Source organism: Methylocystis sp. IM3, from assembly GCF_038070105.1.
Lineage (GTDB): Bacteria > Pseudomonadota > Alphaproteobacteria > Rhizobiales > Beijerinckiaceae > Methylocystis.
This window is the reverse complement of sequence record NZ_JBBPBZ010000004.1, coordinates 115,344-344,938: the sequence shown is the minus strand read 5'-3', so window position 1 is coordinate 344,938 and position 229,595 is coordinate 115,344. Positions and strand designations below refer to the sequence as shown.

The window sequence follows — 229,595 nt, the reverse complement described above, 5'->3', positions numbered from 1 at the left end:
TATTCAGCAGGTAGAGCGCAAGCCACGAAGGGCTAGCGACTGTCTATGCCGTAGCACACCGACCGGTTGCGTCCCCGATGCGATGCACGTGGGGCTGGCGCTTCCGTCCCTGGGGGGCGCGGCTGGGGCGGCCCGTCGACCCCCTATTCGGCGGGCTGCCTCCCGGTCACCGCGCCGTCGTGCGGGGCCAATAGGGTCATCGCGTTTCAGCACGAAATTGTTGCGGCGGCTCGTCACCCCAGCCCGAAGGCGAGCCGCCTTCCGCTTGCCCCTTTCTCCGCCTTGTCTCGCCATCAGCGCCGTGCGGCCTATTTGGAAACCTGGCGCGTCGCCATGCGCGCTCGCGACGGCCGCCTGGCCTACATCCATCCCCCTCAGGCCAGGCGGCTTGCGGGGCATCGAACCATCTCTTTTGGCTCCAACCCGCCGCCTTCTTTTGATTTCTTCTCGATTGCCGCTTCCGAATTTCGGGATCGAGTGTCTTGCCGGCCCAGCGGTCGGTCGTGAGGTACGATAAGGGAGACGAGGCTGGAGGTTCGGCAGAGAAGGAACGAACCGCCAGTCAGATCAATTCCCACACACAAAATCTTGGCGCAGGCAGCGCTAAAGGCCGCTGCGCATGCAGACCGTATGGTCTGGGATGCCCGGAAGTTTTGGATTCGAGGTGTGTGGATTCTACTGATAAAATCCTAGAAACATGCGGCGTTCTAAATCGTTTGGTGTCTTGCAGCGCGTGGCGCAGGTTCGAGGTGAGGCTAAAAGGGAATCTCTGGCATGTCCCAGCCGAGCCCCCCTGCGCCCGCGCTGCACCATTTGCCGCCCTCGCCTGAGACCGCGGGTCTCGTCTCTGGCTATTCTGTAGCTCCGCACCAGTATTCGCGTGAGGCAATCATGCTGACCGTTGTAACATTCATCACGCTCATCTTGATCCTGAGCGTTTTATTTATGCACGTGAGTTTAATAACGAAATTGGTCGTCGACCTTTTGCTTTTTGCTGGTTGGGCGTTCTTCGCGATTATCAGAACGGCGAGCCAAAGGCGCAGAGCGCGCCAAGCTCGAAACAGCACTTAATTCTTAGACATTCAAAGCATGGCGCTAATCTCACGCCCAATGGCTGCATCCAGTTCCGGCGGCAGTTCCACCGCCGGTATGACACGCCCACGTGCGTGGAGACGCCCGGCGCGTCGATCTGGAGCTTTCCGTCCGGGCCCCGGCTGGCGGCTCCGGCCGGGGCTCTTCCAGCATTTTTTCACGCGCGGGCCCGCATCGCTTCGTATTTCGCTCGCTCAACGGCGTTGCGGCGCACCTTCTCAGCCCCGATTGCGGCCCGGCTCTCAGGCGAGCGCTCAACCAGGCTACGCTCGCCAGGTGCCGCTTCGAGCTTCTTCCCCCATCGTTCATTCCGTCGCTTCAACGGGAGCCAAAGCCTCAATGGTGAGGGTAGCGAGCCTGGTCGGATCGGCTTTGCGCCGCGCCGCCAAGCCCATGAGCTCGTTGTCGATCGCTTTCCCGTTGGGGCGTAGGACGATCAGGTCGTTCTCCTTGGCTCGACCAGATTTGATGAATAGTCGCGCAATGTCTCGGCCCGGATCGCGGCGGATAAGGAGCGGTACACCGCCTCAGCTGGCGGACCACCATGTTCCAGGCAATGTCACGGCGGCGGGCGCGATACCGATTCCAAGTTTCGCCATGTAGCCTCCGTTACGCGCGCACACACATGACGCGAGAGCGGAACGACTCATATCTACAATGCCTTGGCGTCCTGGCAGCGAACCGGCCGCCTGATCTAACAAGCTCCTCGACCCTGGCCATGTCTGTTCTTTTTTCCCGTAAACACCGCCGACCGTCGCCTCTGCCTACGCACGGATAAGAACCTCGCGCGCCGCGCTAACCCTCGGGCCATCCTGCGGCGAGTGCTGCATGATGTGCCGGAGTATCGCCAAGGCGAGATCCTTTAGCTCGGAGGCGGAAGTCCGTGGGTTCTCCGCCCAGTCGCGATCGGTGTCGGCGCCCGGCATGGAGAGCGCACCTGGCTTACGCTTGCGTCCGGCTCCAGGACGAGCGCCGCCGCTTCCGTATCCTCGCCCGACCCCTTTTGATTTTGTCGCCATTTTCACGAACCCGAGTTGAATTTTTTGCCCGTGTTCGAAGCTCTTATCTGAGTTGAAGGTTTTCGGCTGAGGATTTGCCTCTGCGTGTATCTACAACGACGTCGTAGGTCACTTTCTGCCCCTCGGGCAGGTCCCTCAAACCGGCGCGCTCAACGGCGCTAATATGCACGAAAACGTCAGGCCCGCCGTCATCTGGCTGAATGAAGCCGAAGCCCTTTGTGGCATTAAACCATTTAACCGTCCCGGTAGCCATATCGTATCCTTTTTGTAAGTCCAGGCCCTTTTCCCCAGCGCAGATAAGCCTTTGCACGAATCACATGGATTGATAAATATAGTTTTTATTGGCGTTCCGCGTCCGGGACGCCAGATTATCCCATAATTCACAAGGTTGAAAGTGAATGGCTAGAGGTAAAGTCGCCGCCCGCAAGGCTGCTCCGGTGAAAAAAGCGGCTCCGGCAAAGAAAGCTGCCCCCAAGAAAGCCGCTCGCGGCGCCGCAGAGCCGGGCGCCATTCGCCCATTCAAAGAGACGCTGACCAAGTCCGCGTTGATCAATCTGATTGCCGAACAGAACGAACTGCCCCGTAAGACTGCGGTTGCAGTCTATGCGACGCTCGAAGGCCTGATCCTTGGCTCTCTGCATCCGCGCGGCGTCGGTGAATTTACGATGCCGGGGATGTTCAAGGTCACGTTGAGAAAGGTGCCGGCCCGTCGAGCGGGCACGCTCGTGCGTAATCCGGCGACTGGCGAAATGGTCCCCGGAGCCGCCAAGCCTGCGAGCGTCCGTGTAAAGGTTCGTCCGCTGTCGAAGTTGAAAAACGCGGCGACCGGTTAATTACGGCGGACGAACTGAGGCCCAAGAACAAACGGCGGCCTGACAAAGGGCCGCCGCTTTTGTTTTGTCGGCTTCAGTTGCTGGTTCCGGACTGATCGCGCCCCCATGAGCCGATGGCGGCGGCGCCTGTTGGCTGGAAATTATGTCTCGCCTCTCAATATCTTGGTCCAGCGGAGCTCGACTGTTTGCCGCGCGGCTATACGCCCATCTCGTCACCTCGTTAGCGGGATATCGCAGCGACTGCGCGGCGGTCTGCGTCATGGGGGCTGCGGGTTCTGATGGGTTGGGCGCGCCCCCCCCCCGGCGGCCTCTGTCAGAGTGGAGGTGTTTGAGCACCACTTGAGGGGGCGGCTCGCGCGAGAGAGGTCGGTACCGTCGAAGCCAAGCTCGGCGGCCCGCTGGGACTCGAGGCTGAAGGGGCGGAGGTGGAGAGGGTAGTTCGGTTCGACGAAATCGAGGTCGAGGCGTGACAGCTAGCGCGCCCAGGGCTGCGGCCCGACAATGGAAATCAGGCGTTGGTCCGTCGAGAACGCGGGGAGGCGCCGTCAGATCATTAGGTCGCCCTCATTCCCAAAGACCGGCTATGCAAGCAGCTGCGAAGCCCTCGAGCGGGCCAAGGCGTCGCCTCCTGGCGGCTGTTGGGTAAATGCGCGCCCCGGGCCCCTGAGTTCAAGGCTCCGCCGTTATCCAAGGGCTGCATGCCGGGCCCTTCTCCGAAGCCAAATCGAGCTCGCGCGTCGTTCCAGCTTTTCTGAAATGAAAAGATCAGAGGGCGGCCCGGTCCCCAATCGACACGAACGTGATACATGAGGACGCTATGTGTCTCATCGGCGCCCCACACGGCCTAGATACGCCCGCCGTGTTGCGAGGCTGGTGAAACACAAATCCGAATGAGGAGGAGGGTCGAGGGATGACCAATCTCGAACGCGCCCCCATCGTAAGCGATGTCAGTCCCGCGCGGCGACGCAACCGCCTGCTGGCGAGCTACTTGCTCAACCGGAAGCGCGGAACGGCAATGGTTCGGAAAATGATCCGCGATGATATCAGCCGCTTCGACGACCTCGGCGCCGACGCCTACGCCTGGGAATTGAGACAAGTTTTGAAACGCTTCGAATCCGCGGTGGATGCTAGCCGATGATCACAGAGGTATGCGTCGCGACATACGAGCTGAACCCAGCTTTCGCAGAGGCTTACGCTCTGGAGCAGGAGGATAGGGTTGTCGGGATCGTCCTGAACCCCGTGACCTCCGCCGAGCAGATCGCGAGTTGGCAAGCGCGCGTCGCGGACGCGATCGACGAAGACGTCGAGTGGGGAGAGGCAGCCGGGGGCGTGTTCGAAGGGATCGTCGACGGTATGCTCGCGGTTACGCTGCGCATCGACACCATCAGGGTGGAATCCTGATAGGGGGCCTGGCCTTATAGGAAAGGTTTCGTTTTGGCGCGACGCTATAGGGTTTGCGACGACAGGCCACAATGGTCAAATTTGCCGGACGACGCTTGAAGCGAAGTCAGCGCTCCCGCTCGTTGAGGCCGAACCAGGCGCCGTAGCGTGGTTCGCAGTCCGTATGTCGCCCACGACTTTTGGGATTTTCGACGCCTTCCTAGATGAGGCTTCCAGAGAACGCTCATCTCGCCGGGGGGGTCACAAAAGCCGTTAGGGCAAGGGCTCCGGATCTATTCTCTTTACCCACGAAAATCGACAAGCTTGACGTTTTGGCGTCAAAGCTAAGTTAGGTTCTGATCCGCCCGGTTGTCCAAAACGGCCGGACAGCGCCTTCAGCCGCGCCCGCTCGTCTTCGCCTGGCCTTGGGAAATTGGCGCCAAGAAGGAATACGAGTGGGTCAGGTTGAATGGGTCAGGTGGGCGAAGGTAAGCCGCGCGCGCACCAACCCGCGAGACCATCTTTTGGCTGACGCGCGTCGTTTTGCCCATCGCTGTTCAGCTTGCTCACCGCCTGACGGAGAGCGACGATAGCTATAGTTGACAAGGTCGCCTCTTGTGAACCCCAACGGCCCGAGAGCACTGGCCCGCGCTCGGGCCGAATCTTTTCAGGCCTCACGGTGGCTGTGCGACGCATGCCCGCCCTTGCGGCCGGCTTCCGACGCGAGCGTATGGTTGATCGAGAAGCTACGCTTGCTAGGGTCCACGCTACGCCCACCCTTTTGCCCCGCGCGGGCGGCAAGCTCAGGATTCTGGGAAAAGCTGCGCTTCTCATTTGGAACGCTTTGTCCGCCCTTGCGAGCGATTTCCCGCTGTTTTTCCGGGTCCATTGAGGCGAAGCCTCGTTTCGAGTCACCCATGTTGGCCTCCTGCTTGTGAATTAGGCAGGTTACTTAGGTCAGGCTCAGGCAGGGGCAAGTCGCCTCGACGGCGCACAACGGCGGAGCGTGTTCTTGTCTACTTCGGTAATCCGTTTGTTGAGAGTTCCGCAACACGCGCAACACTCCAAAGATAGGAGTTCGTTTTATGCGAAAAACGCTCCTCGGATAAGTCATTAGCCTCTAAACAAGCTGTTCCTTCAATTCCAGCGTGCCCCTGACGCCTATCGATTCGAAGTTTTCCTCGAGGAAATTCCTTCCCGCCTTATGGCCGATGTCGAATAGTTCGAGAAAAAAGTCGAAATCGGCTTCCATCTTGGTGTCCGGGCCGTATCGATCGAGCGCAGGGCCGCCCGCGACGAGGTGAAGCAAAACCTTCTTATAGTGCGTGCCTCGCAACCGTCCCGAATCTATTAGGCGCGCGACGAAGTCGATTGCGCGGAACTCCTGCAGGAGCGGCGCATTAAAAGTGATCTCGTTCAGACGGGCCATAATCGCGGACGATGTGCGCGGAACATCGTCACGCCGGATCGGATTGATTTGCACGAGGATCACATCGCGACACTCCGTCTCTGTATACAACGGATAGAGCGCGGGATTGCCCATATAGCCGCCGTCCCAATAGGCTTCGCCGTCGATCTCGACTGCTTTGAAAATCGTTGGTAGGCAGGCCGAGGCCATCAGCATGTCGATGGTTAGTTCAGGGCGCCGAAAAATACGTCCCTTCCCGGTGCGCACGTTCGTAGCCGCGATAAAGAGCTTCAGATCATCGGTGGCGCGAAGTCCTTCAAAATCGATGAGCCTGGCTAAGACATCGCGTAGCGGATTAATATCGAGCGGGTTAAAATCATAAGGGGACAAATATCCACCAACGGTTTGCGTCAGGGTGTCACGAAGCTTGAGCGGATCCCAAAATCCCAGGAAGGCGTCGAAGAGTTGCCGCTGCTGATCGGACATATCGCCATCGAGACTCACCGCCCTCCAAAACTCCGCAAGCTGCATGCGGGCGCGATCTGGTCCGCCTTCGCGGAGGCCGTCCGCGTAAACTGCGGCGTTCATCGCGCCTGCGCTTGTGCCGCTGATGCCGGTCACGTCCAGCCGGCCATCGGCGAGAAAAGCATCGAGCACGCCCCAGGTGAAGGCGCCATGCGTACCACCGCCCTGCAGCGCCAGGGTGACCTTCTTGCGCATCAGCCAGCCGTCCAGCCACCGTCCATTGAAATATTGGCGCCGGTGATCTGCGACGCGGCGTCCGAGCAAAGGAATACGGCCAGCGCCGCGATCTGTTCGACGGTAACGAATTCTTTCGTCGGTTGGGCTTCCAGCAGGACGTCGTGAATAACCTGCTCGCGGGTGAGATTACGGGCCTTCATCGTGTCCGGTATTTGCTTCTCGACAAGCGGCGTCCAGACGTAGCCGGGCGATATGCAGTTCGACGTAACGCCATGGGCGGCAAGTTCGAGCGCGACGACTTTGTTCAGGCCAACGACGCCGTGCTTGGCCGCGACATAGGCGGTCTTGAACGGCGAGGCGACGCGAGAATGGGCGGACGCCGTATTAATGATGCGGCCCCATTTGCGCGCTTTCATGCCCGGCGTCGCTGCGCGGATCGTATGGAAGGCGGAGGATAGGTCGATCCCGATGATCTGGTCCCATTTCTCGACGGGAAAATCTTCGATGGGCGATACGTATTGAATGCCGGCGTTATTGATCAGAATGTCGACAGATCCTAGCTTTGCCTCGGCATTCGCGATCATCGCGGAGATTTCCACCGGCTTCAGCATATCGGCGGCCTCATAGAGGCAAGTCACGCCGAATTCCGTCTCGATCGCGACCCGTTCCTTTTCAATGTCGGACGCCGCGCCGAAGCCGTTGATCACGACATTTGCGCCCTCTTTCGCGAGAGCGCGGGCGTAGCCAAGACCAATGCCGCTGGTGGAGCCTGTCACGACCGCATTGCGTTTCGATAGGGACATGTCTGCTCCCATAAATGATCAACTGCGTATAAGCTGGGCAGTTGTTAACCAGCAAAGATGAACAAGGCAGAGGCGGGTAAGGCGCCCCTCGCCAGCTTCGCCGCCGAGAAGCGCGTCTATTTGGCCAAATAGTCAAAAACGACCTCGCCAAGCGCGAGCGTAAGATCGGCCTTGAAGTGCGCAGCCGACACAATTTCCCGAACGGGGAGGCGCGCGACGTCACAGGCGACATGCGTTCGTAATTCGAGCGCCGCCGGAGAGGTCCAGGCGCCTTTCATTACGACGTCCGTCATCTTGTAGCGCACGAGTTCACAAATGCGCGCTGAACCATCGACATGCGGAATGATCTTCAGGAGAAAGTTCGGCGCGACGAGCGATTTGGCAATCAAGGTCTCGTCCGCGATGCGGTGCTTGTAGCCGACCGTCGCGTTGACGCAGAGAGCGGAGCCGTAATGCAGTGTGCAGACCACGATGTCTCCGTCATGTGAAATGCGCGGCGACGCCAGCTTTTTTGGAAAGCCCCACAACTCGCGGCCGCCAAGAATCGGGGCGGCGTCATCGAGATACATGGTGTGTACATAGGAGCCTCTCTCGCCTTTGAAACGGACCGGGATCACCTGTCCGCTTTCCGTGTAATCGCCAAAGCCAGTAGAGTCAGGCATTCGGATAAATTCATATTTGACGATTGGCTCGTCGACCTCAAGGGGCTCAGGCACTACCGCGGCCAGCGCCTCGGGATCGGTGCGATAAGTGATGACGATAAATTCTCGATCATAGAAGCGATAAGGACCGCGTGGATAGGCGGGGTTCGTCAGCGGCATGGCAAAAGCGGTCTCGCGCGCAGCGTCTATCTTCATTCCGTTCCGCTCCTATTGATGGCTCAGCGTATCGCTTGCTAACCGCGAGGGATGGTTAATTCCGGGAGATTTCTGAAAAAGTCGAGAGACTCGGGATTAGCGAGGGCACCCCTATTCTTGACCGGACGGCCATGAACGACCTCGCGAACGGCGAGTTCGACCAGTTTCCCTGATCTCGTGCGTGGTAGATCGGGCGCTTCCAGTATGACCGCTGGAACATGTCGCGGCGAAGCCTTTTCGAAAAGCGCCCGCTTGATCTGGGCAACAAGCACGTCGTCGAGAGGATAGTCCGGATGTGTTTTCACAAATAAGACAATCCGCGTCCCGCCGTCCCACTCCTGGTCGATCGCCAGCGCTTCCTGGATTGACGGCAGACTCTCGACAACATTGTATATGTCCGCCGTCCCGATCCGCACGCCTTGGGGATTGAGGGTTGCGTCGGAGCGGCCGTGGATCAGGAAGCCGCCATGCTCCGTCTCGGTCGCGAAATCCCCGTGCAGCCAGACGTTGGGATATCGCGCGAAATAGGCGTTGAAATACTTGCTTCCATCCGGGTCGTTCCAGAAACATATGGGCATTGAAGGGAAGCTTTTCGTGCAGACCAGTTCGCCGCCCTCGCCGATGACCCGCTGACCGTTGTCGTTCCAGATTTCTACCGCCATGCCGAGGCCGGCGCATTGTATCTCGCCTCGATAGACAGGGCTCCAGGGATTACCGCCAACAAAGCAGGAAATGATGTCGGTGCCGCCGCTGACCGACGCGAGTTGCACGTCGGGCTTGAAATCGCGGTAGACGTAATCGAAGCTGTCAGGCAGCAGGGGCGATCCTGTCGAGGCGATCAGTCGCACCGCGCTCAAATCGTGGCTCTCGCGCGGCTTAAGCCCTGCCTTTTCGATCGCCTTTAGATAGCCTGCCGACGTGCCAAACAGGGTCGCGCATTGTTCTTGCGCAAAATCCAACAGGATCGCGCCGCTCACGCCGGCGGTGAAAAACCCGTCATATAGCAGGATCGTTGCGTGGCTGGTGAGCGCGCTCGCCAGCCAATTCCACATCATCCATCCCGTCGACGTCGCGTAAAAAACACGGTCGCCGGGTTTGATGTCGCATTGCAATTGATGCTCTTTGAGATGCTGCAGCAGGGTGCCGCCGGCGCCATGCACAATACATTTCGGCGCGCCAGTCGTGCCCGACGAGAACATGATATACAGGGGATGATTGAATGGCAGACGTTCGAATGACAGAACGGCGTCGTTGTGCTCCTTGAGCGCGGACGGCCACAACTGGGCGCTGGTAAGGTCGTCCAATGGCGGATCCTCGTGAATATAAGGAACGATCAGCGTCCTCTTGACGCGGGGCAATCTTGCCTGCACCTCGCGGATGGAGGCGATGCGATCAAGCTTCTTACCCTTATACAAATAGCCGTCGGAAGCGATGAGGAGGCTCGGGTCGATCTGGCCGAAGCGATCGACGACGCTTTGCACGCCAAACTCTGGCGCGCAGGACGACCAGATGGCGCCAATGCTGGAAGCCGCAAGCATGCCGATGATTGCTTCCGGCCCATTATGGATGTAGGCGGCAATACGATCGCCCTTTGCGACGCCCTGTGCGCGAAAATAAACAGCGAGTGCTGCGACGGACTGTTTCAGTTGGCCGAAACTGAGCGACGTTTGGACCTGGCCTTCGCCGGAAAAAACAATGGAGATTTCGTCGTCTGGTCTCGAACGCAACAGGTTCTCTGCAAAATTTAGTCTGGCGTCCAAAAACCATTGCGCCCCCGACATTTTGTCGCCATCGACCAGGATGCGTGCGCCCTTCTCCCCGATAACCTTGCAGAAGTCCCAAACGTTCGACCAAAACTCCTCCTTATGATCGACGCTCCAGCGGTGAAAGCCGCCATAATCGAATGTCGCTGCGAACGGAGTCGTGTCGGCGCGTTGCAGGGAAAATTTCGAGAGATTCGACGCTTGTTGCCGTTCAAGGTCAGGCTGCCAAATTCGCATCAGAGAGCCTCTCGATTCCGCAAGCGATCCAATTCTACTAGAATCCCTAAAATTAAGAAGTGGATCCGGCAGCGCAAAATCGCCCAATGAGCACCTTCTGCTCAACAATTCGGCATCGCGCGATCGAAACCAGAGCGGGGCAGTGACAGAATGGATTGCTCGAGACCGGCGACTCCTCGCAGCGTGTATTGCCAGGCGCCCATTCATAGTTGGACCTTTTCACGCATGTGATGATCGTGTCCTGCATAACGAGACTATCTTTATGTCGTTTCTCAAGCAACACCCTCTCCACATCAAACCGACACTCAAGAATATCGCTTCGCTGCTAATGGAGAAAGCGCAGCCTTATATGGCTGCAAGCGAAAATAAATTCGGCCCCCAAAACGATGAGCGATAGACCTCCGGCAAGGGTCACTCTCTCGGGCGATGTGGTCTTGAAGAAATAAATATCCAGGAATGACAGTATTCCTGAAGCAACCAGCCAAGCGCCAAGCACCAAAATCACCGCCACAACGAATGCAACCATGTCCAGGACGACGAGTTCCTCTTTATCTTCGAACGTTTGCGTTACGTTCAGGTAGCGGGCGCAAGTGAGACTGTCTTTCTTTAAAAGCGTCGCGCCACGCGCATAGGGCGCAATCCGGGTACTCGGACGTCAGCAAAAAGTCCTCGCCGTTGAGGAACTCGTTGTGGGGGATCCGACGCTGACGTTCATCGACGAGGCGTTGCTTGCGACGCATGCGTTCTTGCTACGCGAGTTCGACATGTTCGAGAAGGCGCGTGCGATGACGCGAACAGACAGGCGCGCTAGGTTGATCATGTTGGCTAACGGCGTGCGCGCGATTGTGGCGCTGACATATGTTTCGGCGATCGACGATCCGTTACGGTCTTCGTCGTCGAAGTAAGTCGGCCCACATTTTTGTCTTACACCAAAAAAATATCACTTGAGCGAAAGAGACGTGACCGGACGGAGCACTAAAATCGGCGACGCCGGCGTGTGCACGGCGCTTTATGAAGCCGTCAATCATACTGAAGCGGCCCGTGAAGGGCGGCGGCCTCAAAAGTTGGGCGATGAAGCTAGACGTTTCTAAGAATCTCGCCAAATCGCCGGCTCTCTGATTCTCTGGTTGAGATAGGATCAGTGGATCGATGCGCGGGTAGCCGGGCTTTTTCGACGTAGATGAGCTACTGAAGCGGTTGAGCGGGCTCGGCGATCATCTGGAGGTGTTCGCGGCGGCGGTCGATTTCGAGTTTTTCACGCCGAGCTCGTCGCGCCGTTCGGCTATTCCGACGGCGCGCAGGGCGGAAGGCTGCCCTTCGATCCGGTGACGACGCTCAAGATCCTCGTGATCCAGGCGATGGACAACCTCTCCGCCGAACACGCCGAGTTTCTCATCACCAAGGAAGCGTTCATGGCGAAGAACGGTTTCGTCAGCCGCATCCATCGCAAGAAGCCCAAGGATCGACCGATGCTCAACACCGTCCGTCGCGCCAACGCTCTCAAATCGATCGTTCACTCGCTCGTGGAGCAGGTCTTCGCCAAGCAAAAGGACAGAATGGACCTCTTCATCCCAACGATCGGCATCGCCCGCGCCAGGATAAAAATCAGGATGACAGACTCCCGTCTAGAACTTCAAACGGCTGGTTTTCTGGCGAAGGATCGCTGTCCCCTGACGCTCCGCAGGGACGGAGCGGCGATACGGGGGCCGGCGCGATTCAGCATCGCATGTGGATCGATCGGTCGCCGTTCGACCTCGGCAAGTCGGTTTGCGCGATTCAAGTGGCGACGTAACGAGCAGAACCGTAAGAGTTTCGAGGCAAGGCGACCACCAGGTTTCCCGGAGCGCTCGTCCCTCGCGGGGACGATGGACGACGCCGACCCCGAATAGAAGAGTGAACCGACGAAGGAAGTGCGTGAGCGGTTGATAACCAAGGGTCCGTCACAGAAGAGGGGGCGGTAGGGATTGACTGGCGAAGCCTGGGTCCGGATCGTCAAGGGCTCGGCACGTGGCGTATCCTGCACCGCACGCCGGTGTCACCGCTGGCGCTCGAAAATCCGGCGGCTGGACTTGCTCCTTTTCTTCCTCGACCTTACCATATCCAACCGTTTGACGGCCTAAGTATTCCCTCCCGAGGAACGATCCTGATGTCGGACTCGGGTCGTATTGTAAATAGTGTGCAGGTGATGCTCAATGAACGCAACGCTAAATGATGCGCCCACGCCTTGTCGTATCTCCAATTGACCACCAAGTTGGTTTGCAAAAGCCTCCATTATGCCGATGCCAAGTGAGCTGGTTCTCGTATCGCTCGCCTGAGCGTCTATGCCTGGTCCATCGTCGATGATGGATAAAATAAGACGACCTCTCATGTCTCTTGTTAATGAGACATCGAACCGGTTTCCTAATCCCTTAGAGTATGCGTGTTTGGCTGCGTTCAGTGCAGCCTCGTTTACCAAAAAGACGATTGCGGTCATCTGGTCAATCGAGAGGCCGGGAACGTCCTCAACACAAGTGTGGATAGCCACGGGAAAGTCATGCAAAACCATTGAAAGAACTTCCCTCAACAGCGGTTCAAGCCCGTTGACGAAAGCGGGCTCACCGTAGAGACGTCGATGCAGCTGAGACATCGAGAGGAGTCGTTCCTCAGCGTGATTGAGGTTTTCAGCTGCCGTTACAGGGTCTTGCAGATTTCGCTGAGCGACCCGTATTAAGCTTACGGCCAACTGCAAATTGTTTGCGACTCGGTGTTGTAATTCGCTGAACAGCGTATCCTTCGCAGCCATTGCTGTGGTTGCGCGCTTCAGAGCCTCACGCGAGACGGCCAAGACAAAAACGCTGAAGCAGCCAGTAATTACGAAGGCGCCAATGGTTCGGACACCCTTTAGGACAAAAGTGTTGCGAGGCTCTAAGATGAACTACCAACTCGCAAACGTAGATAGTACAAGGACGAGAGTTCCGTCAAGCCATCCACAGATCAGGGTGGCTGTTAGGATAGCTGGGTAAAAGATGATGAAAGCCAACCCATCGAGTGGTGGGTCCAGCAGAAATCCAACGATGAGGCTTGTGGTGAAGAAGAGCAACGCAAAGGCATGAGGCACAATTCCATGGCGCCTACTCGAAAACTCGCTGACCCTGCGCACCCAAGGCATTGACAAGCTCCATAAGTGGCATCAAACTCTTGTACGCATAGAGATTAGTTCTTTGCACACCCACTTCTTGAGCGGGTACGCGCCGCAGCCGGTCGTAGGCGTCGAGATAAGCCGCGAGGCAAGGACGCGCGAGCCAATTTTTCCGGTCTAGCGCTACTTTTTCATCCTCGTAGCGGCCTCCTTAGATTCTACGACGTTTCGACTTGAGATCTCCGGCGCATCTCGACCCGAACCGACTCATTGTTGCTCCAACCGAGCTTAATCCATATTACGAATGGGGAATGCGGAAACGTCGAAGTCGATTCCCAAGACAACTTAGTGGTCAACGAAGCGCCGTTTGCCGGTGGAACCGGGGCCAGGCATCAGGCGACGTCCTTTAACCGTGACTCATTGAGAGCGCGAGTCTGCTTTAAAATCTTGCTGAGTTCTTCCAGTTGTTTCTCCCGGTTCGGAGCGTCTTCGCTTTCTGACCCACTCGGATACTGGTCCATGACAGCCCGTGACCTAGCTATCTCTCGTTCATTCCAGAGCCATAGACCAAAGCATACCAGCCCGATTACGATGAGAACGGCAACGGGCTCGCGGGGATAGATCAAGGAGAGATCTGGGGAACACTCATTGGCATACTCGCAAGCCTCACGCCAATCCTGCAGCCATTGTCCGAAAACCGTCATTACTGTCTTCCTTCCTTACCAGAACTGTTATCGGCTTCATTGTGCGTTCATATTTCAGAGAAATCTACCCGTCTCGCGCCCTCGGTTACAGCGACAGCTCAATCACAATTACAGGCCTGGTGATAAATCCCGTGGTTGTTTTAGTTCTTACTCACAGTCGATAATATAGCCGACACTTGGGGGTTCCTATAGATGAAAGAGCGAGAATTGCGTGGATGCCTTTGCGAGTGTCTTGAGTAATGCATTGTTAATGAATGTTTGGGCGAACCTCCCCGGAACACTGACTGCATCGACAAGTTGCTCTACGCTTGGGTTCTTATCGATGAATTCAGCGACGTACACGCCAGCAGCTTTGCTACGCATGGAAAAAATGGGCCCTACGAAAGCTTTCGCGATGGATGGATTTAGTCGGCGTGGAGTTGGTTGTGCGTCTTGCCAGCCGTTCCATCTGGTGATGGTTCCTATAGGTTTTGAGCCGATAACCAGGGCCTCAAGCATACGTACGAATCGCGAATGAAAAGCGACGGAGGCGATGGGGGGGACTGCGACACTAGAGCGTCGTCTAATTAGAATTATCATCATGATTTTTGCTACCCAATTAGGTTGACAACTTTATCTTACCAAGCCCTATGTATCGTGCCACGACATACAACGTCGATGCGGTTTTTCGTCGCACGAAATGTGTTTCAGTATTTTTATAAAGTCATCGTTCGATCTCGTGAAATTATGCGAAACGGGGCTGTGCTCTGAAGAATGAAGGGATAAACGCTGGCGATTTCTTGATCTCGGCCATTTGCGCCTTGATCTGGTCGAGCAATCGCTCGCCCTTGCGGTGATTGCAGTCTCCTCAGACAAGGGGGCGCACGGAACGCGGGATAAGGACGAGCGGTGTGGGGCGCTGTTCAGCCATGTGGACCTCGAGGTGCGCGCTCCGCGGTAGCATCCCTTGCGGGTCATCCGCGTGCTGACAAACGAGGCGCTCGCCGCTCTGGCCCGGGAGTTCTCGGCGCTCTACCTCTCAACCGGACGGCCATCTATCGCGCCGGAGAAGTTGCTGCGCGCAATGCTGCTGTAAGCCTTCTATTCGATCCGTTCTGAGCGACAGCTCATTGAGCGGCTGGATTTCGACCTGCGGTTTCGCTGGTTCGTCGGCTCGGGATCGACGATCCTCGTCTGGGATCATTCGATTTTTTCCAAGAACCGCGACCCGCTGCTCGACTGCGACGTGGCGGCGAAGTTTCTTTGCGCCTTGCTGGCTAAGCCGCCCGCGAAACGGCTTCTGAGCAATGACCATCTTTCGGTCGGCGACACGCTGATCGAAGCCTGGGCGTCGTTGATGAGCTTCACGGCGAGAGGGAGAGGCGAAGCGAAGGGGACGGACGACCCGACTTCAGGCCACGGCTCGCGCATCCGCGAAGCGGATTTACATGGCGTTAAGCGTTCGAATGACACACACGTCTCGACCGGCGATCCGGACGCGGAGCTTTATCGCAAGGGCGCCGGCAAGGAGGCGAAGCTATGATTCATCGGCCAGGCGTTGATGGAGAACCGCAACGCGGTTTTCGTCGACGCCCGCCTTACGCCTGCGGACGAGCATGCCGAACGCGTTGCCGCGCTGCATATGATCGAACCGCGCGCCAACCGGCCCAAGCGGATCACGCTCGCGGCCGACAAGGGCTATGAATCGGAAGAGTTGGTAAACGCGTTGCGGTCGATGCGGGTGACGCCGCATGTGGCGCAGAACGTGAGTGATCGATCGTCGGCCATCGATAGACGCACGACGTGGTATAAAGGCTACGGGAACAAAGCATCAGACCCTCAAGTGCTCAGAGGTTGAACGTCGGCCATGGAAGTCAGACTCTGGTGCATTCCGGGTTTCGGAATTGTAGAGCACTAATCTACCTCGTCGCACGATATACGACAAGAGGAAAGACCGTTCATAGCGTAGCTTTAAGACATGACGATAAGAGGCCTGGACTGTGGGCAGCGATCGATGAAGGGCTAAAACACCGGGACCCTGACAATGAAGAGTTCGGCCTCGCCCCCATGAACATTGAAAAGCCGTAGCGACGCCATCATTGCACCACGATTAGTTTCCTGTCGTGCTAGGAAACGGATGACTTACTCTGAAGCTTTTGGGGTTAGATTGGGAACAATCCGTGTCCTGCCGAGATGTGATGGAAATTGGTCGGCGTCTCGGGGTTGCTCAACCCGAGCGATTCCGCATTCCCTCGCTGGAAAGGAGACCGCCGAGAGTTCACTGGGCGACTTCGCGGGATACGTTTTGAGTTTGGAGAAGGCTCCTTTTCGATTGGGTTCGTGTGCGCGACCCCCTTGCTCCCAATCATCTAACGAGTTATCTTAGCTCGTAATACGATACTAAAAGCTGACCCATATGAAATCTGGGAAAAGACTTCAATTAGCAGGAGGAATCGGCGTTGGACCAACTCGAAAGCCGCGATTGGAGGCTCATCTCAAGACTTCGTCGTTTCGGTGCAAGGTTCGTCGAATATTTCAATGTGTTTTCTTCAAGACAACAACGTCTAACGCAGCTCGGTCAGGCTGGTTTCGCGGCATGCATGATTATCATAGTCATCGAGCGCACGCCACCAATAGCTCTTGCGCAAGATTTTATGATTGGTCACCTTAAAGTTGAAAATCCACACCTGAGAATGCCCAACAGAGGCGAGAATAGCGCATTCCTTTCAATGATCGTTCATAATAATGGGGATACCCCCGACACGCTGGTCAACGTGACGTCCAGACGATTGGGGAGAGCGGTGTTACACAACACTTCGAAACACATTGTCGTCTCAAAGGGCATTATCATCCCTCCGCATGCCGCGGTGTTGCTGGAACCCGGACGTCCTTTCGTTTCGTTCCAAGATATAACCGACGCGTTCTCGGTCGGCAAAGACGATGAGATCATGCTTGTGTTTGAAAAATCAGGCGAACTAATGATAGAGGCGGAAGTCGAAGCAACCGACTCCTATCGCCTGCATGATAGATAAGCTACTAATTCTAACGCGTCAGGAGTTTTGTAGATTCGCGGTTTGCTGAAGTTGCTAGATGCAAGAAATATCGTTCAGTTGCTGCGAATTGGATAGTATCGACGGTCCATGTGAAATCGTACACGTTCACATTAGGCGACACCTACGCGAATCGGTCGCCGTGGGGCATGAGAAGCTAGCCTGCGTCCATGTAGACAGGCCGTAGATCGCATGCCATCGCGACTGGGACTACCGCAAGGACGACTGCTCACGTCCGAGCGTCGTCCGGCGACGAGGTTGGAACGCGGGAATAACCGGGCGACCACGAACGCCGTGAAGGCGAAGGCCACGATCTGTGTGAAATTCTGGCCTTGGAGACGGTGATGCCCAAGGCGAACTCGCAAATGCGAATCAGCTCTCGGTTGGGCGGTTACCATCGTCTGGCGCACCCGAGCGGAAAGGTCGCTCACTGCTGCCCGTCGCCCAGTGTTGGAACCAAGGTAGGCGCGAGACGATCGCCGCTACGCTGAAGTCGCCTCGCCCGTCGCCGACGCACTCCTCGAGTGCGACGCTCTTGCCATTGAAGCGGGATTTCGAGGCAAGGATCCGTTGATGGCAGGCAGTGTGAAACAAGTGATCTTGACCTCCCATTGAAACTTGGATTATTTCCGCGCTGCGATGCCACGCGCCTGTCTCTTTTTGACGTTTAGAGTTCAACGCGCACTTTTTGAAGTTTCGCTGCAAAAGCAGTCGTAGTCAGCGATTGCTGCCTCACAATTCCGACGGCGACTAAAATTCTATATATTGAGACGCAATCATCGTTATCTCCGCGTCGTCTGCTCAGCGCGCGAGCCCGAGAATGTGGCCCTCCGAACGCTCGCTAACATGATCACAAAAAGATTTCGCGCCATGCGACAAAAAACCGCATCGATTGTATATCGGACAACGATGCAGTATCGATCGTGAGACGACATAGGGATCTCGCTGCTGTCCATGGGAAAGAGGGACTCAGATATGACAATTATTCGCAAGCTCGCGCTTCGTTTGCGGTATCGGCTCTTGCTTTAGGGTTTCCAATCGCCGAGCAGAAGCTTCCGCTCTTGGTCGGAAACGTTCATTCGGCGTAAGACGAACGTTCTGGTCACGGTTAGCGGAAGCGACACGAAAAACCCGGCATCCGGCGACTTGGCGCATTGGCGCGCGCGTGGTGGAAAGAAAGCTCCGACGGGAGATGGAGTGGAAAATGTTCGATGTCTACCAGAATAAAGCAAATCCGACGGAACGAGTTGTAGTCATTCATAGCTCTCCGCTGCCTGCTATTTTCCCGATGGAAAAATGGGCCTTTTTAGGAAGTGTGAGTTCTGTCAGTGCAAATATAGGCAGCTATGTTTCCGACAACGGATTTTATATTTATAGAACGAGTATTGAGTTTAAAAAAGGAGAGGCTATTCGACACGTGTAATGAGCACGAAAGCTCTAGCGAATCTATAAGAACGGCTAAGGGTCTGGGTCAAGAAGGAGCCGGAGGCGTCAAATGGACAGGTTATCGAAAGTCGAACCTTTATACTGCGCGTTTGCAGCAACATACGACGCATCTGTGCTATCAGGAGTTTTTGACCTTTCTTGTCAAATCGGCGACATGTCCCTGGTGGTTGATCGTCCTGGAGATTCAATATTAGGGAAAGAAAAGGTGTATCTGCGTTTAGCTGTCTCTCGATAGCCACGGCGCGCCCGAATTGCCTTTTCGAAGCCAGCCTTCTGACCATTGGACGGCATCAATGAACCGACGCCAAATTCAAGCTACTCAATTAGCAGAGGTGGAATGGTATGTGGAGGTATCCGAGCGGGTCATTGACCGGAGTCGCCGCGAGAGATGCAAGACTCCACAAACACGTCAGCATCTTGCTCTATTCAAAGAGATGAGGAGATGGCATATCGCTCACCGCGACTGGCTTCGAAAACAACTGGGAGAAGTAGCTTTGGTGGAGTCGTTCGCTATTTCGAATGGCATCGACCTATGTCCTAAATCCTCCCCTAATTCATGCGCCCGAAATGACAAATGATTCTCGTGCAATTTGCACAAATAGTAATACCAACGGTTTTGCCGGCGGACTCGTGGAGGATTGAACGAAGCCGCTGATCGCGGCGGGAGGGGCGAGGTCGCGTGATTGGCCTCCTGTCTGAGAGGATTTGGGCGTTGCAACCCACCCTCAGACAGGAGGTTTCCAGATGGCCGAGATCAGCCCTCTGCGTCGTCGCATGATCGAGGACATGACGGTCCGCAATCTTTCTCCGGCGACCCAGCAATCCTACATTCACGCCGTCGCGAAGTTCAGCCGGTATTTCGGGCGTTCGCCTGACCGCCTGGGCCTGGAGGACGTCCGCGCCTACCAAGTGCATTTGATCTCGAAGGGCATATCCTGGGCGTCGCTCAATCAGATCGTCTGTGCGCTGCGTTTTTTCTACGGAGTGACGCTTGGTTGCGAGACGATCCCGGAGCGGATCGCCTACGCCCGCGAGCCGCGCAAGCTCCCGTCCGTGCTGAGCGCGGACGAAGTGGTCCGCTTTCTCGAAGCCGTCTCGAGCCTCAAAGCCCGCGTCGCGCTCACCACGGCCTATGCCGCGGGACTGCGCGTGTCGGAGGTGATCGGCCTGAAGGCGGCCGACATCGACAGCGACCGCATGGTCATTCGGATCGAGCGCGGCAAGGGCGGCAAGGAGCGCTACGTCATGTTGTCCGAGCAATTGCTCGGCATCCTGCGCAGCTATTGGCGTCTGGCTCGGCCGGAGAGCTTTTTGTTTCCCGGTCGCGACAAGGATAAGCCGATCGATCAGACCGTCCTGCACGCCGCCTGCCGTTCGGCGCGTGCGGCGGCTGGTATCGACAAGAGGGTGAGCGTCCACGTCCTGCGGCACAGCTTCGCGACGCATCTCCTGGAGAGCGGCGTCGACATTCGCATCATCCAGGTGCTGCTCGGCCACGAGCATCTGTCGACGACGGCGCGCTACACGCAGGTCTCGACGCATCTGATCAGCGGGACGAAGAGCCCCTTGGACTGCCTTTCCTTGGAGGTGACGCCGCCCGAGTAACCGGGCGTGGAGAGGCCGGCGATCGAGCTCGCCGACATCCTCCGGCGCCATGGCGGCGCCTATCTTCACGATCACGCCGGCCATCTCGGCCGCTGCGAGCGCCGCGTCATGAGCGCGATCGCGACGTGCCGGACGGCGGCGCTCGGCGGCCATATGGAGCAATGCGATGATTGCGGCGCGAGACGCATCGCCTACAACTCCTGCCGCAACCGGCATTGCCCAAAATGCCAAGGCGCGGCGCGGGCCGCCTGGCTCGACGCGCGCAAGGCCGAGTTGCTGCCGGCGCCTTATTTCCACCTCGTCTTCACCCTGCCGCCGGCGGCGGCTGAGGTCGCCTTCCAGAACAAGAGGCTTCTCTACGCCACGCTGATGCGCGCCGCGGCCGAGGCGACCATGACGCTCGCCGCAAATCCGAAGCGCCTCGGCGCCAGGATTGGGCTGCTCGCGGTTCTCCACACCTGGGGCCAGACGCTCACCCATCATCCCATGTCCATTGCGTCGTCCCGGCGGCGGCGTCTCGCTCGACGGCGAGCGCTGGATCGTTTGCAAGCCGGGCTTCTTTCTGCCGGTGAAGGCGCTGGCGCGCTTGTTCCGCCGATTGTTCCTCGCCGCCTTGGAGGCGGCGTTCGACAAAGGCGAGCTGTGCTTTTTCGGCGAGCTGGCGCCGCTCTGCGAACCACACGCTTTCGCCGAGCGCATCGTCGCGCTGCGCAAGACAGATTGGATCGTCTACGCCAAGCCGCCTTTCGGCGGTCCCGAGCAGGTGCTCGCCTATCTCGCGCGCTATACCCACCGCGCAGCGATCGCCAATTCGAGGCTGGTCGCAGTCGGCGACGATGGCGTCGCTTTCTCTTACAAGGACTACCGCCGCCAGGGGCGCCGTCGGATCATGCGCCTCTCGCCCGACGAGTTCATTCGCCGCTTTCTGCTGCATGTGCTCCCCGACGGCTTTCACCGCATCCGCCATTATGGCCTTCTGGCCAGGGGCGACCGCGAGGAACGGCTCGCGCTCTGTCGTCGGCTCGCCGCCGCCGCCGAGGATCCGGCCGAGCCGAAGGTCCGCGCCTGCGAGCATTCATCGACCGCCGCAATTGGCGCCGCCTTCCCATGTCCTGACTGCGGCGGACGCATGCGCCGCATCGGCATCGTTCCACCCGCGAGGCCTCGCCCGTTCCGATGCGACACGTCATGAGCCCGGCCATCATCTCCGCTTGGAACCCTGCGCAACTCCCAGTTTCGCTCGTCGTACGACACGCCGACGGGACGCCGCCTCGCGCCGCGAGCGCGAAAATCTTCATCCACATGACGCCAATACCGCGACAGACGGCCACGAACTCCGGCCTGCTCGATCGCTTCCCGCCCACTCGCCGAGTTCTCGTCCCCCGCCACAAGCGCCGGCGCCCGCCGCGGCCCTGTGCCAAACGACGACGAGACGCGCTTTCCCCATAGTGACTAACGACCCGCGCCTTCGTTCAATCCGGCTTATGTGAGGTCCGCTCCGGGACAAGCCAAACATCGTGCCGCGGACCTCACATAACCCTCCAGATTCCCGGATCGGCGGCAGTCTGATTCAAACGGCCTCCTGGCGAAGGAGGCCGGAAGTGGCTTATCCCGTTGTCCCAAGTCCGTCCATATTTAGTGGCTTCCCGATCTCGGTGGCATGCTTTTGGTCCTCAGTTTGCGCGCGGCCTGAGCCGTCGCGTCGCATTCCCGTCGCCGTCTTTCTGTGGCGCGGCGCTCGCCTAACGGTCTTTTCGCCTTTTCGAGGATTGGCGTGTCCCGCGATGTCCCAATAGCTCACGGGTTCATGATGCGAGGCGATGCCGAGAATGGTTTCGAACGATACGTGTCGATAGAAGCGCCGATTATAGCGAAAGACGAATTCTTCGAGATAAGTGTCGACGTGCTTTCGGCGCAGGCCGTGATACGTCCCCAGGCTCCAGCGCTTCAACAGCGCGAAGACTCTATGAATCCACGGCAACACGACATGGCCCGCTTTTTGCGTGTTTGCGTCGCGGGTTGGCCTGGTTCGTGTCGCGATCAATCACTTCGACCGCGCCTGCGATGAGAATTTTGCCGGACGCGCCAGGGTCGAAGAATGCATCGTCCGCACGAAAGGGGATTTGTGTCTGATCGACTTCGACAACCCCTTCGAGAGGTTCGCGGTTTGGATCGACCATGGATCGCCGCAGCTTGAACATGTCCCCGCAGGTGCTGTCTGAGGTGAGGTCGCCGCCGCCGCCCGCAAGTGCGCTCTCCATAGCGCGGTAGCGAAGCGGGTGGCGCAGCGGCGGCCATTGCCGGTCTTCAGCTAAGGTTCGGTTTGCGAATCGAAAATCCTTAGCAGGAGACGACAATGACCGACGAGAGAATGGCCCTCATCGAACTCATCGAAAAGGGGGCCGGGGCGGATTTGATCCGAGAGATGCTGGCTTTCGCCGCCGAGCGGCTGATGGAGCTGGAGGTCGAAGAGAGGACCGGCGCCCCTTGCGGCGTGCGCTCGCCCGATCGGCAGAACAAGCGCAATGGCTATCGCGAGCGCCCCTGGGAGACGCGCGCCGGCCGGATCGATCTTTCAATCCCCAAGCTGCGTAAGGGCAGCTATTTCCCATCCTTCCTGGAGCCGCGCCGCACGGCGGAGAAGGGAACGATGCGCCAAAAGCTGTTGCGATTTCGCAACAACGTCATTTATCATAGATTGTTTCTTTTACCACCGTCGTTGACCGAGGCGCTTATCAATGCCACAGAGTCCGCAACAACCGAGAGAGCGATGTTTGGCGTGAGAGTATTAATCTTGTAAACTTCTGCTCTCAGCCGACCACGAACAGATACGATGTTGCCAATATTCATGCTTACGAAATCGTTTTGAACCGACTCAGTAAAGACGACTACTCTCCACCAAGTTATTGAAGCGCCTTCCTTCAGGCGTAGAGTAGCTGTTACGAAGCGTTCGCCTTTTCTATTCGCGCACATCAAAGGCGCACTAAAAAGCACGCCTGTGACGTTAACCGTTGCTTCCAGCCGAGGAACGTGAGCGCCTTTTTGTATCGCTTTAATCATTCAATCGACTTCGATTTTTCACTTGACCATTAGCTTCATGGGAAACTTGTCCTTGATTACAATGGCCCCGCGCAAGAGACTCGGTTTCAACATACATTCGTTACCGGTTTGGCGCATCTCGGTTCGAATACTTTAGGAAGGACGCTCAGAGATCGACAATGCAAGGGGCTATTTAGACAACAGTTACTCATCTCCTGGCGAACCCTTGCAATAATACGACACACCTTCAGCCATATAGCGATTGTATTCCTGAAGGGAGACGAGAACATCTATCTTGTGCTCAAGTCCCGCGTTGACAGCCTCGTCTTTTTAACGATCAGCCAAACATGACTTCCGTATCCACTAACCTGCCGGGATTTATCTTGAAAGCGTGAAGACACAGAACGCGTGGGCAATATCACTGCTGATCTCGCAACACCCAGCCGTACTAACTCTGTCCGAATGGTCCGTTCCCGCTGCGCAGAAATCCTCGTTTTTAATGCCTTGGTCCTTCCCTCCTCGCTGGAAACGCCCACGACGACGTACGCGTTAGGAAACGTGCGTAGGATTTGTGCGATCTGTTTCAACTCTTCGTGCGCCTGTGTCGTGAGCGTTGCTTTGGTCGGAATGAACGAAATCCTAGTCAGATTGAAAACGGCCTCCTTGGCATGATCTTGCTCTAAGAAGGATCTCAACTGCTTTCCAACGTGTGATACGTGAATTGTCTCGCCCATTTTAGGGCGATTTGCCTCCATCAAAATCGCGGGTCTCTGCGAAGAGAGTGCGGGCAGGCTTGAAGGAGGAGCGAGCTTAAAAACGTCTGCTGCGGCGCTGACGTGACGGTCGTTGCCGACTGAGCCCTCTGGGAGCTCTACGGTTGGGCCGTCCCCTCTGTTTCGAGTTGAGCGCAATGTTGGGTCGTGTGAAATAAGGGTGGTTGACGTACCTGCTAAACGGGTCCCCGTGAAAAGCCAGGTCAAGCCCACTACAGAAAGTAGCATGACAACGACACCCATTACCGAAAAAATGGGACGCCACGTAACGTCAAGAGAGGCGCGACTAATGTCGACTGTCGGTGAACCCTTCCCCTCTAGCGGCATTACTCCGAAGTAGCAACACCACACCCAAGCCTTCTTGACAGGCATCTGGGAATCGTCTTGCGCGTCTTCACCTCTCCCGGCTGGACTGCCGTCGTCTAGACTATGACGCACATGCGTCCATTCGCTCTCAAGGGATGGCAAAACGGACCTCCCATTCCGAGAAGCCACGCAGGTATTTCGCCGAGGTAAGCATCTGAATCATCATCCTGGAACTCAAGAGGTCCTTTTGCAGAGTGGAATTCGACGATCTTTTCGCCTTTGCCGCGCGTCGGGGTCCAGGCAGAGCCGTTATCGCCGACACAGTTTTGTCCGAGAAGGACGCAGGCTTTTCGAAGGAAGGGAACGATAACCGATTGTCATTCCTAGCTTCATGAACGACCCGCGGATCCTGCCACAAGCAGAGTATATCGTCAAGCGATATACATCGCAAGAAACGGGAACTGGGCGCTTGCCGCAAAACGAGACACGTGGGCTGGAGGAGGGTAGACTGGCTTTCCAGTGCGTTGGGCTCCGTAATTCGTCGATTTATCAACACTGCGAGGTCAAGGACAGGCTCGTGTCCATTGCTGAGCTTTCAGGCGCTTGAGCGGCGCAATAATTGCTCGCACTTCAACTTGACTAGGTCCCTTGCTATGTCGTATCACGATCCAAACATACCATTGGCAGCGCTCACGGTCGAAGCGCACGACGGAGATCCCACGTGAACAGTGTCGTAGTACTCGCCCTGAAGCGCCCCTACACCTTCGTGGTCCTCTCAATATGTATCCTGATTTTTGGGGTTATGGCGATTTTCAAAACGCCTACAGACGTCTTCCCAAACATCAAGATCCCTGTCGTTGCTGTCGTGTGGTCTTACGCCGGCCTGCTTCCAAAGGAAGTATCGGGTCGTATTACGTATTACTACGAACGCGCGCTGACCACGAACGTTGAGGGCATTGAGCATATTGAGAGTCAATCCTATTACGGCAGCAGCATCACCAAAATATTCCTTCAGCCAGGGATCGATCTCGCGGCGGCTGAGGCGGACATAGACTCGATCTCCCAGACAGTTACGAAGGCGCTCCCGCCTGATATCTCGCCGCCGATGGTCATGAGGCTAGAAGCCTCGTCGGTCCCAGTTGCGATGCTAAAGGTTACCGCGGAGAACTTAACCCCCGCGGATCTGTACAATTTGGCCAAGAATAAAATCCGACCGTTTCTCGTGATGATTCCTGGAGCGATCCTGCCGCACCCTTACGGCGGTCAGGACAAGCAACTTCTGGTTTCACTTGATCAGCAAAAGCTACTTGCGCGTCATCTTACGGCTACGGATGTGCACAATGCGCTTGGACGTCAAAGCATCGTCCTTCCTGCGGGCGACGTAAAGCTTCACGCGACGGATTTTTTTGTGCAAACCAACGCCACGCCCATGCAGGTTGAAGACTTCAACAACATTCCAATTAAGCGCGTTGGGAACGCCACCGTCTACATGCGTGACGTCGCTGACGTTCGTTTAGGCGGGCCCCCGCAAATTAACGCCGTTCTTGTCGATGGCAAACAATCGGTGTTGATTGTCGTCATGAAGAGCGGCGAGGCCTCAACCCTCGATGTCGTTGATGGGATCCGGAAGGCGATCCCGCGCATCGAAGAAATCGCTCCACCAGGGGTGAAAGTCGAGCTTCTCAATGACGCTTCGGTCTTCGTCAAAGACTCGATCACGGATGTTCTACGAGAAATGGCTCTTGCTTCCGCCCTGACCGGGCTGGTGGTTTTGCTATTTCTTGGCTCCTGGCGCGCAACCGTCATCATCGCCACATCAATCCCACTCTCGATTTTAAGTGCGATCATCGGCCTGCATTGGGTTGGCCAGACGATCAACGTAATGACACTCGGCGGTCTGGCCTTAGCTGTCGGCATTCTGGTGGACGACGCCACCGTGATGATCGAAAACATCGACACTCATATGGAAATGGGGAAGCCGCTTGAAACGGCGATCATCGACGCCGCCAACCAAATCGTTATCCCAACATTCGTTTCGACCGTTTGCATCATCATTGTCTGGTTCCCGCTGTTTGAATTAACAGGCGTCTCTGGTTGGCTATTTACGCCGATGGCCGAAGCCGTGATGTTCGCAATGATTGCGTCATTTATCTTGTCGCGCACTTTGGTACCGACCATGGCGAAGTATCTTCTGGTCGATCATAACGCTCCGCCACTGCACGGCGATGGCCATGGCGAAGCTAAAAAGGATGCGCAGAAAGGCCTTCGGGGCCGAAAATACCCGACGCCGGAAGAGATCTATGAGCTCGCGAATAAGTCTGCCGAGCACGATGCTTTGGCGGGAGAAGGAGGAATTTCTCATTTTGCGGTTCCCGTGCTCGAAACTCATGGGCATTCACATGGGCGAAAAGGGATCTTTGCTCGCATCCAACGAGGATTCGAGCAGGGTTTCCAAACGCTGCGTAATCGGTATAACGAACTCCTCGCCAACGTGCTTCAGCGACGCGGACGCTTCGTCGCTATATTTCTTGTTTTTGCGGTCTTATCCATTGGCTTGTTCTTCACAAATGGTCAGGAATTCTTTCCGGAAATAAAATCCGGAACTCTGCAGATGCATGTGAGGCTTCCTCTTGGCACTCGAATCGAAGTGACCGGGCGCATCGCCTCTTTAATATCAAACGACATTGAGCGACTATTGCCGGGGCAAGTAGAGGACATCGTGAGTAATTGTGGTCTTCCGGTCGGACCCCACAATTTGGCGTTCATTCCAACGCCGACGATCGGTCCTCAGGACTGCGATATGACGATAGCTCTTAAAGACGAGGTCTCGCCCGTTTGGGACTTTCGGCGCATTCTCAGGAAAGGGCTGACAGATCGCTACCCGGGGACAGAATTCACATTCCAACCCGCGGACCTAACCGCGAAGATTCTGAATTTCGGCTCGCCGTCGCCGATAGACGTTCAGATTAACGGCGGCGACCCAAACGAAAGCTACGAGTTCGCCCGTAAACTGGCGAGCAAGATCAGGAAGATCAACGGTTCAGTCGACGTAGTGATTCAGCAAACCATGCGCACCCCGACGTTGCTGGTCGAGGGAAACAGAAGCCTCGGTCTAGGTGTTCATCTTACGGAGAAAGATATCGCCGACAATCTGTTGATGACGCTTTCGGGCAGCCAGCAGGTCGACCAGGTGTTCTGGCTGGACCAAAAGAGCGGCAATTCCTATCAAATCAACGTGTACACGCCGCAATATCAGCTCACCAAGGTCCAGAATCTCTTGACAATTCCGGTCGACAAGGGAGATCTCGATCCGTCGGGCAATGAGATGCAGCTGCTCGGTAGCGCCGCGACTCTATCGCTCAAAGGGACCCCTGGCGTCGTCTCGCACGCAAACATCATGCCGCTATTCAATGTTTACGTGTCAGCCGAAACGCGCGACCTTGGCGGCGTCTTATCTGATGTGAAAAAGGTGGTGGAGGAGTCGGAGAAGGAGGCGCCTCGCGGCGCGGCGGTCGAGGTTCGCGGCCAGGCAGAGACCATGCACAGCGCCTACATCGAACTCATAGGTGGTCTCGTCGCGTCGATTTTGCTGATCTATCTACTCATCGTGGTCAATTTCCAGTCGTGGCTCGACCCCTTCATCATCATTACGGCGTTGCCAGGCGCTTTGGCGGGGATCGCCTGGTCGCTGTTCCTGACGCATACGAATATCTCAGTGCCGGCGCTAACTGGAGCCATCATGTGCATGGGAACGGCCACGGCAAATTCGATTCTTGTCGTGGCCTACGCACGCGAACGGCTGGAATTACACGGCGACGCGATGGTGGCGGCGCTCGAAGCTGGCTACGCTCGTATCCGTCCGGTCATCATGACCGCTTCAGCCATGGTCATCGGCATGCTGCCAATGTCGATGGCCAACTCGCAAAACGCGCCACTCGGGCGGGCTGTTATTGGCGGGCTCATCGTCGCGACCTTTGCGACCTTATTCTTCGTCCCCTGCGTTTACGCAATCCTCTATAAGCGAAACCCTCGCAAGTCTGAGAGCCTTCGATGAACACGGACCTGCTGCGAATATCTAATGTCAAGACGAAGCTCCGCGCCAGGCCAGCGCTTTCAGCCGCGCTACTGCTTTTCGCGCTTTTTATCGCCTATGAATTTTACGCGCGAAAGCGTGCGGCGGATTTGCTCTTTAAAGAGACGCTCGAAAACGCGGTCCCGACAGTGTCGGTAACGTATGCAAGGTCTGGGCCGCCAAGAGAGACGATTACCCTGCCTGGCAACATCGAAGCCTGGTTTCAGGCGCCGATCTATGCGCAGGTCTCAGGATACGTAAAGATGTGGTATAAGGATTACGGCGCTCACGTAAAAAAGGGCGACGTTCTCGCTGAAATTAATACCCCCACATTGGACGCGCAATATTCGCAGGCAAAAGCGGCCTTCGAAGCCCAACGCGCCAAATATAATCTTGCCGTCGTCACCGCTCAGCGTTGGGTGGCGCTGCGTAAGTCCCACGCGGTTTCGGAGCAATCGATTAGCGTTCAGGAGGCAAACGAAAAAAAGGAGAAGGCCGACTTGGAAGCGGCAGAACACAATGTGCACAACTTCGACGCGCAGCTGCAATTTAAAACGATTGTGGCGCCCTACGACGGCGTGGTGACGGCCCGCAACATAAACGTGGGCGATTATATTAATAAAGAGGGCAATATCAGCGACCGGAGTTCGGTCACAAACTTGTTCTCCGTGGCCGACATTCGCAAGTTACGACTTTTTATTTCGGTTCCGGAAGCCTTTGGGCATATCCTGAAGCCAGGCCTCACTGCGGACGTCATGGTGCCTCAGTTCCCAAATCGTCACTTTAAAGCCGAGTTTTTAACCGTCTCAGGAGGGTTTGATCCCAATACTCGCACAGCTGTCACGGAATTCATAATTAACAACGAACACAAAGCGCTGTGGCCAGGTTCCTATGCGACAGTAAAGCTAACACTTCCGACCGATGCGAACACTTTGACAATTCCATCCAGCTCACTCGTGTTTCAAGAGCATGGCGCGCAGGTCGCCGTAGTCACGAAAGATAATCGGGTTCATTTCAAACCCATAAAGATCGTTAGAATAATAGAAGGGAGGATCGAGATTTCTGGGGGTGTGACGAAAGAAGACCACATCGTCAGCAATCCGAGCGCCGCCTTGCTCGAGGGGGATAAAGTGCGCGTCGTGCAGCCTGCAAATGGCTATGAGATCAACCCTGAAGATTTGAACTGACTCGTCCGAAATTCTTGCGCCATCCGGCGAGCCTTCTCGCACGGATAGCCATGCTAACGCGCGTAGCCGGGTTGTTAGGATCAAAACATCTTATGGCCGTCAACAACGCCCCTGAGAGAGGTCGGATGCCTTCTGATTTGTCTAAAAACATCTGGCGCCAGGGCTCGCCCTTGCTAGCCCTGGCCTTGGCAAGCTGCAATGCGTTGCCCGGGGTTGATCTCGCGCCGAATTATACACCTCCTGAGTTTATCGTCCCCGCGTCCTGGCATGGCGCGAGTCCCTTTGTCGAGGCGAGGCCATCCGACGCCGAAATACGCTCTGATTGGTGGAAACTTTTCCGCGACCCGGTCCTGGACAGGCTCGAACAGCAGGCCATGGTCTCTAATCCCGACTTGCAGGCGACCGCAGAGCGATTTGTGCAGGCGCGCGACATAATGATGGGGATTCAGTCAAGGCTTTATCCGCGCCTCGGGCTCGGCTTTGGAGCCTCCGACAACAAGCAATCACAGGCCGCGTTGTTTCGCGCGCCGGATAGTCCAATTCATGATCCGTCTGTTTACGACACGGGAATTGCGTCCTGGGAGCCGGATTTCTGGTATGCGATTCGAAATGAGACCCGCGCGCAGATTTATCGTGCAGAACAACGCGCCGCTGAATATGCGCTGGCGCGCTTGAGCGTCCAAGCCGAGATTGCCTCGGATTATTTCACGCTGCGCGGTCTCGACGCCCAACAGGGAATATACAAGCAATCTATTGATTACTATAAGAAATCTCTGGCGATTGTTAATGAGCAATACATGGGAAAGATCGCTTCTGAGCTCGACGTTGCCCGCGCCAAAGCGTTGCTTTCTAATACGGAAGCCAAGCAACTGGAGGTTCAAGGCGAGCGAGAGGTCGTGGAGCACGCACTTGCTGTTTTAGTCAATATGGCGCCGGCGAGCTTCAAGATCGAGGCTGCTCCGGGTCTGAGGGTTATTCCCTTGAGAATTCCGAGGAAGCTTCCGTCGACCTTACTTGAACGTCGACCGGACATTTCTGCGATGGAGCGCGAAATGGCGCGCGCGAACCGGGAAATAGGTGTCGCTAAAGCGGCGTTTTTCCCGAGGGTGGAATTTAGGCTCGACGGGGGGTTCGAGGATCACGGGATTAATCTGATAAAGCTCGCGAATAGTTTTTGGTCTTACGGATCCACGATTTCTCTGCCTATTTTCGAGGGTGGCCTTCGCCGTGCTCAGTTACAGCAATCATGGTCGATTTATCGAGAAACTGAAGATAAGTATCGTTCGATAGTGCTCAACGCTTTTCGAGAGGTCGAGAACGGCTTGAGTCTGACGAATCGGCTAAACGCCGCTGCAAAAAAGCTGGACGAAACAGTCGCGGCTACCCAGAAAACCCAAGAGCTGACGATGGACTTGTTTCGCGGCGGATTGGGCTCCAGTCTGGATCTCATTTACGCCCAGGTCGCTACCCTAACGGCAAGAATAGACTCAGTGCAGGTCAAGACAAGGGTGCTAAAGGCATGTGTCGACCTCATCCGAGCCCTTGGCGGCGGCTGGGATCGCGGAAAGCTTCCCACAGATGATGAAATTCAGCCGTTCGGTCCGCTTCAGTATGATTTTGCAGAAAAGCCTGCTCCTGCTGGAGGAATCGACGTGTCGCTAGACAACCCTAATAACGATTTGACCCAGCCCGCGCGATGACATGCAATCGAGCCCGGCGGACTTCGGACCCCTTGAGCTTGCTGCTCGTGTTTGCTTTTAACCAAGCGTGGTCGTAGATCCGGAGATGCATGAATTCCTGTTGAATGACTCAAGGCTAACGCGAGCCGATCAAATATTGGCTTCAAGGTCACTCCCCGCCCACGTTCCATCTCGGCGCTCGCTCGAGCATGCCTAATCCCGCTGACGGAACGACATCGACAAGAACTGGAGCTCAATATTCGGCGGGAGGTTTCAGCCACCGCTTGCAAAACGGATCCCTCATGTCCCAGTGTAACCGCTGTTTTCAGGCCACGTCTTTGATTTCGACGGGTGGCGCGTAGGCCCACGGCATGAGTTCGTCGAGCTTGCTCGCGAGATGAGCGTCGACAATCTTGGTGAGCACGTCGGTCATGAAGGCGAGCGGATCAACGCCATTGAGCTTGCACGTTTCCATGTGCGAGGCGACGATCGCCCAGTTCTCGGCCCCGCCATCAGAACCGGGATCATAGTGCCGGGTTTGGGACATGTCAGTGGCGGATTAATTCTCCCCACTTATGGCATTTGAAAATTCCCCAGTTTTCGTGACGCCCGGGCGGCGCGCCGACTCACCGATGCTTCTCCCCTCGGCGGGAGGGAGGGGCTGGTGATTAAACTCGGGGAACTCGTGATGGTCCGTAGCCATCCGGCATAGGCCGCAGGTGTCGGCGTCGGGGCGTTTTAACGCTTGAGGAGTGTCGGATCGGCCTTATACATTTTGATCAGCTCGATCAGGTTATCGATTCCGAAGTCGGTGAACGCCATCACGCCGTCGTACGTGATCCCGTGGACCCATATGAGACCATCTTCGGGCTCCATCTCGGCAGCGACGTCGAACAGCCAATCCTCGTTCTCACCAAGTTCTTTGGCGACCTGGCTGATCGTCGTGATGTGAGAGACCTTGTTGACGTGCATTATCAGGCGACACGAGCGAAGGCTGCCGGACCTTTTGCCACCCAATTCCAGGGCAGCAGTTCATCGAGGCGGTGTGCGGGATGGAGGGCGATGCGCGAGAGGACGTCGGCGAGCCAAGCCTGCGGATCGACGCCATTCATCCGTGCGGTGACAACGAGACTATACATGGCCGCGGCCCGCTGCCCTCCGCGGTCCGACCCGCAGAACAGCCATGATTTTCTTCCGAGCGCGATGCCCCTTAGCCCTCGTTCCGCGGCATTGTTGGACATGCACACGCGTCCATCTTCAAGGAACAGCGTGAACGCCGCCCAACGTTTGAGCATGTAATTGATCGCCTTGACCAGATCATGCCCGCGCGAGAGCCTCGCTGCCTGCGTGCGCAAATAGTCCTGCAGATCATCGACCAGCGGTCGGCTCAGCGTGTGGCGAACCGCCAGGCGTTCTTCGGCGCTCTTACCGTTAATGGACCGCTCGATCTCGAAAAGGACGTCGATGCGGCGCACCACCTCGATCGCGATCGGCGACAAAGGGATTTCCTTTTTACCCGCCGCTTTGCGGCGCGCGTTCTCATCCAGATCCGCCATGGCGAAGAACGGGCGCCGTGCGTGAACCCAGCACGCCGCCTCCTTGACCGGACCCGGCTTGCGATCCGCCAGATAGAGCCTGTTGTAGCCGTCATAGGCGTCGGCTTGCAGGATGCCGGAATATCCCGCCAGATGCGCCTGTGGATGTTCGCCCCGGCGATCGCGCGAATAGTAGAACATCGCCGCCGGCGGCCCGGCGCCGCCGAACGGTTTGTCGTCTCGAGCATAAATCCAGCACCGCCCGGTATCAGTCTTGCCTTTGGCCAAAACCGGCACGGTCGTGTCGTCGCCATGCAGGCGTTCGGCCGCCATGACATGAGCTTCCACACGGCGGAGCAGAGGATCGAGGGCCGTGCAGACCGAGCCCACCGCGTCGGCCATCGTCGACAGCGCGATCGGCACGCCTTCCAGGGCATAGCGCTCGGCCTGGCGGTTCAAAGGCTGGTGTTGGCCAAACTTCTCGAACACGATCATCGCCAGCAGGCTCGCCCCCGCCCATCCTCGCGCAATCACGTGGAATGGGGCCGGCGCCTGACTGATCTTCTCGCAATCCCGGCAGGTGAACTTCTCCCGCACCGTCTCGATCACCTTCCACTGACGGGGCGTCGTTTCCAATGTGCGCGTCACATCCTCGCCGAGCTTGCGCAGACGCGCGCTCCCGCAGCATTCGCATGCCGTCGGCGCCTCAATCACGACGCGCTCGCGAGGAAGGTGGTCGGGGAATGTAGTGCGCTCCGGACGCTTGCGCGTAAATCCTGCGACAGTCGTCCTGACGACAGCCTTTTCGGCCGCAAGCTCGTCTTCCGTCGCCGCAGCTTCCAACTCCTCGAAGGTGAGCGCCAGTTGATCGATCAATCTCACGGACCGCTCAGACCGCTGCCCGAAGATCTGGCGCTCCAGTTTCGCGATCCTAAGCTTCTGTTGCGCGATCAGCGCCATGTCTTCCGACGCTTTCGCGCGGGCGACCGCCAATTCCGCCGCAACTTCCAGGGCCTTTGTCTGAGCGACGGCCAGCGCCGCTTTCAGGGCGGCGTTCTCGCGGGCAAGCTCGGCGTCAGCGGCATCCATGAGAGGGAGTGAATCATAAATCGCGTGATTTGAAGCGCCCTAAAATGCACGCGACCACGCTTTTTTTACTCGGTCGGGAGCGCTCTATCCGGCGCGTTCCGGCCGCCAGGTCAGTTGCGGGTTTCTCCAATCGATCCCTTCCAGCATATAGGCCATCTGCCCCGCCGAGATCGAAACCGCCCCTGCCGTCGCCGACGGCCAGATGAACTTCCCGCGATCCAGACGCTTGGCGTAAAGCGACAGGCCGACGCCGTCATGCCAGAGAATTTTGGCGAGATCGCCACGGCGGCCACGGAAGATGTAGAGATCGCCCGCGTGCGGGTCGCGCTTCAATTGCTCCTGCACCTGCAGCGCCAGCCCCTGCATGCCGCGGCGCATGTCGGTATGGCCGGTCGCAATCCAGACCCTCACGCCGCTCGGAACCGGAATCATCGCCGCGACAATGCCTCCAGCACCCGTGACAGCGCCGCCGGCTCCACGTCCGCCCACACGAGGATCCGATCGCCCCCGGCGAGAACAATCTCCATCTGGCCGTTCGACCCTCGATCGGAATAGTCCGCCGTCGCATCCCGCGAGATTGTTACGGGCAGGATCGGCGCGAGCTCCTTCGGCGCCGCCGCCTCAACGCCAAACTGCCGACGCCAAGAGAAGAGCTGGTTGGCGTTGAGGTCGTGGCGTCGCGCGACCTCGGCGATCGAGGCGCCGCCCTCGAGGCATTCGCCGACAATGCCGCGCTTCTCCTCCAGGGTCCAAGATCGGCGGCGGCGGCGCTCTGGTGATACGGAATCCTCGTCATGATGGTCTGTCGACATCGCTGATAGTGTCCGCTTGTATTTGAAATGGACACGATCACCGCGCCATCGTCAGACAGCTATCCAGGAACCGGCATTCAACGCCAGGCGGCCCTCGCCGGAGCGATACGATGGTCCTGGATTTGCACAAACAAGGCCTTTCGGTGTCGGCCATCGCTCGGCAACTCGGCATCGACCGCAAGACCGTTCGCACTCACATCGCCAAAGGGCTGGAGCCTCCGGCCTACAAGAAGCGGGCGCCCTCGCCAGGGATTGTCGGCCCCTTCGAACCTTATCTGCGGGAGCGCCTCGCCGCTTATCCCGGCCTCACCGCCGTCCGCCTGTGGCGGGAGGTCAAGGAGCGCGGCTACGCCGGTTGCTACAGCGTCGTCAGGGACCGCGTCCGCGAGATGCGGCCGCCGCGCGCCGCAGGATTCGAAGTCCGCTTCGAAACGCCGCCCGGTGAGCAAGCGCAGGTCGACTTCGCCCACTTCGAGGTCGGGTTTTTGGACGAGCCCGGCGTCAAGCGGATTGTCTGGCTGTTCTCGATGGTGCTGGGCTTTTCACGATCTGGGCGCGCTTCGTCGTCCATCAGGACCTCCAAAGCGTCCTGCGCTGCCATATCGCGGCGTTCGACGCGATCGGCGGCGTGCCGCGGGACATCCTCTATGATCGCATGAAGACCGCGGTGATCGGCGAGGATGCCGGGGGGCTCGTCGTTTACAATCGCGCGCTTGTCGATCTCGCCCGCCACTACAGCTTTCAACCCCGCGCCTGCCGGCCTTACCGGGCCAAGACGAAGGGAAAAGTCGAGCGGCCGTTCCGTTATGTCCGCGAAGACTTTTTTCTTGGCGGTTCATTCCGCAACCTCGACGATCTCAACGAGCAATTGCGACGCTCGCGCCATCAACGTCGAGTTCGACCACATGCGCCCCCACCGTTACCGCCTTGCGCTCCGACCGTAGCGCCGCCGGCGCTGTCCCTCTCGGCTCAACAACGACCCGCGCAAAGGCAACCCCATCGGAAGCCGCCGCCTTTCGCCGTGCTTCGCGCCGCCAGGTGAACAATTGCTGCGGGCTCAAACCCCGCCGCCGAGCAACCTGCGAGACTACCACGCCAGGCTGCAACGATTCCTCTACGGCTTCCGCCTTCTCGTCATCCGACCATCGGCGTCGGCGTTCCCCGCCGCCGGTGATCACTTCAATGCGCTGGACAGTCTCGCCTTTAGGGTCAAGCCGATGATCAAGTCTGGACACAAGCCTTACCTCCTGCAGGAGATCAGACTCGCAGCTGTCGCTCCAGTTTTGAAGGTGCGGTCAGAACAGCGCTAACCTCCAGGCGGGTCGGGAGGCTTTTTTAAAATCCTCTATCGTCCCCTCGCGTTGTGCATGGTGGCGTGGACGCGCCGAGAGCTTGCGATAACCCATCTTGCGCAGTTCCCTGCTGACGGTCGTCTCAGAGACGGATAAGCTCACGTCTCGAACAGCCATTGGCAGAGGTCGACGATGCGCCAGCGCACAACGCCGTGGATCGCGGGCGTTGGACCCTCTTCGACGATGCCCGCCAGCGCGGCGCGCTGATCGGCGTTGAGGCGCGACGGCTCTGCCCCGGCGCCTTGCGGTCCACAAGACCGTCCGGGCCAAACGCGTTGAAGCGCAGAACCCAGTCGCGAATGATCTGGAGCGTCACCCCGCCGATCTTGGCAGCCTCGCTGCGCGTTGCGCCGTCGTAAATCGCCGCCAGAGCCAAGAGCCGGCGCGCCTGTGGCCCGTCTTTCGTGCGCTTGGCCAGAGCCCGAAGAACCTTGGCATCAAAGTCTTCCCGCAATCCGATCGCAGCCGCCATGGTGAACTTCCTCCCGTTCGCCAGTTCGAATCAGAAGCCGCTCGATTCGGGAATCTGGAGGGTTATGTGAGGTCCGCGGCACGATGTTTGGCTTGTCCCGGAGCGGACCTCACATAAGCCGGATTGAACGAAGGCGCGGGTCGTTAGTCACTATGGGGAAAGCGCGTCTCGTCGTCGTTTGGCACAGGGCCGCGGCGGGCGCCGGCGCTTGTGGCGGGGGACGAGAACTCGGCGAGTGGGCGGGAAGCGATCGAGCAGGCCGGAGTTCGTGGCCGTCTGTCGCGGTATTGGCGTCATGTGGATGAAGATTTTCGCGCTCGCGGCGCGAGGCGGCGTCCCGTCGGCGTGTCGTACGACGAGCGAAACTGGGAGTTGCGCAGGGTTCCAAGCGGAGATGATGGCCGGGCTCATGACGTGTCGCATCGGAACGGGCGAGGCCTCGCGGGTGGAACGATGCCGATGCGGCGCATGCGTCCGCCGCAGTCAGGACATGGGAAGGCGGCGCCAATTGCGGCGGTCGATGAATGCTCGCAGGCGCGGACCTTCGGCTCGGCCGGATCCTCGGCGGCGGCGGCGAGCCGACGACAGAGCGCGAGCCGTTCCTCGCGGTCGCCCCTGGCCAGAAGGCCATAATGGCGGATGCGGTGAAAGCCGTCGGGGAGCACATGCAGCAGAAAGCGGCGAATGAACTCGTCGGGCGAGAGGCGCATGATCCGACGGCGCCCCTGGCGGCGGTAGTCCTTGTAAGAGAAAGCGACGCCATCGTCGCCGACTGCGACCAGCCTCGAATTGGCGATCGCTGCGCGGTGGGTATAGCGCGCGAGATAGGCGAGCACCTGCTCGGGACCGCCGAAAGGCGGCTTGGCGTAGACGATCCAATCTGTCTTGCGCAGCGCGACGATGCGCTCGGCGAAAGCGTGTGGTTCGCAGAGCGGCGCCAGCTCGCCGAAAAAGCACAGCTCGCCTTTGTCGAACGCCGCCTCCAAGGCGGCGAGGAACAATCGGCGGAACAAGCGCGCCAGCGCCTTCACCGGCAGAAAGAAGCCCGGCTTGCAAACGATCCAGCGCTCGCCGTCGAGCGAGACGCCGCCGCCGGGGACGACGCAATGGACATGGGGATGATGGGTGAGCGTCTGGCCCCAGGTGTGGAGAACCGCGAGCAGCCCAATCCTGGCGCCGAGGCGCTTCGGATTTGCGGCGAGCGTCATGGTCGCCTCGGCCGCGGCGCGCATCAGCGTGGCGTAGAGAAGCCTCTTGTTCTGGAAGGCGACCTCAGCCGCCGCCGGCGGCAGGGTGAAGACGAGGTGGAAATAAGGCGCCGGCAGCAACTCGGCCTTGCGCGCGTCGAGCCAGGCGGCCCGCGCCGCGCCTTGGCATTTTGGGCAATGCCGGTTGCGGCAGGAGTTGTAGGCGATGCGTCTCGCGCCGCAATCATCGCATTGCTCCATATGGCCGCCGAGCGCCGCCGTCCGGCACGTCGCGATCGCGCTCATGACGCGGCGCTCGCAGCGGCCGAGATGGCCGGCGTGATCGTGAAGATAGGCGCCGCCATGGCGCCGGAGGATGTCGGCGAGCTCGATCGCCGGCCTCTCCACGCCCGGTTACTCGGGCGGCGTCACCTCCAAGGAAAGGCAGTCCAAGGGGCTCTTCGTCCCGCTGATCAGATGCGTCGAGACCTGCGTGTAGCGCGCCGTCGTCGACAGATGCTCGTGGCCGAGCAGCACCTGGATGATGCGAATGTCGACGCCGCTCTCCAGGAGATGCGTCGCGAAGCTGTGCCGCAGGACGTGGACGCTCACCCTCTTGTCGATACCAGCCGCCGCACGCGCCGAACGGCAGGCGGCGTGCAGGACGGTCTGATCGATCGGCTTATCCTTGTCGCGACCGGGAAACAAAAAGCTCTCCGGCCGAGCCAGACGCCAATAGCTGCGCAGGATGCCGAGCAATTGCTCGGACAACATGACGTAGCGCTCCTTGCCGCCCTTGCCGCGCTCGATCCGAATGACCATGCGGTCGCTGTCGATGTCGGCCGCCTTCAGGCCGATCACCTCCGACACGCGCAGTCCCGCGGCATAGGCCGTGGTGAGCGCGACGCGGGCTTTGAGGCTCGAGACGGCTTCGAGAAAGCGGACCACTTCGTCCGCGCTCAGCACGGACGGGAGCTTGCGCGGCTCGCGGGCGTAGGCGATCCGCTCCGGGATCGTCTCGCAACCAAGCGTCACTCCGTAGAAAAAACGCAGCGCACAGACGATCTGATTGAGCGACGCCCAGGATATGCCCTTCGAGATCAAATGCACTTGGTAGGCGCGGACGTCCTCCAGGCCCAGGCGGTCAGGCGAACGCCCGAAATACCGGCTGAACTTCGCGACGGCGTGAATGTAGGATTGCTGGGTCGCCGGAGAAAGATTGCGGACCGTCATGTCCTCGATCATGCGACGACGCAGAGGGCTGATCTCGGCCATCTGGAAACCTCCTGTCTGAGGGTGGGTTGCAACGCCCAAATCCTCTCAGACAGGAGGCCAATCACGCGACCTCGCCCCTCCCGCCGCGATCAGCGGCTTCGTTCAATCCCCTGCGTGAGTCTGCCTCAGCGCCGATTGGTATAAACAGGCCCGCAACGTTGGAGGCCTTGGTTAATCCGGGCCAGAATCACCAGGGTTCTCGAATAGTTCTAAGAAGACGCGTCGATGTTCTTGAAGCCGCTCAAGGTGTACGATGGCGAGTTCGACCAAGCATTCATCTCCGTAAGGAGTGATGACAAGCAAAGACCGGCGACGATCCGATGGATCGGTTTTTCGCTTTACAAGTTTCGCTGCAACCAGGCGCGAAACGAGTTCCGCCGCGCTATGGTCACGAATCATAAGCTCTTGGGCCAGATCGCCTACGCTGACATGGCCTTCTGGGTTGAGCGTCTTTATCACCAACAGCGCTTGGTACCACTGCATTGTAAGCCCGAGTTCGGCAGATGCCTGCTCGCTAAAGGCAAGAAACCTTCTTAGGGCATAGCGGAAGGCGGCAAGAGCCGCAAGCTGCGCATCCGTCGGCCTCTGCCCAGGAGCGGGGAGGGTTCCTTTTCTTTTTCTTTCGCGCTTCACCAAGCTCACCTGGCCACCAGCCTTCGACATTGGGACAGTTTTCCACAAAGGGCCTGGGCTTGCAATCGGCTGCGGATGGGGACCCATGCGACATATAACGCTCGCAGCACGACGACGTCTCAGCAGAGTGCCCGGTTTCGAGGAAAAATGGGCACCTTCGCCAAAACCATCGGAATCCTCCGCCGAGGCCAAGTGGATCTGAGTCCTATGATATCGACAGTGGTTCCAACGTATCCTTCCGGCGAGGGCCGTCTGGCGGGTGGGTGCAAGATTCAGGGATAGTGACGCGCGTGGCGCGTAGATCGTGCCCATTATCGATGATGGACACTATCGCTATGACGGGTCGGGATGAGAGCGACGCTTCGACGAACGGTTCGGGCCGACGGCGCTATTGGAAGAAGGATGAGAAGCGGCGCATCGTTGCGGAGAGCTTTTCTGAGGGTGGGTCTGTGGCGGAGGTTGCGCGGCGTTATGGGCTCAACGCCAATCTGCTCTTCACCTGGCGGCGACAGCTCGCCGCGACAAAGACAGAAGCACGCGAACCGCCGGCGATTTTACCGGTGACGATTTCGCCGTCGCCGCCGTTGGCGCTCGGCGCGTCGCCAAACGCGCCCGGGCGCATGGAGATCGCGTTGCCCGGCGGCGAGAAGATCACCGTTGGCGCTGATGTCGAGATCGCGGCGCTAGCGCGAGTGATCAAGGCGCTGCGGCGATGATCCCGGTAGCGCCTGACGCGCGGGTCTGGATCGTCACCGGCCATACGGACATGCGCAAGGGTTATGCGAGCCTGTCGCTGATCGTGCGGGAGACTTTGCGCCGCAATCCGAGCGGCGGACATCTGTTCGTGTTCCGGGGCCGGCGTGGCGACCTGATCAAGATTCTCTGGCATGACGGCCAGGGTCAGTGTCTATTTGAAAAGCGCCTGGAGCGCGGTCGCTTTCTTTGGCCTCAGGCGTCGACGGGGGCCGTGACGATCAGCGCGGCGCAGCTTGGCTATCTGCTGTCGGGCATCGATTGGCGCGCGCCGCAATACACATGGCGTCCCGAGGTGGCGGGCTGAATAATTTCTGAGGAATGTGGGTGGATCGGCCTTGCGGCTATGCGCGCTTGTGATTCGATCATCAATGATGAGCGCCGCTGATTCTTTCCCTGACGATGTCGAGAGCCTGAAGGCGCTCCTGCGCGTGAGAGACGCGGAATTGGCGCAGGCACGAGCAAGCGCGTCGAATTCGGCGGCGCTGATCGCGCATTTGCAGCTCTCGATCGAGAAGCTACGTCGCGAACTCTATGGTGCGCGCAGTGAGCGCAAGGCGCGGCTTTTCGAGCAAATGGAGCTTGAACTCGAGGAGCTCGAGGCCGTCGCCGCCGACGACGAACTCGCCGCCGACGGAACCGTCGCCGCGGCGCAGGCGGCGGAGGTTCGCGCTTTCTCCAGAAGGAAGCCGTCGCGCCAGCCGTTTCCAGCGCATCTGCCGCGTGAGCGCGTCGTGCTGCCGGGGCCGACCTCGTGCGCCTGCTGCGGCGGAACGCGCCTGTCCAAACTGGGCGAGGATGTCACCGAGACGCTGGAGGTCATTCCGCGTCAGTGGAAAGTGATCCAGCATGTGCGCGAGAAATTCTCCTGCCGAGACTGCGAGACCATCGCCCAGGCGCCGGCGCCGTTCCATGTGCTGCCGCGCGGCTTCGCTGGCCCGAGCCTTCTGGCGATGATCCTGTTCGAGAAGTATGGGCAGCATCAGCCGCTCAACCGGCAATCGGTGCGCTATGCGCATGAGGGCGTGGAGCTGAGCCTGTCGACGCTTGCCGATCAGGTCGGCGGCTGCGCCTTGCTGCTGCGCCCGATTCACGACCTCATTCGCGATCACGTCTTTGCCGGCGCCCGCACACATGGCGATGATACGACCGTGCCTGTTCTGGCGAGGGGCAAGACGCGCACCGGGCGGCTGTGGACCTATGTGCGCGACGATGCGCCCTTCGGCGGCGCCGATCCGCCGGCGGCGGTCTTTTTCTACTCCCGCGATCGAACCGCCGAACATCCCGAGCGTCATCTTTCAAAATTTGCCGGCTTTCTTCAGGCCGACGCCTATGCGGGGTTCAATCGGCTTTACGCGGCAGGCCGGTCGCCAGGCGATATCATCGAGGCTGCGTGCTGGAGCCATGCGCGGCGCAAGTTCTTCGTACTCGCCGACCTCGTCAGCCACGCGCGTAACAAGGCTCTTGGCAAGCAAAGCGGGATCGCGCCGCTTGCACTGGAGGCGATCAAGCGCATCGATGCGATCTTCGACATTGAGCGCGAGGTAAACGGACTTTCCGCAGAAAGGCGTCTGGCCGTGCGCAAGGCGCACGTGGCGCCGCTCGTCGCGGCGCTTAAAGACTGGATGCGAAGCGAGCGGGCGCGTCTGTCGCGCCATGCCGAAGTCGCCAAAGCGATGGACTATATGCTCAAGCGCTGGAGCGCCTTCGCGCGCTTCCTCGACGATGGGCGCATTTGCCTCACCAACAATGCCGCCGAACGGGCGCTGCGCACCGTCGCCCTCGGGCGGCGATCATGGCTCTTTGCGGGCTCGGACCGCGGCGGGTAGCGGGCGGCGACGATCTACACGCTGATTGCGACAGCAAAGCTCAATGGCGTCGATCCGCAGGCCTGGCTCGCCGACGTGCTGGCCCGCATCAACGATCACAAAATTACAGACCTTGCCGCCCTTCTGCCATGGCGCTGGGCGGCGGCGCGGGAAGACCGTAAACTCGCGGCATGACCGCAAACGCTATCGTTCGCCTCAAAGTCACCCTCGACGACGTGGAGCCAAAAGTTCTGCGCCGCATCGAGGTCCCGCTCTCAATAAAACTCGACCGCCTCCATCTGACCTTGCAGGCGGCGCTCGGATGGACCAACAGCCATCTTTACGAGAGATCCGCGCCGGCGATACGGGATGGGGCCTGCCCGATCCCGACTGGCCCGGCGGACCCCTCGACGCTCGCAAGGCGAAGCTCATCGACATTCTGGAAGACGCGGGCATCAAGACGCTGCATTACCTTTATGACTTCGGCGACGGCTGGGAGTACACCATCAAAATCGAGCGCCTCCACGACTCCGAGCCCGGCGTTCGCTATCCGCGCCTCATCGAAGCAAGCGGGCGCTGTCCGCCGGAAGACGTCGGCGTCCCTTGGGGCTACGCCGAAATGCTGGAAGCGATTAGCGACAAGTCGCACGAGCGCCACGATGAAATCCGCGAATGGCTCGGAGAGGACTTCAATCCAAAAGCCATCGACCCCGAGTCACTTAAAGCCGACGTCGCCGCTCTCGTCAAACGCTGGTCCCGTAAGACAACCGCCAAAAAACCGCCACCCGACTGACCCGCGCATCTCACCGGAGGCTTCGTGTGCGCCGTGGTGGCGCTCACCTTCCGAACTGGCGTCGATGTCCCCGCGGACCTCGATGCAGATGATAGGAAGCCCGAGTTCAGCGACCCCGCCGAAAAGCCAAGGCGCCAGCGGGCCAGCCCCAAGACCGACACGAACAATCTCGCCGCCGATCCCAGCGACGCATCGCGCGATGTCTTCAAGATCGCTGGCGACCTAAAGGTATCCTCTTGCATTACCGATTTGATGGAAAACCCATAACTTCCAGTACGTCCAGCAGCTCAGGTCGCCTACGTTCAACGGCCCTCTCGCCTTCCTTAATCGCCTCCTCTGCCCGATCGAATTCAAACAGCCCGATGTGACCTACACGTGGTGTGATATGAACATCTGGTGGATCGCCGGCGAGTCGCGAACGCGTCAGGCGGTCCTGCATGATGCTCAACGAAGTCGTTATAACACCCACAAGATTTGGAACGCGCCCTTCTTTGCCGAAGAAGTTTGCGGCTAAGCTTGCGGGTAAGGCACCCGCTGAAAGATCAGCCTGCGCCTGAATCAAACCAGCAGGATCAAACCCCAGAGCAACCGGCGCCGGCGTAGCTGCTCTCCTCGATTTCCCAAGAATGTCAGTATTTAGATTGATCGCAATCACCAGATCGGCCCCTAGCGAACGACAGGCGGCGACCGGCAGAGGATCAAGCAGCGCTCCGTCCGCCAGCCAACGATTCTCGATTTCAATCGGTGGAAAAATCCCGGGCATCGAAAAGGAGGCGCGGATCGCTTCTGCGAGATCGCCCTTTTGCAACCAAACTTCATGTCCAGTTACGAGATCCGTTGCAACCGCAACAAACGGCGCGTGAAGATCCTCAATGCGGAGGGAGCCGATCAATTGTCGTAGATCTCCAGCTATCTTAGCGCCCTTAATCAAGCCGCCCCAACCAAGATTGAGATCAAGATAGCGGATTACTCTGCGTCTATTGAGCTCAAGCGCCCACTTCTCTAACGAATCGAGCTGTCGTGCGAGATAGCATCCGCCGACGAGAGCGCCGGCGGAACAGCCGGCAACGACATCGAAAGGGACACCGAGCCGCGCAAGGGCGCGAATTGCTCCGATATGCGCCCACCCTCGCGCGACGCCGCTACTCAGCGCAAGCCCCACTTTGCGTCGTCTGCGTAGTTTAAGCATCGTTTTTCCGGCCATGCATTCACCCCAGAGAAATGGACCGTTCCAGAGCCTTCATGATGACTATCGCGACATCGTCGGCCAAGGGATAATCCGCGCAAAAAGCTTGCACCTCTGCAAGGATCCGCGATACCTGTTCATCGGGAGGCAGATCGCGGTGCCTTAGCAGCGCCGCCCGCAATCGTTCAATCCCAAAAAATTCCCCCTGCGGGTTTCTGGCCTCGTTAACTCCGTCTGTATAAAGCGTAAGTAAGTCACCGGCGAAAAGCTGGATGCTTTTCTCTTCGAATTCCACATTCTGCAACGCCCCCAAGATTAACCCTTCTGAATCCAATGATAGGCATTCGTTGGTGGAGGCCCGTAACACTAGCGCTTGATTATGACCTGCATTGGCATAATGCAGCAAACCTGTGTGGGGTTCATACTTCGTGAAGAACATAGTAATAAACGATTCTGTCTTGTTTAGATCGTCATAAAGCACTTCATTCAACTCTCTCAGGATTGTTGCCGGGCTGGCCCCATTTGCCCCGCGGATACGCGTCTCAAGGCGTAATGCGCTCCGTAGCCCAGTCATCAGAAGCGCGGCGCCGACACTGTGCCCGGAGACATCCGCGATCGTGATAACTATTGTAGTGGAATTTTCGAAGAAATCGAAGTAATCACCGCCGATGTGCGTCGCAGGTACGCAAACTCCCGCGATCTGGGCAGCGGACAGGCGCAGTGGCGCATCGGGTAGAAGCGAGAGTTGAATACGCTTTGCAAGCTCCAATTGCTGTTGATTCTCCTCAGCCTTTCGTCGTTCGGTTACATCTGTGTGAATCTCCACATAATGCGTGATATTCCCGTTTTCGTCTGCTACAGGCGAGATGAAAAGCTCGTTCCAAAACGCGACGCCTCCCTTACGGTAACTTCTGACTGTTGCCTCGTAGTCGCGACCAAGTTCAAGCGCTCGGTTTATCCGATCTATGGTTTCGGGATCGGTTTCGGGGCCGCGCAACAGACGAGTATTTTGGCCGATCAATTCTTCTGACGCATAGCCTGTAATTTGACACAGCGCGGGATTGACGTAGATGTTAGGGAAGCCTGGTACTCGCGCGTCGCATATCGCGACGCCGACACGCAAAGACTCCATTGCGCGATTGCGTAAGCGCAAGGCATCCTCGAATGCCTTACGTTCAGTTATGTCATGATCTACGCCGCGCCATCGTAAAATCTCACCAGGGTCACCTAGGATTGGCGCTCCGCTCGACTCCGTGAAGACGATGCGTCCACTTTTGTGACGATATTGGTTGACTAGCCGAAAGTACGGTAGCGTGGGGTTCGATGGGACCAAAGCTGGATCGCTTGGGCATTGCAGCTCGAGGTAGCTCTTCCCGATAATTTCCTCAGGAGTGTAGCCAAGAATACCAATAACCGCTGCACTGCTGTACGTATAGCGTCCCTCCTGATCTTGCTCCCACAACCACTCCCCCGTCATGTCCGCCACATTGCGGAAACGTTCCTCACTCTCAGCAAGTGCCTCTTGTTGGCGCTTCAGCGCCGTGATGTCTTCTTGAATCGCAAGATAATGCGTGATCTGGCCGAGCGCGTCGCGCAACGGCGTTATCGTCTGCTTGGCCCAATAAAGTGCGCCGCCCTTTCTACGGTCCTCAATCTCGCCATGCCATTCGCGACCGTTAAGAATTGCGTGCCATAAATGACGATATTGGTCGCGATCAGTATGACCCGATCGAAGTAGCCTCGGATTTTGTCCTACGAGTTCATTGGCGTCGTAACCCGTCAGTCTCACAAAGCTTTCATTCACGTATTCAATCACACCATCCTTATTCGATATAAGCACAGCATTTGGGCTTTGGTCTATGGCGGAGGAGAGCGTCAGCAATTTTTGTTCCACTTGTCTGCGGCTTGTTAGGTCCTGCGCGATTCCCACGAACATCCGCCTTTCCCCGAATCTCATCTCTCCGATAGACAAAAAGATCGGGAATGCGCTGCTGTCCTTACGTTGAGCTGTAACTTCGCGTCCGAGTCCAATAATTTTTCTGATTCCAGTTCGCAAATAGCTTGAAAGGTATTGATCGTGAGCCTCCCGGTCTAACGGCGGCATTAGAATCTTAATGTTTCTCCCGATGACCTCGGCGCGTGGATACCCAAACAATCTTTCGGCACCAGAGTTGAAATATTGAATGGTCCCCGTGTCGTCGATCAAGATGACGCCCTCCGGTATGGCGTCCAAAATATCATGAAGCGTATTATTAAGTTTCGCAAATATCCGCGGATGCAGCCTTGGTCCGTATCTTCGCCATTTTATCATTTCGCCTACCTCCGATTAAGAGGAATCGCTGTCCCGAGTAGCCTATTTCGACTCACGCAAGGGAGACCCTTCTCTATGGCGACACACTTAGAAGCAAAAGTTCTTCCCGATACTTTAGCTCGTGGACGTGGTGATAATCCCGCGCACCTACCTTCTTTTTATAACGCAAAGTTATTGCGTTGCGTTAGTTTCGTCCAAGCACAATATTGCATCCTGATGCCCTGTGACTTTTACGGAGCGGGCGTGGCTTCAGCTCCGATCGCCCGCGGTGGCGCAGGCGTCAACGAATGCGTCTAATTGAGACGCTAACGCAGCAAATGGCGTGAGCGTCGCTGGAGATGCCTCATCAAGTTCTTGTCGCAGTCGCTGAAATTTGACGTGATGGCTGACGAGACCGAATGTTTCAAAGAAGGTCGATGCGTCTTGAGACCCGGATTTCAACTGCGCCTCCACGAATCGAGCAGCGGCGGAGCGAAGCTGATCGTCCAGCCCGCTCTGCAGACGCCTCTCCCATTTGTCCCGAGGTCTTACTTCTTCGATAAGGCCGGCAATTTCCCTTAATCCAATTATCTTGGTGAAATTGTCGAACGCTCTCACGACCTCCAGGAAGTTTCTGCCCGAACATTTCGTCAGGTGGACCAGTACGGGAAAGTCGCGGAGACGATTGAGGAACAACACTCGGGAGACATCCGGGGCTCCGGACGCCAGAAGACCGAACTCCCGACTTTGGTCGAGGTAATTCAGATATTGTCGCAGATCGGCGTCCCATTCGTTGAGGACGTCGCGGTCTGGCGTCAGCCGTAGCCCATGCTCCCAGGTCCAGCGACAGAGAAAGGCCAAAGCGTCTTCGAGCTGCAAGAGCAGTTCATACTGGCGCTCGGTGGTCAGATTGCCGTCTAGTGAGTGTAGGGCGTGGCGCCACCGGTCACCCTGCAGAATTTTGTCGAAGGCTATATAAATCCCAACGGCCTCGCTTACCGAACTCGCATCCAATTGGCTAGGTCCGATCAGGAAACCGACGCCTGCCTGATCGATTATCTTATTGCTGATAACCGTGGCCGCAATCTCGTGAGCGAGTGGGTGGTCATGCAGGCGCTCAGAAAAATCCCTGCGTAGGCGCTCGGGAAAATATCCCGCAAGAAACTCACGCGCCCAATCCTCGTCGAGAACACTTGACGTTTCGATTAACATTCGTTTCACTGCTAGCTTCGCGTTAGCTATTAATATTGCGAGCTCCGGCCGCATAAGCCCCGCCTCGCGGCTTGCTGCCTCCTTCCGCAGCGGGAAGGGTGCAGCTGAGCGATTTAGAAAGCCGGCGTTCTCGAGTAAGTCCGCAACGTCTAAGAAAGAGGCGATGTTATCCAGACAACGGGCCCTCTCCAGAGATAAGCACAAACATTGAGTGTAATTATTATGGACCACTAACTGACCGACTTCGTCTGCCACTTCGCGCAAAATGCGATATCGTTCATCCCGATTAGCTCCTAATGGAGCGTTGTCAGGCCTGGACAACATCAGGATCTTGATGTTGACTTCATGGTCTGAAAGATCAACGCTTCCGGAATGGTCAATGGCGTCCGTGTTGATTCGCCCGCCTTTGCGCGCATATTCAACTCTAGCTCGCTGGGTGAAACCAAGGCTCGCAGCCTCGCCGACCACTTTAGCTTTGATCTCTGGGGCGCTCACTCGGGCGGTGTCATTGGCGCGATCGGCCACGGTTTCATTCACCTCAAAACTTGCCTTCACATAAGTGCCAATTCCGCCCATCCACAACAGATCGACGGGCAGCTTTAACAACAGCCGAATTAGCTCGTCGCCTTCCAGTGAAGTATTGCGAGTGCCCAGCAATTCCTGTGCTTCAAGACTCAACATAATATTCTTGGACGAGCGCGAAAATACACCGCCGCCGGCTGAGATGAGAAACGGGTTGTAGTCGCGCCAGGTTGAACCTGGAGTGTCGAAAAGGCGTTTCCGTTCCCCAAAAGCGGCTATCCGATCAGGAGTTGGGTCAACGAAAATGTAGTCAGCATTGAACGCGCCGATTAATCTAATGTTGCTGGACTGCAACATAGCGCCGCCGAAGGCTTCGCTCCCGATTTCCCCGACGCCGACGACTGTTAGGATCTGTTCATCGATATCGCGGCCCAATTCGTAAAAATGCCTCTTCACACACGTCCACGCCCCTTTCGCCACGATGCCAAGTAATTTGTGATCGAAGCCGAATGCCCCCCCAGTGACGAAGGCATCATCGAGCCAAAAGTCGTATTTCGCTGCAATCTCATTCGCACGATCAGACAGTCTTCCCACGTCACTATCAGAGGCAGCATCTATGACGAAATAAGCGTCGAGGCCATCATAACAGACTAGACCCTTCGAAGGGCCGACCTCCTCGCCCGTATTGTCAATCAAATCAAGCAATCCTCGCAGAAAAAGCTCATACGCCTCGCCGGCTTTCTCCTTGGCGTCTGTCTTATCCTCGCTGTGAATTTTGATGACGAAGCCTCCCTGCGCGCCCTGCGGGACAACCACCGCGTTCTTAACCATTTGAGCCCGCAGCAGGTTGAGTATTTCGTCTCTGAAGTTATCGCGAAGTCTAGACCAGCGTACGCCGCCTCGCGCGATTCTGGCGCTGCGCAAGTAAACGCCTTCCATTGAAGGTGAGTGAATATATATCTCGTTCCAAGGTTTTGGCGCTGGCATGTTTATCACGCCCAGGCCGCTAATTTTTAGGGCGATGCATCGAGTCTCGTCGCTGTTAGCCGGGAGAAAGAAGTTGGTCCGCAAAGTGGAGTCAATAATATTGAACAGATCGCGCAAAATCCTGTCGTCACTAGGCTCGGCGACCTTTTCGAGCGAATCTATTAGATCAATCCGCAGCTGCGCCAGCTTCTCAGCCCGGCGCTCTTGGGCGTCGCTAGAAGACCGGTCTACTGCGAAGCGGGCGTTGAAGTATTTGTACAGCAACAAGGCTGCGTCGTAATTTGTGAGTAATGCCCGGTGGACGCGACGACGTCCATAGCCTTTGGATATCTGCAGGTAGTAATTGCAATAGGCGCGAAGGAGGTCGACTTGTCGCCAGTCGAGACCACATCGGAGAATCAATCCATTCAAGGGGTCGTCGTCGGTTTGACCCGAAAGGAGTGCATCAAGGGCCTCCAATAGGCTAAATCTGAAAGGCGTCAGGCGCTGTGCGGCGTCAAAGCTAGACGTGACAGAAAATTTTCGTATGAGGTATCGTGTGTCAACGTCGGGGGCGATTTCGAACTGCGTCTGATCGACTACCCGCAATCCCAAATTCCGCAATAGGGGCAGAACCTCGTCTAGATTGCGTCGGTGAGAGCCGTAGAAGACGATGTAATGACAGGCGAGCTGGTCGCCAGCCGTTGGAGGTCGCAAATCAAACGCATCGTCGTTGCCTCGTACGACCCGATCCATATAAAGAACGTCTCTGATCGCGCGGCGTGGCGAGAAAAGTGTTTTGTATTCCAGAGGAAAGCCCCGGTCGTAGCGGAATGAAGGGTCCGGTAGGCCTAAACGCACCGTCACCCGCTTGATTAGTTGGTGAAGGTTAAGCTCCCAATCCATGTTGCGGCTTCTTGGATGCGTCGAATTTGCGTATAGCGCAGCTCCCCGAGTTCGAGGCGCGACGAAATTACTCCACCCGTTTCTTCATTTCGAGAATATTACCAGACTTTGTCTTGTAATACTCGATGCTATCCATCGGCCATCGAATGAGGAAAAGCCCGCGCCCACGTTCGCTCAACAAATCGTCGGGCGGGCCTGCGGAGTCGAGATCAAAACCAGTCCCGTGATCGTAGACGCGAACGCAGAGGTCCTTGTTGGTATATAAGAGCAATATTCTGACCTTTGCCTTCGCGGCGCTCTTACGACCGTATTGAATAGCGTTTGTCACTGCTTCGGTCACGACCAAGTTGAGGTGATAGGCTAGAGCGTCACGTTTGCTAGCCGCGATGTCGATTTCGCTAGCAACAAGCTCAGCGATATTGCCAACGAGCTTCAGATATTTAGTTCGATTGGGCACTCGGATATCCAAGTGCAATTCGGATCCTTGGGAATTACGCATGCCTAGGCCCTCTCACTCGAGAGTCGGCTAGGATCAGGATTGATGTCTAAAGCCCGGTCAAGCCAGGTCAACTCGAGCACGGACTTCACTCCAGCCTCTAAATCTTTGAGAACGAAGTCGAAAAAGGGCCGGATAACGTTTTTGTGCCCAGCGAGCGGGTTGCCGAACCTAGGGCTATCTGTGAAGTCGAGCTGATGCAGGTCGATGATGATGTCACGTGGTCTCGTCTCTAACAGCGCCGAAATATGCTCGGTCGGTTCTCCCGAGTTATGAACATGGACCCGGTCTTTTTTTGAGCTCAGGACTACCTCATTCTCATTTTCTTTGGCGAATATACTCATTGTCACGCCCACGCCCCGAGCCTCCCACGGTGTACCTCAAAATAGCTGCCGGGCACACATTGGCAATGCTCTTTCCTTCATGAAACGCTAAAGGCGCAAGTCGGTACGGCGCTCCGATGAGTTCAACGCGTTCTCCGCCTCAAGCGGTGGTATTACGCGTCAAATAATTCCATCAACGGCGGGACCCTCGTGGTAGAACGTCGTTCGAGGACACCCACGAGGTCGTTTAAATTGTGAAGCCGCGCCAAGAGAAATGCGAAACGTGGTAATCTCGGGGTGTAACTCCATTGCTGCTGAGGTATGGCTGAAGAGCTTCCTGTCGGGCGCCTTCGGCCTAACGTCGCGATGACCAAGTCCAATTTGATTAATTGGTCTTCGGGGAGCGTCTCGGCACGACCACCGAAGCGATGGCGCTGCATTTCCTTGATGATCTGAACGAGGCGCTCGTTGCGTGCCCGCTCGGCGAGGAGCATCGCCTTCAGTTCGTTGGGATCGTCGGGGAGCGCTTCAATCGCCTGCGGCATAAGCCAAGCAGAGCACATTTTCCGGCGCGTCGCGACGGACTTTGGGGGCATGATTCACTATGCAGAGAGCAGCCGGGCGGCATTGGCGCCGGCGTTTCTTTCACATGCACACGCTTCCAATCGAGCCCTTCGAGCAGCGCCGAAAATTGCGCCGCCGACAGGCGCATCACTCCGAGACGCCCGTGCCGTTCCAAAAGACCAGTTTGACGCGGTCCGTCCTTTTCGCGCGGAAAACATAGATGGAGCCGTCGAAGGGATCACAATGCATCGTCTCACGCACCAACGCTGCGAGACCCTCCGCGCCCTTGCGGAAGTCTACGGGCTTCGTCGCGACCATAACGCGCACTGCGCCCGTCGGGCCGATCACTTGGCGCCCGGGACAGTTCGGAGCGCGCGCAGGATCGCCGTCGCCATGCCGATATCTGCGTCGCGCCAGATCCACAAATGCGTCTCGCCCATCTCGATTTCCACGACGGGAGCCGCGGGCGCCGACTTCGGCGCAGGCGCCAGTCTGCGCACAGCGGCGCCGTTCTCCGAAATTGCCGGAACAAATGGCGGAGCGCCCTCCACCTCCGCCCTCCGACGCGCCTCCCTTCGCCAGGTGAAGAGTTGCTGCGGCGTCGCGCCATGTCGACGCGCGACCTGCGAGACGACCGCGTCGGGAGCCAGCGACTCTTCGACCTCCAGCGCCTTCTCCGCCTCAGACCACCGGCGACGACCGCCAGCTCTTGTGTTTACCTCGATGCGCCGCAACCCGGTGCCGTTCGGCTCAATCGAAGGATCAAGTCTAGACACGAGCCTTATCTCCAAATCAGGAAATCAGACTCGCCGCTTTCATCTCCCGTTTGAAGGTGGGGCCGTCACAGCGCTTACCATGTTGACGACGGTGGCGGCGTAAAGTCTGACGCCAAAAAGATCCGTCATCAGACTGACCAGACGTTCTTTGGACAACAGCTGGTAATTCGACAGATAGACGACGAAGACCGTTGACACCTTCGGGAAAAGTCGCCCACCTCCTCACGCTGCAACAGACGCAGCGACATTCATGCGCGCGATGCGCGATGACACGAGCGGTTGTGGTTCGAGAAGGTCGAACACCTGGCAGGGATCTGTCCCTTTATCATGTCCAGCTTCACCGCGACGCCGCATTCCGCGCAGGCCGCTGGATGATCATCGACAAACTCGTCGAGCGCGGCGCTCTACCGAAGCGTTTCGCCCTTGTGGCCTTTTTTTGACCGCCCGGCTTTTTGCACCGTGCGTTCGGCCAGACTCTTCACTAGTACCGAATTTTTCGGCCCGTCACTCGACGGTGGTCTGTTGCCGCTGCTCCCACTGGACGACCGTCCAACCCAGGCAGTTACATAACTACAACAACGAGACCTTTCCCCGGTGCGACAAAAAACCGCATCTCGTTTATGTCGGGTGGCGATATCCTGTCGGTCGTGAGACGACATAGCTGCCAGCCTATTGACCTAGGAAACGGAGGGAGGGGTATGACTCTAATTCGCGCATCTACTCTAGGTTCGCGGCGCGATCAGTTTTTGTTATGGAGCCTTGGTCGGCGAACCAAAGGCTCTCCCGTCCTTCGAATGAAGTATACTGCGGAGATATCTCACCTCTGAAATGCGCCAAGATAAACGGATGAGCGCAACTACATTCGTCGGTTGCCTCATGGCCAAGTCTTCGAAGGGAACTCTGGCCGATCTCGACTATATGGAGACGGATCGCGCGTAATCAGCTCACCAAGAGACAACCGTCTGCCAATAAAAGGCAGAATGAACCGACGCTAATTCAACTTCAATTTGCGGAGCTTGATCTGGTATGTGGAAGTGTCCCAACACATTAGTCGAGACGATCGGTAAAATGCAATCCCGCACAAGCAACAGTATTCCTGGTGTGTTCAAAGGAGACGAAAATATGGCATATTACGCACCACGGCTGACCTCGAAAACCGCTGCAAGAACTAGACGCGACTGAGGCGTCCGCTCGAACATAAGGGAAGGCACACATTTGCAAAGTCCTCTAAGACTCCGACGGTTAGAACGGCATAGATAAACGTAAAGCCTAACAGGCTCAACCCGAAGGAGCAGTAGTGTAAACATGCAAATAATGAGTCATAACAATCTTCGAAACCCTCCCACGTCTGGAGTCGAAGCCGTCGAAAAATGAAATAAATGCGCGAGTAGGATAGCTAAGAGAATGACCGAAGTTGCACCCGCAGATCGCCTTAACTTTCAACTACGATTTTCTAAGGAGTTTATTCCTCAGCTCTACAAAAGGCTGAGACGAGGCTACGCCTTCGAAGATCTAAAAGCTGATACGATCGCGAGCGCAACCGTCGCTGTTGTTGGCCTTCCACTATCAATGGCCCTTGCCGTGGCGTCTGGAGCTCCTCCTATAGCGGGACTATTATGTGCAGTAATAGGAGGTGGGGTGGTTTCGGTACTCGGAGGAAGCAGCTTCCAGATAGGAGGACCCGCCGCGGCCTTCGTTTCCCTTATCAGCGCGACGATAGAGCGTCATGGCTTACAGGGACTTTTTGCGGCGACGATACTCTCCGGATTAATGTTGCTTTTGCTGGGCTATATGAGGGTAGGGTCTTACGTTAAATACATACCACATGCCGTTCCGATTGGGTTTAGCGCGGGAGTCGCCGTTAACCTTCTCGCAAGCCAGCTGAAGGGATTGCTAGGCGTAGACCTGCCTCACGAGCCCGCTAGTTTGGTTCCCAAACTGGCGGCCATCTGGAGTTCGCTTGGGGCAATGCGTAATTGGACCGCACTGCTTTCGGCGGGCTCACTGGCCTATCTCATTTACCAGCGTCAACGTCGACCTCGTTTTCCGAGTATGTTGGCAACAATCGTGTTTGGGACCTTTGCGTCGGCGGCGTTTGACCTGCCAGTGGACACAGTCGGCTCCAAATTCGGTAGCTTCCCGGGTCTCGCTCCTGATGCGTTTCTTCCCCATCTAGCGTTTGCTGATGCCTTCGATGTTGTGCCGACGGCAATTGTCATTGCAATTCTTTGCGCAATCGAGTCATTGCTCTCAGCAGTGATTGCAGATGGAATGACGGGGTCTCGCCACAACTCCAATTGTGAGTTGGTCGCGCAGGGCTATGCTAATATCCTTACTGGCATGTTCGGTGGTATTTGCTGCGCCGGCGCGCTGACTCGAACGGCGACAAATATCCGTGCTGGCGCGCGCAGCCCAATCGCGGGCGTTCTTTCGGCTTTACTTTTGGGAGGGGTTGTGCTTCTGGCCGCGCCAATAGCATTTCACATTCCGCTCGCGACTTTGTCCGCGGTCCTTGTTCTGGTCGGCTGGGACATGATTGACCGCGCCGCGATTTTGATGATTCTGAGAAGCGATCGGTACGAAGCGATCGTCTTGGTGACTACATTTCTGATTACAGCCCTTCGTGACGCTACCGAGGGAATCGCGGTCGGTGTCTCTTTTGGATCCTTGATCTTTATGCATCGGATGGCGAAATTCGTGGAAGAACAAGTCAACGAAAACCTGAGTGGCGCGCATGACGAAGTCGATGAGGATGGAAATCATCATATTAATGGGCTTTGTGACCATGATGGCGCTCTGGTTTATCGGATTCGTGGACCACTTTTTTTTGGGGTTAGTTCCACAATTCTTAACGTTCTGGAAGCGATAGACCCGGAGCCAAGCGTTTTCATCTTGGACTTTAGCAGAGTTCCACTAGTGGATGGATCTGCGGCCGAAGCGTTTATTTCGTTTTCGCGTAGCGCCAGCGCTGCTGGAAAGCAAATATTAATTGCAGGCGCAAACGCTCACGTACAACAGACACTTTTAGCCAATGGTTTACGGGGCACAATTGCAACGTTCGTCCCCAACGAAATAACTGCGCGAGCTCTTATCAATGAAACTACATTCTCGTCTCCGTATTCTCAAGAAAACGCAAGATAGTTGCGGTGCGTTATTGTGAATCACCAGGCACGACCCGACAGGCTGCAATCCGGCAGCTGCCGGCCGACAAACGCCGATTTCAGCAAGGTGCTGGCGAAAGAGCCTGAGCCGAAAATGGTGTTGTGGTTGTGACGCCCTCCCATGCGCGCGAACATCGACATGTGCGCAAGTGTTCGCTGAACGCCGCAGATCAATGTGCTCGGCATGATCCCTTGCCGGGTCACGATTTGGCCGAGCTGCGCTGCGATCCCCCAGTATCGCACGGCTGCTTGGCTGCGAAACCGCCAGGATATTTCCCGCTCCGCAGATACCGCGAATCTTCGATGCCGAGAAGTAGGTCTCCAATATGATCCTCGCCGTTTGTGACCGGCCATCGATAGTCGAGGGAAACGGCGCGAGCGCGCTGTTATGGAGACTGTTGATTTCCGCTGAGAGTTGATCCGGGTTTTTCACCGAGAAGTGACCGAGGTTGATTTACGTTTTCCCTGGGCAAATCAGGGCTGATCGGATTTATTTTGTCATGTCAAGTGGATGGCGGACATGACGAGAGAGGCCTCGGGGTTCTTTGACGTTGACGTAGACGAGCGGCTGGCGGAACTCTCAGCCAAGGACGATGATCTGGAATGGCTAACCGTGCTCGTCGATTTCGAGCTGTTCCGGTCATGGGGAAGGCAATTTCCGGCGACGACCGTTCGAGGGGCAGCCGGTCGCCTTTCGATCACGTGCTCATGTTCAAGGTTCTAATACCAACCCGCGTTGGTTCGAACCTATAGGCCCATTCACGCAGCCCGATGGACATGATGCGCCAGGGTTGTTCGACGAGGCTGTTCCACGCATCACAGCAGTGATCGAGGATCGCGGCGGGCAGCGGGGCGGCGACGATCTACACGCTGATTGCGACCTGTTTATGCCGAGCGCGGCATAAGCACGTTTATGCCGCCCGCCGAGCTATGCCGAACGGGTTGGCCTTTTCGTAGCCATCCGGCATAGGCCGCAGGTGTCGGCGTCGGGGCGTTTTAACGCTTGAGGAGTGTCGGATCGGCCTTATACATTTTGATCAGCTCGATCAGGTTATCGATTCCGAAGTCGGTGAACGCCATCACGCCGTCGTACGTGATCCCGTGGACCCATATGAGACCATCTTCGGGCTCCATCTCGGCAGCGACGTCGAACAGCCAATCCTCGTTCTCACCAAGTTCTTTGGCGACCTGGCTGATCGTCGTGATGTGAGAGACCTTGTTGACGTGCATTATCAGGCGACACGAGCGAAGGCTGCCGGACCTTTTGCCACCCAATTCCAGGGCAGCAGTTCATCGAGGCGGTGTGCGGGATGGAGGGCGATGCGCGAGAGGACGTCGGCGAGCCAAGCCTGCGGATCGACGCCATTCATCCGTGCGGTGACAACGAGACTATACATGGCCGCGGCCCGCTGCCCTCCGCGGTCCGACCCGCAGAACAGCCATGATTTTCTTCCGAGCGCGATGCCCCTTAGCCCTCGTTCCGCGGCATTGTTGGACATGCACACGCGTCCATCTTCAAGGAACAGCGTGAACGCCGCCCAACGTTTGAGCATGTAATTGATCGCCTTGACCAGATCATGCCCGCGCGAGAGCCTCGCTGCCTGCGTGCGCAAATAGTCCTGCAGATCATCGACCAGCGGTCGGCTCAGCGTGTGGCGAACCGCCAGGCGTTCTTCGGCGCTCTTACCGTTAATGGACCGCTCGATCTCGAAAAGGACGTCGATGCGGCGCACCACCTCGATCGCGATCGGCGACAAAGGGATTTCCTTTTTACCCGCCGCTTTGCGGCGCGCGTTCTCATCCAGATCCGCCATGGCGAAGAACGGGCGCCGTGCGTGAACCCAGCACGCCGCCTCCTTGACCGGACCCGGCTTGCGATCCGCCAGATAGAGCCTGTTGTAGCCGTCATAGGCGTCGGCTTGCAGGATGCCGGAATATCCCGCCAGATGCGCCTGTGGATGTTCGCCCCGGCGATCGCGCGAATAGTAGAACATCGCCGCCGGCGGCCCGGCGCCGCCGAACGGTTTGTCGTCTCGAGCATAAATCCAGCACCGCCCGGTATCAGTCTTGCCTTTGGCCAAAACCGGCACGGTCGTGTCGTCGCCATGCAGGCGTTCGGCCGCCATGACATGAGCTTCCACACGGCGGAGCAGAGGATCGAGGGCCGTGCAGACCGAGCCCACCGCGTCGGCCATCGTCGACAGCGCGATCGGCACGCCTTCCAGGGCATAGCGCTCGGCCTGGCGGTTCAAAGGCTGGTGTTGGCCAAACTTCTCGAACACGATCATCGCCAGCAGGCTCGCCCCCGCCCATCCTCGCGCAATCACGTGGAATGGGGCCGGCGCCTGACTGATCTTCTCGCAATCCCGGCAGGTGAACTTCTCCCGCACCGTCTCGATCACCTTCCACTGACGGGGCGTCGTTTCCAATGTGCGCGTCACATCCTCGCCGAGCTTGCGCAGACGCGCGCTCCCGCAGCATTCGCATGCCGTCGGCGCCTCAATCACGACGCGCTCGCGAGGAAGGTGGTCGGGGAATGTAGTGCGCTCCGGACGCTTGCGCGTAAATCCTGCGACAGTCGTCCTGACGACAGCCTTTTCGGCCGCAAGCTCGTCTTCCGTCGCCGCAGCTTCCAACTCCTCGAAGGTGAGCGCCAGTTGATCGATCAATCTCACGGACCGCTCAGACCGCTGCCCGAAGATCTGGCGCTCCAGTTTCGCGATCCTAAGCTTCTGTTGCGCGATCAGCGCCATGTCTTCCGACGCTTTCGCGCGGGCGACCGCCAATTCCGCCGCAACTTCCAGGGCCTTTGTCTGAGCGACGGCCAGCGCCGCTTTCAGGGCGGCGTTCTCGCGGGCAAGCTCGGCGTCAGCGGCATCCATGAGAGGGAGTGAATCATAAATCGCGTGATTTGAAGCGCCCTAAAATGCACGCGACCACGCTTTTTTTACTCGGTCGGGAGCGCTCTATCCGGCGCGTTCCGGCCGCCAGGTCAGTTGCGGGTTTCTCCAATCGATCCCTTCCAGCATATAGGCCATCTGCCCCGCCGAGATCGAAACCGCCCCTGCCGTCGCCGACGGCCAGATGAACTTCCCGCGATCCAGACGCTTGGCGTAAAGCGACAGGCCGACGCCGTCATGCCAGAGAATTTTGGCGAGATCGCCACGGCGGCCACGGAAGATGTAGAGATCGCCCGCGTGCGGGTCGCGCTTCAATTGCTCCTGCACCTGCAGCGCCAGCCCCTGCATGCCGCGGCGCATGTCGGTATGGCCGGTCGCAATCCAGACCCTCACGCCGCTCGGAACCGGAATCATCGCCGCGACAATGCCTCCAGCACCCGTGACAGCGCCGCCGGCTCCACGTCCGCCCACACGAGGATCCGATCGCCCCCGGCGAGAACAATCTCCATCTGGCCGTTCGACCCTCGATCGGAATAGTCCGCCGTCGCATCCCGCGAGATTGTTACGGGCAGGATCGGCGCGAGCTCCTTCGGCGCCGCCGCCTCAACGCCAAACTGCCGACGCCAAGAGAAGAGCTGGTTGGCGTTGAGGTCGTGGCGTCGCGCGACCTCGGCGATCGAGGCGCCGCCCTCGAGGCATTCGCCGACAATGCCGCGCTTCTCCTCCAGGGTCCAAGATCGGCGGCGGCGGCGCTCTGGTGATACGGAATCCTCGTCATGATGGTCTGTCGACATCGCTGATAGTGTCCGCTTGTATTTGAAATGGACACGATCACCGCGCCATCGTCAGACAGCTATCCAGGAACCGGCATTCAACGCCAGGCGGCCCTCGCCGGAGCGATACGCCTTTTCCCCTGATTTTTCTCTGATCGGTGTATGATCAGCTCGGCATAGTTCGTTCTGTCCCTCCGCTTCAAACAGCGGAGAACAGGAAGATGGAAGTTGAAGACTACCTGGGTAGAAGCCAGCTGTACCGGCGTCTCAAAAGCGGACCGCACGGGCATCTCGTTTCTATCCAACCCGGCGACCGAGCCGCGCTCAGGCGATGGCTGTCGGTCCTGCGCGAGGAAGGCGCGATCGCGCCGATGGTTCCGCCGCCTCTCACCCCGCACGATCGGATCTTCAGGGAGTTCGATGCCTACTTGCTGTCAGAACGCGGCTTGGCTCCGAAATCCATCATTCGGCATCTCCCGGTCAATCGCAGGTTCCTGCATGAGGTGTGCCCCGGCGGCGCCGACGACCTGTGCAAAATCAGCCAGGGAGACGTGACCGGCTATATTGAGCGCCACGCCCGGGATTGGAGCCCGAAGACGGGCAAGGCGATGTGCTCCTCGCTGCGCGCCTTTCTACGTTACCTCCACCATCAGAAGCTGAACCCGTGTGCATTGGCGGATTGCGTGCCATCGATACGAGGTTGGAAGCTCGCGACCCTGCCGACCTATCTGTCTGCCGCTCAGGTGCGGAAGGCGCTCGACGGTTGCGACCGGGCGACGGTAATGGGGCGGCGCGACCACGCCATTCTCTTGTTGCTGGCCAGGCTCGGCCTGCGCGCCGGCGAGGTCTCGACGCTCACGCTCGATGATATTGATTGGCGCGCCAGCGAGATGCTCGTTCACGCCAAGGGCCGACAGCGAGCACGGATGCCGATACCGCCAGACGTCGGCGCAGCCATCGTTGCATATCTGCGGAATGGCCGCCCAAAGTCGTCGTGTCGACGGTTGTTTGTCCGCACACTCGCGCCACATGTCGGCTTTGCTTCCGGATGTGCGATCACCCAGATCGCCAAGACCGCTCTCGATCGCGCCGGTATCAAAGATCTTGAGGCGAAGCGCGGCGCCAGCGCGAAGACGCGTAATTTGCGCCTGACCGCCATCCGCTCCTTCTTCAGGTTTGTATCCTTTGAGGAACCTGAACACAGTTCGCTGATCCAGCGTGTGCTCGCCATACCGAGCAAGCGCCACGATAAGCGACAGGTGCACTTCCTGACGCGCCCCGAGATCGAGGCGATTCTCGCCGCGCCGGATCGAACGACCTGGCTTGGCCGCCGCGATCACACCTTGCTGCTGCTCGCGGTCCAGACGGGCTTGCGCCTCTCCGAGCTGACTGGACTTGATCGGGATGCCGTCCACATCGGGTTTGGCGCGCACGTGCGCTGCGTCGGCAAAGGACGGAAGGAGAGGACCACTCCGCTGACCACACTCGCTCGGCGCGCGCTTCAGGCATGGCTCAAGGAACCGGTACGGAAAGGAGCAACATCATTGTTCCCCAACATGCACGGGGGCCGGCTCAGTGCCGACAGCGTCCAATCGCTGCTTCGAAAGCATGTTCTTGTCGCCCACCAGAGTTGCCCGTCTTTGAAGGCCAAGAGGGTATCGCCGCACGTGTTGAGGCACAGCGCTGCGATGGAACTGCTGCAAGCCGGCGTCGACTGCTCCGTGATCGCGCTGTGGCTCGGGCATGAATCGGTCGAGACGACGCAGACCTACCTGCACGCCCACCTCGCCCTCAAGGAAGCAGCTCTGGCGAAGCTCACACCGTATGAGCGCGACAAGCTAACCGCTTCCAGCCAAACGACCGCCTGCTCGCCTTCCTAGAGGCGCTCTGAGCTGTCAGACTATGCCGAATGGAGCCGAGGCGGCCGTATATGCGATGGCCGATGCCAGCGTCACAACGGCGCGCCATACCGGACCCGTTCGGCATAGTTCGGCGGGCGGCATAAATAGCAAAGCTCAATGGCGTCGATCCGCAGGCCCGGCTCGCCGACGTGCCGGCCCGCATCAACGATCACAAAATTACAGACCTTGCTGCCATTCTGCCATGGCGGCGGGCGGCGGCGCGGTAAGACCGTAAACTCGCGGCATGACCGCAAACGCCATCGTTTGCCTCAAAGTCACCCTCGACGACGTGGAGTCAAAAGTTCTGCGCCGCATCGAAGTGACCTTGCCCGCTTTCGGCGTCTCCCATAGCCGAGCAATTATGCGACGAGCCTTTCTCTTTCAACAAGCCGCATTTTCTCGAATTCCATCGGACTGAGATATCCGAGCGTCGAATGAAGCCGCCGGCAGTTGTAGAACCGTAGCCAATCGATCACTTCGTCTTTTGCCTGACGGCGGGTCTCGAAGCGCATGCCGTGCAACCGCTCGACCTTCAACGAACCGAAGAGCGTTTCGGTCACGGCGTTATCCCAGCAATCGTCTCTTCGTCTCATCGAACCGCGCATGCCGAAGGCCGAGAGCTGCTTCTGGAAGTCACCGCTGGCGTATTGGCTGCCGCGATCCGAATGAAAGATGAGCCCCGCTGCGGGCCGTCTCCGGACCTGGCCATGCGTAGTGCATCGATGACCAACGCCCGCGTCATGCGTGGGCTCATCGAAAAGCCGACGACTTGCCGACTGAACAGATCGATGACGACAGCGAGATAGAGCCAGCCTTCCTCCGTCCACAGATAGGTGATGTCACCCCTCCAGACACGGTTCGGCGAAAAAGTCGTGCTCCAGCAGATTCGACGAGACTGGAAGCCGATGAGAACTGTTCGTCGTCGCCTTGAACTTGCGCTTGCCACGCGCCTGAAGGCCATGGGCCTTCATCAGCTTGCGCACGCGCTCCTTACCCGCCCGAACGCCGCGTGCCAGAAGCTCCCGCCAGACACGTGGCCAGCCATAGGCGCCCGTCATCTCGCGCGCGATATTAATGAAAGCCGCTGGCGTTGACGTTCAGCGCACGACATTGCGCCGCCACCGGCCAGACTTTGCGATGTCGCTCGATAAAGGCGTATCTCACCGCGACTCCCTCGCAAAATACGCCGCCGCCTTTTTTTAGGATGTCGCGCTCTGTCCGCGTTCTGGCCAGTTCCGCTTTCACACGGGCGATCTCCATCTGATCGGCGCTGATTGTCTTGCCGGCGACGTCGCACAACCGCCCCGCCGCATCGGCCTTCACCCAATTGTGCAGCGTCTGACTGGAAATCCCCAGGCTCTTCGCCACTGAAGAGACCCCTTCGCCTCCTCGAACCAGCCGAACTGCCTCTTGCTTGAACTCAAGCGTGTATTGCCCCCGAAATGAGGTCTTTCATGCCAACCTTCAAAGCCAGATCTTATCCGATCAGCGTTGGGAGACGTTCTTCGAGGGCAAGGTCATGTTAAATATTGTTGTTAAACGAATTCATGTTTGGAACCTTGAACGTGTCTTGCAGAGAGAGCAATTCGGCGCGATGGAGATAAGCCAACTGCGCAAGGAGTACTTCTCCTTTTTTCAGAAGCCTCACCTCCACCTGGCGTCTGTCACGCGAGCTTATATCGCGCCGCACGAGGCCCAACTTTTCGCATCTCGTGATGAGCGCTACAACACCATGCTGCTGAGCCTGCAGTCGTTCGGCCAATTCGCCGGGTGTGGCCCATTCCCGACCAGGGAATCCCTTAATATTGAGCAGTAAGAGATATTGTAGTGGAGTAACCCCATGCCGACGCACGATTTCTTCACTGATGCGTAAGAATCGACGCAGCTGGTATCGGAAATCAGCCAGCGCTTCGAATTCCGATTTTGACATGGTCGGCTTAGCTTTTTTTTCAGGCGGACGACGTGACATATCATCACACTGTGATATATTGGGGATAATTTCCAATTAAGAGATTGTCTTGGTTTTTGTGGCCCGTCCCATTGCTCGCGTGAAAACAGAGCAGACGGGCATCAGTCCTCGTAAAAGAACCTAGGGGAGCGAGCGGTGGCCGAGGGTTATCCTCTTGGTTTGTTGGCTGGAGTCGCATAGGGTTCTTGATGAAACACCAGTCGTTAAATCAATCGCCCATGACTGCCTCTCTCGCTATCGATAAGACGACGATCGAGGCATTGGAGCTGATTTGGGTGACCTTCGTTTCTTGATTCGTCTCAATTTCGTACGCCTCAGGGGGATCTTACCCTCAATGGGTCAGTATGACAATCCTGATGATTTCGATAAGGTTTTTTGACCGATTGTGTCTCGGCTTTTTTCTCGGGGGGCATCTTCCGGCGAAAACGAAGAGAAAGTTCCTCCAACATCGCCGCATAGGAGGAAAAATAACGACTGATCGATAGGGATCCACCATTGGTATTGCTAAAATGCTGTATCCGTCGCCCCAGGTCATTACGGTGGAAGTTTTTCGACTCGGCGCGTGAGCGTTCCAAGCCCTCGATCACCGGGACATCGAGGTTCGAGGCGTCCGGAAGGATGATGCAACTGCGCACTGGATCGGCGATAGTCGACATCGCCCGGAAATTCGAGAACCAGCGGGAGGTGAAAACCAGTGCGACCTCCATTTCATGCACATCGGCAGTTCGGGCTCGAGCTCGACGATAGAGCGCCTCGTGTCAAAAAAAATTGCGCGTGTTGCCCGACCTCCACCGACCCACACGGTTTCGATCACTGAGATCACCTCCGGGCGCTGGCCCATCCCGGAATGGGCGTTCGAGCACCAGATCGCCAGCTCCTCGACCCAACCTCCATCGGCCCCCAACGGGTGGGTAGAAAGATCTAAAAGTCGCGCTCCAGATGCACGAAGATGCGATAATCGCGGGAGATCGCGTGTTCGAAACTCAGCAGGTACATCGCTCGTACCCCTCCTTTACGGGGGCGATACACCGGCCGTGTTCGCGAACGGTTTTTTATTCTACTACCCAAATTCGAAACGCGGTTTGAGGTGTTTTTTGGTGGAGTTAGCTTTTTATTGCGCGACGATCTGAGTGAGGGACTCTCATCATCATGTTTGTCGCGCGGTACTTTTAGTCCGACGAACAGCCTTGGTTTCATTGTAGTTTGCGGTGAACCGCTCGATATCGTTGATGAGCCTGGGGACACTATGGAACTTCGGCGATTTGCTTGAGAGGATCGAGAACCAGATTTCGACTTGGTTTAACCAAGAGGCGTGGGTCGGTGTGAATTGTGCGGAAATTGTAACGCTTATGCCACATGTCGCGTCCGTGCTTGTGGTGGACAAATTATCGAGAAACGATATGGATTTCCTTGTCACGATAGGCGGCGATGACGTTGTTCATGAAGTCAAGGGACTCTACGACGGAGGCGCTTGTAATGTTTGCCGACGACGTTGATCACTCTCGAGATCGAGCACCACGAAAAGTGTCGTAGTCGCATAGCTTTTTGTAATCGTGCGATTGACGCGCGCCTCCGTTCGGCAGCTTCAAATAACCTCGCGAGCGTTGTGCTTGGATCGATGAGTATTCGCCCACTGCGAGAGCGATGGCCATCTCGGGCGGCGCGATAAAGAGCCCGAGGATCTCAGCGACCTCACAGTGAACGTAGGATCCTTGCTCACACATCGCAGTGCGCTATGGCGGCGAGCGGTCAAGCCCACGATCCGAGTCTTGAAGGCTTAACGATAACCCCTTGTCATTCGATACTATCGATCGCAGGACCGATCGGGAACATCGTGACAAATTCTACGATTTTCGACGTAAGGTTTTTCCTTCTCTGCGCATCTAAGGGTTGGCTGCACAAAAAGTCTTGCCAGACCAATCTGAAGGTCCGGCTAGGCATTTCAATTCTTCTGCCGCGCGCCTGTAGCAGGAGTGTCGATGCAATGGCATCGGGTGAAGCTGGGACTGAAGAAGGTTCGGAGGGGAGACGAATTTACTTTAATTGTCGGCCTCCGCTCTGACGACAACAAATGAGGACCATCAAATGAAATATCTCCTTGTAATTCTGTTCATTTTCAGTGCGACACCTAACGCCGTCGCTTTCCCAGCGCACCACTCCGCCGGGCGACCACATTTTCATGCACAACCTGTATCGCCTCAGTCCACAAATGCGCAAACAACGAGCAGTTATGAGGAATATTTGCAAGATCGACGGGAAGGACAGGGTCTGATTCCTATTGCGAACCAGCATTTAAGAGGATTACTTTTTGTACTTGGTGGATTGGCCGGCCCGATCGCATTCCTGTTTGCCGCGCCTTAACGCATAATGTGCATTCGTCGGTGAAACAGTGATTTAGAGCCAACACGCGCTAGTCCTCATGCTCCGCGAGAGCATTCACCGAAATTGAACTCCCCTTAACGTCTCGGCCGTCCAATCATCCCACCATGAACATCAAAGCAACTCGCGATGGTGTGATGACGGGGGGCGCATAAACTGATCGTGCCCCCCACTTCTATCTTAACGAGAGAGTGAAACAAGTGGCGCTTTTCGATTTCAAGGTCGCTGGTTTTCGTAAACGACGAATATCGCCAGAAACGTCGGCAACCTGCCTCCCGACTATCAGTAAATCATGATCCAAGTTTCGCATTACAGGCCAACTGGAACCGACGTCGATGAAATTGACAAATGAGGAGCGGACCAAGCTCCAAGCTTTGACGCACTCGCCCAGATCGAAACGTTCACACGCGTTTGAGGGCGCAAATTATGCCCACGGCGGCTGAGGACGCCGTTACCCGAGCGATTAGTCGGCCGCTCGGGCGCACGACCAGCAGGGCGTTGAAATGGCGCCTGCGCTATGCCCACGATCACCTGGCCGGTTTTTGCGGAAGTGCAGGGTCCACTGCGTTCATCGAGGTTCTTCTATTTTTGTGATCAAGTGGGCTTTGTTAGGCCGTGTGGACGGATTTGACCCAGACGAATGCGCAAGCGAGTTGGCTGCAATTTTGTTGTCTTGCGATAGGGAATAGCAGGCGCAATTCCCCGTGCTCTCGCAACTTCGCGGTTCGCCTTGGCGTCATAACCCTTATCTGCGACAACTGCTCACGGTTTGATATCTGGGCCTATATCGAGCAGGGTTTGAAAATGGCGGCTGTCACTGGTTTCGCCGCCGGTCAGATCGAAAGCGACGGGAGACCGTCCAGGTGCGTCTTGATATGAATTTTGGTCGAGAAGCGTCCGCTTGAACGTCCAAGCGCTTGGGTTTCTTGCCCCCTTTTGCCCCAGCCGCCGAGACGTGGGCGCGGACGACGGTCGAGTCGAAGATAACGACGAGATGCGCTGTTGCGCTGTTGTCTGCCAGAGCCTCGAAAAACCCGGCACCTACGATATGTAATAGCCATCTTGACGTGGCATTGTAAATGCTTTTTCCGCGAGTCGGAAGCTCTCAATTCGGTCAGAGTGAGCATGAGACGTTTCGATGCTCACTTATGCGGGGTGACGCGACGAGAGACCACACAAAGCGGGAACTTGCTCACTTCCTAGAAGCGGCGCCAGACTCTCGTTGAGATTGCTTTCGCGTCTACCAACAGGGATCAACATTGACTCCTCGTCGTTGTCTCAAGCCCCATCTTGCGGCGAAAGCCGATGGGATAAGCCGGTAATGGCAAACGCGTATATTCCAGACTGAAAATGCCTGGTGAGGACGTCCTCGATCAGACGAGCTGCCGTTTTTCCAAAATGAGGTTGGAAAGGGTCAACATGCAAGCGTTCATGTATCCCTCCTCTCGGCTTCCCGTCCGGCGGTCACCCTGACTCGCGATCAAGGCGACGCGAGGACAATTGTCTAAAATTGCACGTTTTCTCAAATTTGCGAGACGCTCGCTATTTACATGCATATCATACCATGATACATCGCTGCGATTGCTAGGGGCGCGCTATCGTGCGCGATATGGGGACACAGGCTCGGAGCGGCGTATGAGTGATTTCCTTACGAAGTCGGCGGCGAGAAATATTTTTTTCGGTGGGTCGGCATTCTTTTTTGTCGTCTTCGCGGCGTTGGTCGCCCAAACGCACCTTTATGCAAAGTCCACGTCGACCGACGCGCCATCCCTGACGTCCGCTGTCGAACGCGGCAAGCGGATCTGGGAAAAACACGCCTGCATCAACTGTCATACGATTCTTGGCGAGGGCGCCTATTTCGCGCCCGAAGTCGGCAATGTCTTCATACGGTACGGCGGCGATAAGGACCCTCAGGGCGCGCGCGACGCCATAAAAGGCTGGATGCAAGGCCAGCCAAGTGGCGTGGCGGGCCGCCGACAGATGCCGCAATTCCACCTCGACGATCAGGAACTCGACGACCTAGTTTCGTTCCTTGAGTGGGTCAGCCGCATCAAGACTAACAACTGGCCCCCGAACAAAGCCGGTTGATCCTTCCGCTCTACCACGCTAATCGGGAAAATCCGATGAAATACGAAACTCAAGCGATCGCAAAATGGTATTGGCTGGCGGCCATCGCGCTGTTCGTCGTGCAGGTTGTCGCCGGCCTTTGGGCGGGATTGATCTATATCCAGCCGAATTTTCTTTCCGAGATGATGCCTTTCAACATCGTTCGCATGGTACATTCCAATGCGTTGATCGTGTGGCTCCTCCTCGGCTTCTTCGGCGCAGCCTATTATCTCATTCCCGAAGAATCCGAGCATGAAATTCATTCGCCAATCCTCGCCTATGTCCAACTCACTATCTTGCTCATCGGCGCGCTTGGCGCCGTGATCGGCTATGTCTTTCGCATTCACGAGGGGCGCGAATTTCTCGAGCAGCCGCTGTGGGTGAAGCTCGGCATAATCGTCGCCGCGCTCATTTTTCTCTACAATGTTACGTTCACCGTGCTCGCGGGCCGCAAGACGGCGATTACCAACGTGCTGCTGCTCGGTCTGTGGGGCGTCGCGGTCTTCTTCCTGTTCGCGCTCTACAACCCCGCCAATCTCGTGCTTGACAAAGTCTATTGGTGGTGGGTCGTCCATCTCTGGGTGGAGGGCGTTTGGGAGCTGGTGATGGCCTCTGTTCTCGCCTTCATCATGCTGAAACTCACGGGCGTCGACCGCGAGGTGATCGAGAAGTGGCTTTACGTCATCGTTGCTACCTCGCTGTTCACCGGTATCATGGGCACCGGGCACCACTATTTCTGGATTGGCACGCCGGGATACTGGCAGTGGGTCGGCTCGATCTTCGGGTCGCTTGAGGTGGTTCCCTTCTTCGCTATGGTCGTCTTCACGTTCATGATGGTGTGGAAAGGTAGCCGCAACCATCCCAATAAGGCGGCGTTGCTGTGGGCGCTCGGTTGTTCCGTGCTCGCCTTCTTCGGTGCGGGCGTATGGGGGCTGATGCATACGCTGCATCCGATCAACTACTACACGCATGGAACGCAGATCACGGCAGCGCATGGGCATCTCGCCTTCTACGGCGCCTATGTAGCTCTCAACCTGGCGATCATGACCTATGCCTTCCCGCATCTCTTCCGCGTCGCCCCCTACAATCAGGTGCTAAACATGGCGGCCTTCTGGATCATCTCCAGCGGGATGGCCTTCATGACCTTCACACTAACCTTCGCCGGCGTCGTGCAGACACATCTCCAACGCGTTATGGGCATGAGCTACATGGAAGTTCAGGATCAGTTGAGCGTCTTCTATTGGATGCGTTTCGCGGCGGGCATCGTCGTAGTCATAGGCGTGCTTCTCTGGGTCTATGCGATCCTGGGTCCCAGAAAGGAAACGAGCGTCGCGCATGGCGTTCTCGCCCCGGCCGAATGAGGTGGAGCTCATGAAGGCGACGACGTCAAACCAGTCGATCCACCACAGCATCCCCTACTACCGTCCAGTTGGCGATGAATGCGAATTGTTCGAACGGGCCTGGCGTCATCGCTTGCCGCTTCTGATCAAGGGGCCGACAGGATGCGGCAAGACGCGTTTTGTCGCCCATATGGCGGCGCGCATGAGAAGCGAACTGACCACCGTCTCCTGCCATGACGATCTGGCGGCGGCGGACCTTACTGGCCGCTGGCTGATCCGCGGCGGCGAGACGGTATGGCAGGACGGGCCATTGACTCGGGCCGTGCGCAACGGCGGGGTCTGTTATCTCGACGAGCTCGTAGAGGCGCGCAAGGACGTCACTGTGGTCCTGCATCCGTTGACGGACGATCGCCGCATCCTGCCGCTGGAGCGCACGGGCGAGACATTGGTCGCGTCCGATGGCTTCATGCTCGTCGTCTCCTACAATCCGGGCTATCAGAATATTCTCAAAAGCCTGAAACCCTCGACACGACAGCGTTTCGTCGCGATTGAATTCGGTTTTCCGCCGCCGAAGATCGAGGCGGAAGTCGTCGCGATGGAGAGCGGCCTGGATCTCGCTCGCGCCGAACGACTCATCGCGCTCGCAGGTCACACCCGCAATCTGAAGGGACGAGATCTGGAAGAAGGCGCCTCGACGCGGCTCCTCATCTATTGCGCGACGCTCATCGCCGCCGGCACGCGCATCGACGACGCCATCCGCGTTGCGATCATCGAGCCGCTGACAGACGATCGTGAGGTCAAGCGTGGACTCACTGATCTCGTTGTCGCAGTTTTCGGCTGAGGAAACTGAGCATGCCTTTCCCGCGCTTCTGGGAGCCGGAGGAAAGGGTCGGCGAGATCTGGAATGATCTCGTGCGCGAGATCGGCTCCGAGGCGTGCTTCGCCGACTCGGAAGTTTCCTTTGATGAGATGCGCGGACCGGCCAACATCATCTTCCGCGCGCTTGGCGGCCCCGAGGGCGTCGATCTGCTTCCGGTCGCGACCGACATTTCAGCAAATCGCCTCACTCGACGGGCCCGCCTATCGCATGACGTCGATCGTGTGACGCACGCCCAATATGACGGCCAGCGGCTCGCGTTACCTCCCACGGTCTCGCTATTCGAGGATGCGGCGCTCTCCCGGGGCCTTTACCGCTGGCTCGCCGCCCTCGCGGCCTTTATGCGAGCGCCCGCGCAACCGCCAGCCGACCCGCTGCAACGGGATATAGAAATGTTGCGGGAGTCGCTGCGCGCCGAAAGCGCGGTGCTCGCCTGCTGCCCGGGTCTGCTGCAGCTGCGCGCTGATCTCGGCTCGGCGCTTCTTGAGGTTCGTCCCGCGCCGTTGCTGCCCTCGCCGGAAGCCGAACTCGAGCAGGCGATACGCGCTTTGCTCGCGCAGGAAGATGGAGGCGGGGCGCCGATTGCGGCGGCGATCCGCGATCCCGCCGCGGCGATCGACGCGTATCACGCCGACGCAGGTTACCGGCCGTTCCGACCCGTGGCGCTCTGGCCCCTGCTTTCGGCTCCTCGTCCGGCAGACACGTCGAGCCCCGGGGAGGATAGCGCGGCGCAGAACGCGGCGTCGGCGCAGGACGGCGAGAAGATGCTGAAAGCGATCCGCCGCAAGGCCGAGCAGGCGGATCGCAAGGATAGTTTCATCCTCCACCGTTTCGAATCGATCTTGTCCATGATCGATTTCCTCGACATCAACCGGACCGTGGACGACGATGAAGAGGACAATGCGCGCAAGGCGACCGAGGATCTCGACGAAGCATCCCTCGCCAGGAATTCGAAATCCGCGAAGACGAAACTGAAATTTCACCTCGATCTCGCGCCGCGCGACGTGGAGAGATCGTCACTTCTAGGCGAATGGGTTTATCCCGAGTGGGACTGGAAATCCGGTTGCTATCTTCCAAATCACGCGCGTGTGGAAGAAAGGCTTGCCGCGGAAGCGCCGACCGAGCCGCTCGAGAAGCCCGCGACCCGGCGTCGCATCGCGGCTGTTCAACGGCAGTTCGAAGCGCTGCGCCCGCGTCGGCGCATCCTGCGGCGGCAGCCTGACGGATTAGATCTTGATATAGACGAGGTAGTGCGCGCGCATTGCGACTTCCTTGCCTCCGGAGAAACCGAAGAGCGCATTTATTGCGCCATCAGGAATGACGAGCGTGATCTCGCGGTGGCTGTTCTGTTCGATTCGTCGCGCTCAACCGAAAGCATCGCTTCAGGCCGGCCGGTGATCGACGTCGCGCGAGAGGCGGTCGTCGCGCTGGTCGGCGGCGTCGAAGCCTGCGGCGACCAAATTTCCGTCCACGCTTTTTCCTCGCTCAAACGCGAACGCGTGCTCGTCGAACGGGTCAAGGACTTCGACGAGAGATGTGACGAGACGGTGCGTCGCCGCATCATGGGTCTAACGCCAAAATTCTATACGCGGCTCGGCGCCGGCGTCCGCCATATCTCGGCGCAGCTCGCGAAACGCGCAGCGACGCGTCGGCTGCTTCTCGTCATCACTGATGGTAAGCCCAACGATCTCGATCATTACGAAGGGCGTCACGGGGTCGAGGACACGCGCCGCGCCGTGATGGAAGCTCGGCGGCTGGGCCAGGCAGTCTTCGCCATTACAGTCGACGCGAAAGCGCAGGACTACGTGCCTTATCTCTTCGACCAGAACGGCTTCGCCATCGTGCCTGACATCTCACGGCTCGTGGAGGCGCTTCCAATGATGTATCGCCATGTCGTCGCCTGACGCGCGCGCGCCCGACGAAGACGGTCTGTTTGACGGGCTTCCCGGCCATCCGATGATGTTGCCGCTCACCGTATCGGAACCCCCTCGTCTTCGGTGGCACGCTCGACCGGGCGCATCGCCGCCGGCGGAGGTTTGCGACTGCGCAGGACCGACTCGAACGGCTTACCGGCGCGCCAACGTCTTCGTGCTGGTCTCAAGCGGCCTTTTCGCGGCTGGTGGAGGCGGCCCGTGACCCTGACGCTCGCCTCGTGCGCTGGAAACTTGCGGTCGCGGTAGCGTTGGACGTCGTCTTCCTCGTCTTCAAGATTTCCGAATATACGTCCGTGGTCGAGGCCGGGATCGGCATGGACAGAGGAGCGTTCTACATCCGGAACATAGACGTCGCGGTTATCCTCGCCGTCTCGGGGACGAGTCCTATTGATCCCGTCAATGAAATTCTGTGGAAGGCAGAGCATTTCTCTTCATGGGACAAAAAAGGGCTTCGAAGGTGGATCACAGTATGATATACGTCCCACTGTGAGATCATGTATCAAGCGTGACCGACAACAACGATTGGGAAGGAGATATGAAAGCGATTCCCGACGCGTATCAACTCTGAGGTGTTGCGTAACGCCGCAGTAGGTTTCGCCTGATTTTTTGTTGAGGGCATTCTCGGTAACTCCGCGATCAATATATGTTCGTAATTCTTCGAATGAGGATGGGTCGTGAGATCGTTGGCGTATGTCTTCTCGCCCCTGAAGCGCGCCGACGTAAAAGTAGGCGGATGCATTCGGTGCATCCGCCTACCGTTTTTCGGGCGAGCTCAGGTTCGGCGGAAGAGTGTCGCTATTATTCGAAAAATATGTGGTTGTACGATCAGACGCCGTCAGCTGATCAAAAGGTCGACGCCTGTCGTAAACAGAGGAGATGAATGATGGAACCATGCGAATATCTTCTGATGTCGGAACGCTTAGCCCGGATTTCTCGCGTATGAGAAGTCCGGGCTAGCAGGGCCCACTCGCGCTCGTTTTGCGGAGTTCTTGCTAAATCGGAACCCGCGACTGAAGGCAAGCTCCGACAGAAGAGTTTAATTACCAATATTGGCAGGTATATTCAAAAGTTGGGTTTGGCTTATGTATTTTTCTAGCATTTGATCTTTGTAGTCTCGGAAGAAACCTTATCGAAAGGATAAGCCGAGCCGTTCAAGCCAGGATTGCGCAGCGTTGGAGATTCCAAATGCGCAAGATGCAGAGAATCGAACTTATCTATTACAGGTTACACCTTAGCGGCGAAGTCTTTCGTAAATGGACGAACCAGCGCACGCTTCAAGCTCAACTAGTTACGGTTAATGGTATGTGGAAGTCTCCAATCGCGTCCTTGGCAGAGTGCCTATAAAAAGATGCCATGTCGCTCACCGCTACTGCTGCGGGGAGAACTAAAGGAAATGGTCGGGGCGGAGCCGCTTGTTGCAGGTGGAAAGGAGCCATTGGCTTATTGCCTAAGATGTGTTGATGTCAAACTGATCCAGGCCAATGACGCGACGCCACGGCAGGCTTTGGAGTTGTTGCCTTTCATATTTTTTGAATATGGAGCAAGAACCATGCGCCTAATTCTAATGGACAATAATTCGGGCTACATCTGTGGCGACACGGCGGTCTATCTCGCCGGCTCACCGGAATGGCGCGACAATGCCGAAAGTAGACGGGAAGCAGAAACATTGTCGCTTCTCGCGTCCCGTCTACTCGACGAAGGCAACGGCGTTCACGGACGCAGTTATGAGTTTATGGGCGCAAACCCCCACGTTACTTCGAGCGGTTACCACATCTATCGCGCTGATGTTAGCGGGGTTGACGTTATCCCCATCGTGCGGAACGGACGGGACGGAGCGATTATCAATGCCGTTGCGGCAAACTGTCATTACATCGGCTTTGTTCGGTACGCTTAAGAGAGGGTATCCAACGGCGTTCGCGGATCAAGAAGCCTTGGAGCCTCAGGGCTGTTCAGGTCTCTGATCTATGAGAGCGGGTTTAAGATTCCCGGCGAGCCAGATGTGTGAATTTATAGGCGACAACCCGAATCGGAGGTTGTCGCATGCAGGTGACGCTGCTGGAGATTTTGCGCGAGATACCTGACTATCGTCGCCGGGAAGGCAAGCGTTTCGATTTGTCGACGGTGCTGCTCTACGCCATCCTCGCGATGGTCGCCGGCACCAACTCCTATCGGCAGATGCACGAGTTCATTCGCATTCACCGCCTACGGCTGAACGACGCCTTTGATCTGGAGCTGCCTTGTACGTCGTCCTACACCGGCTTGCGGCTAATCCTGCGAGGCGTCGATCCGAACGCGCTGGAGGCGGCTTTTCGGTGCCATGCCGCAGACGTGCTGACGCCGCCCGTTGAGTCAGGGCTGACCGCGATCGCCGTCGATGGCAAGACGCTACGCGGTAGCTTCGACGCCTTTGCCGACTGCAAGGCCGCGCATATGATGTCGGCGCTGCGCCATGCCGACAGGATCGTGCTCGCGCATGTGATGGTCGCCGAAAAGAGCAACGAAATTCCCGCTGCGCCGGAGTTGATCGAGGCGCTGGGATTGACCGACTGCCTGTTCACCCTCGACGCCGAGCACTGTCAAAAAAATTGTTCCAACGCGTGATTGCCTCGGGCAATGATCTGCTGACGCAGGTGAAGGGCAATTAGCCCCGTCGTTAGCGCTGTTCTGACCGCACCTTCAAAACTGGAGCGACAGCTGCGAGTCTGATCTCCTGCAGGAGGTAAGGCTTGTGTCCAGACTTGATCATCGGCTTGACCCTAAAGGCGAGACTGTCCAGCGCATTGAAGTGATCACCGGCGGCGGGGAACGCCGGCGCCGATGGTCGGATGACGAGAAGGCGGAAGCCGTAGAGGAATCGTTGCAGCCTGGCGTGGTTGTCTCGCAGGTTGCCCGGCGGCGGGGTTTGAGCCCGCAGCAATTGTTCACCTGGCGGCGCGAAGCACGGCAAAAGGCGGCGGCTTCCGATGGGGTTGCCTTTGCGCGGGTCGTTGTTGAGCCGAGAGGGACAGCGCCGGCGGCGCTACGGTCGGAGCGCAAGGCGGTAACGGTGGGGGCGCATGTGGTCGAACTCGACGTTGATGGCGCGAGCGTTTGGATCTGGCGCGATGCCGATCTCGGCATGGTCACGGCCATTATCGACGCATTGAAAGCCCGGTCATGATCGGCCCGACTGGCGCGATGCGCGTGATGGTGGCGACGAAGCCGGTGGACTTTCGCAAGGGCGCCGAAGGTCTCGCCGCCCTGGTGCGTGAAACGATAAGAGGGGACCCTTTCGACGGGGCCATCTACGTTTTCCGAGCCAAGCGCGCGGATCGGATCAAGTTGATCTACTGGGACGGCACGGGCGTCTGCCTCTTCGCCAAGCGGCTTGAGGATGGCGAGTTTCGCTGGCCGAAGATCGAAGACGGAACGATACGACTCTCCGCGACGCAGTTTTCGGCTCTGCTCGAGGGGCTCGATTGGAAGCGCGTGCATACAAAAGAGACGCCGGCGCCGGCATTGCCCGGATGAGCCGCGACACAGTGAATCAGGGCGTCGAAGATCGTCGAAAGGCAGCGCGAAATATGGTCTTCTGCCCCCATGGCGCAGGCGATCGAGAAACTTCCCGACGACCCGAACGAGCTGAAGGCGATGCTTCTCGCCGAGCGGGCGCGCAACGAGCGCCTCGTTCAGATCATCAAGGAGATGCAGCGCCATCGCTTTGGGCGTCGCGCCGAGACGCTCCCCGAAGACCAAATGCTGCTCGCGCTCGAAGAGGTCGAGCAGACGGAGGCCGCCGCGGCCGCGGAAGTAGAAGCCGGCTCTGCGCCTGAACGTGAGAAGGCGGCCAGAAAGCGTCGTACGAACCGGGGCGCGTTGCCCGCACATCTCCCGCGCGTCGAGAGCGTCGTCGATATCGAGGACAAGGCCTGCCCCTGCTGCAAGGGCCTGTCGCACCAGATCGGCGAAGATGTTTCCGAGCGGGTCGATGTCGTTCCGGCGCAGTTCCGGGTGCTCGTGACGCGCCGGCCCAAATACGCCTGCCGGGCCTGTGAGGGTGCGGTGGTGCAGGCGCCGGCCCCGGCGCGACTGATTGAAGGCGGCCTGCCGACCGAGGCGACAGTCGCCCACGTGCTCGTTTCCAAATACGCCGACCATCTTCCTCTTTATCGCCAGGCCCAGATCTACGCCCGGCAGGGGATCGCGCTCGACCGTTCGACGCTCGCCGACTGGGTTGGCCGCGCCGCTTGGCATTTGCGGCCCCTGCACGAGCGCCTCCTGGAACACATCAGGTCTTCCACGAAAATCTTCGCCGACGAGACGAGGGCGCCGGTGCTCGACCCTGGACGCGGGCGCACCAAGACCGGCCAGCTCTGGGCTTACGCGAGAGACAATCGGCCATGGGGTGGCGCCGATCCGCCACTCGCCGTCTATGTCTATGCGCAAAACCGTAAATCCGAGCAGCCGCTCGCCCATCTCGCCGGCTTCGCAGGCGTCGTCCAGGTGGACGGCTACGCCGGCTATCGCGCGCTGGCGCAGAAGAACAGCGTGTCGCTCGCCTTCTGCTGGGCGCACGTCCGGCGCCGCTTTTACGAACTCGCGGCAGCGGGTCCTGCGCCGACCGCCAGCGAGGCGCTCGAGCGCATCGGCGCGCTCTATTCCATTGAAAGCCAAATCCGCGGTCGGGCTCCCGACGAGCGTCGTGATGCGCGACAGGAAAAATCTCGCCCGGTCCTCGCCGAGCTTGAACCCTGGCTGCGCGAGAGACTCGCGCTCATCAGCCAAAAGACGAAACTTGCCGACGCGATCCGCTATGCGCTGTCGCGCTGGGACGGGCTGACGCGCTTCCTCGACGACGGGCGCATCGAAATCGACTCCAACATCGTCGAGCGCACGATCCGTCCCATTGCGATGCGTGAGTCATTGTGCGCCCTTTCTTTAAGTATCTGGAAACATTGGAAGCGTGCCCGCGTCAACAGCGCGACACGGGCGACCTTTACGGGCCACCGCCATTTTCACCGGGTCCGACGCCAAGTCCTCGGCCCGTATTTGATGCGGGGCTCCGGCGACAACCTGCACCGCAGGAAGGACACCCGTTTTGATCAGGCGCCGAATCGTATGGTGTGTGACGCCTAACAGCTTTGCCGCCTCCCTCATGGTGAGCCATTCGCCGTCCTTTTCCGCCGATCGATAGGCATGGATTCCACGCACGCGTCGAACGGAAGCAACGCGATGCGCTGTCCAGGTTTTGCCTTGGCCTGTGGGCATGCCCATTCGATTGAGCGACGCGGCGATATGCTCGTCCGACCAGCGACCGGCCATGCTTCGCATGACCGCCAAAGCGTCCTCTGTCGTCGCGCAACCATGCTCGCCAGCCCGTGGTTTACGGACGCGCAGTTCGGAATGCTGACCGCCACGCCAATGAATCGTCAGCACGACCTCGCGCGCGTCGTCGTCGACGTCGACGATGATGTCGGCGATCAATGTCCGCAGCAGTTGTTGTCGGGCACGCATCGTTACGTTCGGCGCATGCCATGCTGCCGACAGATTATCCGCCAGGTTCGTGAAGGCGCTCGGGTCGACCTCGAGGACTGATGGCCGTTCCGCGGGCTGGCGCATCTCCAGTTCGCGGACACGCCGCAGCGCCGTCTCCCAGTTTTTTTCTAGTTGCGCGGCAATGAGACGATTGTCGGGATCGCAGGCCGCATAACGACGCTCGGCCAGACTTGCCTCATAGCGAGCCTGCTGCATTTCCATGTCCAAGATGCGTTGCTGGTCTTCCTGTTGTTCCCGGTGCATCCGCTCCGCCTCGAAAGCCGCCGCAATCGCCATTGGCTCCACCGCCAGCAACAACTCCCGGGAGACAGCCGCATCGACCCGCGGGCCGCCGAAGGTCATGCACCGTGGCAGCCCCATCATAAGGTTTGGTTTGTCGCAGCGATATACCGGCCGACTCTGAGGATTGCCCGTATATGCGACGCTCAGTCGCCGTCCGCATCGACGGCAAGTCATGATGCCTGACAAAAGCGCCTTGCCGCCCCGGCCAGACTTCGCGCCTCCGGCATGGCCGTAATTGTTGAGGGCGAGCTGCTTCTGGTTGCGCTCATATTCCGCCCACTGGATATAGCCTTCGTGATGATCCTTGATCATCACCTCCCATGTCCCGATCGGCTTGCCATGCCCGTAGCTCCGTCGCGCCCTTCCGTCGACAATGGAGGTGCGTTTCTCACTTTTCCCGTAAACGTAGACCCCGGCGTAGAAGGGATTCTTGAGAACGGCGATCACATTGCGGTAGCGGATAGGCGTCCAGTCGAAGCTCGTCATGCGGCGCTCATCTGAGGGACGTGGGAAGTGGATATGATCGGCTTTCATCGAGAGCAGAACTTGGCGCGCGCTGCCGAGTTCACGAAAGCGGACGAAGATGAGGCGAATGACCTCCTGGAGACGTCGATCGGGATCAAGGCCAAGCCCTGCTTCCCGGTGCCAGATGTAGCCGAACGGAACCGACAAGCGAAGCTCGCCCCTGCTGGCCTTGGACCGGGCGGCGTCCAACATCCTGGTGCGTAGCACGCCGAGTTCGAACTCGCTGATGCTGCCTTTCATGCCAAGGAGTAAGCGATCATTGGGGCGACACGGGTTATAGACCCCCTCGCCATCAATGACGCGGGCTTCGACAAGCCCACACAATTCAAGCAGATGATGCCAATCGCGACCGTTTCGCGCGAGCCTGGAAGCATCGAAGCACAAGACAGCGCCGACCTTCCCGGCGCACAGCCATGCCACCAAGCGGTCAAAGCCGGGGCGCGCCACCGTTCCGCTCGCCGACCGGCCGAGATCGTCATCGATGATTTCAACATCCACGAAACCGTGTTGGCGGGCGACATCGACCAGATCATATTGGCGGCGCTTGCCCTCCAGGTTGGTCATCACCTGGGATTGCGTCGACTGACGAACATAGACGACAGCTTTCTTCTTGAGGATGACCGCCGGAATCATTTCAGCACTTGTCATCGTCAAGCTCCTCTACGCTGAGGCCAGCCGCCTGCATGAGGATCTGAGCCAACGCCGAAATGATCTTGTCCCGCTCCGCGGAGCCCAGCCTTTCCAGCTTGTTGTTGTCGAATATCAGGGTCAGCTGCCGAGCCGGCTCCACCGCCGACGCTTTGGGAGATTGCATTGCCTTCCTCCGGAACGATCGCAACATCGCTCCGGCACCGTGCGGGATTGATCGCACCAATCAACAGTCGTTCCAGCTCGACGAGTGCGGCGAGATCGACGCGCGGGCCGCCAAAAGTCATTCCGGCGCAGATGACGGGATCAAGCATCCACCCCGCCATCGAGACCACAACGCCGGCTGGCCCCAGCACCTGAAGAAATTGCCCAGTTGCTCGCTGCTCGACACGACGGACGGCAACCTTGCTGCCAAAATACGGGTGCCACCGGTAATGGACTTCCAACTGCTGCCCGACATGGGCAGAATGAACGGGTAATGGCGCTCAATCGCAAGAACGCGCTCTTCGCCGGCTCGGACGAAGGCGCTTCATACTGCTCATCTGGCGATATCCTTATAAATCAAGAAGTTTTTGGAGCTGATTTTGAGATCTCGGACGCCGTCGGCGCCTCGCTTCGGCTTCACGACGGACACCGTCCTGCTGCACGTCGTCGTGCCGGATTATCAACGGCGCCCCGGGGCATAGTTGCTGAGCTGGGAGCACGCCGCTGGTGATCAACCGATAGACCGTCGCGCGACTAACTTGCAGAACGTCGGCTGCTTCGTCGAGCGTTATCTCGCCGCGCTCGACTCGTTCGCCTTCGCGATAGACGGGGATGTCGTTGGTGTTCCGGAGACCGCAGACATGGGCACGCGTCCACGCCGCGCCGCGCCCCGTCAATTTGCCGGAGCGATTTAATATGGCGGCGATCGCGTAGTCCGGCAGTTGCCGCGCCAGCACGCGAACGAGATCAACGACATCAGCGGCGACTGTCCAGCGGGTTTGCCCGACCTTGTTCTTCTTGACGGTCATCTCGGTATGATCGCCGCCCTGCCAGTGGATGACGAGAGCCAGAGTGTCACCGACGACGTCGACAACAATCTCTTCGATAAGCAGCCTGATTATCTTCTTGCGCGTCTCGATCGAAGCGCCTTGACTGTTCCACGCCTTGACCAAGTCCTTGCCAAGGGTCATCAGTTTTGCATGATCTTCGGCAGAGAGCGCAGGGGTCTCCTTCGCCCGATTGAATTGCTGGAGTTGCATCTCCAGATCGCGCAACTGCAGCAGCTTCTCGTTCCAGCGCCGCTCCAACTCGCCGGCGACCATGCGATTGTCGGGGTCGACGGCGTCGTATTGGCGACGCGCCCGGGCTGCCTCGTATTGGGCCTGTTGAATGGCGTTCTCGATCTGCTGGCGTTTGTCGCCTTGGCGCTCGGTCTGGGCCTCCATCGCAGCTAGCGCCGCCTCTATCCCCAGGGGTTGCAACCGGTCGAGCACTTCCTGGGCGACGTGACGATCAACGCGCATTCCGCCAAAGCCTATGCAGTTGTCGGCGGCTTTCGCGCTAAAGGCTCCGCGGCAGATATAGCGTTGCGTGTTGCCACCCTTGCCGGTGTATTGGATGTGCAGGCGTCGGCCGCAGCGGGCGCAGCGGAATAGTCCCGGTAACAAAGCTTCGCCGCGCCTTACGGAGCCACGGCCCATATAGCTCTTTCCATTGGCGTTGTCGGCAATCAGGTGCTGGTTCCTCTCGAACTCCGCCCAAGAAATATAGCCCTCATGGTGATCATGGATCAAAACCTGCCAGTCCTTCCAGTTGCGCCGGAGATTGTCGCGCATGATCCGCTTCCGGCCGCCTTCGATCGTCACACGGGTTCCTCGTCGGCCATAGGCGTAGGAACCGGCATACACCGGGTTGGTCAGGACGTGGTACAACGTGTGATATACAGGAGTTTTCCATTCGATCGGGCGGTTGCCGCGCCCTTGCATGATCGCGGGAACGAGCACGTTCTCCTGTCTGAACCAAAGCAGGACTTGGCGGACCGACTGGAGTTCGGCGAACTTGCGGAAGACGAGCAAGATACCGTCTTGAACACGCCGATCAGGATCTTTTTCGATTCGGTCGTCATCGGTCTTCAAGTAGCCGACGGCGACGGTCAGGTGGAGTTCGCCGCGGCGCGCCTTCTGGCGCATAGCCTCGATGGACCGCTGACGGAAGACCGATAGCTCCATCTCGCTCATGGTGCCCTTCATACCGAGCAATAGCCGGTCATTGGGCGAACGCGGATCATAGGCAGCATCTTCGTCGACGATTAGCGTGCCGACCAAGCCACAGAACTCAAGTAACGTGTGCCAATCACGGCCGTTCCGCGCCAGGCGTGAAGCTTCCAGTGACACGACAGCGCCAACGCGGCCTTCGCAGATCGCGGCCAACAGCTTCTGAAATCCCGGCCGGACCGTGCCGCCGCCTGATTTGCCGAGATCATCGTCGATGAGCTGGACGTCGTTCCAGCCCAGCTGCCGTGCTCGCTCGACCAAAGCGTACTGGCGCCGTTGGCTCTCGAGATTGTTAGCCACTTGGTAGGCGGTCGACTGCCGCACGTAAACGAAGGCGGCTCGTGCGAGGTGGTCGGGCGCGATTTTACTCATCGCTTGCCTCCTGCTTGGTCGTGACCGCTAAATTGCTCGTCGCTGTCGCCATCGCCTCGGTCAGCAATGCCTGGAGAAGCGCCACGGCCTTCTGCCGCTCGAACCCGGTCAACTCCACGGCCGGTGCGGCAGGTGTGGCGAACAAGTCCATTTGCGTGCGCGACGACTTCTTCATGGCCGATGCCTCCGGCGTCTCTGGTCCCGGGAGAATAGGCCATGAGGTGATCGACCAGCCCGCGTAGGAGGATGAGTTGGCCAATGGGAAGTCGCGGAACGGCTACAATCGCAGAGCCGCCGGCCGCCTGATCAAACATCCATTCAGGAACTTGGTAGGAACCGCCGTGCGACTGACGAATCAGGAAATAGCGAACACCGTCATGCACCTGGTCTCCCACGACCAGGACCGTCTGACCGACAAGCGGGTGGAAAGGATACCTGACCTCCGCTTCGAATGTCAGAAACCCGGCACTATGATCCCGGTTCTGATGGCGGGGCCGAGAACTGGGCGATCGTCGCCTCGCTCATGGAAACGTCCAAGCTCAATGGCGTTGATCCGCTCGCCTACATGACCGACGTGCTCACCAAGATTGTCAACGGTCATCTCGCGAGCAAGCTCGACGAACTCATGCCGTGGGCCTACGCGCCACCCGTCGAAATCAAAGACGTGGCCTGAAAACAGCGATTACGCCCCGTCTGCGCCGCAGGCTGGAACTCGGCGCCGTCGGCCGCAAGCCGAGCGGCTTTGCGAGAAGCGAAACCAAGGGTCGCAATCGTTGGGAAACACGCGAGTTGACCGTCTTTCCCGCCAAAGCGTGGTTCCGCCATACGCCGTGGGAGCCGTTCATCAAAACCGTGATTCGGCTACAGCGCACGGTCTGCCGGCGCGACCCTTCGACCGGCCTTTGCAGGCAAACCAGCGAGGTCGTCTTTTGGGTTTCTTCCGCTCATAGTCCAACACCAGAGCAATGGAACGAATGGATCAGAGGCCACTGGCGCATCGAAAACGGCAGTCATTACGTGCGTGACACGGCGTTTGCGGAGGACGCCTTGCGCATCCGCAAGAACCCCTACATTGTCGCGCGCCTGCGTTCCTTCGCTTATAATCTCCTACGTGCCGACGGCTGCGACAACATCAAAAACGCCAGGTGGCGCGCCGCCATCGACATCGACACCCTCTTCAAAACCGCTGGATTCTAAAAGAACTGAACAGCCCTGCTTGGAGCCTGTCTACGTTTCCGCATATGAAAGCGGCAGCGTTACGCTCCCGTGCTTGAACTGCCGGCCGCCTTGGAGCGAGCGATCGACCGAGACTACAGGGATATAAACGTTTTGCGTGCTTCGTCTTTTGCAACAAGAAGGCGACCTTCGCGAGCTGCGCGAATAAAAGTATCCCGACTTTGAGGCCAAGTATTTTCCTCTCTCTTTGAATAGTGGAACATAGGCGACTGGTCAGCAGTTTCCGACGCGCTCTGGCCCGCTTCAAAAGGGTCCCGCGGCGGGCGGCCAGCCGGGGCCCTATCGCAGGCATGGAGTGGTACGGACACGCCAACACCATTCTATTTTAGCGGCAACCACGGCGGGCTTGCCTGCCAGACCCACGGCGATAGCTTTCAATGAGCGAGCCATAGCAACTCCCGCCGCACCGCCTATTGGATGGACCTCCGGCAGGCTGGCGGCCGGGGGTCACATCGCCACGAAGCCCCGGAAAGCTTGGGCAGAGTCCTGTGCGCTCCGGAAAGACCCCGCTGAAGATGCGGCAAAGGTGTTTGAGCGCCTTCGCAGGGAGGGAGGCGACAATGGAGGGCGGCCCTCATCGCCATCGCCGACGAATTGTCTGGCGACCCTGACCTCGAGCCCGAGCCCGATTCGGTCGGACAGCGTGCTATTGTCTGGGCGTAACAGCCACCCGCCGTAGCGTTTCTCCGCCTGGCAGGCATGGGATCGCCAATTGTCCGACGACAGGGGAGAAAATCGCCACAGAGCGTAAGGGGCGGATGGTGGTTCCCCTTTGAGGGCACCGTCGTGATTGCCGGACGCGCTCGAATAAATTTTCGGGGTGTTCATCATCTGAGTTGACGACTTGGCTGGCGGACGACGCCTTTGGAAATACCACCCTTCAGTGTGTCAGTGCGAGTGCAGGTTGATCTCGACGATCGGCTCCTGCGCCATCATCGCCGCCTGGGCGGCGAACTGGGCGACGCTGCCGTCATCCTCGCCGAACTGCTTGAACCGCGCACGTACATAGCCCGATCGGTCGATCAGGAAATGAGCCTGCCCGATCTCGCTCGTGTAGGGCACGTTCGGATAGCGGTTTATGATTGAATAGGCTTTCTCGACCGCGGCCGGATGCAGCGCCTCTCGCCCCTTGGCCGCCTGGGGGCAATCGCCTGTATAAACGGTAACATGATTTACCCCCACGGCTTTGACAGCCTCGGCCGCCTTCAGAAGGCTCGCATCTAGTTGCTTCTTCTCTTCGCCGGTCGACGTGCAGCGAGCGAAGGAAAGAAGCGTCGGTTTGCCGCGCAGCTTGAAGAAGGTGGTGACCTCCTCCGTCGGATCCACCAAGGCGAAGTCCGGCGCGATGAGCCATTGAATCATCGCCTGTGGTGCGATGAAGCGCGACCGGTTCGTGCTCGACAGCATCAGCAGGTAGTTGATCATGTCCCAGCGATCATCGACGTCGAGAACGTTGCTGAAGCTTGGCATGGCTCCGCTCTGGCCGCCGAAGGTCAGCCAATGGAAAATATCCCCGATCGTATGGGTGCCAACATGCGGCGCCGTGAGGTCGGCAGGCTCTACCTTCAGGCCCTGCGCGTTCTTGAGGTCCTTGGACATGGGGCCGTTGCCCTCGCCCATGGGGCCATGGCAACCGACGCAGTTTTCCTGAAACGCCGTCATGCCGCGCGCCACCGACTCGGCCGTAAAATCCTGAGTCGGATCGTTATAGGTCTCCTCGTAAGCTTCGGTTGAAAAGGACACGGCCAGACAGAAGAGCGCCGCGATGGTCGCCACCGGGGTAGCGTAGAGGCGCTTCTCTCGCGTCGCCGGCGTCCACCAGACCAAAGCCGCCACGATCGCCAGCGCTCCCGCCGCGATCGCCCACCACCAGATCGGCGACGGGAAGGCGGGCTTCTGCCCCCAGGTCGCAATATAGGAGAGACGGAACGGCAGCGGCCAGTAGATATTCGTTTCATGCGAGGCCGGCGTGATCACGGCGATATAGCCGGCGATCGCCAGCAGCCCCAGGCCGAAGATCGCCTCAAGGCTGCCGACCTTCCCCACCCAGTCGACATTGAATCCGTCCCCGGCCGAGCGCCTGTGCATGTATCGCACAATGGCGAGGGCGCAGAGCAGGACCGTGCAGAGCAGAACAAGCTTCAGCGTGAGCAGCCGCCCGTAGGGCGTGGCAAGCATGTTCGGCACGCTGCCGACATTCTCGTACGCCATCGCGACGCCGGTCACGGCGACGAGGCCCACGGCGATCTTCGCCACCATCGACCAGCGTTCCGCGAGCTGTGCGGCGACTTCCGGCGGCTCCTTATGCGCGGTGAACATCCACCAGACGAGGCCGAGAAGACCCCCGAGCCATGTCAGTCCCGCCGCCGTGTGCAAGAGGAAGCTCGCCTGCGTCCATATCGGCAGGCCGTCGTCGATCGCATGGCCAGTGACCGAGACGACCGCAAGGATGCCGACGCCCGTCCAGAGCGTCGCGCGGTCGAGAAGGTCGGAGCTCATGAAAAGTCGGGCGATCGCCAGCGCCGCAAAGGCGAAGGCGACAATCTGTGTGAAAACCCAAGCCTTGCCGACGCTCGTGCCGAAGGTGAACTCCCAAAGCAAATTCGAGTCGACGGGACGGTCCGCGGGAACGATCGCTCGGGCGATCAAATAGAGAAGCGCGAATCCGAGCAGCGCGCGGAAGGCCGCCGCCGCCGCCACCGGGATTTTGAACCGTCCGCCATCTTCGCCGATGAGACGCGGGATGAGCAGCAGCCCAACCGCCAGCGCCGACGGAAGGCTTTCGAGGAAGCGTATGAATGCGAGAGAAAGATACATCGTCCGGTTTCTCGCTCGTGACCCGTTCCGCTTTTGAGTTAGGAGGACGCCTGTTCGGATCCCGTGTTTGGCAAGGCGCAGACAAGGGGCATCGAGCGCTCCCCTCACAAGGGAAGCCATCGCTGTTCGCCGCCGTCGAGGCTTCGCCATTTACTTGGGATCGACGGTAAACTCGTAATTCCCTTCGACCACATGTCTGTCGAGAGCACACGGATGACATCTCCCCGCAGGCGCGAAGCCTCTTTTCTTCCATCTGGATGCGCTCGCAATCCCAAAACCGACCAGAGTTGTGCAGACCTGTATATCGCCATACGATACACACGACAACAAGGTTCTATGGTTTGATCGCTTGCGGTTAACGCGCGAAGGCCGTCGGATTTTCCTTAAAGGGGCGTTCGTGCTTTCTTGGAAGTGGCAGTTTGGGTCCGCTGAGGCAATTTCCAGAAACCTCTGTCGTCCAGCGGCAATTACTGCGATGTTCAAGGACAATCGCGTTCATGGGCGGGTGTGTCCGTTCGTTGAGGCGAACGCCTTTTGAACGATGGCGGCGCGGCCGCTCTCTCTGTGATAACTCGTCGTGGGAAGGCGAGAAGGCTCAAGCACGCAACGGGTCCATCGGCATAGGGCAAGCTGCAGCATCGGAAGAAATTCCCTCCGCACGACGCCCCGGTTGAATCCTTCTTCCCCGGACAGGCTTGCCTCTGCGCTCGCCGTCCAACGCAACTGGTTTTAGCCAAGTAGCGCGCGATGTGCATGCCTGCGGCCCCCAGCGCCTGTTTATCGGCTTGCCGCGCGGGCGGTCATCCCGTAGGCGTTTAACCTCGATTCTGCGTTACCTGGAGGCAGCCAAGTCCGACTGACGCTTCCTTTGCTTCGGCGCTCCTTAACCGTATCGCGCCGATAACGAAGTTCATATTGCCACTGATCGACCCCTAAAAAGCAACGCTTGTATTTCGAGGGAGCGGCAATTATTTCGCACTCTGGAATTTCGGCGACAGAGTCGAAATGAGCTGGAAGGGCTAGGCAACGCGTCAAGCGCATCGCTTGCCTTCAACCCTCCAAAACGTGAAAAGGGAAACCCTATGGGCGCTATTCTTGAGTTGACCACCTATGCAGCTACGCCAGTCGGAATGGTGGCGATCGTCGCTATCGGCGCGGCGGCCTATTTCGCCGCGCGCTGGGTACTGGTTGATTGAAGTCGGATCACGGTCGACGACGCTCGTAACAAGCATCGGTCGCGAGATATTGTATTGATCGCGACCGACATTGGTTCCGGAGACGAGGGCGGCGCAGCATAACACGGGACGAAGAGTGCGTAAATCAATCGGATTACGTCACAACTGCACGACCTATTGCAAAACGCGACTGGCGTGATCTTTTGACCGATAGTCCCGTGATCTTACGAAAGCTCTCCTGCCGTCGCCCTGGAGTGAGGGTATAGGTCCTCGAACAATAAACTGGACTGATTTTGGTCGATTTTTGACGGGGAGGCATGAAGCAGTGGGGTCGCGCGCGCCGATGTGCGGGTCGCCCGCCGGCGACAGGGCAGGCGGCGGCAGTTCTTCGCCAGAAGACTAGCCGTTTGAAGTTATAGACGAGGCTCGCCATGCCGATTTTCACTCTGGCCCTGGCAATCCCGATGGTCCGGACGAACAGTCGGTCCTTCTGCTCGGCGAAGATATGCTCGTCGCGCGAGCGAACTTTCGACTTTTCCGCGTTGACGCGGGGCATGGCGTGGGGCATCGGCTTGCCCCTGGGCTTTTTGCGGTGGACGCGGCTGACAAAGCCGTTCTTCTCCATGAACTCTTCGTTCGCCGCCAACCGATAGGCCGTGTCCGCCCAGACGGACGGCGCCGTATTGGCCTAGTCGAGCAACCCTTCTAGCAGACGCGCGCCTTCATCGGCGGCAGCATCTGTCTCCGACCATTTTCGGTGAAGTCAAAACCCCGGACGATTGCGATAAAGGTTCGGGTAACCGAAGGTCGGAACGGCGATGTCGACAGGAGGCTTGGTTCCGTCCGGACGCTCCTTCGCCTTGCTGAACTTGACGGTCCTGCGCGCATCTCGATCCTTTTGCCGTAGCTTGGCGGGTCTTTTCCGCCCAAGTCTCGGGAATGCGCTCCTCCTTAATCGTCTTCTTCTCCTCCTCCGTGTGGAGCTGCTTCGTCGAGGGGACGAGCGTGGCGTCGACGATCTGTCTCGACATTGCGATATAGCCAGAGGCCAGCAGCGCCGCATCGAAACGCGCGAAAAGCGGCTCGATGTTTCCCGTCGACAAACCAACGCCAAGCCCGTGGGGCTTGGTCGTCGTGAACGGTTCAAAAGCCTCGCTTTGACGGCTTCTGGCAGGCCGGGACCCGTGTCTGCGACATCAACACGGATCTTGCCCTCTTCGACGAACTGGGTCGAAGCTACCAGCTCGCGCTTCTGACTCCCTTGTTTCGATTCAATTGTGTTGCGCTTCTGGTTGACCGTATCCTGCTGAATTTGGATCGATAAGATCCTCACGAGTATTGTGGTGCGTCGCCGTTTGCACTCCACCCTCTTTGGCTAGGACGTTGAACCGCCCCGGGTTTGCCGGAGGCCATTTCGTTTGAGTCACGCCGCCATGCCGGGCTCGTCGATTTGCGCATAATAGCGCGCTTCTGCCTCGGCCGGAGGAATGTTCCCGATCGGCTCTAGCAATCTCTTTTTGTGAACCAGTCCACCCATTCGAGCGTGGCGAATTCGACCTGCTCGAGGCTGCGCCACGGTCCGCCCCTCCAGATCACCTCGGCTTTGTAGAGACCGTTGATCGTCTCGGCGAGCGCGTTGTCGTAAGAGTCGCCGACGCTGCGAACCGAGGGCTCGACGCCGGCGTCCGCGTGACGTTCGGTGTATTTTAAAGAGACGTATTGCACGCCGCGGTCCGAGTGATGCACGAGCCCGCCGCGAACGGGACGCCGATCGAACAGCGCCTGCTCCAGCGCATCGAGCACAAAGGGCGTCTGCGCCGAGCGCGAGACGCGCCAGCCGACGATTCGGCGGGCGAAAGCGTCGATGACGAATGCGACATAGACGAAACCCTGCCAGGTCGCGACATAGGTGAAGTCCGCCACCCACAGCCTGTTCGGCCGATCGGCCGCAAACTGGCGGTTCACCTTGTCCTGCGGGCGAGGAGCCTTGCTGTCGCTCACGGTGCACGACCCCCTGCAAGCCCATGCGTCGCATGAGCCGCTCGACCGTGCAGCGTGCGACATCTTCGCCCTCACGCCGCAATTGCCGCCAGACTTTCCGGGTGCCATAGACCGAAAAATTCTCCTCGAACACATGGCGGATATTCTCGCTGAGCGCCCCGTCGCGTCGGGCGCGCGCCGACAGCCTTGTCGCATCGCGCCGCTGCGCCGCGTGCGATCGATACGTCGACTGCCCGATCGGCAAAACCTTGCAGATCGGCTCGACCCCCGTGCGCTTCCTTGTTCTCGTCGATGAAGGCGATCATGATTTCGACCGGCGGTCGAGCTCCGCCTGAGCAAAATACGCCGAGGCCTTCCTCAGAATTTCATTAGCCTGCCGGAGTTCGCGGTTCTCCCGCTCCAGCGCCTTCAGCCGCGTCCGTTCGTCCGTCGTCAGACCAGCGCGCGAGCCGGCGTCACGCTCCGCCTGCCGAACCCACCCCCGCAGCGTCTCGCCGGTGCAGCCGATCTTCCCGGCAATCGAGGCGATCGCCGCCCATTGCGAGGCGTGGTCCCCCTGATGCTCCAGCACCATCCGAACCGCCCGCTTCCGAACTTCAGGTGAAAACCTATTGGATGTCTTCTTCTTCGCTTCCATAGCCCCACTCTCTCAAGAGTTGGGGCCTCCGGCAAACCCCGGGCGGTTCACGTCAATGAATTTGCACTCAGTGCGCAGCTGCTTGAGTTCGTGGGCCAAGGAGACGGACATGTGTTTGATCAAATTAAAGCGGTCTGCGCGGAGTTCTTGCACGCGAGCGTCAAATCGGCGGTGTTCACTCAAATCTTGGATCAAGCCAACAAAGAAGCGACCTCTGTAGATTTCGGCCCCGGTCACGCCGAGCTCCTGAGGAATCGCCCTCGACCTGCCGCCCGATTCCGATAGTCTTCGCCTGCTCAGTTTCCAAATACGTCTCGTGCTGACGGCTGTGTGGGTCTGGTATGAAGGCGCACATCCCGTCCTATTACCTCTTTGGAGGAATAGCCAAAAAGCTTAGCCGCTGCTGGGTTAAACGACAACAATGCGGCCGCTTTCATTGATAGAGACGATGCCGCCCACAGCGCCGTTGAACACGGCGGTTAAAAAGGTAACGTCCCGAGTCATCACAGTCACGACTCGGATTCTTCTGGCCACACGCCTCCTGGGCGCTTCTCTAAGGCGAGGGTAAAGGTCTTTCAGAACACATCCTTCATTAAATTTGGGTTGAACAGGCACGGTATTTGCGCCGTCAGCTCTTCTGCTAATTCCATCATTTTCCACATCACGTGGCCGGTGGCGTAACCAACAGGAAAAGCGAGTAGATTTATTAGATCACGCCTACATTCAATAGCGTCCTCACGCCTTCTTCGCCTAGCAGCCTCCGCAGTCCATCAAGGATTTGGAGGATAACCCCGAAAACTCCGAGCGCCATCCAACCAAAGAATACGAAGCCCCAGTGCAAGGGCGCGACGAAGAGCTCTTCCATAAACCAGAACGTATGACCCCATTCATTGAGGCCGACGTTCGGAATGATCATGAAAGGGCCGATCGTCAGGATGAGGAACGGCAAAGAAAAGCCCTTCGCGAAATAGGGAAGACGGGTTTTCGCATAGAAGAAGGCACCGATCACGACAATCGAAAAGATTGGATAACTGCCATAAAATTCGAGAATGTGGCTTGGCGTGAAATCCGTGTCTCGGATCACGGTCATGTGCCAGGTAGCGTCCTGCTCAGTAAAAAAGCTGGCGCCGAAAAAGAAGGTGATGCCGAATAGCGTAAGCCATTGGAGCACGACTATGTGTCGATAAAGCTCTTCCCTGGGCGTAAGAGTCGAAAAATCGCGCGTGCGAGTCTTCCAGAGATACCCGACAAGGGAGAGCCCCACCACGAGTTCTAACGGGATTTCCGTCCATAATATGCTGAGCCAGTAAGTTTGGAACTCAGGCGCGAAGGAGTCAAGGCCCGCGCGCCAACCGTAAACCTGCTCGTACGCGCGAGCGGCGGCGTACAGTGTCAGAAGAGCCGTCAGGCTGGCCCACATCGGTTTTAGGTTAACGATAGCTCTCGGCTCTTCGCGGGCAACGGTCTCGATTTTCAGGGTCATGATTTGCCCTTCTTTTTAGCAAGGTCACGGTCTTCTTGTCGCCGTAAATGAAGCGCCTTCTCAATGTTGGGAGGGCTACCGACAAATATTTTTTCAAAGCGGGGTCAGGTTCAAGCCGCTTAGCGCGCAGCCAAGAGGTTGCTAGCCTGATCTATTCAGGACGACGGACATCTGCGCGCCTTTTTGGGAGATGCCGACTCCAGGTGTGCGGCGCCGTTCGTCATTTTCACCGCCTGAGGATGATCGGTACTGTTTATTACGCGCTGGAGGGGGACGGACGGGCAAAGGAGCGGATGCCCCGTCGCCTACGGACCGAGGGGGGTGAGCGCTCCGGGCAACCCCCGGAACAGATCGGCCTCTGGGCAACAGCCGGCGAAGGCGAGGCGCACACGGCTGGCCGTCTCGACGACTCTGGCCGCCATCTTGATCAGCGGAGCCGCAGGGTCGCGAACTCCGCCTTCGCCAGATCGCGGGCCTTGGGAATGGCGTCGCGGACTGTCAGCATCAACCAATAGGCGGCCGTGTGCAGCACGAGGCGCATCTGATTGGCGACGGCGGACCGGCAGGACGTGCGATCTGACGCCAGCTGCGTCTTGTGCAACTTGATCAGGTTCTCGGCCTGCCCGCGCGCGCAATAGAGGCTGTCGTAGATCCACTCGGGCGAGCCGTGTACGAGATTGGTGACGACGACGCGGATGTCGAGGCCGAGCATCGTCGCCTCGATGCGAGCAACGGTGCGCCGTTCGCGGCTCCATGATTTGGCCTTGTGGCGCGTCTCGATATAATCGCGCACGACCGGCTTGTCGGCGACAGCGCGCTCCGTGCGGACCGCGTCGGCGACGTCATCGACCTTCCTCGACAGAGGCTTCGCACGCCTCCGGCCGGGCGTAATGGCCGTCGCCACGGAAAGTGAAGCGGATCTTAGTCCAACGCTTGCGGACATGCCGCACAAGAAGCCGCAGATGCGCGCGCACTTCGACGCCGGACGGCGTCTTGCCCGGCCGCAGGACCACCGCGACCGGACGGCTGCGTTCGTGTCGTAGACATGGATCGGCAGGAAACGGCGTTCGTCATAATGCGCGTTGAACAGTGACAGCTGTTGATGGCGCACGACATCGCAGGTGTCGTCGATATCCAGGATGATAGACGCAGGCTCGCGTGCATCCATCAGAAAAGGCGCGTTCTCCAGCCGCGACAACGTCGGCTGCGAACAAAGATCGGCGGCGGTCTCGGGCAACCCTCCACAGATAGGCTTGAGCTCGGGATCGACACGCAGGCTGTCGAGATCGTCGGCGTCCTCGTAGCCGCAGGCGATGGCGAAGGCGCGCGCGGATCATGTCGGCGAGCGTGTGCGTGATCCGGGACGGATCGCGCCCATCCGGAAAAGCGCGGGCAAGCCTATCGGCGATCCCCAGACGACGTTCGGCCAACGCCAGCAACATGACGCCGCCATCGGACTTCAGGCGGCCTCCGTCGAAATCGGCTGCGACTTTCTTGCGAGCCACGGCTGGAAACGAGAACTGCAGAATCATAGTGTCGGTCATGGCGGGCGTGACTGGCGCGGAATACGCGTGAGGTTGGCTTAGACACCAGAATCCTACGCTGTATCCATGCGCTATGCTACGCTTGCCAGCCTCGAAACACTCACGTCACGAATAAGAGCGGCTTCCGTAATGGCCCCCTCGGCGTCAAGTCTCTCGTTTCAATTGCCCCAATCTTTGTCGCGCCGCGCGAGCGCGGCGATTGCGATCCGACTCTGGTCGTCTTCGTCGCCGGTCTCTTGCTTCCGTCCGTGATCGACGCAGCAGTCGCCACATGATGCCTTCAGAGGAAACGGCGAGCCTATCTAATTACGCGTGGTCCGTCTCGCGACGTCCACTGCCGCTATTACGGCTTCACCGGCTCCATCGTCCCGGCGACGGGACTTCGGGTGAAACGGCCCTTGTCCGAGCCGCTTCAGAAACTCGGTCGGTTCTATGTTCCGTTCAGGCGTGAGCGATCGCCGGCGACGCCGGCGATGCCTCCTTCGTCCAGCGGAAGCTCGTTCCCTCCACCCACATCCGGTGTAGAATGACGCCGATCTTGCGGGCCAAGGCCACCTTGGCTCGCTTCACTCCGCGCCGCTTTGCGACATCCATCCCCCAGCGTTTCAGCGCCGAGAAGCGCGTGACGCGCGACAATACAGCGTTGGCCGCTTCGTAGAGAGCGGTGCGCGCCATCGTATCGCCGACGCAGGAAATGCCGCCCATCACGTCCGTCTCTCCGGATTGATACTTCCTCGGCGTCAAACTCAGCAGGGCCCCGACGGCTTTTGACTTTCGGATTCGCGCCGGATCGTCGATCGCCGTCTTGAATGTGACCGCCACCAGAGGGCCGACGCCAGGCGCAGTCATCAGCCGGCGGCAAACCGCGTCCCGCCGCACGAACGCCAGCATGGCCTTGTGCAACTTCGAATATTCCCTCCGCAACGCGGCGCGCGCGGCCAGGACCGCCTCGGAGATCTGTTCTAACATCGCCTGGCCGGAGCACAGCTCCCGAACGCGCGCCTCGAAGCCCACGCGCGTCACGACGCCCATCTTCAGCCCGAAGCCGCGCAGAATGCCGCGGATGCTGAACTCGATGTCCAACAGCTTGCCGAGCAATTGCTTTCGAGCCACGAGCAATGCTCGCATTTCCTGCGACCCCAGCGATTTGCAATGGACCGGACGGAACCAACCCATCCGCAGAAGCTGCGCGATGCCGCGCGCGTCGCGGCGATCCGTCTTGACCGTCATGGCCGAAAGCGCCGCCTTCACATGACGGGTTTCCAGCAGCACCGTCTCGAAACCGCCTTTCGTCAATCCGGCATGTAGCCACTGTGACAGAGGACCGGCCTCCAGCCCGATCCGCTCGATCGAATGTCGGAGCTTACGCAAGAAATCGACGATCGCATCCGGATGGCTTTCGACCTTCGCCTCCGCGACGATCTTGCCGCCTACATCGACGATGCAAACGCTCGAGAGTTCCAAAGACACGTTAATTCCGACATAATGTTCCACAGCTTGTCTCCGTCCCGCTTGTTCGGGGGCCGGCCCCAACCAGAACCCCGCTCATCATGACACGGGAGACAAGCCACCTCCTCCACCTTCCGGCGAGGCGCGGGGCTATTACGGCATCTAGACCCTATGATCAAGAGGCCTTTGGGTGGCCAGTCGTCCGATTTGCAACGGTACAAGGGTTAGGTTAGCTGGCCGGCACAGCACCGCATGCATAGAGATGCGATTTGTTGGCTTGGACGTGCACAGACTGAATGAAACGGATACAAGTTGCAATGACACAATACCGGCGCTCTGGAGCGGAATACTTTGAGGAGATTCGCAATGATCTTGACGTAATCAGCAAACTGCGCGACCGTCTCTAGCGGCCGCGTGATCCGGTGGCTTTTGAAACCGGGAGGTCGATCCGAATACAAGTGCGATAAACAACTGACGCTGTTTGCGGGTGGATGGACAATCGAACGGTGGTTTGGGACCCTGATATAAAAAAATGGCGTTCGGTGCCGAACGTTTCACTAAGACCAAAACGCGAACCTCCGACTTGGCTAATGGCTCCGCTTCTCCGCCGGTCACGCGTTTGAGATGAAACGCTACGCCGCCGCGCGAACCGTGCAGACAGACTCTGCCGAAGAGGCAGCAATAATCTGGCACAGGCTTGTCGAATGTTAAGGGTTAAGCGAAGCGGCGACCGTCAGACTGACTACGCTCGCCTCAGGTCAGCACGTCGCTTGACGACATACGCGTCTCGTGACACGATGAAACACTTACTCCTGAGGTTGTCGGAAATGACGGCCACTTCATCTTCCTTGTCTTTGAAAAGACCGGACTTCTCCTCAGAGCAGCAATTATCTTTTCGGTAGCTGTTCTCTCCTGGGGCATGCGTGCGCCAGGGATAATGATTGATCTGATCGAAAGGCTGGCGTTCCTTGAGTAGGGCCCTGGTGGGGATCGCGGCCAGAATTTGTTCGTCTTGTCCCACGAAACAGGTTGCCATACAAGCATTGACACGAGAGCAGCGCCGCGGAAGGGAGTGTGTTAGTAGGGAGGTGAGGTTGCCGTAATGAAAAGCGAATCTTACGGCAGTAAAGGAGCGAGGGAATCCTTCGCACAGGCACCATCACCGACATCACTGGCTTTCTGTTCCGCCCCGCGCTCTAGGATAAAGACACGCCGGCGAAAGCTCGAACGCGACCTTGATCGTCGAACCGACAGCCGGTTCACTCGTTGTCGAGCTGCAAGCGCAATTTGCACGGACTAAGGAGCAACTCCCGACATTCTGCAGTTTTGCACGAACGCTTGAAGCGACCAACGAAGCCTTCGATTTGCGGTCGAGGTGATCCGCCGAGCGTACGACAGTCGATGCCGCGCGTCGCGGGCACGGGTCCTTCCCGGACCGCCCTCAAAACTATCGCTGCCTAATCCAGAGCCAGGCGCGCGAGCCAGCTCATGCGCGCCAAAGTAGGTGTGGGTACTTACCGTTCTGTTGTATGAAAATCCAAAAAGCGCGCTGCTGGAGTGCATAGCTATGCGATCTGCTTCTACCCGATTGCAGAGTCCGAGGCGTGTTCGCCGAGGGAAAAGCCCGCTCGCTCCCGCTGCCCGACAACCCGACACCCTTGCTCGAACAGGTTGCGGCGGCGGTGGGCAAGACACCCTATGTCCGGTTCAACCTGAATTATTAGTCCGTGTCGCACACTCACGTCGGGCGCGTGCCGACTGTGCTCGTCGACCCCGCGAGGTTCGTATCGTTGATGGCGCGAAGGTGTCCGCCTGTCGATCCGAATTCCGATTGGTTTCAGACCCCACGCTGATTAACTAATGGGAAGGGTGAAGCAGCTTCTATCGGGCGACGTGAGGCAAGAGCTCGTCCCAAGACCACGAGAAGCGCTGGCGCCTCTGATCGAGGAGGCTACTTCAACAATAGCGGCGGAACGATGGGAGGACCATATGGCTTACGAGTTCCAGTCGAAGCTCTACCAAACCGCCGAAGGAATGTGCCGGGCCATCGCGTCCACGTGGCTCTCTCCTGTCGGTTTAAACAATCGCGAGCGCATGCTCGAATTTCTTGCGGATTCGACAGACGAAGAACTTGCCGACGACGCGATTAAAGGCTTCGGCCTCGATCGTCCTGAGGGCGATAACGCCGAGCTGTCCACATGGATGGAGGACCGCGGCATCATCCGCAATGACATCGCGTCGGCCTTTGCGCGGATTCGTAAAGATTTGGATGAAAGGAGTTCATGACCTACGACCGCGTGCGTTCATGCAGGGGATCGCATGGAAAGAATGGCGGTATGCCCGCTCAAATGGCTGGCACCAGGACGAAGATGACCCGTGGAACGTGGATGCGCTGGGTCCGGTTTGCGGGGGGCGCATGCCAGGGGGAGGCGGCCTTCTGGCTTGAAATGACGATCGCCGAGCCGCTCGCATTGGAATAACTAACTCGGCGCGAACCGGTTCTACCCACGACGCCCGCTGCAGGCCGAATCCGCCATAGAGTTCCGAGTCTCCAACCGAAAAGTTAACAATAAAGCTGCTTCTGCGGCGCGTCTTCATGTTGTCAGTGCCCCATTTAAATCACGTCGCGCGCGCGTAGTTTGCATGCAGGGTCGTGCTGGATAATCACCGCCCGCCACCGGCGGATGTAAGCGGAGCGGGCGTATTGGTTTTTCCGCTGCCCAGAGCGAGATTGTGCAAAAAGAGAGTTCCATCGTAATTGCTGATTCCTACTGATGGTGCTCCAGACCGGAACGTTCGCGGGCCTGAATTTTAGATGATCCAGCCTCCAATAAAATCCGGCCGGGGTGGTTTCGAGCAGTGGCAGGCGCCGCCGTTGGCCTGCTAAGTTCGCCTTCTTTGGGCCTCCAGGGAAGCGATGAATAGCAGCGCAGCGGATTACGCTGCGCCGTGCTCGAGATTATTCGACTGAGCCGCGAGTAGTGGAGCCTTTGCCTGCATGCTCGCCAAGCGAAGCGAGGAGGTCAGGTAAAGTCGTATGGCCGTCCTTATCGCGGCGATACGAGCAATGAACCGCCGCAAAACCTGAATGACAACGCGGCGTGCACCGCGATGTCGATCTTTCTTCGTAAACGGGCTGCAGGGCTTGAAAAAGAGAGTCCGAAGCACGTAATGATGGTCGATGGCTCATCCTTTCGCTTTCAATGCGAGAGTCTCTCCTCTTAGCTGAGGCGAAGGGAGGTTATTCTGTTATGGATGGCGACTCATGCATCAGTTTCTGCAATAAGGAAGGAAAGCGGTCACTTTCTTTGCGGCCGCTCTGAAAAAATCTAACTGTGGGAGAACGACTATGCACACGCTAATGCTATCAGCTTCAGCAAGTATTCTCGTGCTGTTTAATCGGACCAGTTATGCAGTTGGCAGCTGCCTGCAGGACTGGCGGTGAGAGCCGCTCGCGTGGCTTCGACGGGAGACGAGTCAAACCTGCTGAAGGGTGCGGCTGCGGCACTAGAGAAGGCTCATAAGCTGAGCCGGACGCCGTCTTATACGCGGTGAAGAAACTGATCAGGAGAGAGTCATGAGATCGTCACTTGCCGGGGCTCTCGCCCTAGGCGCTATGATGTTTGTCGGAACTTCGGCCATGGCCGAGGCGCCCGGAGATCCCAAGGCCGTCAAATCGCTCGACGGCAAATATTTCGACGCGAAGGGAGATCCGACCTATAACGTCGGCGCGGATGGCACGGTTGACTGGTACACCTTCTCCGGCTATCGCCGCTATCATGCGGAATGTCATGTCTGCCACGGCCCGAACGGCGGCGGCTCGACCTACGCTCCGGCGCTGAAGGAGTCGGTGAAGCGCTTCAACTATGCGGAATTCGCGGGCATCGTCATTGGCGGCCGCCAGAACGGAAACAGCGTCATGCCAGCCTTCGCAAACAATAAGAATGCTCTTTGTTATCTGGACGATCTCTACATCTATCTTCGTGCGCTTTCGACCGGCGCCATCCAGCCGGGCCGCCCGGAGAAGAAGGAACCCCGCCCGGAGGCCTTCGCCAAGGCTGAAGCCGAGTGCATGAGCGCCAAGTAAAATACGCGGAAATGCGAAGAGGCCCATCGCATCATCGTTTCCTGGGCCTAGCGACGCGGCGTCGCCGCTCTGTCCTCGACCAGCGCGGTCGGCGCGGCGGTAGCGTGGCAAGTCGCGCTCGACCTCCGCGCCGCCGCTTGGAACGCGTGGGGGCTGAAGCGAGACTCCGGCTCCGGCCGAGTGGGAACGCGGAGCCCTAGTTTTACTGTGTCATAAATTCACCGAGTGAGGTATTTGACGATTCACGCTCGATTCGGAGGTGGCCGTGGATCGAACCGCTATGGATGCAGGGAGTGAGCGTCGGTTTGCTGCGTTCGTGGAGTCGATTTCATCAATTCTGGGGCATGTCGATCGGATAGCGCCGTTTCGCTCCTATTGCACAGGCTTGATCCTCCCGGGAGAGCGCAAGAGTGTCGAGCCTATCGCCGCCCGTGTCGAGCCCGCTCGCGTCCAAGCGGCGCATCAATCGCTCCACCATTTCGTCGCGAAGGCCGAATGGTCCGATGAAGCGATGTTCAGGCAGGTGCGCGCTCATGTTCTTCCGATGATCGAGAAGCACGGGCCTATAAAAGCATGGATCATCGATGACACGGGATTCCCAAAGCAGGGCGTCCATTCGGTCGGCGTGACGCGACAATATTGCGGGCAACTGGGCAAACAAGACAACTGTCAGGTCGCCGTATCTTTGTCAGTCGCCAACCATCACGCAAGTCTGCCGATCGCCTTTCGCTCGATTTGCCGGAAGACTGGTCCGAGGATTCGGCACGTCGCCGAAAAGCTGGCGTTCCCGAAGACATCGTCTTCAAAACCAAACTGCAGATCGTCCTTGATCAGATCCACGCCGCGCAGGCCGAAGGCGTGCCGGGCGGCGTCGTTTTGGCGGATGCCGGATACGGGATCAATACGGCGTTCCGGACGGCCTTGACCGCAATGGGCCTGACCTATGTTGTCGGTATTCAGTCCTCCGTTCGCCTCTGGGCTCCGGGAACCGGGCCATTGCCGCCGAGGACGTGGTCAGGGCAAGGGAGACCTCCGACGCTTCTGCGACGCGATGCGCAGAATAAGCCAGCCTCAGCGAAACAACTTGCCATGTCGCTCCCCGAAGACGCTTGGCGTCAGATCGAATGGCGTGAAGGCACGAACGAAAATCTCGGCTCTCGTTTTGCTGCGGTTCGAGTTCGACCTGCTCATCGAGACTATTGGCGTTCGACGCCTCATGCGGAAGAGTGGCTTCTTGTTGAATGGCCCCAAGGCGAATACGAGCCTACCAAATATTGGCTTTCGACTTTGCCGCCGGATACGTCCCTCTCTGCGCTCGTCGAGCACGCCAAATTACGCGGGCGGATCGAGCGCGATTATCAGGAGCTCAAGCAAGAACTCGGGCTCGATCATTACGAGGGACGAGGGTGGCGTGGCTTTCACCACCACATGACGCTTTGCGTCGCAGCCTATGGATTCTTGGCCTCCGAGCGGAGTCTGATTCCCCCCTCAGGCGTCAAAACCACGATGCTCAAAGCGCCTCCCTTACCCGAAGGTTATCAACCCCGAGGATCCGCCGGTCAGACCCGAACGCCACGTCGCGTCGTCAATCGCCAGCATCCGCATTAGGTTGGCGCGCGCCTTGGCGAGGCAATTGTTTCGATGCCCTTGTTGCCAACGGAGCGTTCTTAGAATGAATTTATGACACAGTAAAACTAGGAGTTGGTTTTACGAAACTCTGAAGCTTTTTAACGGCTATCGAGTCGTAAGGCCCGCTCCGAAAGTCGCCCCGGTATGATAGGTCCCATAACCCTTGAGGCGAAGCAAACAAGAGAGCGTAGTGCGGGAAAACCGCATGCTGCGTTCGACGTGGCGGAGGCTGGAAACGTGGTTTGGTCGCGAGCTAAGACCAAGATCGGCGCGCCAGTCCTCGACCCTACTGATGAGCGAGGAGGGAAAACGGAGCGACAGCTATATGCTCAAGCCACCGCGCCCTTCCTCGACTCTACAAAACTAGCAGCGCCGGGCGAGCCGCTGGGGCGAGAGCGATTGGATTACCGCCTGCTGCGCCAAGGCGGCGTCGGCGCACATCACGCCGAAGGCCAAGCAGAATAGCATGATCCGCATAGCGCATGATCGCCCGGCGGTTGTAGCGGGCCAAATCATTAACCAGGGCCATGTTGCTTCCCCCCATAGGAATCTGCATAGCGATTCCTTGCCATTGCTGGACTGGCCTCTCGCAATGACCGAGCTGGAGGGCGGGTTAATGGCTCCTGCCCCTCCGGCCAGCGTCCTGTCTCAGCGCCACTCCCTGATGAAGGCGCGCATGGTCATATCAGGGTCGCTGGCCAGCCGGTCCCGAGGGCCGTTTCCGTGGGTGAGTCGCGAAATCCCGCCGCCTTCGCTGCCACGATGGAGGCTATCCCTCTATAGGCCAAACGACGACAGACGCTGCGGCAATGCGTCGAAGCAGTGCGATACGTGGCGACTATGGAGACGGTGTCGAACTCGCTTCCCTGCGACTTGTGGACAGTCAGAGCGTATGGCACTTAAGGCTGATCGACCCGTATCGGTTCCTCGTCTGGGTCTAACCGGTCGTTGTGGTCAAAGGTGACGAGCAACCCAGCCGTCAAAACAGCGATGAGAAGCAAGGTTAACGCAGGGATTAAGGATCCATAAGGAGGAACCAATACCCGAAAGCCATCAGAACCGAAGCCACGATCGTGATTAGACTTTCAAAATAGTCCAAAGCCGTCTTGAGCATATCAAAGGACAGGTCAAATTCGATGATTTTTGACATGCAATTCATGGATGCCTCTGCAGCACTGTTTCCGATCGAGCCGTCAATCTCTGCTTCGACACTCAGCGCCGCCTACCTCGAGAGTCGACTTTCGTTGCCGATTCACCATGAGCGAGTGTTTTTGCAGCATACCGAAAAATCTGTCTCCCCATCAGCGAGTTTCGAATACTCGTAACGGACCTACACCCTCGCGCAATCGCAACCGCGCGACTTCGTTTGCGAGGGCTTCGGATTCGCAAGTAAGGGACCTGAGCTCGTCGAAAAGCTCGCCATGAAAAAATCGGAAATCTTCGACTATGCGCGTAGCCCTTATTCCAAAATCAAGATGCGTTGTCGTCTTATTAGACTCTACCAGGAGCTTTTGCACCGATGTGGTGATCTCGAGCAACCGGAGTTCGTCGGTGGAATGGTCAGGCGTGAAGAACGAAATTATATCGATGAGCACTTCGACCTTTGAATCAGATGTAAGCGACTCATAGCTTATCAACAATTTTTCATTTGGAGCGCTGCTGCCGAAAGCCCATTTTTCCAAAAACTTGTTGTACCTAGTCGTATGGTGCTTAGCAAAGATCCGAAAACTTTCTGGAGTATCGGGCTGACCGTTTTGAACATACATTTCAAATGCCGAGACGATAGACGGCACGAAAGACCGATACTGAACCAAGTAAGGCGTCCCTCTCGTGATCCCCGTCTTAGAGTCGAAATCATGGTTCTTACTGAACTTCACCATAGGCTTGCGAATGCAGGGCGATTTTTTGCAACAGTCGACCGGGGTATAGAACTCACAGTACGCGAATTCCCGCCCGAAATACGACTGGAGCACGTTGACTAGAAGATGATGTCCACTTCGCGGCCAACTAATTCCACTAATATAGCGGATGGGTCGATCTAACGCGATTTTCACAGATCCTCTCAGGTTCGTTCTCTGATGATTCCGTTAATGCTTCTCACCATAGAATTATCAGCTCCCAAACTCGACAATTACGCTGTCGCAGAAATAGTAGCTTATGTCAGGCCCGACGCCGGGCGGTTTCGATTGCGTAAAGTACGCCAATGAGCTCCGCCACAGGAAACTTCCCGCGATCGAAACTACCAACAGCGTTCCGGTTATCTACCGACACTTTAGGGCCCTCCTAGATCACGATGGTCGGATTTCCCCAAGGCGCCAATTTGCCCAAATTGTTTCATTTTATTTCAGGGTAGCTCTCTTTTAGCGACACCCGTGCAAACAAGTCTTTTTCCGCTAGGAATCCTGACGTAGCAGCTCTTCCCCGGTTAGCCCGACCCCGACCGCTCCATTCACTTGCGTCTCTAGCCTTGCGACGGGCGTGGCGGCGGCTCGGTTTGCTTCGGTGGTCAAAATGTAAGGCTATGCGTCCATTTTCATTCGTCGCTCCATTGCTAAAAAAAAATGAAACAATCGGCCAAGATCTCAGCACGGTTTTGCCGCAATCTCGCCTCCAAAGCGGAAGTTCAGTTGCGGGCCAGCAGAAAAGAGGACTTGAGAGTTGCACGACCCTGGGCGAACCGCGGTTAAAAGTCGTCGAATTCTCCTCGTCGAGGACGACGAGGAAATCAGATCCCTTGTTTCGAGATACCTCACAGACAACGGATTCGAGGTGAGGCTCGCCGAGAGCGGCAAGGCAATGGATCGTATTCTTGCGAGCCAACAAATCGACCTCATTGTGCTCGACATAAATCTCCCCGGCGAGGACGGCTTCTCGATCTGCCTTCGGTTGAGGAATACCGGAAGCCTACCAGTGATTATGCTGACTGCGCGTGGTGAGCACACTGATCGAATACTTGGAATCGAACTAGGAGCCGACGACTATCTGGTCAAACCCTTCGTTCCCCGAGAACTGCTTGCGCGGATTGGCGCCATCCTTAGACGGACCACTCCGGAGGCGGGACCAGGGGAAAAAATCGAGAAATTCGGCTTTTTCGGGTTTGTCTTGGATGCTTCCACGCGGCGCCTGTCCGGACCGACCGGAGTACGCGTGATTCTTACGAGTTCGGAATTCGACCTGCTGCTGACGCTATGTCGCAATCCGGGAAAAGTGTTCTCGCGCGACGAGTTGAAAGCAGCATCGACGACCGACCGGAGCGTGGACATCCTGATCAGCCGGCTTCGTCAGAAGATCGAAGTCGACTCGAGAGACCCAGCGATCATCCAGACGGTCCGGTCGATGGGCTACACCTTCACCGCGAAAGTCAGCCTCCAGTGAAAACGTCCCCGCTCCGAAACATAAACGTGCAGTTGGCGCTTCTCCTCCTTGTCAGTGTTGGCTTGTTCCACGCGGCGACAACCGCGATTTTTCTCTTATCCCAACCTGCTCCCGGCGGTCCTCGGGACCGTAACGCCGCCGTCGTCGTGACGGCGTTGACGGCACTGGACGCAGCTTCCCCGGCGGAACGCCCCGCGATCGCTGCTGCGTTCAACACCAACCTGCCGGGATTTCACATCACGCTCTCGGAGACGGACAGCCCGCCCAAGGGCACTCGTCCGGTCTATTTCCGATCTCGGCTTCCCGCCGGAGTCCAGGCCGAAGTCGACGAAGGCGACAAGCGGTTGATCGGGCTGCTGCATGATGGCCAGAAATTCGTGCTTGAGGCGTCTTCCGTGAAATCCCGGCTGCATCGGTTCGCGCTGGTGACGATCGGCTTCGTCGCCGTCAGTCTGCTCGTCTTTTCCTTTTGGGCTGCGCTGTCGCTGACGCGGCCCTTGACAAACTTCGCTAATGCGGCGGAGTCGTTCGGTCTCGACAGCGTTCCAGCACAGTTACCGGAGACAGGGCCTGAGGAGGTCCGCAAGGCAACCCGGGCATTCAACCGAATGCAGCGCCGTATCGCGGAAATGGCCTCTCAGCGTACGAGGATGTTGGCGTCCATCAGCCACGATCTCCGAACCCCGATCACGCGCATGCGCCTGCGTGCAGAATACATAGAAAACCCCGACACCAAGACGAAATTTGTACGCGATCTTGACCAAATGGAAGCGATGGTCGGCGGCTGCCTTGATTACCTGCGCGGCGTTCCTCAACACGTGATGGTTGTTCTGGACCTGGCGAGCCTGTTGCAGGCTGTCGCCGACCAATTTGCCGACGTGGGGGCCCATGCACGTTACGACGGACCCGACCACGTGACTGTGTTCGGCAGTCCTGACGATCTGGAGCGCGCATTCTCGAACCTACTCGACAATTCCGTGAAATACGCGGAAAGCCCCGAGATCCGCCTTTTTGAGTCGGGTGGGGAAGCGATTGTCGAGGTCGCGGACAGAGGCCCTGGCATTCCCCTGGAGAAAAGGGAATTCATGCTTGAGCCCTTCGAGCGGGGGGACATCGGCACGCCCGCGAACGCAAAGGAGGGTTTCGGACTGGGCCTGGCGATCGCGCGCGCCATTGTGGAGACCCATGGTGGACGGCTCGCGTTGAACGAACGCGCCGGCGGCGGTCTCGTCGCGCGAGTGTCGTTGCCGAAAGTTGCGGCGGGTCACAATGAAATAATCGAACAAACTGAAGCTTCGTGAGCACATCGAATGCAGGCGAATTAGCATTCCCCTGGGGTCATAACTTGCTAATAGCTGCCCGGAACGATCTCATAAAGATAGAATGCACCAAGGTATCGTGAAACGAAATCAGGTTGGCATGCTCGCAAATCATCGGTCCGGCGTCATTTGGTTCACGGGCCTGCCTGGCGCAGGTAAGTCTACGCTCGCAATGATAACGGAAGCCAATTTAATGCAATTGGGTTTTCGCACCTGTCTCCTCGACGGCGATCTCCTACGTCAGGGACTGAACCGAGATTTGGGTTTTGGCCGAGCCGATCGTGCGGAAAGCGTGCGACGCACCTCCGAGGTCGCAAAACTAATGACCAATGCTGGCCTCGTAGCAATTTGCGCTCTGGTATCGCCGTTTCATGCCGAAAGGCAGTTTGCACGCCAGCTTCTCGGAGAGGATTTCATCGAGGTATTCGTTGACACACCGCTCGAAATTTGTGTGGAACGCGACCCCAAAAACATTTATCGACGCGCGCTACGGGGCGAGTTGACAGAGGTTACAGGAATAGATCAGGCGTATCAACCGCCTGAAACCCCAGAACTTGTCGTGCGCACCACTGAGCAGACGCCTCACGTTCTCGCGGAAGCTATAGTGCGCTTTGCAGTCGCAAAATTACGACTGAAGGAATAATTCGCAAAGTTTCGATTGCGCTTGGCTGGAAGATCGCGCCGAGGAGACAGGCGTTTTCGTAGCGCTCGCTCGCAGGCTAACGCGCGTTCCTCGCTGGTCCATTGTCGAACGTGGCCGATCCTCTAGCCGATGCGCGCTTAGTCTCTCCCGGTCGAGCGAGGGAAGTTTCCCAAAATGGGCAAGAGGATCGTGGTCGAGTAGCTCGGCCATTCGGCTTCGCCCTCACAGATCCGGGCATGCGGCTTTCCCGCACCCGGCTCTTCCCGGAAGTCACCCGCATAAGGCCCTCCGTGACGTCCAGGGATGAGTGATGCGTGGGAGCGGTAGGGGCAGACGCGCCGTCACTTCCTCGAACCAGTCCCAACCCATACGACGGTTCTTCTGGCTATGCCGTTGAAGGCATTTGAGCCAGATTCGTCGAATGTCTTGCCGGAACGCGTTCAGGGCCCGCCAATTGTGCGGCATGCCGAAGTAGCCGTAGTGCCCGCGCAGCACGCTGGCGAGCCAGCGATGTTGAAGGGCCAGCGGCTGATGCATGCGCTGCCGCGCTTCTTGGCGGATCGCCGTCAGCTTGCGCGTCAAGCGCGTGCTCTGCGTCTTGTGCTTCACAATGAAGCGGCCGTCTCGGGTCCACCCGCAGTAATGAGTGAACCCCAGGAAGGCGAAGGTTTCAGGTCGCTGGTCGCCGCGAGCTTTTCGTGCCGAGGCTGCGAAGCGCCCGAACTCGATCAGCCGCGTCTTTGCCTCGTGGAGTTGCAGACCGAACCCGGCCAGCCGTTCCTTGAGGTCGCGCATCATCCGCTGCGCGTCGGTCACCTTCTCGAAGCCCATCACGAAGTCGTCGGCGTAACGCACGATCGTCACCCGACCGTGCGCATGTCGCCGCCGCCACTGATGGACCCAGAGGTCGAGGACGTAATGCAGGAAGACGTTGGCCAGCAACGGACTGATCCCGGCGCCTTGCGGCGTACCCCTGTCCGTCTCACGCCATTCACCGCTCTCCAAGATGCCGGCTTCGAGCCACAGCCGGATCAACCGGAGGACACGGGGATTGGCGATCCTGTGCGCCACCATCCGCAGCAACCACTCGTGGTCGACCGAGTCGAAAAAGCTGCGGATGTCGGCATCGAGCACCCAGTTCACGCGCTGGCTCATGATTGCCGTGTGCAATGACGACAACGCTTGGTGCGCGCTCCTCCTCGGCCGGAAGCCGTAGGAGAACCCAAGGAAGTCGGCCTCATAGACGGCGCTCAGCGCCTCGGCGACCGCGCCTTGGACGATCTTGTCCTCCAAGGTGGGCACGCCGAGTGGCCGACGCCCGCCATCGGCTTTCGGAATAAACACGCGCCGAACCGGATGGGGCCGGTAGCGGCCGGTGTGGATCTTCTCGCAGAGGTCCCGAAGGTTGCTCTCCAGGTTCCGCTCGTAATCCTCCACCGTGATCCCGTCGACTCCCGCGCTCGCCCTCGGCTTCTGACGCCAAAACGCCCGCTCGAGCGCTTCGACGTCAACGTGATGCAGAAGGGCGGTGAACCGGGTCTGGACGGCCTCGCGGGCCGCCGCGTTCACCCGTGCGAGCCCGGATGGAAGGGTGATCCGGCTCTGTGTCCGGCCCTTCTCGCGCTCGCCAGGGTTCCTTCCGGGCTGGTCCCTTCCCTCGGCGCGCCTCGTTTCCTTCGGCGGCGTCATCGGTAATACGAACCAGTCCGACTCCCGACCTCGGCTCGGATGGCGGCTCTGGCATCGCCTCGCTTCCATCCCCCGCCGGAGACCAATCCGGCGGCCCCGGTCGGGCCTCTCATGTTCCGATGAATGCTGTTCGTCCGTGACGCGGCCTTCGACCCCGGCGAAGCGACGCCATCTCGCATGACGATGGCGCACATGCTGCCTTCGAGACTGGGAACCCTCTCGGCCTTCGCGATCTTCCACATTTCGAGGCTCAATCCCGCACCCCACACGACCCCTGTCTACACTTCAGACCCCGCTTCCGTTCTTCCGTAAATTGGCGCGGCCCTGTCTGGTTGGCGTCGAAGCTTGCGCCACCGCACATTATTGAATACGAGCAAGCCGACGCCAGGACACAAGATATACCCGTATCTTCTGCGCGGCGTGACGGTCGAGCGGCCGGATCATGTCTGGGCGATGGACATCAGCTACATCCCCATGCGGCGCGACTTCGTCTATCTGGCGGCCGTCGTCGACGTGGCGAGCCGGCGCGTGCTGGCGCATCGCGTGTCGATCACAATGGAGGCGGAGTTTTGCATTGAAGCTGTGAAAGAAGCGCTGGCGAAGCATGGCAAGCCCGAGATCTTCAACACGGATCAGGGGAGCCAGTTCACCAGCCTCGACTTCACGCGGGTGCTTCTCGATGCAAAGATCGCCATCAGCATGGACGGCAAAGGCGCCTGGCGCGACAATGTCTTCGTCGAGCGGCTATGGCGCAGCGTGAAATACGAAGAGGTTTATCTGCGCGCCTATGACACTGTGTCCGAGGCGCGTGCGTCGATTGGCCGTTATCTCGCCTTCTACAACCGCGCATTAGAACACCCATCTCTCTATGTCATTGAAGGGAAGAGGCTTTGCTGGCCTCGGCCTGGTCCCGCGGGGTATCTCGCGTTGCGACGCGCTCTTTCGACGACCGATCTGGCCGCGTCAGTCGCAAGCGCCGCGCGCGCGAATATCCAAGGTCCATCTGACAAAGGTCGTCGGCCTTCGATCTCGCCGACTTCCACCGCCAGTCGGAGAGTCTTGGGTGAGACCTTCAATAGGCGCGCGGCGTCGGAGAGATTGAGCCAGGGCTCGACGTCATCCTCGGCGGCCTTGAACACCGGGATGCGATGGTGTGAGCGCAACGAGGTGACGCGCTCGCGGGTCCAACGGTTGCCGTGGCCGGTTTTGAGGCCATTACGGTTGAGAAGGCCGGCTATCAGATCGTCGCTGGCGATCAGCGCCAGTTCACGCACGGCGGCGATGATGTCAGCGGGTGTGCTGTTGCGCTGTCCGCGTCGGCGTTTGGGCAAGCGAAGTTCGCTATGAACGCCGCCTGTCCAGTGGACGGCGATAACGATCTCGCAAGCATCGTCATCGATATCGGCCACTACCTCGTGGATCAGCGTCCGCACGATGCGCTTCTTCAATCGCGCGTCCGTCGTTGGGGCTGACCAGACTGTTTTGAGGTTCGCTCCCAGCAGGGCGAGCGCAGCCGGATCAATCGTCGGCGTCGGAGAAGCCGTCTCATGCGCAACGATCTTGCTTTCGACGTCGGCGACGCGGACAAGGGCCTGATTCCAGCGCGCCTCGAGTTCGCCGGCGACCAGTCGATTGGCGGGGTCGGCGGCGTCATATTGCGGAAGGCGCGGTCGGCGGCGTAGCGCGCCGCTTCAAGATCGCGGCCAAGAGCGTCGCGCACCTGATCCCGACGCTCTGCGGCCTCTTCGGCCGCAGCGACCGACGCGGCAATGGCGCCGGGGCCAACAACGCCAAGAAGTGCTTCCTCGATTGCGTCGTCGACGCGCAAGCCACCGAACGCGATGCAGCGCGGCTCGCCATTATCCATCCAGCCGCGCGAGCAACTGTAACGCGGGATATGATGCTGCATGCCGGTATATCGCAGCGTCAGTTTGCGCCCACAGCGGCGGCAACGGATCAGGCCGGCGAGCAAGGCGTCGCCATGTTTGGGCGCGCCGTGATGTCGGCTGGTTGGAATATTGCTGGAAACCATCGTGCGGATCGCTTCGAACCTCTCCCAGCTGACGTAGCCGTCGTGGGCGCCGGGCTTCAGCGCGAGCCAGTCGGCGCGTGCTTTGCGACGGATTTGCGCACCGGCGCCCCTGGCGCCGTATCCCATCGCCACGGCCGTTCTACCATAGGCATAGGCGCCGCCGTAGATCGGGTTCTCGACCATCCTGTGGAGAGTGGCGTAATTGGGCCGCCGCCAGGTCGTCTCGCCGTTCCTCTGTTTCACTGGAAGGTCCAGGTTCTGCTCATGGAACCAAAGCAGCGCCTGTCGCGCGCTTCCGAGCTCCCCGATTTTGTCGAAGACCAGCGCAATTGCCGCTTGCACGCGCCGATCCGGATCCTTCTCATATCGGTCGCCGGCCTTCACGAAGCCCACCGGAGCCGCCACGACGAGTTCGCCGCGCCGGGCCTTCGCATAACGGGCGGAAAGCGAGCGCTGGCGGAGAAGGTCGAGCTCGTACTCGTTGAGGCTCCCTTTGAGCCCGAGCAGCAAACGGTCATCGCCGTGCCGAGGCGCGTAGATCGTTTCCTGATCGACGAGCACCGTGTCGACGACGCGGCACATCTCGATCAGTTGTTGCCAGTCCCGGCTATTGCGGGCAAAGCGCGAGACTGAACCGCCCCGGGTTTGCCGGAGGCCGTTTCGTTTGAGTCACGCCGCCATGGCGTGCTCCTCGATTTGCGCATAGTAGCGCGCTTCTGCCTCGGCCGGCGGAATGTTTCCGATCGGCTCCAGCAATCTCTTGTTGTTGAACCAGTCCACCCATTCAAGCGTGGCGAACTCCACCTGCTCGAGGCCGCGCCACGGTCCGCGCCGCCAGATCACCTCGGCCTTGTAGAGCCCGTTGATCGTCTCGGCGAGCGCGTTGTCGTAAGAGTCGCCGACGCTGCCGACTGAGGGTTCGACACCGGCGTCCGCAAGTCGCTCCGTGTATTTGATCGAGACATATTGCACGCCGCGGTCGCTGTGATGAACGAGACCGCCGCGAAGAGGCTGTCGATCGCACAACGCCTGTTCCAGCGCGTCGAGCACGAAGGGCGTCTGCGCCGAACGCGAGACTCGCCACCCGACAATCCGCCGGGCGAAGACGTCGATAACGAAAGCGACATAGACGAAGCCCTGCCAGGTCGCGACATAGGTAAAGTCGGCTACCCACAGCCGGTTTGGCCGATCCGCCGCGAACTGTCGGTTCACCTTGTCTCTCGGACAGGGCGCCTTGCTGTCGCTCACAGTGGTTTTTGCCGGCCGACCGCGCACGACGCCCTGCAAGCCCAGGCGCCGCATGAGCCGCTCCACCGTGCAGCGCGCGACATCCTCCCCTCGCGCCGCAGCTGCCGCCACACTTTTCGAGCGCCGTAGACGGAGAAGTTCTCCGCGAACACGCGGCGGATCTTCTCGCCGAGCGCCCGGTCCCGACGCCCCCGCGTCGACAGCTTCGTCTCATCGCGCCGCTGCGCTGCATGCGAGCGATACGTCGACGGGGCGATCGGCAAAACCTTGCAGATCGGCTCGACCCCGTAGCTCTCCCGGTGCGCGTCGATGAAGGCGATCATGGTTTCGACCGGCGGTCGAGCTCCGCCTGAGCAAAATACGCCGAAGCCTTCCGCAAAATGTCATTGGCCTGCCGGAGTTCGCGGTTCTCCCGCTCCAGCGCCTTCAGCCGCGCCCGTTCGTCCGACGTGACGCCGGCGCGCGAGCCGGCGTCTCGCTCCGCCTGTCGGACCCAGCCGCGAAGCGTCTCGCCCGTGCAGCCGATCTTCCCGGCAATCGAGGCGATCGTCGCCCATTGCGAGGCGTGGTCCCCCTGGTGCTCCAGCACCATCCGAACCGCCCGCTCCCGAACTTCAGGTGAAAATCTGTTCGATGTCTTCTTCTTCGCTTCCATAGCCCCAGTCTCTCAAGAGTTGGGGCCTCCGGCAAACCCGGGGCAGTTCAAGACCTCCCGGGCGCAGACGGCGCCGACCTTGCCGAGGCAGACCTCGGCAACCATCCGTTCGAAGGCGGCGCGCTGCACGCTGCCTGCCGCCGAGCGGCCGAGATCCTCGTCAATCACTTCGATCTCGGTGAAGCCCAGGGCCGTCAGCCGATCCCGCATGGCGTATTGCAACGCGCCACTCTCGCGGTTGTGCAGCACTTGGTGGGCCGACGATTGGCGTACATAGAGGATAGCCTTGCGCTTCAGGTGGTGAGGGCCGATCTTCTCAGCGCTCATGGCCGGCCCCCATCGTCGTTGTCCGCGCATACTCCAGGATCAGCCGCGTCATCAGGACGACCAGCGCTTGTTGCGCATCCTTTGGCAGGTCGGGCCAATTGGGTGCGCCGGCCGCTACCCCGCGTGGGAATAAATCCATCTGCCGCGCAGGCAGGCGCCGCTTGCGCCGATCCTCGCTCGCTGACGCCGTCGTCTTCCGCACCATAGGTCTCTCCCTGATTCTGGTCGTGAGAGACCCGGGATGCGCCGAAAACCCGGGCATTCGATGATGGCGCCGTGTTCTTCAACACCTGATCAAGCAGCGAGGACAACGCGCTGAGCGCTTGCAGACTAACGACGGGGACGGAGGAAAAGCGTACTTCGGGCGCGCACGCAGTACGATCAAACATCCATGCGGGGATCTCGAGCCATCGCTTGACATCCGAGCCATCGACCGAACACTGGAATACGGCGTCATCTGTCTTATCAATCGCAGCGTGGACGAAGATCTCGCGCCCAAACCACGGATGAAGTCGATATTGCACCTCCCCGCAGGTGGTCCTGTGGGTGTTCTCAAACCTCGTTCTACAACGAGCGGCGCCCGCACTCGAGCCTTGACGGGCGCACGCCCGACGAGGCTTACTTCGGCGTCAAGGAAACAGCGATGGCCGCATGACCGTCGCTTTCGATTTTGCCGCCGCTCTGGTCGGGCTACGCCCTCCCGACGCCGCGGCAAAATCGAACCGCCCCGCGTTCAGCAAACCCCGGCAGAAATCCACTTAAAATCCGCGGGGAGCTGTCCAAACAACCGGAGCCAGCTCTGTTTGCCTGCTTCGCCACAAACAAGAGCTGCGCGCGAGCGTGGCGGAGCGCCGTCCGAGGAATGCATCTTCCCTATCAGAACATTGTGAATCTGCGATGGCGTCAGTCGTACGAAGTCATTAAGAAAATTTAATCACGCTCCGATGGAACTCTTTGTTCTACCGTCCCGCTCGCGGCGCTACCGGCACCCACGCGCGTTCGCCACGAACTCCGCGCAGACAAACGAGCGCACGCGGGCTCCTCGCGCCGCACTGCCAACATACCAGCAGCCGAAGGACGGCCGATACGAGGCCGTCCGCTCCATGTTACTCAATCAACGCGAGCACATCGACCTAGAATAGTCGCCGACAGTTTCCGACACTCGAACGCCAAACGCCCACGCTCGACAACTATCCGCAGCGCGCATCGATCAACCGGCACCTTGTTACTCTCGATGATCGACATAAGCGACATATTGCATGTTCTTTATTTGTTCGCAAGAGCGCTTGTAAGGCGCAACACCAGAACCGTAGCGCTCAAGTTACGCGAGCGAGGTGGTCGCTTCCATTCGTGGAGGCGGTCGCCTTTCACATTTTGCAGAGCCCATGAGCGATGCGCCAGGAATGTTTACCTTTCAGGGCGACAACAACCCCAGGTAATCTTCTTCGCCAGGCTTACGGCGCCGCCAGTCGGCGGATCACGCTCCACGCCTTCTGTCCACGGAGCATCACGATGGCAAAGGGAAAACGCGCGGTCGTCGAGATCGAGTTCGGCTCCGGATACTCAGAGCAATCACACGGCACTGAGGGACGGGGAGACGAGGAGGGGCGGACAGCCGGGAGCAATGAATATCTGCGCCAACACGAGGAACGGCTTGCATTGTGCGCCGACCTCGCAGTTCACGCGCAAGCGCTATCCGAAGAAGTGATCTTAGAACATTCCAGCAAGAGACGCTTCGACGAGAGCCGACGCAATCTGAATTGGAGCATCGCTACTGCCCGGCACGATTTCTTCAAGATAGTCACATCCCCTGTTGTCGCGCTCGCTATCATCCATGACGCCGCGAAATACCTCGCGCCAGTGGTAGAGGCGTGTGGCGTCACCATCACGGCCGGGAAAGTATCGATTCACGTCGGGAGGGTCGAGGAAATTGACGAGGGTATCGCAGTCATCGAATCCCTCACCGACACGTTGCCTGAAAAGCCGCCGGCGAAGAAGAAAGCGGGCACAAAGAAGGAAGCCAAGGGAGAGAAATCGAAGAAGCCCGCGAAGAAGAAGAGCTGATCGGCCCGCGCGCGCAGAATACTCCCACGCCCCTGGGCCGCCCCGTCATCGCCGCATTGTCGCGGCCTCCGCGCGCCGTCAAGGGCTGCGCCCGTTGACCGCGCGCTTGTCGGCACGCGCCTGCTGCGGCATCTTCCGGGACGACCCCGGAAGAGGTCGACATACCAGCTCTCACCCACTTTCGTATGAGCACCATCGCTGAGCTCAACGACACCATCCGTCGCACGGGGTCTGGCGGAACGGTTGTCGTCACGTCAGGGATCGCAGCGCTTCCCGAGGAAGCGCAGGGCCGCATTCTCGTCCTGGTGGCGACATTCGACGCCTTCACAGAGAACAACGACCCGTACGGCGAACACGCCTTCGGCAGCTTCGATTTCGGCGAACAGACGATTTTTTGGAAAAATCGACCGTTACGACCGATATCTCAGCCATGCGTCCCCCCATCCGACGAACTCTGTCGTGACGACACGCGTGCTGACCGTCATGCTCGCTGAGGAATGCTGACCGTCTCCCCTTCCGATCCGCGTCGCGAGACTCAGGTTCAGGGGCTCCCACCCACCCGGCGGATGCGCGCGGTCTCTGAAGTATTATGCGCGCGTCACCGGCAGCACGAAGCTGAATATGGTTCCTCCGCTGGGACTATCTTCGGCCCACAGCTTGCCATGATGGTCTTCGATGATCGAACGCGAAATCGACAGGCCGACGCCGAGACCGTGCGGCTTGGTCGTCGTAAACGGTTCGAACAGCTTCGATCTGACGGCTTCCGCCAAACCAGGACCTGTGTCGACGACGTCGACGCGGATCATGCTTCCTTCAACAGACCGGGTCGACACGATCATTTCGCGCTTGTGATGGCCATGCATGGCTTCGATCGCGTTGCGCTTTAGATTGACAACCACCTGCTCGATTTGCACCTTGTTGATCACGACCCGATCGTCCTTCGCATCGAGGCGCACCGTCGTTTCAACGCCAGCTTCCCTGGCAATGGCGTCGGTGAACTCGCAGGCCGCTCGAACGACCTCGTTGAGATGCTGAGGCGTCTTGTCGATCGCGCCGCGCGTCATGAACTGGCGCACGTTGTCCATGATGTCGGAGACACGGAATATTTGATGGGTAACCTTATCCAATACGTCGTCAACCGATTCCGCAGAGAAGTCGTGCTCCTCCAACAGCCTTCGAAGGGTATTCAGATAGGCGTTGATCGCCGCCAACGGCTGCTTCAGTTCATGAGCGAGTCCGACCGCCATATGCCCGATCAGGTCGAGTCGGTCGGCATGGAGTTCTCGCAGATGCGCCTCGAATCTGCGGCGCTCGCTCAAGTCGTGGATGAAGCCGATAAACAGACGGCGTCCGTCTATATTGATCTCGGTGACCCCAAGGTCGATCGGGAAGATGGAGCCGTCCTTACGTCGTCCCTCGACCTGCCGGCCAATCCCGATGACCTTGGCTTCTCCGGTTTTCAGATAGTTCCGCAGATAATTCGGGTGCTCGCTCCGATAGGGCTCCGGCATCAGCACGCCGACGGTCTGGCCAATGACATCCTCCGGCGCGTAGCCGAACAGCCGGCCCGCAGCCGGATTGAAGGACAGGATGCGGCCGCTTTCGTCGATGCAGACGATCCCGTCCAGCGCGCCGTTGACGACGGCGGCTAAAAAGGCAGCATCCTTACTCATCGGCATTGGAGGCTCAATCTGTTCGCGCAGACCTCAAAGACAGCGCAGGCCATTATTGCCGCGGCCACGCTATTGCGCAAAAGAGAGCACTTTCTCCTATGTCTCTTTTGTGCGCAAGCTCAAACGGGATGCTGCGGAGCAGGGCAGGAGCAAGCGCGAAGCTTAGGACAGTCACATCGGCACCGTCAACTTAACACGGGCTGCCGAGTCTGATAGGGGAAAGCCTTGTCGCAGCCCGTCAATTCCGCCTATCGCCGCCATCGTTTCCCGCCGGAGGTCATCCCCTACGCGGTCTCGCTCTATTTTAGCGCGGCTTGTCATCGGAGTCGGCCCGAAATTCAGGGTCGGTCAAAACTGCGACATCGCAGTCGTAACCCATCCCGCCCGAACGGGCGACCTTATGGCGGCGGGGGAGACGCTCGTCGCCGACGGAGTCTCCCGCACGCTGGCGGGCGCCGGCAAGGAGCGCTTTGTCTATTCGACCGCACAAGGAACTTGGCGCACGCCGCTCGACATCGGGGCGCTGGTCTTCCGAGGCTATGTCATCGGCTACCTCGACGGCTCACCGGTCCGTGCGCCGATGGACGACCATCTCCGCGGGATTGCTCGTGACGGGACGCTCGCGCCCGGCGGCGTCACGCTCGTGGAGATCGACCCGCGCGGACGCCAAGCGAGCTGGACCGGCACGGATGAGCGCGGCCAGACAATCGCCGCGGCAGTCATCAAGGCGATTGAAAGGGCGCGCGAGCGCCTGGCGGCTATCCCGCAACCAACGCTGCATTGAAGGAGCTGGAGAGGCTGGAATGACGCTTTCCATAAAACGCATCGCCGCCGTGCAAGGCCCCTTAAGCTCCCTGATTCAGGGCACGCTGTTCGCTTTCGCCCAACACTTGCGGCGTCAGGGCCTGCGTGTCGCCGGGGTCATCGAGATTTCTCCCAGGGAGGAGGAGGGGCGGTGCAAGAGCCTCAGCGTCCAGGATCTGGTCTTGGGGGAAACCTATCCGATCTCCCAGAAGCTCGGCAGGGGTTCCGAGGCCTGCAATCTCGATCCGGGTGGCCTGGCTCTCGCCTGCAGAAGTGATCGAAGACGCCATCGAGCGCGGGGTCGACGTGGTGGTTTTGAGCAAATTCGGCAAGCTTGAAGCCGCTCGCAGCGGTCTGTGCGACGCTTTCCGCGCGGCAATGATGGCCGACATTCCGGTCATTACCGCCGTTTCGCCCTCGGTCGCGGAGGATTGGGGTCAGTTCGCCGGTGAACTCGCCCAGTCCGTCGACGCGCGAGTCGACGCCCTGGCGGCGTGGTGGGAAGCCCAGAGCGAGCAAAATGACACGCGCCAACGCCTCCTCTCGCGCGTGGAATCCGCGTAAAGGCGGCGTTTTTGACTTTTGCCGGAATCTAGCAAGATTGGCGCGTCGTTATAGGGGACGCCCCGGCAATGTCTGCATCGAGAAAGATCGACGCCCTCCTGGCGCTGCGAAGCGACGGCAAGTTGCTCGTCGGACGCGACCGTATCAAGGTTCTCGAGGCGGTCGCCAAGCACAAGAGCATTTCAAAAGCCGCCAAGGCGGTTGGCTTTAGCTACAAGGCCGCCTGGGACGCCGTGGCCGCGATCAACAATCTGCTCCCGAGCCCGGCCTTCGTGACTAAGGCCGGCGGCAGAAGCGGCGGCGGAGCCGAAGTGACGGCGGAAGGGCTCAAGCTGATCGAGACGTTCCACAAGCTGGAAGAGCGCCTGTCCCGTGTCTCCTCCATGATTGCGGAGGAAGGGCTCGAGGGGTCGGACGATTTCCCGCTCCTGGGTCTCGGGCTCCGCATCTCGGCGCGCAATGTGTTTCGCGCCGAGGTTGTGTCGGTCAAGAAATGGCCGGTGGACGTTGAAGTGACGCTCAAGATTTCCGGCGAGCACAACATCTACTCTGTCATTACCAATGAAGCGACTGATGATCTCGACCTTCGGCCCGGACGGAAAGTGATTGCGCTGGTCAAGTCCTCCTTCGTGGAACTCGTTCCCTCCGGTCGCACCCCGGACGACGCCCGCAATCGCTTCACGGGCGTCGTCTCGCGCCGCACCGATGCGGAGCGCAATTGCGAGTTGCTGATCGACATCGGCGCCGGAAAGTCCATGACGGCTGTCGTGCCGCGGCGCCTCGTCGAGGAGATGCGCCTGGAGCAAGGAAGCCCCCTGACAGTCCGTTTCGCGGCGGAAGACGTGATTCTCGCCGCCGATTGACGCTATGAGCGCGGGTGACGAGACCGGCCGAAGCGTTCACATCTGGCCTGGATAAGCCCGCGATTGCCTATCGCTATATTTGATAGCCTTATAGCGCGTTGCTTCCATGCAACACAATCTGCGCCGTTATGAGTCAGATCACATTTCTCTTATGTTTCCGCCCTCCTCATAGCATCTCGCTGCGCCGACACGGTGGTGTGATCTTGGGTGCCCGGATTATGCCCGACGCCTCGTCATGCCGATCCCCGCCAAGGTCGGCTTCTCCCCTGCCCTTTACGATATTTTCCTCCAGAGCGAAGGCTGGGACACGGGCTGGGCGCGCCTGGCCGAGATGGCCGGCGAAGCGGCGCTGCTCGACCAAGGCGGCTTACCCACCGCGCAAGTGCGGGAAGGCAAAGCCGTCTTTGGCCTCACGATCGATTTCTTCGCAGTAAGCACCAAGGCGAATGGGGCGCCCGTCGAAATGATCTATCCCGAGCGCACGGCCTTCCTGCCGGCGCATATCGCCATGACCGCGTCGTCCAAACACGTTGAGGAAGCACAAGCCTTTATTGACTTCGCTCTTTCGAAGGAGGAGGAGAAGCTCATGATGGAGCGCGACAGCATGCGCCATCCGGGGCGTCCCGACGCCTATCAAGACAAGCCCCTGGCCTTGGCCAATCCCTTTGAGCGGCCGCAAAACGTGATCCTTGATTACGACTTCGAAATCGGCCGGCGCCGACCGCCGCTGGTCTCGCTGCTCTTCGATCTCATAATTGTCGAGAACCATGGGGAGAATGCGGGCTTGTGGCGCGCGATCCATGCCGCCGAAAATCGCGCGGATAAGAATGACACGCGCGCCAACGCCCTGGCCGAAGCGCGCCGTCTCGCGAGCTTCGCGCCGGTGTCGAACGCCGAGGCGCACGACATTTCCTTCCTCGGCCGTTTCGCCTCAAGAGACTCGATCGATCAGGCGATGGTCTCCAAATGGAGAGACGATCTGGCCGCGGCGCGGCGTAAAGCTAAAGACATTCGCACGAGCATCGGGATGACGCCGTGAAGCGTGCTTTCCAGATCCTTGCTGCTGTGGCGCTCGCCGGCGCGGCCCGCTATGAGACACAGACCCCTGAAACGGAAGCGCTCTCGCAACCGCTTCCCGGACTCGAGGCTGCGCAGTCGGCTAGCTTCCGGCGCGGCTTGGGCCTCTTTCGACAGGCTTGGCTCGTTGGCCCGTCTGAAGACCATCCGGATCTCATTGGGCTGGGACCGCTCTACAATCGGCTTTCCTGTATCGCCTGCCATGTGAAAAACGGACGCGGCGCCGCTCCCGATCCCGAGAACGGCGTGGCGCGGCACACAAGCAAATATGTTAGACTATTGATGGTTCGGGGAGACACGCCGTGGAGGTCGTGTCTCCTCCCGAAACTCTGGCTCAATGGGGCGCATTCATCCAGAGGTCCGGGAACACATCGCCAAGGGAAGGGACGGCGGTGTGTTCCCTTGATGTTTTAGGGCGCAAATGCTGCAATGCAAAAAGCTATCGCTTCTTTCTGATCGCTCCCTCTATGCACCCTAGCAAGCGCTTAGCTGGCTTCCTTAGCACCTCTCGGGCTACCTTGGTTTTGTTCACTACCTGGCCTCCGTAAGATTCCTTAGTTTTACTGTGTCATAAATTCATTCTAAGAACGCTCCGTTGGCAACAAGGGCATCGAAACAATTGCCTCGCCAAGGCGCGCGCCAACCTAATGCGGATGCTGGCGATTGACGACGCGACGTGGCGTTCGGGTCTGACCGGCGGATCCTCGGGGTTGATAACCTTCGGGTAAGGGAGGCGCTTTGAGCATCGTGGTTTTGACGCCTGAGGGGGGAATCAGACTCCGCTCGGAGACCAAGAATCCATAGGCTGCGACGCAAAGCGTCATGTGGTGGTGAAAGCCACGCCACCCTCGTCCCTCGTAATGATCGAGCCCGAGTTCTTGCTTAAGCTCCTGATAATCGCGCTCGATCCGCCAGCGTAATTTGGCGTGCTCGACGAGCGCAGAGAGGGACGTATCCGGCGACAAAGTCGAAAGCCAATATTTGGTCGGCTCGTATTCGCCTTGGGGCCATTCAACAAGAAGCCACTCTTCCGCATGAGGCGTCGAACGCCAATAGTCTCGATGAGCAGGTCGAACTCGAACCGCAGCAAAACGAGAGCCGAGATTTTCGTTCGTGCCTTCACGCCATTCGATCTGACGCCAAGCGTCTTCGGGGAGCGACATGGCAAGTTGTTTCGCTGAGGCTGGCTTATTCTGCGCATCGCGTCGCAGAAGCGTCGGAGGTCTCCTGACGCCGCCCGGCACGCCTTCGGCTTGCGCGGCGCGGATCTGATCAAGGGCGATCTGCGGTTTGGTTTTGAAGACGATGTCTTCGGGAACGGCAGCTTTTCGGCGACGCGCCGAATCCTTGGCCCAGTCTTCCGGCAAATAGAGCCGAAAGGCGATCGGCAGACTTGCGTGATCGTTGGCGACTGACAAAGATACGGCGACCTGACAGTTGTCTTGTTTGCCCAGTTGCCCGCAATATTGTCGCGTCACGCCGACCGAATGGACGCCCTGCTTTGGGAATCCCGTGTCATCGATGATCCATGCTTTTATAGGCCCGTGCTTCTCGATCATCGGAAGAACATGAGCGCGCACCTGCCTCAACATCGCTTCATCGGACCATTCGGCCTTCGCGACGAAATGGTGGAGCGATTGATGCGCCGCTTGGACGCGAGCGGGCTCGACAGGGGCGGCGATAGGCTCGACACTCTTGCGCTCTCCCGGGAGGATCAAGCCTGTGCAATAGGAGCGAAACGGCGCTATCCGATCGACATGCCCCAGAATTGATGAAATCGACTCCACGAACGCAGCAAACCGACGCTCACTCCCTGCATCCATAGCGGTTCGATCCACGGCCACCTCCGAATCGAGCGTGAATCGTCAAATTACCTCCCTCGGTGAATTTATGACACAGTGAAATTAGTGGGAACTACTGAGGCTCAATCTGGTTAAGAGGAGGGAGCCTCGGGAACATACCGCGTAGTAGTCAACAGGCCCAAATAGCATTGAACGCAGAAGTTATCTCGTCGTTACGAGACCAAGAATGAGAATGACCTCTCAAAACAAGAGGATAAGCCTTGAGGTCGCAAGGCGATGCTGCTTCTTCCACGTTGAATGCTCTGAACACGACTAGGAACGGGCCCAGAAAGGCGACGGTGGTGGCCACGACCAGCAATATATCCTCCGTCTCATAGCAGCCTTCAAACCAACAAGGCACGGATTGGCCTCATCGTCTCGGCCGATTTGGTTCTGATTGTTCCCTGATAGCCGTATCGGCGGCTTTCGGTGCGCCATGTGGCGAGCCGACAGGTCAGAGAGACCACCATTTAGCTGCGCCTAGCGGCGACTAACCCTGCTTGCTGTCCTAGGGTGTTATGTACTTTGGCGATTGACCCAGCCCGAGCGAGGCGAACCAGCCGATGAGCGCCGCCGGCTCGCTGGCGACCTTAGCTTCCCGCACGATGTTCCCGACGGCATCAACAACACAAACACTCGATGCTTCCAAAGACACGTCGATCCCAGCATAATGGTCCATGGTCATCCCCCAGCGATGCTTGGAGCCGACGAAAAGCCGGACTCCCTCTCACACACCACCATTCTGGGGGATGACTACTTCACCACGAAGCCTCAGCTTCCCGGCCGCCCGTTACGCCATCTAAGGAGCGCGTCGGGAACATGTTCGGCCCGCTTGCCCGCAGCACGGTGGCTTCACTTTCAAAACAAGCCAGGACTCGACCAAAACGGACCGCCGTATGTGTAGTCCCAGGAGTTGCAATCGTCACACCACGAAAGACCACCGTCTGCACGAATGCAGGCACGAGGCCTGCAGGTTGGGCACGTGGCGGCGTAATTTGCACAATCGAAGCATCGAAAATATTTGGCCACGGAACGGACCGGGTAGACTTCGGACTTCGGCACAAATGTAAACTGCGCGTGGCTTTCCCGCCGCGAGCCATAATACCAGCCTACGCGCCAAAGATGATGTCCATGTGGATGAGGCCGCCAATCGGCCTTGGCGGGAGGCGACGGTAGGCCGACATTAGCCCGGCCGGTGACGCTCAAGACGGCTGCGAATGACCGGGCAGGCATGCTGGAGGCTGAAATCGTTATCCACAACAGCGCCGCTGCATAGTTCATCTTTGCAAGCCTGTGCATCTGGTCCTCCTACGGGGAGCCTCAGAACTGGCAGGTAGTCCGCGACGCTTCTAATTTCAATCGAAACAGTGCGTTTAAAGATCGGGCTTAAGAACAGCTAACCATTACTCGACGATTGGGCGAAGGACGCGACACGACGCAAGAAGATCCATATCCCAGACTACGTCGTCTTCAAAACCAAGCCGGAGATCGCGCTCGATCAAATCAACGCCGGTTTTGCGGTGGTATAGCGTCCAGCATCTTGCTGGCCCGGTTATGGGTCCATGGTGCGTAAGGGCGCGGCGAGCAGGCGCACTCGCGGCGCCCGCCCGCGGTTTTAATACGCCTGAAGGAATCACCTCCTTCCGGAAGCGACCTAGCAGCGCAATTCGAAATTCTCCGTAGCACCTCTAGCAGAAGTCGCGAGCGAAGTTGTTGCAATTCCGTTCGCAGGCTTACGACCTGCACCCCTACAGGCCGGAGACATAACCGCACCACCATCGTAGCGCTGTGAAACAAGCCTGGGGAGCCGTCCAGATATGACAACCCCACCTCCACGCCTAGCAAGCATCCACCTCACCTAAACGTCCAAGGATATGTCATCGCTTCAATCGCAAAGGTGAGGCTCTTGGACCGCAAGGAATCCTCTGTACGACGCGGCGAACGCGAGGCTGCAGAAAATAAGCTTTTGCATGGCTCGACATTCTGAGGCCCTCCAAGGATCGAGCTAATGTCGCTAAACGATGTATTGTCCAGAATCCTCAACCTTCAATATGAACCAGATCCGGGCTAATAATTCGCTATCCAGCGTGTGCTCGCCATACCTAGAAAACGGCGTTCAAGCGACGGGTGCATTTCCTGACGGCCCCGAAATCGACGAGATTCTCGGGGGCCCAATTGGACGACGCGGCTTGGTCGCCGCAATTACGCCTTCCTGCCGCTCGCGGCCCGTCCTCGTGGTTGCGGTAGCCAAACCAGAACACCCCTTGACCCAACGATCAGCTCATCGCCGGGACGTCGGTTTTATAGCATGCGACAAAGCGCCATATGCATCGGCGCACGATACACAGCTATCGTTCCACGATGCGACGTCGCTTTTGATGACGCACAAAAAGGAATGGATAGGATATGAAAAGCAACAGCAGCGCTAACGGTCGCATGAAGGGTCTGGTGTGGTTTGCAGTCGGAATCGCACTCATATTCACCGTGATTTCCCTTGCCCCTATCATTTCCCACGCAGCCTTAGGCTAACTTCATCGGCGATGGGTCGGCGCACCTAAAGGAAGGATTGACGCCGAGAGGTGAAGCGTGCCTTGTCCATTATGAAACCTACGAAGCCCGCCTCTCAGGCGGGCTTCTTGATGGTCGAGGCAATCTCCAACGCGTCTCTCAAAAGAGTGCAATTACCCGGGCAAAATTCGCGTTTACCAAAACGACAGCTGATTGGCGCTACCTTAGGTTGGCTTTAATGCGGTAGCACATTGAACCTAAATCAGTTCGGCTTCACGTCAACTGGACCGCCGGCATAGTCCCGCTGATACATCCGGGGGCCGCAACCTCGATTAGGCTGGGGAAATAGGCAGGATGTGCTCGTCTAGAGGGCCTCGCTGCTTGAGTAAACAGCAGGTCGATCTATCTTTAGTCACCAAAAGGGAGGCTGAGCGATAAGGGAGGAATATATGCGTAGATTTATGATCGCGATTATAGCGACGCTTCTGGCATCGGGACCAGCCGCTCGGGCCCAAAGCGCTGGGCATACTCCTTACGACGGCGACATCCAGGCATACGGCGCGCCATGGCGCTATCAGCACAGGAACTGGAGCAGCCCGAGACACCCGCTCGACCCTGGTGTTTGCTGGTACCTCAATGATTACACGGGCGAGTGGGTCTGGAAGTGCTAAAGATAAAAACGCCCCGCCCGTTGAGGGTGGTCGCTGAAAAAAGCCCGCCCAGAAATGTGGATAGCAAGCCGCCAACGTGTAATTGGCAGAAGGTCGCCCAGGCCTTCTGCCGCTCGCGGCCCATCAACCGGTCCGGCAAGTATGAACGCCGGAAGAGCGAGGAGTAATCGCTCGTTACCAACGTCGATCAACACACCTATCCGACTATCCAACCATTAACGGGCCCTCCCTCTGTTTTCGGTGTGAGTCAGACTCAGTTGGGGCTGCCTGGTAATTCTGGCCATCGTGGCGACTATACGCCCGCCGCAGCACCTTTTGGGGCGTCAGATTGAGCTTGGCGAGCAGTTCCCCAACTGCCGCCAAACCAAGCCGAAATGCAGAATTTGTGCTCGACCAGGTTAGGCGCCACCTTCGGGTCGGTAGGCCGAAATCTAGGCAATACTTACTGGGTCATTGCCATTGATCCAGCGTGCCTGCTGTTTGTAACGCTCGGTTAGGCTACATGGCCGTCCGGTCGCCGGCTGTCAAGCAAGCACAGGGAACCCCAACCACTGGTTTGCAGACCGCCGCCAGCCATTTGTAGATTGTCGTTCGGCTGAACCCGTAGGATGCGATGACCAGATGGCGCCTCGCCTTCGCGCACGCGTTTCGACAGGCATGAACCGGATGGTTCCTAACGGTTGATCGACTCTCGTCCATCTCGCTTGGGAAATTCATCGGAATTACGCAGCGATGCGCAGGGTCGTTGAAAACGTCGCCTTAATTCCCGGCTGCTGAGTAAGTCAATGAGCCGTCTCTCGCCGCGTCACGTCGCTAAGTAGACCATGACGGCTGCGTATAGAAGCGCCGGACTGTGGTCGCCCGCCACCAGGAGGTTAGCTCCCTGGAACGACATCCAGGGAATGGGAGAGCCATAGCCGAGCCCTTGATTCGAAATCGGCCCAATTTTCGACGCCGTGCGCGAAAAGGCCTTCGCCAACGTAATTCAGGTCCCTATCTTTGCGACAAAGCATCCCTTGGGTGTGGCCAGCGACGAACTCCTCGCGAATGATCTCAATAGCGGCGTCTATATCTTTCGGCAGTTTACGAAGTGTGTTGTTTTCCCGAACGTAAAAAAGGCCGATTTCCGGCGTTACCCCCCGGTCGTTCAGCTTGGAAAGCATCATCCGGGCGCGAACGAAAGGGCTCTCCTGCGTGGCACTCGGGCGAACCAAATCCGGGTAAGATAAAATTTCGCGAAGCGATGCTTCGCATTCGTCCAAAAGTTCCGCGGCTCTTATGGGGTCCGCGCTGAAACGCCACTCATCGGCGTGAGATGCGGATGAACCCGTCTTCCATCGGTGGCTTCGCAGTCTCTGGCTCAGTTTCATTTCGGCTCGGTTTTCGGCGGTATAGGATTTGTTCGCGTTAAGGCGGCGCATCAAGAATGAACCGGAAACACTTGCGCGGGCGAGACGCCGATCGTACTTTTCGTAGCTGCCGGCGACTTCCTACTAAAGGGCCACCTATCGTTCAGACAATGACATATCTCGCGCGACGATGTGAGGCAACTCCCCCTTAGCGGATTCAGTTGCCAGCGGTGAGGTGCAGCTTGAGGCTGCCGATGCCGACTGTCATGAATGCCGGCGATCATTTGCCGGCGGATAAGCTGTTTTCCGTCGTCGTTCCGGAGAACTGGATGCCGCAGCTCGAAAATGCTAGGGACGACGCAGAGGTTTCGCTCATGGTGGATGACAAGGAATTTGCAAATGGGGCCGCTCGAGACCTCGACGTAAGCCAGACGTTTCAATGTTTTGCTTCTACCTGGGAGTTCTTGTTGTCGCCTTCGTCGCCATGGCGGCCCGTAAGTGAGGCTTTACAGTCGTCGATTGAGCTCGGGCGCATCAATTTACGTAATTAGCTTTCATTACTTCAAGCCCGTGGAGGCCTTTGATAAAGACAAAACGGCGACATGGCGCCAGGGCGTAGGGCCCTGTACCGGACGTTCGGAAAGCGCAGTTCGGAAATCAACTTGCAGTCAAGTTTCTGCGTCTATTGCCATTCAGACAATCGGGGGCTACGACGCGAAGGTTCGAGCGTGCCAAGGATCGCAGAAACCGTCCGAAGCGTTTGATCGCGGTGCTGGTCGACGAGCGCACAGAGGAGCCTTTGCGGCGTCGTATCGCAGGGAAGGAAGGGCAGGGTGCGATCGGGGGGATTGCCGTCATCCGCTCGGTCTTCGACCTGGTCATGCTCAGCGAAGGCGGGACGGCGGATAGCGCCTTCCGAGCAGCAGCGAGGCAGCCAGAATGAAAATAGCGCAGAGGAGCATCCTCCTGGCGCTTTCGATCTTGATCGCCGGAGCTTTGCTGATCGTCCCCTTCGGCGACGTTGCGACGCGCCTCGATTACCATGCCACGGTAAGGGCGTTGCGCAGGCTTCCAGCCAGCGCCGTGGCTCTCTCCATTTCCTCAACCCTTCTGAGCTTCGCCGCACTGATCGGTCGCGATGCGACCGCGCTCAGATTCATCGGCGCGAAGGCGTCTCCCTTGGCGCTGCTGCTGGCGGGTTTTTGCGGCTCGGCCCTGGGTAATGCGGCCGGCCTCGGCGCACTTACTTCGGCCGCGGTACGATACCGAATTTACGGCGCGCTCGGCGTCAAGCGCGAGGACATCGCGCGATTGCTGGCGTTCGTGCTGGGCGGATTTGTCCTCGGTCTTTCGAGCGTCGGAGCAATAGCGACCCTGTTCGAGGCCGAACAGCTGAGCGTGATGTTCGGCGTCTCGGCGATAGCCCTGCGCATTGCCGCTTGGGCGGCTCTGGCGATCGTCGTCTGCCTATTAATCTTCGGCCTTCGATCGGAAATCCGCGTGGCTGGGTTTTCCTTCGCCCCGCCCTCGCGCGCCAGCGCAGTCCTTCAGCTCGGCTTGACCACGATCCGGCTATTCGGCGCGGCCATGGCGCTATGGGTGCTCTTGCCTCCGGCATCTCTAAACTTTTTCGCTTTTGCCGCGATCTTCTCCGCTGCAACCGCGTTCGGGGCGATAAGCCATCTGCCGGGCGGCGTCGGTGTTTTTGAACTGGTGGTTCTCTGGGCGTACCGTGGCGCAGCGCAATCCGACGTCGTTGTCGCCGCGCTGATCGCCTATCGCGGTGTCTATTTCGCATTGCCGCTTGTTCTTTCCGCCGGCCTGTTCGCCTCGTTCGAGTTGGCGGTCGCGGCGCGTCCGCGCGGGACTCCGGAAGACGATCGCGTGGCGCGCGCCATTAAGCGGCTTTCGCCGACCTTTATCGGCGCGCTTACCTTCGGGGCCGGGGTGATGCTACTGCTCTCCGGCGCCACCCCGATGTTCAACCACCGCCTCGAAATCCTGTCGCTGCATGTGCCTCTGTGGCTGGTGGAGGCCTCGTCGTTCCTCGGCAGCCTTGTTGGCGTCGTGATGCTGTTTTTGGCGCGCGGGCTCATCGATCGGCGCGACGGCGCATGGCGGCTCGCAGTGGCGTTGTCCATGGTCAGCGTGGGCTTCTCGCTGCTTAAGGGCCTGGCCTACGTCGAGGTTGGTTTCCTTAGCGTGCTGATCCTGCTGCTTTTGACGACGCGGCCGGACTTCCGCCGGCCGACATCGATGCTCGATCAACCGTTCACCACGGGCTGGTTCATCGCCGTCGGCGTCATCCTGCTGGCCGCGTTCGGCGTGCTCTGGCTCGCCTTCGAAGGCGTGGATCTCAAAGCTCGAGATCTGTGGTGGGAGTTTGCTTTCGACGCTCAGGCGCCGCGCGCGCTGCGCGCCCTCGTCGGGGCGTCCGTCATTGCGACGGGATTCGGCGTCAGCCAATTGCTCAGAGCGCCCAAAGGGTTCGCCCCGCCGCCAGCTCCAAAGGAGTTGGCGGCGGCCGTCGAGATCGTCCGTCGTCAGGACCGAGGCGAAGGGATGCTGGCTCTGATGGGAGATAAGAGCCTGCTGTTTTCGGCTTCAGGCCGAAGTTTCCTGATGTACGGGAAGCGGGGCCGCAGCTGGATCGCGCTTTTCGATCCCGTCGGCCCGTGTGCGGAAAGGGGGGAGCTGGTTCGCCGCTTTGTCAAACTCGCCCATAAGCATGGCGGGCGTGCAGCATTCTATCAAATCCCCGCGGAAAGCCTGCCGCTTTACCTCGATGCGGGCCTTTCCGTGATGAAGCTCGGCGAGGAGGCGCGCATATCGCTGCCGGCCTTCGGGCTTGAGGGCGGGCCGGCCGCGCATCTTCGCTATGCGCTCAAGCGGGGCGCGCGCGATGGTCTGACATTTGAGGAGATCGCGCCTGAGAGCGTCAGAGCCGCGCTGCCAATTTTACAAGCCATTTCCGACGAATGGCTCGATGAGCGCACCGGCGAGGAAAAGGGCTTCTCGGTCGCCGCATTCGATCCGATATTTTTAGACGCGCAGCGCATCGGTCTGGTGCGCTCCCAGGGCGAGCCAATTGCTTTTGTCAGTATTATGGAGACGTCCGCCCGCAAAGAGGCGACGGTCGCACTGATGCGCCACCGCGCAAAGGTGTCGCCCTATGCTATGGAGTTCCTGTTCGTGAAGACGATCCTCGCCGTCAAAGAGCGGGGCTTTGAGACGCTGAGCCTCGGCGTAGCCCCGCTCGCTGGCGTCCGGCCCGAGCCGCTGTCGTCACGTTGGCACTGGATCGGCGCGCAAATCTGGAAGCATGGCGACCGCTTCTACAATTTTCAGGGGTTGCGGACTTTCAAAAACAAGTTCAATCCAACCTGGGCCCCGCGCTACCTCGCCGCCTCCGGCACGGTTGGCCCCTTTGTCGCCTTGGCCGACGCGGCGGCGATGATCGCCAAAGCGCCGCAGGCCAATACCGCGTCATGAGCGCGCGCCTTGGCATCGCGGCGCTGACGATTTTGATCGCGCTCGCTGCGACGTCGGCGCGTCGCGAGTCGATCGATGGCGCGAGTTTTGGCGATGTGCGCGTCGTTGCGCCGGCGGGTGCGTCTCTGCGCTACGTCACAGTCTTCTCGGGCGCCGAGGGCTGGAGCGCCGATGACGATCGCACGCTCGACGCCTTGGCGCGTGAAGGCGCGCTGGCGGTCGGTGTCGATACGACATTCTATCTGAAGAACCTCGCCGCGCATCGCAACGCCGTGCGACCCGCCGAATGCGTCGACGTGTTTCAGGATGTCGAGGATCTGAGCCGCCGCCTGCAAGGCCGCCATCCCTCCGCCTTCTATAACCTGCCCATCATCGCGGGGCGGGGAGAAGGCGGAGCGATCGCCTTTGCTGCGCTCGCGCAAGCCCCTGTCGCCACCGTTTCAGCGGCTATTTCATTAAATCCGACCGGGACGACGGGCATAACCCGAGATCTATGCCGGCTCGGCGGCTTGGCGCCCGCCGACGGCGCCGGGCGGCGCCTCGGCCCCGTCCCGACCCTGCATGGCGAATGGCGCGTCGTTTTCGACGCCGACGCAGATAGGCAGGGGAGGGAGCATGTGGAGTCGCTGTTGCGCGGGGGAACGCCGATCAACTCGCTGCCTCCACCCGGTGGCGCCGTGCGCGTCGGGCTGGCTTCGCTAGTCGAGGCCTATGCCGCCGACATGGCGCGCTCGGACGTCGGCGCATTGCCGCTCGTCGAATTGCCTGTGTCCATGCCGTCTAAGGTCATGGCTGTGTTTCTGTCGGGTGACGGAGGTTGGCGCGATCTTGACAAGACGGTTGGCGAAAAGCTGCAAGCCCGTGGCGTCCCCGTCGTCGGCTGGGACAGCCTGCGCTATTTCTGGCGACGCAAGACTGCTAATCAGACTACCGCCGACATGAAAGCGGTCCTCGACCATTACCGAGCGAAATGGGGCGCCGAGAAGGTCGCGCTGATTGGCTATTCGTTCGGCGCCGACGTACTGCCCATCGTCTACAATAAGCTCCCTGAAGCCGATCGCAATCGGATTGCGCAGCTGTCGCTGATGGGGCTCGAGTCGAAAGCGGACTGGGAAATTCGCGTCGCCGGTTGGTTTGGCGCCCCGCCGAGCGACGAGGCCACACCGCTCGCGCCAGAGTTTGCCCGCATCCCTGGCAGCCTCGTCCAGTGCTTTTACGGCGCCGAAGAGCAGGAACCGGGGTGCCTGACCCTGACAGACCCAAGGACGGCAATTTTCAAGACTCCGGGGGCGCACCATTTCGGCTATGCTTACGACCAGATTGCCAGTGATATCATTGAAGGCCTGAGGCGGCGCGGCGTCCTTTGATTCAGGGCACTCGTCTCGCCTGTCGGCGGCGCACCAGAAGGTGAACCACCGTCGCGCCGTCGCGCGCTGAAACCGGATAGCGTCCACTCGACAAAGCCCAGAGCCTATGGATCATTTTCCGGGGATACTAAGTACAGTTCCGAACTGGCTGCTTTAACAACGCGGTGACGAAGTCGCAGCTTGATTAATTGGGTTCCGGAGCGGCGATGATGGCGAGCATGGCCAGCGCGCCGCCGATGTCGGCGATGATGACGATGCCCGTGGCGCTATTCGTTCGAATGACGAGCAAAAAGGCGTTTCTGGCCGCATCGGAGCGTTTTCTTGGCGTCCCGCAGCCGACGACGGCGCGCATCAGGACACCAAGATTAAAGCCTGCGACGTGGATCAGATAACGCTTGGCGATGTTCTCGCGACCGCGAAGCCAGGCCCGGCGCATGCCGCCGCGATCCAGTACATGAGCGAAGCTGCGTTCGACCAGCTCGCCGCGCTTCCGCATGGCGGCGCGTCCAACGCCCGACTTCAGCCGTGCGCGGTTGGCGTAAACGGCGTCGCGCGCTTCTTCGTCTCCCTGCCAGCGCAAATAGCCCTTTGCCGGCAAAGGCTCGCTGACCCGGCTCTTCCACTCGCCGTCGTCGAGGCCTTTCAAAACCTCGCGCGAATGATAGCCTTTGTCCGCGATGATTTCGCAAGGATGGTCCGGCGTCGGCGCGAAGCCGACGGCCGAGAGATTGGCCTTCGCCGTCTCCAGCGTGTCGCCGAGCGTCGTCGTATCGCCCTTGTCCGCCTCGTGGATCGGCGCGGCGACGATCACGCCTGTGTCAAGGTCGACCGCATGTTCCGGCTTGTAGGCGAGATGCGTCGTCCCGTCCTTCATCCGCGCGATCTTCGCCTCGGCGTCCGTGGCGCTCGTCCAGTCGTCGTTCGAGAGCTTCTTGCCTTTGCGCTTACGGTCGAAACACGCCAAATCCTCGGTTCGGCGTCGCGATTCCGCTTTCCTTAGCCATGCGCTCGAGCATTGCGCGATAGGTCTCGCCATTGTCGCGCCGCACGATGCTGCGCAGCGCCGCGTTCGCCTCCATGGTCGAGCCGTCGACGCCGATGCGCTCGCCCTTCACGAGGCCGCGCTCGGCGACGAGCTGCAAGACGAAAGCGAATACCTTCTCGTGAACCTCGTGTGGCAGACGCGAGCGCGTCTTCGACAGCCATGAATGATCCGGAACTTTCTCGCGCGTCGACAGCCGCAAAAAATCCCGCAACGAAAAAGGATCCGCGCAGCGCCATACGATGCCGCGTTCGCTGGCGAGCCCTTCGAAGTAGCCGACCATGTGCATGCGCAAATAGCGCCCTGGTGGCAGCGAGGGCGCGCCCATCTTCGCCGCGTAGTAGGGCTTGCGGGCGTTCTCGACGAAAACGTCGAAGGCCGCGTCCAGTAAAACCTTCTGAAGCTCGTCGTAAAATGCGTGCCCCGAAGAGCGCGGTAGCTCGGCCCAGCCGACAACCAGATCCCCCTGCGTCCCCGTCTCACGCCGCATCGCCATCGGACCAACCTCAGCCGAATCTCACTTGGAAACGGAATCAGTCAGACGCGACTTCGTCAATGGGCTGTTAAACTATGAAAGTATCGTGCGTGTGCGCGACGGTAAGGGCATCAAAGAGCTGGCTGCGCGATCCAGGCTTGAGGCGCGGCGCGGTCCTCTCGCGGGTCGCCGGCCAACGTGGCGAGCCCCAAGGTGGTGGCGGGCCTTGAAATTAGGAGCGGGCGATGATCGAGCACTGGATCGCCGTTGTTGGTCTCGTTTTATGGACATGCCTGATCCTGCGCATCGTGCTTGGCGCGGGACCGTAGGCGGCCCAAAGAGCGCTGTAGCTGCCGCGTCAGGGTTAAGCCGCGGGAACCTTCCTCCGTCTTATGCGAAGGCAGCCAGCAAAGTATTGACCTTGGAAAACCCTCGTCAAAGGCGGAAAAGGACAGCAGTAACGAGAGTCGGAAAGGCCGCAACGGCTTCTACAATATTAGCGCCGGAATTCTGCGAAAATCAGCGAAAGTCGGAACGAAATCACGAGCGTGCCCAGCCGCAAGACCTCTGAGCACGCGTCACGCAGAAAATCTGCAGCCCCCCCCCCGCCTCAGGGGCGATCCCAATTTAACTCCTATGGGGTGTCACGCTGGGGTGCTCACCAAGCTGACAGAGTCGGCGACGATTGAAAGAACAATATCCGGCGTGAGACTATTTGCTTTGTAAACTTCTGTTTGTAGCCGACCGCGAACAGATACAACGCTACCAATCCTCATGCTCACAAGTTCCTGTTGCACCGGCTCAGCAAGAGCGATTACCTTCCACCAAGCTATCGAGCCACCGCCCTTCAGGCGCATGGTCGCCGTTACGATCCGCTGGCCCTTCCTATTCATACCAAGCGAAGGCGTGCTGAACAGAACGCCGGTGATGTGGGCGATGGCGCCCATGCGAGGAAGCGCCCCTTACCCGAGGGTTATCAACCGTGAGCATCCGTCAAACTCGAACGCCCGCATAGCCCAAACACAAAGTCGAACCCCTCGATGACGCTTGACGAGCAGCGTATGTCGTGCAACGATACAAAAAGGAGACTGAGTGCGGGCGCTGCCGCCAGATACCCGGGACAGGAGATATCCGGCCTTGCACGGATCTGTCTGAGGGTCGCCTGGCAACAGGCATCCCTACTGAGAAGGAAGCGCGAGATTAGATGATGAGGATAACTGTATTTTCATTTCGGCCGGAGAACAACCGGAAACGAAAAGGACATATTGCATCGCAATATAGTCACTGTTTTTTGGCATGTCTAAATAGCTGCGTTTGACACGCAGCCTGGCTAATCAAGATGGAGATTGGAACGTGAAGACTATGCTGGTCATCGCTTACTTGATGGGCGGTCACGTAATCGATACGGAAACTCTAGATTCCGCGAATATGGAAGAGTGCAAAGTGACTAAGCAGAGGGCGCTTTCAGAAAATACGCCGATTACGACTCGATATGGCTCCGACGTAAAAATCTCGGCCGAATGTAGACAGGCCAGTTTTGTCGAACCGAACGCCCGTAAGTCGGCACTCTAAATGATGAAATGGCGCCGGCGAATCTAACGAAGTTCCGGTCGAAGCTGCCCCAGAATCTGGCTCTACTGCATTAATGTGCCGGAACGCACTTTTGCCTTTCGGACTCGCCGGTCAAGCGGTCGGGCGGAATAGACGATCCCCAAAACACACATCTCCCCCTCCGGCCCCTACGTTGCTGGATAGGCGCCTGTGGTTTTCTCCCTGTATGTTTTCTTTCTAAACAATAGGCGGATGCGCTAAGCGCACCCGCCTACGTTCGTGTTTGCCTGCCTCAAGTCGTGAAGGAAATGCGCTGACGCGATCTCGCGATTAGCACCGAAAAAGCTGGCTTTTTCGACCACATTCGCGAGGGCCTCCGCTACAGGCATGATCCCGCGTCTTAGAAGCAGGAGGGGAGAGCCTTCGGGGATTATTTAGTTCACGGGAATGATGACGAAATTTATCCGGACGAATGACATGTCCGTCCTTCATTTTCCTTTTCATCACCCCGCGGTTGGACGAAATGTCGCCGAACGACTGGCAATGTGTCGTATAGCGATAATAAAATCCATGCGGTCTTTTGTCGCACTGGCGGATGCTCCTGTGGAGGCCATTAAACTCGCCGAGAGTCAGATCTTGATGATTATTTACGCTTTTGTAATCTTCCGAAGAGCTTGGGACGCGGACGCCGTCCCTGGGGACCTTGACACGACCGCGCCGACCATGGGATGGCGAGACGAGCACAGCGGCTTTTTGACGATGCTGGCCGCTAACAGGCGGTCGAAGTCTCGGCGCTCCGAGGCCGGTGTCATAGCTCAGGGATGCTAGTGCACTGACGCGCCAACCGCCTGGCCCGTGGCGTCAGGCTCCGCAGCTAGAACCGCACTCGCGAAACTGCGAATAGTGCTATCGCTATTTGGGTCGCCCTTGGGCAGGCCCGCCCGCCTCGACTTTCGTAATCTTGACAAAGATGATGGAGGTTTGCATTAGTTGGCCACTGGGAGTTTTGGCACGGCGATGGCTCGCCCCCAGAAGTGTGAAGCGCCGGATGGTCAGCATCGTCACAATGCCCAAGGTGCCTCCGAGGACGATCGTCCAGACGGTGCCCTTGTGCGTGGCGTCAGGCAGGATCTCGCTGGCTGCGGCGTAGAACACCACGTCCGCTGCGAAGTGCGGGATGGCGCTGATCGTTTGGGGTTTCGGGCGCCTCCAAGCCGTCCAAGCGGCACCGACAAAACTCACTATCGCCGGAATGAATGCGTAAAGCCACGTCATCGAGATGGTAACGCTGTGCGCGCGCCGTTATTTACATTGGCTGAGCTGCAGGTTATGAGCCTCTTTGAGAAGAAACCGCTCTAAGAGCGGCCTCGAACAGGAGGGGAGGCAATATTAGATTGTAAATCAGATCGTGAGTGAAGAGGACAACCTCTCCTATCCTTTTATCCATCTCAGCGGCTTCCTCTTTGGGGAGGCCACAGCGGCGAGGCCTGTGTGGCAGCAGCGGTCATAGCAAAAACCCAATACCCAAGAGCGAGATAGTCCTTACAAAGCTCGCTCGCCACAATGCGTCCTACCTTTATCCACCTTGACGCACATCCTGCCGCTGACCAACGAGCTGTACAATCAAAGCCAAATTTGGCGTAATATGGTAGCTGTTACCGGTCCATCAGGCCCGAGAAGAGACGCTCGATTTCACAGGGATGTCGGTCAGTGCCGCCGACGTTTGTCGCAGATGATTTGGGTCGCCGTCAGGATCTTGGATGAGATCGACGACGTGACCGAAAATGGCACCTTCAACGACAGGCTTCAAACGAGCTGCGCCAAGCTGGCTAGCAAATCGCCTTTGAATTCTATCGTGATAGTACGGGCGCTTGGTACGTTTGTTATGGATGCTGCTTCGGCGACTTTCAGCTCGACTGGCCACTGCTTCGTAGTCCGCACTGCGATAACTTGTGCCAAACCCTCGGGTAACATCCGCTCGCCGCTCCAATGAAGCCGATATGAAACATGCATGGGGCTCCCAGCCCTCGAGGAACAATGCGCAGCTAAATGCCTAGCCTTGACTGTGAAATGTTCCCGCCTTTTCGGAAATGTTACAACTTCTCGGTCATAGTTCAGATCCGCGAATATGCTTCGCTCGTAAGACGACAAGACGCAAATCGTGGGACGATGATGTTGTTTTTCGCTTCAAGGAATCGCAACACAGACGTGTCCCAAGCTGCTCGAGGCGGACCCGAGCCCGCGCCTCGATGTCGCCACCTTCCCACGTTATTTCTCCTTGTGTTATGTCGTTCTGCGATATAGAGCTTCTCGCATGCGATGATTTTCTGAATTATGACGGGACTAACCCGAAACGACATAGGCGGGTTGCCTTGCGATTGAGGATCTACCATCAAAGACTGGAGCATTTGACGCATGGCGCAAGATCAGGGCCTGGGCCGGCTTGCCTATGAACTTTGGCCGGCAGGGGTTCTTTGCTGCTTTGCTGGAAGGCGTTCGGCGCAAGCGCAATTTGCAGCTTTTCGGTTGGTCTGCGACAAGGGTCGAAGCGCTATAGGCTCCACGCGACGCTGGCGAAGGGGGGTGTGTCTGGCTAGGGGAGCCTTGCTGAGCACGCTCTCCGTCACCTTTCTTGCAATCATTCCAATTATGTCGCCGGTATTGGCCGCCGCGGCGCCTTTGCAGTCCGGCGCGGAGATCGTCGCGCCGCTGACGGAGGCGCAGATTAAGGCCGCCGGGATCGAGACGCAGCCGGTCGAGCCCGAATCGGGCGTCGGCGAGATCGTCGTCCCGGGCGTCGTCACCGTGCCGCCGCAGCAGTTGCGCATCGTGGCCGCTCCGGCCGCGGGCCTCGTCGAGACGCTGCTCGTCGCGCCGGACGAGGACGTGACGGAGGGCGACCCGATTGCGACGCTCAAATCCTCGGAGCTCGTGGAATCACAGCGCGCCTATCTCCATGCGCTCTCCGACGCCAATCTCGCGGCCGAGAAGCTTCGCCGCGACGAGCAGCTGTTCAAGGAGAAGATCATCGCCGAGCGCCGGTTGATCGTGACCCGCGCGGAGGCGGCGCAGGCGCGCGCGACGCTGGACGAGCGCGCCCAGATCCTCGCGCTCGCCGGCATGACGGAGGGCGAGATCGCCGAACTGAAGAAGGACCGCAAGCTCGCAAGCTCGCTTCTCGTCCGCGCGCCGATCGGGGGCACAATTCTCCAGCGTCACGGCACGACCGGCGAGCGCGTGCAGGCCTCGGCCCCGCTTGTGACAATCGCCAGACTCGATCCGATTTGGGTCAATCTTCAGGCGCCGCTGAGCCGCGCGGTCGCGCTCGAGAGCGTCGAGAAGGTGCATCTGCCGTCGGCCGGGCTCGAGGGCAGGCTCATTCGAATCGGCCACACGGTCGATTCAGCGACCCAGTCCGTAACGGCGGTGGCGGAGTTCCGGCCGGGGCGCAGCCCGCTGCGGCCGGGGCAGGCGGTCACGGCGATTCTCCGGGTCAAGGGCGGCGGCGCGTCCCAGTGGCGCGTGCCGGCGGACGCGGTTGTCAGCCATCGCAATCACAACTGGGTTTTCCTGCGCGTTCCCGAGGGCTTCCGCGCCATCCCGGTGACGCTCGTCTCCGAGACCCCGCAATTCTCCTCCGTGCAGGGGGCGCTCCAGGCGGGCGAGCGGGTGGCGACGCGCGGCCTGCTGACGCTTCTCGCTGAAGTGGCGGAGATCGAAAGCAAGTGATCGTCCGTCATGCTTGAGCGCCTGATCCATTTCTCGCTTCGCCAGCGGCTGCTCACCTTCCTTTGCGCGCTGTTCGTCGCGGCCTGGGGGGCGGTGAGCTATCTCAAGCTTCCAATAGACGCCTTTCCCGACGTCGCGCCGGTGCAGGTGCTCGTGGCCATGCGCGCGCCGGGCCTGACGCCCGAGGAGCTGGAGGCGCGCGTAACCGCGCCCATCGAGATCGCCGTCAAGGGCATTCCGTCGCTCGTGCGCATGCGCTCCACGACGCGCTACTCGGTGGCGCTGCTCACCTTTGAATTTTCGGAAGGAACCGACATTTACTGGGCGCGCGCGCAGGTCAACGAGCGCCTTGCGCAGGTTCAGGATCAGCTGCCGGACGGCGTCATCGGCGGGCTCGCGCCAATTGTCACGCCGCTCGGCGAGATGCTGATGTTCACGCTAGTGGGCGGCGACCTGACGCCGACGGAGCAACGCAGCCTGATTGACTGGACGATCCGCCCCGCCATTCGCGGCCTTCCCGGTGTCGCCGACCTCAATGTTCTCGGCGGCTTCGTGCGGACCTTTGAAGTGGCGCCGTCGCCTGCCGCCATGGCGGCTCGGGGGGTCACGGTGGCCATGCTCGAAAAGGCCCTCTCTAAGAACAACCGCAACGACGGCGCCGGCCGCGTCCGCGACGGCGAGGAGGCGATGCTGGTGCGCGCCGAGGGCCGACTGCGTTCGCTCGAAGACATTCGCTCGGTCGTAATCGAGTCGCTCAAGACCGGCATCGTTCGCGTCGGCGACGTGGCGGAAGTGCGCTATGGCTCCTTGCCGCGCAACGGCGTCGTCACCCGCAACGGCGAAGGCGAGGCGGTCTGGGCTCTGGTGCTCGGCCTGCGCGGCGCCGACGCGCGGACAGTGGTTTCCGGGGTCAAGGCGCGTCTGGCCGAGATCGAGCCTTTGCTGCCCAAGGGCGCAAAAATCGAAATTTTCTACGACCGCAGCGAGCTGATCGGCAAGGCGGTCTGGACCGTGCAGAAAGTGCTGCTCGAGGCTATCGTCCTGGTCGTCATCCTGCTGGCTTTGTTTCTTGGCAACTTCCGGGCCGCGCTCGTCGTCTCGGTCATCCTGCCCCTTGCGGCGCTCGCGACCTTCGGGATCATGCGGGTCTGGGGGCTTTCGGCCAATATCATGTCGCTCGGCGGCCTCGCGATCGCCATTGGGCTCCTCGTTGACTGCGCGGTGGTCGTGGTGGAGAATGTCGAGCACCGGCTCGCTCACGCCCATGACGCAGCGCTCGCCGACCGCATCTTCATGACGCTCGAGGCGACGAGAGAAGTCGCGACGCCGCTTACCTCAGGCGTCGTCATCATCGTGACGGTTTTCCTGCCGCTCCTCTCGCTGGAAGGTCTCGAGGGTCGCCTGTTCGCGCCAGTGGCGCTTACCATCGCCTTTGCCCTCGGCTCGGCGCTCGTTTTATCACTGACAGTCGTTCCAGCGCTGAGCGCGAGCATCCTACGTTCCGGCGCCGCCGACGAGCCGTGGCTCGTGCGCAAAATAGCTGCACGGTATGAACCTGTGCTTGAGTTTTCGCTAGGGCATCCTCTCATCATCGCGGGCCTAGCAGTCTGCGGCCTCATTATCGCCGGGCTCGCCTATTCGCGGATCGGCCAGACCTTCATGCCGGTGATGAACGAAGGCACGCCAGTCATCACCGTGCGCAAGCATCCGACGATTAGCGTCGCCGTGGCGGCGGAGACGGATAAGCTGATTCAGCGCGAGATCATGGAGAAGGTGCCGGAAGTGAAAGGGATGATGGCCCGCGCTGGCGCCGATGAATTGGGGATCGATCCCGTCGGCCTCAACGAGACGGATAATTTCCTGACCCTTGCCCCGCAAGAAGAATGGCGCGGCCACGGTATGGACTGGCTGGTCGACCAGATCCGCGAGGTGCTCGACGACATCCCTGGCATTTCCTACGCCTTCTCGCAGCCGATCGACATGCGCGTGCAAGAGATGATCATCGGCGCGCGCGGCGATGTGGTCGTGAAGATTTTTGGCGACGACATCACCGAGCTCAACCGGCTCACGCGCGAGGTCGCGACGGAACTCAAGAAGATTCCGGGCGCGCGCGACGTCTTCGGCCTGCAAAACGACGGCATGCGCTACCTCACGGCGCGGGTCGACAGGCTCGCGGCCGGACGCTTTGGCCTCAACGCCGGCGAGATTCAGGACGCGCTGCGCGTGTGGGTCGATGGCCATCAGGTCGGAATTGTCCTCGAAGGCCCGATCCGCACGCCGCTCGTCATTCGCGGCTCAGAGACCTCGCGCCGATCTTCGGTCGACTTCGCGCGCCTGCCCATGGTCTCCAACGACGGCAAGGTCGTCGAACTCTCACAGCTTGCGGAGGTGCGGGCCGAGAACGGCCCCATTCAGGTGATCCGCGAGAAAGGACGGCGCTTGGCGACCGTTCTCGCCAATGTCGAGGGGCGCGATCTCGTCGGCTTCGTGGACGAGGCGAAAGCCGCGGTGGCGCGTCATGTGAAGACGCCCAAGGGCTATAGCTATCAATGGGGTGGTCAGTTCGAGAATCAGCAACGCGCCTCCGCACGCCTCGCCGTCGTCGTGCCCATCGCTCTGGCGCTGATCTTCCTTCTGTTGTACTTCACTTTCAATTCGGCGCTGCAGGCCACATTAGTCTTCTGCAACGTGCCCTTCGCGGCGATCGGCGGCATTCTCGGCCTTTGGCTCTCCGGCGAGTTTCTCTCGGTTCCGGCATCGGTCGGCTTCATCGCGCTGATTGGCATCGCCGTGCTGAACGGCGTAGTCCTGATCTCCTACATCAACAAACTCGTTTCAGAGGGGAACCGCACGACGCGCGAAGCCGTCGTCGAGGGCGCGCGGCGGCGCATGCGCCCCGTCATGCTGACCGCGACCATCGCCGCCTTCGGCCTCATTCCCTTTCTCTTCGCCACCGGCCCCGGCGCCGAGATCCAGCGCCCCCTCGCCATTGTGGTGATTGGCGGCCTGATTTCTGCGACGGTGCTCACGCTTTTACTTCTGCCGATCCTCTACGATCGTGCGACCGGTTGGCGGCTGCGCATCAAGCGGAGCCGTTTTCTGAAAAAGGAGATCGAGGCATGAGACAAAAGGCGGCGATCGTCGCGCTGTCCCTTTGCACATTAACGGCTGACGCCATCGCCGGGCCGAAGCCGACCGGTCGAGTGACCTTAAAGGGCGACCAGCCGATCGAGAAAAGGAGGAAGGCGCCGCTCGGCCACGTGCTCATGCGCCATCTCGACATGGCGGTGGCGATAGATGCGCAGAGCCAGGGGCTCGCTGCGCAATTTGGTGCAGTGACGGCCCGCTTCGCCACGACGCGTTCGATCACGCCGGGCTCGCCCTATCTCGGCGGCACGCAGCGCAACGCAGTTGCGGGCAACTTGCGCAACTACAATGAAACGGAGGTCGAGGCCGGCTTGCCTCTGTGGCTCCCCGGCCAACGCGACGCCATGGAGACGACCGTCGCTACGGGCGCTATAGAAGTCGAAGAGCGCATCGCCCTTCGGCGCCTCGAAGTCGCAGGCCTCTTGCGCAACGCCTGGTGGAACGCCCAGCGCGCGGCGCGAGAGGCGAGCGTGGCGCGTAACCGCGTGGTCACGGCGCGCGAGATTGGCGTCGATATGGCGCGGCGGGTAGAGCTCGGCGAAGCGGCGCAAGCCGACGCGCTGCTTGCGAAAAACGAATTACTCGCCGCCGAGACCGAGCTCGCGCAGGCCGAGGGCGCGGAGAAAGTCGCACGCGTGAATTATGAAGCGCTCACCGGCGGCGCGCCCCCCGACGGAACGCTTGAAACCCTGAAGCCCGCCTGCCCTATAGAGGATCATCCGGCCTTGCGCACGCCGACCGCGACGCTGCGCCGCGCCGAGGCGCAGCTGCAGCTCGTCGAGGCGACGCCGATCGACAGTCCGGACGTCGCCGTTTTCGGCCGGCAGGAACACAATCGGCAATATTCGACCGACCACTCGCAGCCGATCACAGATCAGCTCACTAACGCCACTACGGTGGGCGTGCGCCTTCGCATTCCTTTGCCGACGGACGGCCGCCAGGGGCCTCGACGGGCGAAGGCGCACGCGGAGATAACCCGCGCGCACGCTCACCTTGAAAAGGCCAGGCGAGTCGTGCTCGCGGAGATCAAGGCGGCGCGCGCCCACCTCGCAGCGGTCAAGCGCGCCTCCTCAATTGCGAACAAGCGCCTCGGCGTCGCCAAAGAGCAATTCGAGTTGGCGCGCAGGTCCTTTGCGCTCGGCGAAATCGGCGGCTTGGATTTCTACCGCATTCGCCAGCTGCAACTAGATGCGCAACGGGCGCAAGCGGCGATGACCGTCGCCGTTGGCGTCGCGATCTCGCGGCTCAATCAGGCGCAGGGATATGCGCCTGATTGATTGACGCTTAGACCGCCTAGCGCCGCCTTCACCCCGCCGCAGCTTTCTTGTCTGCTGTTGCTTAGTTCGGCAGCGCGAAGACGGTCAGCACGCCGCGGAACGCCGTGTAATTGGCGAGCGAGGCGTAGTTGCCGACGAGCGCCAAGGCCCTCCTTCGACTTGGACAGGCCCGCCGTGAGGCCGACGCCAGACAGCACCGCCACATAGCGCGACGAGGGTCGTGTCGGCCTGGGTGAGGAAAATTTTGCCGTTTCCATAAGCGAGGCCACGGTTGATCGTGTCGCAGCACATGACCGGCACGACCGACGGGACCTGCTTGGGCTGAGATTTCCAGAGGAGCTGATGCCACGGGTCCTTCAGGTCGAGTGCGTAGACGATGTTGCGAACGGCGTATGCAGCTACATTACGTCGCCAACAACGAGCGGCGAGCCCTCGTTGCCGCGCAGCACTCCGGCCGAAAACTGCTAGGCGGGAGCCAGCTTGCCGACGTTCTCCGTGTTGATCTATAGCCGCGGCGGCGGCCGCCGTCGGGGGAGCAGCGGGGGCAGGCGCCGCGGCGGCTGGAGCTCTTGGCGCGTATTTTGACGAGAGCCGCCACTTCTTCTGTGCGTAGGACTGCCCCGAGGTCACAAAAGCGAGGATGCCCACTGGGGCCGCTAACAAAATTCGAATGATCTTCTTCCCGCAAACCCACGTCTCAGCCGACGTTTTAAAGAAGCCCCGACAATCACCATTTGGGTCTTCGGCAGAACAAGATCCCTACCGTTTTCCACCCTGGAGCTAAGTCGTCACAATTCATCCGCGTCACTTTTGAACAGGCTTGTAAAGTCTCCCTTTATTTTCCTTAATTCGTGCAGATGGAGCAGCGCGAGCCGATCGAGGCAGCGCCTTCCCGAAGGAGTCATGATAACGAGTGAAGCCGCTAGCCCGGGTCGCGTGCATGACGGGCAAACCACTGAGCAGTGAATGCTCATTTCACACTAGATATTCTTAATGCAATCTGCGAGGTAGCTTAGAAATTGAGAGGTTAGAGAGCCAAAACCCAATGGAGGCGCAAGTGACCAAGAAATCCAACTTCAAGACAAACGCCGGCTGGGCTCTCTTTCTCGATTTCGACGGCACTCTCGTTGATATTGCGCCTTCCCAAGAGTCCATCCACGTCCCAGAGGAGTTGCCAGCCCTGCTGGCGCGCGGGGACAACGCGTTGGGCGGCGCCTTAGCGATTGTCACGGGTCGACCGATCGAAACAGTAGACGCTCATTTGGCTCCCTTTCGGCCTATCATTGCGGGGGGGCATGGAGCGGAGTTCCACTTAGGTCACGAGCGGATCTCCTTGTCGGCCCGGCCCCTTCCTGCCGCAATCATCGAAGTCGTGTCGTCGCTCAGCAGGAAATTCGAAGGCGCCAGCATCGAAGCAAAGCGGAGTTCGATGTCGATACATTATCGAACCTCAGGGCTGGCCCCCAGATCGAATACGAGCTACGGCGACCGCTAAAAAGCCGCCTTGGCGATTTCACGATCAGTCCGGGACGAATGGTGTACGAGATTGTGCCTTCGTCAATTGAGCCAGAGCCCTCGACTCCAAAAAGCAAAAAAGTGTCTCAAACCATCTGACGAAGGATACTCGATGAGCTCTCCAGCGGTGCTCTCGTGGAGCATTGCACCTTCCTTGAAATCAAGGAAGCGTTTTGCGCTGTCACGCGTCGACGCCAGTTTCCGAACCCACTTTTGAAGAAACTCAGCTGCACCTACGGGAGCCCTAGAACGGAACGAGTGAACCACGGGCCTGCCGGGCCAGCAATAAATATTTGACGGAAAAGAGGCGCTTCTGACGATTCTGCTTTGCGCTCAACCAAGCGGGCGTGACGAACCGCAAGACGCGGAAGGCACTTTGACAGTCTACTTCAGCCCTTCCGGGGTTTTCGCGCGTCCACACGACCTCGTCAAGATTGAGTATAGGCGCGCATGGAGGAAGGAAGACGAAGCGGATTGCATCAGGACCGAGAAGCGCCAAATTCGACGCTCAGCGAGGCGCCGCCATCATTAGCAACCTCTAATGGACCGCCAAGTTGGTTCGCGAATGCCTCCATAATGCCCATCCCAAGTGAATGAGCTTCGGCGCCGATGGCGTCCTCGCGGATGCCGGGCCCATCGTCTTGAATATCCAAGCGGAGCCGACCCTTAGCTTCCCGAAGGCAGACGTTGAAGGTCCTGCCTCGTCCCTTAGAGAACACATGCTTTGCTGCGTTAATTGCGGCCTCGTTCACCAGGAGGGTTATCGCCGTCATTTGGTCGATCGAGAGGTCCGATACGTCCCTGACGTTTATCCCGACAGTCACCGGCAAGTGTTGGAAGGTGTTTGATAGCATCTCCCTCAAGAGAGGCTCAAGGCCGTTTACGAAAGCGGTTCCGTCATGGAGGTGGCGGTGCAGCTTGGACATCGCGATGATGCGCTCCTCAGCATCGTTTAAGGTTTCAGCCGCCACAACAGGGTTGCGCAGATTTCGCTGCGCGTTCCTGAGCAAAGCGACAACCAATTGCAAGTTATTGGCAACCCGGTGCTGAAGCTCGGAGAATAGGGTCTCCTGCGCCGCCTTGGCGAGATCGAGACGTCTGATTGTCTCGCGCAGGATACCGACCAGAACGACTACGAAACCAGCGACCATCATGAAGCCAAAGAGCGCAGCGGCTTCGCTGGCGTAGTTAAGAGAGAAGACGTCGCTTGGCACGAACAAGAAATACCAGGCAGAGAGTGCGGAAAGGACGAGGACAACGACGCCTTGGGGCCAGCCACAAACCAGGGTGGCAAGCGCAATGGCTGGATAAAATGTGAGGAACTTTAACCCGTGGAGCGAAGGGGCGAAGAGGAAACGTACTGCGAGGCTTGTGGCGAATAGAGCGAGAGCGATAGTCCAAGCCCGGGAGCCCCCGCGGCTTCTCGAAAGTTTACAAAGTTGGTCCAGCCAATTCATCGCTCATACTTCCTCGACAGTTGGGGCTTCCGCACGGATATGGGCGTCGACAACGGTGGCAAGAGGAAGGCGGCTGCAGCTACGAACAGATTTGGAATGCTTTCTTACCGAAATTGGTCCAAGGAAATAAAACGGAAACACCGGCGCCCTATCATCACTTTCGTAGAACAGGTAACTGTCTACGATGGACTCTCTATCTTCAACTTCACGACGCTTCTTCGAAGCGTCGTTTTTTTTGCATTCACTGAGCCACGCCTATCCAGGCCGCTGCGAGAATGTAGCGGTTCGCGTTGAAGAGCGGGGGTCTATTGCCGCCTTTGCTTGGCTGGCGTCAAGAGACGCAGGGATTCGTCATCGGCCATCGGGTGACAGTTCGTTTGAATTAGTTGGTTTGGACGGTTTCGCGACTTGATGACTTTAGGCCCACAGCCATGGCGCAAGGCAGGGACACGAAGGATTTCCTGATGAAGATAGGCTTTGCGCGACGAACGTTGATCTGTCTCAACGGCGTGAGTGGCGATTTTTATCAGACGCCATCGGCGGCGCGACGACGTTTGTGGGCGCAAGTTGGGCGCGCCCGGCGACTCCATGCGTTATAGGCAGGCAACTTCGCGTTGCTTACGAAACGACAACATGCCAGACCCTTCTTATTTGAGCGCCGCTTGGGATCGCTGCGCCGGGCCATAAGCCCTCGCTTGAGCAGAAGACAAGGGCGGAGGCCCTCGCATTTATTCGCTTGTCGCGACCAGGCGTGCTCTCCGCGACTCTCGCATCGGCATGATCGCTTGACTAAAGAACTTTTAGATCGTATCACGTGTAGATAAAAGTCGCAAGACGATTGAAAGTCGCTCCTGAGAATGCTAAATCTTGATGCCGATCTGACCGGAAGGCCCTTGAAGGCCAATGGGTGCCGCCAGATCTGCATGTCGCATATCGGGAAGAGCAAGGGAGTTCGCTAACAGAGCGCCCTGGACTCGATGAATTTGTTGTCGATCTCGACGAATTTATCGATTAAGTGAAGGCCGGTCCTTGCCTCTGGGCTCGGCCATTTCCCGCTGAACGGCCCTATCCCTCAAGCCTGAGGGTTGGCGGAGGGAGGATAGATTATGAACCGTAGAACTTTCACGCTCGCCCTTGGTCTTGGTGTCGCCGTTCTCCTGGGGCCGAGCTTCGCTCTGGCCGAGGACCATCTCGCCGAGGCAATTAGCCATACCAAAGAAGCAATTGAGCATGGCAAGCAGGGCCATGGGGATGTGCTGGTGACACATGCGGAAGCGGCGCTTACCCATGCGGAAGCGGCGGAGAAAGCCAAGGACAATGCCCATACCAAGGAAGGCATCGTCCACCTGAAAGCGGCCATTGATCATGGAAAGCAAAAGCACGCGGATGTCGCGACAAAGCATGCAGAAGAGGCCTTAACGCACCTCGAAGCAGCAACGAAATGATTGCCTGACTTAAGGGTCGTCGCCGGCGGCGGGCTTTAGCTCGCTCTTTGCACCGACCGCGGAAGTCGAAAAGGAGCAACTGGCTCGATGAAGAACGGCCAGGAAAGTTTCTTTCGGGAGACAAAAATGGGCTTCTCATCCGGCGGTCGTGCGCCTGTTTCTGAGGCTTGTATATTTTGGGTATGAGCAATGGCCAAAATACTTCTTATAGATGTTGATCGTCCCGGCGAGCCATTACTTGTGGAGGTCGAAGAAATAAGGGGAGATGTGTTGGTTTTGTCGGTACCCAACACATCTGTCTTATTCTACATGCGGCGCGGCCCTTCGACATTGGCTTTCAAAGGGTCAATTGGGGGTCGAGATTTTATTTTCGATCCTAGCACGTTAAAACGTGCAAATGGCATGCCCAGGAAAGCACGCCCCGTTGAGGGTGAAGAGAAACGCCCTTCGAGCGGGATGTAATTATTCCTTATGGCTTTCGCTATGTATGACGCTAATTGTCTTGCTGCAACGCGTTAGCTGCCAAAACGCCTCATGGGCTCGGATGGTCCCTGGAAATGACGAGCCCACTAGCCCGTCCTATTCACCCAGCCGACGGGCTTTGCTGAATTTTTCCGCGGTATGATCGCGGACGGGTGTCTGCCTTTGCGTTTTACCGCTGGGTGGTTCCGCACTTTTTGAACGCGTTAGAGGTGAACGGATTGGGCTCTCTGGGGCTGCGGACGGGGTCTCTGCCCCGTCGTTCACGGTCCTGCCGGCTGTAACGCGCCGGCTAGACATCGGAATAGCTCGGCTTGTGGGCAAGCGCTGGCGAGCGCAAGGCGGATGCGGCTTGCGGTCTCGACGATGCGCGCGCCGATCTTGAGCAGCTTCTCGCGCAAGGTGGCAAATTCGGCGACTGCGAGCGGATGGAGTTTCGGAATGGCGTCGCGCAGTTCGAGCATCAGCCAGTAGGCGGCAGTATGCAGGAAGAGCCGCATCTGGTTTGCGAGCGGCGTGCGGCAGGAGGTGCGATCCGACGCCAGCTGGCTCTTGTGCAATTTGATCAGATTTTCCATCTGGCCACGCGCAATAGAGCGCGTCGTAGACATGCTCGGGCGAGCCATTTGCAATGTTGGTGACGACATAGCGAATATCGAGCCCCATTTCCGTCGCTTCGATGCGGGCGCAGACGCGGCGCTCGCCCCGCCAGGATTTGGCGGCGTAGTTCGTTTGCGCGTAACCGCGCAGGACAAGCATCTGTTCCAACCCGCGACGGGTGCGGATGTCGTCGGCCTTTTCTTCGACGGCGGCGGCGAGAAGCTTATTGCCGGACAGGCCGAAAACATAATCGAGGTCATTGTCCTCGCACCAATCCATCACCTCGCGGCGGCCATAGTGCCCGTCGCCGCGAATGGTGATCTTCGTCGTCGGCCAATGCGCGCGGATGCGGCGGACGATCCGGCGCAAATGACCGCGCACTTCCTTCCCGGTCGGCGTCTTTCCCGGACGTAGAATGATGGCGACAGGACGTCCGGTCGCGGTGTCGTAAATATGGATCGGCAGGAAGCAGCGCTCATCGTAGTGCGCATTGAACAGTGACAGTTGCTGATGCCCATGCACGACGTCGCAGGTGTCGTCGATATCGAGTGTGACGGCTTCGGAGGCGCAGCGTAGCTGGTGCAGTAAAGATCGATCAGCACGCCGCCAAGCTTGACGATTTCGCGCAAAGTCGGCGCATTCTCCCATCGCGACATGGTCGGCTGCGAGCACAAATCGTTCCCTGTATCGGGCAAGCGCCCGCAGGCGATCTTGAAGGCCGGATCCTTGCGTAGATGATCGAGATCGTCTGCGTCTTCGTAACCGCAAGCGATAGCGAGAATGCGCGCACGAAAAATGCTGGTGAGCGAATGAGTGATCAACAACGGATTGCGCGTACCGGCAATGATGGCTGCGAGCTTGTCCGCCAGCCCCAGCCGGCGCTCGGCTTGCCCCACCAACATCACGCCGGCGTCCGAGGTGATGCGTCCGCCGTCGAATGCGGCGGTGATCTTCTTGCGGTCAACGGCTGGAAACGAAAACGGCAGAAGGCTATCTTCAATCATGGCGGGTGTGGCTGTGATGAGATGGCGTGAGCGATCAGCGTGAGCAACTAATCCATACGTCAAATCAATATTTTACGCCACATCCGCCAGCCCACGATATCCTCCTCGCTGAATAAGATGGGCTAGCCACTATCTTGCTCGCGCGCTCGGGCGAGATTTTGGTTGGCCGTTTGAGGCCAATATCGTGTCGAGGACGAAACCGTTATGACACTCGCGGGTCGACATTGGCGATTTTGAGCCCGACGCAACTGCCGCCGCTCGCGCGGCCAGTCGGACACGACGTCGGAGCCGTCGTTCATGCCTTCCGTCTCCCGCGCTCGAAGGCACAAAGCAGACTATCGCAATCGGCCCGATCGCCAGCCAAGAAGCCATCAAGCTGCTCGGCAACAACGGCGGCGGATATCTGAACGCGAATTCCGCCCACCCCTTTGAAAATCCCAGCGCCTTGACGAACATGTTGGAGTGCTGGAGCCAGCTTTTCCTCCCGGTCGCCTTTGTCTTCATGTTTGGCCGAATGGTTGGCGATCCGCGCCAAGGCCGCAGCCTCTTGGCGGTCATGGCGATCATTTTCATCGTGGGCGTCGCGGCTCTCTATCACGCGGAGGCCGCAGGCAATCCGCTGCTGACAGACATCGGCGTCGATCCCGCCGGGGGCAACCGGGAAGGCAAGGACTTGCGGTTCAGCCAAGCGGGCGCGGCGCTTTTTGCCGCGGCCACGACAGGGACGGGAACGGGCGCCGCCAATGCGACATTCGACTCATTGACGCCCATTGGCGGGCTCGTTCCGATGCTCAATCTTCTGATGGGCTGCATTGCTCCCGGCGGCGTCGGCACAGGACTCTATGTCATCCTTATACTCGCCATTGTCTCCGTCTTCCTGGCCGGGCTCATGGTCGGGCGCACCCCTGAGTACCTGGGCAAGAAGATTGAGGCGCGCGAGATAAGGTTGGCGATGCTGTATGTGCTGCTGACGCCCTTGCTGACGCTCGCCTTCACGGCGGTGTCGGTCAATTTGAAGATCGCGCTCGACAGTCGCGGAAACTCGGGGTCTCATGGCTTCAGCGAGATATTGTACGCCTTCGCCTCGACCACATCTGATAACGGCTCGGCCTTCGGCGGTCTGACGGTCAACACCGTCTGGTTTAACACGACGACCGGCATTGTGATGATTGTCGGACGCGTTGCGAGCGTCGTCCCGATCATGGCCATCGCCGGTTCGCTCGCTCAGAAGAAAAAGGTCCTGCCATCGGCGGGGACGTTTCCCACGGATGGCGCGATGTTCGTGTTTCTCCTTCTGGGGGTGACGGTGATCGTCACATTACTCGATTTCTTTCCGGCGATTACGCTCGGACCTCTCGTGGAGCATCTCCTGCTTTCAAGCGGCAAGGTCTTTTGACCCCGCAGATCACGGGAACGCTCCCCGACAGTTATGGCACAAGGAGTTGAAGACATTTGTCACGTATCCACCGCCGCAAGCCTTTGAAATTCACTATCTCACCCTATCATTCAGCAGAGAAGAAGCTGCACGAGGAATCATCCGAGCGACTGACCCCTTGTGCCGGATGGCCGCAGGAAAGGGGCGCCCAAGCTGGGCGCCTTCAACAATTTATCTCCCCGTATCCCGCTGGAGGAGCCTAACCAATGGGCAAATCGAAGGAGAGGACGTTCGGTAAGAATGGCGAAAATCTGCACGCCCTCTCAGACCGGGCGTGCGCGCCGAAGCGCGCGCCGATCCTCGAATCGAAGAAGGAGCCCCCGGCGAGCAAGGGCCGTGTTCACAAGGGCCGGACGCGCAACTGATCCGGACGACGAAAGGGCCAGTCAATGACGACCTCGAAAACCATCGCCGCCCTGCTCGGGCCGACGCTCCTCGCCACGGCCTTGATGGTGCTCCTTAACCTCGGCGCGATGCCGTCGATGATCGAGGAGCTATCGAAATTTCCTATGATGATCGTGCTCGCGGGCTACGCCGCTTTCGTGCCAGGTCTTGCGATCATCTATTTCCATAATCGCTGGACGGGCGGCTGGCCAGTGCTGATCACCATTTTCGGATGGCTGTCGGTCGTCATCGGCTTCGCACGAATGGTCTTCCCGATGCAGTTGGTGGGGATCATGCAGACGGCGGGGCCAACGTTGCATGTGGCGTTGCCTGTCGTTGGGATTGGTTTCCTGCTGGTCGGCGGCGTGCTATCGTTCAAGGCGTTCACGTAAGATTGACATACGGGCCTTAGGCCACAATCGGCTGGTCGCGCGATTTTTGAAATAAAACGACGTCACATTGCAGGAGGTGCAAGAACGCAACGCTGGCTTTGCGCAGCTTCCTTAACGCCAAAACAAACGAGGTGAGATCTGAAGGCATTGCTCCGAAATCGAAAAGTGTTCACCACGACCCCTCGCTCGCAATCGGAGCCCGCGAGGATATTGGTACAATAGCATGCCAATCGCTCGATCAGCCGCTAATAGGGGCCGATTGGTAGTCGGACGCTCGATCACCGCGGAGCGCAAATGTTTCGGTGCGAGGCGCGAGACAAACGAGAGGCTGATCGGATGGCCGAACCAAGCGCCGCGTGGCCGTCGGCGCCGGTAGAAGGTTGGTTTACCGAGCTCTCCGTCGTAGCGCCTCCCACCGACGGCTGGGCCTCCGTGAAAAGAGGCCCTCGCACGCGCGGAGAAAATTGACGCATCAGCGCCCGGAGACTTTAAGCCGTCTGTCGCATTGGCGCCAATAGGCGGGCCAGTTTGCGGTTGGGTCGGCTATTTTCAGTTCTGCTTTTTGGGCCTTCCATTGGGCGGCGCACTTCCTCTGCCTGGGCTGCTCGCTGGTGAGACGCTTGTCCGCCCGCGCGGATGTTCGAGCGCCGGACCCCGTAGTGGGCCCACCTAGAGCAGACTCCGATCAAGGTGGATCATATCCGCACGCGCCGAAATAGTTTGCGCATTCGACGGGCTTGAAGATGTCGGCGCAGGCTTCGAGTGCGCGGATCAGGCCGCCGACAGATCGCTCGGCGATTTTGCGGAGATAAGCCTTGAGTTTGGAGAAGGCCTTCTCGATCGGGTTCATATCGGGGCTGTAGGGCGGCAGATAGCGCAACTCAGCTCCTGCGGCCCTGATCAACAGTTCCACCCGAGGTCCCTTGTGGGCGGGCAGATTGTCCATGACGACGATATCGCCTCTCGAGAGCGTGGGAACCAGGCAGGTTTCCACCCATTCTTCGAAGAGGGCCGCGTTGATCGGGCGATCGAAGACTTTGGACGCGACGAGCCCGCAGAGGCTCAACCCCGCGACTAGCGTGACCGTCTTGTAATGGCCGTGCGGCACAGCGGCGCGCAGCCGTCGCCCTCGCTGGCAGCGCCCGGCTTTTCGCGCCAGATTGGTCGAGGCGCCGGTCTCGTCGATGAAGACAAGTCTCGTAGGGTCGAGATCGGGCTGCCCCTCAAACCATTCGAGGCGGCGCTTCAGGACGTCCGGACGTTGCTGCTCTGCGGCATGCGCACTCTTTTTTTGAACGTAACGCCATGCCGATCGAAGAAGCGCCATAACACCGAACTCGAAAAATGCTCGTCGCAATTCTTGATCAGGCGCTCCTGAATCTCGAGGAGGGTGATGTCCGGCGTGCGACGGATCAGCCCCAAGAGGTAGTCGCGATGGACTTCGATACGCCCGGAGCGGCGATCGCCGCCGCAAGGCCGGGGCGAGATATCTCCCGTCGTCTCGAAATGCTTGACCCAGCGCACCGCGCTGGCGATGCTGACTTTAAATAGCTTTGCCGCCGCGTTGCGCGACAGCCTCCATCCACAACCACCGCCTCCACAACGCGTTTGCGAAGATCATCGGAAAGCGCCATTCCTGCCGCCTCCTCCTCGCGGCAGGAATTATGAATCAGACTTCAGCCGATTCGGGAATCCTAGACCGATTCAGAACGGTCGGAGCCTGCTCTAGCTTCATGCGTTTTTGAACGTCGTCGTTACGGATCCGCTCCGCTCTTTTAGCCGCTCGGATTTCGGCGCGCTGACACCAGCGAGAGGAGGGCGAGGCTGCCGAGGACGGCGGAGGCAACCCCATAATAGAACACAGCGGCATGCCCCACTTTGTCCCAAAGCAGCCCCGCGACTAGGCTGGCGATAAGTTGCAGCAGGCCAACGGTCGTGCTGAACCAGCCAATGCCTCCGGCCCGCAGATGCTCGGGCACGAAGTCGGACGCAAACGCCTTGCCCACAGAGCGGAAGACGCCCTCGTAAAGCCCGTAGAAAACGAACAATCCCGCGATCATCAGAATGCTGGTGCCCAATGCGAAGCCGAGGTAAGCGATGCCGAAAATGACGAATGAGGCGAGCAGGACATTCTTTCTGCCGAAGCGGTCGGAGAGAGCCCCCGCTGGATAGGAAATCAGCGCTGCGATCAGATTGAACGCGGCATAGATAAGAATGGTCGCTTCAAGAGACACCCCGAAATCCCGCGTGCGCAGAATGAGAAAGGAGTTGCTGGAATTGCCGAGATTGAACAAAGCCGTCACCAGCAGATAGGTCCAGTAGCTCTTGGGAAATCGCCAGATGCTGGCGTCGATTTTCGATTTGGCGGCGGCGGCGGCGGGACGCTCCGTCACCAGGAGAACCATAAGAAAAGCGAGAAGCCCGGGGATCAGCGCCACATAGAAAATCATGCGCATGTCGACATGCAGGGCATAGAGGAGAAAGGCGGCCAGGATCGGCCCCAAAAATGCCCCCGCATTATCGCCGCCGCCTTCGAGGCCAAAGGCCCTGCCTCGGTTCTCATCGTCGACTGAAGACGCGATCAGCGCGTCGCGCGGCGCGGAGCGAATGCCGGAACCCAGCCGGTCGAGGAAGCGAGCGCCAAATACGGCCGGCCACACCGTAGCGACGCCCATCAACGGCTTGCCGAGCGCGGCCATGAAGTAGCCGAGCAAGGCAATCGGCTTTCTTCTTTGCAGCTTGTCCGATAGCGCGCCGGAGAAGCCTTGGACGACGTTTTGGGCGGCTTGGGCGAAGCCCTCGACCAGGCCGACGACGCTACCGGTCGCATGCAGCGTCTGCGTCAAAAAGACCGGCAGAATGGGATAGAGCATTTCCGTCGAAATGTCGGCGAACAAGCTGGCGAGCGCCAAAAGGAATGTGTTGCGGGAGAGCCCCGAAAAGATTTGCCGGGCGGTCGTTGAAGCCATGGCGAGTCCTCGAAGGTGTTGCACGTATCGTTACGGAGCGCTCCCCCTTGAGGGTTTTGCCCTTTGAAAAGGATTGACGCGGGCCAGCATAACGCTAACGTTATCGTATCCCGATAACGGAATACGTAGATTTCGGTCGATGCAGGACAAGCGGATAGACCACTGGCTCGCATTGACATGTCCTAGGCTTGCATCTTCTGCAATTGATCGCACGAAAGCGGCTCGCGGGCCTGAGCAGAGATTCGAAAGTCGTCCAACGGTTGGGTAGCTCGTTCGTCGTTCATGTCGGCAACGGCCTTATGAATGGCGTTTTCGAGTTCGGCTTCGTTCGCGAAGGTCTGATGGGCGAGATGATGGGATTTCAGATCGCGCCATGAACGCTCAATTTCATTGAGTTCCGGTGCATATTTCGGCAGCCATTCCACTGTGAGCCAATGCGCTCGCGCTTCGAGTGCTCTTTTCGTCGCCTTGCTGACATGGATCGGGCCATTGTCCAGCACGATCACAACGGGCTTTCGCATTGCGCCCGGCGAGGGGCCGTAAACACGGTCGATCTCCTCGAGCAGCAGGATGAAGTCGGTGCTGCGCTTGGTCTTGCGGGCGACAACCAGAAGCTCCCCCGATACGGCGTCGCGCGCGCCGAGCATCGCGATCTTTTTCGATTGTCCCGGCGCCGGCACGCGCAAATCGACGCCGCGCTTCGCCCAGGCGCGGGCAAGATAAGGATGGGTGAGCGCTTCGCTTTCATCGGCGTGCAGCAGCACAATGTCGCCAGCCTTCGCTTGCGCTTTGCGCAAGGCGAGCCGAAGCCCGACGCGCGCAATGGCGTCGGCGTCCTGACGGCCTTTCAACGTGTGACGCGGACGGCGGTAGCTCAGACCCCTTTTTTTCGCAGCACGACCGAAAGCCGCGACTTGGAAATGGCGACGCCCGTGCGTCGTTCGATCTCGGACGAAAGCCGTGGCAGCGTCCAGTTCGGACGATCCGCGACAGGAGCGGAAAGAATTTCGTCGGCGACGGAAAGCGCCGCCATCGCCTTGACCGGCGGGCGTCCGGTCGCCGTGCGCGACGCCAGCCCGTCGACGCCCTCGCGCATAAAAGTCGAGCGCCAGTCGCGCACGACATCTTCGCGAACGCCGAAAGCCGCGCCGATGCGCGCGCTCGTCCAGCCGTCCAGGGTCAGCAAAATCGCCCGAGCCCGGTCCGCCTCGCCGCGGCCGTGCGACGACGCCAGTTGCGCAAGCCGCGTTCTTTGCTCCTGCGTCGCTGCGACAGGAGATCGTCCAACCATGACGCCCCCTCCGCCGCCACGAATCACCGCAAATTACATCCGTTGGCAGAGTTCGGGAATCCTGCTTAGCCTTCAATCACCGGTCGAAACCCGCCTTGCCTATGTTCCTTCTGGGCATGACTTCATTGGTCCATCGCCGCCTCTCCTTTGAGACTGCGGCGTTAGCCGAGCGCACGGCGCGGCCTTCGTCGCCAGTCTCGGCCAAGACGCTGTTCGCCGCCTCAGCCCACAGCCTACAGAGGTGCAGGGTATCGGCTTTGTGCGTATGCCGAGGGGCGTCTTCCGGTTGCCAAGGCAATAAGGCTTCCTCCGATGCGCCAGATAAGGTGGCTAACCTGGTCGCGCTTAGTCGGGGTCAAGGGCATGGATCAAGGGCGTGCGCTTTATCCGATCCAATGCGAATTGTCTTGCAATCCATAAGGTGGTTTCCACCGCTTCCAAGCCAGACACACTATAGAGCCAGCCCTTCGGCGTCAGATGGACGCCCCATCCCCATCACCATTTTATTGCTAACGGGCGTCGCGCTCGAAATCTCGCTGCGCTGAACCCTCTTGCGCCAAAAGCCCGGATAGCCGCAGCCTCGCTTGGCTCGCTGTACCGAAGATCGGGGCTCCTGCCCTAGATGAGGCCCCCCGACACAACCTTACCGGCGATCTCCGAGTCGCGCCTCGGGAAAGGGCGGACAGATGAAGGGCCTCAACTGCCCTTGGCGGATTCTCCGATCCAAGTGATTGACTCCCGCGGGCCGCGCCTGCATGAGCATCGTTTCGTCGCCGGGACCAGGGTCGGGCTAGTCGCTCAGCCTCAGACCCGCTTTGGCGTAATCGTCTATAGCAGTCGCTTTCATTTTCAAACTCCTTGGCTGGCGCTGCCGTTCCGTCTCGCCTGCCTTTGCAACTCAAAGGCGGTGGGACTCGGTTTCGACCAGCATCTGTTGCAGCCATTCCATATAGGGGGTGCCGCCGGTTCCCCGCCGATCGTCAGTCCAGCGACTGATGTATTCTTCGGCCCAGCGGTAATGGACACGGCGAAAGGCCGCCATCGCGTCGAGGATGGCGTTGTGCGGCTCCTTGACTTCAAGGGGGCGAAGGTCGGGCATGGCCGCGACCTCCTCGATCAGCGCCCGATGCTCGGCCGGCATGTAGTTGCGCATATCGTCGAGGTGATCCGTAAGAGCGGAGCGGCGGTGGGGAATTTTCATGAGGGCGATCAACGTCGGCATGATGCTGCTTTGCGCCCCGGTCTCGCCCCGAAACTGCATGGGGGCGTGGTCGACGCCCTCATAGGTCACGTTTTCGAAGAAGCGGATGTAAGGCCGGAAGGTCCTATAGTATAGCGTCGCGTCCATGTGCTCCGGGATGCGCTTCAGCACCTCGACCTGTCGATTCACGGCGTTTGCAATGCGCCACACTTCGGTGCTGAGATCTACTTCCGGGTTATCCGCCAGCCCCCGCTTGATCGTGGCGATCGTGCTGAGGATCTCGGCTGCGATCGCCTCAATCTCGACATGCACGAGGATGAACCAGCGCTCGTCGTACAGGTGGACGAAATTTTGGATGGTGTCGATGTTGCCGAGCGCGATCGGGCCGTCCTTGCGGAACCGCTTCCAATTGTACAGCGCATAGCCGTCATAGCTCAGGATTGGCGGGCGCCCGAGCAGCCTCGTCACGTCGACGAGAGGTCCGGCAAGGTTGTGGGGAAGAGTCGTCGCCGGCTCCTCGCCGACCTGGTTGACATAGGCGGAAGCGAGGAAGCCAACCCGCACGTAGTAGAGACGAAGCTGCGGCAGCGTCTCGGCGGAAACGGGGTCTTTCCACTTCGGAATATGCAGGGCGCGCGCATAGGTCCGAAATCCCTTGTCGTAAAGCAGGCTCGGCAGGTCGCGCCCGATCTCGTCCAGCGCGGCGTAGGGCGAGCCAAAGGGAAACGCGGCGAGGGGATCGGCGTCTGGAAGAAAGCCGCGGCGGGTGTATGCCGGCTTCAGCAATTCGCTGCCCTCGGACATCACGGCCGGTATGCTCACTGCGCTCTCCTGGTGATGTCGACGAGCGCAATCGCATTGGCCCCACTGCACGCGAGCGCGAGGCCGCCGTTGGGCGCCGGCGCCATATTGCGGACCACGCCGCCGCCGGAGGGTATCGGCCACCGCTCGAATGTCTGGGTTTTCGGATCGAATCGTGTCAGCATATTTGACGAGGCGGCCGACTCCACGTACCAAATGACGTCGTCAACGACGGCGATGGCGTAGGGGCCGGAGTCTCGCCCGCCGGGCGACGGCCACTCCGAGACCTCGCCGGTCTTCGGATCCAACCGGCCGAGATATCCTCTGGCGTAGTCGGTGTACCAAATAGCGTCGTCACTCGTCGCCGCAATCCGCCGCGGGCGCGCGTCGGGGTTCGGGAGGGTAAATTCCTAGATCTTCAACGTCGCCGGATCGACGCGCGCGATTTTGTTTGAGCCGAACTCGGCGAAGAAGGGAATCCCTTGGGAATTCACCAATAAGCCATAGGGAAGCGAATGGGCTGTTGGTGACGGGATGAGTTTGATCTCGCCCGTCGCCGGATCGAGACGGCCGAGCATGTTCCCCCCGATGACGGTGAACCACAGAACTCCCTTCTGGTCGAAAACGGGGGTGTGCGGGTCCCGGGCGGCCGGGTCGGGCAGCGTGAACTCGCGAACATCGCCCGACGCGGGGTCGAGCTTGCCAAATGAAGCCTTTGAAGCTTGCTGTGAACCAGATTGCGCCAGTCGCGTCAGCGACCAGCCCATGCGGCCCCGAGTCGGGCGTTTTCAAACGGTATTCCTGAAACTGCCCGGTCTTTGGATCGAGCCGCCCGAGAAGATTGGCCATTTGGCCAGTGTACCAGATCGCTCCGTCGCGCGTCGCAAGTGGATCGTGCGGATGCGCGCCAGCCGTGGGCGTGCGCCATTCCTTGATATCGACGCGAACGTCGTCGCCGGCCGCGCGAGCCGCTGCGCTATCGGAAGCCTCTGGTTTGGCGTTTGTCGCGGTCGTTTGGAGGCGAAGCTGGCGATCGGCGTCGCAACTCGATCGATCCCAGGTCGGGCATGCCAGCTCGACAGGCGAAACGCTCGCAACTTCCCGCGGCGAATAAGCGGCCGAGGGAGTTACGAAGGCGCTAGCAGCGAAAACCAAGCTTGGGAGGGAGGGCATGTTCGCGTCCGGAGCAGTTGCCTCCCGCAATTAGCGCTCGCGTGGCTCGTATCAATTTGGGTCCGAAATGCCGTCGCTCAGTCTCAAAGGCGCGTCGCCTCTGGCAGGCCGGCTGCATCGTGGAGACATGAACGAGAGCAAGTCTCGCCGATCGAGCAGCGCTGCCCCAGCACCTTTCCGAGAAGAGGGATCTCAGGTGGAAAACTGGCAACCGCCCATAGGCCGCCGTCGCTGTCGACGCTCTCGCAGCGATTTCTCCCATTTGGTCGCCGGCTGAAACCGCTCCAAATGCACAGGGCTTCTGTCAGCAATCGCGTGACTGCTTGGCGGAAATGCTGTAGCGAACGATTCGTCCATGCAAATACTGGGGTGCACAATGGCAAGAAGAACGACTGCGAAGAAGACTGCGCGTAAAGGCGCCACGAAGAAAGCCGCTCGCAAAGGCCCGGCGAAGAAAGCCGCTCGGAAAGTCACTGCGAAGGCTGCTGTCAAGAAAGCCACGCGCAAAGCGCCGGCAAAGAAGCGGACCCGGAATCCCCTGGCAACGGCGACCGCCGCCCATCAGGTGGCCGAAAAGAAGCTCACTGTCGCCAAAAAGGCTTATGATCGCGCTGTCGTCACCGAAGCGCGCGCCGCCGAGAAGCTCAAGAAAGTGAACGAGAAGATTGCGCAAAAGGCCATAAAGCTGCGGTCTTCAACGGCGTCTGGCAATTCTGAGACGTAAGGACTTTGTCCACGGCGAAAGCGACATTGAGCCCGCCGCGAGGTGGGCTTTTTCCCCATGGAAAGCAGCCTGTAAGACTTGAATCGGGTACGCGAATAAACCGGTGCGCTTGATAGGACCGCGATGGTAAGCCCTGATGGCTTTCTGGTCTGGCTGGCGGCAGCATACTCCCTAGCGACGCCAATCATCGCAGCCGTTTATTGGCGCAGTTACGGGACCGGCTAACTTCATGTGGTTATCAGATTCTCTCGCCTCCACGCTTGTCTCGCTGCTCAAGACATGGGACTTGATCCATGACCACCCTGGTCGTCTTCGATATTGAAGCTGTTCCTGACCTTGGCGTGGGCCGGCGACTTCTCGGTCAGCCGGAAGATGCGCCGGATGCCGACGTCAGGAGAATGCTGGGGGAGCGCTACGGGCGCGATGGTCAGGATCCGTCGACCGTCTTCCTCAAGACGCCGGTCTATCGGATTGTCTCTATCGCCGCCCTCTATGCGAAACGGGACGAGGGGGGCGGCCCGTGGACTGTGAGCCAGTTCGGCAGCCGATCGATCGCCGAGAAGAGCGAGGCCGAATTGCTGCTCGGCTTCGTTAAAAGCTTGCCGGTAGACGGACGCGGCACGGGCCCCATGCTTGTGACCTTCGGCGGCAATGGTTTCGACCTTCCATTGCTACGTTATCGGTCGTTTGCTCTCGGTGTCCCCCTGCCTGGACTCTACAATGGCGGCCGCCGTAATTATTGGCATCGCTTCGGCCAGGATCACCTCGATCTATGCGATGTCCTGTCAACTTATGGCGCTTCGACGAAGCCCAGTCTTGCCGAGATGGCGGCCTTGGCGAACATTCCGGTAAAGATCGGCGGCGTCGACGGCAGTCAGGTTGAGGCTCTCGTGACGGCGGGTCAGCTAGCCGAGGTGGCAGACTATTGTTTGACCGACGTCATCGCCACTTATTGTGTGTTCCTCCGCTATGAAATGGCGCGCGGCGATCTGAGGCAAGCCCATTTCGACGCGTCCATGGACAACCTTCGGTCAACCATTCAGAGACACATTGAGCAGAGGCCGCTCCTGTCAGCGTTCCTCTAACACGCGGGCCCGCTATCGCATTGGTCCGGGGGATTTGAATTCTCGGAGCAGCGGCTCATTTCAACGACATGACTTGGCTCAAGTCCCAGAATGTGCCGCGCCAGTTGGAGATCTGGCCCTCGTTGCCACATGCGTGACACCGCCAGACCACAAGACCTCTTTCAGTGAGACTGATGTCGACGGCGCTATCTTTCGATTTGCGGCATTTGAAACAGGTCGGCCGAGGCGCGTCGTCCGGCCGCCTTTTGTTGGAGGCGTAAGCGACCGCGGCGGTCGCGAATTCCGCGATCTTGCGGCCCGGGCCTTTGTCGACGGCGATTGCGCCTTTGGCGTCCAGATAGTGGTCCAAGGAAATCACATACATCGATCGCGACTCTCCGGTTTCAATTTCTTTAGATCGCAAAGCCATAGATCAAGCCACGCTCATCGGCGGGATCGAGGAGCATGGAATCGCGAGCCACTCTCGAAGTTTCGTCCAGCGCCGACGGCCGGAAATGTTTTTTACCGCTATCGCCACTGCTTTCGCTTGGCCGACTAGCACTACGAGCTTCTTACCGCGAGTCACGCCGGTGTAAATCAGATTGCGCTTAAGCATGGCATAATGCTGCGTCATGACGGGAATGACGACAGCTGGATATTCCGACCCTTGGGACTTGTGAATCGTGGCGGCATAGGCCGGAACGAGCGTGTCGAGTTCGCCGAATTCATAGGTGACAGAGCGGCCATCGAAATTCGCTGTCAGCTCTCCCGTGTCGGCGTCGACGTCCTCTACATAGCCGACGTCGCCGTTGTAGACCTCCTTGTCATAGTCGTTCTCGATCTGCATCACCTTGTCTTTGGGCGCGAATGTCCAGCCAAAGCGCTCCACTTTCTTCTCGCCTGCGGGATTCAGGGCGGATTGCAACTCGACGTTCAGCGCGCGAGCGCCGACGCCGCCGCGGTTCATCGGACACAGAACCTGAATGTCGCGGATCGGATCGAAGCCGAAGCGCGCCGGTATGCGACTTTTGACGAGATTGACGATCGTGGGGACGGCCTTCTCCAGATCTGCGGCCCTCACGAAATAGAAATCGCTATCACTCGCTGGTCGTCCGAGGTCAGGCATGAGTCCCTTGTTGATGTTATGGGCCGCCATGATGATCCGGCTCTGCGCCGCCTGCCGAAATACTTCCGTCAGGCGCACAACGGGAACAGCGCCGGACTCAATGATGTCGGCGAGGACTTGTCCAGGGCCAACAGAGGGCAGCTGGTCAATATCGCCAACGACCAGCAAGGCGGCGTCATTGGGCAATGCCTTGAGCAGCGCCTGCATGAGCATCACGTCAACCATCGAGGTGAACCGCCCCGGGTTTGCCGGAGGCCGTTTCGTTTGAGTCACGCCGCCATGGCGTGCTCCTCGATTTGCGCATAGTAGCGCGCTTCTGCCTCGGCCGGCGGAATGTTTCCGATCGGCTCCAGCAATCTCTTGTTGTTGAACCAGTCCACCCATTCAAGCGTGGCGAACTCCACCTGCTCGAGGCCGCGCCACGGTCCGCGCCGCCAGATCACCTCGGCCTTGTAGAGCCCGTTGATCGTCTCGGCGAGCGCGTTGTCGTAAGAGTCGCCGACGCTGCCGACTGAGGGTTCGACACCGGCGTCCGCAAGTCGCTCCGTGTATTTGATCGAGACATATTGCACGCCGCGGTCGCTGTGATGAACGAGACCGCCGCGAAGAGGCTGTCGATCGCACAACGCCTGTTCCAGCGCGTCGAGCACGAAGGGCGTCTGCGCCGAACGCGAGACTCGCCACCCGACAATCCGCCGGGCGAAGACGTCGATAACGAAAGCGACATAGACGAAGCCCTGCCAGGTCGCGACATAGGTAAAGTCGGCTACCCACAGCCGGTTTGGCCGATCCGCCGCGAACTGTCGGTTCACCTTGTCTCTCGGACAGGGCGCCTTGCTGTCGCTCACAGTGGTTTTTGCCGGCCGACCGCGCACGACGCCCTGCAAGCCCAGGCGCCGCATGAGCCGCTCCACCGTGCAGCGCGCGACATCCTCCCCCTCGCGCCGCAGCTGCCGCCACACTTTTCGAGCGCCGTAGACGGAGAAGTTCTCCGCGAACACGCGGCGGATCTTCTCGCCGAGCGCCCGGTCCCGACGCCCCCGCGTCGACAGCTTCGTCTCATCGCGCCGCTGCGCTGCATGCGAGCGATACGTCGACGGGGCGATCGGCAAAACCTTGCAGATCGGCTCGACCCCGTAGCTCTCCCGGTGCGCGTCGATGAAGGCGATCATGGTTTCGACCGGCGGTCGAGCTCCGCCTGAGCAAAATACGCCGAAGCCTTCCGCAAAATGTCATTGGCCTGCCGGAGTTCGCGGTTCTCCCGCTCCAGCGCCTTCAGCCGCGCCCGTTCGTCCGACGTGACGCCGGCGCGCGAGCCGGCGTCTCGCTCCGCCTGTCGGACCCAGCCGCGAAGCGTCTCGCCCGTGCAGCCGATCTTCCCGGCAATCGAGGCGATCGTCGCCCATTGCGAGGCGTGGTCCCCCTGGTGCTCCAGCACCATCCGAACCGCCCGCTCCCGAACTTCAGGTGAAAATCTGTTCGATGTCTTCTTCTTCGCTTCCATAGCCCCAGTCTCTCAAGAGTTGGGGCCTCCGGCAAACCCGGGGCAGTTCAGAGGCCTCGTCGACGACGAGGAGTTCGCAGTCGATCGGGCTGTCGACGTTCTTCTTGAACCCGCCGTTTTTGGGATCGACTTCGAGGAGCCGATGAATTGTCTTGGCCTCGAAGCCCGTCGCTTCCGTCATGCGCTTGGCGGCGCGGCCCGTCGGGGCGCAAAGGGAAAGCTTGACGCCCTTGGCCGCCAGGATGCGCAAGATCGAATTGACGATCGTGGTCTTTCCAACGCCCGGCCCGCCGGTGATGACGAGGACCTTCGTCATCAAAGCCAGGCGAATGGCCTCATTCTGGCGCTCCGCCAGCGCCAGGCCGGTTTTCTGTTCGATCCAGGGGAGGGCCTTGGTTGGATCGATCCACGGCCAGGGCAGCTTGCCATTGAGGAGAGTTTGCAACCTCTCGGCAATCGTCTGTTCGGCGCGGTAGAGGCCGGTCAGAAAAACGCAATCCGTCTCGGCGACCTGGTCTCGCACGACGACGCCTTCGCTCAACTCCAGGGCCATGGCGGTCTGGACCAATTCTTGAGGGACTTCCAACAGTTCTCCCGCGAGCGGCAGCAGCTTGTCGATTGGCAGCCCGCAGTGTCCTTCGTCCATGCCTTCGGTGAGCGCGTAGGAAATTCCCGCGCGCACGCGGATCATCGCCGTCTTCTCGATCCCGAGCTTCATGGCGATGGCGTCCGCCGTCTTGAAGCCGATCCCGCGAATATCTCGGGCGAGGCGATAGGGGTTCTTCGTCATCACCTGTATGGCGTCAGCGCCATAGGTCTTGAAGATGCGGACAGCCCGCGCGGTGCCGACGCCGTGACTGTGGAGGAACACCATGATCTCCCGCACGACTTTTTGGTCGGCCCAGGCGGAAACGATGCGCTGGGCCCGGATCGGGCCAATGCCGTCCACTTCTTTCAGCCGATCGGGCTCGGCTTCAATGACGTCGAAGACCTTGTCGCCGAACGCCTTGACCATGCGCTTGGCGTAGGCCGGCCCGATGCCCCGGATCATCCCCGATGCAAGATATTTCTCGATGCTTTCGGCGGTCGTTGGGGCCGATGTTTTCAGGAACCGGGCCTTGAATTGCTGGCCATGGTTTCGGTCGTTGACCCACTCGCCAGTGACCGTGATCCATTCCCCAGCGGAAATCGTCGCGGCATGGCCGACGACAGTGACGAGGTCGCGATGACCGCGCGCCTTCACGCGCAAGACGCAGAAGCCATTCTCCTCATTGTGGAACGTCACGCGCTCGACAATCCCGGCGAGAACTTCTCCGGCTCGATCTGGCGGGATGCGTTGTGGGGCGGTCATGGCATGATGCGTTCCGGTTGACGGAGCCGGCAGATTAGCGTCATTCCGCGATCGCTCACAGCTACGCTAGTCGCGACCCTTTGACCGAAGCTTTCGCCGAGCCGTTACGGACGGGCGCGGTGGCGATGGTGCGCCATTCAAGGCCATCTGCCAAGTTGACGCACCGGGGTGACGGGTGCGGCGACCGAACCTATGTAAGACCTGCATTTTACTGTAAGTCGGAGGATTGAGCATGAAACTTTCGGCGCGGAACGTCCTCGAAGGGACCGTCAAGGAAATCAAAAAAGGCGCAACGACCGCTCACGTTCTCATTGACGTGAAAGGCATCACAATCACGGCGTCAATCACGAACGAGTCGGTGGACGAACTCGGATTGCACGTCGGCGGCAAGGCCAAGGCTATCATCAAGTCTTCCGAGGTAATTGTCGGAGTCGACTAACAGCGACCAAGGCAACGGCCGCTGAGAGATAGAGAGCCTGGGGCTTGGTTTTACTTCAAGCCCCAGCTGTGGCCGGCCTTGCGCAAGCGCCTACAGGGGCGCGCCCCTACCAAACGAATGGGCCCGCCGATCGGCGCGCATCCAAGGAAGTCAGAAGCTCGCTTAAGCGGTCAAGCGACGCTAATTTAGCGTCTCTCCACGAAGACCGATCTCCGTCGGGAAGGGCGGCAACTGCCCGTAGGTTGCTGCGGCTGTAAGGGCTCCCGCAGCGATTTCACCCATTCGATCGAGAAGATCACCCGACAGAGCGACCGAACACGGTCGAGTTGTCGTCAAGTCGACAATCTCCGTCAGCGCCTCGGTCAGGATTGCGAGTTGAGCAGCGGCATCGTTCGTCATAAGCGACTTCTCAGAACTCTCACTCATTTAGCAATGGGGCAAAACCAGCGTCCCCATGCAACAGCATTACATCTATCCTCGACAACAGGGAACGGAGGAACCGCCATGCGACCGCGCGTCTCATAGAGCCGAGAGCGCGTAGCCCATGAGAGCGGTCATCCCAAGGCGCTAAAACTATATTTTACGATAGTAGATGTCGGCCTCCAAAAGGGGGCGCCGCGCTTTGGCGTCAACACGGATCAATCTTGATCGAATAGCCATACGAGCGCCTATCGGCGATCTAGACGGCTGTTTCCAAGCTATTTTGTGCATTGTGCCTTGTTTGAAATCCTTAGAGACAATCGCCGTCCTATGGCCGAGATTCCGCTAGAGATACAAAAATTGTGGTCGCGCCGCTTGCGCCATAGGTGCGATTACGTTTACCATATACTTTAGTAGACGATGGAGGCAAGATGCGCGGCCCGGCTCTCGGAATTGTCCTCGCTTGCGTCACTGGGCCGCAAGCTCTCGCGGGCGAAGCGGCGATGATCGCGCGCGGCCGCGCCTTGGAAGCGGTCGTCTCGCCCTCGGGCAAGGTGGTTCCAGCGCCCGTCGCGGGCTCAGAGGTCGAACGCGCGACCGAAGGCGGCGCGAAGAAGACCGAGAGTTGCCCGGGACCCGGGCCGATGCCAGCGAGCGCTGCGCGCGACCTCGTCGAGAGGATCGCCCATGAGGAGAATTTCTACCCCGACTTCGTGTCGGCCGTAGCGCGCGCTGAGTCCCGCTTTCAGAGCGACGCGGTTTCGCCGCGCGGAGCGATCGGGCTCATGCAGCTCGAGCCCGAGACCGCCAAGCATTATGGCGTCAACATCTGCGACCCTGCCGATAACGTCAGAGGCGGGGTCCGGTTTTTGCGCGACTTGCACAGCCGCTATCGGAATCCGCTCTTCATCCTCGCTGCCTACAACGCCGGCGAGAAGGCGCTCGTCGAGCATGGCGGCATTCCACCCTTTCCGGAGACCGTGAACTTCGTGGCCGCGGTCGTGAACGACTTCTACGACTGGCCCAAGATCGACGGAAAGACTCGCGATGACCGCGGCTCTGGCGCCGCGCCGCCGCAAATAGAAAGCGCCAAGGACCATAATTGGCGGTCTGGCTTCGTCTGGAATCTCGAACAGAATGGTGAACAGGAATGAGTCATTTTAGCAAAGCTGGTCGCGGCAAAATTTCCTTTCTCGCCGCGCTGGCGCTGCTCCACGCAAGCTCTCCCGCTTTTGCGACGGGCGGCACGCTTTCCCCCGTGCAGTCGACTCTGCAAACGCTCGTGCAAACCCTCACAGGGCCGATCTCGACGTCTCTCGCCATCCTCGCCGTCATCGCCGCCGGTTTCCTGGCTTGGGCGGGCCGAATGACCTGGGGCATCGCCGGCTCGATCATCTTCGGCATCGTGCTGGTCTTCGGCTCGACGCAAATCGTCCAGTTCTTTCAGTCCTCCGTCGGCGGCTGACGATGAGCAACGCGGATCTCGAGAAGCCGATGATCGTCCCGCTCGTCAAAGCGTTGACCCGGGCCCCGACCATCGTCGGCGTTCCCTACATGTATTTCATGTTCGAGATGGTCGTGACCTCGGTGATCTTCCTCGCGACGCACAACCTGTTCAACCTCCTTTGGATCATCCCCTTCCATCTCTTCGGCTACGTCATGACCTTGAGAGACGACCGGATCTTCGAGGTCCTGTTCGTGCGATCCTCCAAGTGCCCGCCGCGTTCCCGAGAATTCTGGGGTTGCGACTCCTATAAGATTTGAGGGGCTTGATGCTGCGGGCGCTGCAGAACCAGATGAGCTTTGGCGCGGTGTCACGGCGGGAACGCCCGGTCTCGTCGCATCTGCCGTATCTGCGCCACGTCGACGACTTTATCGTCAAATCCAAGTCCGGCCTCTTGATGAACTTCATCAAGCTGGAAGGCTTCTCGTTCCAGACTGCGGACTGGTCCAGCATCAACGTCCGCATGCTCGGCCGCAACGACCTCGTGCGCACGCTCGGCAACAGCCGCTTCGCGCTGTATTCGCATATCATCCGGCGCGAGATCGAACCGACAATCCCGTCGAGTTTCGATAACGCCTTCTGCCGGGAGCTCGACGAGCGCTATCACACGGCGCTTTCAAAGCGGCGGATGTTCGTCAACGACCTCTACCTCACGATCGTCCGCAGGCCCCTGCAAGGCCACGCCGGAACCTTTGAAGCGCTGATGCAGACGGTCCTGGGCAAGAAGACCGACGACGGCGACTCCTTCGACCGGCAAGAGACGCAAGCCGAGCTGCGAGACATTACGACGGCTGTCCTCTCCGCCATGTCTGCCTATCGTCCGCGCCTTCTCAAGGTCGTCGAGCGGGCAGGGGTCTGGTTCTCGGAACCGCTCGAATTCCTGGTCCAGCTCGGCAATGGCGCCATCCCGAGGCCGATGCATCTTCCCAGAATGTCGCTCGACCAGGCGCTGGCGACGAAGCGCGTGTTCTTCGGCAAGAACGCGCTCGAAATCCGCGGCGCATCGGCCAACGAGACCCGCTTTGGCGCGGCGCTGTCGGTGAGGGAATATCCAGCGCAGACCGGGCCGGGCTTTCTCGACAATCTCCTGACCATCCCGCATGAATTCGTCGTCGCGCAATCCTTCGCGATCATCGACCGCCCCGTCGCCCAATCCCATATCGACCGCGTCGCGCGCCAGATCGACATGTCCGACGAGGCGGGGTCCATCGTCGCCGAGCATTTGAACGACGCGCGGGACGAACTGCTCGCCTCCGAGGCCCTCTACGGCGAGCACCATATGACGGTGCTGGCGTTAGGTAAGAGCATGCAGGAGGTCGACGCCGCGGTCACGGCGGCGGGGGCGGCGCTCACCGACCGCTCCGTGATCTGGGTGCGCGAAGACCTCAATATGGAACCGGCCTTCTGGGCGCAGTGGCCCGGAAACTTTCCCTATATCGCCCGGAATTCCATCATCAGCTCGAAAAACCTGGCGGGCTTCGTCTCCTTGCATAATTTCCCGAGCGGCTCGCCTGCTGGCAATCATTGGGGGCCGGCGATCTCGGTGTTTCAGACGGCGTCGCAGACGGCCTATTTCTACAATTTCCACGTCGCTGATCTTGGGAATTTCACGGTCGTCGGCCCCTCGGGCTCGGGGAAGACCGTCTGGCTTTCCTTCATCGCGGCGCAGGCGCAGCGGCTGACGCCACGGCCGAAGCTCGTATTCGTCGACAAGGACCGCGGCGCGGAAACTTTCATCCGGGCGCTCGGCGGCCAATATGAGGCGCTCGAGCCTGGCACGGTCACCGGCTTCAACCCGCTGATGTTGCCCGACGGCGGCGAGACGCGGGAATTTCTCTACCGGCTCTTCTCCTTCCTGCTTCGGCCCAAGGGCGGCGCGGACACGGATCTCTCGGCCACCGAAGAGCAGGTCATCCGCAATGCGATTAAGACCGTCGTCTCCGGCCCGCGAGAGGGACGGAACCTTCCTGCTTTCCAATCGCTGCTGCGGGGACGCATTCAGGCGAGCGAGGGCGATTTGGCCTCGCGACTGGAGCCGTGGATCCGCAAGGACCAGAACGGCTGGCTGTTCAACAACGCCGAGGACCGCTTCTCGCTTCACGCGATCTTTGGCTTCGACATGACGCGCGTCCTCGACAATCCGACGATCCGCACGGCGGCGCTGCTCTATATTTTCCATCGCATCGAGGAACTGATCGACGGGACGCCGATCATGGTCTTCCTCGACGAAGGCTGGCGGCTGCTCGACGACGAGGTTTTCTCGTACTTTATCAAGGACAAGCTCAAAACCCTGCGCAAGCAGAACGGCATCATTGGCTTTGGCACCCAAAGCGCCGCCGACATCGTGCGCTCCAGGGCCGCGAATACACTGATCGAGCAGACCGCGACCAATGTGTTCTTCGCCAATGCCAAAGCGGATGACGAAAGCTACCGCAGGGCCTTCCAGCTGTCCGACCGGGAAATGCGCTGGATCCGGGAGACGGTCCCCGAGGCGCGGTCCTTTCTGATCAAACAGGGGCAGGATTCGGTCATCGCCAAATTGGACCTCGGCGGCATGCCGGAGTTCATCAAGGTGCTCTCCGGGCGCACCGAGACGGTATCCGAGCTCTATTCGTTAATGGGGGAGGTCGGGAGCGCGCCGGAGGCCTGGCTGCCAGTTTTCATGGGGAGGACGGCCTGATGCGCCTTCTCCTCACGTCAGCTTTTCTTCTCGGCTCAGCGACCGCCGCCCTCGCCGATATTCCGGTCGAGGACGCCGAGCAACTCACGCAGAAGATTCAGACCTCGGCGCTGACGACCACCCTGGTCCCGGTGCAACAAAAGCAGCGCGACGGACAGAAGGGGATCGATTGCGCGACCCACACCGGCCAGAAGGGCGCGGTGCAGAACAACACCGCGACGCCCAGTGCGTCCGCGGGCGCCGCCGCCGTCCAAAACTATGACCCGCAAATGCCGCCGGCGCGCGCGGCAAACGCGACGGGGGCGACATTGGCGACGCAAAATTTCGGGTCGGCCGCGGGGGACGTCGTCGCGGGCAATACGGCGACGCAGGTGACGATCGTCAGCAACGGGCCGACCTACCAGAGCGCCTCCGGCCTCATCGGCGGGTCGCCGACGATCATGGCCGGCTATGACCAGAATTCCTCTGGCGGGACGCAGAACGGCGTCAGCTGGAACCAGGTGCTCGCAACCGCCAATCTGCTCGTCAGCGCCTATAACGCGATCAATATGATGCGCGTGTCGCAGGCGAGCCAGGCCGCGCGCGGCATGAGTTTTACGTCCTTCCCCTCAGGAAGCGGGCTTCTCGCCACCAATTCGATTTGCGGCGCTGGCTACCGCGGCGGCGGCACGGCGAATAGTCCCTGCATCCTGGCCTCGAGCCAGTTCTGCCAGTCGCTGTTCGATGGCGGCTGCGTGGAGCGCCGCGTCACCGATTCGCTCGGAAACGTCATCGTTTATCTCGAACGCGCATCGTCGCATTAGAAAAAGGACTTTGCATGAAACGGGCGATATTGGCCTTCTGCCTTGCGAATCTTTTGCTCGTTCGCGGCGTCCATGCCCAGGTTGCGGTGATCGACGCCGCCAATCTCTCCCAGTCACAGCAGACGGCGACGAACACCAAGCAAATCCTCTCGACCGATCAGGATATTCTTTCCAATGTGCAAAAGACCCTGCAAGCCGTGACCGGAGACCGCTCATCGCTGGCGCAAGGGCCGCTGGCGCAAATGGCGCTCGGCGGCGGCTTTTCGATGGGGAGCGCGCCGTCGCTCGGCTCGGTGATTTCAGGGGGCCCGCTGTCTTTCGCTGGGCTTGGCGGCGACTCTCAGCAAATCATCTCGGCGCTGATCAATGGGCTCAATCTCGTCAAAACACTCTCCGGGCTGCAAGGCGCGCTCCCAAGCGACAAGGCCTATCTCAACTCTTCGAATACGGCTCAACTCATCCTGGGGCTTATCAACTCGACCCAAGGGACGGTCAAGAACGCCAGCAACGCTTACACCTCCGGCGGGCAGCAGATCGGAAGCTCCCCCGACGTAAAAGGCTCGATCGATCAGAATTCGCAAATCCAAACGCAGAATGGCCAGTCGATTGTTCAGCTCAATGGCGCTGTCAATACGGCCGCGGCGGCGGCCAATCAGGCCAATCTCGATCGCATCGCCGCGCTTTCCGCCGCGGCCCGCGCCATGCAGTTTCGACCCTACGGACAATAACGCAATGCGGCTTCTCTTTATGGCGAGCGCCGCGCTGCTCGCAGGCGCGCTCTCGGGCTGTGGCTACAAGCCGTTGGAGGCGCCTTGCGCCATGTCCGAGGGCGGCATGCCCGCGGCGGCGGAACAACCCATGCCCGAGCCGGCGGGCCCGCAACAGAACGCCGTGCAAGCCCTGTTCTATGCGGAGCCGGAGGCGGCGCGCGCGCCCGCGCCCTTCAGCTCCGCCGCCGGCGACTGCGGCCCCTTGCGCCCGATCAACGCGGAGCGGCTTAAGTGACCGTCCTGCAGAACTGCTCGGCGCAGAATTACGGATCCGGGATCATTCCCCAGATTCTCTCCGGCGTCGACCAGACCGGCTGCACCTATGTCCAGGGCGCTTTTCAGGAGCTCGCTCGAGATGTGACCGCGGGCGGGGCAGGGGCTTCGATCGCCTCGCTCCTTCTCATCGCCTATGTGATCTTCTGGGGATTTGGCGTCTGGTCAGGGACCGCTACGGGAACTGCCACCGACGCCGCCTTCCGGCTGTTGCGCGCCTTTGTGATCTATGCGCTCGCAACCTCCTGGAGCGACTTCACGAGCTTCGCCTACACGCTCTTCAACGACGGGCCGGCGGCGATCGGCAACCGGCTGCTCAGCGTCGGCAACAATAACACTTACACATCGCCAAACGCCGTTGTCTCTGCGCTGGAAGCGATCTGGAACCAGGTCGCGCAAGGCTTTCAGCTGCATTTCGCCTTCAGCCTGCAATCCTTCGCCTCGGCCCTCGTTGGGCTCGCTTGCGTGATCATCATCGCGCTGTTTCTGGCGGTCGCCACCTTCACGATCATCCTCTCGAAGGTTTTTCTTTGGCTGATCCTCGGCATCGCGCCCTTGATGATTCTGCTGCTGCTTTTTGACGCTTCCTCGCGCTTCTTTTCTGGCTGGCTCTCCGCCGCCGTCCTGTATGCGATGCTCCAGGTGCTGGTTTACGCCTTTCTCGCCTTCTACCTCACCGTCACACAGCCGATCTTCGCGGGTCTTGGCGCCGCGATCAACAGCGGTCAGGTCGATTGGGGCGCGCTCGCGCCTTTCTTTCTCGTCGGCCTGACCGGCCTTTTCCTTTTGAGCCAACTCCCCGGCATGGCCGCGGCGATCGCCGGCGGCATTCCGCTCTATGCGACGACGATTGGCGGACTCTGGCGCTCGATCACCGCGAACGGCGCGTTGGCCGCCTCAGGCGCCTATCGCGCCCGCGTGCCTTTCGGCTACGGCGCGCGCTTCGGCGTCGATCGGTCGCTGCAGGATCGCCTCACGCGGGCCCGCTACGAGCGCATCTACGGCCAGCGCGCCGCCGATGTGCTCGCCAAGAAAATGGACCGGATTTGATGATGTGGGAATTGCCGTTTCGCCGCCTCTCCCGCAGAGCCCTGCGCGAAGAGTTAGCGCCCATTGCGCCGGGCCCCGGGGGTTCCGCGGCAGGGGAGGGCGCGCGCTACTACCAGGAGGGCGGAACCTGGGAAGAGGATCGTACGCTCTGGAAAAACTCCTCGCTCTCGATCGCCTGGATCGTCGCAGCCGTGATGACCGTCATCGCGCTTGGCGCGATCGTGTCGCTCGCAAGCCTCGCGCCGCTCAAGACCTTTGAGCCTTATATGATCGTCGTCGACAAATCCTCGGGTTTCGTCGAGGTCAAGCGGCCGATGGCTGAGGGAGCGCTCAGTCAAGACGAAGCCGTCACCATGTTCAACGTCGTGCGCTATGTGAAGGCGCGCGAGACCTATGATCCCAAGGCGCTCAAGGACAATTTCGATCTCGCGCAGCTGCTCTCGACCGGCGACGCCGCCCGCGACCTCACCGAAATTTTCAGCCCGGCCAATCCGAAGAACCCGGTAAAAACCTTCGGCGCCACCACGGAAGTCGCCGTCTCCGTCAAATCGGTGACGTTCCCAAACCAGCGCACGGCGCTGGTGCGCTTTGGCACGGATGAAAAATCCGCCTCCAACATCGTCCATCGCGACTGGGTGGCGCTGGTGCGTTTTCGCTATTCCGGCTCGCCCATGTCGAACCAGATGCGCTTTGATAATCCGCTCGGCTTCCAGACGACCGAATACCGCCGCGACCAGGAAACGGTCCCGACCGCGCCGGGAGCCGAGAAATGATCCGGCGTCTCGGCTTCCCCCTCCTTCTCGGCTTGCTCGCGATCGGCGCTGCGAGCCTCGCGCAGGCGGAGGAGTCTCCTTGGGCGGGCCGCTACGACGCTCGGGTGCGAGAAGTCAGTTTTCGCCCCGACGAGGTCGTCGCCATCAACGGCTCCTATGGCGTCTCGACGATGATCGTGCTGGGCGAGGACGAGAAGATCGAGACATTGGCGCTCGGCGATTCGCTCGCCTGGAAAGTCGAGCCCAACAAGCGCGGCAACATCATCTTCGTCAAGCCGGTGGAGAAGAACGCGTTCTCCAATTTGAACGTCGTCACCTCAAAGCGCATCTATTCGTTCCTTCTGCGGGCGGATTTCCGGCAGGGAAGGGCGCAAGTGTTCAAGGTGCGTTTTCGCTTCCCCGACGACGAGGCCGACGCCAGGCTGATCGCCCTCGCCAAGGAGCGCGCAAGCTATCCCAACACCAAGAATTTCAACGTCGCCAACGCCAACAGCGATTACGCCTACAAAGGCTCCTCGCTCTCAAAGCCGACCGCGGTCTTCGACGATGGCGTCAAGACGTGGTTTCGCTTTGCGCCTGATCAGGAGACGCCGGCGATCTTCGTTGTCGACCGCGATCGCAGGGAGAGCGTCGTCAATTTCCATAAAGAAGGTCCTTACATCATCGTCGACAAGGTCAATTTCCAGTGGACGCTGCGCAACGGCGCTGAAGCGACCTGCGTCTTCAATCGGCGGCTGAATAATCTCCACGAACCTGACGGCCTTGAGCCCTATGCGCCAGAGCACGTGGGCTTCAGCGGCCTTCAATTTTGGTAAGGAGCGCACATGCCATCGCCCGAACATTATCGTTCGCTCGAGCTCGAAGACGCGGCGAGAAGCTCGGTCCGGCGTTCGTCGCACGTGATGGGGAATTTCATCAAAATCGGCGTCCCCAGCGTCGCGGCGCTCTTCGTCGGCTGGATGGTTTACGCCTCCCAGCATAAGGAGACGCGGCTGATGACCACGCCGGAGAAAGAGGAGTTCCATACCACCGCTTTTCCCGCGCCCGCCATCGACCAGCGCCCAAATCTGGATCTCGGCAAGATGACGGCCCCGCCGCCGCCCCCAGCTGCCGAGGTTCCCCCGCCGCCGGTCGCCCCTCCCACGCCGCTTGTCGCGCCGCCGGCCTTCGAGACGGAGAGCGAACCGAAAGTCGACGATGCCGAGGCCCGGCGTCTCGCCGCGGAAGAGGAGCGACGGCGCTGGGAGCGGCTGCGCGCGCCCCAGCTCGTCGCAGATGGCGCACTCGGCGCGGCGGCAGGGAACAATGAGCAGGCAGCGGGCGGCGCCTCGGAAATCGCCGACGACGATCCCAACCGGCGTTTTCTCGCCCGCGCCGGCTCCGCCGGAGTCGAGCGCTCCATCGCGACGAAAAATGAGCGGATCGACGCCCTCGTGCCGCAAGGCACAATGGTGCGCGGCGAGCTGCTGACCGCGATCCAGAGCGACCTCCCAGGCTCCGTGAAAGCCATCACCCGCGAGGACGTCTGGTCCTTCGACGGCCGCCGCGTGCTCATCCCCTCGGGATCGACCCTGATCGGCGAATATCGCTCCGGGCTCGCCCGCGGGCAGACGCGGGTTTTCGTGGTCTGGACGCGGCTGTTGCGCCCCGACGGCGTCTCCGTTCAGCTGGGCTCCCCGGGGACCGACGACCTTGGCCGCGCGGGTAACTCCGGCTTCCTCGACAATCACTATGTTGAGCGCTTCGGGGCGGCCGTGGCGCTCAGCGTCATCGGCGGCGTCTCGCAGTTTGTCGCGATGCTTGGCCAAAACGTCAACAGCTACCAGCAACAAAGCCAATATGTGCTCGATCCCCTCACCGGCCAGCTCACCGCGGTCACGACGCTGCCCAATCAAAATCTGATCAACGCCCGGCAGATCGGCGCGCAGCAGGTTTCTCAGTCCCTGACCCGCCTCTCGCAAGAAGCGCTGCGGGAGTCGATCAACATCCCGCCGACCGTCTACGTCGACCAGGGCGCGCGCATCGTCGTCTTCATCAAGAAGGATCTCGACTTCTCTTTATTTTATCCCGACCCCGTCAAGGAGGAACTGAGGGAGCTGCGCCGTGAAGCCAAGGCTCGTCGATAAGGACGCGGGAGCCCATACGGTCTTCCTCGAAGACGCGCTCGGGCCGCTGCGGCAATGGCTGAACGACGAGACGGTCGTCGAAATCGTCGCCAATGGCCCGGGCGAGCTCTTCGTCGAGGTGATGGGGGAATCGGCGATGCGGCGCATCGAGGCGCCTGCGGTCACGAGCGATTGGATTCAGCATCTTTGCGAGCGCGTCGCGGGCTTCTCGCATCAAAGCGTCAATAGCGAGCACCCGCTGCTCTCGGCCGCGCTCGCCACCGGTGAACGCTTTCAGGGGGTGCTGCCGCCGGCGACGACCAACGGCGGAGCCTTCGCGATCCGCAAGCAGGTGATCAAGGAGCTCGCGCTCGAGGATTATCGGCGGATGGGCTCCTTCGAGCGGGTGAAGGTCTCCGCCGGTGATGAACTGTCCGAGGTCGACCGCGCGCTCTGCGAGCATTTGGACGCCGGGCGGATCGAGGCCTTCATCCGGCTCGCTGTCTGTAATCGCTATTCCATCTTGCTTTCGGGCGGCACCTCGTCAGGCAAGACCACCTTTCTCAACGCCATTTTGAAGGAAGTGGCCCTCGAGGAGCGGATCGTCACGATCGAAGACACCCGCGAGGTAAAGCCGCTACAGAAAAACTTCCTGCCGCTCGTCGCCTCCAAAGGCGACCAGGGTCAGGCGCGGGTGACGATCGAGAGCCTACTCCAGGCCGCCATGCGCCTGCGCCCGGACCGGATTTTTCTCGGCGAGATCCGGGGTTCAGAGGCCTATTCCTTCCTGCGGGCGGTCAACACCGGTCATCCCGGCTCTATCACGACCATTCACGCCGACAGCCCGGCAGGCGCGTTCGAGCAACTCGCGCTAATGGTCATGCAGAGCGGGCTCGGCCTGCGTAAGGACGAGATCATCTCCTATGTGAAAACGGTCCTGCCGATCGTGATCCAGCAGAGCCGACTGGGCGGCTGGCGCGGGACGTCTGAAATCTATTTTTCGCGCATGGCCGCCTGGAAGCAGGACGCCGCGGCGCGGGTCCGCTGAAAGATCGGCCGCCTATGATGCGGGAACATCTCGAGCGGCTGGTCATTGGGCTATTCTTGTCCCTCGCCGCGGCGCTGCTCTGGGTCGTGCCCTATGCGATCGTGACCGGCTTTCGTTCCGGCTTCTCCAGGCCTGCGCAGAAATGGGCGCTTCTCAAGAGGGTCACGACGGAAAATCCCCGCTTCGACCTCGAGCAGTTTCCGCCTCTCTCCTTCGATCACGGCTTTCCGCTCGCCTACAAGCATTTCTATGTCTATGCGCAGGACAAGCGCGTCTCCAACCTCGCGCTGGAAAACGGCGCCATCGCCGCTGGCCTCGTGCTCGCACTCTTCCTCGCCTTAGCGATCTTTCTCTACGCGAACCGCCGGTCAACGCTTCACGGCGACGCGCGCTTTGGGACGCTTTCCGAAGCGCGCCGGGCCGGGCTGGGGGCGAAGAGCGGAATTATCCTCGGCCGCCTCAACGGCCAGATGCTGGTCTCGGACGATCCGGGCCACGTGCTGATCGTCGGCCCGACCCGCACCGGCAAGGGCGTGAGCTTCGTGATCCCGAACGGCCTCGCCTGGCCCGGATCCATGGTGACGCTCGACATCAAGAGCGAGAATCTGAAATCCTTCGGCGCGGCGCGTGCGGCCAAGGGCGACGCCGTCTTCGTCTTTGCGCCGGGCTCGGCCTCCTCCCACCGCTACAATCCGCTGGACTATGTGCGGCCAGGGCCTGAGATGGCGACGGATTGCGCCAATATCGCGAGCTTCCTCGTCGTGACCGGCTCAGTCGAGAACGAATGGACGCTTGCCGCCCGCAAGACCGTCGCGGCGCTGCTCGGCTATGTGATGACGAGCATCCATTTCGAGAAGGCGCGGCATATTCGCTCCGCGGTGCGGGTGATCTCGACTGGGCACGACATCGCCGACGTACTGAAAACCATCGTCGCGACGGAAAATGACGGCTCCGTTCCCTCCTGGGTGTTCGACGCCTTCAATCAATTTGTGGCGATTCCCGACCGCACGCGCGGCTCGGTCATGTTCAACGTCAACAATGCTTTCGCGCCCTGGGACTCGCCGCTGATCTGCGCCGTGACGGAGGTGTCTGATTTCGATGTCCGCGATCTGCGTCGCAAGCGCATGTCGATATTCATCGGCTCGCCGCTTGCCGATCTCGAAAGCTACCGCCCGCTCATTCGTATTTTATTCCAGCAGATCCACGACGTGCTGATGCGAAACCTCCCTGGCGCCGACGAACCGCATCAGGTCCTTCTGCTCCTCGATGAATTCTACGCGCTCGGTCGGATGTCGTCTCTCGCCTCGAAGATCGCGGTCAGCGCCGGCTATGGCTTCCGGATGGCGATCGTGCTGCAAAACATCTCGCAGCTCGACGAGACCTATGGCAAGGCGATGCGAGAGACGCTCGTCGCCGGAGCGGCGCTAAAGCTCTTCGTCGCGATCAACGACAACGAGACCGCGAAATATGTCTCGGACGCGCTGGGGACCTACACGGCGACGCATACGACGAAGATGATGGGAGCCGGGCTCTCGCAATCTCGCGTGTCGCTCGGGCACATGGCGGCGCCCCTGCGGCGGCCGCAAGAATTGACGCGGATGGCGAAGGACAAGTCGATCCTGCTCGTCGCCAATGCGCGGCCGTTCGAGATTGCGAAGGTTTATTTCTTTCGTGATCGGCAGATGCGGCGGTTGATTAAGCAAACCGCGGTTCCGCTGATCGATCCGCCGCGTTTGCTACACTGGACCGAGCCCTCAGCGTGGCTGGATGCTCATTTCAAGTCGAGGCTGGCCTCGAAGGCGGCGCAAGCTGAGTCCGCTGCAACCCCCGTCTTGCATACGAACGAGAAATCCGACGCCGAAGCGCCGCCAGGAGACTCTAACCAAGAAGGCGCGCGAAAGCAGCGAGCGGACGTTGACGTGGAGAACGTCATCGCCAGGATAAACGCCGAGGCGCGGCAGGCAATTTCCTCGCACGCTGGCGACGAGATCGGATCTGCTCTGAAGAGTCTGACGGCAATCACAGAGAAAATCCGAAAAGATTGGACTGCCGCTTAGCTTCCGGACCCCTCAAGGGTTTTGGATTCATGGGTGGGGTCGAGGATGAATTGCAGGGCTCGGATAAAGTCGCCCTTCCAACCTTGCTCTCGCCAATGATGACGACGCTCTCGTCGGTTTGCAGTCAAAGCTTCCAAAATTTGTGCATTCACGATTTTTAGCCCGCTAGATTCACACCTTTGCCTTCCCTTTCTCTTAGCCGTCGCACGCCGCTGCTCGTTTATGGTCTAGCCGGCGGCGCCGACGTCGCCTGGGGGGCTGGAGCGGATCGCGAAGGGAGGATGTCCTTGAGCCAATTCACCGTTAGCGCGATCACAAGTGCAAGCGCGACTGCGCCGATGACGCGGTAGTAGGTCTGCTCCTTCTCAACGGCATGGACGCGGTCTCCGAGTGCCTTGTCAACGTCCTTGATCTTTTTCGAGAGGCTGGCAAAAGACTGCAGCTCACCGGCGACGGACGTGACCAGCTCGGGATCGATGCCCTCGTGGATGGTGCCGTCCTTCTTAAAGGCGGTCTCGCAGTCGAGGCTTGAGTACCAGATCAGAAAGATTGGTTGCCCGCGCTTGAGGTGGATCGGCACGGGGCCTGCATTGAAGACGGCGAAAGTTAGCTGGCCGCGATAGCCCGGATCTACGTGAAATCCCGACACATTGACGAGGCCTCGGAACTTGATCTTAGCGCGGATAGAGATGAAAGCCAGTGCATCGGCTGGAACTGAGACGATCTCCTCGGTAAGCAGGAAGGCGAACTGGCCGGGCGGAACGGTGAATGCCTCGCCGTCGCTAAGTTTACGGACGGTGACTGTGGTGGGATCGGCCGTCTGATCATTGGGCGAGACATAGACTTCGGGGCCGATGGACAACGTGTAGGCAGCACAGTCCACGCGTTCGGGCGCGAACGGGTCGATCAGCGTTTTGAGCCGCTCGCTGAGCGTTTCCCCGCTCCAGAACATGGCTGGTGGCTTGGTCATTACTTTGCTCCCCGTGGTCCCTATTATTCAGCCATCATTCGCCGCGCTCCTTGGTTTTGGACGCGCCTCGATCTGTTGGGCTCAAGGGAAAGAAGGCTTTCGTGAACTTCATCGGACACGGCATCGACCTTGTGGAGGTCGCCGAGATGCGGCGCTGGATCGACGATCCGCGCAACCCGCTCGTTCCGCGTTGCTTTGATCAGGCTGAGCTTGACGAGATCGGCAATGGGACCGATCGGGTCGAGCGCCTGGCGGGGCGGTTTGCCGCCAAGGAGGCGGTTCTCAAGGCGCTTGGGACGGGCTTCGGCGCTGGGATTGCGTTCACGGATGTCGTGATTCACCGCGCGCCGGGCGCAGCGCCGGAGGTCCAACTCGCCGGCGGCGCGCTGAAGACCGCAGCGGCGTTGGGGATAACCGCCTGGCGTCTCAGCATTAGCCATGCAGGCGGTTTGGCGATGGCGAGCGTTATCGCACTGGGGCCGTAGGCTCACGCGCGCGGCTCCTGACCATGCGAGGGGCCGAGGAAGGCGAGGCGCCGCGCGTCGAGATCGACGGCGATGCGGCCACCACGCGCGGCGAACACAGCGCGCCACACCTCGAACCCTTGCAGGATCGCCTGCTCCCACTCACCGGTGGTGCATTGGCGCACTTCCAGATGGGACGTCATGTCCTTGATCGTGCGCAAGAGCTGGAAATCGAGGGCGGCAACACCGTCGAGGAAGCGATGGCGACGCGCATAATCGAAGGCGAGCGCCGCTACGCCCTCTTCGATGACCGCCGCGCGGCCGCCGTCCTCCACCTCGTCGAGTAACGGCCGACTTTTGCGCTTTTTCCGGAGCAAGGCGCGCGCGATGGGCGACCAGCCCAGCACCGCGGCGTAAGCGAAGTGGAAAACATCGTGAAAGCGATATCCATCCGGATCGTAGGCATTGTCAGTGAGTTCTGCGCCGAAGGGCTTGCCGTCAATTAGAACACGTACCCGCTGGCGCGCTTCGCCGTCGACATCGATGAGCTCGACCTCAAACCGCCTCGGCAGGCGCTCGCCCTCGGGTAGCTCAGCGTCGAAGGTGAGCGGCTCGTTGCGCTCGCTCGCCCAGCGCTGCTTGACCTTGGCCAGGTTGGCGGTGGCAATATCAGAAAGTGAGAGTTCGAACTTGCTGGCGACGTTGGCGATGTACCAGAGTAGGTCGCCTAGTTCCTCAGACACGCGCTCTTTGAACAGGCGATGCGCTTCGCCGTCGCGCAAATGCTTCTTGTATTCGCTAAGTAGCTGACCGGTCTCGCCAGCTAGACCTAGCATCGGCACGATCAACGATGTGGCATCGTCGGCACCATCGCGAGCGGGCACACGATCGGTGCGCAATGCCTCCTTCTGATAGCTATTGAAATCCACGCTCGCCTCCTTCGGCCTCACCCACTGAAGCGCACTACGGCGCGTCTATGCTGATCTTGTCGTTGAGGTTCCATTTGGGGGGATAGAAGAGTTCGATCGGCTCGGGGGTCGGCTCGAACTTCTGCTTGATCCGGACACGGCCGGTCATTCCTGCGATCTGCGGGTGCGCCACGCGCGCATATTTATCGACTTCGCAGAACAGGTTCTGGCAGTCGATCAGCTGGAGCCGCCGGCCCCAGAGCGATTGGAAATCGAGACCCAGTCGCTCGAACTCCTGCTCCTGCAGGTCGGCCATCAACCGGATGAGCTCGGGCTCGTTCAGGCCGCCCGGATCGAGGAAGCATTTACGCAGGCCGTCGCGTGCCCCGGGGCCGGGCACGACAAAGTCCATTTCGCTGAAATCGGTGAGTTCGCTGTAATTGATGTCGGTGATGAACTGATAAGCGAGGAAGTCGCCGATCGTCGGATAGGCGCGCAGCTTCTCGAACCCCTCCTGCATCGTTCGGGTTTGGGCCAGCCGCTCGGCAAGCCGGTCCGCCATCATCCGTTCAAGCAGCAACAGATGATTCTGGTGCTTGGCCGGCCGTCCGAAGGCGCGGCTGCCCGGCGGCATGATGTATGCAGCCGAGTAGATGCGATGGCCGGCCTGCATCGCGCGCGAGAGCACCGCGTCATAGGCAGCGAAGCGATAGTCCTCGAAGGTGATCGGGCCAAGCGCGCGTTCGAGAAGCTCCCAGGTCTCGATCTTGTTGAACAGCTTGAACAGCAGGATGCGAAAGAACACTTCGCGCGGCGACTTGGGCAGGTCTTCGTGATAAATGACATGCCGGATGAGATATTGGCTGACCCGGTCGGACGCCCGGTAGGCGTTGGTGAATTTGAAGATCGCCAGCACCGGATTGCTGGTCCAGGGGCGCTTCTCACCGCGCGCGCGGCGAAAGAACACCGCCTGCCGTTCGGCGGCAAAGCGCCAATAACTCTCATAGACTTCCGACACCTTGGCCGGCGCGAGGTGTCGCAACACGATCGGCACGGGCGCCGGCGAAGCCGCCGCGGGCCGAACGGCGACAGGTAGCTCCATCGGCAGTAATGCGCTGGTTGCGCTTGGACGGTCTCTTAAGGGGCGGCCGCGCGGACGTTTCGACGGGATTTTGGGAGACCTCGAACTCAACGCGCTGCTCCGATGGCCATAGCGACTGTGGCGCGCCGCGCTGACGGCACAGCGGGCGGCGTCACGAGGGCCTGAGCGGCGACGATCAGCGGCGCGAAATCAGCGTCGTTTTTGGTGATCCGCTCAAGCTTGGCGACCCCGACCATAACGTTGAGGCGCGCAAGCGGCATACCCATCTCTTGGGCCATGAACGCGCCAAGCTGTGCCAGGCCGAGATAGTTGCCATAGGCCTTGTCGAAGATCTGCTGTGTGGCATAGAACGCGTTGGTGACAAGTCCGGCCGCGGTCGGCTCGAAGCTCACGTGCTGTAGGCAGGGAAAGCCGAGCTGCGCACTGGCCACATGGTCGCGGCCCGGATCGAAGGTGGTTGCCTGCAGCATCGAGCGGCGCACGCCTGTTCGCGAATTGAACTGAGACAAGATCCACTCCAGTTGATTGCCGTCGCAGGGGCCACGACCGTACATGGCTAGGCGCTCGAAATAGAGGCCGCGACCATTGGCCTTACGGTTCATTGCCTGCCAACGCGGGAATGTGGCGCAATAGAGGGTAAAGAAGCGTTTCCGGTCGCCGCGCGACATTTCCCAGAGGCGCTGCGGGAAAATGGTGAACGCGACGTCGTCTATCACAAGTCTCCCTTTGCGCATGAGTAGCCGATCGAGGGCTTGGCGCACCGCCGGGTCTTCGAGAGGTGCGCCGCTCTGGGTGAAGCCGCTCAGGCTCAGGATCAATGGCGCGACCTCGGTGCCAGCACCGTCAAGAACCTGCAACAGCAGCCGCGCCCAAGCGCGCGAGAGATTGGTGTCGTCGATCACCAGGGGCGGCGGCGGCGCGAGCATCTTCGCCTTACTCATCCGGGTCCTCCTCCAGATGGCGGAATTGCGCGAGACCGACATAGCCGTATGGCTCGCTTTTCTGGATCGGGGCGATGCGCACGAAGACGGCCCAGTCGCGAGCGGTCGCCTGGAATATTCCCGGCTTCACCGCCCGGAACAGGCGTCCGGCTGCAAAGTCGCGTTCGAACGCGAGCCCACCGCCCGTCACCTCGGTGCCGGGCGGCAGAAGGAGCAGCGTTTTGACCTCTGCATCCAAGGTGGGCGCGGTGCGATGGCGGTCGACGACGATCAGCGGTTCGGGCGTCAGCGCGCCCAGGATGTCGATGCGCAACGCCTTTGGGGTGACGCGTTGCAAAGCGGCGGCGCGACCGCGCGACAACATGTTCACGCCTGCTGAGAGGTGGGTCAGAAGCGTCGCGTAACCAACGCCGAACTCGCAGGCGATGGTGAAGATCTGCGCCGACGTCGCCGTTTCGGGGGTCCAGCCTCGGACCGAGAAGGCGCGGCGCAGGCCGATGATCGGCATGAGAATAAAGCCAGCGAAGGTGTCGGCCAGGAATTCCTTCGGGTCTTCCCATGGCTGCGCCTTGGCGTCCTCACGCAGTTCGTCGATCGAAGAGCCATGGCCGAAAACATGATGGCCGAGCTCGTGCGCGCAATTGTAGGCGCGGCGCGGCAGCGGCCGTCGCGCGGAGAGATGGATGCGCGGTGGGAGGCCCCGCTGATACATCCCTTCCATATTAATGTTGTTAAACCGCACCGCGACGCCCAGTGTCTCGCAAAGCCCGTAGATGCAGATCGGGCCCGCTTGGTCGAGCTTGGCCTTCGCCCGCGTCGCTGCGGCGGCCTGCATGGCTTGGGTCGCCAGGGCGCGGCGATCAAAGCTGGGCTTGAAGGTGCGCATCATGCTCATCAGCGATCGCCTTCGTTCGGGGTGGAATCGCTGCGCATGGCGGCCAGAAGCTTGAGCAGGCGTTCCAGGTCGTCAGGCTTGAGTTTCGAGAGTTCGCGTGCGGCGAGCTCGAGCCGGGGGTCCTGGGCGTCGAGCGTCTCTGGCGCCTCACCGAGCAGCCAGGCGACGCTGACGTCATAGATCTCAGCAAGCCGGGCGAGCTCGTCGGCCGAGACGCGACGATTGCCGGCCTCCATCTCGCTGACGGAGGGGCGATGCAGGCCGAGCATCTTGGCGACATGGCCTTGCGACAGGCCCGCGAGCTTGCGCGCCTCCTTCAGGCGCTCGGCGATCTGCGCACGCTTGCCGGAATCGAGTTCGGTCATGCCGCTGCCGCTTCTTTCTCGCTCTGCTTCTTGAGCAGCTCACAAACGAAGGCGGCGATTTCGTCGATGGAGCGCGGGAGCTTGGTCGTCTCGTCGACGAAGATGTTCACGTCGTTCGGGATGGTCGCGCCAGTCTCGGTGGCGATAATCGTGGTCGCGACAGGCCAGACCTTGCTGTCGAACTTGGGCAGGTTCTCGATGGGCTTGGTGGCGCCTGTGAGAGGCGGGCATTCGAGGCCGCTGTCGGCCTGAATTTGGCCGAGGACGGCGATCAGCGTCTCTTTTAATGCGGCAGAATCCAAGGGCACCTCCTAAATCCGACATGTGGTAAGATAATCTTACACGCGCGACGCGTCAAGGCTCTTCGGAAGGAAAGTTAGCTTACTTGAATTAGGTCCAACCCAACCCTAATATTGGGGTCGGATTAGGAGATGACCATGTCTGAAGCCATCGCGTTTACCGCCGCGGAAGTGGCATTCGTGCTTCGCGAGCCCGTGAAGAGGGTCAAGAAGGCCCTGGATGAAGGTCCCGTCCAGGCGAAGTTGGTCAACAAGGCCGGCGGCCCCGTGCGCGCGATCGAGTGGGCCGACGTCCTATACCTCTTCGCCGTGCGCACACTTCGTGACGAGCTCACGCCTAAAGCACGGAACGAATTTTATCACGCTCTCAAGGGCGTGGCAGTTGAGCGCGCACACGAAGTTCGGTTCGGTCGGCTCAGCATTGCCATCGACGACCTCAAAGCCGAGGTGCACAGCCGTGCACGCGAGCTGGCGGAACTGGCAGAGAAGATCGAATTCCGTCAGGACGGCGAAGCCGTGCTTAAGGGTACGCATGTCGAAGTCTATCGCATAGCGGCCCTCCTAGCGGGAGGGATGACGCCTGAACAGATTTGCCAAGACTATCCCTCTCTGACTTCGGAGGCGGTCGCCACCGCGAGTGCCTACGCAGACGCGCATCCGAAGGCGGGCCGGCCTTATCCGTCGAAAACAGTAAAGCGCACGATCAAGGGCGCTGGCCTTGAAGCTTTGGATGAGGTCCTGGACGAGGAGAAATGAAATTTCTGCTCGACACAAACGTTTTCCGCGAGATCGGCAGGACCGAGCCACATGCGAATGTGGCCGCCTGGCTCGACTCTGTCGATGACGCCGACCTGGCAATCAGCGCAATCACGGTCCGCGAGGTCCGCAAGGGTATAATCAAGCTCAGGGCCAACAAGCGCGGGGTGGCCAATCAAATTGAGATGCGGGTCCGAGAAATCTTGGACGCTTTCGGAGACCGAATCCTGCCGATCACCCGTGAGATCGCGGACCTATGGGGCGAGCTTCTGGCTCAAAGCGACAAACACGTAGATGATGCCGGACTAGTCGCAACCGCCGGAGTGCATGGATTGACCTTGGTTACCCGAAACGTGAGACATATGTTGGGCCGCGGTGCTACGATACTGGATCCGTTTAAGTCGCCACCGAAGATCATCAAGCCGTGATGCATCTGAAACGTCGATGATCCCTCAAACAAATCACGGTCAACGCTTACTCATTGTTCGATCTCAAAGTCTGATGTCTTGCCGGCCGCTTCCGTTTCCGCCGCAATTTGACGAATCTTTTCCATTTGTTCTCGGCGCAACGCTTCAAGCCGCGCGTCGACAACGATTGAAGCCGAGAGAGGCACCACGGCATTGGCCGCGAGCGCGCGTTGCGCCTCGGTCGCCGCATACGCGCGGGCTTGTTCACCCGCGGCGGTTCTCTCGGCTTCCCGGACGACGGCGCGAGAGGTGTCGATGTCGCGCGTGCCCGCAGGAGTCGGGTTCCCCCGCGCCTCGACACGCCGCTCGACGGCTTCGGCGCTTTCCACGAGCCTCTGCGCGCTGATCGCTTCGCGTTGTTCGACGCGAGCGATTCCCGCGGCCTGCTCCACGACGGGAGCAAGCGCGGCTTGCGAGGATTTGCCCTCAAATTCTCGCTGCATATCGACACGCGCCGCAAGCCTTTCGAGATAGCGCCCCGACTGCTCGAAAAATGCCGCTCTGGTGTCGGCTGGCAACACGGCGCCGACCCTGTCCACGGCTTCGTTCAGCAGCTTGAGGTCGGATCCCATTTGCGCGGCGGTGATCGGCATGGCGCTGTTCCTCGTGGTCTGGGTGATGAGAGCCTGATTGACGAGCGTGGCGATTGCGTGCCCGGCGGCTTGAGAGAATTGCATCCGCTGGGCAAGAGCGCTTGCGGTCGCGCTCTGCGGTTCCTCCCGCGCCAGCTGTCGCCACGTCGAGGCACAGTCGTTCGCGACGGCGAGCTGACGCTCCGAGGCCGGCATACGAATTGGATTGGTGCGCGCGATCTCGATGCGCCTGCGCGCATTGTCGATGAGCGTCTTGTTCGCCGGATCGCTCGCATAGGCGCGATCGCGCGCCTCTCGATCCGGTCGAGGATGATCGGCAGCGTCGACAATCGCCTTGTCCTTGGGGCCATAGCTCTGAGACGAGGCGCGTTCTGCGGCCGAGGTCGCAACGATCTTTAGCCCTTGCATCTGGGCGTGCTCCGCGAAGGTCTCGCGCCAATGTCGAAAATCCTGCGGCCCTGGATGAATTTTCACGCCCTCGGCGTCGCGGACAGCGACGATCACATGGGCGTGGACATGCCCAGCGTCAGCCTTGTCGGTGTGCACGCCGAACATGAATTTGTGCTCGGCGAACTGCTCGTGGACGAAGCCGCGCACGGCAGTTCTGAAGGCGTTGACGTCGACGCCGGCCTTGGCGGAGACGATGAGGTGCATCGTGTCGCGCGGCTTGAACGAGCGCAGATCGCGCCGCCAGGCGCGCGACTCGGCTTGAATTGCGCTCGGGTCGTCGAGGAGGGCCCCGCTATCCGAAACCGCCGCGCCGCGCTCCTGGAGCCGCGTCAGGCGATCGACGACGCTCGACGGACCATTTCCGGGCGCGCCGGGCTCAAGCGCGATCCGATGCTGGCCGATCCCGGTCGCCGCCTCGACGCGGGCCTTCATCCGTGCGTCGGATTTTGGCGCGAAGACGCGGGCTTCAAAACCCTCGGCCGCGCCGACCTGGCGCTCGGCGACAGAGAAACGCTCACGCCTAACGGCCTCGCCCTCGGCAAGCGTCCCGGCGAAGGCGACGACAGCTCGTGCCTCGATGGCGCCGTCCTTCAGAACCTCGATCCGGTAGGCATAACGATGTCCGACGAAGGCGGCAGCGAGCGACGTTTCGAGGGTCTGGCGATCGACCGACGTGTCCTTGAGGCCCATGATCTGAAAGCGCACGCCGGCGACGTCCTGGCTTTCCTCACGCGGCTCGAAATCCTTTGCCCATTCGGCGATCTCGGCGTTGATCGCCCTGCGCCCCTTCAACTCGACGCCGTCCTGGGTTTCGAGAAGGGCGTCTTCGCGATCGATATAATTCGCGGTCGCCGAGGCTCGCGCCGCGCCATGCGCATACGAGACGACCTTGACGACTGCCGGTTGATAGCCTTGCGCCAAGGCTCTCGCGCGCGACATCAGCGGCGCGCCCCGGCCGATGACGGCCGGGGAAGACGCGACGTCGGCGCTTCGTCGCGGCGGCTTTCCGCCCGAGGCGGAGACTTGCGGCAACCGCCGTCGCTTCTCTTCGTCCTCCCCGCCTGTGATGGTCATTCCGCGCAGAACGCGGTCCGCGGCCAGGGCACGCGGGGCTGGCTCCAGGGCCGAGACCCGCGAATGCTCCGATGAGGAGGCCGTCGACGGCCTCAGTCCTACGACCCTATCAGGTTGCTCCTCGAGTCCTCGCTTCTCCCGCGCCGCGCGTGAACGCCGAAATGCGCCCGCCGCCAGAGCCAGCCGGTTCATTTCCGCCACAAGGGAGGCGCGGACGTTCGCTCGAGCCTCGCTCACGACGCCTCCGTCCCAGGAAGCGGCTTTAGGCCCGCGGCGCGCCGAACCCGCGCGCCATAGGCGGCGGTCATCTCGTGCACGAGCGCGTTGATCTCGGAGAGCGCCCGGTGGGTGGCGACGAAAAGTTCCTTGTCGTCGGCTAGCTGCGGCGCATAGCCGAGATTAATGCCTTTGACGATCTGCGCGATGTTGCGCCCGCAGGCGCGCAGCTCCCGCGTGGTTGCTGCGAGCGCCTCGCCGTTCTCGACGCTGAGCGCGGGCCCGACGTCGATGGACGCGCGCACGAGCCGGCGCAGCAGGTCGGACTTCCCGAGTCCGAAGATGGCGCAGGCTTGCTCGAGCCGCGCGAAATCCTCCGGCGAAAAGTCCGCCTGGACGCGATGCTTGGCGATGTCGGGCTTGTGCGGACGGGGCACGGCGATCCTGGGGCAGGGAAAGGAAGGCGGGCGCTTTTGCTTCTTGTATATTTTATACCATACTCAAGAAACCGGTATCTTGTCAAACCACAAAAGACCCTAACCGCCTATCAATCCCTTCCTTATCAGCACACTATCGCATTTTTGTCCCGGCCGCCGCGTCTCCTCCTTCGCGATCGTTGTCTCACTTTACACTTTAGCATATTGTCAGAGCGCTCGGGCGCGTTCCCGAAATGTATCGGCAAGCGTATCGCGCACGCATCGCGACAGTGAGTCGACATGTCTCGCCGATGCCTGAGCACAATGTCATGGAGGATTCACGCGCATGACGGCGAAACACACCGAAGCGAACTGGGCGCAAGCCCTCGCCGATTTGCGCGAGGCGCCCGTAAAACCCCCTGGCGCAAAGAGCCTCAGACAAGCGATCGAAGACGCGATAGACGATGTCATTTCCTGCCGAGAACGGGGGCATACGGACAGCGATATCGTCGCGATATTCGCGCGAAATGGAATCCAGATGAGTCTGCATACATTTCGGCAATATGTGCGGCAGGCCCGGCGCGCGAAGGCGCAGCAAGCATCAAGCGGAAAGAGCAAAGCCGAGCGCGCATCCAGTGCACAGAGCGCTGATGTCCACGACAATGTGCAGATGATAAAAGCCGAAGACAGGCGCGAAACGGACGCGACAAGGCCGGAGCCGCCCGTGGCGCAACGCGTCGATGCGCCCGTTGCGCCGCCGACGCGATCGCATGCGCATACTGCTGCGGCGCCGATTTCACAGGTGGTCGCAAAGCCACAGAAGCAAACGGGAAAGACGGCCGCAGAGGTGCTCGGTCACCGCTTCAACGAAGACGTCTAAGAGGAAAAGCGACGCGCCTCGGCCTCGGAGGGGGTAGGCGCTCAGAAAGTTCTTCTTTATAGTTTAGGAGAATGTGACCCCTGGAGGCCATGAATGGCGTTGAACGGCAAGCGGCGGGTGGCGTTGATCGCCAATGAAAAAGGCGGCGTTGGCAAGTCCGTGTTCACCCGCGCTTTGGTGGATTGGCTGCGAACGCAGGGAGAGCGCGTCCTAGCCTTCGACGCCGATGGCTCGATCGGCGCAACCATCCGCGTGCTCGGGACGCGCGAGGCTGAAGGGGCCTTGTGCAAGAGCCAGGACCCCGCGGTCGGGATCGGCTTCTACAATGGCCGCAGCGATAATGAGCGCAACATTCTGCTCGACTCGATCGCCTCCAACGATCCGCTTTACATCCACGATCTCGCTGGCGGCCTGCTCGCCGACTTAACGAAGATCGTCGACGATGGCGAGGGGCTTTCTGGCTTGCTCGACGCCTTCGGGACGCATGGCTGTCGGCTGACGGTGTTCCACGTGATCTCGCCCGACATCGGCTCCGCGCAGTCCGTCGCTCGCTGGCTCGATCTCACGGGCGCGAGCGTCGACCATGTCGCCGTCGTCAATCTGAAGCACGGCAAGCCGCCCGGCGACTTTCCCTTCTGGTACGGGTTCCGCGACGCCAAGGGCGAGAGCAAGGGCGGCGGCACGCGGCGCCGCCTGCTGCAGGAAGGCGGGATCGAAATCGAGTTTCCGTCGCTGCAAAGCGGCACTTTCGCCAAATTAGACGCCGAAAACATCCGCTTCTCGCAGGCGCAGGCCGTTGGTCTGCTAACGATCACCGAACAAGCCCATGTCGCCAAGTTCCAACGCGACTTCGCGGGGATGATTGCCCCGGCCCTACCGCTGCTCGGCGTCTCTGGCGCCTGATGGATGAGGGCGCCAAATCCCGATTCCAGAAAGCCGCGGATGCTCTTGGCCTTGACCCCACGATCCGCGAGGCGATGTGGCGGCGGATCGGCGATCTACAGCTATCCCCGGATGACCCAACCGTCGTTTTTCTTGCCGTCGCCGGGGTCCTCGAGAAGGCTGCGGTCGATATCCCGGCGGCAGTCTCTGGCTTTCCACAAAAGGTTCAAGACGCGGCGAAGGAAGCGGTCAAGCCGTTGACCGACGCAGCGGTGGCGGCCGCGCGAGAAAACGTCGCGGCCGAGATCGTGAGAATGGTCGAGGAGACCAAGGGCGACGTTCGGCAAGCGGCGACGAATGCGCTGCGGGAGTTGTCCAGCCCGCAGGAAGGGCAGGCCCGCCTTTTCCAGATCGTGGGGCTGTGTCTCGCGGTCGCGCTGGGCGGCGGATTGGGATATGCCGCGGGTCGCACGGAGGAAGCGCAGCTCCGTCATGGGACAGAGACCCTCACCGCGCGCGCAGACGCCGACAGCTGGCTCGCCTTGATGCGGGCCAATGGCGATCTGACGAAGACCCTTCGCGACAACTGTGACGGCGGTAAAGGCGTCTATGCCGTTCAAGGCGTCCGCGCCTGCGCGCCGCCGCTGTGGCTTGATGCGCCGCCCGGCGCGCCGGCGAACGCCGCAGGACGGGGGCTCTCCGTCATGGGTTGGGTCGCCGGCCTGCCTGCCGCCGTCTGGGCGACGCTGGGTCTGGCGGCTGGCGTCTTTATGAGGAGATTCCTCGTAGAATTCCGGCGCAGCCGCTCGGTGAGATGGCTCCTGGATTTGTGAAGGCAATCGGAAAGCACGAATTGAGTTGCGCTTCGTCGTGCCGGAATTGGGCCGCCCCAGAGGAGCGGCCCTTGCGGTTTAGGCCGCCGCTGATTCAGCGGCCTTCTTTTTCGGGGCGCGGCTGAACTCGTCGCAGATGAGCTCGACCACATAGACCGTCTCGCCGTCGCGCTTGAAGCTGTTCTGGCGCAGGCGGCCCTGCACGCGGACGTAATCGCCGGATTCGACGTTCTCGGTCACATATTGACGCGTGTTCTTGTCAAAAATCACGATCTCGTTCCAGTCCGTCTCGTCCACCCATTGGCCGTCCTTCTTGTAGGAGGCGTTGGCGGCGATCGACACGCGGATGTTTTTCTCGAAGGTCTTGGTCTTGCCGACGCGGCCGAGGATGTGGAAGCGGGCGAAGTCGAACATCGTCTTTCTCCTTTTATCCGCGAAGGAGCCATCCCCTTCGCTTATGTCGCGCCAGACGGGCGGCACAGGGCCTGGCAGAGCCCGAGCTAGAGGCGAGGGGCCAGCGAAGCGCCGCGCCACGCCCGGCGACGGAAATTTTGAAAGGGCGCTTGCGCCCGAGCGCGAGGAATTGCCGCTGCAGGCGGCAAGGGGAAAATTTTCGACGCCAGTGGCCGACGCCACGGCCCGCCGAACGTATGCGTCAATGACTTAAGCGAAAGGGGAGGCGTCTTGGAGCTTTAGGGAGAAAGCGTTCGACGTTGTCGCCAGTTCTCGTGAGCCGTCTCGGCGATGACCTTCGATATGACCGCATCGATGGCGCCTGAAGCGGCCAAGATCGAAGATCGACATTGGCTGAACGCTGATGGAACGGTTCGCCTTCGTGTTTCGACCTTCGCATCAATGTGAGCTCCGATCGATCCAGCCAAGGATCCCAACCGCGCGGGGGCATCGCTTAGCACGGCTCAAAAGGCCTAATGCGGTCCTTGGTCTGGGTTCGGCCTTCGATGAGATCGTCACGGGCGCCTGCATAGAGACGACCCAGAACGCGGACAGACGGCTGAGCGCTCCCCCGAGAAGGCCGCACGTTAGGCGGGAGCATCCGCCACGTAGGCGTCAGCGCCAATTGCGCCCGCGCCGGCGCTGCATCGCGATCAATTCCTTCTCGAGTGGATGGCGGCCACGCTCGATCTCGCGGGCGAGCATGACGAACAGCCCTCCCGGAGAGCGTATCGGCGTGCCGCCGCGCTGTTCCCCATCGGCATGTCGCTGAACGACAAAGAGACCAAGTAGGCCAGCGTTGATGACGCCGAGACGCGTCCCCGCCGCATCAAAGGCGTGCCGAGCGAGCCCGCAGGCCCGAATAAATTGAGCGCCCAGGGTCGCCGCGCGCTCGATCGTCGTGACTGTTCCCCACTCGGATAGCTCGGGGCAGGCGGCGAGCCAGAGGGCGAGATCCTTGGGGATCGCACGGTCGACCGGCCCCGGCGTCCATTCGTTTCGCCGAACGTCATTGCCCCTCCTTTCTCGAAAAGCCTCATTGCTGGAATCGTCGCGCGGGTCGGATGGCGGCGGGGAGCCGTGGCGAGGAGCGTTGCAATCTTCGATAGAGGGTTTGGAATTTTGCTCTGAGTGACGGCCAGCATGGCCGGCAGAGCCGGGCGTTTGAGTGGAAGGATCGCTCCGATAGCGGATTTCGCGAACTTCCTCGGCCAACGCAACATAGGCTTCGATCGCCGCGGCGTATTCCTCTGGCGCGGCGGCTTTCGAAGGCCGCGCCACGACCTTCGCGCTCGACAGAATTTCCGCATGGACGCCGGACGGATCCTCGGCGCACAGATCGACCAAAGCGTTGCGGGCGGCCGTGAGGTCGTCGCGCAGCTGCCGGCGCACTCGATCTTCAATATCGAGGGCGCGAGCACGCTCCGCAAATTCCGCGGCGCGGGCGTGCAGCGGCGTCAGATCGAAGCCCCGCGCGTCGACGACCTCGCCTTCGGCGTTCGAGATCGGGAAGCGCTTCCCGTTGGCGCTGTCGCGCATCAAAATCAGACCGCGCTCGCGAAGCTTGACGATCGTCCGACGGACCGTGCGCTCGCTCATGCCGGTCTTCTTCTCGATCTGCGCGTTCGACGGCCAACAGAGCAGACCATGCGCGAGCTGCTGCTCGCCAAAGCAAACCGCGAGGCACTCGACCAGCTGACGTTCGCTGCGGTCGAGCGCAAGCGCACGCACGGCGTCGCGCACGGCTTTTAAAAGCTCCCTGCGCGAGACCGCGAAGAGCGGCGCGTTAAAAAGCTTGCCAACGCGCCAGCTCGTCGCGGAATCGCGGCGGCGGCCCGTCGCGTTCGATTGGGCAAGAGTCATCCTTTGCTCTCCGCGCGTTAAGCGGAAAGCAGGCAAAGAATTTCCGTGGCGCGAAACGCGCAAACCTCTTGCGTAATGAGAAAAGCCCGCTAAAATTCCAAACACGGTTGGTGTTTGGCTGTGAAGGGATTGCCGTCCCTTTTAGCGAGCTGTTCGAGAGGTCCGGCCTTCGCGCCGGGCTTTTCTTTTTTGGGGCCTGCTTCCCTCCATGCGATTCTTGGGACTACAGTTTATAGTTTAGTAGAATCGGAAAGGCCACCCGGCAGCTCCCCCACCGGGGAAGTATGGTCGCGCGCAGAGGCGCGTCGATGGGCGCGCTGCCACAAAAAATCAGCGAAAATTCGAAATCCCCCCCGCCTGACGGGCGAACCCGATTGAACGCGGCTATATCAAAGGCCGCGAATCCGCGTAGCCATGTCGGTGAGACATCTGCTAAAATAGGACATTTACACGCCAACGCGTGCCAACCCGGCGCCTCTTCGGGCAACGGCGCGGATTGACGCCCGCGCCGCCAAATGCGCCGCTCAGATTTGCGTCGGCATCACGACAATGTCGCTGCTGGCGAGCGCGGGCGGCGCGCCCAGGCTCGGGAGCGTTGTCGGGGCGCTCGGCGTCGCCGAGGTCGCCACCACGCCGCCGGCGGCGTCGGGACAGCTCGAATTCGAGCCTGAGGAAGAGCAGTTGCTCGTGGCGGAGGCCAAAAGCGAAGGATCGCTGTGGAGCTTTCCGTAGGCGTTCTGCACGCCTCTCGCCCAGCCGGCCTGCTCGCCCGGACGCGGCGAGCCGTTGTAGCACGCCGAGAGACAGGAGAAGGCGGTATCGCCGCACTTGTTGTCGCATTGTTTGAGCAGCTTCATGCCGCCCATGATGTTCTGTTCGTTGATGTCGCGGTTGTAGCCGAGGCTGTTTCCAGTTCGTTGCGTGAGCTGCATCGGACCTTTGACGCCGGTGTCGGATCCCGCGCAGGAGTTGAAGCCCTCCGACTCGTGATAGGAAACCGCCAGCGCGAGATCAACGGGCACGCCCTGCTGCTCAGCGGCTGCGGTGATCATCGCGACATTGTTCGGCTGGTTGCCGATCGCCTGCTGTAACGAGCCAGGGCTGAACTGGCCGAAGCCCTTTGAACACAACTGGCTGAGCGGCGTGTTGTTTTTGAGAAGATTGTCGCCGTTGGGACAGTCGCTCGCGAAGGCAAGTGTCGAGGCGAGCGACACGAAAAGCAGAGCGGCCCGACGCATCATCTCGCCCCGCAATAATCATATCGAACGCCGTTCATGGAGAAGGCGTTTCGCGACAGGACCGCGATCGCCACGTCCTTCATCGTCTTGGACGGGTTGCCCTGGATTTGCGCTGTCGTGGGATAGTTTGCTCCTTGTCCCTCAATGCAGGTCTGACGATAGCGCACGTTTTGGGAGAGCGCCTGGGTGAGGCATGCCTGGTAGTGCGGCGAGAAATTCTTGCCGTCGAAATCGACCGTGCCGCCGCCGCCAAGGCCGTCGCATCCAACCGTCGCGGCGACGTAAAGCCCCGGCGCCAAACGGTCGCGATCGTCGGCAAGCGCTCTGTTCCAGGGCACGGACAATATGATGCATAAAGACGCGCAAATGCTCAGATAGCCACGAGATTTACCCTGATGAACCCCGCTAAAATGAATGGGTGCTAACGCCCCCTCTCGCCAGAGAAGAAGTCGCGACATGATCGGCCTCCTGAAAATTTGTCCGCAAACGGCCTGGCTCGGAGCATAACGCACCGAAGTTTCTTATACTATACTCTTTAATAGAGTATCGACAGCCGCTCACCCTGCTTGCATAGGCGGCATCGGAGGCGAAGCGGTTCTAGGCCACGCCCGAGCATTGACGGCTTTGCCCCTGCGAGCAACCTGTTCGACAGACCGAAGCTTCAGCCCTAAAATTCAGAGGCTTACAGCCTCCGAGGCGAGCCCTCGATCGACTCCCACAACGCCCCGTGAGCTTGTGAGGCCTTACCGGGAAAGGGCGGGTGGAGAAGACAAAGGGCGGTCCAAGCTTTGCCTTGCCATAAAGGATAACTCAATGATCTTCTGCCAGGAAAGAATATGATATATTTTAGGCGAAAGCCTGACGGTAATGTGAGTCGCTCGTTTCGGGCTCGGCGCAAGGCGTCATGGTCCGTCATTCGGGGAGAGGAGATAAAACAGTTATGGCGATGCCCAAACAGCAAGAAGGCGAAGACAGGGATTCTGTCGCGACCGCCTTGTTCGCCATTATCTTGCAGCGGAAAGCCAAGGAATATCCCAACCTCAAAACCTTCCTCGACAAGATCGGCATGTCCATGGCCGCCTACTACAATTTGGAAAAGGGCATCGGCAATCCGACGTTTTGGACGATCGAACGGACCGCCAAAGCTCTGGACCTCACGGTTTGGGACATGCTCGGCATTGACGAGAAGGTCATGCGCGCCTGGCTCGCCGGCCAGAACATCGATCTCGACCGGCTGACGCAAAGCGTAGAGGCGCGACGCCAGACGCGGTCAAAATTTGCCGCAGATCAATTCGCAATCACCCCGCCGGCGTCGAAACCCGCCGAACGACCCGCCGAGGCGAAACCGTCCGCCGTCGACAAGCCCGCTTCGGCGTCGAAGGCAAAGTCGACACGAAAGACAAAGTCGCGCAAGAGAGCCTAACTTCCGACAAAGTAACGCAGAAAATGGCTCCGGTCGCGCCAGCTGCTTTAGCCAAGCGACTCTAGCTGAGCCTTTCGGAGCACGAATGTCGCCGGCGCCAAGCTTTGTCGGCTGGGAGAGGCTGCGCCAAGTCGGCAACAGGAGAGGAGACCACAACGAGACAGGTTGTTCTGGCTACCGGAGCACAGACGCCCGCAGAGGCGCTTCTCTCGGGACTTGCAGTGATGAATCGCTTAGGCCGGTGTTGACGGCAAATGGAGGCTAAAAATGATTGCTTCTTCTCCCATGTTGGAACAAAGCGCAGAGAAGACGCGATCCGCCGAAGAGACCGCCAATATTCTGAATGATCATTTCGGCCCAGACGAATGCGACCGATTGGCGTTGATCGCCATGCTGATCGGAAAGGCCGTTTACGAAAAGAAACCGGACGAAGCCCTGTTCTGGTGCTCCGTCTTCGCGCGACGCGAACGCAATGCGCTCAGCCAAGCGACGCGCCAAGAATTGCAAGCGTTGCTCGACGATTCCACACGTTGGCTATTCTGAACTCTTCGAAAGCCTTGACGGCGGCTGCGATGCCTCTCACCGGGCAGGGCGCTTGGCGCCGCGCCGAGAAGAGAGGCTGAATTCCTGGAATGAGAGACAGTCGTCGACACGCGCTCAGCCACGGCGGTTGTTGATCCACCACGCCTCGACGCTCTGCCGATGGCGCTCGGCCGCGAGTCGGCTTGCCTCTTGTGCGACATGCGAAACGCGCCTGTCCTCTTCAAAAAACTCGATGCGCCGCGCCTCCTCCTCTGCAAATCCTCGCCTCTCGCGGCGCCAGCGCAACAGGGCTCGGCATAACGCCTCCGACAGGACCCCCGCGGCAAGGCTTGCAAACGCGACCACAAGCCCGACGCACCAGGCCGCAAAACGCGCATCGAGCGACGTGAACGGAATGACGAACAAGCTGGCGAAAGCCAGAAGAAACAGCCACTCCGACCAGTAGTAGATTGCGTAGGAAACGGCGTAGATCCGTTGCATCGTGAGAGGCCTCAATCGGGGTAGAGCGGCACGCTTTGCGAACACTGCTCGACGACACGGCGCCCCAGGATGACGCCAAGCCTGATCGATTTCGTGAGAACATCGTAGGATGTGTATGAGGCGGCGTAAGACAAGTTCGCCATGGTTTTCCGCGCCCCAGCGCCTGGTTCGAGATAACAGCCTTTGGCCTCTCTGAGCGTCGTCGAGCTCCCATTCCAAACAGCAAGCCGCATCGGGCACATCTTTACCGAAAGGTCGCTGCTCGGATCTCTCGCCACGGCGACGCAAAGGGTGGCCGTATCGAGAATGCTCAGGAGCGCGACCTTATCGCCGCCGCGCACGAGCGCATGCGCCTCGCGCACTGGCGCATTGCCGAGCAGAAATCGGCGATCTCCCGCGGCGAGATAGCGGCGATTGTTGCTCTGGATGACGTCGGCCCATAGGTCGGCATAAATCCGATCTTGGGGCCCCGGAATTTGCAGGTCGCGATAAACGATCGGCCGCCAATTTTCCGGATGGGGCGTGAGCTCCTGCGCTTGGGCCGTCGCCGCCGCGAAACAAAGCGCCGCCGCCAGCAGAGCGCGTCGGCGTTTCAAGGCGGAACGATTTGGCGGCTGAGGCACTATGGTATATTATATAGTGAAGGCGCAAAGGCAAGTCGCTCATGGGGCCAAATTTCGATCGCGTTGCGGGGCGGATCCGCGCCCTCGATGAACTGCGCGGCCTCGCGATCCTGGCGGTCGTCGCGTCTCACATTGGTCTCGTTTTTGGGCCCGACCTAGCCGCAGCGCGCGTCTTGAGCGTTCCAGCGTTCGGCGTGGGCGTCGACTTCTTTTTTGTCATTTCGGGATTTGCCGCCACCGAAAGCGCGAGGCGTTCGCACTTGGAGGCAGATGGCGCCTTCTGGAGAGACGCGACTGCGTTCTGGAGCCGACGAATTCTTCGGATTAGTCTGCCGGCCTGGGCGGTGATCGTCCTGATCGCACTCTTTCAGGCGTACGGGATTTCGCTGGGCGAAACAGCAGACGATTTGAAAGCGGCCGCCGGCTTTTACGCAAATCTCTATTGGGCTCCCTGTTTTGATGGCGCGGCCGGCTGTGGCGCACCGACGGCCACCTCGCATTTCTGGTCGCTCGCGAGCGAAATGCAATTCTATGTGTCGGTGCCATTCCTGATCGCGCTGAGCCCTAAACTGACGGCCGTGGTCTGCATGACGACTCTCGTCGCCGGGGCCGTGAACGAACGCCCCTGGGGCGGCTTTTGGTGGACGTTCCGCCTCGACGGCTTCGCTGTGGGCGTCTTGCTGTCGCTCGGCCTGGCAAGGCGATGGCCCTTGCCGCGCTTTAGCAAGGCCGTCGCCGCTTTTTGGCTCGTAGCTGCGTCAATTCTCGCGCGCGTGTTTGGAGCTTTGGCCTCAGGATCGTCGATCACCATGGTCGCGATCATATTCGGACTTGTCGTCGCCTCGGCCATCGAACAAAGACCTGAGCCTCAGGGAGGAAGCGTGCTCCAAAGACTTGGCGAGCTATCTTTCTCGATCTATCTCGTGCATCTCCCAGTTATGTCTGGGATCCATCAGGCGCTTGGCGACCTGGCGCCACCGATCCTGGTTCTCAGCATTGCAGCAGGTTTAACCGTGGTTCTTGCTTTGCTGCTCGAAGCTATCCTGACAAGGCCGGCGCAAATTCTGGGAAAGCACTTCTCGGAATGGGTGTGCGGCCGAGCCGAACGGATGCTGGCGCGGGTCGCACTGTGACGGTACATAAGGAAACGGGCCTCAGCGTCGTCGCATTGCGCCTTCGGGCCCCCCGCAGAAAAGTCTGGGTCCTCCGCAGCCGTACATGCGATTTTCTGATCCACCAATGTCGGTGTCGGGAGTTCAACGTTGCGAGCACAAACGCTTGATGCGCGGCCCCCTTCGGTCGAGGTTCCTCCATCCGGGCTCCGAAAAGCTTCCGCGCCCGTCGAGCGCCAATGACGTCGATCGCGTCGCTGGGCCAGGAAGAGTCGCCCTGCAACGGGTCAGTAGGGCGTCGTGCGCTGTCCCCATGGCGCCCAAGAGAAATAATCCTTCGGCGAGGATTCGGGAGCAATCCACGGCGCCTGGGCTTGGGGCGGCGCCGTTTGCGCCATCCGCCATGCGCTGCGCTCATCAAAGAAGTTCACGGTTTCACGGAACAATCGACGATCCTTCGAGTCGAGGAAATCCGTCGCGCAGTGCACGACACGTCCGCGAGGCGGTACAATTCGTCCGGTGATGTCGTCCAAGGCGCCCGAGCGACAGGCGAAGAGCCGGACGCGAACGGGCCCGCGATCAGAGCTCTTGGGATCGCCACCGATGAGGGCCAAAGGAGCGCCGCCGGACTGCTCGCTCGACGCCCAGGAGCGTTGAAAAGCGTAATTTGCCTGGGCCTGGGTGGGATAGGCGACACGGCTTGCCAGAACTGGCGCGAAAGCGTCCGGCGCGTCGGCGTATGCGAGACGGCCGGGAACCACCTCCCGGGGCGCGAGAAGTCGATCGCGCGCCGGCGCCTCGGCCATAGAAGAATATTGAGCCCTTGGCGCCTCGCAGCCGGCGAGGCCGCCCAAGATCAAGGGAGCGATAAGAAGGGCAGCGCGCGCGGACATCTCTCTACCATATAGTATGATAGAGGATCCTAACCCTATTTAGAGCGCGAGATCAAGCCGCTGGCCGTCCTTGCTCAGCGGCTTGAGGCCGACCCTCCAGCCTGCTTCGCCCTCAAATCCCAGGGCATCATAAACTGACTGGACCATAATCCCCTATATTGCTTGCGAGCCTGATCCTGCAGCTGGCTGTAGGCGCGCACCTCCTGGCCCTCGGCAATCGGCAAGACAATCGCGAGACCTTCTTTCAGCATGTCGGCCGCGAGATCCTGATGCTCTGACGACGCGCAGCGGGATAGAAGCTGGCCGGCCGTTTCCCGCAACGCGTTGCAGGACACCCATTTGGCGAGGGTCGCGTTCGTGAGCCAGGCGATCGCAACGGCGCCGCAAGGCCAGGATTGACGATTCAAATTCGCGGTCTGCGTCGGCAGGCAGGACTCGATGCCATAGAGCCGGTACTCTGCTCCGGTCTCTATGTCGCGAAAAGACGTCGCGTCGATCACTTCGACACGCATGGGCGTCGATTGCAGCGCGCTCTGCGGCGTGTAGACCTCAGCCCTGGCGACGCTCAGCCCGAGGCCAACTGCAACCAAGGAAATCACCCTTTGGCGGGTCATTCGGGAACGCCGCCGCCGGCTTCTGCTCGCGGTGGGTGCGCATCAATGCGAATGATTTCGAGGTCGGTCGAATAGACCCGGTCGCCGCCTTTCTCGTAGGAGTTTGATCGGATGCGGCCGTCAATCGTGACCTGATATCCTGGCTTTACCTGCGCCAAGACAAAGTCGCCAATTTTCTTGTTAAACGTATAGGCGGTCAGGAAATCCGTTCGCTTCTTTCTCTCTCCTGTTTCGCGATCCGTCCAAATATCGTCGACTGCGACCGTGAGGACGGTCTTTGGGGCGTTGTCGCCGAATCGACGTGGATTTTGCGAGACGTTTCCGGAAATGATGAAGAGATTTCGAGAGGTCATGGCGCTTGCGTCCGCTGCTGCATGCTATACCATACAGTTTAGCATAGCATCGTAACATTCGGTAGGCGCTTTCCATGCCTCTGGGCCATGGTCATGCTTGAATCCGTCAATGTCCAAGACGCGATCGAGCGTCGCATGACTCGAGCAAATGTTGTCGTGGGATCTCAACGAAACGATAGACGGCGCTCATGCGCCGCCGTCCTCAAACTGCCACACCGGGATGCCGAGCTTGCGCGCCTTGTCGGCAAGATTGGCGGAGACGCCCGAGCCAGGAAAGACGATGACGCCGATGGGAAGCGTTTCGAGGATCTGATCGTTGCGCTTGAACGGCGCCGCCTTGGCGTGGCGTGTCCAGTCCGGCTTGAACGCGATCTGCGAGACCTTGCGAGCATTCGCCCAGCAGGACGCGATGAGTTCAGCTCCCTTGGGCGAACCGCCGTGCAACAGCACCATGCCGGGATGTTTGACGAGAGCCTTGTCGAGGCGATCCCAGATCGCGCGATGGTCGTTGAAGTCGATTCCGCCAGTGAAGGCGATCCGTGGGCCGGCCGGAAGGAGAGGCTCGGTGTCGGCGCGGCGCTTGGCGGCGAGAAAATCGCGGCTGTCGATCATCGCGGCCGTCAAGGATCGATGGTTGACCTTGGAGCCCGAGCGGGGGCGCCAGGAGGAGCCGGTGTGCAACTCGAAGGCGTCGGCGGCCTGGTCGCGGAAGAGCTCCAAACTGTCGCGGCGTTCGAGCAGCGTTTGCCCTACGCAGATCAGGCGCTCGAGCTCCACCGAGCGGATTTCCGAGCCGTCCTGTTCCTTTTGGCTGCGCCGCTGCGCCTGCTCGTTGTCATCGAGTTCTCGTTCAACCCGAAGGACCGCCCGGTGGAAGAGGTTGACCGTGGACCAGAGCAGTTCCTCGAGATCGGGCTCGAGGCGCGTGTCAGTCAACGTCGCGAGGAGGGCGTCGAAGATGTCGGCGACGGCGCCGGTGATCGCTGAAGCGTCTGGCAACGGCCGGGGGTCAGGCTCGTCTTGGAACGGGCGGTAGCCGTAGAGTTGGAGTTCGGCGAGAACGCGCTCGGTCGAGGTAGCGGCAGGAATTGTCCCGATGCCTTGGTCGTCGTGATTGGTCGTCATTGGCGCTCTCCTTCGTCGGATCGGCCGCGACCCTCGCGGCCTTCGTGGCGACAGAAGGCGTCGGGCGGGACCGGCTGGCACCGGGCGCGCAGCGACCGGGCGCAGCGTAGCGAAGGATGGCGAAGTGCCGGCTATTTTGCCTCGCGATGTAAAGCGCCCGCAGGGCGCGACGGAAAATAGCCGGCCGCAGCCATTGCCCAAGCCGGCGCGCCCGACGCAAGGGTCGCCCTCTCAGAAGGCCGGGACGCGGCAAGCTCCGACAAAAGGAAAGAAAGCGATTGACGCAAGGCGCGAGGGCAGGGGATAGGGCGCGGGCTCCTTCGTGAGGTGGCGTCACGGTGACAATCTCATGAACCGGTCAACGTCCTGAGGCGCGAGGCGACCTCTGAGCGCCGCGTGCAGCCCTTGTGCGCCAATGCGGCGCAAATCGTCGTTGAAATCGCCCTGTTCGGGGGTGAGGACGATCGCCTCGATCCCCTCGGCGGTCGCGCGGTCGATAAGGCTCGCCGAAGCCCTTTCGCCGGCGGAGTCTTTGTCGCGCAGGACATAGAGGCGGCGCAGTCCCTTCGGGAACAGGACCGCGGCGAGGTGCGCGGAAGAAAGCGCCGCGATCATCGGCATGAGGGGCAGTAGACATCGAACCGACATCACGGTTTCGATCCCTTCGCCCGCCGCCATCACATCGAGCGTCGCGCCAAATCGGACGCCATTGCCAAGCAGCTCCCCCATGGCGCGTCGTGGGGAAATGATCGGCGCTTTGCCACGCCCCGACCTGTCGAGCCATGTGCGATGCACGCCGGTGATCTGCCCCTCGAGGTTAGTAACCGCCGCGATCATCGCGGGCCAAGTCTCAGAGGCCGATCCGCTTTCCGGTCGATAGTAACAGCGTGGATGGAATCGTAGACTTTCGAGATCCGGTCGCGCTGAAATCCCGCGATGACGCAGATAGCGCTCCGCCAACGTGCCCGCGATCGGCCGCGACATAGCGAATAGACGGCGCGCTGAGTCCGGCAAGCCTGTCCTTCGCTCCGTGCAATTGAATGCTTGCTGGGGCCGTGGTTCGTCGCGGGGCAGGCTTAGGAAGCGCCGCGCTTCGTCGAGAACCTCGGAAAAATCATTCAACCCGACGCTTTGGCGGATGATGTCAAGCAGGTCGCCATAATCGCCCAAAGCCGCATCGGTCCAATTTCCGGCGGCGCCCTTGCCGCTCTCCGGACCTGTCAGTCGAACGAACAGGCTCCGGCCAGGCGCATTACGGGCGTCTCCAACGATCCAGTAACGGCCATGGCGGCGGCCGTTCGACAGATAGTGCCGGCAGACCGCCTCAGCGTCCTGCGCCAGGCGATGCGCCAATTCCGACGCAATTGAACTCGACACGGCGCGTCCTCCAAGAAAAAAGGGCCCGCCATCGCTGGCGAGCCCCTCTGCAATCGACCTCGTGAAGGTTTACTCGGCGGCGACGCTTTGAGGGCCGTCGACTGCCGCCAGCTCGGCATCCTCGTCATGCCCGACGATTTCGTCGAATGTCCGTTCGCTTTCTGGCGCAGCGCCTTCTTCGAGCCGCGCCGATTCTTCCGACAGGGAAGGAGAGGTCGCATCCAAGGAAGGTTGCGGCCCGCGACCCGGCGTGCGCAACGGCTCGGGCAGCCAGCCCGCGCCAGTCAGAAGCGTTTCCGCCTCTCGCGCCATATCGCCCTTTTTGAGCGTCTCGATCCGTCGGGCGACATCGGCGCCTTTCGCCTCGCGCACTGCCTGGACGATGCGCGCCTTGGTGACCCGGCCGAGGAAATTGTCGACGGTCGGCGTCCAGCCCGTCGCGGCGACGTCGAGAGAGAGCGTCGAGGCGAGACGGTCGGCATGGGCGATCGCCCGCGGCCGGCGGCTCCAGGGCTCGTGCACGGCGTTCAGGGCCAACGAGACGCAATGCGCGAACAGACGCTGGCGCGTATCGGCGTCGAGGGTCGTCAGCACGTCCCACAGGTCCTGCGGCTCCGCCGGCAATTGCTGGGACCAGTCGAGATGGCGGGCGTCGACCAACGCGGCAAGCGGCGTGTCGGAGAGCCCCGGAGCTTGCGCGCCGAAAGAGACGTTTTTGGCTTCGATCTCGAAGCAGCTGTCCACAGCGTAGCGATAGAAAAGGCGCAGACACATGGCGTGGAGGGCCGCAAGAAACGCGATCGATGGATCTTTGCCCACCGCCTCGCGCAGCGCCAGCGTGCGATAGGCGGTCAGCTCAGTGAGCAATTTGTCGGGCAGGGGCCTGATCCCCTCATCCTCCTCGTCCGCAACAGCTCCGGATTGCCCGGTTTCGGCGTCGTCGGGCGCGAATGAGGAGCCCAGCGACGAACGCATCGCATAGGCTTCCCCCGCCTCGGTCACGACCTCAGGGGTCTCCGGCTCTTCGATCGGCGCCTCGTCCTCCGGCCGCACGTAGCCGCGCTCGACCCGAAGACGCCCCTCGCCGTTGATGCTGACAAAGACGCCAGCGCGGGCGATCTCCTCAGGGGCATAGAGAACCGGGCGATCCTCGAAGGCTTCGAGGGCCGCCTCAATCTCGGCGAGACGCGCGTCGACCTCCTCCGGGATCTCTTCCGAATCCGAATAGGTCGCCTCCAAGTTCTCGGCTTCGTTCCGCAGCGCCTCGCGGGCCGCCGCTTCCTCCTCGGTCAAAGGCTGGCGTTCGCCCTGCAGATGGCGAAGCCCATAGGTGTGGCCGTAAGGGAAGTCGATCGCCGTCTCGACCCATTTCCAGCCCTCTGCCCGAAGAGGCTCGGCGTCGCGCGCGAGCTTCTCCGCGACCAGCCGTTCGAGCAGCGGAACGCCCTGAAGCCAGCCGCCGTCGTCGCTCTGGAAGAGGTCGTGCATGATGGGACCGCCGGCAGCCATGTATTCTTCGGCCACATACAGCGCCCGTTTGTCGGAGGCCCGTACAGAGTCCTCAGTGAGCAGCCGACGAATCTGGTAAGCTTCCTTGTTATAGGAGCGCTGGATGGCTTCCCAGACCTGTTCCTGGCGCTCATGGTCGGGATTGACCGTAAAGGCCATCAGCTGGTCGAGGGTCATGCCGTCCTCGGCATAGACGTCGAGGAGCTTGGGCGACACGGAGGCCAGCCGCAGGCGCTGCTTGACGACGGCGACGCTGACAAAGAAAGCGGCGGCGATCTCCTCCTCGCTACTCCCTTTCTCGCGCAGAGTCAGGAACGCGCGGAACTGATCGAGTGGATGCAGTGGCGCGCGCTGGACGTTTTCCGCAAGGCTGTCTTCCTCGGCAATTCCCTCTATCCGCACGACGCAAGGGATCAGGGCGTCGCGGGCGAGACGCTTCTGCTTCACCAGTAGCTCCAGCGCGCGGTAGCGGCGCCCACCCGCGGGGATTTCGAACATGCCGGTCTCGGCGCCCTGGTCATCGAGCACCGGCCGCACGGTGATGCTCTGCAGGAGGGTACGGCGGGCGATGTCCTCCCCCAGCTCTTCGATCGAGACGCCTGCCTTGATCCGCCGCACATTGGACTGGGACAGCACGAGCTTGTTAAAGGGGATGTCGCGCGAGGCGCTCAACTGGATTTTTTGCACCGACTTGGTCATGGTCTTTAACTCCGCGACGGGCGACCGAGAGCCTCTCTCTCAACCTCCACACCGTCACGAAGCGCAGCGCCGCCCTCTAACTCTGAGAGCGACGCCGCAAACACTTAGTCGGGGAGGGAGCCGCCGCGGCAGCTGCAGGCTGCGCGTCAAGCCCTGCAAAGATGTAGATCGTCAGGCGACGTGCTTGAAGAGCTTCTTGGCGCGCGCCTCGAAATCGAGCCGCGCGTCTTGGTGGCTCTTCCCCCGCGCGACAGCAGTGATGCCCTGCACGAAATCGAACACGCTTTCGGGCTTGCGGCCTTCCTCGGCGAGGACTGTGCCGATGATCTTCGCCGTCTCGGCTTTCGAGAATCCGCGCTTGCGCAGGAATTCCGCGCGGTCGTCATCGTTGCGGGCCACGATCCGTTGCCGCGCCGCCTTGACGCCGTTGATGAACGGCAGGGGCGAAGAATCGGCGAAACGCGCCAACGCCGGCGCCGCCTCATGCGCGAAGCGCGCGGCGGCGTATTTTGAGTGGCGAATGGTGATCTCTTCGAAATCCTCCACGCCCCAGAGATTGCGATTTTGGCAAACAGCGCGCAGATAGAAGCTCGCGATCCCGAGCGTCTTAGCGCCCACCTCTGAATTCCAGCAGTAGAAGCCGCGAAAGAAGAGATCGGGCGAGCCGTCGGGGAGTTTGCCGGCTTCGATTGGATTGAGATCGTCGACGAGAAACAAGAAGACGTCCCGGTCCGAGGCGTAAAGCGTCGTCGTCTCCTCGGTGACGTCGACATGGGGATTGTAGATCCCGGTCGACCAGTCGAGAACGCCAGGCACTTTCCAGCGGGTGTCGCCCACGCCATTGCCAGCGATGCGCTGCACGGCGGAGACGAGTTCATGGTCGTAGATCCGGCCATAGTCGGGACCGGTCACTGCGCGCAATTCGACGCGATTGCTTTCGACCTCAAGCGTCTTCACCTGTTCGGCGCGATGAGAGGTCAAGCCATATTGCAGGTTGATTCCAGCGAGCGGCGCCGGGAGTTGACGAAGGTAAGCGGCCGGCGCGCCGACGAGGCTCGCGAGCTGGCTGAAACTCCAATGTGTCATGGCGACCGGACTGTTGGAACCCGGCAGTGCGAGTGAAAGCCGTTCGGCGTCGTCGCGGCTGGCTTCCACTCGGATCGCGGCGCTCTCGATTGTCCTCGTACGGCTGCGCTCGGTCCGCAAACGGACGGCGCCCAACAGATCCGATAGGGACAGGTATCGCTCGTCCTGCGGCCGAGAAAACCACTCCGACGACACGCGGCCAATGCGCTCGCCTCGGCTCGCGTCCACCTTGTAGCCGCCGTCACGGCCGCCAACCGTATCCAGAATTTCCACCTGCGCCATTGATCTTCTCCACAACGGACGCCGAGAGCCTCTCTCTCGGTCCTCAACCGTCACGGGAAACCAATCCCTACTCTAACTTTTATCTATCGGCCGCGAGGGATGGCGAATTTGCTCACTCGACCCAATCACGACCGAGATTTCGACTCCTTTCAACTCACCTGAAAAGAGAGCGCAGGTTCCGGCGCGAGATTTCTGGCAAGGGCATGGTTTGCAAGCGCCCGCCGCCGGCTCGCCTTTTTCCGGATACCGACAAGCACGAAGAGCAGCTTGCGGCAAGCCAGAATGCTTGAGGGGATATGAGATGGCCGCCACTACGTATTTGTGCAGCTCGAACACAAAGAGAGCTTTTCCGAAATGCGCATGAAGCAACGTAAGGAACAGCTGGAACGATCTAACGCACATTGTAGGGAAGCTATCGCGCCCCTATAGCGCGGCTGCGCAAATTTGAACTGAGTTTCTTTGTTTGACGACTAAAACGATATATAAGCAAGTCCCAGTTCAGTTGGCCAAGAGGCGAACAATGGCGCGTGCGACCGATAAAATTGCCGCAGTGGTTGGCGCCAACAGCGCGATCACTCAGTCTTTGTTCGTGACGCTGGTGGCGGAGTGGCAAGCCTCCGGGACGAAGATCGCGGGCGTCATTGCCGAACCCCATGGTCCATCCGACCGCACCTGTACTGCGGGCCTTCTCCGAGATATAACCTCTGGCGCAACTTACCAGATTCATCTTGATGCTCCGCCGGTGGGCACATCATGTGATATCGACGCCGCCGGCGTCGAAAGCGCCTGCGCAGCGGTGCTTAAGGCTCTTCCTGCCTGTGACCTCGTCGTTCTCAGCAAATTCGGGAAACTCGAAACCATGCATGCAGGTTTGGCCGCAGCATTCGAAGCGGCGGTTACGGCCCACAAACCCGTACTGACCACGGTCTCGGAAAGACATCGCGATTCTTGGAATGCTCTCGCCCCCGGGGCAGTCTCGTTGCCTGCAGACGAGGCGGCCATACGGGCTTGGTGGAGAGACATTCGCGATCAATAAGCGGAATTCTTCCCGATCTAAAACAACATCAACGAGAACCTCTAAACGCCCCTACGAGTCGAGTTGTTGTCGGTAAAGGCTATCTTTTTGTCGTTGGCTTCCTGCTTTGCATACTTCTTTCGGCCGTCGATGAAGCATGGCCCGCGATTTCGGATTCAATCTATCGACCGTTGCTACATGCCAGCAGTCAGTCGGCTGCGAGGATAACGTTTTCTGGCGCAAAATGAGCCGTCACCTGGCTCCCTTCCTCGACGACCATCTGCTCAACAATGCGACGGGACACGACGGCCGTCATGGTTTTTCCGGCGCCGATGTCGATCAGTAGTTCGCAGTTTCTTTCCGCATCGGTGCGGCGCGAGACGACGCCTGTAAAGAGATTGCGGGTGTCGTTATGAGATTGAATGGACGGGACCAGTTCAACGAAGGACGACTTCACCAATGCAATCACCTTCCGCCCGGGCCGAAGATCGAGATCGGCCGTCGCCTCATTGGTGATGACGGAGTAGAGCCTGTGCTCGCCCGAGATCTGGAGCGTCACTTCGACTCCACTGGCCATTTCTTGACTGACTCGACCTCGGCGCGAAACACATTGCGCGCCGAAATGCGGAGCCCGAGCCCCCACAGCGAGAAATCATCCACTCCCTCCAGGCCCTCCTTGGCGATCATGGACGAAACACTGGACAAGCGCTCTTCCAGCCTGTGGAAGGTCTCGATCAGCTTCAGCCCTTCCGCCGTCACTTCTGCGCCGCCGCCGCTCCTGCCGCCGGCCTTGGTCACGAACGCTGGGCTTGGCAGCAGATTGTTGATCGCCGTCACGGCGTCCCAAGCGGCCTTGTAGCTGAAACCAACCGCCTTGGCGGCTCTCGAAATGCTCTTGTGTTTGGCGACAGCCTCGAGAACCTTGATTCGGTCGCGTCCGACGAGAAGCTTGCCGTCGCTTCGCAGCGCAAGGAGGGCGTCGATCTTTCTCGATGTAGACATTGCAAGGGGCGTCCAATGTAACGACGCGCCAATCTTGCTAGATTCCGGCAAAAGTCAAAAAACAGCGCCGCCCTATGCACGCGCCCATGCTGAAGCCCGGGCTCCAATGGCGCGTTGGCCACATTCAATGTGTTCGCTCTGGAATTCCCACCACTCGGCCAAGGCGTCGACTCGCGCTTCGACGGACTGGGCGAGTTCGCCGGCGAATCGATCCCAGTCCTCGGCGACTGGCGGCGAAACGGCCGTAATGACAGGAATATCAGCCATCATCGCGGCTCGGAAAGCGTCGCATAGACCGCTGCGGGCGGCTTCGAGCTTGCCGAACTTGCTCAAAACGACCACGTCAACGCCGCGTTGAATAGCGTCCTCGATAACACCGCACGCGAGAGCCAGGCCGCCAGGATCGAGATTGCAGGCCTCCGAACCTGCGCCGAGCTTCTGAGTGATTGGATAGGTATCTCCCGAGGCCAGATCGCGAACGCTGAGGCTCTTGCAGCGCCCTTCGTCTCCACACGAAGAAATCTCCACGACGCCGGCGACGCGAAGGCCCTGACGGCTCAATTGTTGAGCGAAAGCCAACAGCGTGGACTGGATCAACGGGCTCGCGGCGCCTTGAACGGCGGCGATGCGCTTTACGGCTAAATTCATTGCGCTCTCCGGTTTCAATCAATGCGGCATCAATTGCGAGGTGACTGCGAAGCGGCGCTTAGGCGCTTTTTCGATCGCCTCGACGACCGCCACGGCGATTGCTCGACCTCGCTCATCCGTGCCCGTCCAGCACGCCTGACGTCCGCGCGGGTCGATCTCCGCGAGCTTCACGCCGCCTGGCGCAAGCGTCCCGTCTCGTGCGATCCCACGGAGACGGCCGTCCATAGGCGCTCGGACCGGCAAGCCGTCGAGATAGCCGATGACATAGCCCCGAAAGACCATCGCGCCGATGTCGAGCGGCGTGCGCCAGACACCTTGGGCAGTCGAATAGACAAACCGCTCGCTACCGACCCCGCCGAGCGCGCGGGCGACGCCATCGGCTCGGAGCGTCTCCCCCGCCGCCACCAGGTCGCCCGTTCGCGCGGGGTGCGTCTCGACCGCAATGTCGCAGTTCAGGTCGACGCTGAATCTTGGGCCGATCCCGATTGAAAGCCCCGCGACGCCACGAAGATCGGGAGTGATCCGGTGCTTCTGCATGCGCGCGTCGACGACGATGGCCGGGGTCCGTAGCGTGATGAGGTCCGTCAGTTGGAGCGGGGTCACGGCAACCGCCCCGGAGGTTGCGAGCGCCTCGACGATCTCGACCGCGGATTCCGCGCGTTTGCCGAGGATGCCGTCGACCGCCGCCCGGTCGTCATAAAGCGCATCATGGAAGGCCATGCCGCGCCGAATGACAGGCGGAAAGGGATCGTGGCTCATGACGACCCGGAAGCGCTCCCAGGAAAGCCGGACCGCGATCGCCGAGGCGATTTCATTGGTTCCGAGGATGATGGCGTAAGGATCCGCGTGGTCCGAGAGAAAGCCGTGTGGGCAAAAATCGTCCATGCTGAGGCTCCTTTCTAAAAGGGCCGGAGCAAGGCATGGGCCAGATCGCAGTAGGCACTATATTGTCATTATATATAGCGACTATCACAGGAACCACCGGAGCCGGGTCGTCGCTTAACGCGCAACGTCCGTCGGAACCAAGCCAATTTGTAGGAAAGCCGCCAGCACGGGCTTCTGCCGGACGCTTGACGACGTCAATGATCGCTTGCCTTGCAGGGATAAGTAATGACCCCCTAAACCCTGGAGCGGAAATTGCGCTGCGCAAGGCGCTTCGAAACTTAGACCGGCTTGCATTCTCGATTCATCGCTGTATCGTTATGTAATAAAAACATATATATGTCGTTATAGTTACGTATATTCGAATTTTCGCGTTGCAGCATAGGCTGAATATTGCCGCTAAATCCTAGTCTTTGCCGGCCGGGCGGCATTATTCTAGAAGCAAATAACCCCATGGATATTAGGCTGTTGATCAAAAAATACTTCTAAGTCATCTGTCGCGCGTCCCCGCCGGCGCATGAGCCCTGACCAGGACAGGCGCGGATTGATCGCAGCGCGCGGAAAGCCGAGCAGGCAAGGATTTTGAACGATGACTCTCATCAAGGAAATCGATTTCGGCACGCCGGCGTCGCGGTCTGAGACCCTCGTCACGCTGACGATCGACGGCAAGAGCGTCACTGTCTCCGAGGGCACGTCGATCATGCGGGCGGCGATGGAGACCGGGATCGAGATCCCGAAACTCTGCGCCACCGACATGATCAAATCCTTCGGCTCCTGCCGTCTCTGCGTCATCGAGATCGAGGGCCGCAACGGCACGCCCGCCTCCTGCACCACGCCTGTCGCACCGGGCATTTCGGTGAAGACGCACAGCCAGCGCGTCGACGCCATCCGTCGCGGGATCATGGAGCTTTACATCTCCGACCATCCGCTGGATTGCCTCACCTGCGCGGCGAATGGCGATTGCGAGCTGCAATCCATGGCCGGCGCCGTCGGCCTGCGCGACGTGCGCTATGGCTATGACGGCAAGAACCATGTCTTCGCGCGCAATGATGGGACGCCCAACGACGAGTGGCTGCCGAAGGACGACAGTAATCCCTACTTCACCTACGACCCGTCCAAATGCATCGTCTGCAACCGCTGCGTCCGCGCCTGTTCCGAGGTGCAGGGGCAGTTCGCATTGACCATCGAGGGCAGGGGGTTCGACTCGCGCGTCGCGCCCGGCGTCCACGAGGCCTTCATGGACTCGGAATGCGTCTCATGCGGCGCCTGTGTGCAGGCTTGCCCCACTGCCACGCTTATCGAAAACTCCGTCATCGCCATCGGCCAGCCCGAGCATTCGGAGGTCACGACCTGCGCCTATTGCGGGGTGGGGTGCGCTTTCAAGGCGGAGATGCGGGGCGAAGAGGTTGTCCGCATGGTCCCCTGGAAGGACGGCAAGGCCAACCACGGCCATAGCTGCATCAAGGGCCGCTTCGCCTATGGCTACGCCCTACATCGCGACCGCGTGCTCTCGCCGATGATCCGCGAGAAGATCACTGACCCTTGGCGCGAAGTAAGCTGGGAGGAGGCGATCTCCTACGCCGCGTCGCGTTTCAAGGACATTCAGGAAAAATACGGCCGCCTGTCGATCGGCGGCATCACCTCCTCGCGCTGCACCTGCGAGGAGACCTATCTGATGCAAAAGATCATCCGCGCGGGTTTTGGCAACAACAATGTCGACACCTGCGCACGCGTCTGCCATTCGCCGACCGGCTACGGGCTCAGCCAGGCATTCGGCACATCCGCCGGGACGCAGGACTTCGACTCGGTCGAGGAATCCGACGTCATCCTCATCATCGGCTGCAATCCAACCGACGCGCATCCAGTCGTCGGCTCGCAGATCAAGAAGCGGCTGCGCGAAGGGGCCAAACTCATCGTCGTCGATCCGCGCCGCACCGAGCTCGTCCGCACGCCGCATATCGAGGCGGCTTATCATCTGCCGTTGAAGCCCGGCACGAATGTAGCGATTGTCACGGCGTTGGCGCACGTGATCGTGACGGAAGGTCTCGTCAACGAGGACTTCATCCGCGCCCGCTGCGACTGGGACGAATATCAGGACTGGGCCGCCTTCGTCTCTGAAGAGAGGAACAGCCCCGAAGCGGTCGAAAAATACACCGGCGTTCCGGCGCATCTCGTGCGCGGCGCGGCGCGGCTTTACGCGACCGGCGGCAACGCCACCATCTATTACGGCCTGGGCGTCACCGAACATAGCCAAGGGTCGACGACCGTCATGGCGATCGCCAATCTTGCCATGGCGACCGGCAACCTCGGGCGCAAGGGCGTGGGCGTCAATCCGCTGCGCGGGCAGAACAATGTGCAGGGCTCCTGCGACATGGGCTCCTTCCCGCACGAATATCCCGGCTACCGGCACGTCTCCAGCGACGATACGCGCGAGCTCTTCGAGAAGGCCTGGGGCGTTCCGCTCGATCCGGAGCCCGGCCTGCGCATCCCGAACATGTTCGACGCCGCGGTCGAAGGTCGCTTCAAGGGGCTCTATGTGCAGGGCGAGGACATTCTTCAATCCGACCCCGACATCAAGCATGTCTCCGCCGGTCTCGGCGCGCTCGACTGTCTCATCGTGCAGGATCTTTTCCTGAATGAAACGGCGAATTACGCCCATGTCTTCCTACCCGGCGCGAGCTTTCTGGAGAAGGACGGCGTTTTCATCAACGCCGAGCGCCGCGTGCAACGCGTACGCAAAGTCATGAGCCCGAAGGCGGACTATGCGGATTGGGAGGCGACGCAGCTCCTCGCCAACGCCATGGGCTGCGGCTGGAACTACACGCATCCGAGCGAGATCTGGGCGGAAATGGCGAGCCTCACGCCGCCATTCGCGGGCATTTCCTACGAGAAGCTCGACGCGGTCGGCTCGGTTCAATGGCCCTGCACGGACGCGGAGCCGGATGGCATGCCGATCATGCACATCGACGGCTTTGCGCGCGGCAAGGGCAAATTCGTCATCACCGAGTATGTGCCGACCGACGAGCGCACGGGGCCACGCTTCCCGCTGCTGCTGACGACGGGGCGCATTCTGTCCCAATACAATGTCGGCGCGCAGACGCGGCGCACCGAAAACAGCCAGTGGCACCCCGAGGACGTGTTGGAAATTCATCCCCATGACGCGGAACTGCGCGGGGTGCGCGACGGCGACTGGGTGCGGGTGCAAAGCCGCACCGGTGAAACGACGCTGCACGCCAGAATCACCGACCGCGTGGCGCCCGGCGTCGTCTACACGACCTTCCATCACCCCTTGTGCCAGACGAATGTCGTCACGACCGACAATTCGGACTGGGCGACGAACTGTCCCGAATACAAGGTGACCGCGGTGCAGGTATCGCCCTCCAACGGCCCGACCGAATGGCAGGAGCGCTATCGTGAGATGGCGGAGAACAGCCGCAGAGTCGAGAACGCCTCGTCCCCCGCAGAATGAGGCTCGGACCTTTGCGAGCAAGCCAGTTGGAACGGGAGGCAAGAAGTGAACGCGCCCCAACGACACCAGCAATTCGCCTTCTTCGTGGAACCTCGCGAGCGCATTGACGCCGCGGCGGCAGAGAGGCTTGTGCGCGCCAGGAAGATGGCTGGATATGTGACCCCCGGCAATGCAGCGTCCTTTTTCCGCTGGAAGAGCCCCGATTATTTTGAGCACGAGGACGGCGCCCGCATCATCACCGCCGACGATGCGATGCGTTACGCGCGGGGTTACCGGGTCAGCGCACGCTGGATATTGATGGGCGCCTGAGCGGTTTTGAAGCCAAGCAAATCCGGGAATAGGGATATGAGTCTTCTTTCAGCCAGCGAAAGCACGTTTTTCAGCCGCGAGCGCACCGTCGCCTCACCCGCCTTCAATCGCTGGCTCGTGCCGCCGGCGGCCCTCGCCATTCATCTCTGCATCGGCATGGCCTATGGCTTCTCGGTGTTCTGGCTACCGCTCTCGCGCGTCGTCGGCGGCGCCGCGCCCAGGGACTGCCCGGCCGACATGGGCTTCTTCTCGACCCTCGTCGCGACGGATTGCGACTGGAAGATCAGCATGCTCGGCTGGACCTTCACGCTGTTCTTCGTGCTGCTCGGCTCGTCGGCCGCGATCTTCGGCCATTGGCTGGAGAGCGCCGGCCCGCGCAAGGCGGGGCTCGCCGCCGCCTTCTGCTGGTGCGGCGGCCTGCTGGTCTCGGCGCTCGGCGTCTCACTGCATCAGATCTGGATGCTCTGGCTCGGCTCGGGCGTCATCGGCGGCGTCGGACTCGGACTTGGCTACATCTCGCCCGTCTCGACCCTGATCAAATGGTTTCCCGACCGGCGCGGCCTCGCGACAGGCCTCGCCATCATGGGCTTCGGCGGCGGCGCCATGATCGGCGCGCCGCTTGCCGACAAGCTCATGGGCTTCTTCGCCACCCCGACCTCGCCCGGCGTCTGGCAGACTTTTGTGGCGCTCGCCGCCATTTATTTCCTCTTCATGGTCTCGGGCGCGCTCGGCTATCGCGTGCCGCCGGACGGCTGGGCGCCGAAAGGCTGGACCCCGCCCGCCCCCGCCGCCAACGCCCTCGTCACCCATCGACATGTGCATCTCGACGTGGCCTGGAAGACCCCACAGTTCTGGCTGCTGTGGGGCGTGCTCTGCCTCAATGTCTCGGCCGGCATCGGCGTGCTCGGCATGGCCTCGCCCATGTTGCAGGAGGTATTCGGCGGCCGGCTCATCGGGCTAGACACCGGCTATGACGCGCTGACCGCCGACCAGAAGAAGCAGATCGCCGCCATTGCGGCGGGCTTCACCGGGCTCCTGAGCCTGTGCAACATCGGCGGGCGCATCGGCTGGGCCTCGGCCTCCGACACATTCGGACGCAAGGGAACCTACGCCATCTTCTTCGTGCTCGGCCTGCTGCTCTATGGCGCGGTTCCCTTCGCCGCCAAGGGCGGCATCGTCTTTCTCTTCGTGCTGCTCTTCGCAGTGATCATCACCATGTATGGCGGCGGCTTCTCGACCATTCCCGCCTATCTCGCCGATATTTTCGGTATCCATTACGTCGGCGCGATTCACGGGCGCCTGCTCACGGCCTGGTCGACGGCGGGCGTGCTCGGTCCGGTCCTGGTGAACTACATCCGCGAATATCAGCTCTCGATCGGCGTGCCGCGCGAGGCGGCCTACAACCAGACCATGTATGTTCTCGCCGCTCTGCTGCTCGCGGGCCTCGTCTGCAATCTCCTCGTCCGCCCCGTCGACGAAAAATATTACATGACCGACGAGGAGGTCGCGGCCGCCAAGAAGACGAGCGTCGCCGCCATCCGCGAGGAAGAAAAAGAGCCGCACGCGGATTTCGAGGATTACGTCGAGGACGAGCTGGAACCCGTGACCGAGCCGGCGATGCCCATCCGCGCCCGCGGCGACGGGGCAGTATCACCTGTGTTGCTGCTCGCCTGGGCGGCAGTCGGAATCCCCCTCGCCTGGGGCGTGTCGATGACCGTGCTGAAGGCGCTGGCGCTGTTCCGGTGAGAGACATCTAAGAGTGATCAGCCCTCAATGGAGGAGGCAATCAGAATGATGATCCACGATCTCCATCATTTCGTTGCATTGGCGCGTGAACGCAATTTTGCTCAGGCCGCTCAGGCGTGCAATGTCACGCGAGCAACCGTTGTGACGTCTATCTGCGATCTGGAAAAATATTTGGAAGCGCCTCTGATTACGACGCAAAGCAGCCCGATCACCCTGACAGCGCATGGCGAAAAAGCCTTGTCGTGGGCGCGTAAGATCATCCAAGAATATGAGATGATGCAGGCCGATCTGTGCGGCGCTCGTCGCCAGTGACGCTGCTGCGATGCATGGTCCCCCATCCACGCTACCGCAGGTGAACCGGTCACGCGTAGCCCGAGGCGGTCGCTTCCATGGAAAATGTCATTGCGATTTCCCATGTCGCTTTTGAAGATCTGGGCACGCTCGGTGTGGAATTGACCCGGAGAGCTGCCGCGATCGAGTGGATCGACGCCACGACAGCCGATTTCAGCGTCTTGGATTCATCTTCGTCTGAACTGGTTGTTGTTTTGGGGGGACCGATAGGGGTCTACGAAATCGAAGCGTACCCGTTCCTGCGTGGAGAAATTGATTTCATTCGCCGCCGTCTCGACGCCAGACAGCCAACGCTTGGCATATGCCTCGGCGCCCAGCTGATGGCCCAGGCCCTTAGCGCGCAAGTCTATCCCGGCGTGAATGGGAAGGAAATTGGATGGGGCGCGATCATGCCCGAAACAAGCATGTCCGACGACGCGGCTTTCTGCAGGCTTCTTTCAGAAGCGCCGTCCGTGTTCCATTTCCACGGCGATACTTTTGATCTGCCGGCGAGCGCCCGGTGTCTTGCGTCTTCCAGTCGATATGCGAACCAGGCTTATGCGATCGGTGATTACGCTCTGGGGCTACAGTTTCACCCCGAGGTGACCGCGGACGGGCTCGAGCGATGGTACGTCGGACACGCCTGCGAGCTGGCGGCGGCAAAGGTCGATATCGCGGCTTTGCGAAAGGCAAGCCGAGAGCTGGCGCCTAAGCTGGAACAGGCTGCCCTGCGCTTCTGGCGATCATGGATCGATCAGCTGCCGTTGTCGAGGAAACTGAAATAGGGGTTTAAATCAAGCTGGCTCGTCAATTTCCAAATCGCCGAAACGATTGGCGGAGCCGGATCCTGGTCGAGGGCGACGATGCCAATCTTGCGAAAAAGGTCCGGCGCGAGCGGGATCGCAGTCAACTCTTCGCGCATCTCGAAGAGCGCGAGCAGGCTGTGCGGCATGATGCTGAAGATTTCCGCGCAGCGAACGTTCGAGTAAAGGGCGAAGACAGAGTCGGTTTCCACGACCACGTTTGGATGAACGCCAGCGCGTTGGAAAGCCGCGTCGATGATCCGTCTGTTCTGCATGTTGCGCGTCAAGAGGCAGAGCGGCAATTTCGCCGCGTCGCACCAACTCATGGAAGCGCAGTCGCCAAGCGCGGCGGCGTCGCGCGCAAGCAGAACATAGCGCTCGCGGTAAAGGGGCAGGACGCGGAACCGGTGCAAGTCCTGGTCTTCGAGATAGGTCACGCCGATATCCAGCTCGAACTTGTCGAGACGCCGTATGATCTCCTCGTTGCTGAGCGACTGAACCAATTGCCGAACAGCAGGGAAGGCGCGCAAATAGGGGCCGCTCAGCAATGACAGGACCGGCAATGTCGTGGGGATGGCGCCGACCCGCAGAGCGCCACTCAATTGGGCGCGCGAGACCGAGGCTTCCTGTTTCAGTCCGTCCCATGCCGCGAGCGCTTGACGCGCCCAGCCGAGTAGGCGCGCGCCATCCTCTGTCAGCCCGACAAACTTCTGTCCACGCTCGACGATGGAGACGCCCAGCTCTTCTTCCAGTCGTCGGATCGCCGCTGACAGGGCGGGTTGCGAGACATTGCAGGCCTCCGCGGCGCGCGCAAAATGCTGTTCTCGCGCCAGCGTCACAAGATATTCGAGCTGGCGAAAAAACATCTCCGACACTCCGGATTAATACGCATCACCAGGATTTTGGATATTTCTGGTCTCGTGTCGCATTGTTGTAGAGCAAGGCGAAGGCGATGATCAATGCGGCGCCGGCGATCGTGGGCATGAAAAGAAAAGCCCACTTAGGGTGCGTCAGGAAGATAATCACCGGATTGGAGCCGGCGGGCGGATGAACGGTCCTGGTCGCCATCATGGTCATGATCGCCAGCGCGACGGCGGCAGCCATGGCCCATGGGGCGGGGCCTAATGCCTCGAGACAACCCAGACCAATGAGCGATGAAACGCCGTGTCCGAAGACGACATTCCGGGGTTGGGAGAACGGCAAGTCTGGAAACCCGAACACGAGCACACAGGAAGCGCCGAACGACCCCAGAATCATTTGCTGATCGAGGCGCGCGCCGAGGAGCGTGAGCCCGAGAATGAGCGTAAAGCCGCCAGCCCCGGCGAAGAGAATCGAGCGCGCCTCTGTCATGAATGTCTTTCAGCCTATTCATATTCGACGCCAACGGACGCCGTCGGTTTGCGGCCGACGCCCGTTGGCCAAGTCCCCTTCTGGGGAGGGGTCAGGCGACCTTGAATTTGGCCGCTTCGTCCGAGCCGCCGGTCGCATCGCCCTCGCTGTAGGAATGCGCGCCGACGCCGGCGAGCTTGCCGCCCTGCACGACGAGATATTCATCGCGGATGGGACGGCCCTCGAAATAGCATTCGAGGATCTCACGAACGCCCGCTGCGTAGCGCGTCTGCGCCGACAGACTCGTGCCTGAGATGTGCGGCGTCATGGCGTGGTGGGGCATCGTCCGCCAGGGATGATCCTTGGCTGGCGGCTGCGGGAACCAGACGTCGCCAGCGTAACCGGCGATGTGGCCGTCCTCCAGCGCGCGCACCAGGGCGTCGCGATCGACGAGCTTGCCGCGCGCGGTATTCACGATATAGGCGCCACGCTTGAAGAGCCTCAGCGTGTCCGCATTGATCATGTGCTCGGTTTCGGGATGCAGCGGGCAGTTCAGCGTTACGACGTCGCTGACCTTGGCGAGGCTTTGGAGGTCTGAGTGATAGGTGAGATCCAGCTCCTCCTCGACAGATTTCGGGAGGCGGTGGCGATCCATGTAGTGCAGTCCGACGCCGAAGGGTTTCAGGAGGCGGAGGACGCGCAAGCCGATCCGGCCGGCGGCCACGGTGCCAACCTGCATCGCCTCGAGGTCATAGGAGCGCGAAACCGCGTCGGCGATGTTCCAGCCGCCTTTGAGAATGATGTCATGCGAGGGGACGAAGTTGCGCACCAGCGCCAGGATGGACATGACGACATGTTCGGCTACGGCATTGCTGTTGCAATAGGTGACTTCGGCGACCGTGACGTTATTTTTGATTGCGGCCTGCAAGTCGGTATGGTCGGAGCCAATTCCCGCCGTCACGATCATCTTGAGCTTCTTCGCTTTGGCGATCCGCTCGGCCGTCATGTAAGCGGGCCAGAAGGGCTGGGAGATCACGATCTCCGCATCGTGCAACTCACGGTCGAGCACGCTGTCGGCGCCGTCCTTGCTGGACGTCACGACCAGCTGATGTCCATTCGACTCCAGAAATTTACGCAACCCAAGCTCGCCCGAAACGCTCCCGAGCAACGTGCCGGGCTTGAAGTCGATCGCCTTGGGCGTCGGCAACGTCTGGCCATCGGGATAGACTTTCGGCTGCGGGACGTCATCACGTGCATAGGTCTTCGGATAGCCGCCGACCGGATCGTCGTAAAGGACACAAACTACTTTTGCCATGAGCGAATCCTCCTGACGCGCTAGGGGGCCGTGTTAGTGGCGACGCCTCTCCCCTGCGCGGTCCACGCGCTGATTTATTGGAAGCGTCATGTGGTTCCTAAACCAACGCGCGGAACGCTCCATTCGTTTTGGCTGATGCCATGATAAGCGCCGTTTATCGAAATGAAGGATCTCGCGCCTGACGCGAAGCAATGAAGCGGCGCTTATCAAAATGAACGGCGGCGAATGAAGATGAAAATTGCGAGACAGCCGGGCCCTTTGTGAGAAGCGCAAGAACCGCAAACGAACCCCCGAGTGAGGTTTCGTTTGCGGTTCAATACAACCGGATCGAGGGCGGATTTGGCCAGTCCGAGAGGCGGTGTCCGACAGGTTGCCCAGTCTTCACCGGCAGTAGCCACATCGCGGCCAGTGCCTAGGCGCCACTGCCGAATGACGCGTGGGGTGTATAGGAGGAGCCTCGAGTTTCGTCCAACGAAAACGGCTTATCAGTTGATAACTGCTGGTTATCATGAACCGGAACTGGCGCTTCGTCGTTCCGCAGCGACTGGAATTCTGGCGGTCGGGCTTAATGTCGAGGAGTGGCGTGCCGTCGACGCAATCAAGCCCTCGCACCAGGAGCGTGCAATCTTCGACCGCCTCCAGCTTGGCAATCGACGTGCCGATCGGATTCGGCCGCATTGGCGATCGCAATGAGAAAGTGCCCCTCGGCTCATTGCCGGACCGCGAGCACTGCATCACCAAATCGCGGCGGGCGAGATGCAGCCAGTAGATAACTTCAAGCCGGTGGTATCTCGCGATTCCACAAAGCGCTTGTTTCCATGTTTCGGCCAGGATGATTCGACAAAGCGGCCCGTCGGTCTGGCCCTGTCTCGGGCATTCCGCACGCGTTTTCCAGGGAGTTTCTATCCGCCCGATAACCGCGACGCTCGCATCGCTTGGATTGAGCCACGAAATGGCGACTTCTCCGGCGCGGATTTCGTCATTGATCATTTGTTTGAGCGCAGCTTTCAGTTCCGATGACAGGGAAGGTTACGACGTTGCCGACGGTTCGCAACATGGGCTCTTCTGTCGTAAAGGCTTTTTATGGAAAGCCGCGCCGTAGAAAAGCGCACATTTTGCAAAACCTGCGGCCTTTTCAAAGATAGGCGACTTTGGCGGTACGCAACATAAAGGACTGTCGGCGATGGGATTTGCCGTTTTTCGTTATCCGAACAGCGTCGTTCGCCAACCTTTGATCCTCTCTTCGAGGATGCAGATGCTTGGATCAAGCCGGAACAAACGCACGGCTTCAGCATATTGCAGGTCGGGGTAGGAGGCGCCTATCTAAATGGTGTCGAACGGCGGCCATCGCGCCTGCCGGGTATGAGTTGCGGGAAGTTAGGCCACAGCTTTGCAGAAGGGAGAAAACCATGAAGATTTCAGCTCGTAATGTGCTCGACGGCACGGTTAAGGACATCAAAAAGGGCGCTACGACGGCGCACGTTCTCATTGACGTCAACGGCGCCATCGTTACGGCTGCCATCACCAACGAGTCTGTCGACGAACTCGCTCTCAAGGTCGGCGAGAAGGTAAAGGCGATCATCAAGTCCTCGGACGTGATGGTGGCGGTCTGATCTCCAAAGAGCCGCCGGCGTCCCGGCGGCTCATTTTGGGCGTCGTGCGCCGATTGCCGAGACTCGCGGTCTCGTGTCCTAGGCTCAATCTAAATCTGAGCTGGCCAAGTCATCTGTATTAGTCCAGTATATAGCGGTCCACGTTATCGTTCGCGGGCCGCTCAGGAGTCTGTTCTACCGAGCCGCCACGGGAAGGGTCTTATCATGTTCCTTCAGGCGTCTCTTCGTCTCGTCTGCACAGTTGCGCTCTTGATGGCGAGCATGGGGGGCGGAGCCGCCGTCGCCCGTGGCGCGGAGAAAAAAGCGGCGCCGGTTTTGGTTTTCGCGGCTGCGAGCATGAAAAACGCGCTGGATGCGGTGGCCGAGGCCTGGAAGGCGCAGACTGGAAAAGAGGTTTCGATCGCTTACGGTTCATCCGGCTCTCTCGCTCGACAGATCGAATATGGCGCCCCCGCAGACCTGTTCGTATCCGCCGATCAAGAATGGATGGACTATCTACAAAAACGTAAGCTTATCCAAGACGCGACGCGGCGCAATCTTCTCCAGAACGAATTGGTTTTGATCGAACCGGTTGATCAAAAAGTCGATCTCAAGATTGCCCCGGGTTTCGATCTGGCGGGGGCGACGGGGAACAGCAAGGTGGCCGTCTGCACGATCGCCGCTTGCCCAGGGGGAATCTACGCAAAGCAGTCGCTCGAAGCTTTGGGAGTTTTTAAACAAGTCGAGCCCAAGCTCGCGCAGGCCGACAACATCCGGAATGCGCTGATGCTGGTTTCTCGAGGCGAAGCCAAATTCGGGATTGTCTATGCCACAGACGCGAAAGCCGACAGCAAGGTCAGGGTTGTGGGCGTCTTCCCGGAGGCGAGCCATAGTCCGATCATTTATCCAGTCGCGCTGACTTCCGCCGCGAAAAATCCGGACGCGTCGGCCTTTCTGGAGATTCTCTCGTCACCCACAGCGCGGAAAATCCTGACTGAACAGGGCTTCACGGTGCTCCCCAAATAAAGCGGGACTGCAGCTGCGCGAAAGAGGAGAGCCGGATGCTCGACTTTAATCTCCCGGCATTGATCGACCTGTCGCCGGCGGAGTGGACGGCAATTCGGCTTTCGCTGAAGATCGCGACCGTCGCGACGTTTGCGAGCTTACCGTTTGGGATCTTCACTGCTTACGCGCTCGCGCGTTGGCAATTCCCAGGCAAAACCATTCTCAATGGGTTCGTCCACCTGCCTCTGGTTCTGCCGCCGGTTGTGACGGGATTCACTCTGTTGCTGCTACTGGGGCGCAAGGGGCTCCTCGGCGCCTATCTTGCGGAAGTCGGAATTGTCTTCTCCTTCCGATGGACAGGCGCTGCGGTCGCCTGCGCGGTCATGGGGTTCCCGCTCATGGTGCGGGCTATGCGTCTGTCATTTGAGTCGGTTGATCGGCGGCTTGAGCTTGCTTCCGAAACATTGGGGGCCAACAGAGTCTGGACCTTTTTCATGGTAACGCTTCCCCTCTCCACGTCAGGGGTCATTGTCGGCGCCATCCTCGCATTCGCAAAAGCTCTCGGCGAATTTGGCGCGACGATTACTTTCGTCTCGAACATTCCTGGAGAGACTCAGACGATCTCGGCGGCGATCTACAGCTACACGCAGGTTCCAGGCGGGGACGAGAGCGCTATGCGCTTGACCTTAGTCGCGGTCTTCATCGCGCTCTCCGCGCTCATTGCTTCCGAAGGCGTGCAGTGGTGGGCGGAAAGGCGTCTGGGGACCGTTGAATGATCGAGGTCGATGTCCAACTCGCCGTTGGGGCCTTTTCGCTCGACGTAGCCTTTCGCAACAACACGGGCGTTACCGCGCTTTTCGGCCAGTCCGGCTCGGGTAAATCCGTCACGCTCAACATCATCGCCGGGTTGATGCGGCCCGACTTGGGCTATGTTCGGTTCGACGGCGAAACTCTGGTTGACATTGAAGTGGGGGTGTTCGTGCCGGTTTCCCGGCGCCGAATAGGGCTCGTCTTTCAAGACTCGCACCTGTTTCCCCATCTGAGCGTCAAACAGAACCTGCTTTACGGCCGCTGGTTCGCGCCGCGTGACGCCCCTCGCATCGACTTCGACGCCGTGGTCGAAACGCTGGGAATCGGCCAACTCCTGTCCCGCCCGTCGGCGCGGCTGTCCGGCGGGGAACGACAGCGCGTCGCCATTGGGCGGGCCCTGCTCTCCTGCCCAAAGCTGCTTCTGTTCGACGAGCCGCTTGCCGCGCTCGACATGCAGCGTAAGCTCGAAATCATTCCGCTGATCGAGAAGGTGCGTGACGAATTCAAGGTTCCAATGGTCTATGTCACCCATGCTGTCGACGAGGTGGTCCGACTGGCGCGCTGCGTCGTCATCCTCGACTCCGGTCGCGTGAAATTTGTCGGCGACCCGGCCACGGCCTTCAGTCGGCTTGCGACAGCTTCTGAAAAAGATCGTTTCAACGTCTCTTCTGTCCTGGAAGCGCGCGTTGCCAATCGACCTATTTCCCACGGCCTTACGGCGCTGGATCACCCCGCTGGTTTGATTTGGGTCGCCGGTGACGTTGGGGCCCCGGGAGCGGCCGCGCGCGTCATCGTCGCTGCGACAGACGTCGTCGTGTCGCGGACGCGGCCCGAGGAGATCAGCACGAGAAGCGTGCTGAGGGGCAAAGTTGAGAAGATCAAGCTCGAGGGGCCCTTGGCGACGATTGAGATTAAGCTTGCGGAAGACGGCTACCTGCTCGCGGCGATCACCGGTGGGGCGCTAGAAGACCTCGCACTGGAAGTCGGATCGAGCGTCTACGCGCTCTTTAAATCAGCAGCGCTCGATCAAACCGTGATCAGCGTTGAGAGGGCAACTTGATTAGCCGGTTGGAGCTGCCTTGCCTGTTAGCCAAACCTCGGGAAGACTACTTCTCGACGATTGCCATACGAGGGTTTCCGGACCCGCAATGGAGTTCGGCGCGCTTTTTTGGGTAGCGGAAAGCCAGATTATGGAGCGGCTATGCCGCTCCCCAGTCAACAGACCCGCGGCGATAGGACCGAGAGATTCGCTGATAGGTGTCGTGCGGCACCGCCATCAGGCGCATTAACTCCAGCAGCTGGAGCGTTTTCGAGCATCTTTACATCCTTATCAGTAGGCCAAGGGATGGCGCCGAGAGGGCGACAACGGCGGAGCCGATAATAAGCCATAAGGTGTCAAGCTCTGTCGTTAGCAGAACGACGAGGCCCACGGCGGCGATCACTACGGCGATCGGGTCTGTGAGAGCATCGCGCGCGAGGGGGATCGCCGCTGCGAGCAGCAGGCCCGCGCTTGCAATCACCACGCATTGCAGCACAGATCTAACGCGAGGATGCTCAAATTTGCGTCCTGCAAAATGGACAAGAGGAATAATGAGCAAGGCGGGCGTAATCATCGCCAGCCAACCGGCAATGGCTCCCGGTATCCCCGCGACGAAATAGCCGACGCTGACAATGTAAAGCCCGACTGGACCGGGGGTGCTGCGCGTGATGGCAACGGCTTCGTTAAGCTCCTTTTCGCTCAGCAAATGATGCTGGAGAACGAGCGTTTCCTGAACGACGGGTAGCGACGCGAGCCCCGCAAAGGCGGTAATCGTGCCTTTGAGCAGGAGGAAGTAAAGGAGGACAAGGTTCACGCGCTTTCCCCCGCATGTAGAAACACGCCCATCGCGGCGGCTAGAAGAAGCACCTGCAATGCAGAAATGCCGCCGACCACATGGAGCGGGAAGGCCGTCGCGCCAATAAGCGCGACACGGACCCTTGCTCCGCCCTTATAGTGCGGCTTCGCAATCGTCCAACAGGTTTTAACTGTTATGGCGACCGCCGCAGCGACCGCGCCATGACCAGCTGCCTGTGCGAAAGCGTTTTCCTGCCAATGGCTGAAAAGCGCGGTCAGCGCCGTTACGATGACGGCACAGGGAATGGACGACGCGAGCAGGGCAACGATTGCCCCTGAAAGTCCATGCAGCAGCCAGCCTACCCCTGTACAGAACGCAAGGAGATTCGTTCCCGGCGTCAGGCGACCGAGCGCGTAGCAGAGGGTAAAGCGGTCATCGTTCAGCCATTGCCGCTTTTGCAGTAACTCATGATGCAAAACCGCCGTCGTCGCGCTGCCACCGCCGAGCGTCAGATTCGCGTAGCGGGCAAAGACCCAACCAATCCCGCCCAAGGTTGGAACGGTGACTTTTGTCAACTGTTCTTTCATGCCGCACCTCCTGAAAGCCTTTCAAGCGTTTCCGCTCTTTCAATTATACCCGCCCGAGATTTCGCTTGTTCGATCGGCGACAGAAAGCGACAGTTTCGACATGTTACTGATAAATGTTGGTGCAGCGCGGCGTCCAGGTTGCATTTCACCCAAGAGATTGGGCCAGTGTCCGTGACTTCGCTTTTCAGACGCACTTCGTCGAGCCAGAGGAGCGTGACATCCTCGCTAACTTTCGGGTCGCCGCAAGGCGTGTGATGACGATGCGGATTTCCTGAAGCAATTGTTCCGTCCGAGCTGTGGGGTAGCCGCTTTATGCTCATACCACCCGCGCGTGCGGCGAACGATATGGACGACAGAGAGCATGACCGGCACCTCGACCAGGACGCCGACGACCGTCGCCAGCGCCGCCCCGGATTGGAAGCCGAACAGCGCAATCGCCGTCGCGACCGCCAGCTCGAAGAAATTGCTTGCGCCGATAAGCGCCGACGGCCCCGCGACGCGCCAGTCCACGCCAAGGCGGCGATTGAGCCAGTAGGCGAGCCCGGCACTGAAATAGACTTGTATGAGAATCGGCGCCGCGAGGAGGCCGATGACGAGCGGCTGGCGGATGATTTGCTCGCCTTGCAGGCCGAACAGGATGACGAGGGTCAGCAGCAAAACCGAGAGCGAAAGCGGAGCCAGTTTGTGGAGCACCGCGCTCAAGGCGTCCTTGCCGCCTCGCATGAGCAGCGCCCGCCGCCATAGTTGCGCGGCGATCACCGGCACGACGATGTAAAGCACGACCGAGAGCAGCAGCGTATTCCAAGGCACGGTGATGGAGGATAGGCCGAGGAGCAGCGCGACAATCGGGGCGAAGGCGATGATCATGATGGTGTCGTTCAGGGCGACTTGCGACAGCGTGAAATGCGGCTCGCCGTCCACGAGGTTTGACCAGACGAAGACCATGGCCGTGCAAGGAGCCGCCGCCAGCAAGATTAGCCCCGCGATATAGGCGTCGATCTGGTCCGCCGGGAGGAACGGCCTGAACAAGTGCGCGATGAAAATCCAGCCGAGCAGCGCCATGGAGAAGGGCTTCACCAGCCAGTTGACGCCGACCGTCACGGCAATCCCGCGCCAATGCTCCTTGACCTGGCCGAGCGCGCCGAGGTCAATTTTGAGCAGCATCGGGACAATCATCAGCCACACCAGCACAGCGACCGGCAGATTGACTTGGGCGACTGTCGCCGCGCCAATGGCCTGAAAGACAGCGGGCATCGCCTGCCCGAGGACAATTCCGGCGACGATGCAGAGCGCGACCCACAACGTCAGGTATCGCTCGAAAAGTCCCATAGCGGGCGCGCCCGCGGTCAACGCAGCCGGGGTTGTCGTTGCTTCGCTCATCTCAATCCACCTTCTGCGCCGGATGCGTTGCGCCTTCGATTTCGCCGATTTCCCGCAGGCGGTTTTTCAGCGCCATCTTGTCGAGGCGGCCAATCGGGACCGCGAGCATGAGGGAGATGCGGTTTTTCAGGTAGCGGAACGCGAGATTGAAGGCGCGTTGCTTTTCAATGTCCGAGCCTTCGACCGCCGCCGGGTCCTCAATGCCCCAATGCGCGGTCATTGGCTGCCCCGGCCAATAGGGGCAGACTTCGCCCGCCGCGTTGTCGCAGACCGTAAACACGAAATCCATGACTGGCGCGTCAGGCGCTGCGAATTCGTCCCAGCTTTTCGAGCGGAAGCCCTCGGCTGGATAGCCATACTCCGCGAGCGTTTTGAAGGCGTAGGGATTGACGATCCCCTTGGGATGGCTTCCCGCCGAGAACGCGTTGAACCGTCCCGCGCCGTCCTGGCGAAGAATGCCTTCCGCCATGATCGAGCGCGCGGTGTTGCCCGTGCAGAGAAAAAGGGCATTGTAAACGCGGTCAGTCATGTACGGGCGCCTTTGGGGAGCAGCAAGGAGCGAGGTCGGCGATGAGCGGCGCGCGCACTTCGGGACGCCCGCCGCAGCAATCTTTCAGCAGGAACAGCGTCACCTCGCGCAGGCGCGCAACGTTGGCCCGGTAGATGATGGAGCGGCTTTGCCGCTCGCCCGTCACCAGACCGGCGCGGGAAAGGATTGAGAGGTGCGCTGACAGGGTGTTCTGCGGCACGGCCATGAGCCGCGCCAGTTCACCCGCCGGGACGCCTTCGCGCTCGCGAGCGACCAACAGCCGGAAGGCATCAAGCCGCGTGGTTTGCGCGAGCGCAGCAAGCGCGGCGATAGCGTCTATATTTTCCATATATCCGGATTACTGGATATACATAACAGACGCAAGACGGGCTTTGCCTATGAAGCGAAGCAGCAGGCGGTTCGTGCGCCTCCCCTTGCTTCCTGAATTGGCGGGCACGGAACGTCGCCATAGGAGCAAAAGACGCAGCAGTCCCCTGCCTTCGGCTTCAACAACGCCCCGCAGCCCTTGCATTCATAGAAGAACTGGCAGGCGTCGGTCGGCATCGTCTCAGCCGATTGGCGCCCGCAGGTCGGGCAAGTGATTATCGATACGAGCTGCATCAGCGGCCCCGAAACAGCTTCAGCAGCGCAGGGTCGATGTAGCCCCAACTTGTCGCCGCCACCACGGTTATCGAGGCGCATAGCAGAAGCGCCAGCGTTGCGCGTGAGCGCTGCGACGACGCGCAGCCCACCCCCGAAACGCAAGCTATTGGCCGCTTCAGCCACCACACGCCCCAACCGCCGACAATCGCCAAGGCGCTGACCAGCAAAAATGGCGTTCGCCATTCGGCGATCATTGCGAGCCCGCCGAGAACGCCCGCGCCCGCGCCAAGCGCGGCGAGCCCGAGCGGGATCACGCAGCACGAAGAGGCGACGACCGCGCCGAATCCGGCGACGAGCCCCAATGCTGCGAACCATTTTGGCGAGGCTGGCAGGTTGGCGGGAGATGAAGCGGCTGGCGTTCTTTCTTGCGCTGTGTCGTTGATGGTCATGGCTCGCTCTTGCTTGATGGTCGGGGTATCCTGCACCCCGTAGCGACTACGGGGGCAAGAGGAATAATCCGTGAAATCCTTGACCATCGGGCAGTTCGCGGCGGCGGCGGGCGTCAATCTTGAGACCGTGCGCTATTACGAGCGCATCAAGCTCATGCCGCCGCCCGCAAGAACCGCGAGCGGATACCGCGCCTACGAACCAGCCCATATTCGCAGGCTGGCCTTCATCCGCCGCGCCCGCGAACTTGGATTCAGCATCGAGCAAATCCGCGCCCTGCTGGCGCTCGCCGAGCCGTCACGCGCCTCCTGCGCCGACGTGAGAGAGATTGCGCGGACCCATCTCGACGAAGTGCGAGCGAAACTCGCTGACCTCGCCAGACTGGAGGGCATTCTTGCGGAGACAATCTCTTGCTGTTCCGGCGACCCCGCCCCGCCATGTCCTGTGCTGAATATGCTGGCGACATCGGGGCGTGGATAAGTCAAGAAAAGCGCATGGCGCGAAAGCGCGAGAGCTTGACGTCAACGATCGACGCGAAAAGATGCTGCACGAGATTGTAGATAATAATCGGGAGCATAACTTGGGGATGGTTCGCCAACGCCAATGAAGCAAGAACGAGCCCCGTTCCATTGTTGTTCATGCCAAGCGCGAACATCAGGGAGGCCGTTTCGTCGGGCGTGGTTTTGAGCGCGCGCGAGAGCAGCAAGCCCGAACCGAAGCCAGCCACACACAACACACTGACAATGACCAAGACGGCCGCCAAAAAATCCGCGTCGGGAAGGGACACAACTTTCGGCAGAACAAGCGTCGCATTCGAATAGTTGAGAAGCACGAGGACGGCGAAATTCGCCAGCTTCACGTAGGGCGTCACTCGGTCGATACGCGCCGCACCCATCACCTGGCCAGCCGCGAGGCCGCAGAATGAGGGCAGGATCACCCACGCGCCCAGAAATGTCGCGGCCTCTCCCGCGGCCAGCTCGTGCAAGTCTTCAGAGTAATCGCCGGTCGTCAGAAAGCCGACCGAATGAAGAATCAAGGGCGTCGTTAATGGGCTCAGCAAGGTGGTGAGCAGCACGAGCCCCAGACTCAAGACAATGTTGCCATTGGCATTTTGCGCCCACGCCGTCGACGCCCCCGCAATCGACATTGCCGCCACAAGAGCGAGCCCTGACCAGCAGTTGCTGAACTTCGTCGGGATCATGCCAGAACATCATGGCTAAGCTAATTGCGGCAATCATCGTCAGCGGCGCGGCGACATTGCCAGTGAGCCCCGCCAACATCACGAACGCCTTGTGGGGCGTTCGGCGAAGCGCCGACAGTTCATGAAGGGGAACGCCAAGGCCAGCGTTGAATAAGAGCGCGGCCAGCAACACCGGGGGCAATGTCAGGTTCACAGGGTTTCGCAGCGAGAAGAGGTCTGCGAGATTTATGGCGCGAATCCAAAGCCCGAACTGGGGTAGGAAGGCCGCAGCGACGTATGAAGCGACGATAATCCAGATGAAATATTTATGGATGAAGTGCGCCAACTCGGCAGCGCGACCGCTTCGTGTCATTTTATCCGTCCGCCTTTTGTCGCATCAGAGCTTGTGGGCGGCGCTCGCACGGAACAGCGCGTGGCTCGCTTGTTGGCCGATCCCTACAGAATGGTCGTCATAGGGCGGTCTATCCGCGTGTCTCGCTGATAGACGGGGCGCACCAGGCTTGCGGCAATGATCCCCGTTATCGCGCCTCCCAGCACGTCGCTGGCGTAGTGGGTCCCGACGTAGACCCGCGAGAAAACCATCAGCATGGCCGCCGCGAGGAAGAGGGCTCCCCGTCGCGGCATGCCGTGAATCAGGAAAGCTGCCGCGATCGCGACGGTCGCGGTCGCGTGATCTGAAGGGAACGAAAAATCGGCGCTCCGCTCGATTAAGAGGCAGGTGACGCCTGCGTCGTAGGGCCGCGCGCGCTGGACGAATAGCAAGATCAGCTGATTGATAGCCAATCCCAATAGGAAGGAGAAGCCAGTCGCCAACAGAATGTGCCGAGTGTGCGGTTTGTTGTTTCCTTGCCACCATTGCAAGGCGACCGCCGCAACCAGAAGCGGCACGCCGATCGCCGATGTCCATACCATCAGGCGGTCGATCAGCGGCGATTGTCCGGCCCAGGCGTTTATTGCCTGCGTTAGCGCGGCATCAAGATCGGACAGCATCGTCGCCTCCGGTTGCTCGGTTTTCGTCATGGGCCTCGTAGATCCGTTGCGCGTAGCGCTCGAGCAACGCCTCGCAGGCTTTCAGCCGCTCGCTGGCTTCAGCGGCGAGCGACGCATGGTAAAAATCCAGCTTTTTGATTTTTTCCAACCACCCTTGAAGCTTTTTGAGGTCGGTGTCCTCCTCTTCCAGTTCGGCATAGGTGAATTTGTTGATTGCGAATTCCTTGGCGATCTCGGCTTCGAAGCCCGCGCAGCGCCCCAGAAACTCTCGATATTGCTCATCGCGGTCCGCCTTAAATCGGGCGATGACTTTTTCCCTTTGGGCCTGATCGAGCGCGATCGTCTCGAGCAGCACCGACTCGCCGCCCATCTCGGCGATGTCGTTTTCCAGCATTTTCAATTGGCGCACATGGTCGTCGGTCTTGGGGAGGAGGCAGACGCCATTCTGCAGGTAGACCGCGCCAATGCTTTTGAGCCGCCGCCAAAGGGCGACCCGCTTAGCCGGAGGATCGGCGGGAACCTTGTAGGTGAGGAGAAGCCATTTCAGATCGGGCATGGTTGCGAGTATAATGTAACTACGGTTACATTTCAAGAGAAACAGAATTGATCCGACGGCGCTGACCGCGGAAAGGGCCATCGCCGCGGCGGATGGTGCAGCGCGAGCTCTACAATGATCTTCGTCTTCCACAAGGTCCGCGTGGTTCTGACTGTTCGCCTATCTGCCCAAGAACCAGAACACACCCCCTTCAGCATCCATTCAGGTTAGCTGGCGCTTAATAGGGGCGTTGATGAGCTCATGGTTCTCGGAGGGGATCGATGATGACTACGCTTCGCAAAACCATCACCGCTACGGCGATTGCCGCTCTGCTCGCTGGAACGATGACATCGACGCCGGCGTCCGCCTGGTATTACGGCAACAATAACGGCGCTGCGGTTGCCGGCGCTATTGTCGGCGGGTTGGCGCTCGGCGCTGCGGTCGGCGCATTAGCTAGCCAGCCTAGCTATGGCTATGGATACTATCCGGAATATGGCCACGACTATGGTTATAGTTACGGTTACGCACCGTATCGTCGAGCCCCGACCTACAGCTACGGGGCTGGGTATGGATACGGGTATGGAAGCGGATATGGGTATGGTTATCCCCATCGTCACCATTATTACGATGACGACGACTGAGACCGCTTAATCGTGCGGGATATGCGCGCCACCTTATCCCCTCCCCAAAAAAAGGCGCGCAAGGCGAGAGTCGTTCAACGTGAGCGGCTCTCGCTGTTTTTCAGGGCAGCATCGTCTCCTTATCACCATCGTTTGCAACCACATTCGCACTCGGTTTCCTGTTGGCTGTTCTCGCTTCACCCTTCCAATCAAGGTGGCGGTTGGAATGGGACAACGCGGCCCGCCTATTCTGGAAGGCTATCAATCAAATAAGCAAGAGCGAGGCCATTAATCCTCCCGATCGGTGACTTTCATTGGCAGCCCGCTCTATGCCTCGCCGCCGAGGACGCCGGTATCCTCAACTGAAGAGGTGTCTCCGGGAGACTGGCTCAGTACGGCGACGGCACGACGCGAATCTTAGCCATCATGCCTCCATCCTCATGTTCGAGAATGTGGCAGTGATAGACGAAGTCTCCAAGCTCGACGAATGGGATATCGAGCGTTACGGGCGTCGAAGCGCAGTGACCGCCACGCCATTGCTCTATTGAACAGACGCCGCTCTGGTTGTTCGTCACTTGATCCCGGATCGACGCGTCTGGCGCCGCCACGCCAAGCGGCAGGTTGTCCTCCACGATCCCGTAGCCAACCCCGGAGCGGGGCTTCAGGGAATTCGGCGAAGAAGAGGACGCATTGGCTTCGACCGGCCTGAATTTTGTCTGATGGATATGGAAGTTATGATTTTCGGTCGAAAGCTGCACCAGCTCCCATGTTTCGTGGATGGGCGTCTGC

General features: G+C 59.8%; 191 protein-coding genes, 31 pseudogenes and 3 other annotated features (1 of these 225 only partly in view). Of the genes and pseudogenes, 102 read left to right on the top strand and 120 right to left on the bottom strand.

The genetic code is table 11. The annotated features are described in order from the left end of the window. Positions 1-2,154: 2,154 nt before the first annotated feature. The gene (locus tag WOC76_RS21810; protein WP_341101799.1) at positions 2,155-2,364 is read right to left on the bottom strand and encodes a cold-shock protein; all 210 of its coding nucleotides are present in this window, start codon (positions 2,362-2,364) and stop codon (positions 2,155-2,157) included. 184 nt (positions 2,365-2,548) lie between these two features. On the opposite strand from WOC76_RS21810, the gene WOC76_RS21805 reads away from it, so the two are divergent. From WOC76_RS21805 to WOC76_RS21795, 3 genes are all read left to right on the top strand, one after another. Next, positions 2,549-2,944: an HU family DNA-binding protein gene (locus WOC76_RS21805; protein WP_445730546.1), complete on the top strand. Its 396-nt coding sequence runs from the start codon at positions 2,549-2,551 to the stop codon at positions 2,942-2,944. Positions 2,945-3,854: 910 nt separating this feature from the next. Beyond that, the gene (locus WOC76_RS21800; RefSeq protein WP_341101806.1) at positions 3,855-4,082 is read left to right on the top strand and encodes a hypothetical protein; all 228 of its coding nucleotides are present in this window, start codon (positions 3,855-3,857) and stop codon (positions 4,080-4,082) included. Further along, positions 4,079-4,345 carry a hypothetical protein gene (locus tag WOC76_RS21795; protein ID WP_341101809.1) on the top strand — a complete coding sequence of 89 codons (267 nt, stop codon included), beginning with the start codon at positions 4,079-4,081 and terminating at the stop codon, positions 4,343-4,345. The genes WOC76_RS21800 and WOC76_RS21795 overlap by 4 nt, the downstream gene beginning before the upstream one ends. A 646-nt stretch (positions 4,346-4,991) precedes the next feature. Here the strand turns inward: WOC76_RS21795 and WOC76_RS21785 are convergent. The 5 genes from WOC76_RS21785 to WOC76_RS21765 all read right to left on the bottom strand — a co-directional run bounded on the left by WOC76_RS21785 (position 4,992) and on the right by WOC76_RS21765 (position 10,094). Further along, complete coding sequence (locus WOC76_RS21785; RefSeq protein WP_341387491.1) at positions 4,992-5,243, bottom strand: general stress protein; 252 nt, start codon at positions 5,241-5,243, stop codon at positions 4,992-4,994. 201 nt (positions 5,244-5,444) lie between these two features. After that, on the bottom strand, positions 5,445-6,452 hold the full coding sequence (locus WOC76_RS21780; protein ID WP_341101813.1) for a patatin-like phospholipase family protein: 1,008 nt from the start codon (positions 6,450-6,452) through the stop codon (positions 5,445-5,447). After that, on the bottom strand, positions 6,452-7,237 hold the full coding sequence (locus WOC76_RS21775; RefSeq protein WP_341101817.1) for a 3-hydroxybutyrate dehydrogenase: 786 nt from the start codon (positions 7,235-7,237) through the stop codon (positions 6,452-6,454). The genes WOC76_RS21780 and WOC76_RS21775 overlap by 1 nt, the downstream gene beginning before the upstream one ends. 116 nt (positions 7,238-7,353) lie before the next feature. After that, the gene (locus WOC76_RS21770) at positions 7,354-8,094 is read right to left on the bottom strand and encodes an acetoacetate decarboxylase (protein ID WP_341387490.1); all 741 of its coding nucleotides are present in this window, start codon (positions 8,092-8,094) and stop codon (positions 7,354-7,356) included. A gap of 38 nt (positions 8,095-8,132) precedes the next feature. Further along, entirely contained in the window at positions 8,133-10,094 is a 1,962-nt protein-coding gene (locus tag WOC76_RS21765; RefSeq protein WP_341387504.1) for an acetoacetate--CoA ligase, read from the bottom strand. 689 nt (positions 10,095-10,783) lie between these two features. Between WOC76_RS21765 and WOC76_RS21760 the strand changes: the two genes are divergently transcribed. Both WOC76_RS21760 and WOC76_RS24430 read left to right on the top strand, forming a co-directional pair. Further along, positions 10,784-10,999, top strand: coding sequence for a hypothetical protein (locus WOC76_RS21760; RefSeq protein WP_341101821.1), 216 nt, complete (start codon positions 10,784-10,786; stop codon positions 10,997-10,999). 420 nt (positions 11,000-11,419) lie between these two features. Beyond that, positions 11,420-11,983, top strand: a complete 564-nt coding sequence (locus WOC76_RS24430) for a hypothetical protein (RefSeq protein WP_445730547.1) — start codon at positions 11,420-11,422, stop codon at positions 11,981-11,983. 227 nt (positions 11,984-12,210) lie between these two features. On the opposite strand, the gene WOC76_RS21750 is transcribed toward WOC76_RS24430, so the two are convergent. Continuing rightward, a complete protein-coding gene (locus WOC76_RS21750) occupies positions 12,211-12,876 on the bottom strand; it encodes a sensor histidine kinase (RefSeq protein WP_341101823.1) in 666 nt (221 codons plus the stop codon). 1,875 nt (positions 12,877-14,751) lie between these two features. Here WOC76_RS21750 and WOC76_RS21745 point away from each other — a divergent pair. From WOC76_RS21745 to WOC76_RS21725, 5 genes and pseudogenes are all read left to right on the top strand, one after another. After that, a pseudogene (locus WOC76_RS21745) lies at positions 14,752-15,714 on the top strand (IS5 family transposase); the annotation flags it as partial. 640 nt (positions 15,715-16,354) lie between these two features. Continuing rightward, positions 16,355-16,927: a copper chaperone PCu(A)C gene (locus tag WOC76_RS21740; protein ID WP_341101825.1), complete on the top strand. Its 573-nt coding sequence runs from the start codon at positions 16,355-16,357 to the stop codon at positions 16,925-16,927. A 1,222-nt stretch (positions 16,928-18,149) separates the two neighbouring features. Further along, entirely contained in the window at positions 18,150-18,368 is a 219-nt protein-coding gene (locus WOC76_RS21735; protein WP_341101827.1) for a hypothetical protein, read from the top strand. A gap of 767 nt (positions 18,369-19,135) precedes the next feature. After that, positions 19,136-19,996, top strand: coding sequence for a tyrosine-type recombinase/integrase (locus WOC76_RS21730; protein WP_341101731.1), 861 nt, complete (start codon positions 19,136-19,138; stop codon positions 19,994-19,996). A 6-nt stretch (positions 19,997-20,002) separates the two neighbouring features. Beyond that, positions 20,003-21,188 (top strand): annotated as a pseudogene (locus WOC76_RS21725) (IS91 family transposase). Positions 21,189-21,602: 414 nt separating this feature from the next. On the opposite strand, the gene WOC76_RS21720 reads toward WOC76_RS21725, so the two are convergent. Together WOC76_RS21720 and WOC76_RS21715 are read right to left on the bottom strand one after the other, a co-directional pair. Beyond that, on the bottom strand, positions 21,603-21,980 hold the full coding sequence (locus tag WOC76_RS21720) for a transposase (protein WP_341387488.1): 378 nt from the start codon (positions 21,978-21,980) through the stop codon (positions 21,603-21,605). Further along, positions 21,961-22,257 carry a hypothetical protein gene (locus WOC76_RS21715; protein WP_341101831.1) on the bottom strand — a complete coding sequence of 99 codons (297 nt, stop codon included), beginning with the start codon at positions 22,255-22,257 and terminating at the stop codon, positions 21,961-21,963. Before WOC76_RS21715 ends, WOC76_RS21720 begins: the two co-directional genes overlap by 20 nt. A gap of 95 nt (positions 22,258-22,352) precedes the next feature. Between WOC76_RS21715 and WOC76_RS21710 the strand changes: the two are divergent. The 4 genes and pseudogenes from WOC76_RS21710 to WOC76_RS21695 form a co-directional block, all read left to right on the top strand. Further along, positions 22,353-22,640 (top strand): annotated as a pseudogene (locus tag WOC76_RS21710) (transposase); the annotation flags it as partial. A 2,195-nt stretch (positions 22,641-24,835) separates the two neighbouring features. Beyond that, positions 24,836-28,168 (top strand): efflux RND transporter permease subunit, encoded by a 3,333-nt coding sequence (locus WOC76_RS21705; RefSeq protein ID WP_341387487.1) that lies wholly within the window; start codon positions 24,836-24,838, stop codon positions 28,166-28,168. Then, positions 28,165-29,373, top strand: a complete 1,209-nt coding sequence (locus WOC76_RS21700; RefSeq protein WP_341387486.1) for an efflux RND transporter periplasmic adaptor subunit — start codon at positions 28,165-28,167, stop codon at positions 29,371-29,373. The genes WOC76_RS21705 and WOC76_RS21700 overlap by 4 nt, the downstream gene beginning before the upstream one ends. A 92-nt stretch (positions 29,374-29,465) precedes the next feature. Next, positions 29,466-31,073: an efflux transporter outer membrane subunit gene (locus WOC76_RS21695; protein ID WP_341101843.1), complete on the top strand. Its 1,608-nt coding sequence runs from the start codon at positions 29,466-29,468 to the stop codon at positions 31,071-31,073. Between the two features lie 304 nt (positions 31,074-31,377). Here WOC76_RS21695 and WOC76_RS21690 read toward each other — a convergent pair. The 5 genes and pseudogenes from WOC76_RS21690 to tnpA (WOC76_RS21670) all read right to left on the bottom strand — a co-directional run. After that, positions 31,378-31,572 (bottom strand): annotated as a pseudogene (locus tag WOC76_RS21690) (transposase domain-containing protein); the annotation flags it as partial. A 218-nt stretch (positions 31,573-31,790) separates the two neighbouring features. Next, positions 31,791-32,024, bottom strand: a complete 234-nt coding sequence (locus WOC76_RS21685) for a hypothetical protein (RefSeq protein WP_341101846.1) — start codon at positions 32,022-32,024, stop codon at positions 31,791-31,793. Between the two features lie 2 nt (positions 32,025-32,026). Continuing rightward, entirely contained in the window at positions 32,027-33,676 is a 1,650-nt protein-coding gene (tnpC, locus tag WOC76_RS21680) for an IS66 family transposase (protein WP_341101848.1), read from the bottom strand. 84 nt (positions 33,677-33,760) lie between these two features. Continuing rightward, the gene (gene tnpB / locus WOC76_RS21675) at positions 33,761-34,108 is read right to left on the bottom strand and encodes an IS66 family insertion sequence element accessory protein TnpB (RefSeq protein ID WP_341101850.1); all 348 of its coding nucleotides are present in this window, start codon (positions 34,106-34,108) and stop codon (positions 33,761-33,763) included. Beyond that, complete coding sequence (gene tnpA, locus WOC76_RS21670; protein ID WP_341101852.1) at positions 34,105-34,488, bottom strand: IS66-like element accessory protein TnpA; 384 nt, start codon at positions 34,486-34,488, stop codon at positions 34,105-34,107. The genes tnpB (WOC76_RS21675) and tnpA (WOC76_RS21670) overlap by 4 nt, the downstream gene beginning before the upstream one ends. A gap of 110 nt (positions 34,489-34,598) precedes the next feature. Between tnpA (WOC76_RS21670) and istA the strand changes: the two are divergent. Further along, positions 34,599-35,362: pseudogene (gene istA, locus WOC76_RS21665) on the top strand (IS21 family transposase); the annotation flags it as partial. Here istA and tnpA (WOC76_RS24425) read toward each other — a convergent pair. The 5 genes and pseudogenes from tnpA (WOC76_RS24425) to WOC76_RS21640 all read right to left on the bottom strand — a co-directional run bounded on the left by tnpA (WOC76_RS24425) (position 35,346) and on the right by WOC76_RS21640 (position 39,437). Next, entirely contained in the window at positions 35,346-35,666 is a 321-nt protein-coding gene (gene tnpA / locus WOC76_RS24425) for an IS66-like element accessory protein TnpA (RefSeq protein ID WP_445928483.1), read from the bottom strand. The pseudogene istA and the gene tnpA (WOC76_RS24425) sit on opposite strands and share 17 nt — an antisense overlap. Positions 35,667-35,801: 135 nt before the next feature. Continuing rightward, positions 35,802-36,312 (bottom strand): annotated as a pseudogene (locus WOC76_RS21655) (helix-turn-helix domain-containing protein); the annotation flags it as partial. 407 nt (positions 36,313-36,719) lie between these two features. Next, positions 36,720-37,907: an IS91 family transposase gene (locus tag WOC76_RS21650; protein WP_341101730.1), complete on the bottom strand. Its 1,188-nt coding sequence runs from the start codon at positions 37,905-37,907 to the stop codon at positions 36,720-36,722. Positions 37,908-37,913: 6 nt separating this feature from the next. Further along, the gene (locus tag WOC76_RS21645) at positions 37,914-38,774 is read right to left on the bottom strand and encodes a tyrosine-type recombinase/integrase (RefSeq protein WP_341101731.1); all 861 of its coding nucleotides are present in this window, start codon (positions 38,772-38,774) and stop codon (positions 37,914-37,916) included. Positions 38,775-38,945: 171 nt separating this feature from the next. After that, a complete protein-coding gene (locus WOC76_RS21640; RefSeq protein WP_341101855.1) occupies positions 38,946-39,437 on the bottom strand; it encodes a MarR family winged helix-turn-helix transcriptional regulator in 492 nt (163 codons plus the stop codon). A gap of 305 nt (positions 39,438-39,742) precedes the next feature. Between WOC76_RS21640 and tnpA (WOC76_RS21635) the strand changes: the two genes are divergently transcribed. The 6 genes and pseudogenes from tnpA (WOC76_RS21635) (at position 39,743) to WOC76_RS21610 (ending at position 43,028) form a co-directional block, all read left to right on the top strand. After that, complete coding sequence (gene tnpA, locus WOC76_RS21635) at positions 39,743-40,123, top strand: IS66-like element accessory protein TnpA (RefSeq protein WP_341101856.1); 381 nt, start codon at positions 39,743-39,745, stop codon at positions 40,121-40,123. Continuing rightward, positions 40,120-40,467: an IS66 family insertion sequence element accessory protein TnpB gene (tnpB, locus tag WOC76_RS21630; protein ID WP_341101858.1), complete on the top strand. Its 348-nt coding sequence runs from the start codon at positions 40,120-40,122 to the stop codon at positions 40,465-40,467. Before tnpA (WOC76_RS21635) ends, tnpB (WOC76_RS21630) begins: the two co-directional genes overlap by 4 nt. A gap of 64 nt (positions 40,468-40,531) precedes the next feature. Next, positions 40,532-42,163, top strand: a pseudogene (tnpC, locus tag WOC76_RS21625) (IS66 family transposase). After that, positions 42,160-42,255 (top strand): annotated as a pseudogene (locus tag WOC76_RS21620) (plasmid pRiA4b ORF-3 family protein); the annotation flags it as partial. The pseudogenes tnpC (WOC76_RS21625) and WOC76_RS21620, both read left to right, overlap by 4 nt. A 35-nt stretch (positions 42,256-42,290) precedes the next feature. Further along, the gene (locus tag WOC76_RS21615) at positions 42,291-42,761 is read left to right on the top strand and encodes a plasmid pRiA4b ORF-3 family protein (RefSeq protein WP_341101861.1); all 471 of its coding nucleotides are present in this window, start codon (positions 42,291-42,293) and stop codon (positions 42,759-42,761) included. A gap of 24 nt (positions 42,762-42,785) precedes the next feature. Next, on the top strand, positions 42,786-43,028 hold the full coding sequence (locus tag WOC76_RS21610; protein ID WP_341101863.1) for a hypothetical protein: 243 nt from the start codon (positions 42,786-42,788) through the stop codon (positions 43,026-43,028). Here WOC76_RS21610 and WOC76_RS21605 read toward each other — a convergent pair. The 8 genes and pseudogenes from WOC76_RS21605 to WOC76_RS21570 all read right to left on the bottom strand — a co-directional run bounded on the left by WOC76_RS21605 (position 43,003) and on the right by WOC76_RS21570 (position 52,002). Continuing rightward, entirely contained in the window at positions 43,003-43,965 is a 963-nt protein-coding gene (locus WOC76_RS21605) for a patatin-like phospholipase family protein (RefSeq protein ID WP_341101866.1), read from the bottom strand. The genes WOC76_RS21610 and WOC76_RS21605 overlap by 26 nt on opposite strands. A gap of 4 nt (positions 43,966-43,969) precedes the next feature. Next, positions 43,970-46,258, bottom strand: a complete 2,289-nt coding sequence (locus tag WOC76_RS21600; protein ID WP_341101870.1) for a PAS domain S-box protein — start codon at positions 46,256-46,258, stop codon at positions 43,970-43,972. 249 nt (positions 46,259-46,507) lie between these two features. Then, positions 46,508-49,843, bottom strand: coding sequence for an NAD-glutamate dehydrogenase domain-containing protein (locus WOC76_RS21595; protein WP_341387483.1), 3,336 nt, complete (start codon positions 49,841-49,843; stop codon positions 46,508-46,510). 67 nt (positions 49,844-49,910) lie between these two features. Continuing rightward, positions 49,911-50,342, bottom strand: coding sequence for an ATP-binding protein (locus WOC76_RS21590; protein WP_341387482.1), 432 nt, complete (start codon positions 50,340-50,342; stop codon positions 49,911-49,913). A 2-nt stretch (positions 50,343-50,344) separates the two neighbouring features. Continuing rightward, a complete protein-coding gene (locus WOC76_RS21585) occupies positions 50,345-50,683 on the bottom strand; it encodes a hypothetical protein (RefSeq protein WP_341101881.1) in 339 nt (112 codons plus the stop codon). A gap of 362 nt (positions 50,684-51,045) precedes the next feature. Continuing rightward, positions 51,046-51,207 (bottom strand): annotated as a pseudogene (locus WOC76_RS21580) (IS66 family transposase); the annotation flags it as partial. A gap of 166 nt (positions 51,208-51,373) precedes the next feature. Next, positions 51,374-51,574 (bottom strand): IS66 family insertion sequence element accessory protein TnpB, encoded by a 201-nt coding sequence (gene tnpB / locus WOC76_RS21575; protein ID WP_445730549.1) that lies wholly within the window; start codon positions 51,572-51,574, stop codon positions 51,374-51,376. Then, positions 51,571-52,002 (bottom strand): transposase, encoded by a 432-nt coding sequence (locus WOC76_RS21570; RefSeq protein ID WP_341101883.1) that lies wholly within the window; start codon positions 52,000-52,002, stop codon positions 51,571-51,573. The genes tnpB (WOC76_RS21575) and WOC76_RS21570 overlap by 4 nt, the downstream gene beginning before the upstream one ends. 1,404 nt (positions 52,003-53,406) lie before the next feature. Here WOC76_RS21570 and WOC76_RS21565 point away from each other — a divergent pair. Then, positions 53,407-55,143 (top strand): SulP family inorganic anion transporter, encoded by a 1,737-nt coding sequence (locus WOC76_RS21565; RefSeq protein ID WP_341431584.1) that lies wholly within the window; start codon positions 53,407-53,409, stop codon positions 55,141-55,143. A gap of 20 nt (positions 55,144-55,163) precedes the next feature. Here WOC76_RS21565 and WOC76_RS21560 read toward each other — a convergent pair whose 3' ends face one another. From WOC76_RS21560 to tnpA (WOC76_RS21535), 5 genes are all read right to left on the bottom strand, one after another. Beyond that, positions 55,164-55,349 (bottom strand): hypothetical protein, encoded by a 186-nt coding sequence (locus tag WOC76_RS21560; protein ID WP_341101889.1) that lies wholly within the window; start codon positions 55,347-55,349, stop codon positions 55,164-55,166. A gap of 810 nt (positions 55,350-56,159) precedes the next feature. Then, a complete protein-coding gene (locus tag WOC76_RS21550) occupies positions 56,160-56,393 on the bottom strand; it encodes a hypothetical protein (protein WP_341101846.1) in 234 nt (77 codons plus the stop codon). A gap of 2 nt (positions 56,394-56,395) precedes the next feature. Next, entirely contained in the window at positions 56,396-58,045 is a 1,650-nt protein-coding gene (gene tnpC / locus WOC76_RS21545; RefSeq protein WP_341101848.1) for an IS66 family transposase, read from the bottom strand. Between the two features lie 84 nt (positions 58,046-58,129). Then, positions 58,130-58,477 carry an IS66 family insertion sequence element accessory protein TnpB gene (gene tnpB, locus WOC76_RS21540; protein ID WP_341101850.1) on the bottom strand — a complete coding sequence of 116 codons (348 nt, stop codon included), beginning with the start codon at positions 58,475-58,477 and terminating at the stop codon, positions 58,130-58,132. Further along, positions 58,474-58,857, bottom strand: a complete 384-nt coding sequence (gene tnpA / locus WOC76_RS21535; RefSeq protein ID WP_341101852.1) for an IS66-like element accessory protein TnpA — start codon at positions 58,855-58,857, stop codon at positions 58,474-58,476. Before tnpA (WOC76_RS21535) ends, tnpB (WOC76_RS21540) begins: the two co-directional genes overlap by 4 nt. Before the next feature lie 200 nt (positions 58,858-59,057). Between tnpA (WOC76_RS21535) and WOC76_RS21530 the strand changes: the two are divergent. The 3 pseudogenes from WOC76_RS21530 to WOC76_RS21520 form a co-directional block, all read left to right on the top strand. Next, positions 59,058-59,876: pseudogene (locus WOC76_RS21530) on the top strand (tyrosine-type recombinase/integrase); the annotation flags it as partial. 48 nt (positions 59,877-59,924) lie between these two features. Continuing rightward, positions 59,925-60,727 (top strand): annotated as a pseudogene (locus tag WOC76_RS21525) (tyrosine-type recombinase/integrase); the annotation flags it as partial. A 117-nt stretch (positions 60,728-60,844) separates the two neighbouring features. Beyond that, positions 60,845-60,964 (top strand): annotated as a pseudogene (locus tag WOC76_RS21520) (transposase domain-containing protein); the annotation flags it as partial. Between the two features lie 132 nt (positions 60,965-61,096). Here the strand turns inward: WOC76_RS21520 and WOC76_RS21515 are convergent. The 3 genes and pseudogenes from WOC76_RS21515 to WOC76_RS21505 form a co-directional block, all read right to left on the bottom strand. Continuing rightward, positions 61,097-62,135 (bottom strand): annotated as a pseudogene (locus WOC76_RS21515) (IS3 family transposase). A 124-nt stretch (positions 62,136-62,259) separates the two neighbouring features. Beyond that, positions 62,260-62,742, bottom strand: a complete 483-nt coding sequence (locus tag WOC76_RS21510; protein ID WP_341101891.1) for a MarR family winged helix-turn-helix transcriptional regulator — start codon at positions 62,740-62,742, stop codon at positions 62,260-62,262. A gap of 278 nt (positions 62,743-63,020) precedes the next feature. Beyond that, positions 63,021-63,413: a hypothetical protein gene (locus WOC76_RS21505; protein WP_341101892.1), complete on the bottom strand. Its 393-nt coding sequence runs from the start codon at positions 63,411-63,413 to the stop codon at positions 63,021-63,023. Between the two features lie 1,378 nt (positions 63,414-64,791). Here WOC76_RS21505 and WOC76_RS21500 point away from each other — a divergent pair. The 11 genes and pseudogenes from WOC76_RS21500 to tnpC (WOC76_RS21445) all read left to right on the top strand — a co-directional run. Then, complete coding sequence (locus WOC76_RS21500; protein ID WP_341101894.1) at positions 64,792-65,067, top strand: hypothetical protein; 276 nt, start codon at positions 64,792-64,794, stop codon at positions 65,065-65,067. A gap of 1,653 nt (positions 65,068-66,720) precedes the next feature. After that, entirely contained in the window at positions 66,721-67,173 is a 453-nt protein-coding gene (locus WOC76_RS21490; protein WP_341101897.1) for a c-type cytochrome, read from the top strand. A 35-nt stretch (positions 67,174-67,208) separates the two neighbouring features. Continuing rightward, complete coding sequence (locus tag WOC76_RS21485) at positions 67,209-68,552, top strand: cbb3-type cytochrome c oxidase subunit I (RefSeq protein WP_341101899.1); 1,344 nt, start codon at positions 67,209-67,211, stop codon at positions 68,550-68,552. Between the two features lie 10 nt (positions 68,553-68,562). Further along, positions 68,563-69,372 (top strand): CbbQ/NirQ/NorQ/GpvN family protein, encoded by an 810-nt coding sequence (locus tag WOC76_RS21480; protein WP_341102357.1) that lies wholly within the window; start codon positions 68,563-68,565, stop codon positions 69,370-69,372. Positions 69,373-69,383: 11 nt separating this feature from the next. Beyond that, positions 69,384-71,312, top strand: coding sequence for a nitric oxide reductase activation protein NorD (locus WOC76_RS21475; RefSeq protein ID WP_341387481.1), 1,929 nt, complete (start codon positions 69,384-69,386; stop codon positions 71,310-71,312). Positions 71,313-71,560: 248 nt separating this feature from the next. Continuing rightward, positions 71,561-71,815, top strand: a complete 255-nt coding sequence (locus WOC76_RS21470) for a hypothetical protein (RefSeq protein WP_341431583.1) — start codon at positions 71,561-71,563, stop codon at positions 71,813-71,815. Between the two features lie 920 nt (positions 71,816-72,735). After that, positions 72,736-73,236, top strand: a complete 501-nt coding sequence (locus WOC76_RS21465) for a hypothetical protein (protein WP_341101909.1) — start codon at positions 72,736-72,738, stop codon at positions 73,234-73,236. Positions 73,237-73,382: 146 nt separating this feature from the next. Beyond that, complete coding sequence (locus tag WOC76_RS21460; RefSeq protein ID WP_341101911.1) at positions 73,383-73,943, top strand: ISAs1 family transposase; 561 nt, start codon at positions 73,383-73,385, stop codon at positions 73,941-73,943. A 184-nt stretch (positions 73,944-74,127) separates the two neighbouring features. Further along, positions 74,128-74,502, top strand: coding sequence for an IS66-like element accessory protein TnpA (gene tnpA, locus WOC76_RS24420; RefSeq protein ID WP_445730551.1), 375 nt, complete (start codon positions 74,128-74,130; stop codon positions 74,500-74,502). Further along, on the top strand, positions 74,499-74,852 hold the full coding sequence (gene tnpB, locus WOC76_RS21450; RefSeq protein ID WP_341101915.1) for an IS66 family insertion sequence element accessory protein TnpB: 354 nt from the start codon (positions 74,499-74,501) through the stop codon (positions 74,850-74,852). The genes tnpA (WOC76_RS24420) and tnpB (WOC76_RS21450) overlap by 4 nt, the downstream gene beginning before the upstream one ends. A gap of 69 nt (positions 74,853-74,921) precedes the next feature. Further along, positions 74,922-76,280: pseudogene (tnpC, locus tag WOC76_RS21445) on the top strand (IS66 family transposase); the annotation flags it as partial. Here tnpC (WOC76_RS21445) and WOC76_RS21440 read toward each other — a convergent pair. Continuing rightward, complete coding sequence (locus WOC76_RS21440; protein ID WP_341101918.1) at positions 76,260-78,332, bottom strand: recombinase family protein; 2,073 nt, start codon at positions 78,330-78,332, stop codon at positions 76,260-76,262. The pseudogene tnpC (WOC76_RS21445) and the gene WOC76_RS21440 overlap by 21 nt on opposite strands. A gap of 65 nt (positions 78,333-78,397) precedes the next feature. Here WOC76_RS21440 and WOC76_RS21435 point away from each other — a divergent pair, with 65 nt between their 5' ends. Next, positions 78,398-78,811 (top strand): hypothetical protein, encoded by a 414-nt coding sequence (locus WOC76_RS21435; RefSeq protein WP_341101921.1) that lies wholly within the window; start codon positions 78,398-78,400, stop codon positions 78,809-78,811. 75 nt (positions 78,812-78,886) lie between these two features. Here WOC76_RS21435 and WOC76_RS21430 read toward each other — a convergent pair whose 3' ends face one another. The 3 genes and pseudogenes from WOC76_RS21430 to WOC76_RS21420 all read right to left on the bottom strand — a co-directional run. Beyond that, positions 78,887-80,962 (bottom strand): recombinase family protein, encoded by a 2,076-nt coding sequence (locus tag WOC76_RS21430; RefSeq protein WP_341101923.1) that lies wholly within the window; start codon positions 80,960-80,962, stop codon positions 78,887-78,889. Further along, positions 80,955-81,137: a hypothetical protein gene (locus WOC76_RS21425; RefSeq protein WP_341101926.1), complete on the bottom strand. Its 183-nt coding sequence runs from the start codon at positions 81,135-81,137 to the stop codon at positions 80,955-80,957. Before WOC76_RS21425 ends, WOC76_RS21430 begins: the two co-directional genes overlap by 8 nt. A gap of 55 nt (positions 81,138-81,192) precedes the next feature. Further along, positions 81,193-81,420: pseudogene (locus tag WOC76_RS21420) on the bottom strand (DUF5372 family protein); the annotation flags it as partial. A gap of 20 nt (positions 81,421-81,440) precedes the next feature. Here WOC76_RS21420 and WOC76_RS21415 point away from each other — a divergent pair. Further along, positions 81,441-81,635: pseudogene (locus WOC76_RS21415) on the top strand (transposase domain-containing protein); the annotation flags it as partial. Continuing rightward, the gene (locus WOC76_RS21410) at positions 81,593-82,159 is read left to right on the top strand and encodes an ISAs1 family transposase (RefSeq protein WP_341101929.1); all 567 of its coding nucleotides are present in this window, start codon (positions 81,593-81,595) and stop codon (positions 82,157-82,159) included. The pseudogene WOC76_RS21415 and the gene WOC76_RS21410, both read left to right, overlap by 43 nt. Before the next feature lie 927 nt (positions 82,160-83,086). On the opposite strand, the gene WOC76_RS21405 is transcribed toward WOC76_RS21410, so the two are convergent. The 8 genes and pseudogenes from WOC76_RS21405 to WOC76_RS21375 form a co-directional block, all read right to left on the bottom strand. Beyond that, positions 83,087-85,015: a CopD family protein gene (locus WOC76_RS21405; protein ID WP_341101933.1), complete on the bottom strand. Its 1,929-nt coding sequence runs from the start codon at positions 85,013-85,015 to the stop codon at positions 83,087-83,089. A gap of 1,329 nt (positions 85,016-86,344) precedes the next feature. Then, positions 86,345-86,815: a hypothetical protein gene (locus WOC76_RS21400; RefSeq protein ID WP_341101935.1), complete on the bottom strand. Its 471-nt coding sequence runs from the start codon at positions 86,813-86,815 to the stop codon at positions 86,345-86,347. Positions 86,816-87,613: 798 nt separating this feature from the next. Beyond that, a pseudogene (locus WOC76_RS21395) lies at positions 87,614-88,828 on the bottom strand (IS3 family transposase). Beyond that, positions 88,418-88,538 (bottom strand) — a sequence feature (AL1L pseudoknot). (Overlaps the previous pseudogene by 121 nt.) A 296-nt stretch (positions 88,829-89,124) precedes the next feature. Then, positions 89,125-89,265, bottom strand: coding sequence for a PAS domain S-box protein (locus tag WOC76_RS24415; RefSeq protein ID WP_445730552.1), 141 nt, complete (start codon positions 89,263-89,265; stop codon positions 89,125-89,127). 269 nt (positions 89,266-89,534) lie between these two features. After that, positions 89,535-90,311: a bacterial ammonia monooxygenase, subunit AmoC gene (amoC, locus tag WOC76_RS21390; protein ID WP_341387479.1), complete on the bottom strand. Its 777-nt coding sequence runs from the start codon at positions 90,309-90,311 to the stop codon at positions 89,535-89,537. A gap of 305 nt (positions 90,312-90,616) precedes the next feature. Beyond that, a pseudogene (locus WOC76_RS21385) lies at positions 90,617-91,855 on the bottom strand (IS1380 family transposase). 441 nt (positions 91,856-92,296) lie between these two features. Beyond that, positions 92,297-93,349, bottom strand: a complete 1,053-nt coding sequence (locus WOC76_RS21380; RefSeq protein ID WP_341101939.1) for an IS110 family transposase — start codon at positions 93,347-93,349, stop codon at positions 92,297-92,299. 697 nt (positions 93,350-94,046) lie between these two features. Then, positions 94,047-94,325, bottom strand: a complete 279-nt coding sequence (locus WOC76_RS21375; RefSeq protein ID WP_341101942.1) for a hypothetical protein — start codon at positions 94,323-94,325, stop codon at positions 94,047-94,049. Positions 94,326-95,293: 968 nt separating this feature from the next. Here WOC76_RS21375 and WOC76_RS21370 point away from each other — a divergent pair. The 3 genes and pseudogenes from WOC76_RS21370 to WOC76_RS21360 all read left to right on the top strand — a co-directional run bounded on the left by WOC76_RS21370 (position 95,294) and on the right by WOC76_RS21360 (position 98,999). After that, complete coding sequence (locus WOC76_RS21370) at positions 95,294-95,590, top strand: hypothetical protein (RefSeq protein WP_341101945.1); 297 nt, start codon at positions 95,294-95,296, stop codon at positions 95,588-95,590. A gap of 1,333 nt (positions 95,591-96,923) precedes the next feature. Then, positions 96,924-97,391, top strand: a complete 468-nt coding sequence (locus WOC76_RS21365; RefSeq protein WP_341102362.1) for a c-type cytochrome, methanol metabolism-related — start codon at positions 96,924-96,926, stop codon at positions 97,389-97,391. Between the two features lie 280 nt (positions 97,392-97,671). Beyond that, positions 97,672-98,999 (top strand): annotated as a pseudogene (locus WOC76_RS21360) (IS701 family transposase). 701 nt (positions 99,000-99,700) lie between these two features. On the opposite strand, the gene WOC76_RS24410 reads toward WOC76_RS21360, so the two are convergent. Beyond that, positions 99,701-99,919: an ATP-binding domain-containing protein gene (locus tag WOC76_RS24410; protein WP_445730553.1), complete on the bottom strand. Its 219-nt coding sequence runs from the start codon at positions 99,917-99,919 to the stop codon at positions 99,701-99,703. Between the two features lie 402 nt (positions 99,920-100,321). Then, positions 100,322-100,813: a hypothetical protein gene (locus WOC76_RS21355; protein WP_341101947.1), complete on the bottom strand. Its 492-nt coding sequence runs from the start codon at positions 100,811-100,813 to the stop codon at positions 100,322-100,324. 865 nt (positions 100,814-101,678) lie between these two features. Here WOC76_RS21355 and WOC76_RS21350 point away from each other — a divergent pair. The 3 genes from WOC76_RS21350 (at position 101,679) to cysC (ending at position 104,357) form a co-directional block, all read left to right on the top strand. Then, entirely contained in the window at positions 101,679-102,395 is a 717-nt protein-coding gene (locus tag WOC76_RS21350) for a response regulator (protein WP_341101951.1), read from the top strand. 26 nt (positions 102,396-102,421) lie between these two features. Further along, positions 102,422-103,696: an ATP-binding protein gene (locus WOC76_RS21345; RefSeq protein WP_341387476.1), complete on the top strand. Its 1,275-nt coding sequence runs from the start codon at positions 102,422-102,424 to the stop codon at positions 103,694-103,696. A gap of 82 nt (positions 103,697-103,778) precedes the next feature. Then, a complete protein-coding gene (cysC, locus tag WOC76_RS21340; protein ID WP_341101954.1) occupies positions 103,779-104,357 on the top strand; it encodes an adenylyl-sulfate kinase in 579 nt (192 codons plus the stop codon). A 270-nt stretch (positions 104,358-104,627) separates the two neighbouring features. Here the strand turns inward: cysC and ltrA are convergent, their stop codons facing one another. After that, positions 104,628-106,046, bottom strand: a complete 1,419-nt coding sequence (gene ltrA / locus WOC76_RS21335) for a group II intron reverse transcriptase/maturase (protein WP_341387475.1) — start codon at positions 106,044-106,046, stop codon at positions 104,628-104,630. A gap of 312 nt (positions 106,047-106,358) precedes the next feature. Here ltrA and WOC76_RS24405 point away from each other — a divergent pair. Beyond that, a pseudogene (locus WOC76_RS24405) lies at positions 106,359-106,913 on the top strand (IS3 family transposase); the annotation flags it as partial. A 577-nt stretch (positions 106,914-107,490) separates the two neighbouring features. On the opposite strand, the gene WOC76_RS21325 reads toward WOC76_RS24405, so the two are convergent. The 4 genes and pseudogenes from WOC76_RS21325 to WOC76_RS21310 form a co-directional block, all read right to left on the bottom strand. Further along, positions 107,491-108,660, bottom strand: a complete 1,170-nt coding sequence (locus WOC76_RS21325; RefSeq protein WP_341101956.1) for a recombinase family protein — start codon at positions 108,658-108,660, stop codon at positions 107,491-107,493. An 87-nt stretch (positions 108,661-108,747) separates the two neighbouring features. Continuing rightward, positions 108,748-109,981, bottom strand: a pseudogene (locus WOC76_RS21320) (IS3 family transposase). Then, positions 109,575-109,691: a sequence feature (AL1L pseudoknot), on the bottom strand. It overlaps the preceding pseudogene by 117 nt. Before the next feature lie 12 nt (positions 109,982-109,993). After that, complete coding sequence (locus WOC76_RS21315; RefSeq protein WP_341101958.1) at positions 109,994-110,308, bottom strand: hypothetical protein; 315 nt, start codon at positions 110,306-110,308, stop codon at positions 109,994-109,996. Then, positions 110,298-110,513, bottom strand: a complete 216-nt coding sequence (locus tag WOC76_RS21310) for a hypothetical protein (RefSeq protein WP_341101959.1) — start codon at positions 110,511-110,513, stop codon at positions 110,298-110,300. The genes WOC76_RS21315 and WOC76_RS21310 overlap by 11 nt, the downstream gene beginning before the upstream one ends. Before the next feature lie 1,307 nt (positions 110,514-111,820). On the opposite strand from WOC76_RS21310, the gene WOC76_RS21305 reads away from it, so the two are divergent. From WOC76_RS21305 to WOC76_RS24395, 3 genes and pseudogenes are all read left to right on the top strand, one after another. Then, a complete protein-coding gene (locus tag WOC76_RS21305) occupies positions 111,821-112,372 on the top strand; it encodes a hypothetical protein (protein ID WP_341101964.1) in 552 nt (183 codons plus the stop codon). A gap of 185 nt (positions 112,373-112,557) precedes the next feature. Next, positions 112,558-112,713, top strand: a pseudogene (locus tag WOC76_RS24400) (DUF3768 domain-containing protein); the annotation flags it as partial. A 31-nt stretch (positions 112,714-112,744) separates the two neighbouring features. Next, on the top strand, positions 112,745-112,876 hold the full coding sequence (locus WOC76_RS24395; RefSeq protein WP_445928482.1) for a DUF3768 domain-containing protein: 132 nt from the start codon (positions 112,745-112,747) through the stop codon (positions 112,874-112,876). 83 nt (positions 112,877-112,959) lie between these two features. Here WOC76_RS24395 and WOC76_RS21295 read toward each other — a convergent pair whose 3' ends face one another. Further along, entirely contained in the window at positions 112,960-114,051 is a 1,092-nt protein-coding gene (locus WOC76_RS21295; RefSeq protein ID WP_341101969.1) for a two-component system sensor histidine kinase NtrB, read from the bottom strand. Positions 114,052-114,445: 394 nt separating this feature from the next. On the opposite strand from WOC76_RS21295, the gene WOC76_RS21290 reads away from it, so the two are divergent. The 6 genes and pseudogenes from WOC76_RS21290 (at position 114,446) to WOC76_RS21270 (ending at position 117,767) form a co-directional block, all read left to right on the top strand. Next, positions 114,446-114,829, top strand: a complete 384-nt coding sequence (locus tag WOC76_RS21290; RefSeq protein ID WP_341101970.1) for a hypothetical protein — start codon at positions 114,446-114,448, stop codon at positions 114,827-114,829. Further along, positions 114,735-115,187, top strand: a complete 453-nt coding sequence (locus tag WOC76_RS24390; protein ID WP_445928481.1) for a DUF2478 domain-containing protein — start codon at positions 114,735-114,737, stop codon at positions 115,185-115,187. The genes WOC76_RS21290 and WOC76_RS24390 overlap by 95 nt, the downstream gene beginning before the upstream one ends. Continuing rightward, entirely contained in the window at positions 115,123-115,413 is a 291-nt protein-coding gene (locus tag WOC76_RS21285; protein WP_341101971.1) for a DUF2478 domain-containing protein, read from the top strand. The genes WOC76_RS24390 and WOC76_RS21285 overlap by 65 nt, the downstream gene beginning before the upstream one ends. Before the next feature lie 68 nt (positions 115,414-115,481). After that, positions 115,482-116,276 carry a TOBE domain-containing protein gene (locus WOC76_RS21280; RefSeq protein WP_341101973.1) on the top strand — a complete coding sequence of 265 codons (795 nt, stop codon included), beginning with the start codon at positions 115,482-115,484 and terminating at the stop codon, positions 116,274-116,276. Between the two features lie 193 nt (positions 116,277-116,469). Then, positions 116,470-117,315: pseudogene (locus WOC76_RS21275) on the top strand (ABC transporter substrate-binding protein); the annotation flags it as partial. Next, positions 117,312-117,767, top strand: a complete 456-nt coding sequence (locus tag WOC76_RS21270) for a di-heme oxidoredictase family protein (protein ID WP_341387472.1) — start codon at positions 117,312-117,314, stop codon at positions 117,765-117,767. The pseudogene WOC76_RS21275 and the gene WOC76_RS21270, both read left to right, overlap by 4 nt. Before the next feature lie 230 nt (positions 117,768-117,997). On the opposite strand, the gene WOC76_RS21265 is transcribed toward WOC76_RS21270, so the two are convergent. The 3 genes and pseudogenes from WOC76_RS21265 to WOC76_RS21255 form a co-directional block, all read right to left on the bottom strand. Further along, positions 117,998-119,176, bottom strand: coding sequence for an IS701 family transposase (locus WOC76_RS21265; RefSeq protein ID WP_341387503.1), 1,179 nt, complete (start codon positions 119,174-119,176; stop codon positions 117,998-118,000). Between the two features lie 556 nt (positions 119,177-119,732). Continuing rightward, positions 119,733-119,873, bottom strand: a pseudogene (locus WOC76_RS21260) (IS110 family transposase); the annotation flags it as partial. A 3,375-nt stretch (positions 119,874-123,248) separates the two neighbouring features. Continuing rightward, positions 123,249-123,635 (bottom strand): hypothetical protein, encoded by a 387-nt coding sequence (locus WOC76_RS21255; protein ID WP_341387471.1) that lies wholly within the window; start codon positions 123,633-123,635, stop codon positions 123,249-123,251. A 341-nt stretch (positions 123,636-123,976) separates the two neighbouring features. Between WOC76_RS21255 and WOC76_RS21250 the strand changes: the two genes are divergently transcribed. From WOC76_RS21250 to WOC76_RS21240, 3 genes are all read left to right on the top strand, one after another. Further along, positions 123,977-124,273: a hypothetical protein gene (locus WOC76_RS21250; RefSeq protein ID WP_341101977.1), complete on the top strand. Its 297-nt coding sequence runs from the start codon at positions 123,977-123,979 to the stop codon at positions 124,271-124,273. A gap of 388 nt (positions 124,274-124,661) precedes the next feature. Then, positions 124,662-127,214: a bifunctional lysylphosphatidylglycerol flippase/synthetase MprF gene (mprF, locus tag WOC76_RS21245; protein ID WP_341431581.1), complete on the top strand. Its 2,553-nt coding sequence runs from the start codon at positions 124,662-124,664 to the stop codon at positions 127,212-127,214. Then, entirely contained in the window at positions 127,211-128,581 is a 1,371-nt protein-coding gene (locus tag WOC76_RS21240) for a virulence factor family protein (RefSeq protein ID WP_341101981.1), read from the top strand. Before mprF ends, WOC76_RS21240 begins: the two co-directional genes overlap by 4 nt. A gap of 184 nt (positions 128,582-128,765) precedes the next feature. On the opposite strand, the gene WOC76_RS21235 is transcribed toward WOC76_RS21240, so the two are convergent. The 4 genes from WOC76_RS21235 to WOC76_RS21220 all read right to left on the bottom strand — a co-directional run bounded on the left by WOC76_RS21235 (position 128,766) and on the right by WOC76_RS21220 (position 132,924). Further along, positions 128,766-129,545, bottom strand: a complete 780-nt coding sequence (locus WOC76_RS21235; RefSeq protein WP_341101982.1) for a transposase — start codon at positions 129,543-129,545, stop codon at positions 128,766-128,768. Further along, on the bottom strand, positions 129,526-130,119 hold the full coding sequence (locus WOC76_RS21230; RefSeq protein ID WP_341101984.1) for a transposase: 594 nt from the start codon (positions 130,117-130,119) through the stop codon (positions 129,526-129,528). The genes WOC76_RS21235 and WOC76_RS21230 overlap by 20 nt, the downstream gene beginning before the upstream one ends. A gap of 623 nt (positions 130,120-130,742) precedes the next feature. Next, complete coding sequence (locus WOC76_RS21225; RefSeq protein ID WP_341101987.1) at positions 130,743-131,045, bottom strand: hypothetical protein; 303 nt, start codon at positions 131,043-131,045, stop codon at positions 130,743-130,745. Positions 131,046-132,561: 1,516 nt separating this feature from the next. After that, positions 132,562-132,924, bottom strand: coding sequence for a hypothetical protein (locus tag WOC76_RS21220; protein WP_341101990.1), 363 nt, complete (start codon positions 132,922-132,924; stop codon positions 132,562-132,564). Positions 132,925-134,253: 1,329 nt separating this feature from the next. Between WOC76_RS21220 and WOC76_RS21215 the strand changes: the two genes are divergently transcribed. From WOC76_RS21215 to WOC76_RS21205, 3 genes are read left to right on the top strand one after another with little or no spacing between them, the layout of a single operon-like run. After that, positions 134,254-135,378, top strand: a complete 1,125-nt coding sequence (locus WOC76_RS21215; RefSeq protein WP_341101994.1) for an efflux RND transporter periplasmic adaptor subunit — start codon at positions 134,254-134,256, stop codon at positions 135,376-135,378. Positions 135,379-135,387: 9 nt separating this feature from the next. Further along, complete coding sequence (locus tag WOC76_RS21210) at positions 135,388-138,501, top strand: efflux RND transporter permease subunit (RefSeq protein ID WP_341101997.1); 3,114 nt, start codon at positions 135,388-135,390, stop codon at positions 138,499-138,501. Next, positions 138,498-139,802 carry a TolC family protein gene (locus WOC76_RS21205; protein WP_341101998.1) on the top strand — a complete coding sequence of 435 codons (1,305 nt, stop codon included), beginning with the start codon at positions 138,498-138,500 and terminating at the stop codon, positions 139,800-139,802. Before WOC76_RS21210 ends, WOC76_RS21205 begins: the two co-directional genes overlap by 4 nt. Before the next feature lie 153 nt (positions 139,803-139,955). On the opposite strand, the pseudogene WOC76_RS21200 reads toward WOC76_RS21205, so the two are convergent. Beyond that, positions 139,956-140,305, bottom strand: a pseudogene (locus WOC76_RS21200) (PQQ-dependent dehydrogenase, methanol/ethanol family); the annotation flags it as partial. Positions 140,306-140,859: 554 nt separating this feature from the next. Between WOC76_RS21200 and WOC76_RS21195 the strand changes: the two are divergent. Further along, positions 140,860-141,297 carry a trehalose-phosphatase gene (locus tag WOC76_RS21195; RefSeq protein ID WP_341431580.1) on the top strand — a complete coding sequence of 146 codons (438 nt, stop codon included), beginning with the start codon at positions 140,860-140,862 and terminating at the stop codon, positions 141,295-141,297. Positions 141,298-141,796: 499 nt separating this feature from the next. Here the strand turns inward: WOC76_RS21195 and WOC76_RS21190 are convergent, their stop codons facing one another. Continuing rightward, a complete protein-coding gene (locus tag WOC76_RS21190) occupies positions 141,797-142,774 on the bottom strand; it encodes a sensor histidine kinase (RefSeq protein ID WP_341102002.1) in 978 nt (325 codons plus the stop codon). Positions 142,775-143,880: 1,106 nt separating this feature from the next. Between WOC76_RS21190 and smbP the strand changes: the two genes are divergently transcribed. Further along, complete coding sequence (gene smbP / locus WOC76_RS21185; protein WP_341102004.1) at positions 143,881-144,219, top strand: small metal-binding protein SmbP; 339 nt, start codon at positions 143,881-143,883, stop codon at positions 144,217-144,219. Between the two features lie 743 nt (positions 144,220-144,962). Here the strand turns inward: smbP and WOC76_RS21180 are convergent. Next, positions 144,963-146,303, bottom strand: a pseudogene (locus WOC76_RS21180) (IS1380 family transposase). A 223-nt stretch (positions 146,304-146,526) separates the two neighbouring features. Here WOC76_RS21180 and kdpA point away from each other — a divergent pair. From kdpA to WOC76_RS21165, 3 genes are all read left to right on the top strand, one after another. After that, the gene (gene kdpA, locus WOC76_RS21175) at positions 146,527-147,699 is read left to right on the top strand and encodes a potassium-transporting ATPase subunit KdpA (protein ID WP_341387502.1); all 1,173 of its coding nucleotides are present in this window, start codon (positions 146,527-146,529) and stop codon (positions 147,697-147,699) included. Between the two features lie 245 nt (positions 147,700-147,944). Then, entirely contained in the window at positions 147,945-148,103 is a 159-nt protein-coding gene (locus WOC76_RS21170; protein WP_341102006.1) for a hypothetical protein, read from the top strand. A gap of 24 nt (positions 148,104-148,127) precedes the next feature. Further along, complete coding sequence (locus WOC76_RS21165; RefSeq protein ID WP_341102007.1) at positions 148,128-148,514, top strand: hypothetical protein; 387 nt, start codon at positions 148,128-148,130, stop codon at positions 148,512-148,514. Positions 148,515-149,199: 685 nt separating this feature from the next. Here the strand turns inward: WOC76_RS21165 and WOC76_RS21160 are convergent. The 9 genes and pseudogenes from WOC76_RS21160 to WOC76_RS21125 form a co-directional block, all read right to left on the bottom strand. Beyond that, positions 149,200-150,148: pseudogene (locus WOC76_RS21160) on the bottom strand (IS630 family transposase). 141 nt (positions 150,149-150,289) lie between these two features. Continuing rightward, positions 150,290-151,483: an MFS transporter gene (locus tag WOC76_RS21155; RefSeq protein ID WP_341102010.1), complete on the bottom strand. Its 1,194-nt coding sequence runs from the start codon at positions 151,481-151,483 to the stop codon at positions 150,290-150,292. A 182-nt stretch (positions 151,484-151,665) separates the two neighbouring features. Continuing rightward, a complete protein-coding gene (locus tag WOC76_RS21150; RefSeq protein WP_341387501.1) occupies positions 151,666-152,361 on the bottom strand; it encodes an IS630 family transposase in 696 nt (231 codons plus the stop codon). After that, positions 152,358-152,774 (bottom strand): helix-turn-helix domain-containing protein, encoded by a 417-nt coding sequence (locus WOC76_RS21145; protein WP_341387469.1) that lies wholly within the window; start codon positions 152,772-152,774, stop codon positions 152,358-152,360. Before WOC76_RS21145 ends, WOC76_RS21150 begins: the two co-directional genes overlap by 4 nt. 898 nt (positions 152,775-153,672) lie before the next feature. Next, a complete protein-coding gene (locus tag WOC76_RS21140; protein ID WP_341102015.1) occupies positions 153,673-154,797 on the bottom strand; it encodes a hypothetical protein in 1,125 nt (374 codons plus the stop codon). Further along, positions 154,794-155,174 (bottom strand): annotated as a pseudogene (locus WOC76_RS21135) (Vgb family protein); the annotation flags it as partial. The pseudogene WOC76_RS21135 and the gene WOC76_RS21140, both read right to left, overlap by 4 nt. 12 nt (positions 155,175-155,186) lie before the next feature. Continuing rightward, entirely contained in the window at positions 155,187-155,543 is a 357-nt protein-coding gene (locus WOC76_RS21130; RefSeq protein ID WP_341102019.1) for a Vgb family protein, read from the bottom strand. A gap of 16 nt (positions 155,544-155,559) precedes the next feature. Beyond that, a pseudogene (locus WOC76_RS24385) lies at positions 155,560-155,949 on the bottom strand (hypothetical protein); the annotation flags it as partial. Between the two features lie 304 nt (positions 155,950-156,253). Next, the gene (locus tag WOC76_RS21125; protein ID WP_341102023.1) at positions 156,254-156,622 is read right to left on the bottom strand and encodes a hypothetical protein; all 369 of its coding nucleotides are present in this window, start codon (positions 156,620-156,622) and stop codon (positions 156,254-156,256) included. A 344-nt stretch (positions 156,623-156,966) separates the two neighbouring features. Between WOC76_RS21125 and WOC76_RS21120 the strand changes: the two genes are divergently transcribed. Next, positions 156,967-157,758, top strand: a complete 792-nt coding sequence (locus WOC76_RS21120) for a 3'-5' exonuclease (RefSeq protein WP_341387467.1) — start codon at positions 156,967-156,969, stop codon at positions 157,756-157,758. Between the two features lie 55 nt (positions 157,759-157,813). Here WOC76_RS21120 and WOC76_RS21115 read toward each other — a convergent pair whose 3' ends face one another. The 4 genes and pseudogenes from WOC76_RS21115 to WOC76_RS21100 form a co-directional block, all read right to left on the bottom strand. After that, complete coding sequence (locus WOC76_RS21115; protein ID WP_341102030.1) at positions 157,814-158,122, bottom strand: hypothetical protein; 309 nt, start codon at positions 158,120-158,122, stop codon at positions 157,814-157,816. A 48-nt stretch (positions 158,123-158,170) separates the two neighbouring features. Next, positions 158,171-159,148 (bottom strand): annotated as a pseudogene (locus tag WOC76_RS21110) (ATP-dependent DNA helicase); the annotation flags it as partial. Further along, a protein-coding gene (locus WOC76_RS21105; RefSeq protein ID WP_341101957.1) for an IS3 family transposase occupies positions 159,133-160,367 on the bottom strand; the annotation gives its coding sequence in 2 pieces (ribosomal slippage) (positions 159,133-160,070 and positions 160,070-160,367; 1,236 coding nt in all). The gene WOC76_RS21105 and the pseudogene WOC76_RS21110, both read right to left, overlap by 16 nt. Further along, positions 159,961-160,077 (bottom strand) — a sequence feature (AL1L pseudoknot). (Overlaps the previous gene by 117 nt.) 49 nt (positions 160,368-160,416) lie before the next feature. Then, positions 160,417-161,718: pseudogene (locus WOC76_RS21100) on the bottom strand (helix-hairpin-helix domain-containing protein); the annotation flags it as partial. A 232-nt stretch (positions 161,719-161,950) separates the two neighbouring features. Between WOC76_RS21100 and WOC76_RS21095 the strand changes: the two are divergent. Next, entirely contained in the window at positions 161,951-162,157 is a 207-nt protein-coding gene (locus WOC76_RS21095) for a TOBE domain-containing protein (RefSeq protein WP_281807134.1), read from the top strand. 180 nt (positions 162,158-162,337) lie between these two features. Here the strand turns inward: WOC76_RS21095 and WOC76_RS21090 are convergent, their stop codons facing one another. Continuing rightward, positions 162,338-162,556 (bottom strand): hypothetical protein, encoded by a 219-nt coding sequence (locus tag WOC76_RS21090; RefSeq protein WP_341102041.1) that lies wholly within the window; start codon positions 162,554-162,556, stop codon positions 162,338-162,340. Positions 162,557-163,008: 452 nt separating this feature from the next. Here WOC76_RS21090 and WOC76_RS21085 point away from each other — a divergent pair, with 452 nt between their 5' ends. From WOC76_RS21085 to WOC76_RS21025, 13 genes are read left to right on the top strand one after another with little or no spacing between them, the layout of a single operon-like run. Continuing rightward, positions 163,009-163,731 (top strand): lytic transglycosylase domain-containing protein, encoded by a 723-nt coding sequence (locus WOC76_RS21085; RefSeq protein WP_341102044.1) that lies wholly within the window; start codon positions 163,009-163,011, stop codon positions 163,729-163,731. Beyond that, a complete protein-coding gene (locus WOC76_RS21080; RefSeq protein WP_341102046.1) occupies positions 163,728-164,042 on the top strand; it encodes a TrbC/VirB2 family protein in 315 nt (104 codons plus the stop codon). Before WOC76_RS21085 ends, WOC76_RS21080 begins: the two co-directional genes overlap by 4 nt. A gap of 2 nt (positions 164,043-164,044) precedes the next feature. After that, a complete protein-coding gene (locus WOC76_RS21075) occupies positions 164,045-164,341 on the top strand; it encodes a type IV secretion system protein VirB3 (RefSeq protein WP_281932784.1) in 297 nt (98 codons plus the stop codon). A 5-nt stretch (positions 164,342-164,346) separates the two neighbouring features. Then, the gene (locus tag WOC76_RS21070; RefSeq protein ID WP_341102057.1) at positions 164,347-166,761 is read left to right on the top strand and encodes a VirB4 family type IV secretion system protein; all 2,415 of its coding nucleotides are present in this window, start codon (positions 164,347-164,349) and stop codon (positions 166,759-166,761) included. Continuing rightward, the gene (locus WOC76_RS21065; protein ID WP_341102058.1) at positions 166,761-167,564 is read left to right on the top strand and encodes a hypothetical protein; all 804 of its coding nucleotides are present in this window, start codon (positions 166,761-166,763) and stop codon (positions 167,562-167,564) included. Before WOC76_RS21070 ends, WOC76_RS21065 begins: the two co-directional genes overlap by 1 nt. A gap of 14 nt (positions 167,565-167,578) precedes the next feature. Continuing rightward, on the top strand, positions 167,579-168,292 hold the full coding sequence (locus WOC76_RS21060; protein ID WP_341102059.1) for a conjugal transfer protein: 714 nt from the start codon (positions 167,579-167,581) through the stop codon (positions 168,290-168,292). Between the two features lie 4 nt (positions 168,293-168,296). Next, positions 168,297-168,569, top strand: a complete 273-nt coding sequence (locus tag WOC76_RS21055) for a hypothetical protein (protein WP_341102061.1) — start codon at positions 168,297-168,299, stop codon at positions 168,567-168,569. Next, a complete protein-coding gene (locus tag WOC76_RS21050; RefSeq protein ID WP_341102063.1) occupies positions 168,566-169,657 on the top strand; it encodes a type IV secretion system protein in 1,092 nt (363 codons plus the stop codon). Before WOC76_RS21055 ends, WOC76_RS21050 begins: the two co-directional genes overlap by 4 nt. Then, entirely contained in the window at positions 169,657-170,430 is a 774-nt protein-coding gene (locus tag WOC76_RS21045) for a virB8 family protein (RefSeq protein WP_341102065.1), read from the top strand. Before WOC76_RS21050 ends, WOC76_RS21045 begins: the two co-directional genes overlap by 1 nt. Further along, positions 170,427-171,245, top strand: coding sequence for a P-type conjugative transfer protein VirB9 (gene virB9, locus WOC76_RS21040; RefSeq protein WP_341102067.1), 819 nt, complete (start codon positions 170,427-170,429; stop codon positions 171,243-171,245). Before WOC76_RS21045 ends, virB9 begins: the two co-directional genes overlap by 4 nt. 9 nt (positions 171,246-171,254) lie before the next feature. Then, a complete protein-coding gene (gene virB10, locus WOC76_RS21035; protein ID WP_341102070.1) occupies positions 171,255-172,556 on the top strand; it encodes a type IV secretion system protein VirB10 in 1,302 nt (433 codons plus the stop codon). Beyond that, the gene (gene virB11 / locus WOC76_RS21030; protein ID WP_341102071.1) at positions 172,534-173,583 is read left to right on the top strand and encodes a P-type DNA transfer ATPase VirB11; all 1,050 of its coding nucleotides are present in this window, start codon (positions 172,534-172,536) and stop codon (positions 173,581-173,583) included. The genes virB10 and virB11 overlap by 23 nt, the downstream gene beginning before the upstream one ends. Before the next feature lie 14 nt (positions 173,584-173,597). Next, entirely contained in the window at positions 173,598-175,640 is a 2,043-nt protein-coding gene (locus WOC76_RS21025) for a type IV secretory system conjugative DNA transfer family protein (protein WP_341102074.1), read from the top strand. A 220-nt stretch (positions 175,641-175,860) separates the two neighbouring features. On the opposite strand, the gene WOC76_RS21020 is transcribed toward WOC76_RS21025, so the two are convergent. Continuing rightward, positions 175,861-176,610, bottom strand: coding sequence for a dCTP deaminase domain-containing protein (locus WOC76_RS21020; RefSeq protein ID WP_341431579.1), 750 nt, complete (start codon positions 176,608-176,610; stop codon positions 175,861-175,863). A gap of 101 nt (positions 176,611-176,711) precedes the next feature. On the opposite strand from WOC76_RS21020, the gene acpS reads away from it, so the two are divergent. Then, positions 176,712-177,095, top strand: coding sequence for a holo-ACP synthase (acpS, locus tag WOC76_RS21015; RefSeq protein ID WP_341102078.1), 384 nt, complete (start codon positions 176,712-176,714; stop codon positions 177,093-177,095). Positions 177,096-177,097: 2 nt separating this feature from the next. Here acpS and WOC76_RS21010 read toward each other — a convergent pair whose 3' ends face one another. The 6 genes from WOC76_RS21010 to WOC76_RS20985 form a co-directional block, all read right to left on the bottom strand. Further along, complete coding sequence (locus WOC76_RS21010) at positions 177,098-178,003, bottom strand: nucleoside triphosphate pyrophosphohydrolase family protein (protein ID WP_341102080.1); 906 nt, start codon at positions 178,001-178,003, stop codon at positions 177,098-177,100. A 34-nt stretch (positions 178,004-178,037) separates the two neighbouring features. Beyond that, positions 178,038-179,084, bottom strand: coding sequence for a nucleotide kinase domain-containing protein (locus tag WOC76_RS21005; RefSeq protein WP_341102081.1), 1,047 nt, complete (start codon positions 179,082-179,084; stop codon positions 178,038-178,040). A gap of 86 nt (positions 179,085-179,170) precedes the next feature. After that, the gene (locus WOC76_RS21000; RefSeq protein WP_341102083.1) at positions 179,171-180,025 is read right to left on the bottom strand and encodes a thymidylate synthase; all 855 of its coding nucleotides are present in this window, start codon (positions 180,023-180,025) and stop codon (positions 179,171-179,173) included. Next, positions 180,018-180,920, bottom strand: coding sequence for an ImmA/IrrE family metallo-endopeptidase (locus WOC76_RS20995; protein ID WP_341102085.1), 903 nt, complete (start codon positions 180,918-180,920; stop codon positions 180,018-180,020). The genes WOC76_RS21000 and WOC76_RS20995 overlap by 8 nt, the downstream gene beginning before the upstream one ends. Next, on the bottom strand, positions 180,920-181,285 hold the full coding sequence (locus WOC76_RS20990) for a helix-turn-helix domain-containing protein (protein WP_341102086.1): 366 nt from the start codon (positions 181,283-181,285) through the stop codon (positions 180,920-180,922). The genes WOC76_RS20995 and WOC76_RS20990 overlap by 1 nt, the downstream gene beginning before the upstream one ends. Next, positions 181,282-181,593 carry a hypothetical protein gene (locus WOC76_RS20985; protein ID WP_341387465.1) on the bottom strand — a complete coding sequence of 104 codons (312 nt, stop codon included), beginning with the start codon at positions 181,591-181,593 and terminating at the stop codon, positions 181,282-181,284. Before WOC76_RS20985 ends, WOC76_RS20990 begins: the two co-directional genes overlap by 4 nt. A 129-nt stretch (positions 181,594-181,722) precedes the next feature. Here WOC76_RS20985 and WOC76_RS20980 point away from each other — a divergent pair, with 129 nt between their 5' ends. Together WOC76_RS20980 and WOC76_RS20975 are read left to right on the top strand one after the other, a co-directional pair. Beyond that, entirely contained in the window at positions 181,723-182,340 is a 618-nt protein-coding gene (locus WOC76_RS20980; RefSeq protein WP_341387464.1) for a DUF433 domain-containing protein, read from the top strand. Beyond that, a complete protein-coding gene (locus tag WOC76_RS20975) occupies positions 182,337-182,768 on the top strand; it encodes a type II toxin-antitoxin system VapC family toxin (protein WP_341102093.1) in 432 nt (143 codons plus the stop codon). Before WOC76_RS20980 ends, WOC76_RS20975 begins: the two co-directional genes overlap by 4 nt. Positions 182,769-182,818: 50 nt before the next feature. On the opposite strand, the gene WOC76_RS20970 is transcribed toward WOC76_RS20975, so the two are convergent. Together WOC76_RS20970 and WOC76_RS20965 are read right to left on the bottom strand one after the other, a co-directional pair. After that, positions 182,819-184,924 (bottom strand): relaxase/mobilization nuclease domain-containing protein, encoded by a 2,106-nt coding sequence (locus WOC76_RS20970; RefSeq protein ID WP_341102095.1) that lies wholly within the window; start codon positions 184,922-184,924, stop codon positions 182,819-182,821. Positions 184,925-185,157: 233 nt separating this feature from the next. Further along, entirely contained in the window at positions 185,158-185,577 is a 420-nt protein-coding gene (locus WOC76_RS20965; RefSeq protein WP_341102098.1) for a hypothetical protein, read from the bottom strand. Positions 185,578-185,902: 325 nt separating this feature from the next. On the opposite strand from WOC76_RS20965, the gene WOC76_RS20960 reads away from it, so the two are divergent. From WOC76_RS20960 to WOC76_RS20950, 3 genes are all read left to right on the top strand, one after another. After that, positions 185,903-186,436 carry a hypothetical protein gene (locus WOC76_RS20960; RefSeq protein WP_341102100.1) on the top strand — a complete coding sequence of 178 codons (534 nt, stop codon included), beginning with the start codon at positions 185,903-185,905 and terminating at the stop codon, positions 186,434-186,436. A gap of 93 nt (positions 186,437-186,529) precedes the next feature. Then, complete coding sequence (locus WOC76_RS20955; RefSeq protein ID WP_341102101.1) at positions 186,530-187,339, top strand: nucleotide-binding protein; 810 nt, start codon at positions 186,530-186,532, stop codon at positions 187,337-187,339. Beyond that, the gene (locus WOC76_RS20950; RefSeq protein WP_341102103.1) at positions 187,339-188,151 is read left to right on the top strand and encodes a hypothetical protein; all 813 of its coding nucleotides are present in this window, start codon (positions 187,339-187,341) and stop codon (positions 188,149-188,151) included. Before WOC76_RS20955 ends, WOC76_RS20950 begins: the two co-directional genes overlap by 1 nt. A 78-nt stretch (positions 188,152-188,229) precedes the next feature. Here the strand turns inward: WOC76_RS20950 and WOC76_RS20945 are convergent, their stop codons facing one another. The 4 genes from WOC76_RS20945 to WOC76_RS20930 all read right to left on the bottom strand — a co-directional run bounded on the left by WOC76_RS20945 (position 188,230) and on the right by WOC76_RS20930 (position 192,043). After that, on the bottom strand, positions 188,230-188,565 hold the full coding sequence (locus WOC76_RS20945; protein ID WP_341102105.1) for a single-stranded DNA-binding protein: 336 nt from the start codon (positions 188,563-188,565) through the stop codon (positions 188,230-188,232). A 654-nt stretch (positions 188,566-189,219) separates the two neighbouring features. Continuing rightward, positions 189,220-190,467: a plasmid replication protein RepC gene (gene repC, locus WOC76_RS20940; protein WP_341102107.1), complete on the bottom strand. Its 1,248-nt coding sequence runs from the start codon at positions 190,465-190,467 to the stop codon at positions 189,220-189,222. 524 nt (positions 190,468-190,991) lie between these two features. Beyond that, positions 190,992-191,705: a transglycosylase SLT domain-containing protein gene (locus WOC76_RS20935; protein ID WP_341102110.1), complete on the bottom strand. Its 714-nt coding sequence runs from the start codon at positions 191,703-191,705 to the stop codon at positions 190,992-190,994. After that, positions 191,705-192,043 carry a hypothetical protein gene (locus tag WOC76_RS20930; RefSeq protein WP_341102114.1) on the bottom strand — a complete coding sequence of 113 codons (339 nt, stop codon included), beginning with the start codon at positions 192,041-192,043 and terminating at the stop codon, positions 191,705-191,707. The genes WOC76_RS20935 and WOC76_RS20930 overlap by 1 nt, the downstream gene beginning before the upstream one ends. A 602-nt stretch (positions 192,044-192,645) precedes the next feature. Between WOC76_RS20930 and WOC76_RS20925 the strand changes: the two genes are divergently transcribed. Continuing rightward, on the top strand, positions 192,646-193,128 hold the full coding sequence (locus WOC76_RS20925; protein ID WP_341102117.1) for a helix-turn-helix transcriptional regulator: 483 nt from the start codon (positions 192,646-192,648) through the stop codon (positions 193,126-193,128). 375 nt (positions 193,129-193,503) lie between these two features. Then, complete coding sequence (locus tag WOC76_RS20920) at positions 193,504-193,671, top strand: hypothetical protein (RefSeq protein WP_341102120.1); 168 nt, start codon at positions 193,504-193,506, stop codon at positions 193,669-193,671. 114 nt (positions 193,672-193,785) lie between these two features. Here the strand turns inward: WOC76_RS20920 and WOC76_RS20915 are convergent, their stop codons facing one another. Together WOC76_RS20915 and WOC76_RS20910 are read right to left on the bottom strand one after the other, a co-directional pair. Then, a complete protein-coding gene (locus tag WOC76_RS20915) occupies positions 193,786-194,151 on the bottom strand; it encodes a hypothetical protein (RefSeq protein ID WP_341102124.1) in 366 nt (121 codons plus the stop codon). An 11-nt stretch (positions 194,152-194,162) separates the two neighbouring features. Continuing rightward, complete coding sequence (locus tag WOC76_RS20910) at positions 194,163-194,747, bottom strand: hypothetical protein (protein WP_341102125.1); 585 nt, start codon at positions 194,745-194,747, stop codon at positions 194,163-194,165. A 68-nt stretch (positions 194,748-194,815) separates the two neighbouring features. Between WOC76_RS20910 and WOC76_RS20905 the strand changes: the two genes are divergently transcribed. Next, positions 194,816-195,907 (top strand): acyltransferase family protein, encoded by a 1,092-nt coding sequence (locus tag WOC76_RS20905; protein WP_341102127.1) that lies wholly within the window; start codon positions 194,816-194,818, stop codon positions 195,905-195,907. 266 nt (positions 195,908-196,173) lie between these two features. On the opposite strand, the gene WOC76_RS20900 is transcribed toward WOC76_RS20905, so the two are convergent. The 7 genes from WOC76_RS20900 to WOC76_RS20870 form a co-directional block, all read right to left on the bottom strand. After that, a complete protein-coding gene (locus WOC76_RS20900) occupies positions 196,174-196,419 on the bottom strand; it encodes a hypothetical protein (RefSeq protein WP_341102129.1) in 246 nt (81 codons plus the stop codon). 434 nt (positions 196,420-196,853) lie between these two features. Then, positions 196,854-197,393, bottom strand: a complete 540-nt coding sequence (locus WOC76_RS20895) for a thermonuclease family protein (RefSeq protein ID WP_341102131.1) — start codon at positions 197,391-197,393, stop codon at positions 196,854-196,856. After that, complete coding sequence (locus WOC76_RS20890) at positions 197,390-197,746, bottom strand: single-stranded DNA-binding protein (protein ID WP_341102132.1); 357 nt, start codon at positions 197,744-197,746, stop codon at positions 197,390-197,392. The genes WOC76_RS20895 and WOC76_RS20890 overlap by 4 nt, the downstream gene beginning before the upstream one ends. 186 nt (positions 197,747-197,932) lie before the next feature. Next, positions 197,933-198,871: a DUF2493 domain-containing protein gene (locus WOC76_RS20885; RefSeq protein ID WP_341102134.1), complete on the bottom strand. Its 939-nt coding sequence runs from the start codon at positions 198,869-198,871 to the stop codon at positions 197,933-197,935. 333 nt (positions 198,872-199,204) lie between these two features. Further along, a complete protein-coding gene (locus WOC76_RS20880; protein WP_341102136.1) occupies positions 199,205-200,248 on the bottom strand; it encodes a DUF7146 domain-containing protein in 1,044 nt (347 codons plus the stop codon). Positions 200,249-200,317: 69 nt separating this feature from the next. Beyond that, a complete protein-coding gene (locus WOC76_RS20875; RefSeq protein ID WP_341102140.1) occupies positions 200,318-202,456 on the bottom strand; it encodes a ParB/RepB/Spo0J family partition protein in 2,139 nt (712 codons plus the stop codon). Between the two features lie 171 nt (positions 202,457-202,627). Beyond that, positions 202,628-203,824, bottom strand: a complete 1,197-nt coding sequence (locus tag WOC76_RS20870; protein WP_341387460.1) for a DUF932 domain-containing protein — start codon at positions 203,822-203,824, stop codon at positions 202,628-202,630. A gap of 520 nt (positions 203,825-204,344) precedes the next feature. Between WOC76_RS20870 and WOC76_RS20865 the strand changes: the two genes are divergently transcribed. Further along, complete coding sequence (locus WOC76_RS20865) at positions 204,345-204,860, top strand: DUF2478 domain-containing protein (RefSeq protein ID WP_341102146.1); 516 nt, start codon at positions 204,345-204,347, stop codon at positions 204,858-204,860. A gap of 187 nt (positions 204,861-205,047) precedes the next feature. Here the strand turns inward: WOC76_RS20865 and WOC76_RS20860 are convergent, their stop codons facing one another. The 4 genes from WOC76_RS20860 to WOC76_RS20845 all read right to left on the bottom strand — a co-directional run bounded on the left by WOC76_RS20860 (position 205,048) and on the right by WOC76_RS20845 (position 207,374). Next, positions 205,048-205,398 (bottom strand): TOBE domain-containing protein, encoded by a 351-nt coding sequence (locus WOC76_RS20860; RefSeq protein WP_341102148.1) that lies wholly within the window; start codon positions 205,396-205,398, stop codon positions 205,048-205,050. After that, positions 205,395-205,841: a winged helix-turn-helix domain-containing protein gene (locus tag WOC76_RS20855; RefSeq protein ID WP_341102150.1), complete on the bottom strand. Its 447-nt coding sequence runs from the start codon at positions 205,839-205,841 to the stop codon at positions 205,395-205,397. Before WOC76_RS20855 ends, WOC76_RS20860 begins: the two co-directional genes overlap by 4 nt. Positions 205,842-205,913: 72 nt before the next feature. Beyond that, the gene (locus WOC76_RS20850; RefSeq protein ID WP_341102153.1) at positions 205,914-206,489 is read right to left on the bottom strand and encodes a DUF2478 domain-containing protein; all 576 of its coding nucleotides are present in this window, start codon (positions 206,487-206,489) and stop codon (positions 205,914-205,916) included. A gap of 18 nt (positions 206,490-206,507) precedes the next feature. Next, positions 206,508-207,374, bottom strand: a complete 867-nt coding sequence (locus WOC76_RS20845; protein WP_341102156.1) for a xanthine dehydrogenase — start codon at positions 207,372-207,374, stop codon at positions 206,508-206,510. A gap of 586 nt (positions 207,375-207,960) precedes the next feature. On the opposite strand from WOC76_RS20845, the gene fdhF reads away from it, so the two are divergent. The 5 genes from fdhF (at position 207,961) to WOC76_RS20820 (ending at position 214,010) form a co-directional block, all read left to right on the top strand. Further along, entirely contained in the window at positions 207,961-210,840 is a 2,880-nt protein-coding gene (fdhF, locus tag WOC76_RS20840; RefSeq protein WP_341102158.1) for a formate dehydrogenase subunit alpha, read from the top strand. A 45-nt stretch (positions 210,841-210,885) separates the two neighbouring features. Further along, the gene (locus WOC76_RS20835) at positions 210,886-211,149 is read left to right on the top strand and encodes a hypothetical protein (RefSeq protein ID WP_341102161.1); all 264 of its coding nucleotides are present in this window, start codon (positions 210,886-210,888) and stop codon (positions 211,147-211,149) included. A gap of 36 nt (positions 211,150-211,185) precedes the next feature. After that, the gene (locus WOC76_RS20830; RefSeq protein ID WP_341102164.1) at positions 211,186-212,895 is read left to right on the top strand and encodes an OFA family MFS transporter; all 1,710 of its coding nucleotides are present in this window, start codon (positions 211,186-211,188) and stop codon (positions 212,893-212,895) included. Positions 212,896-212,940: 45 nt separating this feature from the next. Further along, positions 212,941-213,207, top strand: coding sequence for a LysR family transcriptional regulator (locus WOC76_RS20825; protein WP_341102167.1), 267 nt, complete (start codon positions 212,941-212,943; stop codon positions 213,205-213,207). 77 nt (positions 213,208-213,284) lie between these two features. Further along, the gene (locus WOC76_RS20820) at positions 213,285-214,010 is read left to right on the top strand and encodes a glutamine amidotransferase (RefSeq protein ID WP_341102170.1); all 726 of its coding nucleotides are present in this window, start codon (positions 213,285-213,287) and stop codon (positions 214,008-214,010) included. Here the strand turns inward: WOC76_RS20820 and WOC76_RS20815 are convergent. The 4 genes from WOC76_RS20815 to WOC76_RS20800 all read right to left on the bottom strand — a co-directional run bounded on the left by WOC76_RS20815 (position 213,980) and on the right by WOC76_RS20800 (position 217,662). Beyond that, positions 213,980-214,894, bottom strand: coding sequence for a LysR family transcriptional regulator (locus tag WOC76_RS20815; RefSeq protein WP_341102173.1), 915 nt, complete (start codon positions 214,892-214,894; stop codon positions 213,980-213,982). The two genes, WOC76_RS20820 and WOC76_RS20815, sit on opposite strands and share 31 nt — an antisense overlap. Positions 214,895-214,919: 25 nt before the next feature. Next, positions 214,920-215,378, bottom strand: a complete 459-nt coding sequence (locus tag WOC76_RS20810) for an HPP family protein (protein WP_341102175.1) — start codon at positions 215,376-215,378, stop codon at positions 214,920-214,922. Positions 215,379-215,469: 91 nt separating this feature from the next. After that, entirely contained in the window at positions 215,470-216,672 is a 1,203-nt protein-coding gene (locus tag WOC76_RS20805; RefSeq protein ID WP_341102177.1) for an NAD-dependent formate dehydrogenase, read from the bottom strand. A gap of 381 nt (positions 216,673-217,053) precedes the next feature. After that, the gene (locus tag WOC76_RS20800) at positions 217,054-217,662 is read right to left on the bottom strand and encodes an SAM-dependent methyltransferase (RefSeq protein ID WP_341102179.1); all 609 of its coding nucleotides are present in this window, start codon (positions 217,660-217,662) and stop codon (positions 217,054-217,056) included. A gap of 419 nt (positions 217,663-218,081) precedes the next feature. Between WOC76_RS20800 and WOC76_RS20795 the strand changes: the two genes are divergently transcribed. From WOC76_RS20795 to modC, 4 genes are all read left to right on the top strand, one after another. Further along, entirely contained in the window at positions 218,082-218,285 is a 204-nt protein-coding gene (locus WOC76_RS20795) for a TOBE domain-containing protein (RefSeq protein ID WP_341102181.1), read from the top strand. A 204-nt stretch (positions 218,286-218,489) separates the two neighbouring features. Then, positions 218,490-219,290, top strand: coding sequence for a molybdate ABC transporter substrate-binding protein (gene modA / locus WOC76_RS20790; protein ID WP_341102182.1), 801 nt, complete (start codon positions 218,490-218,492; stop codon positions 219,288-219,290). 35 nt (positions 219,291-219,325) lie between these two features. After that, a complete protein-coding gene (modB, locus tag WOC76_RS20785) occupies positions 219,326-220,045 on the top strand; it encodes a molybdate ABC transporter permease subunit (RefSeq protein WP_341102185.1) in 720 nt (239 codons plus the stop codon). Further along, complete coding sequence (modC, locus tag WOC76_RS20780; RefSeq protein WP_341102187.1) at positions 220,042-221,139, top strand: molybdenum ABC transporter ATP-binding protein; 1,098 nt, start codon at positions 220,042-220,044, stop codon at positions 221,137-221,139. The genes modB and modC overlap by 4 nt, the downstream gene beginning before the upstream one ends. A 259-nt stretch (positions 221,140-221,398) precedes the next feature. On the opposite strand, the gene WOC76_RS20775 is transcribed toward modC, so the two are convergent. The 7 genes from WOC76_RS20775 to WOC76_RS20745 form a co-directional block, all read right to left on the bottom strand. Continuing rightward, positions 221,399-221,932 (bottom strand): chromate transporter, encoded by a 534-nt coding sequence (locus WOC76_RS20775; protein ID WP_341102189.1) that lies wholly within the window; start codon positions 221,930-221,932, stop codon positions 221,399-221,401. Continuing rightward, entirely contained in the window at positions 221,929-222,501 is a 573-nt protein-coding gene (locus WOC76_RS20770; protein ID WP_341102192.1) for a chromate transporter, read from the bottom strand. The genes WOC76_RS20775 and WOC76_RS20770 overlap by 4 nt, the downstream gene beginning before the upstream one ends. A 225-nt stretch (positions 222,502-222,726) precedes the next feature. After that, a complete protein-coding gene (gene arsB, locus WOC76_RS20765) occupies positions 222,727-223,830 on the bottom strand; it encodes an ACR3 family arsenite efflux transporter (protein WP_341102194.1) in 1,104 nt (367 codons plus the stop codon). A 52-nt stretch (positions 223,831-223,882) separates the two neighbouring features. Further along, positions 223,883-224,410 carry an arsenate reductase ArsC gene (locus WOC76_RS20760; RefSeq protein ID WP_341102196.1) on the bottom strand — a complete coding sequence of 176 codons (528 nt, stop codon included), beginning with the start codon at positions 224,408-224,410 and terminating at the stop codon, positions 223,883-223,885. Next, entirely contained in the window at positions 224,403-224,759 is a 357-nt protein-coding gene (locus tag WOC76_RS20755; RefSeq protein WP_341102197.1) for an ArsR/SmtB family transcription factor, read from the bottom strand. Before WOC76_RS20755 ends, WOC76_RS20760 begins: the two co-directional genes overlap by 8 nt. Before the next feature lie 47 nt (positions 224,760-224,806). Continuing rightward, on the bottom strand, positions 224,807-225,031 hold the full coding sequence (locus WOC76_RS20750; RefSeq protein ID WP_341102199.1) for a GDCCVxC domain-containing (seleno)protein: 225 nt from the start codon (positions 225,029-225,031) through the stop codon (positions 224,807-224,809). Continuing rightward, a complete protein-coding gene (locus tag WOC76_RS20745; RefSeq protein ID WP_341102202.1) occupies positions 225,031-225,462 on the bottom strand; it encodes a mercury transporter MerT in 432 nt (143 codons plus the stop codon). The genes WOC76_RS20750 and WOC76_RS20745 overlap by 1 nt, the downstream gene beginning before the upstream one ends. A gap of 70 nt (positions 225,463-225,532) precedes the next feature. Between WOC76_RS20745 and WOC76_RS20740 the strand changes: the two genes are divergently transcribed. Then, positions 225,533-225,940, top strand: coding sequence for a MerR family transcriptional regulator (locus WOC76_RS20740; protein ID WP_341102205.1), 408 nt, complete (start codon positions 225,533-225,535; stop codon positions 225,938-225,940). 1 nt (position 225,941) lies between these two features. On the opposite strand, the gene WOC76_RS20735 is transcribed toward WOC76_RS20740, so the two are convergent. The 3 genes from WOC76_RS20735 to WOC76_RS20725 form a co-directional block, all read right to left on the bottom strand. After that, complete coding sequence (locus tag WOC76_RS20735) at positions 225,942-226,607, bottom strand: bile acid:sodium symporter (RefSeq protein WP_341102380.1); 666 nt, start codon at positions 226,605-226,607, stop codon at positions 225,942-225,944. Between the two features lie 489 nt (positions 226,608-227,096). After that, positions 227,097-227,681 (bottom strand): phosphatase PAP2 family protein, encoded by a 585-nt coding sequence (locus WOC76_RS20730; protein WP_341102208.1) that lies wholly within the window; start codon positions 227,679-227,681, stop codon positions 227,097-227,099. Further along, complete coding sequence (locus WOC76_RS20725; protein ID WP_341387458.1) at positions 227,635-228,207, bottom strand: Chromate resistance protein ChrB; 573 nt, start codon at positions 228,205-228,207, stop codon at positions 227,635-227,637. Before WOC76_RS20725 ends, WOC76_RS20730 begins: the two co-directional genes overlap by 47 nt. A 260-nt stretch (positions 228,208-228,467) precedes the next feature. Between WOC76_RS20725 and WOC76_RS20720 the strand changes: the two genes are divergently transcribed. After that, positions 228,468-228,827: a hypothetical protein gene (locus WOC76_RS20720; protein WP_341102214.1), complete on the top strand. Its 360-nt coding sequence runs from the start codon at positions 228,468-228,470 to the stop codon at positions 228,825-228,827. A gap of 368 nt (positions 228,828-229,195) precedes the next feature. On the opposite strand, the gene WOC76_RS20715 is transcribed toward WOC76_RS20720, so the two are convergent. Then, positions 229,196-229,595 carry the 3' portion of a multicopper oxidase family protein gene (locus WOC76_RS20715; protein ID WP_341387457.1) on the bottom strand. 1,670 nt of this gene lie beyond the right edge of the window, so the window shows 400 of its 2,070 coding nt (coding positions 1,671-2,070); its start codon lies beyond the right edge, outside the window; its stop codon occupies positions 229,196-229,198.

Excerpts from the sequence above, each read along its gene's own strand:
- WOC76_RS21810 (WP_341101799.1), bottom strand. The coding sequence starts at position 2,364 with ATGGCTACCGGGACGGTTAAATGGTTTAATGCCACAAAGGGCTTCGGC.
- WOC76_RS21800 (WP_341101806.1), top strand. The coding sequence starts at position 3,855 with ATGACCAATCTCGAACGCGCCCCCATCGTAAGCGATGTCAGTCCCGCG.
- WOC76_RS21795 (WP_341101809.1), top strand. The coding sequence starts at position 4,079 with ATGATCACAGAGGTATGCGTCGCGACATACGAGCTGAACCCAGCTTTC.
- WOC76_RS21785 (WP_341387491.1), bottom strand. The coding sequence starts at position 5,243 with ATGGGTGACTCGAAACGAGGCTTCGCCTCAATGGACCCGGAAAAACAG.
- WOC76_RS21780 (WP_341101813.1), bottom strand. The coding sequence starts at position 6,452 with ATGCGCAAGAAGGTCACCCTGGCGCTGCAGGGCGGTGGTACGCATGGC.
- WOC76_RS21775 (WP_341101817.1), bottom strand. The coding sequence starts at position 7,237 with ATGTCCCTATCGAAACGCAATGCGGTCGTGACAGGCTCCACCAGCGGC.
- WOC76_RS21770 (WP_341387490.1), bottom strand. The coding sequence starts at position 8,094 with ATGAAGATAGACGCTGCGCGCGAGACCGCTTTTGCCATGCCGCTGACG.
- WOC76_RS21765 (WP_341387504.1), bottom strand. The coding sequence starts at position 10,094 with ATGCGAATTTGGCAGCCTGACCTTGAACGGCAACAAGCGTCGAATCTC.
- WOC76_RS21750 (WP_341101823.1), bottom strand. The coding sequence starts at position 12,876 with ATGGCTGCGAAGGATACGCTGTTCAGCGAATTACAACACCGAGTCGCA.
- WOC76_RS21735 (WP_341101827.1), top strand. The coding sequence starts at position 18,150 with ATGTTCGATGTCTACCAGAATAAAGCAAATCCGACGGAACGAGTTGTA.
- WOC76_RS21730 (WP_341101731.1), top strand. The coding sequence starts at position 19,136 with ATGGCCGAGATCAGCCCTCTGCGTCGTCGCATGATCGAGGACATGACG.
- WOC76_RS21715 (WP_341101831.1), bottom strand. The coding sequence starts at position 22,257 with ATGGAGAGCGCACTTGCGGGCGGCGGCGGCGACCTCACCTCAGACAGC.
- WOC76_RS21700 (WP_341387486.1), top strand. The coding sequence starts at position 28,165 with ATGAACACGGACCTGCTGCGAATATCTAATGTCAAGACGAAGCTCCGC.
- WOC76_RS21695 (WP_341101843.1), top strand. The coding sequence starts at position 29,466 with ATGGCCGTCAACAACGCCCCTGAGAGAGGTCGGATGCCTTCTGATTTG.
- WOC76_RS21685 (WP_341101846.1), bottom strand. The coding sequence starts at position 32,024 with ATGCACGTCAACAAGGTCTCTCACATCACGACGATCAGCCAGGTCGCC.
- tnpC (WP_341101848.1), bottom strand. The coding sequence starts at position 33,676 with ATGGATGCCGCTGACGCCGAGCTTGCCCGCGAGAACGCCGCCCTGAAA.
- tnpB (WP_341101850.1), bottom strand. The coding sequence starts at position 34,108 with ATGATTCCGGTTCCGAGCGGCGTGAGGGTCTGGATTGCGACCGGCCAT.
- tnpA (WP_341101852.1), bottom strand. The coding sequence starts at position 34,488 with ATGTCGACAGACCATCATGACGAGGATTCCGTATCACCAGAGCGCCGC.
- WOC76_RS21645 (WP_341101731.1), bottom strand. The coding sequence starts at position 38,774 with ATGGCCGAGATCAGCCCTCTGCGTCGTCGCATGATCGAGGACATGACG.
- WOC76_RS21640 (WP_341101855.1), bottom strand. The coding sequence starts at position 39,437 with ATGTCGAAGGCTGGTGGCCAGGTGAGCTTGGTGAAGCGCGAAAGAAAA.
- tnpA (WP_341101856.1), top strand. The coding sequence starts at position 39,743 with ATGACGGGTCGGGATGAGAGCGACGCTTCGACGAACGGTTCGGGCCGA.
- tnpB (WP_341101858.1), top strand. The coding sequence starts at position 40,120 with ATGATCCCGGTAGCGCCTGACGCGCGGGTCTGGATCGTCACCGGCCAT.
- WOC76_RS21615 (WP_341101861.1), top strand. The coding sequence starts at position 42,291 with ATGGACCAACAGCCATCTTTACGAGAGATCCGCGCCGGCGATACGGGA.
- WOC76_RS21605 (WP_341101866.1), bottom strand. The coding sequence starts at position 43,965 with ATGGCCGGAAAAACGATGCTTAAACTACGCAGACGACGCAAAGTGGGG.
- WOC76_RS21600 (WP_341101870.1), bottom strand. The coding sequence starts at position 46,258 with ATGATAAAATGGCGAAGATACGGACCAAGGCTGCATCCGCGGATATTT.
- WOC76_RS21595 (WP_341387483.1), bottom strand. The coding sequence starts at position 49,843 with ATGGATTGGGAGCTTAACCTTCACCAACTAATCAAGCGGGTGACGGTG.
- WOC76_RS21590 (WP_341387482.1), bottom strand. The coding sequence starts at position 50,342 with ATGCGTAATTCCCAAGGATCCGAATTGCACTTGGATATCCGAGTGCCC.
- WOC76_RS21585 (WP_341101881.1), bottom strand. The coding sequence starts at position 50,683 with ATGAGTATATTCGCCAAAGAAAATGAGAATGAGGTAGTCCTGAGCTCA.
- WOC76_RS21565 (WP_341431584.1), top strand. The coding sequence starts at position 53,407 with ATGACCGAAGTTGCACCCGCAGATCGCCTTAACTTTCAACTACGATTT.
- WOC76_RS21560 (WP_341101889.1), bottom strand. The coding sequence starts at position 55,349 with ATGCCGAGCACATTGATCTGCGGCGTTCAGCGAACACTTGCGCACATG.
- WOC76_RS21550 (WP_341101846.1), bottom strand. The coding sequence starts at position 56,393 with ATGCACGTCAACAAGGTCTCTCACATCACGACGATCAGCCAGGTCGCC.
- tnpC (WP_341101848.1), bottom strand. The coding sequence starts at position 58,045 with ATGGATGCCGCTGACGCCGAGCTTGCCCGCGAGAACGCCGCCCTGAAA.
- tnpB (WP_341101850.1), bottom strand. The coding sequence starts at position 58,477 with ATGATTCCGGTTCCGAGCGGCGTGAGGGTCTGGATTGCGACCGGCCAT.
- tnpA (WP_341101852.1), bottom strand. The coding sequence starts at position 58,857 with ATGTCGACAGACCATCATGACGAGGATTCCGTATCACCAGAGCGCCGC.
- WOC76_RS21505 (WP_341101892.1), bottom strand. The coding sequence starts at position 63,413 with ATGGAGGTCGCACTGGTTTTCACCTCCCGCTGGTTCTCGAATTTCCGG.
- WOC76_RS21500 (WP_341101894.1), top strand. The coding sequence starts at position 64,792 with ATGAAATATCTCCTTGTAATTCTGTTCATTTTCAGTGCGACACCTAAC.
- WOC76_RS21490 (WP_341101897.1), top strand. The coding sequence starts at position 66,721 with ATGAGTGATTTCCTTACGAAGTCGGCGGCGAGAAATATTTTTTTCGGT.
- WOC76_RS21485 (WP_341101899.1), top strand. The coding sequence starts at position 67,209 with ATGAAATACGAAACTCAAGCGATCGCAAAATGGTATTGGCTGGCGGCC.
- WOC76_RS21480 (WP_341102357.1), top strand. The coding sequence starts at position 68,563 with ATGAAGGCGACGACGTCAAACCAGTCGATCCACCACAGCATCCCCTAC.
- WOC76_RS21475 (WP_341387481.1), top strand. The coding sequence starts at position 69,384 with ATGCCTTTCCCGCGCTTCTGGGAGCCGGAGGAAAGGGTCGGCGAGATC.
- WOC76_RS21465 (WP_341101909.1), top strand. The coding sequence starts at position 72,736 with ATGGTCGGGGCGGAGCCGCTTGTTGCAGGTGGAAAGGAGCCATTGGCT.
- WOC76_RS21460 (WP_341101911.1), top strand. The coding sequence starts at position 73,383 with ATGCAGGTGACGCTGCTGGAGATTTTGCGCGAGATACCTGACTATCGT.
- tnpB (WP_341101915.1), top strand. The coding sequence starts at position 74,499 with ATGATCGGCCCGACTGGCGCGATGCGCGTGATGGTGGCGACGAAGCCG.
- WOC76_RS21440 (WP_341101918.1), bottom strand. The coding sequence starts at position 78,332 with ATGACAAGTGCTGAAATGATTCCGGCGGTCATCCTCAAGAAGAAAGCT.
- WOC76_RS21430 (WP_341101923.1), bottom strand. The coding sequence starts at position 80,962 with ATGAGTAAAATCGCGCCCGACCACCTCGCACGAGCCGCCTTCGTTTAC.
- WOC76_RS21425 (WP_341101926.1), bottom strand. The coding sequence starts at position 81,137 with ATGAAGAAGTCGTCGCGCACGCAAATGGACTTGTTCGCCACACCTGCC.
- WOC76_RS21405 (WP_341101933.1), bottom strand. The coding sequence starts at position 85,015 with ATGTATCTTTCTCTCGCATTCATACGCTTCCTCGAAAGCCTTCCGTCG.
- WOC76_RS21400 (WP_341101935.1), bottom strand. The coding sequence starts at position 86,815 with ATGGAGAAGAACGGCTTTGTCAGCCGCGTCCACCGCAAAAAGCCCAGG.
- WOC76_RS24415 (WP_445730552.1), bottom strand. The coding sequence starts at position 89,265 with ATGAAAGCGGCCGCATTGTTGTCGTTTAACCCAGCAGCGGCTAAGCTT.
- amoC (WP_341387479.1), bottom strand. The coding sequence starts at position 90,311 with ATGACCCTGAAAATCGAGACCGTTGCCCGCGAAGAGCCGAGAGCTATC.
- WOC76_RS21370 (WP_341101945.1), top strand. The coding sequence starts at position 95,294 with ATGGCTTACGAGTTCCAGTCGAAGCTCTACCAAACCGCCGAAGGAATG.
- WOC76_RS21365 (WP_341102362.1), top strand. The coding sequence starts at position 96,924 with ATGTTTGTCGGAACTTCGGCCATGGCCGAGGCGCCCGGAGATCCCAAG.
- cysC (WP_341101954.1), top strand. The coding sequence starts at position 103,779 with ATGCACCAAGGTATCGTGAAACGAAATCAGGTTGGCATGCTCGCAAAT.
- ltrA (WP_341387475.1), bottom strand. The coding sequence starts at position 106,046 with ATGACGCCGCCGAAGGAAACGAGGCGCGCCGAGGGAAGGGACCAGCCC.
- WOC76_RS21325 (WP_341101956.1), bottom strand. The coding sequence starts at position 108,660 with ATGTGCCGCGTCGTCGACACGGTGCTCGTCGATCAGGAAACGATCTAC.
- WOC76_RS21315 (WP_341101958.1), bottom strand. The coding sequence starts at position 110,308 with ATGAGCGCTGAGAAGATCGGCCCTCACCACCTGAAGCGCAAGGCTATC.
- WOC76_RS21310 (WP_341101959.1), bottom strand. The coding sequence starts at position 110,513 with ATGGTGCGGAAGACGACGGCGTCAGCGAGCGAGGATCGGCGCAAGCGG.
- WOC76_RS21305 (WP_341101964.1), top strand. The coding sequence starts at position 111,821 with ATGGCAAAGGGAAAACGCGCGGTCGTCGAGATCGAGTTCGGCTCCGGA.
- WOC76_RS21295 (WP_341101969.1), bottom strand. The coding sequence starts at position 114,051 with ATGCCGATGAGTAAGGATGCTGCCTTTTTAGCCGCCGTCGTCAACGGC.
- WOC76_RS21290 (WP_341101970.1), top strand. The coding sequence starts at position 114,446 with ATGGCGGCGGGGGAGACGCTCGTCGCCGACGGAGTCTCCCGCACGCTG.
- WOC76_RS24390 (WP_445928481.1), top strand. The coding sequence starts at position 114,735 with ATGAGCGCGGCCAGACAATCGCCGCGGCAGTCATCAAGGCGATTGAAA.
- WOC76_RS21280 (WP_341101973.1), top strand. The coding sequence starts at position 115,482 with ATGTCTGCATCGAGAAAGATCGACGCCCTCCTGGCGCTGCGAAGCGAC.
- WOC76_RS21265 (WP_341387503.1), bottom strand. The coding sequence starts at position 119,176 with ATGGATGCAGGGAGTGAGCGTCGGTTTGCTGCGTTCGTGGAGTCGATT.
- WOC76_RS21250 (WP_341101977.1), top strand. The coding sequence starts at position 123,977 with ATGCCGACTGTCATGAATGCCGGCGATCATTTGCCGGCGGATAAGCTG.
- mprF (WP_341431581.1), top strand. The coding sequence starts at position 124,662 with ATGAAAATAGCGCAGAGGAGCATCCTCCTGGCGCTTTCGATCTTGATC.
- WOC76_RS21240 (WP_341101981.1), top strand. The coding sequence starts at position 127,211 with ATGAGCGCGCGCCTTGGCATCGCGGCGCTGACGATTTTGATCGCGCTC.
- WOC76_RS21230 (WP_341101984.1), bottom strand. The coding sequence starts at position 130,119 with ATGGCGATGCGGCGTGAGACGGGGACGCAGGGGGATCTGGTTGTCGGC.
- WOC76_RS21225 (WP_341101987.1), bottom strand. The coding sequence starts at position 131,045 with ATGGGCGCCATCGCCCACATCACCGGCGTTCTGTTCAGCACGCCTTCG.
- WOC76_RS21220 (WP_341101990.1), bottom strand. The coding sequence starts at position 132,924 with ATGACGTGGCTTTACGCATTCATTCCGGCGATAGTGAGTTTTGTCGGT.
- WOC76_RS21210 (WP_341101997.1), top strand. The coding sequence starts at position 135,388 with ATGCTTGAGCGCCTGATCCATTTCTCGCTTCGCCAGCGGCTGCTCACC.
- WOC76_RS21205 (WP_341101998.1), top strand. The coding sequence starts at position 138,498 with ATGAGACAAAAGGCGGCGATCGTCGCGCTGTCCCTTTGCACATTAACG.
- WOC76_RS21190 (WP_341102002.1), bottom strand. The coding sequence starts at position 142,774 with ATGAATTGGCTGGACCAACTTTGTAAACTTTCGAGAAGCCGCGGGGGC.
- smbP (WP_341102004.1), top strand. The coding sequence starts at position 143,881 with ATGAACCGTAGAACTTTCACGCTCGCCCTTGGTCTTGGTGTCGCCGTT.
- WOC76_RS21170 (WP_341102006.1), top strand. The coding sequence starts at position 147,945 with ATGGGCAAATCGAAGGAGAGGACGTTCGGTAAGAATGGCGAAAATCTG.
- WOC76_RS21165 (WP_341102007.1), top strand. The coding sequence starts at position 148,128 with ATGACGACCTCGAAAACCATCGCCGCCCTGCTCGGGCCGACGCTCCTC.
- WOC76_RS21155 (WP_341102010.1), bottom strand. The coding sequence starts at position 151,483 with ATGGCTTCAACGACCGCCCGGCAAATCTTTTCGGGGCTCTCCCGCAAC.
- WOC76_RS21145 (WP_341387469.1), bottom strand. The coding sequence starts at position 152,774 with ATGGTTGGACGATCTCCTGTCGCAGCGACGCAGGAGCAAAGAACGCGG.
- WOC76_RS21130 (WP_341102019.1), bottom strand. The coding sequence starts at position 155,543 with ATGGGCTGGTCGCTGACGCGACTGGCGCAATCTGGTTCACAGCAAGCT.
- WOC76_RS21120 (WP_341387467.1), top strand. The coding sequence starts at position 156,967 with ATGACCACCCTGGTCGTCTTCGATATTGAAGCTGTTCCTGACCTTGGC.
- WOC76_RS21115 (WP_341102030.1), bottom strand. The coding sequence starts at position 158,122 with ATGTATGTGATTTCCTTGGACCACTATCTGGACGCCAAAGGCGCAATC.
- WOC76_RS21095 (WP_281807134.1), top strand. The coding sequence starts at position 161,951 with ATGAAACTTTCGGCGCGGAACGTCCTCGAAGGGACCGTCAAGGAAATC.
- WOC76_RS21090 (WP_341102041.1), bottom strand. The coding sequence starts at position 162,556 with ATGACGAACGATGCCGCTGCTCAACTCGCAATCCTGACCGAGGCGCTG.
- WOC76_RS21085 (WP_341102044.1), top strand. The coding sequence starts at position 163,009 with ATGCGCGGCCCGGCTCTCGGAATTGTCCTCGCTTGCGTCACTGGGCCG.
- WOC76_RS21080 (WP_341102046.1), top strand. The coding sequence starts at position 163,728 with ATGAGTCATTTTAGCAAAGCTGGTCGCGGCAAAATTTCCTTTCTCGCC.
- WOC76_RS21075 (WP_281932784.1), top strand. The coding sequence starts at position 164,045 with ATGAGCAACGCGGATCTCGAGAAGCCGATGATCGTCCCGCTCGTCAAA.
- WOC76_RS21065 (WP_341102058.1), top strand. The coding sequence starts at position 166,761 with ATGCGCCTTCTCCTCACGTCAGCTTTTCTTCTCGGCTCAGCGACCGCC.
- WOC76_RS21060 (WP_341102059.1), top strand. The coding sequence starts at position 167,579 with ATGAAACGGGCGATATTGGCCTTCTGCCTTGCGAATCTTTTGCTCGTT.
- WOC76_RS21055 (WP_341102061.1), top strand. The coding sequence starts at position 168,297 with ATGCGGCTTCTCTTTATGGCGAGCGCCGCGCTGCTCGCAGGCGCGCTC.
- WOC76_RS21045 (WP_341102065.1), top strand. The coding sequence starts at position 169,657 with ATGATGTGGGAATTGCCGTTTCGCCGCCTCTCCCGCAGAGCCCTGCGC.
- virB9 (WP_341102067.1), top strand. The coding sequence starts at position 170,427 with ATGATCCGGCGTCTCGGCTTCCCCCTCCTTCTCGGCTTGCTCGCGATC.
- virB10 (WP_341102070.1), top strand. The coding sequence starts at position 171,255 with ATGCCATCGCCCGAACATTATCGTTCGCTCGAGCTCGAAGACGCGGCG.
- WOC76_RS21025 (WP_341102074.1), top strand. The coding sequence starts at position 173,598 with ATGATGCGGGAACATCTCGAGCGGCTGGTCATTGGGCTATTCTTGTCC.
- WOC76_RS21020 (WP_341431579.1), bottom strand. The coding sequence starts at position 176,610 with ATGACCAAGCCACCAGCCATGTTCTGGAGCGGGGAAACGCTCAGCGAG.
- WOC76_RS21005 (WP_341102081.1), bottom strand. The coding sequence starts at position 179,084 with ATGGAGCTACCTGTCGCCGTTCGGCCCGCGGCGGCTTCGCCGGCGCCC.
- WOC76_RS21000 (WP_341102083.1), bottom strand. The coding sequence starts at position 180,025 with ATGAGTAAGGCGAAGATGCTCGCGCCGCCGCCGCCCCTGGTGATCGAC.
- WOC76_RS20995 (WP_341102085.1), bottom strand. The coding sequence starts at position 180,920 with ATGAGCATGATGCGCACCTTCAAGCCCAGCTTTGATCGCCGCGCCCTG.
- WOC76_RS20990 (WP_341102086.1), bottom strand. The coding sequence starts at position 181,285 with ATGACCGAACTCGATTCCGGCAAGCGTGCGCAGATCGCCGAGCGCCTG.
- WOC76_RS20980 (WP_341387464.1), top strand. The coding sequence starts at position 181,723 with ATGTCTGAAGCCATCGCGTTTACCGCCGCGGAAGTGGCATTCGTGCTT.
- WOC76_RS20975 (WP_341102093.1), top strand. The coding sequence starts at position 182,337 with ATGAAATTTCTGCTCGACACAAACGTTTTCCGCGAGATCGGCAGGACC.
- WOC76_RS20970 (WP_341102095.1), bottom strand. The coding sequence starts at position 184,924 with ATGACCATCACAGGCGGGGAGGACGAAGAGAAGCGACGGCGGTTGCCG.
- WOC76_RS20960 (WP_341102100.1), top strand. The coding sequence starts at position 185,903 with ATGACGGCGAAACACACCGAAGCGAACTGGGCGCAAGCCCTCGCCGAT.
- WOC76_RS20955 (WP_341102101.1), top strand. The coding sequence starts at position 186,530 with ATGGCGTTGAACGGCAAGCGGCGGGTGGCGTTGATCGCCAATGAAAAA.
- WOC76_RS20950 (WP_341102103.1), top strand. The coding sequence starts at position 187,339 with ATGGATGAGGGCGCCAAATCCCGATTCCAGAAAGCCGCGGATGCTCTT.
- WOC76_RS20945 (WP_341102105.1), bottom strand. The coding sequence starts at position 188,565 with ATGTTCGACTTCGCCCGCTTCCACATCCTCGGCCGCGTCGGCAAGACC.
- repC (WP_341102107.1), bottom strand. The coding sequence starts at position 190,467 with ATGACTCTTGCCCAATCGAACGCGACGGGCCGCCGCCGCGATTCCGCG.
- WOC76_RS20935 (WP_341102110.1), bottom strand. The coding sequence starts at position 191,705 with ATGCGTCGGGCCGCTCTGCTTTTCGTGTCGCTCGCCTCGACACTTGCC.
- WOC76_RS20925 (WP_341102117.1), top strand. The coding sequence starts at position 192,646 with ATGGCGATGCCCAAACAGCAAGAAGGCGAAGACAGGGATTCTGTCGCG.
- WOC76_RS20915 (WP_341102124.1), bottom strand. The coding sequence starts at position 194,151 with ATGCAACGGATCTACGCCGTTTCCTACGCAATCTACTACTGGTCGGAG.
- WOC76_RS20905 (WP_341102127.1), top strand. The coding sequence starts at position 194,816 with ATGGGGCCAAATTTCGATCGCGTTGCGGGGCGGATCCGCGCCCTCGAT.
- WOC76_RS20895 (WP_341102131.1), bottom strand. The coding sequence starts at position 197,393 with ATGACCCGCCAAAGGGTGATTTCCTTGGTTGCAGTTGGCCTCGGGCTG.
- WOC76_RS20890 (WP_341102132.1), bottom strand. The coding sequence starts at position 197,746 with ATGACCTCTCGAAATCTCTTCATCATTTCCGGAAACGTCTCGCAAAAT.
- WOC76_RS20885 (WP_341102134.1), bottom strand. The coding sequence starts at position 198,871 with ATGACGACCAATCACGACGACCAAGGCATCGGGACAATTCCTGCCGCT.
- WOC76_RS20875 (WP_341102140.1), bottom strand. The coding sequence starts at position 202,456 with ATGACCAAGTCGGTGCAAAAAATCCAGTTGAGCGCCTCGCGCGACATC.
- WOC76_RS20870 (WP_341387460.1), bottom strand. The coding sequence starts at position 203,824 with ATGGCGCAGGTGGAAATTCTGGATACGGTTGGCGGCCGTGACGGCGGC.
- WOC76_RS20865 (WP_341102146.1), top strand. The coding sequence starts at position 204,345 with ATGGCGCGTGCGACCGATAAAATTGCCGCAGTGGTTGGCGCCAACAGC.
- WOC76_RS20855 (WP_341102150.1), bottom strand. The coding sequence starts at position 205,841 with ATGTCTACATCGAGAAAGATCGACGCCCTCCTTGCGCTGCGAAGCGAC.
- WOC76_RS20850 (WP_341102153.1), bottom strand. The coding sequence starts at position 206,489 with ATGAATTTAGCCGTAAAGCGCATCGCCGCCGTTCAAGGCGCCGCGAGC.
- WOC76_RS20845 (WP_341102156.1), bottom strand. The coding sequence starts at position 207,374 with ATGGACGATTTTTGCCCACACGGCTTTCTCTCGGACCACGCGGATCCT.
- fdhF (WP_341102158.1), top strand. The coding sequence starts at position 207,961 with ATGACTCTCATCAAGGAAATCGATTTCGGCACGCCGGCGTCGCGGTCT.
- WOC76_RS20830 (WP_341102164.1), top strand. The coding sequence starts at position 211,186 with ATGAGTCTTCTTTCAGCCAGCGAAAGCACGTTTTTCAGCCGCGAGCGC.
- WOC76_RS20825 (WP_341102167.1), top strand. The coding sequence starts at position 212,941 with ATGATGATCCACGATCTCCATCATTTCGTTGCATTGGCGCGTGAACGC.
- WOC76_RS20820 (WP_341102170.1), top strand. The coding sequence starts at position 213,285 with ATGGAAAATGTCATTGCGATTTCCCATGTCGCTTTTGAAGATCTGGGC.
- WOC76_RS20815 (WP_341102173.1), bottom strand. The coding sequence starts at position 214,894 with ATGTTTTTTCGCCAGCTCGAATATCTTGTGACGCTGGCGCGAGAACAG.
- WOC76_RS20810 (WP_341102175.1), bottom strand. The coding sequence starts at position 215,378 with ATGACAGAGGCGCGCTCGATTCTCTTCGCCGGGGCTGGCGGCTTTACG.
- WOC76_RS20805 (WP_341102177.1), bottom strand. The coding sequence starts at position 216,672 with ATGGCAAAAGTAGTTTGTGTCCTTTACGACGATCCGGTCGGCGGCTAT.
- WOC76_RS20800 (WP_341102179.1), bottom strand. The coding sequence starts at position 217,662 with ATGATCAATGACGAAATCCGCGCCGGAGAAGTCGCCATTTCGTGGCTC.
- WOC76_RS20795 (WP_341102181.1), top strand. The coding sequence starts at position 218,082 with ATGAAGATTTCAGCTCGTAATGTGCTCGACGGCACGGTTAAGGACATC.
- modA (WP_341102182.1), top strand. The coding sequence starts at position 218,490 with ATGTTCCTTCAGGCGTCTCTTCGTCTCGTCTGCACAGTTGCGCTCTTG.
- modB (WP_341102185.1), top strand. The coding sequence starts at position 219,326 with ATGCTCGACTTTAATCTCCCGGCATTGATCGACCTGTCGCCGGCGGAG.
- modC (WP_341102187.1), top strand. The coding sequence starts at position 220,042 with ATGATCGAGGTCGATGTCCAACTCGCCGTTGGGGCCTTTTCGCTCGAC.
- WOC76_RS20770 (WP_341102192.1), bottom strand. The coding sequence starts at position 222,501 with ATGAAAGAACAGTTGACAAAAGTCACCGTTCCAACCTTGGGCGGGATT.
- arsB (WP_341102194.1), bottom strand. The coding sequence starts at position 223,830 with ATGGGACTTTTCGAGCGATACCTGACGTTGTGGGTCGCGCTCTGCATC.
- WOC76_RS20760 (WP_341102196.1), bottom strand. The coding sequence starts at position 224,410 with ATGACTGACCGCGTTTACAATGCCCTTTTTCTCTGCACGGGCAACACC.
- WOC76_RS20755 (WP_341102197.1), bottom strand. The coding sequence starts at position 224,759 with ATGGAAAATATAGACGCTATCGCCGCGCTTGCTGCGCTCGCGCAAACC.
- WOC76_RS20750 (WP_341102199.1), bottom strand. The coding sequence starts at position 225,031 with ATGCAGCTCGTATCGATAATCACTTGCCCGACCTGCGGGCGCCAATCG.
- WOC76_RS20745 (WP_341102202.1), bottom strand. The coding sequence starts at position 225,462 with ATGACCATCAACGACACAGCGCAAGAAAGAACGCCAGCCGCTTCATCT.
- WOC76_RS20735 (WP_341102380.1), bottom strand. The coding sequence starts at position 226,607 with ATGTCGATTGCGGGGGCGTCGACGGCGTGGGCGCAAAATGCCAATGGC.
- WOC76_RS20730 (WP_341102208.1), bottom strand. The coding sequence starts at position 227,681 with ATGACGAAAACCGAGCAACCGGAGGCGACGATGCTGTCCGATCTTGAT.
- WOC76_RS20725 (WP_341387458.1), bottom strand. The coding sequence starts at position 228,207 with ATGCCCGATCTGAAATGGCTTCTCCTCACCTACAAGGTTCCCGCCGAT.
- WOC76_RS20720 (WP_341102214.1), top strand. The coding sequence starts at position 228,468 with ATGATGACTACGCTTCGCAAAACCATCACCGCTACGGCGATTGCCGCT.